This window comes from Paenibacillus sp. SRL342 (assembly GCF_984798905.1).
Genome location: NZ_OZ481790.1, coordinates 2,997,236 through 3,227,921, shown reverse-complemented (window position 1 = coordinate 3,227,921; position 230,686 = coordinate 2,997,236). Strand labels below are relative to the sequence as shown.

Below are 230,686 nucleotides of genomic sequence, written 5' to 3'. Positions count from 1 at the left end.
TTGACCTGGCAATAGTTCTGTTGCTTCTGGGTACTGGCGTGATCTACCAACAAGTGGGTTTAAGGCACGATGCCAAAATACTCGTACCCCCTGGAAAGCTCTACGAAGTCCATGGAGACAATATGCATCTATATACTGGAGGAGAAGGCGATGTAACAGTCGTCCTCGCCTCCGGCTGGGGTACTGCTAATCCCTATGTAGATTATTATCCATTATATGAAAAGCTTGCTCCCAACACAAAATTCGCTGTATATGATCGATTTGGCTATGGATATAGCGATCGGACCGATAAGAAACGTGATGTCGATACCGTAGCTGAAGAATTACACGAGTTATTGCAGGTATCTGGACAGAAGCCGCCTTATGTATTAGTTGGACATTCGCTCGGCTCGCTGGAGACCATCCGTTTTGCACAAAAATACCCGGATCTCGTGAAAGGCATCGTCATGATTGATGGCGGAAGTCCCGAATATTATTCGAATGACGATGACTCTTTGGCAGACACAATTGGTGGTTTTGCGAATAAATTACGTATCCAAACCGGACTATTCCGCCTCTCGATGCAATCTGACTTGGTTGTCGAAACTTCCAATGCCAATCGTAATGAATTGAAACTTGTACCCGACGATCTAAAAAAATTGGATACAACTGCGCTGTTGTACAACTATGGTAATGCTAACACGTTGGATGAATTACGTGAAATAGCTGCCAATGCCAAAGTGGTCGTAGATCACAAGCAAAAATTACCGTTTCCCCTCACCATACTGACCGCTGATTACCTCGGTGCCAGTGAACCCGAATGGGACAAAACTCAAGTTGAATTTAAATCCTGGTCGGATGATTCAAAACAGGTGACCATTAAAGATACCGATCACTACATCCATCAATATCGCCCGGACTTCGTTGCGGATGAGATATTGGCCCTGGTGAAGAAGTAACGTACATCCTGCTAAAGTAAGGCTATGTTATATCATAAAAGAAACCCCAAAGATTCTCTAATATCTTTGGGGTTTTAAGTATGAGATTTATTGTGCTATCGCCAGTCTTGGCCGTTGGGACCTGAAATCGCTGAAAGCTTGTTCGATCTCTAATGAAGTCAACTGGTGACGATAAAAGTACTGTTCCATCGCCTCCATTTCGGTTCGATCGCCATTGTAGATGTTCTCAATTCTTCGAATGATCTGGTTATATAAGCTCTCACGTCTGGAGTTCACAGGCTCACACAACCAAAAGTTCGTTCTCTTCACTTCACCTGTCTTGGTCCAGAGCAAATTCTCATATCGGATGACATCCCAGTCCCAATATCCAGCATGAATCTGCTGAAGTTCCGTCGTAAACATATCGTATATCAAGTTGGGAGGAATGTGTCCATATGTCACACGGTACTCTTTCAGTTTGAATGCTTCAATCCGCTCTGTCAGGGTGTACTCACCTGGTGAATACGCATACAATTTAGGTGCATAGGGATTACTCTGCAATGCCCTAAGTGCCTCACTTTCCATCTCCCCATCCAATCTTGCACGTGAAGCATATACCTTAAGACAATAGTCTTGCAATCTATATACAACCGAGCGATTACTGATAAGCGAAGCCTGTAGAGTGAGATGGCCGTTTTTTTCGTAGTGCAACAGCATCTTTTCAATGTTATCGCCAATGGGATTAATGATGATCATAATAATGTCTCCTTGATTAAAAATAAAATATAAACCGTTTTCGAATTGGTTAAAAATTGTACTAATACATTCTATATTACCCTTTTATATTAGTATGAACATATACAATTTTGCCGGAACATGAAGTATTTGCTCTGAAATTCATTCTTTAAATCGCCGTATTCCGTCTACATTATTACTCTAATGGCTGTAACCCGTTTCACGTCAAGACCAAAAAAGATAGAATAAATTTTACGCAAAAAAGCGATGCACCCTTAGCGTTAAGGGTCACATCGCTCTTATACAATATCAATTATTCATGTTAGTTAATGGATTAATGCATAGGACCTTGTTGTCCTGGCGTTGATCCTACTTTGACCCGTTTCACAAAGAGTGAAGTAATCAGACCGATAATCGACAGAACTAATGCAAATACAAACGCATTCTGTACACCTGACGTGAAACCTGCCAGTTGATTTTCTGGACTTTCCGGGTTCGCCACTCCGCTCAAAAAGCGGGATTGTCCTGCGCTCAGTATACTTACCGCAACAGCCGTACCAATCGCTCCGGAAACCTGTTGCAACGTATTCATGATGGCAGTACCGTGAGGATAATACTCACGTGGCAATTGGTTCAGACCATTCGTCTGTGCAGGCATCATAATCATCGAGATTCCGACCATCATGAACACATGCAGCGTAATGATTTTCGCCAGTGTTGTTGTAGGTGTAATTCCAGTGTACATGAAGAGTACAACCGTTACGATAGCCAGACCAATAATCACAAGCCACTTCGGACCGAACTTGTCAAACAGTCGACCCATAACCGGAGACAGTAAACCATTCAGCAAACTGCCCGGCAATAGAACCAGTCCGGCAGTTAACGCTGTAACGGCCATACCTTGTTGCAGATACATTGGCAGGATCAGCATGGATGACAGCATCATCATCATACAGATGAATATCAGGATCAGGCCAATCGTAAACATCGGATATTTGAACGCTCGCAGATCCATCATTGGCTGTTTCATTCTCAGCTGACGGATGCTGAATAACAACAAGGACAGTGCGCCAATTACGATAGTGGAGATAACAACTGGACTTGTCCAGCCACCGCCAGTTTCTCCATGTCCTCCTGCACTACTGAAGCCGTATACGATACCACCAAAACCAAGGGTAGAAAGGATAATGGACAGTATGTCAATTTTGGGCTTGGTCAGTTTCGAAATATTCGGCAAGAACAACAAGCCGCATACCAGTGAGATCAGGAAGAACGGCAAGGAGATCCAGAAGATCCAATGCCAGCTCAGATTAGCCAGGATCAGACCGGAGATACTCGGACCACTTGCTGGCGCAAACATGATAACCAAACCAATCAATCCCATGGCCGCTCCACGTTTTTCAATCGGGAAAATAACCAATATGGTGTTAAACATCAGTGGCAACAATAGCGCTGTACCTATCGCCTGTAGTACCCGTGCCACCAATAGAATTTCGAAACTAGGTGCAAGTGCAGCAACAAATGTTCCTGCAATCGAGAAAATCAAAGATGTTGTAAACAGCTGTCTTGTGGTAAACCACTGCAGCAGCATACCGGATACCGGTACCAGGATTCCCAACACAAGCAAGTAACCTGTAGTTAACCATTGAATCGTTGTAGGACCTACTTCCAGTAGAGCCATAAGTGGCGTCAATGCCACGTTTAATGCCGTTTCTCCAAACAGACCAATAAAGCCGCTCAGCAGCATCGCGAACAAAATCGGAAATACCTTGTATTGCTGTGTTTCTTGTTGATTCTGTGCAGAATCAGCCTTCATGGAAACCTCCACGATCCCATCCTCCTCAAACGTATCGAACTTTCTTTTTCTCTGTCTCTTGCTATAAATTATTGAACCTGTTTGGCGTTCTTCGTCACAACCGACAAATAATCAGCAGCCGTCAGCAGAGGCTGTTTATCCTGATTCGTCAGGCTGATAATCAGTGCTCCCTCCATCAAAGAAATGATCAGAAGTGCCGTCTCCCGCGCCTTCTCTTCACCAACGCCATCCAGAATCAGATGTTTCTTAATGACATCCTGCCAATCTGCAAATACACCCTGACATGCAATACGCAACTGCTGACTAATACACGATGTCTCCACAGCTGCCCAGAAGCTGAATGGCAGAAATCCGGTAAACCCGGCTGCTTCTGTTTCATGAGCCAAATCATGAATAAATCTCTGAATGGCGTCCCCCGTATTGTCATGGGCTGCAAATGTTTTCTCAAATGTCAGCAGGATATGTTCATTGGCTTTTTGAATACACTCGTGCGCGAGCTCTTCCTTGCCTTGCGGGAAATAATGATACAACGACCCTTTCGGCGTACTACTCTCTTTGATGATCTGATTCAGACCGGTCGCATGATATCCTTGTGAAAAAAACAGTCTCGCTGCTGTGCTGACAATAGACTCTCTAGCATTAGACTTTTCACTCAACGAAAGCCACTTCCTTCAAATAATTATAACAATCGGTCTATATAATTAAACCCGCTCAGATCGGCACTGTCAATCATTTTTATTTCAAATTTATTTGAAAGCATTTTCATATCAGAGTCATCATATTATCCTCTTTTTTAATTATTACCTTTTATACATTTGATTCTGAGAAAGTAGGGAACTTTTCCCTGTCTTCGAATAAACATACATCAGTGTGAGTCACACTTAATTTCGATTTTTGAGAAAAGGAGTGAGAAATTTGGCAATCCTGCTAACTGGCCCTATTGATAATAGCCCCGTAAATGGGGTAAGGCCAACTCAGATCGTTTCCATTAAAATTGAAAATCAAAGTGTCGTGAACGCCGCAACTATACTTGTCCAGGGATATTCATTAATTACAAGCAGAGCTTTATACGTAAGTGAGCAATTCACAATCTTACCCGGTGCGGTTGCTACACGAACTTATTTTGCCGATCTTAACAGTTTCGAATACGTTATTACAGTTACAGGAGCAGCCCCTGAGGACATTTTGGTTTCTTTTTGGGGGAAAAACAGTGCCGGCTCTTTGGTTGCTGCTCACCGACTCGTTTATTCCGAATTATTTGGCAGCGAGAATTTTAATGGAGCTACGGGGACGACAGGTAGCACTGGCTCCACAGGTGCCACAGGACTCACCGGTGCTACTGGCGCAACAGGTCCTACTGGACCTACAGGCATTACAGGCCCTACCGGAGTTACCGGAGATACCGGGATCACGGGTTTAACAGGAGTTACAGGTCCGACAGGCGCCACTGGAGATACGGGAACGATTGGTGTAACTGGAGCGACTGGCATCACTGGAGCCACAGGTGTGACTGGTTCAACAGGCCCTACCGGAGTTACAGGTAGTTCTGGTTCTACAGGAGTTACAGGTGCAACGGGAGATACGGGTCCATCCGGCGGTCCAGAAGGCCCTACCGGTGCAACAGGAGATACCGGAACTACTGGAACTACTGGAACTACCGGAGCTACTGGAGTTACCGGAGCCACTGGAGCCACTGGAGCTACTGGAGCTACTGGAGCTACTGGTGTTACGGGCGCTACGGGCACAGTGCAGCCCAATCCCTTTGATGTATATGTTTTGCAAGGTGCAGTTGGCGGGGACGGAACACAGGCCAGTCCTTTCGGAACGATTCAACAAGGTGTAACCGCGGTATCTCCAACAGGAACCGTTCATATTCTTGGTGGCACATACCCAATCACTGCGAACATTACCATTAATAAAGCAGGAATAACTCTAAAAGGCTATCCTAGTACAATCATCCTGTTACAAGCTGCTGTTATCCCTTTCACCATCATTGGAAGCGGAGTAACTGTAGACGGATTAACGATCACGAGTGATAATCCTTATGCTGTTGAATTTATTCAATTAGGCGGAACCAATCATACCGTAATAAATAATACGATATTCGGTCCTCCTCAAGCTGGCCCTTCTTCAGGTTGGGTTGTCAATCGAGGTCTCGTGACCCAAATCGGTAATATGACCGGCTTGCTTGTACAAAACAATATTTTTTATTCCCTACGTCAGCCAGCCTACTTTAACCCTAATACAACTGGGGAAGTTATTAGCAATGTTGTTTATAATACGAGAGGATTTGTTAATGAACAGGCCGTTATGGTCTTCTCTGGAAATTCATGGGGCAGTCCGGTCAATGCGGTGGATATTGCACTGCTCGTAGGTACAATAACAGGGCCGCCTTTCGATCCGATTTCCGCCCTGAGCGCCAACAACAGTACAGCAACGATTCAGGATTCCAGATAAGAATCATTACTCGTTCTTACAAAACACCTAATCAAAACAGCCGCTGATTTGGATGTGAAACTCCAGATCGAACGGCTGTTTTTGGATGATTAGTATTATTTCATTATTAATTAATAGGTTACATAACCTCCGTAGATCACGGTCCATGTATAACCTGTTTGACCATCAACTGATTGAAGTTGAAACTACTCTTTCATTTTAAGTTTTAATAGATAAGTTGAGAGGATTCAACCGTTCGTTTACCTGCCCACACGTCTTGCACGTAGCGTCCTTCGGCCTGAAGCTGAATGAGCCAGTCTTTCGCTTGCTGCATCGTTGCTCCCTGCACCTCCTGATATGCTTGCTGCAAAGTCTCTTCTACCGCAGGAGCCATCTGGCTTCCATCCCCGCATACGTAGAGTTTTCCTTTGTTCGTCAGCATGTGAATTAACTGTTCGGAATTCTCTTTCATTAGATGCTGTACATACGTTTTGGGCTTGCCCTCCGCACGAGAAAAAGCAGTGTGTAGCTTAACGATCCCTTCCCTTTCGTATTGCTCAAGCTCCTGACGATATATGAAATCTGAATCATTCCTGCACCCAAAGAACAAATGCGCTTCACTCAGTGGCAAACCTCTCTGTTTCATGACAGCTCTCGCCTGGAGGAAACCTCTGAAAGGTGCAACCCCCGTCCCCGGTCCCACCATGATCATCGGAACATCAACCTCTTCGGACAGATGAAATTCGGATTCAGGTTTACTTACAAACATCAGAATACGTGCTCCGGATGGACAACCGGCGAGATACGATGAAGCAACTCCCTGGTATTCGCCTTTGCCACTCCATGCAGGCTCTCTTACTACCGATACCGTTATGCTCGCTTGCTTGGAATTCTGGCTTGGCGAGCTGGATATTGAATAATATCTGGGCTTGAGTGGCGGCAATAGTTCAAGGAACCTTTCGAATGGCAGTTCACACGCCTCATACTTTTCTAGCAGGTCCAACATGGTGATTCGATTGGCAAGAATATAATCCCTGTAGCTGTTTTCGTCCAACATGCCTTCCAGTTCACGCTTATGAGGTGGACATACCGTATGATTAGCTAACTCCTGCAACTGTGTTCTGGAAACTGGTGTCTGCAATTCCACACAGTGAGTGAGCAACTCATGAATCTTGACGGGTCTGTTCAGTGGAAGGTGTGTAAGATGGCTGACGTCCGAAGTTAATTGGATCGGAATATCCCAACGTAGTCCGAACCGACTGAGTATCCGATCCACATTCTGCTTCTGATTGCCGGGCAACACACCGAGATGGTCGCCCTCTCTATAACTCATGCCTTCAGGCAGTAACACTTCAATGTGACGCGTGCTTCTTCCACTTCCCAGCGCCTGAAGCTCTTTATTGACTACAACCGTGGCATAGCTGGCATCATAAGTTCGTGCAAGTGGCATATCCGTTTTCTCGGGGACAAACTCCATGTGAAGTCTGCTTGTGCTTGGTATGGATACCTTTACCATTTCCTCGTTGATCCCTAAAGCTTTCAACACCTGAGGCCACAACATATGTTGCCACGCCTCGACTTGTTTCTCCATGTCACCTCCGGCATCCGCTTCACCGCGAGATAACAGTCTTTTACCTCCCCATTTTTCAAGCTTCTCATCTATCCATCGAGGAATGCTCTGGTACGTCCCGGACCAACTCCGATCTCCACAGCCCAGAACGGCATAGTTTACATCCCGTGCTTCCTCTGGCTCTACTCCCTTCAACCAGTCTACAAATGCCGTAGCATTTTGCGGAGGTTTACCGTTATACGAAGCTGTGACGATGAGAACGACACCCTGACGGGGTAAGCGGCCCATCCACTCATTGAGAGCGGCTGCTTCACTTGGGATTCCGTACGAACGCCCTTTCTCCACAAGCTCTCGGGCAATGCCTTCTGCCGTTCCCAGATTGGAACCATATAACACCAGGAGCGAAGGGTTACCATCTGCTTCAACGGCCAGGATTTCTCCCCTCTGGCTGTCACTTGTTATATTTTTATGAACAACAGGAGCAGGTTTCTCTTCCACAGATCTGGTAGACTTATTCGTCTTTTGTGACACTTCGCGCGCTTTCACCTGGATCCGGAAGTCTCCCGGCTTCAATGTCAGTGTCTGTTTAACATCCAACTCATAGTTGCTATAATCGATCAGCTCAAAATGTTTAAGGACCATGCCCAGCACAAGTGTTGCTTCATATAAAGCAAACTGCATGCCGATACACGCTCTCTCCCCATTACCAAAAGGTTTATACGCATGATGAGGCACTTTCGCCGTATCTTCAAATCGCTCCGGACGGAAAAGCTCCGCATCCTCTCCCCATGCCTCTCTATCACGGTGTAGCTGGGGCAGAAGAATACTGCAACTTTCCCCTTTCTTCAAGGGATATTTGCCACCTATGACGGTGTCTTCTTTAGCATATACATCAAATCCCGGGGCTGTTGGCCAGAGACGAAGCGATTCACTAAGAATCATGCGAATATAGGAAAGCTGAAGAACTTCCTCGTACTGTGGTGAGTCACTGACCAATATCTGATCCACCTCGTCATACGCCTTTTGAAGCGAATCCGGATTTTTCAGTAGAAAGTAAAGAGCAAAAGATAATAAACCACTCGTGGTTTCATGTCCGGCAATGAGAAACGTAATAATCTGATACCGGATGTTCTCATCATCCAGCATTTCTCCAGTCTCCGGATCTTTACCATTCAACATACGTGCGAGCAAGTCGACCTCTTCGGGTGCTGAACTCGCTTTACGTTCCTCTATAATTTGATCTACCAGAGAGAACATCGTCTGAATATCCTCTTGGAACTGTCGTTTGGTTTTGACCATAAGCAGATTCTGAATTTTCAAACGTGAGCTCTTTTGCATTGCTTCATTTAATGCCCGAACCATGCTTTCAATAAAAGGACTGTGGTCCTGTCTGTAAAAACTGTTAAACCGATAATTGAATCCACATAGTCCAATGGTATCCAACGTAAGGCGTGTCATATCGTCCGCAACATCAATCGTATCGTTGGAATTGAGGCGTGCCCATTTGTTGATCAATTGTTCGGCAATATCAACCATCATGGGATGATAACCTTTCATGGCCTGTTTGCTGAAGGTGGGAAGCAGAATGTTATGGGCCTTTTTCCAATTGGGCTCCGATGTTCTGCTTGTAAATAAACCATCGCCGCCAAAGGCACGTACATTATCGAGTTCATTGTATACAAACTTGTCAAACCGGGACACATCGCACAACTCAGCCACAAGATCTGGCCCAGATACGATTAAACCGGAATAACCGGGAACGGTAACTCGGTATATTGGTCCATGCTGTTCAGCCAGCACCCCTAGCGACAACGTTGGTTTATTTTTATCAATCAAAGGCAGATTGCCAAGTGGTCCATACATTTTGGGCTGTGGAATGTAAGCTGCATCACTCATGATGATCACCTCTTATCTGTACGCCGTGAAGCAAGGTATTCGTTAGCCATATGATGGCTGTTCTGCTTTCATTCATAAGTGATCTCTCCTTTGATGATTTTATAAATGATAGTAATATATATCATTTGATAATACAATAAACCATAATAAATTTAATATCAAATTTTCTTCCGGCTGGGAACTTTCACTTGAACCGTTCAACGTTTAAGTTGAATAACAACAAATAGAGGATTGCATATGCAATCCCCTACTGTATGAACCAATGACGCTTTGATTCTATGAAGCTTTTTAATTTATTCTAATGTTGACTTGGCTCATCCCAGTTCTCGAAATTCAATTCATTATTAATGCTTACCGCAGACAATGCCCCCAGAGACGCAGCCGTGATTGCCTGATATATCTCGGATGCTGCATCACCAGCACTATATACACCCGCTACAGATGTTTTGCCGGAAGCATCAACGATAACCGTTCCCAACTCTGAAATTTCACAACCGATGGCCTTTGGCAGTTCTGATCCGGTAAACAGTTTCGGTTGGAAGAAAACCCCTGTGCATGGAATCGCAGTACCGTCCTGTAGTACAACTTGCTGTACCATCCCTTCTTCAGAGTCAATGGATTGAATCGGTGCATCGAATACAGTAACATGATGCTGCTTCAGCTCTTCACGGTGCTCATCGTTTAAGGAATCTGATCCATTCGTACAGATCGTATAACGTTCTGTCCAGCCGGATATGACTTTTGCCATATGTAATGCGTTAACTCCATTAACGATGATGACCAGCGATTGGTCTCTTAACTCCCATCCATCACAATATGGACACACAAACGCACTTTTACCGTAAACCTCTGTTAATCCGTTAATATCCAAGGGAAGGTCTTTCTTACCTACCGCAAACAAAATCTTTTTCGTGCGATAACTTGCCCGTTGTGTAGTTTTAACTACAAAATCACCATCGCTACCTGTTATCGCTGTTGCTGTATCGGATGCAAATTGAACTGAAGGATACGCTGCAATCTGTTCTTTGGCAGCTTTCCGGAATTCACGTGGACTTGCCCCATCTCTTGTCACAAACCCATGAGTCTCCCTTGTAACCCAGTTACGCGGTGTCTCATCATCAATGACCACAACGTTCTTGCGGGCCCTGCCAAGTACTAGGGCTGCATTAAGCCCCGCTGGTCCTCCACCAATAATAAGTACATCCAAGAGTTGATCCATATTACTCATAATATTCACCCTTTCCAGATATTTAATATCTCTAATTTAGTTTTAAAAATAACCTCCGCTTTCTCTTAAGAAAGTAATATCGGAGATTTACAAGAACACACTCTAACAAAACAAAACCATTAAAGATATCTTATATCTACAATAAACAAAACCTAACCATTTTGCAACATATATCTTTAACTCCCTTCTTCAATCCAGCCTGTGTGAGTTGAATAAAAGATTATTTACACTTACACTACAATGACAGAGCAAACTTTGAATCACTGTTATACCGGATTTTTAGATTTTCTCCTGTAACACAGAAATAATTATTTAACAATTAAAAAAAACCTTGTTTTTAAATTGTTCACAATCAAATGACATTATTTTAAATACTAAAACGTTAATTAAATCACATAGTGTATTGAATGGTATAATAGCGACATAATATATAAGTATAGATATAGGAAGTGAGTTCTTGAAAACATTGAACAATGGTTCACAGACCAATATCAGCCTGGAGTATAGCTCGATTCCGAAAGTTTTCTTCGATACGATCAAAATCGGAATCATCAAGTCCAACCTGATCGCCATGTTTGCGGGTTTAAGTTTGGCTTTATATGTATTTGATGCTTCAATCTTAGCTAATATTGTACCAATCATCCTTTCCTTTATTGGGTCTTCTCTCATTATTGGAGCTGCAGGGGTGTTTAACAACTTGTATGATCGTGATATTGATGCGATCATGGAACGTACGAAGAAACGTCCTACCGTTACGGGACGCGTAGATACCAAGTCGGGTCTGATTCTCGGTATTGCAATCACCATCATCGGGGGCATCATGTTGTACATCGCTTCCCCATCCGCTGCTGTATTTGGTATTTTGGGTCTGTTGCTTTACGTGTTCCCTTACACGATGTGGACCAAACGTACAACGATCTACAACACGGAAGTGGGAAGTCTTTCGGGTGCTGTGCCTCCACTCATCGGTTGGGCAGCCATTTCACCTGAACTGGGTCATTTCGAGATCTGGGCATTGGTTGTTACGATGCTCTTATGGCAAATGCCTCACTTCTATGGGATTGCGATTCGCCGTTTTGACGAATACAAGGCTGCTGGTGTTCCCATGCTGCCCGTTGTTAAAGGCATCAGACGGACATACATTCAGACAAATGTGTATCTGGTACTGTTACTGATCTCCAGCTTTTTATTCTGGCCGATGAGTCCATTTGTCGCTATTGTGGCATTTCTGGTTAGCTTGGCCTGGCTCATTCTTAGTGTGGCTACCTTTGATAAGAAAGAAACAGAGAAATGGTCCAAACGGATGTTTATCTTCTCCATTAACCATATCACTATTATCTTCCTGGTCATCATTGCGTATTCCTTGATTGCTCAAATGATGAGATAAAAATATTACATCGTTACACTCGTTATAACAATAAAAAGCCTTACAGACCGTACTCTTCAATGAGTTGTCTGTAAGGCTTTTTTTGCTTTCTTATTATCTTTTCTAAATTTTCAAAGCTACCCGACTTTCGCGGGGGTTTGCTCCCCTTGCCACAGCAGCTGCATCTCTTCATTGGTGGCAAGCAATTCGGCCAAACTTCCCTCAGCTTCAATGCGTCCATCTTTCATCACGATAATGTGATCTGCTTTGGAAAGTGCTGCCCTGCGGTGAGAAACTGCGATGCAGGTGACATCCGGCTCTTGGAACAGCCCTTCCCATACTTGTTGTTCTGTCTCCACATCCAGTGCACTGGACAGGTCATCAAAGATAAAGAGGTCCGCCTCCGTCATTAACATGCGTCCTGTGGCCGCGCGCTGAATCTGCCCGCCTGACAGCATCACCCCTCTTGGACCAACCGGGGTCTCAAGCCCCTGATCCAGATGTTTGATATCCTTCTCCATCACAGCCAGACGAATGGCTTTTTCAAGGGCTTGCTCAGTGTTCCCCTGTTTGCCCTGGACGATATTTTCTTTCAACGTATCACTAAACAGTCTTGGCACTTGCGGGGTATACGCAGCTCTAGGCGGCATCAGGAACGTGGCTGGATCAACAGCTGCTCCATTCCAGTGAATGTCCCCTTTTTGCTTGGGTAACAGTCCAAGAAGTGTGCGTACAAGTGTTGATTTACCTGACCCGATCCTTCCCGTAATAACAAGAAATTGTCCACGTTTCAGACGGAAACTGATCTCTTCTATGCCATTTGCAGAATTCGGATATTGATAAGTCAGCTTATTCACCTCAAGAGATTGCAACTTCTCCTTAGGGTCCCTCTGTTCACTTACAAGCTCCGGCGGATCTTCATACAGATAGATTTCCCTCGAATCCATGATCTGGTCTTCTTCCCCCGGGCGGAATAGCTTACGCATACGATCATAGGATACCTTGAGCCTTTTGTGCTGAAACACCATATAACCAAACAGTGAGATGCTAAATCCGATATTGGCCAGATAACTGGTGAATAAGGCAAAATCACCTACGCTAAAGTTCCCTGCTTTCATCTCAGCTGCACACATCAGTAGAATCAATCCGGTACAGATACTTAGAACATGCTGATTCATCGATCTCATCCACTGCTTGAACAGATTGTCTCGAAGTGCAGCCTGGCGACGATCTTCATTCAACTGGTTGAAACGTGAAGAGACATGCTCTTCGGCCTGACCCAGTTTCAGGGCTTGCACTGCTCCAAACGTTTCCGCAATAAAACTGGTAATTCGCCCAGTCGCTTCACGATTAACCTGTGCATACTTCCGAGCCCGATTCCCGGACAGGTTGTTGAGTAAGGTCACGACCACCAATGGCAGCACAGCAACCAATGTGATCTGCCAATTAATGTTCGCCATAATGACGATGGACACAACAGCAAATACAAGTCGTCCCCAGAAGTCCACCCATGATTCTACATACTCGACGACTTCATCGACATCATCCCGAAAGCGACTCATCGCCTCTCCTGGTGAAGCCGGAAGATTACGCCCAGGCCAGCGCATGATCGCTGCGAGCATGTTGGTTCGCAAAATCGCCTGAACATGATACAGATACGTAACCCATGCATAGAAGGCTACAAAAAATGTGCCCACCCGTGCCATTCGGACCAAAGCAATAAAGATAAGCGGCACAGCAAGCCACATGTAGTCATTGGACCCCACTGTTGTGCGATCAAAAAACCATTGCATTCCAATACCAATGGCTAGCGGTAAGGAGTGAAATATACACCATAACAATCCATTGATTACAAATAACAAAGGCCTGAATCGAAACAAACGGCCTATAAATCCTGCTACAGTCATGCCAATTCCTCCTCTCGGCCTGTAATCAGCAGTCTGGCATAGTGAGATGCCGGGTTACTGGCAAGTTCTTCTCTCGCTCCAAATTCCAGTACCTTCCCATCACCTAGCACCATAATCCGGTCCACTTTCTCCAGCGTAGCCAGTCTGTGAGCAATGATGACTCCTGTGGATTGTTTCATTAACTGGTCAATTGCAGATTGCAGCATACTTTCGGTCGCAGCATCCAGACGTGACGAAGGCTCATCCAGAATAACCAGACTCGGTTCGGTCAGGAATACGCGGGTTAAGGCAAATAACTGTGCTTCCCCTGCGGACAATGAAGCCCCACCTGCTGCCAGATACGTATCAAGCCCTTCTGGTTGTGAATTAATCCATTGGCTAAGTCCAAGGCGATCCGTCGTCTCCTTGATCATCTGATCCGATACATCCTCATTGAACAGGGTCAGATTGTCACGCAGCGTGCCATCAAACAATTGCACGTCCTGTGTCACCATGCCAACGCGGCGATAAAGCGCTTGTAATGAAAGCTTTGTGATATCCGTTCCACCTACACGGATCGTGCCCCGATCCAGATTATACAGCCGGAGAAGAACACGACTAAGACTCGATTTGCCGCTACCTGTGCGACCGATGATTCCCAGACGTTCACCAGGCTTAATAGCAAAATTAATGTCCTGCAATACCGGTTTATCCTGGTTATAACTGAAGTGCACCTGACTGAATTCCAATCCAAGCGGTCCTTCCGGCAATTGCTCCTCTGTGCCCTCTTCAATCACACTATACATAGACAACAGCTCTCTGGAGCGCAGCATGCCTGATTTTGCTTTTTGAAACTCCTGTACCTGATCTCCAAGCATCTCAATCGGATCATTCAGCATCTGTGTATATTGGTAGATCAGAAATAATGTTCCGATACTAATTAGACCTTCCATATAATAATGCACACCCAGCAAAAGCACCGCAGTGACCGCCAGAGCAAACAAAACTACAGTGGTATTCCACGGAATAACCCGCAGCAGCCAGGCTTTTCTTCCCTTACGGAATACCGTGCGCATTGTGCGGTAAAAACGGTTCATCACATACGGCACATGACCATTTGCTTGCACATCTTCAATCCCGGCAATGCGTTCTTCAATTAATCCGAACAGGGAAGCACTGGCCGCCCGCTCATTTTTGGAAGAGTCCACGCCCAGATTCCGTATGAACACCATGAACAGGATCGATAACAATGTAAACACGGTCATAACCAAAGCAATGGGCACATTGACACTGAACATGAAACCGAGAATTCCGGCCAGCAGTACAAAACTCCCGATCACTTGCACAATGAACATCGCGAAAAAATTGGAGATACTCGTTACATCACCATCCACACGTTCAATCATCTCTCCAGGTGTTTTCACATTATGAAAACGCATATCAAGACGCAGGCAGTGCTTCAGCAGATCTCCGCGCAGTTGATTCGTGGCCCGCCAGGCCACGTCGTTCCCCAAATAACTGACCGCTACCGTGATGAGTTGATTAAACACGGCAACAACCAGAAATATTCCTGCGAGCTGAACAAGATTGGTGAGGACTCCCCCACTTGCTGCTGTATCGATAAAACGTTTGATAATCTGTGGATTCAAGAGCTGAAGCCCCGTTGATGTGAGCAACATGATTAAAAGTAAGGCCAGCCGTCCTTTAACTGGTTTTAGATAACGCAGCAGCCATGACATGGAGATTTTCTCTGTTTTGGGCACAGGTCCCACCTCTTTATCGGTTTATTTATATCAAATGAAATAAAGAACATTACACTGTAACTATGATGACAGAATAACCTTTCGATCGCTGTTACCCCCACTAGGATGAGTCATACATAATGACATTAAAATCGGGATTTCCCGCCCATAATTGATATGTAGAACATATATTGACCATTGTACATTCTCCTTTTTAACAAGTTAGTTTTTATAAAATAACGCTCCAAACGCTCCTTTCCATGTGAACGAATTGGGTGGAATGCATGCAAAAAAGCCATAGATGAACTAATGTTCATCTACAGCTTGTAGCCAAAAGAGATCGAATAAAATGCAAAGCATTTCCCGTATCTCCTCTGCATCGCAATAATGATGAGCGTCCACGACAGAGGTGCACAAACATGACTGTCCCAACGCGATCATTGCAAAAAAATTGGATTAATGTCACTATGCTCATGCGTATTCAGTTATCGATTCGAAATCTGTATAGGCATAAACATAATCATCATCCCACCCGTTTCACATATTTGTTGTTTATTGTATTCGCTGGACTAACATCCGTCAAGATAATTTTAACTGAATTGTTATTTAATTCATGTCATTAATCTTTTCTATTCTCGCTACATACTTACTGATGTGGACTCGGTTTGCTTCTCTCTAACAACAAGACGTCGATGTGCGATCAGAAGAAAAGGTACTCCCAGGGCAGTCGTCAGTGCAATCGGTAGAAAGACAGCGAGCCCATTCTCCGCTCCAAATTGACTTAATAACACCCCTCCCATGACAGGAGCAATGACACTACCGATATTATTGAATCCGATGGTACCGAAATACGTCCCTTTCCATTCCGGCTTCGCAATCCGGTCAATGAGCATATCCATCATGGTGAACAACAACACTTCCCCAATGGTAAATAGTATGACACTCATCATCATCATGAGTACACCTTCAGCGATTCCAACCATCATCAGACTGGTTGCCACCAGTAGGTTACCCACAATCAGAGGGACAAGCGGTGGGAAGTTTCGGAAGGTTCGCACAAGAGGATACTGAATAATCAGTACCGTCACGGCATTCAGGGAAAGCATGTACGAGAACATCTGACTTCCATTCTCAAAGATCGGACTCCTTGCCAAGTACTGTGCCAACGTGGAACTGAAATGCCCGTAACCCAGCACACAAAATGTGGTACCGATTAATACCGGCAGAAATACCCGGTCGCGACCAGTGGTCATGAGTGCTTCACGCAAACGTGGGGCGGTAGCCTGGTGACGCTCCGGCAGATTGGCATGCTGTAGCTTGAATTGCAGAAATAATACAAGTCCATAGGCTATGTATACCAAGCCGGAGATCACAAACGGAAACGTCGATTCAGATGATCCCAGCTGAAATCCGATAATTGGCCCAAACACCACACCGAGATTAATTGCAGCATATCTGAGGTTGAACACCAGCAATTTGTTCTCCGGTGAAGTAATATCCGATAACAGTGCTCTGGAGGTCGGCTCAAATACTGCACGGCATAATCCGTTTAACGTATTGGCAACAAAGAACACCCATAGATGCTCTGCCGCTGAAAAGATAAAAAACACACCTGCCCAGCTAAATACCGAGATCAACATCACGATTTTGCGACCGATCCGGTCCGAAATATAACCTCCATAAAAGCTGACCATGACACCTGCCAACGAGCTAACGGCTACAGTAATACCGGTCTGGGTTGGTGTAGCATCTAGCACACGTGTCAGATAGATGGATAAAAACGGGATACTCATTGACGTCACAAGACGTCCAAACATGGTTCCGATAATGATCGTCCATGCCAAGGGGTGAATTTGTCTTAAATATTGCTTCATGCGAACTTCTCCTATTCTTTCTAAGTGCTTCAATGCGGGGTGATTTAACAACCTCTTCTAATGCGTGTTCAAAAGTTCGGTTTTCAGTACCGAGAAGATGGGATGAAGCTAGAAATGGAGTAGCGGAGCGTAGGCAAAACTACGTGAGCAACGGACATTTCGGCTGAATTCCATATTCGATGCTGATGATGCCGATAGGCATCCTTCGTAATCAAAAGCGGACTTTTTGAACTACATCTTCTAATGTATAATTGTAAGGATAAAAGGGGGAAGTAAAAGTGTAAACATATGATCACACTTTTCACCTTTAATAGAGGAGTCATGGCCATGGATACCCTACATACACACTTTATAAGGCTCGCAGGTGCCGAACAACTTTCATTCAAACTTCTTGAACCTGTAGCGGTAACGATTGATAGCCTGTCCGCTGCCTTGTGCTGCACCCCACGTAATGTGAAATTCATTCTTAGAAAATTGGAGGAACAAGGCTTCATCCATTGGCAGCCCGGGCGTGGTCGTGGACATCATTCGGCGTTAACGATGCTGCGTAGCATGAATGAAGCGCTGGAAGCGAGTTTTACCGAACTTTTAGGTAAAGGCAAAATGAAAGATGCCATTGAACTCATTGGAACTGTTCAGGTGGATGATAAATTGCGAGAACAGCTCATGCTTTCCCTCCATCAACAGATGGGATTTCACAGCCACGATGAAACTGCCTCTGGTCAGGATATTCTGCGCATCATGAGGTCCCGCCAGTTAGGTGATTTGGACCCAGCCTTTGTGTATACTGCATTTGAAACCTACCTATTAAGCCAGGTCTGTAATACGTTGATCACTTATGATGCCAAGACGGAATCATTCCTGCCAGCACTGGCTCACATGTGGGAGTGCAGCGAGGACCATCGCTTATGGACCTTCTATCTCCGAAAAGGTGTGCGTTTCCACAACGGCCGTGTCATGACGTCCCGGGATGTGCAAGCGACGTTGCAACGATTGATTGATGTACATAGTCCGTCCATCTGGTTATATCGGGATATCGAACGTGCAGAAGTAGCTGGTGATTACTGCATCAAGTTTGTTCTCCATCGTCCTAATCGATTCTTCTTGCATCTGTTCAGTTGTATTCGGATGACAATCCTGCCCTATGATTACAATGTAACCAATACATTAATTGGTACCGGTCCTTTTCTGATCTCTGAGCTGAATGAGGATGTGCTGGAGCTTACTGCTTTTGATGCTTACTACGGCATCCGGCCACATCTGGATCAAGTCCATTTCTGGTTTGTGCCTGACCTGAGTCCGAATGATCGCTATTATGAGCTACCGGGGACAGATCGATTGAGTCTCGCAACAGGCTGTGATCAGACGAACAGCATCAATTATCCGGCGCTGGGTTGTCAGTATATGCTGTTCAATTTTCACAAGGAAGGCATCCATCATCATCCCTTATTTCGACAAGCTTTGCGTATCGTCTATGATTCGGTCGCGCTTGTCCGAGATCTCGGTGGGAATCGGATCACACCGGCCAGCAGCTTTCTACCGTGGAAAAGTGCAGCCCGAGACTGGACTGTTGCCTCTCTTGAGCATGCTCGTGAATTGCTGCATAACTGTGGGTACCAGGGTGAGACGGTAACATTATCGTATAAACATAATAAGGATGCAGACGTTGCGGAGTGGTTCCAGTGTCGGGCAGAGTCCATCGGTCTGAACATCAGCATGCAGGCCGTTGTGGATTATTTCAACTCAGAGGAAACCACAAACGCGCAATTGATCCTCGCTGAAGAGATCCTGGAGGAAGATTGGCAGTACGGCATGATTCACTTTTTCAAAAACCTGTCCAACCATTTTCATATGTGTATGTCTCCTGCATTCCAGTCTCAATTGGATGACAAACTGGATCATTTCGCAACGCTTCATCGGGCAGACCGTACTGCGCTCCTGGATGAAGCTGAAGCCTTGCTACGTGATCACTGCTGGATCTTGCATGGCTGTCACATGAACAAGCAGGCCGAACTGGATCAGAGCATCTTCGGCATGCAGGTAGCAGAATTCGGTTATCTGGACATCTCCAAATTGTGGATCAAAAATCCTTAGAGATATGTGCATAAAAAAGCTGCTAGCCTATTTATAAACTGTACCCTATAGAGTAGATACTTTAAAAAAGTCTCTCTATGGGGTATTTTTGTTATATACCATGTACGAGACAAGGACGGAGAACGATTAATGAGTAAGAAAACATTTACAACAAGCGAACTAGAGCAACTTGCTACAAATCCCTATGTGAAGTCTGTTTCGACCAAGGGAATCACTTATACGGACGAGTTCAAACAACTCTTTATTACATTAAATCAGCAAGAAAGGCTGCCTAGAGAGATCTTTGAGACTTGTGGATTTGACGTTCAGATCATTGGAATGACTCGGGTCAAAGCCGCAGCCGACCGATGGAGAGCCAGTTACAACGAGCAAGGGGCTATAGGCTTACAAGATACACGAGGCAAACATTCAGGAGAGTCTCTAAAACGAGAGTTAACCTTGGCAGAAAAGAACGCGAAACTCGAAGCGCAGATTCACCTGCTCCAAGCAGAGAATGAACTCTTAAAAAAGATTCGCCTGGCCGAACGGGGGTGGAACCACGAGTAAAACTAACGCCTAGCCTTCGATACAGGTTAATCCGAACCGTGATTGAGAAATACCATCTTCAGCGAATGGTAAGTGTTCTGTGTGAGACTGCTGGGGTCTCCAAAAGCGGATATTACCGATACTGGAGCACTTCAGCCATTCACAGACGCACGAAGAAGGAACAGGTTGATGAGGAAATAGGTGTGTACATTCGTCAAGCCTTCCAGTTTAAGAAACGTAACAAGGGCGCTCGTTCCATTAAGATGACGCTGCAAGGACAATTTCAGATCATTTGGAATCTCAAGCGCATCCGAAGAATCATGAAAAAATACGATATTGTATGCCCTCATCGACGAGCTAATCCCTACAAACGAATGATGAAGGCAACCCATGAACATCGAACCATGCCTAACCTGTTACAACGCAACTTCAAACAAGGCATCCCGGGCAAAGTACTTCTAACAGATATTACATACTTAAGTTACGGCCAAGGGAAACGCGCCTATCTGTCCACCATTAAGGATAGTTCCACCAATGAAATTTTGGCTTATCATGTGTCGGAGCGAATGACGATGGATCTGGCGACAAACACGTTGCTTCACTTACAGAAAAATCGCAAATTCAAGAAGAGTCGTAATGCCTTCATTCATTCCGATCAAGGTACGCATTACACTCATCCGGATTTTCAGAAGAAAGTGAAACGGATGGGGCTTGGACAATCCATGTCAAGACGAGGAAATTGTTGGGATAACGCACCGCAGGAGTCGTTTTTTGGTCATTTTAAGGATGAAACTTCCTTAAAGAGCTATGCCACGTTAGACGAAGTCAAACGTGAAGTTAAAGCCTATATGACCTACTATAATCACTATAGATACCAGTGGAACCTAAAAAGGATGACCCCTGTACAATACAGAGATCATCTTCTTGAAGCCATATAGTTTTTTTTAGAAATGTCCTTTACATAGGGTACAGTTTATTATATAAGCTAGCAGCTTTTTGCTCATGAATCCATTTTTAGCGCGCTCAGAGATTATTTTTGATGTAATAGGTCTCCAATGCTTGCATAATGGACTCAATTTTTATCGGTTTGCTGACATACGCATCCATGCCTGCCTTCAAGCAGTTCTCCATGTCTCCTCTTACGGCATTTGCAGTCACCGCAATAATATATGGACAATCCTCAGAGGACTTTAATTCTTTAATCATTTTTGTCGCTTCGAATCCATCCAGTCTTGGCATATGCACATCCATGAAGACAATATCGTATGCATTGTGTTTGACCGCCTCAACCGCCTCAACACCGTCCACGACATGATCCACAACATGTCCTTTTTTCTCGATTATTCTGCTAAGGACGAGTTGGTTCACTTCATTGTCTTCTGCAATTAAAATCCGCAAAGCGGATGTTCTGTTCTTTTTCTGTTGTTGATCTAACCTGTTGCCCTCTTCACCGTTCGTTAATTTAAAGCGTGCAGTAAATACAAATATTGTACCCGGCTCATCCGATTCCTCGATCCAGATATCTCCCTGCATAAGCTCCACCAATTTTTTGCTAATGGCAAGGCCAAGACCCGTGCCCTGAGGTTTGCGAGTCATGAAATTCTCCAGTTGGTAGAATGGCTCAAATAATTGTTGTTTTCTCTCAACCGGAATCCCAATACCCGAATCCTTCACTTTAAAATAAAGCTGTACGGTATTGCCACACTTCTCCTTAATGCCAACGTCAATTTCAACGCCGCCCTCTGAAGTGAACTTAACCGCGTTGCCAATGATATTGGTAAGTACCTGTTTAAGACGGTAAGCATCACCATACACAGGAGTCGGAATGGCGTCATCTACGCACATACGAACATCCAACTTCTTTTCGCGAGCCAGTGGTTTTACGATTTGCACGGTCTCTGTGACGATTTCTGCGAGATCAAAAGGATCATCTACCAGATCGGTTTTGCCTGACTCAATTTTGGAAAAATCAAGAATATCATTAATGATGGCGAGTAAGGAATCTCCGCTCTTCTGGATGATTTCGATATATTCCTTCTGTTCCCCGCTAAGACCAGGGGTATCCAGAAGCAAATCCGTCATCCCAATTACACCGTTCATTGGTGTACGAATTTCATGACTCATCATCGCAAGAAACTCACTTTTGGCCTTATTCATTCTCTCGGCTGTCTCTTTGGCAACTAGCAGCTTCTTCTGCTCCGTAATATCCTTTGCAATCAAGTAGTACCCGACATTAGAGTTATTAATAATGATCGGAGCAAGCGTAGCCAAGACTTCTGTCTCGGTTCCATCCGTATGACGAACAACATTGATTTCCTTTTCGGCCAACTCATTGTTACTGCGCAGGATCAGACCGAGATTACTCGCTCCAATAAATCTGCTTATGCTTGTATCGATCATTTCAGCCACGGGACAACCCGTCAGTTTCACCGCTACTGGATTCGCATTCATAATATTACCATCCATGTTAAACGAGATAATGGCGTCGTGATTATATTTCTTAAGTGAAGTGTATCGCTCCACAGATTCCTGCAATTTAAATTCAATACGTTTACGTTCAGTGATATCCTGTAGTGTTCCGTTCAGCTGAACTGGTTGCTGATATTCATCGAGCGTGATCAGCCCGCGTAAGTGAAGATACTTCTCACTTCCATCAGAGCTACTGTGCTTGTATTCAAAATCAAGCGGTTTTCCTTGTTTTACCCATTGCAATTGTTCTTGTAAAGAAGCTATGTCTGCAGCATTCATAACTTTAAAAACATCATTTGCACAGTATGATTTACGGGTGCGCTCAAGCTCAAAAATCTCAAAAATCTGATCGGAAAGCGCGATCTGGTCTTTGACCATATCCCACTCCCAACTGCCAATCAAAGCGATGCGTTCAGCCTCTGCACTGATGTCTTTATGTTTTTTTCGTTCGGATACATCTCGTCCAATCGAAAGAATCTGCTGTCCATGCTCAGCATCACCAAAGACCTTGTATGTGGTCTCGAACCACAGATAATGTCCCTCTTTATGACGGACCCTGATATTCAACAGATTTCCTTTAGTCAAGTCCATCTGTGAGATCCGTTCCACATCTTGTGGGTGAAAATATGCATCATTATTTTGACCAATCACTTCTTCTGGCGAATAACCCAACAAAAGTTGGACTGAGGGAGAGCAGAATCGACAAACGCCCTCCTGATCAGCAATATAGATGATCTCCTGAGCATGATCTGTAATAAGTTTGAACATCTCTTCACTATGCAGAAGTTTTTGTTCAGACATTTTGCGGTCAGTTATATCAACAATATGGCAAATGAAGTAAAGAGGTTCATCCGTAATTTCACTACGAACTAATGAAACATGCAATGAAATCCATAAGATGTTACCTTTTTTATGAATATAACGTTTTTCATATTGATACTCTTTCGATTTCCCTTCGAATAACTCGCAATTATAGATCACATCTTGTGGTGAATCATCCGGATGCGTAATATCCTGGTAGGTGAGCTTCGTTAATTCCTCATACGTATAACCCAGCATACAGCAAAATGCGGGATTCACTTTTCTCCATTCTCCTGTCGAAGCAACGAGTGCAATTCCAATAGGTGCTTGGTTGTATATCTGCTCGAACAATTCGTGATGGTCGACCTTTTGAACCTGCATTGTAAACTCTCCTTTTGGCATATAAACTCATGTTATAAATAGTCGAAAGTTAATTTTAATTGGAAGGAAGTTGTTCCACAAAGGATCGGTTTGTTTTAAAACCATAATACCAGCTTAGTACCCAAAAATTGAGTTATTGAAACATATCTTTTCAAAAGTTTGGTGTCTACAAAGTCAAACAAGGCCTGGAATCCATCCAATGGAATCCCGACCTTTGTCATTATATATCATAATAAGTCATATGCAACACGGAATCGTTAGTAAAACGGGTTAGCGCTCGCGACCAATAAGATAATCCAATAAATGTCTCAGGAAGGGAATAGGTTTCGGCATCTCGTTCAATGCATCTGTAGCAAGACAATAATGCTCCCACATCGCTTTCTTCGCGCCTTCATCACCCAGAATAGACACAAAGGTTGAATTGTTGTTCCGCTCATCCTGACCTGCAGGTTTCCCAAGAATGAGGTGATTTCCCTCGAAATCCAGCAAGTCGTCCTTGATCTGGAAGGCGATCCCTGCATGATAAGCGAACTTTTTCAGCGCAGCCATCTCCGGTTCCTTCACTTGGGCAAGTATCGCTGGCATAACCAAGGCAGCTTCGAAGGCAATGCCAGTTTTGTAAAAACAGATCATGTTCAACTGCTCCAGCGTCAATGGCTTGCCCTTGGAGTTCAGATCCATCGCCTGCCCCATACACATATCCTCTGCTTTTTCAGCTGAATATTGAATGAGAGTGAGCACGGTGGCCGCATCAAAGCGATCCAATGATGACTGTTCTCCAATTGCCTTCTGAATGAGAAACAGGCCCGTGAGCTCCGCTGTGGCGCTATTGTGTACCTGATGCAGCGTGGAACGTCCACGCCTTGTCGAAGCATTATCCTGCGTAGGCAGATCATCAAAGATCAGGGAAGCGGTATGCATGTACTCCAATGATCTTAGCAGCGGAACGATGGATGATTCATGAAGACCATACTCGCGCACGCCCATAACCCAAGTTAATATCGGACGTAGCCTTTTTCCGTCGCCCTGCAAGCTGTAATTGGCCGCATCGATCAGCGTTTCTTTCATCTCATGAAGTCCACCTGGCTTGGCTATCTGCAACTCCACATTAATCTGTTCGCGAACCGTTCGAATGGTCTGCTTGAACTCCTCTTTCTCCTGCTTGTCATTTCTCAATTGAAGCACGACCTGATCCCGTAACAATTTATCAAGGAAATCAACGTCATCTGCTTTTCGCACCATCTGTTGAACCAGTTGATTGAATTCAGGCTGCCCAGAGGCAAAGATCGTCATCACTTCATCATATTTTTGCTGCCCCAACCGTTCTTTACAACGCTTCAGCCCGTTGATCGCACGATCCAGTATAACCTCACGGGTCTTGGCATCCGAGTTATATACATCATGGATTAGATGAGAGATGACTGCCCAATACAATTCATATGGATTAATCAAGTCGGGACGCAAATCTCGATACTTCAAATAGTACGTATATGGAGTTACTGCCCCTTCTTCCATATCGTCAAACATATCAGCAAAATCATCGGCCAACTGATTATATATCCCGTAATAGAACGTCCGCAGATCAAATCCTTCATCCACTGGTGCACTGAGAACAGACCGGACGATTAATCGGGAAGAAGAAGATTTGATAATAATCGGAATGTACAATTCTTCATTCGTATAATTCGCATTGGCTAATTTCTTGTTGCGATCGATCTCCTGAGACTGAAAGAATACATAGGATTGCTCTAAAAACGTGCGCTGTTTCTCTGGATGCTGATAGTCCTTAATGTACTCAAATGCTTCCCGAAGCTCGGAATGTACATATTCAATTACTTCAAGATTGCTGCCTTTCCACTCTCCCAGATCAGGGACGACCCCGGTAAGAAGTGCATCACGTATCATCAGGGAATATTGTTCTTTTTCCTGAACAGTCAAAGCTTGAGAATCCAGCAGATCATCCACAAATGGATACGTCAAACCGTACGAATAACCAAGTCGAATCGCCGCATCAAATCTCCGGGCCCGTTCTTCTGGTGGTGTCTGCTCGTTCATCTCATCGTCCACATGAAGGACCACGCCCAGAATGATCTTAATGAGCTTCCGTTGCGCCTGCTCTGCATCCAGCTCCTTCGGAATGTTGGATGCTACATGCTTTAATTTGTTCATCACCCAGATGACAGCCGTTTCAATGTGCTCCTTCTGTCCCCAGCGGTACAACGCAGCCAGACTGATATAATCAGGCTGTCCTTTGCACCCAGTAGCGGAGCCCATAAAGTATTTTTTGGTATTCTGGACAACGTGCTGAATTCGGGCCTGCGTACCCGGAGAATCAAGGGCTTGCCCCAGATCCCGCATATAAATATAGGAGATACTCCGATCCAGGTAATCATCCAGCTTTCCTGTAGTATTCAGCCAGTGGATATATCTATGAACATCCCGGGGATCCGGTTTTCTTTTGCTAGGTGATAAAAGAGAAAGCCAGGCAAAACGATGAATATGTTTTTTTTGCCATACATGAATATCTTGGGTAAGTGCTGTTGTATACGTATTATCGTTAAGTTGCTGCCTAAGAGAAGTAAAATACTGAGATGCTTTCTGCTCAGCTAGCCGATATCCTGCATCAGCCTGTTCTGTAAGTACGTTATTCATAGGGTGGATACCTCAACTTCTATTAATGTTAAACATGTATCCATGAAAGGAGATGAGGTGCTCCATGGACGAAAACTGAACTCATTTGATCGTGTATCCAACGCTTCAGCTCATGTTCATAACCTTTATACGGCGATCCAACCGTTTGGTTACGAAATCGTCACTGTTCATTCCCATATACGTGGTTTTACAGAATGGATGACCAGACTTTGACCGCTGTAATGGCGATAAGTACGATTAATGCATATCGAAGTACCCTCACATTGATCATCGAACTAACCCGTGAACCAAGGGATGCCCCGAGCAAACTGCCGATCACCGTATAGATGATGGGTTCCATCGGAATGTCTTCACCCGTAATTTTCCCTATAACGCCGCCGATTGCAGAGATAAATACAATCGCCAGTGAAGAAGCAATCGTCGTTCGTACGGGGATGTTGAGAATCGTCAGCATGATAGGAATAAGGATAAAGGCACCACCCGCACCAACAATTCCTGATACAATACCTACTGCAAAAGCAGTGCCTGCTGCAATCCATCGGTTAAACACCAGTGGAGCTGAGGTATCAAGCTTTCCCTTTCCGGGAATCAGCATAAGCACAATCGCCATGATCGCCAGAATGCCATAGATCAGATTAATAACCCTTCCGTCCAGATGACCGGATATGAACCCGCCGATCAGACTGCCAGCAAGAATGCTGGAGCCCATGTATAGCACCAAACCGCGGTGAACGATCGCCCCACCACTTCTACCCGTTCGTACTTTTCTGCGGAATGCAATCACACCGGCAAGTGAAGCGAAAAACACTTGAAACATACTAATCGACGATACCTGATGTGCTGAGAACGGCTCCAATCCCATCCAGGATGGAACATATAACAGCAGCGGATAATTGATAATGGCCCCACCAATACCCAACAAACCGGAGAAGAATGAACCGACCAGACCCAGTATAAACATGATGACAAAAAGCAGAAGATCCATCGGTTATGCGCTTCCTTTCGTGCAATATAAATCTCATTTCGATATCACTCAAAAGTGCTATACACACCGAATATTATCCGTTATAATAAAAACCAAGTAAATTAATCCGAAATGAGTGATTAAGCATGTTTAACGTGTTGAAGACTCTTTTTGAAAATAAATGTCCACAGTGCAACGAAAAATTACAAGTTCATAACGATGCGCTATGTTCGACGAAAACTTGTTCTCAATGTCATTACAAAGAAGAGAGTTATGGCTCTCTTGGCGTTCGAATTGTATATGACACCACAAAATGATAAAAAGCTATAGCCTTGTTAATTGTATCACGATCTCTGAATTTTCGGGATGATTCGACAAACTTATTTCCCTCTCACATGCTACGATTACTTTATAATGAAAATACAAAAACGGTGCAAAACGAATAAATCGTTCTGCACCGTTTTTCTGTTTTTTTGAGATGAGTTGCCTTAATTATAAAAGGGGACTTATTTGGTTTTGAAGCTGAGGAATCCATCATCTACGGCTACGGTTGTACCGTTCACTGCGCTTGCTGCATCACTGAACAGGAAGGTAACCACACTGGCTACTTTCTCTGGTTGAATGAGCTCTCCACGCATATGTTGAGTAGCAAGCGCATCCTTCATGGCTTGGTCATCACCCAGAATCGGTGTTTCGATAAAACCAGGTGCTACACCAACTACACGAATTCCATGTTCAGCAAGTTCCAATGCACCGGATTTGGACATCATAACAACCGCAGCCTTAGCTGCGTTGTAGTTGAAGCTGCCTACTGCAGCAACACTTCCATAGATCGAAGCTGTATTTACAATGGTACCTTGTACATTTAATTCAACCATTTTTTTCGCGCCATAATACATACCGTAGTATACACTGTGCTGATCTACATCAATGACTCTGTGATAGGATTCCGGGTCCATCTCCAGAAATGGCTTCACAAGTCCAATGCCTGCGTTATTGAAAATACCGCTCAATGTACCATATTGCTCTACGGTCCAGTCGATCAGGGCTTTGATCTCGTCCCCCTTGGATACATCCACTTTGTACGCGCCCGCTGTTCCGCCTGCTGCTTCAATCTCTGCCGCAAGCTTCTTCGCTCCGTCTTCATTATAGTCAGCGACAACAATAGTCGCACCTTGATCCGAAAGTTGAAGTGCTGTCTCTTTACCAATACCACTTGCTCCACCTGTAATAATGATTACTTTTCCATTGTGTTGAGTCATGACACCGTTCTCCTTTGGCAAAATATATTTAAGGGCAGTTCAAAACTTATAGTAAGTAACTATATTTTATTAACTTATATACTTATCATACGCCTCTGTCCCAACCTTGTCAAACCATAGATCATCTTCACATAAATATGAGATAAATGTCATATACATCTCCTATTTACATGATATAGTCTAGCTCCTGTGATATTAAATATGCATCCGTTTGGGAAATAAAAAAGCGAGCATAACGGTAATTCAATCATTCCGATATCTCGCCCTTATAAAATATTGAAAATTAATTCAACTTATTCACCCTGAAGTCCGCTAAGCGGATCTTTCAAATTATTGATGTTCGTGATCAGTTCAGGAATGCCTGTCTTCTCCCAATTTTCTGCCGTAAAACCTTGTTCTGCAATTGTATTCTCGAAATTGTCCACGACTTCTGTTAATTGTGTATTATAACTAACCAGATTCTCATGAATGCTCTCTCCTATTGCAGGAGCAGTCAACTGAGAAAATTCACTTGCTTCTGCTTGGATCAGATCGATTTTCTCCTGAATCTGCGTTGTAATCTCCGGATTATTCACCGCACCCGATGCGAGCTCTTGCAGATCAGCCCCGGCGTTTGATACCTGTTCTATATAATCAGTAGCCCCACTCACATAATTTAAACTTTGATTAGCTTGTTCCACGACTGAACAGGCTGAAATCAAAAGAATACTTGATGCAATAAGACCTGTCATCATTAATGTGTGCTTTCTTTTTCTTATGAACATGATCATCTCCCTTTCTCCTAATCGGAATCCTTGTTCCAAGTCCATGATACCTGTTCAGACTGCTTCATTGCAAATGGGTCTGCAGCCAGCGTTATTAACATGTATAATAGTAAAATCACACGGTAAAGGGATGTCATGATTATGCTTCAAGCCTTGAACCAACGCTTGAACCGCATCATGCCACTGATTACCCCAATCAGTATTATTATTGGCGTGTTATGCGGGAGTTTTCTTTCTTCTTATACCTTTTTATCCCCTTGGCTTTTTGCGTTCATGACGTTCGCTGGAAGTATCAGTCTGGGGATACGGGATTTTGTGAACGTGCTGAAGAAGCCGTTCCCCCTGTTTGTATGTCTGTTTATTTTGCATTTGGCGATGCCTCTAATTGCTCTTGGTATGGGTCATTTGGTTTTCCCTACAGATGCGTATACCATAACAGGACTTGTTCTGGCAGCCGTGATTCCGACAGGAATAAGCAGCTTCATCTGGGTCAGTATATATCGGGGCAATATCGCACTTACGCTATCCATCATCCTGATTGATACCATGCTTGCTCCTTTTGTAGTGCCAGGAGTGTTATCCCTGTTAATCGGAACCAGTGTCACACTGGATACGGCAGCCATGATGAGCAGTCTGTTCTGGATGATTGTTGTGCCATCCCTGCTCGGTATGCTGCTGAATGAGTGGACCAAAGGCGCCATTGTCCCGGTCTGGGGACCGAGGTTGAATCCGTTGTCCAAATTGTTCATGGCATCAGTCGTCGCGATTAACGGATCTGTCGTTGCACCTTACTTGGCTGATTTCAACTGGAAGTTGGCTGGACTTGCGGTCATCATTATTTTCCTGGCATCAGTCGGTTATGCACTAAGTTACTTCATCGCCCGATTGTTGGGCTGGAATGAGGCTGATCAGGTCGCACTGGTGTTCAATGGAGGGATGCGTAATATCAGCGCAGGTGCAGTACTCGCTGTTTCGTATTTTCCGCCACCAGTTGCTGTCCCGGTTGTGCTTGGCATGGTATTTCAACAGATGCTTGCTTCATTAACAGGTTATCTGCTCGGTCGTCGCTCTCAGCTTCTGCAAAAGTCGGATAAGACATCTGCGGCCTAACAAAATACTGGAATGTAAAAAAACGCCGACACAATTGTCGGCGTTTTTCGTTACTATAACCCTCTACTGTTATCTCTGCTGTATTCTCTGTAGTCTCTTTAATTTAATTCTGCCCATTCTGGTCCCTGCCCACAATAGAAAAAAACCATCAACGAGTGATGGTTATTTTTCTAATCATTTTTTTCAAAAATCTGCTGTTGCTCATGGTACTTAGTACACTTATTTCGGCTGAATATATCCTTCAGCTTTAAGCAGTTCTGCGATCAGAACCGCACCACCTGCCGCTCCACGGAGCGTGTTGTGGGACAATCCCACGAATTTGTAATCATAGAGTGAGTCTTCGCGCAGTCGGCCTGTGGAGACACCCATTCCGCGTTCGATGTCACGATCCAGTTTCGTCTGTGGTCTGTTTTCTTCTTCAAAATACGTAATGAATTGTTTCGGTGCGCTTGGCAGAGCCAGCTCTTGTGGACGGCCTTTGAACTGCAACCAACGCTCCAGAATTTCGTCTTTGCTTGGTTTTTTCTCGAAGTTTACAAACACCGTAGCCAGATGTCCATCCGTTACCGGTACACGAATACATTGTGTTGTAATTAATGGGGCAGATGCTTTGACGATCTGGTTGTTCTCAATGCAACCCCAGATCCGCAGTGGTTCCTGCTCACTCTTCTCTTCTTCGCCACCGATGTATGGAATGACATTATCAAGCATATCTGGCCAGTCCGTAAAGTTTTTACCTGCTCCCGAAATTGCTTGATACGTGGAAGCAACAACCTGAGTCGGATTGAACTCACGCAAAGCGTGCAGTGCTGGCACATAGCTCTGAATTGAGCAGTTTGGTTTTACAGCAATGAATCCGGTTTTTGTGCCCAGTCGTTTGCGTTGAGCTTCAATCACGTCCAGATGTCCCGGGTTAATCTCAGGGATTACCATGGGTACATCTGCTGTCCAGCGGTGAGCGGAGTTGTTGGACACGACAGGTGTGCCTGTTCTAGCGTAAGCTTCTTCGAGCGCTTGAATCTCATTCTTTTTCATATCAACCGCGCAGAAAATAAAATCAACCTGACTGGCAAAAGCCTCTACCTGGGAAGCATCCTGAACAACGATTTTCTTCACCGCTTCCGGAATAGGAACTGCGAGTTTCCATCTGCCTTGTACGGATTCTTCATATGTTTTACCTGCCGAATTGGCGCTTGCAGAAATAGCTGTTACTTCAAACCATGGATGCTGATCAAGCAGGTCCACAAAACGTTGACCTACCATTCCCGTTCCTCCGACGATACCGACTTTCAATTTTGCTGACATTCAATCATCATTTCCTTTCGGTTTGAGTGATTCTTCTCTTGAATCAATATCATAACTCACTAAAAACGTATTATGAAATGGACTCCTTAATTAACACTATTCAGGCAATTCCAAAGCGTGTAGTCACAGCCCCGGAAAAACCAAAAAATCCCATCCCCAAGACAATAAGTCTCAGGGACGAGATTGAACTCTCGTGGTACCACCCAGATTCGCCGATATGTCACCATATCCGCCTCTTCAAGTAAAGGTTTACAACCATGTTGCTAGCTGTAGACCGTTCATACTCTAGCTCTGTAACAGGAGCTCCTGTCACACCATCCCTTAATGCTAAGTTCCGATGTGCTGCTCTGAGTCTTTATTCAATAAAAGATTCTTTACTCCTTTTCAGCTGCCGGAGCTCTCTTTGAAAGAATGAATTTTATCTACTCGTCTCTTCGTCGCATTTGATATTGCGATTATAATATCAAAATTACTGTGATGAAGTAAACACATTTTTTTTAGATCATGGAATTTATATGTTTCCAGCAGAGCTGAACCATTGTTTATCGCAAGAAAACTTCAGCTAAATGCGGTCTGTCTTCTGTGAAAAGTACATGATAGACGTTTTTATTATAATATACTGCAAATAGCTATTTCCTTACTGCTTTTTGGCAACCATCGCATATGTTCCCAGAGGACTCCCAGGCCCCAAGGCATGATGTGTCCTAAGTAATTTCAGTTCGGACAGAAGAAGTGTTTTCACTTTGTCCGGGATCGGGAGCATTTGCAGTTCCACAGGCGCTTCTGCCAGTGTCATTTCGGTTTCCCAGTGACCGTCCTGTAGCTCGGGAGAATGGATCGAAGTCTCTTCCTTAATCGTCCAGCCTGCTGCAGAGACAAGCTCTTGGATATCCTCCGGTGTAAAAAGCGTGCGCACATTGGAGAAGCTGTTCTCCTTGTAACATTCGACCTGGGACTGAATCAGAACGGATAACCAATGTGAGAGCTGGCTCACATCTGTAACTCGCGCATCCCATTCTGCGAAACATAACTGATGCCCCCACGTCCTAACCTTGCTAAGAATCTGGGCGAGTTCGTCAAACGATCTCAAGTACCAAGAACAATGGGAAAGTACGATCACATCAAACTCATTCTCGGCAAATTGAGCCTGATCACTTAGAATGTCGTAGTCATAATCCATTCGAATCCGATCACCCAGTGGAGATCTCCGTAGCTTGGCTGCCGCTTCGCCTACGGTCAGTGGTGCACCATAATCCTCTGGTGCAATATCTACACCATGAACGTACCCATTCTCCCCCACCAGATGTGCAAGCACGGCCGTTGTATCTCCCTGACCACATCCGATTTCCAGAACGCGGCTGCCTTCCTGTATCCCCCAAAAGAGTCCCAGTTTCATCCGATGCTCGGTCTGAATGTATTGAATGGCGGCGTTGTCCTCCACGTCCATATACTTAATAAGGTCCCTGATGATAGATTCATTCATAATTCTTCACCCCTCAAACAGCAACTTAAATTTCTTGCTTATTGTAGCGTTACAGGCTGCATTGCACAATGCTAGAGTCTTGACAGAACCATGGCACAAACGAGATCCCGCCCTACAGTACATCTAAACCTCTACTATATATCAATTCCTATGCCCACTGGGTTGCAAGGCTCTGAAGATATGGTGTCAGCATGGGCTGTAATTCCTTGCGCATCAGTCCGATCTCCAAGATCGCCTGAATATATCCGAATTGATCGCCTATATCGTAGCGATGCCCCTCCAGTTCAAGGGCCAACAGTTCCTCCACCTGACTTACTTCTTTTAAGGCATCCGTTAACTGATATTCCCCTCCAGCCCCTCTCTCGATCTGATCCAGAATAGGAAAGATGGAAGGTTTCAGAATGTATCGTCCCATTACAGCTGTTCGGGATGGCGCTTCTCCAAGGGAAGGTTTTTCGACCAGATTGGTGACCCGGTGAACCCGGTCCTCTGCACCCTTCGAATCTATGATGCCATATTTGCTCACATTTGCCGCGTCTACCTGACGGACACCAATGATCTGGTTGCCTGTCTTTTCATAGAGATGGACCATCTGTGCAAGTGCAGGCGGATCAGACACCATAATGTCATCTCCCAGCAATACAGCGAAGGCATCATCTCCTACAAATTGCCGTGCGCACCCAATGGCATGCCCCAGACCCAGCGGTTCTTTTTGACGAATAAAATGAATATTGGCCATCTCGCTGATAGCCTGCACCTCTTCCAGTAAAGACTGTTTGCCCTTGGCATATAAAGAGTGTTCAAGTTCAACCGATTTATCAAAATGGTCCTCTATGGATTTTTTGTTGCGTCCGGTCACAATGAGGATATTCTCAATGCCTGATTGCACTGCTTCTTCAACAATGTATTGGATGGCCGGTTTGTCAACAATCGGTAACATCTCTTTGGGCTGTGCTTTCGTCGCTGGCAGGAAACGGGTTCCGAGACCCGCTGCCGGAATAACTGCTTTCTTAATTCGCATATCATCATAGACTCCTTTCATATGTTCGTTGTACGAAACACCCAATATCTGCTGGCCATATAGTTCAGAACCATCCCCATCAAGGTCGCCAGGATTTTACTCATCACGAGACTCCAACCCAGCATATCGTGCAAAGTCATCAGTATGAGAGCGGATAACGCGAGAACGATAAGATTGGTGATTAGAAAACGAATAAGTTTCGCTCTATCACTCCCTCCTCGTGCCGTATCTCGAAAAGTCCATCTGCCGTTCAGCCAATAACTGTTCGCAACACCGCAGCTGTACGAGATTACTTGAGCCATCAGAACCGGTACACCGACCACCGCAAGCAAAGCAAACACCACCGCATCCACTGCCGTATTTGCAACACCCACAATACCGAACTTGAAGAGTGTCACCAGACGCTTAGTCATGATGAGCAACTCGGGCTGTCAATCGGGATTGTGCTTGCTGGCCCTCGGCATGAACCACATCTCTCACAATGTATAGTGGACGCGCCTTGGTCTCATCATAGATCCGGCCCACGTACTCGCCCAGAATGCCCAGCATGATCAGGATGAATCCGTTAAACATCAGCATGATACTCACAATAGATGGCCATCCCTTAATGGTTGAATCCGTAAAGATTGCCGAACCAATAACCGTTAACATATAGATAAATCCGCCAACCGACAGGATCGCACCTACATAACCTGCGAGTTTGAGCGGTTTATACGAAAATGAAGTAATACCGTCCAGGCTCAGTTTCAGCATGCGTTTTAGCGGATATTTTGTTTCACCTGCCAGACGTTCATCGCGTTCATATTCAATCGCAGTCTGACGAAATCCGACCCAACTGACCAACCCGCGCACAAACCGGTTTTTCTCCGGAAGACGTTTCATCTCATCACATACTTTGCGGTCAATCAGGCGAAAATCTCCGGTGTCCACTGGAATATCCGTATCCGTCGACGCACGCAGTACACGGTAGAACAGACTTGCCGACCATTTCTTGAAGCGAGTTTCACCGCTTCGTCTGGTGCGACGGGCATATACGACTTCATAGCCCTCTTTCCATTTGGCGATCATATCCAGTATCAGTTCGGGAGGGTCCTGCAGATCCGCATCAATAATAACGACCGCATCCCCCACTGCATAATCCATGCCCGCTGTTATCGCAATCTGATGTCCGAAGTTACGGGCAAAATCAATCAGTTTCACACTCTCGTCCCAACGGGCGTAGTCACGGATCATTAGAGCACTTCGATCCATGCTGCCATCATTGACAAACAACAGTTCATAACTCTCTCCTGTGCTGCCCATGACCTTCTTCAGGCGTCGATAAGTCTCCTCGATCACCGCTTCTTCGTTATACATGGGAATAATAATGCTATATCGGTACGCGTGAGCCATGTTTGTCCCCTCCCTTTTCCCATGGACTTCGTCCGAGATTTTCACTCTATACAAACTGCACACTTCGATGACAGAACAACCCTCCAATCGCTGTTATCCCCAGATTTTTTGATTCCCTTTATAAAGGGAAAATCCGGGGATAGCGTATGCTTCCGATGTAGCTTTCTTGCAGAAAGCTTGTAGGCGAACGCTTCGCTTTTTCAGTTTTTTTCTGTCCTCTCCGTTATCGTGTAAATGATAAGTTCAATTTATATAGCTACAATTTCACTTCGTACAAGGTCGTCTGTCCGCCGAATCCAAATCCAGCTCTGTTTCCGGTGTCTCCGTTATCCGTAGATCCGCTGTCGGTGCCTGTCTGCCATTCTGACGTTGGAATCTCGGTTCCGTGCTCTTTGATCCAATCGCTAATTTCCGAGTTCCCTCCGCGGCCACCCATGCCACCAACCATGAAGTATTTCACTTGCCCGCTCTTGACGAGTTGCTCAAGTTCCTCTGTTGTGTACACCGGGTCTGATCCGGAAAAACCTCCAAGCGTAATGACCGCTGCTCTTTCATCGATAATATAAGGTGCTGCCTGATTATAGTCTGTTGTGGCGAAGAGATACGTTTCGCCTGTATTGTGCTCTTTCAGATAAATCAGTGTAGCTGTATCCACTTCTTCGTTACGGTTGCCCATTCCGCCACGGCCACCCATTGCAGGCATTTCTGTGTCTCCTGCACCGTTACCCATCGGCATACCCATTCCTGCTCCACCAAACATACCATTGGAACCAGTAGGTCCTGCTGCAGGAATCATGCTGTTGCCACCATAAGTAATTGGGGTGAATGCCCAGTAGATTGGACCGATCAGCATCACCATGAATCCCGCGATAATGAAGCTCTGTTTCCATCGATGTGTGCGATGAAGCATAACGATTAGGATAACCGTGATCAGAATGCCTGCGATCAATTCACTAATGGACCAGCCTGCACCAATCGTATCGTTATACACCTGCATGATATACCAGCCGAACAGAGTCGTCAGCAGCAGGGACACCGGAAGCAACCATGCCTGCCATCCATCGCGATCACGATATGATTTCCACATCGCTACAAATCCTGCGCCAGTCAGCGCCGCAATTGGAGGTGCAAGCATAATCAGATAATATTGATGGAAGAAACCTGCCACACTGAAAAAGGCTGCAACGGGAAGCAGCCAGGCTAGCCAGAACAAGGCTTCCTTGTGTTTATTGGTTATATTTCTCCGTCTTAATCCTGCAAATATGGCAATGCATCCAAGCAGCACAACTGGCAACAGCCAGCTAGCTTGACCTGACAGTTCAGTCTGGAACAGACGCAGAGGACCTTTCTCCCCTGTTCCAAACATTCCGCCCATGCCACCGCCGAAATTTCTTCCGTTTGGCATTTCGATATCATTCGGCATCTGCCCGCTCGGGAAATTGCCATTCGGCCCATTCATGCCACCCATGGTGTTCAAGCCATTCGAACCATTCGTATTATCGTTATCCGGTGCATTGACATCTTGCCCAGCACCAGGAACACCACTGCCTGTCTGATTAAGGTCTGAAGACAAGTCTTCTCGATTTCCCCGATTATTTCCCTGTCACATACCATTTGGCATACCTGCGTTACCTGCAGTATTCTGCTGACCCGTTAGGCGAGCCAGACCATTGTATCCAAAGGCGAGTTCCATGACCGAGTTTGTTTCACTGCTTCCGATATAAGGCCGCTCGTCTTCGGGTATAGAATCCACAGTGACCGCCCAGGATAAGGAAACGACCGCCAGAACCGCTGTGCTGCCGATCAGCAGGATGATCTTCCTTCTCCATTTCGCCTGAAATGCAAGCAGATAAAGCAAGTAAAAAGCCGGGAGAATCATGTAGGCTTGAAGCATTTTCATATTAAAGGCTACGCCTATTAACCCAAAAGCAACCAGAATGCGCCAAGTACTGCCTTGTTTGCTGCCTTTGAACAAAAACCATGAACCCAGCAGTAGTGTAAACACCAGCATGCTGTCAATATTGTTGGTCCGACTGACTGCAGCCACAACTGGCACAGTTGCCATCGCAAGTGCCGAGATTCGTGCTGCTGCAAGTCCATATGTAGGTTTCACCATGAAATAGATCAGGAGCACCGAACCGATTCCCGCTAATACCTGCGGCAAAATAACACTCCATCCGTGCAATCCAAAGACATAGGCAAAGGCCGTCTGAATCCAGAAGACAACTGGTGGTTTATCTACAGTGACCGAGCCTGCTGAGTCTAGTGAAGCATAGAAAAAGTTATGGAAGTTGCTGAGCATACTCCCAACGGCAGTCGTATAATAGGAATTGGCATATTGATCGTTCCAGATACCGTACCCATTCAGAAATGCCGCCAGTAATACAATCGGCAGAAGGACAAGATCCATCCTTCTTTTGGTGTTATTCAAAGTTAATCACTCCTTCAAATTTCTTCATGTCTAGTATTGTGACATGCCAAAATAAAACTGGGATGAGTGCCCGCTGAATGTTGTCTGAGGATAATTCACAATCCTTTCAGCTAAATTTCAGTTTGGCAAGCGATAATACAACATACAGTCCCTCTCCATTGAGGGAGAACTATAGATGGAATCAAGCAAGGAGGAGCGGCACATAATGAAGCTTAGCAGCGGAATTAAAATACTATTGGCTGATGATGAACCGCATATTTTACAATTTCTAGATCTTGGATTAAGCAATGAGGGCTTTGATGTGCGCACCGCACCGGATGGAGCGGCTGCGCTTGAGTTAGCGCTTGAATTCAAGCCACATATGGCTATTCTGGATGTCATGATGCCAGAGATGGATGGATTCGAAGTGGTCGAGCGTCTGCGCAAGACCGGTGCCGAGGTTGGCGTAATTATGCTGACAGCGAAGGACGAAGTCGAGAACCGGGTTAAGGGCCTTTGGTTAGGTGCTGACGATTACATGATCAAACCCTTTGCCTTTGATGAGCTGCTCGCCCGGATTCAGGCCAGACTGCGTAATCAATTTCCTTTATTAATAGGAGCCGTCACCCACGGTCCCTTCCGAATTGATGATCAGCGCAAAGAAATCACCTATCAGAATCAGGTTCTGGAGCTATCTCCTACCGAATACGAATTGCTAAAATTAATTGTGCTTAATCATGGGATTGTACTGAGCAAAGCGACCATTTTGAGTCGGGTGTGGGGGTATGATTTTGGCGGGGAAGAAAATATTGTGGAGGTATACGTTCGCTCCTTGCGTGACAAACTCGGGGATAAAGAGCATAAACTCATCCGCACGCTTCGGGGTGTCGGGTACAGGGTGGATCTTTAATGAACTCTCTGCCTAAGAAAAATAAACTTCGTTTAAGACGTCTCCACCAATGGATCTGGCCTCATTCATTGCGTTCTCAATTGCTCTCACGTTCCCTGTTCGTGCTTGCCGGGCTGTTATTGTTAATCGGTATTCTGCAATTTTGGATCATGGAAAGTTTTCTCTACCGGAATCAGGCGAAAACCATGGAAGAACAGCTTATGTCCATGCCCCCGGTTTGGCTCGGTATCCAGTCCCGTAGTGGCTCTTCCAACAATCCTTTTGGTGGACAGGCAGGAAACGGGTCTGGCAATCGGGTGTTGTTTATTCCAGACCGTTCACTGGCTCTGTTTGATAACCAAGGCACGTTCGAGGATGTTTTTGGAGAAGATGGTCTGAAAGCCCCTCAACTATCAACCGTTGAATATCAGGACATTACAGATGAGTTGAAAGAACAAAAACACATTCCCTACCGGATCGTCACGGATAGCCAAGGGAATGAGCAATTGATTGTATTTGCTTCACCCGGTCCACGCAATCGTGGCTTACCGATGGTCCAGATGGGTACGGCTACGAAGCCACTGAGAGACTTGATTATTAAACAGCTTCTAATCTTCCTCATGTTATCGCTGTTGGCCATGGTAGCCGGTCTTATTCTATACACTAAGGTATTACGCCGGACGCTGGTTCCCCTGTCCAACATGGTGAATAAAGTACAGCAGATCGATGCAGGAAGTCTCGCAGAACGCCTTCCCGTCGTTCAGGGACAAGAGGAAGTGGATCAGCTCGCAGTTTCATTCAACGGCATGCTTGAAAGACTGGAGAACTCGTTTGAAGCAGAGCGGGAATCGAAAGAGCAGATGCAGCGTTTCTTGTCTGATGCTTCCCATGAGCTTCGTACCCCGCTCACCTCCATTCACGGCTTCATTGAAGTTCTGCAGCGGGGTGCAGCGACCAATCAAGATCAATTGTATAAAGCACTGGACAGCATGCACGGTGAATCCGTCCGAATTAACAAGCTGGTTGAAGATTTGCTGTTACTAACCAAGCTGGATCAGGCTCCAAGGCAGGAGCGGGAGGTCATTCAGCTAGATAGTCTGCTGCTCGAAATGCAACCACAACTCGCCATGATGGCTCAGCAAAGATCCATTCATCTTGATCTGACGGCTGAAGTATATGTACTGGCTGACCCTTACAAGCTGAAGCAGGTTGTGCTGAATCTGTTCCATAACGCGGTGCAGCACACCGATCCTGAACATGGAGCCATCTCCATAACATTATATGCCACGCATCATAAGGCTGAATTATCAGTGAAAGATAACGGCACAGGCATTGAACCTGAACATCTGCCCCATATCTTTGAGCGATTTTACCGCACAAGCAGTTCTCGTTCGCGCAAACAAGGTGGCGCAGGTCTCGGCCTAGCCATTACCCGCTCGATTGTGGAGTCGCATGGTGGGAAAGTTACGGTACAAAGTCAGGTAGGCCTGGGAACGGAATTTATGATATTGCTGCCGCTGTATAAGGCTGATGTCTAGACTGAGCGCAGCCTCCAAGTAGGTTGGCTATAAGCAGCTCTACGTAAGATCTACTTGATCATTACTCAAGCTCTAGTCAAGCTCCAAATGCTGCTTTTCTTCCATTTTAATTCCGGCTTTTCATTGCATGACGAATCCCCTCTCATCTCGGTTGAGGAATGAAAGGGGGATTCTTTTTGTATCCGATTAATAGAGTGTAGAGTAGTAGCTCAATTGGTTTCAGGCTTTCAGGCTAATGAATCTGAGACGTCTTATTCAAGCATTTGGAGCGTCCGCAGAGATCTAATGAACCTGAGCCACGTTATATTAGAATAAACAGCCGTTTACTGCGTTTTTCTAAGGGTATTTCGGGAAATAGCGTGTCTGATGTTCCTTACAATTTAAGAAACGTACCGAAAGGCCAATAAGACGTCCTATGTTCGTTAGAAAATTGTCTACCCAATCGTCAGGATCAGCCATCTTGGACCTCAAGACTTTTGAGACCTTGGTATCCATCATCGTATAGCTCGCCTAAGTTTGAATATGAGTTTGAGTTTGAAGATACACGCTAAAATTCATCCTGTTCTATCGTTGCTTTTGGCAACGGCGGACTACCAAGGGTATACGCCATTCTCATCTAGGAACTCCCCATTATGGCGTTTACCATCCGTCGCATAGCGCACAATAATCGCAGCGCCGGCTTCTTTTGATTTACCGCCTTCGGCATTGCCATTAAGATCTGTTGATGTGAATCCGGGCGTTACCGCGAAGACTTGCGCCCTGCTGTTTTTGACTTCATAAGCCATCGAAAGTGTCATGGCACTGTTGGCCGTTTTGGATGAATTATAGTCGAAGGCATTTAAAGTAGATTCCTCATTTTGCATATGATGCAGAGAAGCCATGTCGGTTGATACATTAATGATTGTGCCTTCATTATCTTTGATTAACGGGAACAATCGCTGATTCAAACGGAAGGTGCCGAAAAAGTTCACTTCAAAGGCGTTCCGCAGATCTTCCTCTTTTGTATCCGTGAAGGAATGAGAGAAAGCACCCGGCATACCCGCGTTATTGATCAGAAGGTTTATTGCGGGATAAGTCTTCTGAATCGTATCGGCTGCCTGCTCAATGCTATTCAAGTCGCACATGTCGATCTGTACAAATTCTACATCTAACCCCCTGGAAGTTAACTCGGAAACAGCTCTTTCACCCCGTTCAACGCTACGTGCGCCGAGGAGAACTCTCCAACCTGCTTCACCTAACTGCTTGACGATTTCATATCCAATTCCTTTATTTGCTCCGGTTACAAATACAGTCTTTTTCATGCGAATCCTTCTTTCCATAATTTGATTTATATTTAACAATGTATAAGTTACTATGCTACACTTAGTGTAGGTCAAATTATTTTTATAAAAAGAGGGATTAACATGTTAACGATTGGAGAAGTAGCGAAAAAAGTTGAAATCTCCATTGGAGCGATCCGCTTTTATGAAAGAAAGGGACTGCTGAAACCTGCTGCACGAAATGAGCAGAACAACCGTCTTTATTTGGAGGATGATCTGAACTGGCTGGTTTTTATCAAATGCCTTCGCGAAACTGGGATGAGTGTGGAAGACATCAAAAAGTATTATGATCAGGTCAATGAAGGAACCTCCACGCTGAAGGAAAGAACCAAACTGATTGAGGATCAAAAACAAAAGTTGCTGAATGATATTGAGGAGAAAAAAGCGCAGCTTGTTCATTTGGATAACAAATTGGAGCGCTATTATCGCGGAGAGAATTATTAACATAAGCCTTGTCCAATAAAATAAATACAAAAAAGATCAGGCAGCCAAAGCAATAACTGTCCAACCTGACCCGAAACTTTCATTTTATAGCCTTTCATTATGGGACTACGTTCTATTAAAATTGGCCTTGTTGCTTACGCAGGTGGTAATGGTTATACTTTTCATCCTCGATCTCGATCAAATTTAACCGTTCAAAATTACATTTCTGTATCACCTTATTGGATGCTTGATTGGTAGTCAAAGCGATGGCATTTAACACTTCCACGTTTGTATATTCAAAAAAATACTCCGTCATTCTTTTGAGTGCCTGCGTTGTGTAACCACGGTTTCTGAAGTGTTTCGAAATACCATACATAATCTCCCGATTGGGTGCTGGCAGTTCGTCCTTAATTCCTGAGCAGCACCAACCTATGAACTCATCCTTTTCTTTGAGAACGATAGCCATACGTAAATATAACTCTCCGATATCCCCTCCTGCCATCACAGCTTGTTTAAAACGCTGATTCTCAGGGATTTCATATTCGGTGAGCCACAGGCTCCTGTCTTCAATCGTAGCGTTCCATCCCGGTAGGAATTCATACACCTCAGGTTGCCACGTAATTTCTTGCAGTTTCTCTAAATCTTCAATTCGATACTCGCGCAAATAAATATCCTTGCAATCGATGATTAATTCATCGGTTAGTATGGGTTTGTTCATAGTTCCTCCTACTACACACTTAATTTCAGCTTATTAGCTTTACTTCAAACAAGGCCCTCTTTTTCCATAAACTCATCTTTGGTTAATCCAAAGAGGATCAGATCCTGGTATTTTCCATCCGTATAGACCACTTGGCGGCGCACACCTTCCTGAACACATCCAAGTTTTCTCATCATCGCTGCGGAAGGTTCATTTCCTTGGAGTACATAATCATTAAATTTATTGAGCCTGCGCTCGAAGAAGGCATACTTTAGCAAGATTCGAACGGCTCTGGTTCCGTATCCTTTTCCTCGATGATCCCTGTCAATTTGAATGCCAATGCTAAAGGTACCGTTTCTCTCATCAATGCTGTTCAGATTCACACCTCCGACATTTTCACCATCCATATTTACAATTGTAAACATGATCCGTCCTTTGGCTAAAGAAAAATCAGAGAAGTTTTCCGTGAAACTCTTCGCTTCAACATGGGTTGGCGGCAACTCTACTGCACACTCCAATAACCGACGGGCAGGAGTATCAAAGCGGTTATAATAATGATCTTCCCAATCTTCTTCACGCAAAGCACGTAATCTGATCTTATCATCCTGCCAGAAATATTGACTATAATCGATCTCTCTCATCCCAAGTCCCCCGCATATTTAACCAGATTTTTACTTCGAGCTACAAATATAATAACCCATAATGTGGAATTGGAGGAGAATTATTTTCATTCAACACAACGAAAATAACCCCCGAACAGGACAAAACCTGTTGGAGGCTACGCTCTACTTCATATCAAAATCTAACTACGAATCTTCCGTATATTGAGGCTTGGACACGTTATCCGGAACCGTTTCATCAAAAACATCCTGACCCGGATAATCCCGTACTTCTCCCTCGTGAAGCTCATGATTTTCATAATCAAAACGATGTGCAGACCTCTGATCCACCCGCCACGGAGAACTTTTCCCGAGAGACTCGGATAACAGAGATGAACCGTAAGGACCCTCCGGGAATTCTTCGAGTGTGATATCGTTTCGCTGCGACTCCACCGTAGACACATCGGTATATTCTTGCCGTTCTTCACGCAAAAACTTATCTTTCATCGTTTATCCCTCCTGATCCACTTCAGATGACCAACGTCCACTTATTGTGAGCGAGGACAAACGCATTTATGCATGATCTTTGGAAAACACTGCGTTTAGGTTTTGATCCATTACCGGATCCATCACGATCATTATCGCCATCACAATTGGCGAATCCATATTAATAGTACAAAAACAATGAGGCCAGCCATGCTAATCCAGGTATCACGTTTGGACCATACCAATAACAATGAACGTCCTCCGAGCGTAGAATGCTCTCTAACTTTACGCATTTCCATCGCAATGGTCATATCCTCCGCACGTTGGAACAGTGCCATTAACAAGGGAATCACCATCGGGCCCAGGTCACGAATTCGAACGGTATTGGGTCTCAAAGCTGCCTTCCCACGTGCCCGTACGATCAGTGAGAATCGCTGCCACTCACTCCAGATCATCGGGATAAACCGAAAAATTAACGATACAGCAAGAGCAAACGAAGCTACGGGCAACCTGATCTTTTTACCAATGCCAAGTACCCAGTTAAGCCCTTCTACCATTCGACCATAAGGTGTCGTCAACGAAAACCAAAGGCTTGCCAATGTGACGATAAACAAACGATACACATTCAGCAAAGTTCCCTCCGCCTGCATCAGAGAAAAGCCAAAGTGCAAACCTCCTCCTTCTGTTGAGAGAGTTGTCCCAGATAACGCCGTTGATATGATGAAAAAGAATAATAATGGCTTCATTAACTTCATACATCCAGCCAAAGTCTGACGCGGGAGCACGGCAAGTGCTGCTACTACCGGCACCAGTGTTAATGTCAATCCCAGCCATCGCTGTTGAAGCATAGCTGCGGTGACCAGCAAAATATACAAAATCCATTTCAGACGCGGGTCCATGACGCCATATAATCCGCCTGAATGAGTCAAGGTGTTCGGAAAAAGCTTCGGATCATCCTCCGTTTTAATGGACGACGCTATCTGTGCTTCTTTTTCATACTTCATTGCATCACTCTTGACTTCCATCGTTACCGTCCCTGATGCTTCTTTCGATCCGTCCTGAATCCCCACCTCAACTAACGTAGACTGAACAATGCATTCAGCCATCTCTTCTGGCGTCATTGCGGTCAATGGCAGCTCAAGACCCGCTGCTCTTAACTGCTGTGCCAGTCTCATCGATGGTGGCAGTCCAATCCCTGTCTGCTCCAGCAGTTCAGGCCTTTTGTGAAGTTCTCTCGGCGTAAGATCGGCGATTAGACGGCCTTCCTGCAACAACAATACTCGATCCGCACAAGGCAAAAATGTATCCAGATCATGGGTAGCTACCACGCCACCACCACCTGCCAGACGATGTTGCTCCAATACATCCAGCAAAAGCCCAACACTTTGGGCTTCCAACCCTGCGCTTGGCTCATCCAGCAGAAGCCAGTGCGGATTGGTCACACTTCCGAGAGCAAGACCTAACCTGCGCTTCTCTCCCCCACTTAGAGCAAATGGCGACCTGTCCAGATGAAAACGTCGATCCAACTCCGAGGACACTGGCGGGTCCCATTGGTTCAGTGCTTTTGTGATCTGCTCTTGTTGCTGTTTCTCTGAAAGTCGATAAGGACGCAGAGAATATGTGAATTCACGCTGAATACTTCGGGCAAACAGTTGTTGTTCCGGAAATTGAAACAATAGTCCCATTTGCAATAAAATCGACTGCGGCACTTTTCCTTCTTTCCAGAAAGGTGTGCCATCTAATGTGATACTTCCTGCATCGGGCGGTCTCAGACCAGCCAACGTCTGTAGTAAAGTCGTTTTTCCTGAACCCGTGCAGCCCAGCAGCAAGGTGATTTCCCCACTGTTCAACTGTACACTCACATCTTCAAGCAGTGCACGTTTGCCCGATTCCGATGCTTCTATGCGTATATTGGTTAGCTTGATCTCCAACGTGCGACCTCCTTGGCCAGTTGCTCAGGTCGCAGTGGCATGGCTTCTGGCATCATACCTTTTTGCTTGAGCAATAACGCAGTTTTTACAGTAAAAGGAGGGTCCAACCCTAACCGTTCACAGGGAGATAGCTGTACATTTTCCCGAGTAGCCTTCTCATTCAACTCTGTTTCATAGAAAAAGGACTCCGGCGTCCCGTTGTACACACAACGTCCCCTCTCCATAGCAATGATTCGATCACACAGGGTTGCTTCCTCCAGATGGTGTGTAATCCAGATCACCGTTGTCCCCCGCTGGGTAATCTTCTGAACGATGGCCTCGATACGGTCTCTTGCTCCTGGATCAAGCATGGCTGTTGGCTCATCCAGAATCAATATATCCGGTTTGGCTGCGAGCGCTACAGCAATATTAAGCAGTTGCTTCTGTCCCCCGGATAATTGTGAGACCGCCTTCTCCGGGGGATATTGAAGTCCTACGGTATGTAATGCATCCTGCCTGCGCTCCAATTGCTCTTCTACAGATTCCATTAATGGTGACAGCGCAAAATGAAACTCCTCTTCAATCGTATCGCCTAGTACCTGTGCATCCGGTTGCTGCAGTACACCCCGAACGGTAAGTTCATCCGAGATATCCCGTACCCCTCCAGATAGTGGAATGAATCCAATCAGTAGTCCAGCGAGTGTGCTTTTTCCACTGCCATTCGCCCCTACAATACTAATCCATTCTTCTTGGTGCAGCGTAAGTGAGACCCCATCCAGTGCTTTTCTCACCTGACTACCTTCGGAAGAATAATGCACTCGAACATCTTCTAATGTAATTATAGGCAGGTTGCCTTGCATCGTAAATTAGTCCTTTCCCTTTCTATTGTTATGTGGTACGATCCTAATCGTCAACCACATTTATATAATTGGTTAACAATCATATTACCAAAATGGAGAGGATTGTTCAAACATGAAATTATCTTTGCGAGGCATTGTATTCAGCGCACTTATGGCCGCAATTTTAGTACTTTTTGGTTACATAAGCATTCCCATTGGCTTCTCCCCAGTACCAATAACATTACAAACTTTGGCTGTCATGCTGGCCGGAGGATTACTTGGCCCACTATATGGTTTTCTGAGCGTTACCATGGTTGTTCTGCTCACCGCTCTTGGTTTCCCCTTGCTACACGGGACCGGAGGACTTGCGGTACTTCTTGGACCTACCGGAGGATATGTGATGATGTGGCCGATCTCCGCATTATTAATTGGACTGTTGCTTGCACGAATCAACATCAAAGGTGTCACAGGATTCATTCTCGCTTTTGTTGTATTTGAACTATTCGGCTCACTGCTTGTGTATGTATCTGGTGTCCCTTGGCTTGCTTATGCTTACAAAATGGACCTATCTGAGGCCATGATTCAAGGGTTTTATCCTTACATAATTGGGGATCTGATCAAAGCTGTATTTGCTGCCATCATCATTGCGCCAGTGCGCATGGTTTTCCCACCTCAACGCCTCACAGGTAACCTGCATTCCACGGTTATAAAAGCGGATTCTTAATAGAAGCTACATAAGGTAACTAATCTGCCTATCTTTGAAAACGACGAAACCGCCAAAATCACTTTGGCGGTTTTCGTTACTTCTCTTCCTCTAAGGTTGTTCTGTCATCAGAGTGATCCGTGTAAATCTTCTTTAGTTCAGCTTATATATTCACCTGAATTAATTGACGCTCTGTAATCTGAAATTGTTGATCGGCTGTATTTTCAATAAACCTCTGATCATGAGATACATACAGAATTGTCCCTTCGTAGGTCTTGATAAAACGCTCCAACGCTTCCAATGCATGCATATCAAGAAAATTCGTCGGCTCATCCAACAATAGAATGTTATATTGTCCAAGAAACAAGTGACATAATTGAAGACGAATCGCTTCTCCTCCACTTAATGTCCCCACATTCTTCAGCAAGTCATTACCTGTAAACTGCATCGCATGCAACGCACTTCTGAGCTCTGATTCCTCATATTCCGAACGATTCTTCAGGAATTGTAATACGGTCTCTTTTGTTGTAAAACGATAGCTCATTTGCTGAAAATAACCGATCTTCGCTTTTGGAGACATCGTGATATGATCTCCAGCATGGAAAACATGGTTAAGCAATGTGCTTTTCCCGCTGCCATTGGCTCCGGTTATCGCTATTTTTTGTTTTAATGGAACCTGAAAACTTACATCCTCCAGCAATACGTTACCTTCCACTTCAAGTGTAAGGCGATCTGCCATAATTGGATATCGGTTGTGCAGCTCCAGTGTCTTTGGCTGACGGAAGATCATAGGCCGATCCTCTTGCACCGCTTTTACCTCGTGAAGTTGTTGCATACGCTGTTCAATCGCTTTAGCTGCGCGGTGCACCGCTTTTTGACTGGTGCCTTTGGATTTTGTTTCAACCATGCGGTTTGTTTTTGCCTTGGATTCTTTTTTGGACATGCTTCCGGCCTGCGTTATTTTCTCGGCTTTCTTCATCTTTTCCCGAGCGGCCAGCTCCAATCGTCTTTTCTCCTTGGAAAACTGTTCATGAGCCTGGTTTTGTTGTTCACGCTCCAGCCTCTTCTGTGCCTGATAATTACTATAGTTACCGGAATATACGCGAACCTCACCTTGATGGATTTCCCAGATCGTGGTCACCAGTTCATCCAGAACCGCACGATCATGACTGATCAGCACAAGCGCCCCATAGTAATAACGCAATTCATCCAGCAAAAATGTAATGCCCTCTTGATCCAGGTGTGTTGTTGGTTCATCCAGTAACAGTACTTCATGATAATGGGTGAACATTTGAGCCAGTTTTAAACGGGTCTGTTCTCCGCCACTCCATGGTTGATCGTGTTGAGGTATGGCTAATTTACTGAGTAAAGCCCCATCAACTTCCAGGTGCCCATTAGGCTGCGGTGGTTCAACTTGTTCCAAATAACCAAACTCAGCATGACGTTTTACCTTTCCAGCGGTTGGCTGAATCTGTCCCGCAATGAGTTTCAATAACGTACTTTTACCCTGACCATTGCCACCTACTACACCGATGCGATCCAGTTGATGCACAGCCAGTCGCTCAATGTTCAGTACTGCTTTATCCATATAGGTCATCTCAACCTGTTCTAATTCAAAACATATCTTTTCCATATTCGCTACCTCCGAAATAAGATTTATTTCGTATCGATAGCGAAGCACACTTCTATCGATACGAGCTGATCGTGCCAGCTCGTATCAATAGAACAGTAACGTCATCATAGCGGTTACCTCCAGTAGTCTGTATTGAGCGCCTTTACCTAATTATTTACTTGATTAAGATAATCAGAAGAAAAAAACAAAGAATCACAGGCCGTGGCCTGTGATTCAACGTAAACGGGAAAGCGAGTATAACACTTATTTTAAGGTCAGGATGATTGAAAATGACAGACTGATCCCGTTTACTCTGAACCAACGGTCAGAGCCTTTGAACGTATTCAATTACCGATTCAAAGGAAGGAAGCGCAGTCTCATCGCATTTGTCATGTTCAATAATCCACCTTTCATTAACATGTATAGATGTAGATGTACAACTCCAATTATAATTTTCCAATTCCACCATGTCAACGGAACCATGAAAACACTGTACCATCAGATTAGTACATCAGCATCTATCTACTTTTGTTCCTGACCATTACCGCTACTTAATTTTAATAGAAGCTCTTGGCTACTAACCTGTCCGGTAGCCTGTGGAATTACTTCCTCGTAGTTGGCAGAATTCGTTACTATAATCGGCGTTACCGTGTGATAACCAGCAGCCTTAATCTGTGCAATATCGAATTCAAGCAACAGATCTCCCGCTTGGACCCGATCGCCTTCTTTGATATGGGAAACAAAATGCTGCCCGTCCAGCTTGACCGTATCTACGCCAACGTGAACCAATATTTCAGCACCGGTGTCTGACACTACAGCCAAGGCATGTTTTTTCTTGAATGCAACGGTAACTGTACCATCAAAAGGCGCTACGACTCTGCCCACAGCTGGCTCAATCGCAATCCCTTTACCCATGGCTCCCGATGCAAAGGCCGGATCTGGAACTTCCGACAATTCAACAATCGTTCCCTCGATTGGGCTAAATACAATCTCGTCTGAAGCATTCGTTGTACGGGCAGGTTGCTCAGCAGATACAGTAGATTCAGTTTTTGTTTCTTCTTCTACCGGATCTTTGAAGCCCATGATGTACGTCAGTGCAGCCGAAACAACAAACGATACTACGATACCCAGAATCAATCCAGGGAAACCTTGTCCACCTGGTCCGTAGAAGATTGGCAAGGTCAGTAATCCCGGTGCGCCGGATGCAAATGCCAATGTGCCCGCTTGACCAATGATAGCTCCACCAACTGCACCACCGATTACCCCTGCAATGAATGGACGTTTCAGTGGTAATGTTACCCCATAGATGGCCGGTTCCGTAATACCGAATAAAGCCGTCAACGTTGATGATCCAGCCAGCGTTTTCAGTTTTTTGTTCTTGGTTTTCAGCATAACCCCAAAAGCAGCACCCGTTTGGGCAAAGATTGAAGCTGTCGCAGCGGGTTTAACACCATCCTGTCCATACACTGCAACGTTGTTGATAAATACTGGAATCAGACCCCAGTGTATTCCGAAGATAACGAGCAGCTGCCAGCTTGCACCCATAACTGCTCCTGCGAGCAATGGACTGAATCCAAATGCGGCAACCAGTCCAGCTGCAATTCCATTACCAACGTATACGCCAAATGGTCCAAATACAAGCAATGTCAGAGGTACCATAATCACTAGCAAAAATAATGGCGTAACAAAGTTTTTCACACTATCATGAAGTGTCTTATTGAAGAACTTCTCCAACTTGCTCATCACAATGACAGCTAAAATGATAGGAATAACTGTAGATGAATAGTTCATCAGAATGACTGGAATACCGAAGAAATCCGTTGGTGTTCCCTCTGATTTCAACGTGACGATGGACGGATAGATCAGTGCTCCTGCAATCGTCATCGCGACAAACATATTCCCCTGGAATTTACGTGCCGTTGTAACCGCTAACAACAGAGGCAGGAAGTAGAAGAGACTATCTGCTGCTGCATACAGGATCGTATATGTTGTTTCTGTCGTTTCCAGCCATCCGATATTGCTTGCAATCAACAATAACCCTTTTAGAATACCCGCTCCCGCCATAACACCCAGAAGTGGGGCAAAGATGCTGGATATGATATCGATAATACCCCCGAGCCCTTTGGCTGCTTTGCGAGGTTTTTCTTTATCGGTCGAATCGTCCAGAATGTTACTGATCTGTCCAATGGCACTATAGACTTCAGGCACCTTGTTACCAACAACCACCTGGAACTGTCCTCCATTTTCTTTGACTGCGATGATACCTTCTGTTTTCTCCAGTTTGGCTTTGTCTGCCTTGGCATCGTCCTTCAATACAAACCGTAATCGTGTTGCACAATGAACCAGTGATTCCACATTTTTCTCACCGCCAACCAATTCTACAATCTCTTTGGCCAGTTTCTCTTGACTCATAATCTGCACCCCCACTTTTTCTCAAACAGGCCTCTTACCGATTTTTTTGCACGCAAAAAACCTAAGCCTTGAGCAAGGGGACACAATGGTCCTGTCCTTCTCATGACTTAGGTTTTGCCTGCATAACCAGTAACAATCCCAGTTAAATCGTATTCAATTCCTGTTAATCACATATTATTATAATAAAACCATTTTTGTCAACATTTAAATATTATCGATTAACCACTCGTTCGATATGAACCGTCAGATACAACTTTTCTTCATTGGTCAGCTCATGGTTGTATTCCTTTTTGACAAACAACTCAATTTTCTCCGTACACGCTGCGGCATCTGGATGTTTCTCCTTAATCATGTCATAGAAATGATCATAGTTGTTGTCGTAATGCGTACCACTGAGCACACGCTGGGAGAAGAACTTCAGATGTGTGATAAAGCGAAAATAACTGAGAGAGTCCTCATCAAATTCCATTTTGAAATGATATTTCGCTATATTAATAATTTGCTGGATAAACTTCGTAATATTCATCGTTGTAATAACTTCTTCGTTCATCTCTGCGTTGACAATATGAAGGGCAATAAAAGCGGCTTCATCAGGTGGAAGCTCAATATTCATACGAGTGTTGATCTGTTCCAGCGTCCTCAGGCCCAGTTCGAATTCGGACTTGTACAACTGTTTGATCTCCCACATCAATGCGTTCTTGATCTCCACGCCTTCCCGATAACGTTCGATGGCGAAGTTAATATGGTCTGTAAGAGATACATAGATGTTCTCATTCAGCTTTCGACCCAGATTCTCACGCGCATACGTGATAATCTCTTCCACAATTTCAATCAGTTCCATCGGAACTTCCCGCAGCAGCATTTTGAAATTATCGGATGTTTGTTTGTTTTTCAATGCAAATACTTTCTGGATGCGGGTCTCGTCTACTTTATCCCCCGGCTTTTTCTTAAAGGCAATCCCACGTCCCATCACCACAAGCTCTGCTCCATCCGCCTGATAGATGCTAATGACGTTATTGTTGATAACCTTTGCTATTTTCAATTCAATCCCCCCGTCACGTTCCACTCTCTTGGCAGTTATACATCGTCTTTTGGGCATACAAAAAAAACCTGAAGCATCACAAAATAAACAAGACATGGTAGTCTGTTTTTTTGGTGCTTAGGTTTTGCCTACGTCGTGTAGTAACAATCCCAGAAACGATATAATTGCGTCAAGTATAGCGCGAACCTGACTATATGTCAACGCTTTCAATGTGTGGACAATCGGAAGTCCCATGGTTATATAAATTGAACTAGATAATATTTACACTAGCTACTCCGATGACAGAACAACCTTCCGATCGCTGTTATCCCCAGCTTTTTTCTGTCCTCTCCGTTTTGTGTAGAAGTTTAGTTCAATTTATATAGATGAAACTTCCGATGTTATATTGCCGTACAAGACCATTTTAATTCAGAAAAATATAAACTACGCGTCACCCAAGTTTGTTCCGTTGGATTCGATCACATTTTTGTACCACTCAAAACTCTTCTTCTTCAGCCGTGTCAGCTCACCTTGACCTTCATTATTACGGTCCACGTAAATGTAGCCATAACGTTTTCTCATCTCACCTGAGGATGCACTTACAATATCAATAGGTCCCCAGCTGGTGTAACCAATGATGTTAACTCCATCCTGAATAGCCTCACCCATTTCAGCTACATGTCGTTTCAAGTAGTCAATCCGGTATGCATCATCCACTTCACCTTCCGGTGTAACCACGTCATTGGCACCAAATCCATTTTCAACAACAAACAGCGGCTTCTGATAACGATCATGTAGTTGATTGGCGGTAATACGGAATCCTTTTGGATCAATCGTCCAGCCCCACTCGGACTTCGCCAGATATGGATTGGCTACCGAGCCAAATACATTACCACTGGTCATATTCTTGATGACTTCCGGATCGGTACTGGTTGTACGACTTGAATAATAACTGAACCCGATATAATCTACGGTATGATTCTTCAAGATTTCCGCATCACCCGGCTGCATAACGATGTTCAACTCGTGATCTTTGAAGAAACGTTTGGCGTAACCCGGATATTCCCCACGTGACTGCACATCGATGAAGAAATAGGACTCTCTATCTTTTTCCATGCCCTGGAACACATCTTCCGGATTACAAGTATACGGATAGAAGCTTCCTGCGGCGAGCATACACCCAATCATGGCACCAGGAATAATCTCATGACATGCCTTGACTGCCAGTGCACTTGCAACCAGTTGGTGGTGAGCAGCCTGATATTGAATTTCCTTGATATTATCCCCTTCATTAAACGCCAGCCCCGCCCCAAGGAATGGAAGATGAAGCAACATGTTGATCTCATTAAATGTCATCCAGTATTTCACCTTGTCTTTGTAGCGAGTGAATACCGTTGTAGCGTAAGTCTCGAAAAGAGTTACCAGTTCACGACTTCTCCAGCTGCCATACTTCTCGATCAGATGCACAGGCACATCGAAGTGAGCCAATGTAACCACAGGTTCAATGCCGTTTTTCAACAATTCATCAAACAGGTTATCGTAAAATTGTAATCCCGATTCATTGGGCTGTGCGTCTTCTCCTGTCGGGAAAATCCGTGCCCAAGCAATCGAGACACGCAGTGCTTTGAATCCCATTTCTGCAAATAGAGCAATGTCTTCAGGGTAACGGTGATAAAAATCGATCGCTTCATGCGAAGGATAGAACTCGGTAGCAAGCGGCGTAAAAGCCGGAACATGACCTTTCATAATACTTCTGCGATTCTCTCCGGTAGGCAGCAAGTCAACGATACTCAGCCCTTTGCCATCTTTCAGATATGCGCCCTCCGCCTGATTGGCAGCAATGGCTCCACCCCACAGAAAGTCTTTAGGAAATGTAAAATTCGTCATCATCATTCTCCTTCCAAATATGTAATTCAGCTATCCGCTCAAATCGTTAGAATATTAAAAAGACAAAATATTTAAGTTAACTACACAATTACACATAAACGGAGAGGACAGAAAAAATCTGGAGAAGCGAAGCTAAAAGCTTTCAATGGAAAGCTACTTCGTAAGCATAAACTCGCCTTTATCACCGGATTTCCCCTTTAAAAAGGAGATCAAAAAATCTGGGGATTGGAAGATTGTTCTGGCCGCGCAGTCGTCTCGTGTAAAATCGTTTGTTCAACTTAAATACAAAAAACCCGAACCAGCCTGGGTACACGATTACGTGTAAACAAGCCAGCTCAGGTTATGCCCATATCGGTAACATTCCCAGATCATGATTATGCGGATTGGATAAAACTTTAGCAAGAATCAGAACAGTTGTCAACTTCTTGAAACCGGTTTAGCTTCGGAATGCCCACTACGATATTTGATAGAACGCAGCACATGTGCCGCCAAGAATCATCTGTTGATCTAGTATAGGTAGGGCATTAATGTGAGAATTAATGAGACCGAATACTTCAGAATATGGAGCTGAAACGTTGCAAACGGGCCAGTCGGACCCGAACATTAACCTTTCCGCACCAAAGGCTTCTATGACGATATTCAGGTAGGCTGTAAAATCGCTCGGAGTCCAATTTGTCCAGTCTGCTTCCGTCACCATCCCTGAAAGTTTACAGTACGCATTAGGTTGTGCGGCCAATGACTCAAGTGCTTCTTTCCAGGGTGAGAGTATACCTGATTTTATGTCGGGTTTGGCTAGATGATCAAGGACAAATCGCTGTTCAGGAAACGTCTTAACCAATTCAACAGCATAAGGCAGTTGCTCCTTGGATACCAACAGATCATAGGTCAAATCATACTCCTTAAGCAATGAAATTCCATGCTGAAAGTCTTCTCTCAATACATAATCCAGATCAGGTTCATCCTGTATAACATGACGTACACCCTTCAGATATGGATTGGACGCGAAAAGTTCAAGCTGATTCCGAACTTCATCCGAACAAAGGTCCACCCATCCAACAACACCTTTGATACATTCATGCCGATCCGCCAGCTGCAGAAGCCACTCGGTTTCTGTCAGTGATTGTCTGGCTTGTACCGCAATACATCCATCCAGTCCTGATTGGAGCAATAAAGGTTCAAGATCTTCCGGAAGAAAAGATTGACGAATGGCTTTCATCTCTTCGCCAATCCATCCGTACTCGGCGACATTGTATTCCCAGAAATGTTGATGTGCATCCAGCTTCATATTAGATCCCTCCCAGGGTATTTAAATCTAATTATCATTCAAAAGCAACCTTATGATTTTCATTTCCAATGAAATAAACGCCCCACTACACAATCTATTAATATGGCAAAATCACTGATTTTTACATGATTTTTATTCAAATTGTGCAGGTATTGTCCGATATTAAATCATGATATAGTAAATTACGAAAACGCTTTCAGTACATAAATCGGTGGTGATTCCAGTATTACACAAGTGAACTTTTGTTCGCGTTGAGCTCTATTTCCACCCTGCTTAACCGCTATTCATGTTCAACCATTCTCTATTCGAAGGAGACTATATTAATGAAAAAAAACCGCAAATCAGTCTTATCTCTTACGCTCTTGACTGCCATGATTCTATCTCTATTCTCCTCTGCTATGGCTTCAGCTGCAACTGACAACAGCGAACAGGCCAATACCTCAGCCGCGCCAAGCAAAATGCAGACCTACGTGAACGCCATGGAGCCTGGCTGGAATCTGGGTAACTCTCTGGACGCCGTTGGTGAAGATGAGACAGCCTGGGGCAACCCGCGCATTACGAAGGAACTAATTCAGTCGATCGCTGATGAGGGCTACAACAGTATCCGTATTCCTGTGACCTGGGAAGCCCACATCGGTGACGCACCCAACTACACAATTGATTCCGCTTACATGAATCGGGTTCAAGAAGTAGTAAACTGGGCCCTTGATGCGGATCTCTACGTTATGATTAATCTTCACCATGATTCCTGGCGCTGGATCAGTTACATGGAGAAAGACCATGACAACGTGCTTGCACGTTACAACGCTGCTTGGACTCAGATTGCGGACAAATTCAAAGATGCATCCGATAAACTCATGTTCGAAAGTGTTAACGAACCACGTTTCTCTGAAGGCGGCACAACAGATGCAGCGATTGGATATCGCATGCTGGACGAGTTGAACACTTCTTTTCACAAGATCGTAAGAACTTCGGGTGGAAACAACGAGACACGTCCACTTGTGCTTCCAACGATGCATACCTCTTCCGCTCAGCCTGATCTGGATGAACTGAATAAGACCATTCAAAAATTGAATGACAGCAATATTATTGCAACCGTTCACTACTACGGGTTCTGGCCATTCAGTGTGAACATCGCAGGTTACACCAAGTATAACGAGGAAGTACAGAAGGATGTTACCGACACATTTGATCGGGTATACAATGCTTTCACAGCGAAAGGCGTTCCGGTTATCGTCGGTGAGTATGGCTTGCTTGGTTTCGACCAGCACACAGGTGTGATTGAGCAAGGCGAAAAGCTGAAATTCTTCGAATTTGTTGGACAATATCTGCGTCAAAAACAGATGACCACGATGTTGTGGGATAACGGACAACACTTCGGTCGCACAAGCTTTACTTGGTCTGATCAGGAATTATTTGATACCATGAAAGCCAGCTGGACAGGTCGTTCATCCACAGCCGAAACGGATCTCGTATATCTTAAACAAAATGAAGCCATTCAAGATCAGAAGGTAAAACTCAATCTGCATGGGAACAAATTCAATTCGTTGAAAAATGGTACTACTCCTCTTGTCAGAGGTAAAGACTATACGATCAAAAAAGATGTACTTACGTTAAAATCCAATCTGTTAACCAAATTGACAGCCTCTGGTGATTTGGGCGTAAATGCCACACTTACAGCTGGATTCAATGAAGGTGCTGACTGGAACTTTAATATCATTAAATATGACACACCTAAGTTGAACGATGCAACAGGCACAACCAGTGCATTTGCCATTCCGACTACGTTTAACGGCAATCAGCTCGCTACGATGGAAGCAACATATGCAAACGGAGAGAACGCCGGTCCACAGAACTGGACTTCGTTCAAAGAATTCTCCTACACATTTAGCCCAGACTACGAACGTAGTGTGATTGAACTGAAACCTAACTTCTTCAATGAAACCAATGATGGCGAAGTCACACTTAAGTTCCATTTCTGGAACGGAGATGTGCTGACGTACAAAATCACGAAAAATGGAACAAGCGTTGTTGGCGTAGCTTCCAAATAAGAACTCATCTAACGTTCTGTTCAGAGCTTTAAGCTCTGGCAGAACGTTTTTTTGTTTCACCAACGACCGAATAACGTACAAGTAACCCTTCATACTTTTACAGTAACTAGGATTGAGGGGGAAATGTCATGTTTAAACGTGTAGACCGTCTTGCCATCGAATTACCCATATCCAATAATCCGGACCCTAATGGAGCTAGTGCAGTTCAGGAGTTGCTTGGTGGAAAGTTCGGGGAAATGTCAACATTAAATAACTATATGTTTCAGTCATTTAATTTCAGAGGCAGATCCAAGTTGCGTCCATTTTATGACATTGTTGCAAGTATTACCGCGGAGGAATTCGGCCATGTCGAACTTGTCGCCAATACGATTAACCTCATGCTTGAAGGTTCCACTTCACCAGGCGCCCCGGACTCTACCCCGCTACGTGTAGGCAAAGACGCACGGATGACTTCACATTTTATCGAATCGGCTCAGACAGCGCTCCCGTATGACTCCATGGGAAGACCCTGGAATGGTTCATATGTCGTGAGCAGTGGCAATCTGATCTTTGATCTGTTGCATAACTTCTTTCTTGAATGCGGAGCAAGAACTCACAAAATGAGAGTCTACGAAATGACCGACAACAAAACAGCCCGAGAAATGACAGGATACCTGCTTGTACGCGGAGGTGTGCATGTTCTTGCGTATGCAAAGGCACTGGAAATTGCAACAGGTGTGGATGTAACGAAGATGTTCCCTATTCCACGACTGGATAACAAAGCTTTTGAAACGACACGTAAGTGGGAAGCGAAGGGTGAGCACCGCAGGTTGTACACGTTCAGCGACAAGGATTATCAGGGCATTGCCCAGATCTGGAAAGGGACACACCCAACTGATGGTGGTAAACTGGAGGCTTTTGCAGGCTTGCCGGGGTATGGAGGGCCAGTACCTGAGCTGCCTGATCTGCCGGAAGAATTTGCGCCAGGGATATCCGCGGAAGATCTAATGCAGATTGCAGAGCGACTGAAACGTCACGCTGGTCTGTAGGATCACGATTAACGTTTGTTTTTCATAGCGCGTCGATTGGATAATCGTAAAATGGTGCTCTCTTGCGTGCTAACTCACTTGGATCACTTAGATCACCGATGATCTGTTTCTTTGATTTCATACGATTGTACACAAAAAAAGGGGAACGGGAGAGATACATCTCTACCCGCTTCCCACTTTACACGCCTCTATTGTGGCTCAGTAAATTTCACTACAAGTACCACTTCCCCATTGGCTTGCACACGACCGGTTGAGGTTGCTGTAACCGTTGCTATCGTTTCATTCCCGCTTGGAATCAGCACAGGTGTAATCACTGGCAGACCCGCAGTCTGAATGACATCCATGTCAAATTCAATCAACAATTGACCTGCAGTTACACGATCTCCGCTATTCACATGCGCGGTAAAACCATTCCCTTTCAGTCCTACCGTATTAATTCCGATATGAACCAGCATCTGTACACCCGTCTCATGCTCCAGAATCACCGCATGTTTACTCTTGTTCATGACATGTACGATGACACCATCAAACGGTGCGTACACTTTTCCTTCTGATGGCTCGATGGCAATGCCCTCACCCATGTGTTTTTCCGAGAACGCCGGGTCAGGAACCTGCTCCAGAGCAACGACGGTACCGTTCATTGGCGAAGCTATTTCGAGAAAATCTACCTTAGGACGATTGCTTGTAACGGCATCGGTAACTGAATTAAGACGCGGATTAGAGTCCTCTGCTCTAACTTCAGTTGATGTTACTCCACTGTTGTCATTGCTCACCGCTTCTTCTGCAACTGGTTGATCCTTATATCCAAAGAACCAGGTAAGTGCAAATGCAATCGCCATGGCAACTACGTTGGACAAGATATACAACGGCAGTTGGCTGTTCAGATAGAGCAGTGTACCGGGAATAACCGTTACAGCCATGCCTGTACCTTGCAGATGGAACAGGGAAGCGATGAAACCACCCACACCACCACCAACCAGCCCCATAATAAATGGTTTCATATAACGCAAGTTAACTCCAAAGATGGCTGGCTCGGTAATGCCTAGAAATGCGGACAAAGACGAAGGCAACGCGAGGGCTTTGAGTTTCATATTTTTGGTCTTCAGACCGACTGCGAGACAAGCCGCTCCTTGTGCTGCCATGGCACAGGTAATGATGGCGTTGAACGGATTGAATCCCGTTTTCTCCAGTAGCTGAATCTCCAGGAAATTAAAGATGTGATGCACACCGGTAACGACAATAATCTGATGGAAGAATCCAATGATAATACCTGCGATGCCAAACGGAAGATCCAATACAGCAGTTGTTCCATGCAGCACCCACTCTTCCAGGGAATGGAATACGGGACCAATAGCGAAAAGTCCAAGCGTAATCATGACTGTCAACGTAATAAAAGGAGTCAGAATTAAGTCCAGTGCCTCAGGTACCCGTCTTCTTAATACCTTTTCAAACTTGGCTCCAATCAAACCTACAAAGAACGCAGGCAGAACCGATCCTTGATAACCCACGACAGGTATAAAACCGAACATATGCAGCGGCTGTGCTGATCCATCTGCCACCGCGTAAGCATTGGGTAATGCGGGATTGACCAGCATAAGCCCCAGTACAATACCTAGTACCGGACTTCCGCCGAATACACGGAACGCAGACCACGCTACAAGCGCAGGCAGGAATGCAAAAGCCGTATCCGTCAGGATTTGAGTGAACAACAGGAAATTGGCCGAAATATCATCAGGTGTTGCACCGAACAACGCCAGAATTTCATTTTGGGTAAGTAATCCGCGCAATCCCATGAACAGTCCTGTAGCTACCAGAACGGGAATGATGGGTACGAATACGTCACCAAATGTGCGAATAGCCCGCTGAAAAGCGTTTCCTTCCTTTTTCCCCTGACTCTTCACATCATCCTTGGACGTTCCTTCAATGCCCAGCTTCTCAACCTCTTCAAAGATTCGATTCACTGTTCCCGTACCAAAGATAATCTGATATTGACCCGAGTTGAAAAAAGCCCCTTTCACCTTCTCGATGTTCTCGACCGTTTTCTGATCAATCTTTTCTTTATCTTTCACCATGATGCGAAGACGTGTTGCACAATGTGCAAATGATGCGATATTCTCTTTGCCCCCGATGGCATGAATGACTTCCTGGGCAATGCGTTGATTCTCCGACATGTAATCTCATTCCTCTCACGTAATACTTAATAATTCCATTTTGCTGCTTCAAAATCAGCTTTGCCTCCGTGTGCAAAAAAACGAATGTCCACGCTGTCCCGGCTTGGGAAAATGCGGCTGGTAAAGACCTCCTCACCATCGTTTACAAAGACCTCGACTGAAGATGCATCTACGAACAGATGGAACTTAATCACGTCCGCAGTAAGTGTGCACTGTCGTACAACGCCATTCTGCTCTGCCAGCTCGGTACCAGACATCGTCCGATCCAAGACAACTTTCTGCTGAATCCGATCATACAGAAGAACCGTTTTTTCAGTTCCATTTGCCCGGAGTTCGATGCCTACAATCTCTGCATCTACAGGGCTTATCTCACATTTCAGCTCATAGGCAATCCCATTAAAACCAGTGAAAGATCGGCTTTCATTGTCAATCGTTGCGCGAATATGAGTCCCTTCCTCTTGCAGACGCAATTGCACCATCTCTGTAACAGGTAGCTGGATTAGCTTGCCGTCTCGGAGTGACAATTGCCGAGGAATGGTCAGGCAATGAGCCCAGCCACTATCGTCTGTCGGATATTCCAGATCGGGAAGTCCCATCCATCCAACCAGAATACGTCTTCCGTCCGGAGCCAGCATCGTCTGCGGAGCATAGAAGTCGAATCCACGATCCAACTCCTGAAATTCACCATGATTGAACTCTCTTGTCTGGAGATTGAGCGGCTCACCGATCAGATAACCGGATTGAAAAATATTCTGATAATGATCTCCCGCAGCGTCTATGCCTTGTGGGGAAAAGACAAGCACACCTTTCCCGTCCATCTCCATATAATCCGGGCACTCCCACATGTAACCAAAGGAGGTTAATTGCGTACGAATTTCACCAAGAAACTCCCAGTTGTTCAGATCAATGGAGCGATACAGCACTGTACATCCCGTCTCGTCTGTTCTCTGCGCACCAATTACACAATAATACGTGTCTCCTTGTTGCCACACTTTGGGATCTCTGAAGTGTTCCGTGTATCCGTCTGGCACAGATGAGATCACTGGATCATTCAGTTTGGATACTGAACCGCCTTCATCCATAACTGCCAAGCATTGATACGGGTGTCTGACCCAAGCCTCATCCCTCGTATTGCCCGTGTATAGCAAGTGCAACTTGCCGTCTTTTTCAATCGCACTGCCGGAATAAGCTCCGTGTGAGTCATACCTGCCACCCGGTTCGATTCCAATCCCGACATTGTCCCAGTTCACCAGATTCTTCGAGCGGGTATGGTACCAGTATTTCATGCCGTGTTCTGTTCCAAGTGGAAACCACTGATAAAACAGATGATAATAGCCTTGATAATATGCAAAGCCGTTAGGATCATTAAGCAGACCTGTTATCGGCTGAATGTGATAACTCTGTCGCCAAGGACATACGGAGATCTGTGCTTCAAGCTTCGCAACCTCTCCAGGCTCTCCTTGCTCAATTCGTCTGTAGCGTTGCTCTCTAGTCATTTTCATAGCTGTTCTCCATTCTTGCTTATATAAGTTAGACCAAGAAATTTCACACTTGGACTACGATGGCAGAACAATCCTCCGATCGCTGTTATCCCCAGATTTCCTGATCCCTTTTCTAAAAGGTGAGATCCGGTGATAAAGGCGAACACTACGTTTCTTCGAATTTTTTCTGCCCTCTTCGTAAATGTTTTTTTCTTATATAACTTATACGAAAATCAAAATATAGGAACCGGTTCCACTCAAAGCAAAAAAATAATTCCATATGGCATTAGTGCCTGCCCGTGTTCGCATATCCGCATTGGATATTCATAGTGGAACCGGTTCGATGGAATTATCATAAAGGATATTTTTATAATTTGTCAACGCTTTCTCGAGGAATTAGTTCTACGTTCAGTGTTGTTCGTTCCTCCACCGACTCGCCTTTGACCAGACGAATAATGTGATTCGCCGCTACTTTGCCCGCCTGCAAATAATGATATTTCACAGTCGTCAGCGTGGGATGAATCATCTCCGTAATGTCGTATCCGCCAAATCCGGTAACAGACAAATCTTGCGGTATGCGGATTTTATTGGAGAACGCAATCTTCATCACACCCAGTGCAATATTATCCGTAGCCCCGACAATGATCGTTGGTGTGATTTCTTTCAAAATGGCTTCAGCGGTAACGATGGCTTCCGACATCTTAAAGCTGGTCTCATAATACTTAACTTCACATTCTCCACATTCGGCAATTGCACGCTGGAACCCTTGTTTACGATAGATCCCTACCGCCCGATCCTTCTCGCTAACCCCCATATACACGATCTTGCGATGACCCTGTTCGACGACATATTTACCCATCTCATAACCTGCCTGGTCATCATTGTGAACCAGACTATGTAGTTGCTCATGCTGCTGCCCCACCAACAACACGGGGATACGTATGTCCTCCACTGCTTTCAGATGTGCTTCAGTCACTTCAGCAGCCAGCAGAATAATGCCCGATACCTTCTGTCGTGCAAAATCATAGATGGCATCAATCTCGCGCTGCATGTCCTGGCTCGTATTTGCGATAAGCATCTGATACTGATTACTCCGCAGTTCTTCATCAATTCCGATCAATGTCTGGGATGTTGCAAAAGAATCAAGACGTGGCACAACCGTACCAATAATACTGGTCTTCTTTGCCTTTAGACTCTGTGCAAATGTGTTGGGAACATAATTGTATTGTTTGATAATGCGCTCAATCTTCTGGCGTGTATCTTCACTAACCGATCCGCCGTTCAGGAAGCGAGAGACCGTGCTTTTTGCCACACCTGCCATCTGAGCGATATCAGAAATGGTTTTATTCATAAAGACTCCTCTTATTTCTATTAGCTGGTTTACCTTTTATTATACTTCGAATCGCAAACCCATGGCGAATTTGATTCAACTCCATTTATCGTACATCTATTGTACATTCCCGATGTAATAGCAAAAGCCCGATGGCAATGTGACTTCATACCGAAGTATGATCCACATTCATCAGGCTGTTAAGCTTCCATATACACGTTTGCACAGACCATTAAGGCAAGGCTAATCCCTATCCCTGCTGACTCAGACCTCAATAATAATTGGCAAGATCATAGGTCTTCTCTTTGTTTGAGCGTAAATATAGTGACCGATCTCGTCTTTCAGCTTTCTTTTGATCACATTCCACTGATTCACCCCAGCCCCGGTCAACTCATCCATCCGGTTTAGAACAAGCTCATGGATCTCATGCATGAATTCTTCCGAATCCTTAACAAATACAAACCCTCTGGAGATAATTTCGGGTGATGTGACCATCTGTTTTTCCGTTTTGCTCAGTGTAGTCACAATCACCAGCATGCCATCGGAGGACAGTTGCCTGCGGTCGCGAAGTACAATATTGCCGACATCACCCATGATCAGACCGTCTACGAGACTATTTCCTGATGCAATTTTGGGACCCAGCGAAGCAATGCCATCTTTGTACTGGACCATATCCCCATTATTCACGATAAACACATGATCACGCTCTATACCTACGGATTCAGCAAGCAGTCTGTGTTGATACAACATGCGAAACTCACCGTGGATCGGAATCAGATAATCCGGTTTCATCAGGGTAAGCATCAATTTGAGTTCTTCCTGACTGCCGTGTCCCGATACATGCATCCCAGCTGCACCACTTGAACCATATATCACACGTGCTCCAAGAACATACAGGTTATCAATTACATGTGCAAGATTCCGTTCATTACCCGGAATGGCACCGGCAGCAATAATGACCGTGTCCCCGGCGTCAATTCTTACGTGAGGATGTTTACCGGATGCCAAACGTGACAAGGCTGCCATCGCTTCTCCCTGGCTACCAGTGCATAATACAACAACTTGTTCTGGTGGAAACTGATCCGAATCGATAGCTTCAATTATCAATCCGTCAGGAACTTGCAAATACCCCAATTCACTGGCTACCGATACCACATTCACCATACTTCTGCCCAACAGTGCCAGTTTGCGACCCGTCTCGAATGCTGCATTCACAATCTGCTGTACCCTGCTGACATTCGACGCAAAGGTGGAGATGAATACTTTTTGTTTTGCACGGATAAAGGCATCCAGAATGTGGTCTCCCACAACACGCTCGGAAGGTGTAAATCCGGGTCTTTCTGCATTGGTACTCTCGGAAAGCAAAATATGGACACCCTGTTTGCCAATCTCGGCCATGCGGTGCAGATCTGGGAAAGGTCCATGTACAGGCGACATATCAAATTTGAAATCTCCGGTATGCACAACATTGCCTGCTGGAGTCTGAAAAAAGATACCAAGACAATCCGGTATACTATGACTGGTTGCAAAAAAGGAAACCTCGATTCCTCCCAGCGTAATGCTGGAATGAGCATCGATCGTATGCAGGTCCGCCTTGCGCAGCAGCCCATGCTCTTTCAGTTTAAGCTCGATCAGCCCACGAGTGAGCCTGGATGCATACACCGGAATGTTCATTTGTTTTAACAAATAGGGAATGCCACCAATGTGATCTTCATGTCCATGGGTAACCACAAGACCCCTTACTTTATCCAGATTCTCCAGCAGATACGCTACATCCGGAATGATTAGATCAATACCAGGCAATGTCTCATCGGGAAACTTCGAACCACAGTCAATCACGATGATGTCCTGATTGTACTGGATGAAATACATATTCTTCCCTATTTCATTCACGCCGCCAAGTGCAGCGATATACAGTTTGTTGTGGGATAGATTCAACTCCATTATTCCTCCTCTGCGTGGCAATCGTATACGATACAGGTTATATTCTTAGTATGGAAGCAATCGCCTCACTTATGCATTTCAATGTGATTATGCCAAAAAAACCACCACGGAATTTTCATTCCATAGTGGTTTATACGAAACTTAAATACAGTTACACCAATGATTTATCACGCTGTAGTAGTACATCTTGTTCATAGGTTTTGATATCGGTAATCCACTTTTCACGAACTGGAACGCCTTGCTGAGCACAATAGTAGTCCCAGATCGCGCCAAACGGATAGGATTTGAACTCTTCTGTTAAGGCAAGGCGCAACGTGTAATCCCCTTCCAGTTCGGCTTGTTTCAAGGCATCCACCGGTTCGAGCATCGCTCGGAGAAGGGCTTTGATCGTGTTGCGAGTACCCACAACCCATGCAGCTACACGGTTAATACTTGCATCAAAGAAATCCAGTCCAATATGTGTGGTCGCAAGCAGATCATGTCGAACCAGTTCACGGGCAATTTCCAGTAGCTCATCGTCCATAATTACCACATGGTCACTATCCCAACGCATCGGTCGGCTTACGTGAAGCAGAATGCCACTTGTAAACAAAGACAAGGACGACAATTTATTGGAAATAACCTCTGTTGGATGGAAATGACCCGCATCCAGGCAGATTAACGTATCATTTTGCAAACCGTAACCCATATAGAATTCATGAGAGCCCACCACATATGCTTCTGAACCCAGACCAAAGAGCTTACTCTCTACCGCGTCCAGATTGTGCTCTGGATTAAGCGGTTCGGCGAATACTTGATCCAGCGATTCTTTGAGACGTTTGCGTGGTGTCAACCGGTCAACTGGATTATCCTTGAATCCATCCGGGACCCATACATTGGTTACACAAGTCTGACCAAGCTGTTCCCCGAAATAAGCACCAATCTGGCGGGATGCCTTGCAGTGATCAATCCAAAACTTGCGAATTTCAGGATCTGGATGACTGAGCGTGAACCCGTCACTTGATTTTTCATGGGAAAAACATGTTGGGTTGAAGTCCAGACCGAGTCCTTGTTCTTTGGCCCATTTCACCCAGTTCTCATAATGCTTCGGTTCAATCTGATCCAGTTCAACCTGCTCGTCTGTATCCGTGTAGATCGCGTGCAGATTGACCTTATGTTTGCCGGGAATCAGAGCAAAAGCTTGCTCGAGATCGTTACGAAGTTCTGCTGGTGTGGTCGCAGCCCCAGGGTATTGACCTGTAACGGAAATACCCCCTGTTAACTCCCCATCTTTATTCAGAAAACCTTTGACATCGTCGCCTTGCCAGCAGTGTACGGATACTTTGATCTCCGCGAGTTTGTTCAGTACCTCGTCCGTATCAATTCCGTGCTGGGCATACAATGCCTTGGCTGCTTCATACGCTTGCTTGACTTGGTTATCCATCCGCAAGAACCCTCCTATTTTAACGTGTAAATGCTGCCGGTACACCGCCATCAATGGTCATCATACAACCGGTTGTTTTTTCGGATTTCGAAGAAGCAAAGAAGGCAATTCCTTCCGCAATATCTCTTGGATAGATATTCACGAGCAATGTCGTCCGTTTGCGATAATACTCTTCCAATTGATCCGGTTCAATCCCGTATGCCGCTGCTCGTTCATTTCTCCAGGAACCGTTCCAGATCGCTGAACCCTGTAGAATGGCATCTGGAAGAATCGTGTTGACACGAATGCCATACTCTCCACCTTCTGCTGCAATACAACGTGCCAGATGTGCTTCCAGCGCTTTCGCTGAGCTGTAAGCCGAGGCACTTTTACCCGCATACACCGAGTTCTTGGACCCGATAAATACCATGCTTCCACCTATACCCTGCTGTTTCATCAGCTTGAATGCTTCACGAGCCACGAGGAAATACCCTGTGCCCAGTACATTCATGTTCAGGTTCCATTCTTTCAGGGATGTTTCGTCAAATGGGCTGGATGTGGCCAATCCGGCATTGTTCACGATGATATCCACTCCGCCATATTGCACCGCAACATCAGCATAAGCGGATTGAACGGCTTCCTCATCGGTGACGTCCATTTTCAGCGCATAAGCACGATTTGCACCGTACTGATCATTAATTTCCTGTGCTACCTTCTGTGCGCCTTCCAGGTTGAGATCAGCAAGCACCACATGTGCGCCTTCAGATACCAATCTACGTGCTGTTTCACTTCCGATTCCGCCTGCTCCACCTGTGATAAACGCCACTTTACGAGAGAATTCGGTTTCCGCCGGAGCCAGTGACAATTTGTACAATTCCAGCGGCCAGTACTCCACATTGTAAGACTCGTTTGCACTAAGTGATACGAATTGGCCCAAGCTAGTAGCTCCACGCATAACGGCAATCGCTCTGTGATACAACGCTCCGCTTACTTGGGAAAGCGCCCAGCTCTTACCTGTGTTGATCATGCCCACACCTGGAATGAGGATAACGCGTGGTGCCGCTTCGAACATGACATCACCTTCGTTTTTGTTGCTCTCAAAATACTGCTGATATTGCTCTTTGTAGGCAGCCACACCTTCAACCAGCTTGGCTTTTAAGCCTTCGATATCTTCCGCATTGGGTGTCCAATCGATGAACAGAGGTACCACTTTAGTATGTACCAGATGATCCGGGCAAGCTGCGCCCACCTGAGACAATTCCGGGGAATCTGCTCCGCCCACAAAAGCAAGTACGTCCTCTTGATCATCAAAGGACAAAATCATTTTTTTGCTATCCGATACCGCTCCACGAATCGTTGGCATTACACGTGATACGATCTGACGACGAACATCAGCGGCAAGTGCCGGGTGTTTCACACCACCAAACAAACTTTCTTCGTTCACTCGTGCTTCTATGAAATCTTCTGCTTCATTGATAATCTTGATCGTTTGGGCGTAACATTCCTCGGATGTTTCTCCCCAAGTGACAAGTCCGTGTTTTTCCATCAGTACGAGTTCGGCATTGGGATTCGAGAATACGCTTTCAGCAATCATTTTAGATAACGTAAACCCAGGGCGTACGTAAGGCACCCATACAAAACGATCACCGTAGATCTCTCTGGCCAATTCCTTCCCGTTATGCGCACAACACAGGCTGATAATCGCATCCGGGTGCGTGTGATCCACATGTTTATATGGAAGGAACGCATGCAGAAGAGTCTCGATGGAGGCGCGCGGGTGCTTGGCATCAATCATGCAATGTCCCAGATATTCAACCATCTCTTCATCCGACATGGATTCACGTTCAATTAATGGTCGAATGTCTTCGAGCCCAAGTCCGGTAAAATGTTTTGCTTCCATGGAACCCAGATCTGAGCCGCTACCTTTCACATACATTACTTCTACATCACGACCACGAAAATCCTTCACTGTCGTTTTGGTAGACGTATTACCACCGTAGATGTTACATACGCTGCGATCAGATCCAATCAGATTGGATCGGTAAACCAACTGCTCAAGTCCTGTTGTTTTCTCAGAAGCCTGCGATGCATCCCATAAACTCTGTACCATTTGTTTCCCTCCGATAATGTTTGTTTTATTCCTAATTCGAGTTTAACATCTTTGTTTTATTTTGAAAACAAAATATTTTAAAACAAAACGGAAATATTCAAAAGTCATCATAGATTGAGCTATTTTATTAAAAAAACACCCTGACGTAACCGTCAGAGTGTTCCTGTTTCATCGGCGGATTAGAAAACCCCCGCTTTTTGAGAAGTGTTTTTAATACCATAGGTATCATTAACTACAGTGTTGCCAAAGCTCGTTAAGCTTCCGTTTGGACCTGTGGCCATGTCCAGATAGTTCAGACCGGAACTGTTTCCGTACCACGACCAGGCAAGCCAACCTACCCCTTTTTCCTGACCATATCTCATGATGGCATACTCGTCCACATCACCGTTTGTGTGATATCCCCCGAATTCACCAATGATCAGAGCCAATCCTTTGTTCAGCACATTCTCCATATTGGCTTTGACCGTTGCAGCATCTTTGCCAGCATACTCATACATATGAATGGAGAAGACCGTATTTTTTTGAGAATCGGCTGCAAATACACTTTGTCCATAATCCACGATGGATTGAGGGAACTGTCCCCATCCGGCTGCATCCACAATTAGCGTATTTTTAATTCCCGCATTTCGAAGTTTCGGAATGGCTTTTTTGTAACCATCAGCCCACGCACTTCCATTCCACGTTCCATACCATTCATTGGCGATGTTAACGATGACCCGATCTTCTTTGCCAATCAAAGCTTCCTTAATGCTAATCCAGTAGTTCACCGCCGCATCCAACGAATTATAGTCATCTTTCCCTGTGGCGTCATGTACCTCGAGTACAGCTATCATTTTATTTTGGTTAACCACATTAATAATATTTTTAACAGCGTTCAGATCATCTTTGGTGTACAGGCTACCATTCGAAAGAACAATGCGTACCGTATTGGCACCTGTTTTGGCGATGGCAGGGATAGCGGTATTCAAATCATTTTTGAACCAGGAATGTCCGTGATTAACACCTCTCATGACAAAAGCCTTACCTGTGGAATCATACAATTTGTTACCGCTTACATAAAAACCTGTAGCAGCAGAAGCTTTGGGGGCTGCACTCCCTAATACCATGAACATAAGAGCAGCAATAACCGTGAAGATTGTACACTTTTTCAGATTAACCATTCGTTTGGAACCTCCTGTATTTGTTTTTTTTATTTCAATTAACCCTGCTCCAGGCAATAAGTTAACTAAAATCGTTGGTAATAGAAGTTCTTTTGTTAGCAAATAAACAACTAATAACTTTATTATAGTTACGTTATTTAGTTTAAATAAACTTTATCGTTAAGGTTATGAGGTTATAATAAATTGAAAACGCTTACCAGTCAAGATCTTTTTACTATGATTAGGAATCATTTGTTTTTACATAACACAGCAAAAAGGGCTCTCTCCCCTCACAATCGTTCGGAGAAAGAACCCTCTGTATTATTAACGAAAGTTAACTGTTGTTTAAGTCTTGTTTATCTGTTGTTTAACTCCTGATTTAGACTAAGTGTCTTCTCTAACTCCCGACAATACTAACCCAACTCGGTACTGTGATCTCACCCGAATCTCATTAAACTTTCCAATCTCCACGCCCTCAAACCGCTCCACATAAGCCTGATTCACATAACTCTCAGTCGTCCCTTTTCGAATTGGAGTTATAGACAGACGAAGCGCGTGATCAGCCAGCAAATGACGGGATTGTTTCAAACCAAGCATCCAGCTGTGTCCATAGTGAATATGATCCGTTAACATCTGATGATGAATATGTGCTGTTGCAACGTCTCCTTCATAATCAATCTCAACCCACACGTCGTCTACTTGTTCCGGCCACGCTGTGTCCAATCTCAGTGTTGCTGCATACTCTTTGGGAGAATCAACCTCTACAGCAGGCTCGTAAGACGAAACTTGGAATGTATACGTAACGAATATTCCCGGCTTCGACTGTGATGACACAGCATATTTAGAAGCTGAAACATGCTCTGGAGCCGGATAGAAGGATACCTCCATCTCTGGTTGCTCCACGGATGTACATAGGAGCATCTCATTCTGTACATACAGATGACTGCTGCTAATTACAAGCCTTTCTTCTCCGCCCACACGGAAACGGTAGGCATTCAAGGCCTCTTCACGGGTCAATGTAATGATACGTATGGCCATACCGTCCGATGTTGTGATCCTCAGATGATGGTCTTTGCCGGCAATCGGATGTATCACAACTTCATTCCCCTGCTCTGATACTGTACCTTCGGGCATATCCACATTTGTAACAGATGCTGTATCAATAACATACTCAGGCGCCATACCTTCATGGGCATAAAAGACAGCTGTGAGTTCCTGATTTACCATAAATCGGGTCAGTGGCTGAACGGTAGCACTAATGATCTTCATTCCATTCAGATTCATATGGAAAGGCAGAATGGCCGCCATGCCGGATTTCAGCCGCATCGTTCCTTCTCTGGGATAAGAAGCAGTCCCTTTGCTGGTATGCAGCTCCAATTGGATATCACGATCAGGCATCGCCACATGATCCTGATAATTATTCATGAACAGGAATCCCGAGCCATCTTGTTGCCGAACAGACCAACGCAGATCCAACGTGTTCTCCGGGGTTATAGATTGTTGACCATCCGGTATAACACAGCCCATTGGTGCAAGCAACTCACCATATGCTTCCAGGAACATGGACAAGCTACGAATGCGGTCATACGATTCACCAATACGTCCGAATTCCCCGAGTGGGGCCTGATAGTCATACGTCATTTTCGGCAATGCCTGTTCGTTCATATATGAATTTTTGCCTATCGGATTGGTCCCCCCGTGATACATATAATACCCAACCAGATTGCTGCCGTTCGCAAGCTTCACAATGGTCATCGCCTCGACACTGTCCGCATCAACAACCGGACGAGCGTGATAACTGACTTGCATGCCCCCAGCAAGCTCGCAATACGCAGCAGGGTACTCCAGACTGTCATAATCCACTTCTTCCACAGGATTCATATGCAGATCCCGGAACAAATACTCCCGGCTTGGAGGCTGATTGGGAATCCATGGTGTGTACGCATACCCCGCGAGCATCGGCAACGTTCCTTCTTCAGGCACGGCAGCATTGCCCCAGGCCGTGGCAGTATAGAACATCGGCTTCATACCGACTTCTTCGGCAATATGGCGAAGCATCTTCAGATGTTCTCGTCCATCCCGACCGGAGGTAATGTATTTTTCGCGGGTATACCCCCATGCATCCATGGGTGCGCCAGCGTGCATGTACTCATTTTCCAACTGTACCCCGATAACAGGGCCACCCTCCTGATAAAAACAGCCGTTGAGCTGACGGGCAATCTCCCGATATAATCGCTTGGCGTAATACAGATACCCTTCATCGTTCGACCTGACTTCGAATGGATAACTGAATAGCCAATCCGGCATCCCCCCATTACGCACTTCCCCATGACAGAATGGACCAATTCGCACGATCAGCGGCAGCTCATGTTTGCTACACATATCCACAAAGTGCCGTAAATTCAGATTTCCTGACCAATTAAATTCGCCTTCCTGCTCCTCGTGAAAATTCCAGAAAACATAGGAAGCGACAATGTTCACCCCGCCTGCCTTCATCTTCAGTAATTCTTCTTCCCACTGCAAGTAAGCGAATCTGGAGAAATGAAACTCACCTACCACGGGAATACGGGGTTTAGCATTACGAGTCATATAATAGTTGGTAAAATCATACGATTCCCCTTGTGGACTTTTGCCACCACTGCCAGTCATGCGACCCGCACGAATCTCTTTATCTTCCGCATCCAATATAAAGCGAATCTGGCTACCTGCTATATTATCATTCATGGATTATATAACTCCTTCGCTATAAATGGGATGTGTTGAACGATTATCAATTATCGATGGATGATTGCCCCTTGATGATTGGGATTCTTCTCCAATACCCGCTCCAACTCAAGTTTGGCTTCACTCGTCCGACCCAGCCCCAGAAGACCCAATGCCCGCATATATCGGCAATGTTCTTCATTTCGCTGATTGAGATCGTCGTCAAACACTAGGAAATCGGGCAGAGATACCGCAAAATAATCCATTCGGATGTGATCATGCATATGTCTTTCCGCATAGTCAATGAGTTTGTTAAAGCGTTGATTTGCTTCCTTCACATTGCCAAGTTTCTGCCAGGCCAGACCCTGATAATAGATGGATTCCGGCGGTTGATCATTATAAAACATCGCGCTTGCCGGTTCATTCAAACCGATGGATGCTCTGTGGAAATTCTCCTCTGCCGCCTGATCATTCTTCAGTTGCTGGTAGGCACAGCCAAGATAAAAGTAAACGGGGTTGTCTCCGGCTCCCTCCAATTTACCTTCACCTAAGTTCACCGGGTAAACCAAAGCCTTCTTCAACAATTCCATTGCTAGTTCAGGTTGTTGTTTCTCCAGTTTTCGCTTTGCCAGTTCTGTCAGTGCCGTAACATATTGTCCTGTTACCTTGCCTTCTCCACCCTCCCATGGATGAAACCGCCGGGTCTGAAGGGCATTCCATGCTTCTTGATGACTACCTTGCATATTCAGTAAAGTCACCCACTCGATGTACAGATCGTCACGATGATGAACCAGCTCCATGTGATCTTCCAGCTGTTTGATTCGATGCTCGCAGGAATACCCCATCTTCTTGCGCAGCTGATCCAACTCGTAGAAGACCCGTGCATCTTGCGAATCCAACCGGAAAGCTTCCTCTAATGATGCCAGTGCAAGATCGGGCCGATTCGACTTGTTATAATAAGCCAGTCCCAGATTCCGATGTACAGTCGAATATGAAGCATCCACCTCGCGTGAGGTTTCCCAATGGGTGATTGCTTCCTCGTAGCGTTTATGATCATATAACCAATTTCCCAGGTAATAGTGAGCACGCGCATCATTCGAATCCACTGCCAATGCATCCTGAAGCACCATGAATTCAAATAACGTATTAGGAAAACAATAATCCGTTGGAGCAGCTTTCCCCTGCTTTTGACACTCCCGGGCCTGCTCCACATCCCTCAGCTGACGATATAAGTAAGCCTGAGCATAACCAACCATAGGATACGGCTGTGCAATTTCGGATTCAACATAAGAGAGTACCGTCAGTGCTTCTTCCCACAATCCACAATCCGCGTAGTCTGCGGCTAGATTCAGATAATTATAAACGTCTCCTCGCATCAGACGATGGAAATGCTCATGTGTTTGCCCCGCTTGTTCTCTCTCTAAAGGTGTAGTCGCTCCGCTATAGATCAGGACTAATTCATATGCAGCTCCAAATTCAACCGGGTCCAGTTCCAATGTCTCACGCGCATATTGGATCGCCTGTTTATCTTGACCTATTCTACGTAACAGAGCCACCTTCAGATGCCGAGCCTTATAATTTCTGGTATTACGAATCAGCGAACGTTCGATGTGATCCAACGCTTCGATGTACCGATGTTGCCCCGTATCGATCTGAGCAAGCATGTAATAACCCATATCCTGATACTGTGCAGACCACACGGCTTTATACAGTGTTGCGTAGGCTTCTTCCTGTTTCCCCTGTAGTTTCAAACTCAGACCGAGTTGGTAAAATGCTTCACTATCATACGGATTTGTATTTTTCCATGTCAGTGATTGCACGGCCTGTCTGAAATGCTTCTCTGCATCTTGAAACAACCCTCTACGCAGCAGCAATGTGCCATACGCTATGTTTAGACGAATATCCGTTGCATCACGCTTCAAACCTTCCAGATAATAAGGTTCCGGTTCATACGTGGCATGCCGATATTGTTCCAAATGAAGACCCGCCAGATATAGTTGTTCATTCGTACGAATCTCGGATGGTAGCGAGAGTGGTGTGGCCGGATCTGGAACTTCCTGGATCTCAGTACGTTCAGGCTGATAGGCCACAAGTTCTTTTCCTTCCACAGTTCGAACACTTAACTTCAACTGATGCCATTCATCTTGTCCGCTCCACGGGAATGAAGTCTTATATACTTCAGTGGGTGAAATTTTACATTTGTCCTGGAGATACAACGCGGTCAGCCCTTTTACTTCAACGATCACTTGTTCAAAAACCGACGTCGCATATACCATCACGGTTACCATTCCGGTCGTTTCGTCCATTTCCAGATTAACCGCTGCATCAATCGTTGCGTTTTTGACCATACCAATTCCTTTATACGGCATAAAATACTGCGAGAATGATTTCGCTTCATAGGGCTGTAACCACGTAAAATCAGGCTGATTATCGGTATAGATCCCTGTCATTAATTCAATATAAGGTCCATCCTCGTCCGTTAACTGACGATCCCAGGCTTGCCCGAATTCCCCGTTCCCCCAGGTCCATTGTTTCTTGCCCGGAGAAATATGATGATTGGCTACATGCAACAAACCTGCCTGAACCCCGTGGTCATAACCCCCTACAAAATTATAATCCGACTTATACGCCATATAGGATGTTGGAACCGGTATGTTTTTGTATCGCGAGATATCCACACCTTCGGAATAGTCCATCTTGTAATAGGTGCCGGTTGCGATTGGAAAGCGGGATACGTCCCGTTTTCCGTGGTCCAGCACAGCCGTTACATCAGGTGGAAAAACGGATTGTGTATGATCGTTAACAGCTACAGCCGGGTTGGCCCACCATAGAAAAGTTTGAGGTGCGCTGGTACGATTGTATACCTCGGCATGGATTTCAAGATAGGCTTTGCCGGGATGTAATGTGAAGCCAGCGGTCATTTTGGTACCATACATGCGATCAATCTCACCCACCCACACGGTAGCGCTTCCATCTTCATTACTGCCAAATGTATAGTCGACTGGACCAAACGTGTTGGGCCGATGATGCTGTGGCCAGTTGAATTCAATTCCTCCGGAAATCCATGGCCCTGCCAGACCCACAAGTGCAGGTTTAATCACCCGGTTATAATATACAAAATCGTAGTTGTTGGTCCGATCCAGCGCACGATAGATCCGTCCCCCAAATTCGGGCATCAGCTCGATACGTACATATTCATTTTCAAGAATAATTAATCGATACGACTTCATTTGGGCTTCATCTTCAATGCTGTCGATCACGGGATGCGGGTACACCTTACCCGAACTTCCCTGATAGATTCTCTTTTCAAGAAACATCGGATTTTTGTCCGGTTTACCTGTACCATAGGTTGGAATATCTCTGGTTTCTTCCCATATGCGAACATTGGATGTCGCTGTCACGTGATTCAATTCCCTCACTCCTCGGCCTCGTATATATTGTGATCATACGCTCCGACATGCAGGAAGAACATTGACATTAAGCGGTTCTTGATGGACGATCTTCGGATTCCCCCATAACCAAAGAGAGCACCAATCCACTGACTAATTCAGTGAAAGGTACTCTCTGATCGATCTCGATTAACTTATCTGCGGCGTGCAAAATCCACAAATCTGAACTTGTCCGGCCGGTGCCTCGACTCCGTATACTGAAATTGACTGGCATCCTCCAGGTACACCTGGCTCCTCACCACAACTACATTGTGGAAACCTTCAAGGTCAAGTAATTCCCTGTCCTCAGCGGTGGGTTCTTCCACCAGAATCTCTTTCTTGGCAAACGAAATGGAAAGCCCCAGCTCTTGCTCAATGTACTGATAGATGGAATCATTACAGATCTCTTTGCTGAGCCCAGGAACAAGCCGCTGACTAATGTAATCTTTGTCCAGTATGACATGCTCTCCATCCACTTTGCGCACACGTCTGATCTCCCAGACCCGTTCATTCAGACCAAAGTTAATTTTCTTGTGCAACGCCTGATTGACCTGCTGCTCCTCAAAAACCTTCACATACGTTTGAGCACGATGTCCCATTTTTTTGGCCAATTCCTTGAAGCTAACCAGACCTGAGATGGGAAAATCGATCTTGCGTATGTCCAGTACAATCGAGCCCTTGCCTTGAATCTTCTGAATATAACCTTCTTCGTACAACATTTTCAATGCTTTGCGGATAGTCTCTCGAGACGTTTGATAACTTTCCGATAGATCCAGTTCCGATTGAAGCAGCGTCCCTGCCTCAATCTCTCCGGTCCGAATACGATCTGCAATATCTTCATATATCCGGATAAATTTATTATTCATTATTCATCACCATTGTTCATTACCCTTTTTTATCATATTGGCAACCTATTATAACATTAAAAACCAATCAAGCGGTAATGTCATTACTTCCGATGAATGTAGTATCACATGTAAGAATCAATTCAATCTAGATATGACGATTCAACGCTGACGCTTTCTCCACTTGATCTGTACCGTTCTCATCCATGACTTGAATCAGCTTATTTAAGCGGAAGATCAGCGCTGCAGCTTCGGATCTGCTTAAGTGCTGCATGGGACGGAAGCTGCCGTCTTCATATCCGGTAATCATGTACAAACCTGCAAGTTCCTGCACTTCTTCTTTGGCCCAATCAGATACATCAGTCTGGTCGGTAAATGCTCTTGGGGAAGTCAGCGGTTCCGGTCTGATTTTACGGACTACATTTGCTATAATCTTGGATGCCTGTTCACGGGTTACCAGTGCATGTGGAGCAAATTTCCTATTCCCCATCCCTTGAACCATCTCATGGTGAACGGCTGCCTTAATCTCTGGAGCGAACCAATCATCGTCGTTTACATCCTGAAATTCATGCTGTTCATTAACCGTTGTATCCACACCCATCAGACGCACGATTAATGCGGTAAATTCTGCACGCGTGATCGGACGGCGTGGTTCGAAGCGAGTTTCACTTACACCTTGAATGATATTCTGTTCTGCCAGCCAGGTAATCTGATCTTTATTGAATGTTTGGCTGATATCGATAAATTTAATATTTTTTTTCACAGGTACATCATGCTGCTCAGACGGTTCTGGTTGTGGACTCACCTCATCGGCTTGTTCCGATGTACCGTTTGGAATGGGGGTTGCACCGCCACCGCTCCAGGCGGATGGTGGATACGGAAAAGTCATGGCTGCTGCCCGTTTGCTTTTACTTTTTTCACCTGCTGAATTCTCCGTCCATACTTCCACCTCATAATGCTGCTCGGCATTAAGTCCTGTCCATACATGACTGCGCTGGGTGCCACGATAGATCTCACGATCTTTATGGGTGATCACAATCACCTCATTCATTGAATCCAGTTCCCAAGTGAGCTTAATCGCACTTGTGCCTTGCGCTACGGCTGCAACTGTCAGATCCTCGGAAGGCAACGTCTCGAATTCCGGAACCTGGAGCGCTTCACCCTCCCCTGCCTCATTAAATGGAATGATTGCAAAGTCAGTATAACGCTCTGCACTATTTAATTGAGATACATGTATGGATGTCTCCGTTGTCGTTCCCACAAGCTCCTCATTTCGATAAACTCGATAACCCGCAGCACCAGGAATCAGTTCCCATACAATGTCTGCACCATACATTGAACGCCCCTCTACTACAGGAGGAGGAGAAGCACTACCGGGCAAAGTCATTGCTTGAAGGTAATAACCACCATCACTACTGCCGGAGGCATTCATGGTCTTCACTGTAAAGATATAGTTCACGCCCGGTTCGAGTTCCTCATCATCATAGAACAGTTCGTCTGCAGGAACACGAGCAATCTCCACACCATCCCGCTCAATGATAAACTGCTCGGCACCTTCCACCCGGCTCTGTTCCAATAGAAGACGAATGTGGTCCTTCGCCGAATGATACTCGACTTTGACAGGAGCTGCTGGTTTGGTCAGGACAGAATACGCCAGCTTCTCCGATGCATCTCCCTGATCATTCTCTGTGTAGATTTCAATCGAGTACTGCTTGCCTGCATCCAGTTGATCAATGATAAACTCTTTTTGTTTGCCTCGATATACTTCCATGCCATCCAGCAATACAACGAATGTTTCGTTTACATAAGGGAAATCCCATTCCAAATTAGCGTGATCAGTCTCGGGGTATATCTTCATTTCCAGTGAATCCACATGAGGTAAGGTGTAAAAAGGAGTCACGGCCATTGGGCTTCCTGAACCAGCCGTATTATAAGGAATAATCTGCACCTGATCATATCGGGTTGCACTTTCCAGATAAGTTAACTTCACATCTGTGATATCTCCTTCATCAATCGTGGTGAACATCTGATCTCCGATACGTATAGTATATCCCTCCGCACCTTGTACCTTTGGCCAAGAGATCCATCCCTCCTTTTCCCCAATCTTGCTTGCATGTAAAGGTTCATGAATGGTCGCAGGCAACGTTCTCAAGTGAACTTCGAAACCGGAATCACTCTCTCCCGTTGCATTGGATGTTTTGATGGTATACGTGTAATGCTCTCCTGGTGTCAGTCCATCATCTTCAAATGAAGTTTGATCTGCTGGAACCTTAGCAACTTCAACACCATCCCGCATAATAATGAATTGCTCTGCTCCCCGTGTTGAGCTTCCAGTCAGGTCCAGTACCGCGGTCTGATCTGCAATATGTGTTATGCCTGCCGTCTGAGGTGATATGGGTTTCGTTAAAACTTGAATCTGAATAGACTCTGACCGATGCCCATCTTCATTAATCGCAACAAGTTCGAATTCATACGCCGTGCCATCCAGCATACTATTGAGATGTACAGACGGTTCAGACACGCTCTGCACATCTCCCGTTACCCGATTACGAATCTCATATGCTGCTGCTCCCTGAACAACATCCCAAGCCAGATCCACCACATGTGTTCCGGCTTTCACTGTTATACTTTCTGCAACCAATGGCAACGTTTGAGTCATTACACTGAAAGTAAGCGGCGCACTCGTTCCACTCGTATTGACTGCCCGAATCACATAAGTGTATTTCGTTCCTGGCAACAGATCCTTGTCTACGAAATGGGTTTCACTTGAATCCATCTGAGTGATCTCTCTTCCATCCCTTTCAATGACATAATAATCTGCCCCTTGGACACCAGTGTTACTGAAATCCAGACCCAGGCTGTTTTTTGCCACATCATATACCGCAATCTTAACGGGTTTCTCAGGCAAAGTCAGCAGAGATACATCCGTCGCTTCAGAACGAGTCCCTTGTCTATTGACTGCCCATAGTTGATAGCGATGCCACGTTCCACCCTGGAGACCTGTAATCGTCGCTCCATTCTCCATTCCTCTATAGATCTCCTTGCCATTCTGCTCAATCACGTATTCAGCGGCACCTTCCACGACAGACCAGGAAACTTTTGCATGATGTACTCCTGAATCAACAAGTACTTCGGCAGGCGACACAGGTTTGGACAATCGGATGAGCTGCGCTGTCTCACCTGATCCAGAAGCATTCACAGCCTGTACTTCCAAAGCGTACTCTGTACCTGGCAACAATCCCTCAAGCATGTAGGCCAGTTCTGATGTTCTACCCATTTCTGTTCCATTGATTTTCACAATATAGAGATTCGCCGTATCTACAGCTTGCCAAGCAAGTCCCATACTTGTCTCACCAGTCGATGTGACATTAAGTCCTTCCGGCCTGCTAGGTAGCGTAAGAATTGTACTACTGGTGGATGCACCGTACCCGGCAGCATTGCCTGCCTGTACTTCATAGGTATACTCATGACTGCTTGACAGGTGGTGAACTGCGAGTTGTGTATCTGATATCTCATGGCTCTGTCCATCGATGACCACCCGATATTTCGTTGCCCCAGCTACAGGTTCCCAGCTCAAGATTGCTCCCTGTTCAGTTACTTGAACAACGTGAAGTCCCGACGGGCTCTCCGGTAGTGTTGTTCCTGATACCGAACTGCGTATCCCCTGTCCACTTCCGTTCACTGCTTGTACATCCAGTTGATAAGATGTTCCTGAACTCAGTCCCGCATAGACCCATTCTTGGGTTCCGGCAGAAACCGTTCCCGACATCTCTCCATTCAACCATAACTCATAACGATCGGCTCCTCGTACTGCTTCCCAATTCAGACGAAGGCTCGCTGTGGAAGCATCGGATACCTGTAAGCCGGACACTTGCCCAGGTAAAGTCTTGAGCAAAGGTAATCCTGCCAACGGTCCTGTTCCTGTCTCATTTCCGGCAATTAACGTATAGCTGTACTCCGTTCCGCTATCCAGACCCGAGTCCAGATACTCCGTCTGCTCTCCTTCATATATGGCTGCTCCATCACGTGAAAGACCATAATACGTTGCAGAAGTCACTGTCTGCCATTCTAATGAAATATCATGCTCCTGAATTTGAACGGCCATAAATTGTCCGGGCATTGCCGGCAGTGTGAGGAATCCGGTTCTACTGCTACCACCTGCGCCACTTTCATTCATTGCCGTTACCGAAATGTTATGAATGGTTCCTGGAACGAGGTTGCTAACATAGGGAAGGCTGCCAGGATCAGATACCGTCTGATCAAATACGGTGGCACCGTCCGAAGTAGTCACGATGATGCGGTAAGCATCTGCTCCTCGTACTGAATCAAAATGAATTTCGGCCAGATTGGGCTGTGAATCTACTTTTCGAACGTGCAATGTTCCGGGAGCTGCCGGGGTAGTTAATACTTGAGCGCTTACTGCATCACTTACTCCGGTATGGTTTCTCACTCTAACTTCATATTCATAGACCTGACCACCGCTTAGGGAGTGATCGATTATACTGTGGTTAGGATAATCCAGTGTCCATGACTGTCCTGTTGTTTTATTCGTTATCTCATACTGATATCCATCGGTATACCTTTCCCCAGTCGGCAAATCCACTGTAAGTTCAGCTGATGTCTCAGCGATCTGTGTCATTCTCACATGACTCGGTTGCTGGGGCTTGCGTTGAATATGGTAAGGTGATGAAGTTGTCTCATATGTATTCCCTGCTCTGTCCATGGTTTTGGCATGGATGTACCAGATGCCTTCCGATTCGATGGATATTTGATGCTCATCAGAGCGAGCTTCAAGCCAATGCTCCGGTGATTCTGCACTGTTCGTAACTTGATAGAATCGTTCCAGTTCCTGAATGCCTGAGTGGGCATCGGCATACTGAATGGTAGTGGATATGTCCGTGTCCGTCCAGCCATGTCCGTTCGGTGCAAATGTAATCGTTGGAGCCATCTGATCCACATAGGCGATTCGACTCACTTCCTTGCTCACATTACCAACGGTATCTCTTGCTCGGGCCCGAATGGTGGTAGCGCCGTTTGTACTAACTGTACCGCTACTTCCTGTCATATACGGGGCATCATTCATGCTGTATTCATAGGATATCGCTTGTTCATCCACACTTCCAGCGATAGTGAATTGCACATGTTCTTTACTCCATCCAGAAGGACTTAAACTAATCACCGGCTCGGTTGGAGCTGTCTTGTCAATTCGAACTGTAGCCTGAGCGGACGTGCTTATGTTGCCTACACGGTCAATTGAGCGTGCATATACGATCGTTTCTCCCTCATCGGTAACCGTCACTTCACCCGTATAATCGATCCAAGGACCTTCTTTGTTAAGTCGATATTGACTCTTGGCAAGCCCACTGCCCGCATCTTCACCACTGTTTATCGCAAAAGTTACATCCTCATTCGTCCAATCCTCTTCACTTAACGCAATCGTTGGTTGCTCAGGCCCAGTCTTGTCGATTCTGGCTGTTGCCGAAGTGGAAGCACTGACATTGGCGGCCCGATCAACACTTCGTGCGTAAATCTCGGTTATCCCTTCTTCACTTAGTGTAAGAGGAGCCTTATAGTCGATCCATTCTCCCTCACTTCCCAGCTTATATTGTGTCAGACCAATGCCACTTGCTTCGTCCGTACCCACCGTTAATGTCACGATTACCGCCGCTTTTGTCCAATCGGGCGGATTCAGCGAGATAACGGGAGGCGTTGGTGCCGTCCGATCTACCCTAGCTGTCACAGCCGTTTCCTGTCCTGTATTACCAAACGCATCAATACTGCGTGCCATAACAGTTGTGTTGCCTTCACTGTTTACGGTAAACGGATCGCTATATTCACGCCATTCTCCTGCCGGACCAACTTTAACTTCAGTCTTCTGAGTTCCGCTCAAAGCATCCTTTCCTTCTTCAACCGTGACGAGAACATCTTCCTTGGTCCATGAGGATGGAGTAACTGTAACGGAAGGAGCAGTTGGACCCGTTGTATCTTTAATCATCTCTCCAGCGGATATAAACGGGGTCTGTATCCCTTCACCATTCAGTGCCGCCACAAGAACTTCATATTTTCCATCCGCGAGTCCGGTCAGGGCAAATTCTGTACGTGTGGAAGTTGTTGTTCCCGTTGCGAGGACTTGCCCACCTGGACTGCGTATTTCCGTTTTGTAATGAGTGCCCGCAGGGTTACTATTATTATTCCAACTCGCTGTAACAGAGTTGCCTGATTGTGTCACAGCCGCAGCAGCGGGTGGATTCGCCAATGTATATTTGGTGGATGGACTGGAGTACCCCGTGAAGGAACCACTTGAATTTTTGGCACGTACAGCAAAAGAATAACTGGTATTCGGAGTGAGCCCTGTCACCTGCCGACTGTTTGACGCACCTGTATCCACGATCTGATTCGTGGTCATATTCTTCAGCTCATATGTAACAGAGGCGTCATTGGCCTTCTTATCCCAGTTGACCGTCAAGTTATTAGGGTTAACCAGTGTATAAGTCGGCGTTCCAGGCACAACAAAACTTCTAACCGTAAAGTTAACGGTTCCTGCTGAGGACACCCCACCTTTGTCATCCATGACCCATACTTGCAATGTGTGCGTACCATCTGGCAGGGTGTCAGGCAATGTGTAGTTAGTGTTGAAAGACTGATTTGAACCCGTCGCGGTCATCTGGGTCAAAATGTTCTCAGACCCACCATCAATGGACCATTTCACGGTCAATAGGTCTCCTACATCCGTATCTCGCGTTGTACCAGAGATCTGAAGTTGCTCGCCTTTGTAATACGTTTGCCCCGAAGAAGGAGCCGTTAGTGTAAATGAAGGCGGAACGTTCTGAGGGCCGATTCCCACGATCGTTGAAAATTTGCGTGAAGCCTGATTCGCTGTTGCTTTGGCATTCCACCAGAATTGCGCAGCTGTATCACTCGCCGTAACGGTCTGCCCTGTAGTGAATGACGAAGGTGAAGAACCCCCTGTTAGCTGCGCATTGTCCGGACCGCTGTACTGTCCCATGTATATGCGATCTGCATTCACAACATTGTACGTATTCGCATAAAAAGCCGTGACCTGAACGCCGCCGCTGTAATTGCGCCATCCATTCTCGATGACTTCAAACGGAGATGCATCATTGCCATTCACCATCGTATCCCAATAAAATGTTCCACCCAAATTCAGTGCCGATCCACTGCGGTTGATGGCTTCCAGTTCAACCTTCATGTATCCACCTTGTGAGGTAGCATTAACGATAGATACACGCAAAATATATTCGACATTGTCCTTTTGCCGGGACATTTCAATCACATTATTGTTAATTCGGTAATAATTAAGCGGCAATGTTTTGAAGTTCACGGGTGATCCATTATGGTCGATAATGGTGGATACATTCCCTGTATCACCACCGTAAAATACATTTGTGTTTGGTAGTAATACAATTCTGTATTTACCATCACTGTTCATCTCCACTTTCACCTTGGAGGACTGTACAGCCTTCATGCTGGACGTATCGGATACAATCCCGATGGTTTCAACCGTTTCAGCCATTACCGTCGTTGCGCCCCATTCAAGCAACAGGGCTTGAGGTGATAATAACGCAAATGCCAGTACCACTTTGGTTAATTGTTCCGCTTGTTTCTTCACACGTTTTCCTGATTTCTTCAACGTCTACTCTCCTTTTTGGCACACAAAAAAAAGGAGGCACCCCAACAAAGGAACGATGTCCTAAGTTGGGGTGCCTCCCCTAACAAGTGTCATTTTTTCTTGATTATAACGATTAAGCGCATGAATGTAAACACTTGATCATGAACGCCTTACTTCTCATTTCTCATCTCTGATCTTTAATAACGCTTCGTCTAGTGCGCCAACGACCTTGTCACACCATACATCAAATTCCGGATCTTCGGTCTGTAATTCAGGATGCGCCAGAATGTGCTCAATCGTACGTCGAATGCCCTGATCAGCTCTTGTCGTTGCTACAAATTCCGGAACAAGCCGCTTCAGCTTGCTGTTATCAAAGACAACGGTATTGGCTTTGTCACCCAGCAATCCGCCGCGAAGATCCTGATCACTGCATGCGGCCAAGAACTCAGAGGGTACATGCACCGCATGAAGCTTAACGCCCAACACACCAGCTATAATCTCATGAATCTGATTCCAGGTGACGGATTCATCCGAGGTGATATGTACCGATTCACCAATGGCATGGATATTTCCCATAAGCCCGATAAACCCTTTGGCAAAATCAGTATTGTGCGTAATGGTCCACAGTGAGGTGCCATCTCCGTGGATGATAACGGGTTTTCCTTCACGGATACGCTTGAGAACCTGCCAGCTGCCTTGAGCACCATGAACACCGAGAGGTACCGATTTGTCGCCATACGTATGGCTCGGACGCACGATGGTAACAGGAAACCCATGCTCGCGGTATTGTTTCATCAGATAGTCTTCACAGGCAATCTTGTTGCGAGAATACTCCCAGTATGGATTCGATAAGGGCGTACCTTCCGTGATCCGGTAATCAGCCAGAGGAGTCTGATACGCTGATGCTGAACTTATAAATATAAACTGCTTGGTTTTATCCTTGAACAAACGGTAATCTCGCTCCAATTGAGACGGTACAAAAGCGATAAAGTCTGCCACAACATCAAATTCCAGATCAGCTATCAGTTCCGCTACACGTGTCTCGTCATTAATGTCCGCTTGAAGTACGTTGACCTCACTAGGTAAGTCATCGTTATGATTGCCGCGATTAATTAAATACAGTTCACAGCCTTGCTGTGCAAGCATCTCCGTAATGGCCGTACTGATGGTGCCTGTCCCTCCAATAAATAGCGCTTTCATTTCGCCACCTCCTGATCGATTTTACCCACTTTTCCATGATATCACGCACCAAAAAAAGGAGCAAAGCTCGGTGACCCGAAACTTTGCTCCTTCTGTTTATACGACCTTAATCGTTGCATATATCATGTACATGCCGCAATGGATCTCATATTCTCCCTTGGGCAGATCTTTGTCGACCGTATAATAATTGGGTCCCTTTTGCATGTATAGATCCATGCCAAGCTTTTGTGATCCTACTGATTTCACATGTGTAACCGACCGGGTCAGAATAAAGTTGATTTTGGTCGGTACGCCAGCTTTCACCTCGATAACGTCTGGTCCAAAACCATCGTTGCTCACGTCCACATCAATGACTTCATATCCCTTCAAATCCTCCGCAGTCTCGGCTTGTGCTGTTACTGCACTTCCCGATCCCGGGGATACGTCTTTGCCCATAAAATAAACCAAAAATGATCCAAGCAGTACAACAACGGTCAGACCCAGCGTTAACCAAGGCCATGTTTTTCCAAACCAGCTTTTCATATAAACACTCCTCATTCGATGTCCCATCAATATTCAATCCACAGACGGATGTATTCTTTAAGCATACCTGATTCGCATGACAATGAAAATGACCCCTCTGGGCTATTGCGGTTGAGCTATATAAGTGGAACTAAAGAATATTTACACTGGACACTCCGATGACAGAACAACCTTTCGATCGCTGTTATCCCCAGATTTTTTGATTTCCTTTTTCAAAGGGTAAAATCCGGGAATAGCGTATGCTTCCGATGTAGCTTTCTTGCAGAAAGCTTGTAGGCGCACGCTTCGCTTCTTCAGATTATTTCTGTCCTCTCCGTTTCGTGTAAATGTTTAGTTCAATTTATATAGAATATTTCAATAGAAAAAGCCTGATTTCTCAGGCTTATCTACGGGTATTCCCGTTCATGCTTTGCAATATCCCTTTTTGTATAACTCAGGAATATATCGGTGTATTCCGACTTCGTCTCATGCGTAATTTATACAACTCTGGCAGGGCTACACCAATGAGCACTATAATAACTCCGAACCATTGCAATCCGCTGACATGCTCATGGAGCACGATTGAGGATAACAAAACTGCAATTGGAAGCTCCACTGCACCCAGGATTCCGGCCATGTCACCACCAATATGCGGAACGCCGATAGCGAACAGTACTGGTGGAATGAATGCCCCGAAGAATCCGAGTAGCAATCCAAATACAAGCAATTGGCTCCAGATCAATCCGTTAAAGAGGAATGTCGGCGGGAACAAAATGCACAGCAGGATCAATCCGCCTGTAACCATCCACGCACTGCGGAAGGCTGGATGCGCTGAAGGAACCGCTTTGCCGCTGAACAAGACAAACAGGGAATAACTTACGGCTGCCATTAGCCCAAGAGCAATACCCAGACCGTTGAACTCACCCAATCCTTGTTCCAGGAAACCCGCTGCCAGCAAGGTTCCACCGAACAGAATGATCAACGTCAGGAACGTGACTTTGTCTGGACGTTGTCGTTTGCTTATCGCCTGAATCAATACACTAATCCAAGTGAACTGGAACAACAGGATAATGGCAAGTGAAGCCGGAATGTAACGCAAAGACTGATAATACACGAGACCTGTAATTACGGTTGGTGTTCCAGCAGCCATCAATATCAGACGTTGTTTCCACGTCAACCGCTTGAATACCTGTGCCACGGCTCCTGATGCTTTGCCATTTGCCTGTGACTTACGTTTTGTTCTAAATCTTGTGTATAGCGCCAGCATCCAGGATAGAAGAAAACCCGTGATCAGCTGTGCTCCCACAACCTCTCCAAGTTTATATCCTTCGCCGTACGCCAGAACCACAATCGTGGATAATATGCCATAGCTCATCGCTCCCGCGAGAACGGACAGATAATATTTCATTGTGAATAAACCTCCTGATGATAAGAAAAATACGCCCGCATGTTGGTTCATGCCAATGTCACAGACACCATCTAAATGCAAAAAATCCTAACTACGAGCAAGGAATACATTGATTCCTTGGCATCGTAGTTAGGAAGTATAGGCTTCCCGTAGAGACCCTCGCCCTGTGTACACTTTCGGCCTGCGAGGTTATACGAAATGATATATGCAATTTGATGTAATTCGTGTGTGACGACTTTTCATATATTACATGGGAGGTGAGATGGTGTCAACCCTATTCCGTCTAAAAAGTTGAACTACATTATTACACCGAGTCGCTTCGATCGCTGTACTATACTTCGAGTACTCTGATTACGTAAAAACGTCATGTCCGATTGGAGCCTGAGGAGTCCCACTCCAATGTTTGTTGTAAACCTGCCTTCAATCCATCCAGATCCAGCCCATCTACGGCAAAAGCCTCACGGATCAAAGGCGGCGCGACAAATTCATCATACTTGCCCAGATAAGGCGCTTCATCTTCAGCCAGTAACGTAGATGCGTCTTCAGCCGTTCGACACTCACTCATAATCTCAGCTAACAATGTTCGTTCATCGACCTTGCCGGACACTACAAAATAATATGGCTCCATGGGCACAACCGAACGCAAGGCAAGTTTCTTGGACAGATTATGCTTCATCAAGCGCTCCAATGTACGGAAAGATTTACTTCCCACCCAAGGAAGAACATACAACGAATCTCCCCCTGCCGGAATCACGACCTGCTTCAACAGTCCGCTTTCACGAGCTAGGCGGCGCGCCCGTTCAAGTCGATTGACGGCTTGTGGTGACAGGTAGGGATAGATGGTCGATTCGGATAACACTTCACGCATTTTCTGTACCACCGACGTATGAATATCTCCTCCCGCTCCAAGCCATAACGTATCTACTTTACCTTTTGCTGACTTCACATACACAGCCTTGTGCTTGTGATCGACCTCTTCCACTTTCCACAGTTTTCCTGCAAGCGAGAAGCAATAGCCAGGTGGGGGTACGGTTGTAATCGAACCAATCTCTTCCGAGCCGTTTAATACTTTATGTTCCTCATCATCCTTAAACACCGCGTAGAAGCGATAATTATTCACGATTTTTTCACCTGTCAGACCGATAATCAATGTTCGATCCTCTGTCCATTGCAGGTGATCCGTCTCGATGAGGTAATTCAGGAAAACCTGATATTGATCAGTTCTAATCAACGCAAATGGAGCCAGCGAAAGGATGGCTTCTGCAAGATCTCTCGGCTCCGCCTCCCCCATACTTTTCAACATGCTCATCGTCTGATGGTAGAGCACACCTATGGGCATTTTGCGAGCTTCAAGCGGCTCGACCCACTTCGTTTTTACATAGAGTTCGATAACAGCAATCGCACGCATCAACGTCCACGGCATACGCGCTGGCAATTGCGCTTCCTCGTCCTCTTCCTCCGGACATACAAAAAGCATCTCTGATGCCATATCCTCTCGTCTTCCTGAACGTCCCAGACGCTGTACAAAGCTCGAAGCACTATACGGTGCACCAAGCTGAACCACACGTTCCAGCTCGCCCAGATCGATGCCCAGTTCAAGCGTGACCGTTGCCGCAGCAACCGCGGGACCCGATCCAGTGCGTAGGGCAGCTTCCGTCTCTTCCCTCAGCATGGCGGAGATACTTCCATGATGCACATGGAACACATCACGCTCTTGCCTGCGAGCCGCGACTCGCCGCATCTCAAGAATGGTGACTTCAGCATCCGTTCGGCTGTTGGTGAAGATCAGCGCTTTTTTACGATGTGTGCTCTCATAGATGAAGTCATAGTATGCTTTACGTGCGTTATGAAGCTGCTCCGCCTGCTCCTCGTCCTGTGCATCTGGAAAAGAGAAATGTTCCACCCGCAGTCGCAACTTGCGACCGCCCGGGGAAGAGACCACATCCACCCCCTGCTGCGTTCCCGCAGCAAGCCAAGATGTGGCCGCATCATAGTCACTAAGTGTAGCCGACAAGCCCACTCTTCGCGGTGCACAGCCAGCCATACGCTCGATTCTGGCAAGCTCGCTGAGTACTTGAATCCCCCGATCCGCTCCCATGAAAGCATGCACCTCATCGATAATGACATACCGCAGGTCATGAAACAGTGCCGGGATTGCATTTGGTCGATTCATGAGCAGACCTTCCAGCGATTCAGGCGTTATCTGGAGCACACCGGACGGATTTTTCATCAGTTTTGTTTTCTCCGCCTGAGGTACGTCCCCGTGCCAATGCCAAACCGGAATATTTCCTTCGGATAACAGATCCTTAAGACGTTCGAATTGATCATTAATCAGGGCTTTCAGAGGTCCAATGTACAAAATGCCAACCGACTTGGAAGGCCGTTCATACAGCTCGGTCAATGCAGGAAAAAAAGCCGCCTCCGTCTTGCCGGAGGCTGTTCCCGCCGCAATCAGCATATGATGCGGGGTATGAAAACAGATATTGCAGGCCTCAATCTGGGCTGGACGAAGCGATTCCCATCTTTTTTTATAAATAAATTCCTGAACAAACGGAGCCAGCCGATAGAACGGATTATCACTCATAATTCAAACTCCGCCAGAAAGTCGTCCAGATCATCCGTATTTGCGGAAGCATCTGCCCCTTTACCCGTTTCCTGAGGTTTGGCAACCCGCTCGCCAAGTAATTGAGTATAAGTCACTTCAGGATTCTGGTGTAACGTATGCAGTACATCCATAAAATCTCGCACCACTTCACGCGTGGTCAGCAATTCATCCGCACCCAGTCGGTTCACCGCCGTTTGCATAAAATCAACCAATTGTTCATCCGTCAGACTTGCGCTGTATCCAAAATGCAGAGCATGAATCTGCCGCAGCTTCTGGAGCAGAATCAGAATCTCTTCATGTGATAACATCGCCAGCTTCAGGATCGGACCTGTGTAATTCGCATACGCTTTGGCTGCATAACGACCATCAATAAGCCTGGAGCGAAGCGCTTCATAACTGTATAATCCGCGCCGTTCATCCTCTACAAATTGCGGCGTACCACCTACAAATATGCCTAGGTGCTCCGCCTTGCCCTGCATCGTATCATTGAACATGGTCAGCAATTTCTCATAGTTGCTTTGACGGGAGACACTGTTTGTAATTTTGTACAGATTCACCGCTTCATCAATGAACAACAGCAATCCTTTGTAACCAATGCGCGCTGTGAATTCAGACCACAATTTGAAGTAGTCGTACCAGTTATCATCGTCAATGATAACCCCAACAGCCAGTTCTTTTTTCGCTTCAGTTTTGGTTGCAAATTCTCCTCGAAGCCAGCGAAGGGCCGCCTGTTTGCGATCATCATCAGCTAGCTTGTACCCATTCCAGTAAGAAGCCAGTACCTTGGCAAAATCAAAGCCGTGAACCAGATTCTGCATCTCACCCGTCACCGCATAGATCTGTTTCTCTACTTCCAGCGGCAAAGTGGGATCATCCGGGCGCAGTTTCTGACGCTGCATCGTGGATTGTTGCAACCCTGCGATCCATTTTTGCAAAATAGGCTCCAGCGCTCCCCCATCCGGGCGTGTGCGTGTAGACAGACGAGTCATCAGTTCGCGGTATGTGGCAAGTCCCTGCCCTTTGGTTCCCACCAATCGGCGCTCTGGTGACAGATCCGCATCTGCCACAACAAAATCCCTATCCATCGCATAGTTACGAATCATCTGCAAAAGAAAGCTTTTACCGCTGCCGTAACGACCCGTAATGAGTTTAAACGCTGCGCCGCCCTCAGCGATATTGTCCATATCCCGCAAAATGGCTTCCACTTCCGGTTTCCGACCGACAGCAATCTGCTCCAGCCCAATTCGTGGGACAACACCCGCTGTCAATGAATTTACAAGTGCGGTGGTCAGCCGCTTTGGTATTTTAAGTTCTGTCACTGCGTATCACCTCTTCACATGTTCGAACACATCTATATAATCAGGAACAATCCGATCACCATCAATCAGAAGATCACCGATCGTTTCCATAGCCACATCATTAATTTCATCCAGCAGAAGCGTAGGCATCGTTCCATATTGCTCAGCCAGACGCATCAGCTCCGTATCTGGACTTGCGCCAAGTAAAACATGAATCGTTTGCACCTGCTGAGGGGAGAGTTCCTTGGCAAAAAGCAGCCATTCTTCATCCAGATCAGCCTCAGCAGACTCGTCCCACTGCAACCTAATAGATTCTACTTGCGCTCCTGTTGCAATCTCTACTGCGGATGGCTCCGACTCCATGGAACCTTCAGTTGGAGTGATATCATCCCTTGCTTCCAGTGCATCGAATGGATTACTTGTAACATTTGCGTTGTTAACCTCTTCATCCTTCACTTCAGAAGGCTGATCATCCTCAATTGTAAGCGCCAATCGCACGTACTCACTTTCCTGCTGTAACGATGCCAGTTTCTCCGTATCAATACGAATCACCGGTTGCTCCATAGCCTCCGCCTGCCCAGTCGCATATGTTTTGTCCAGATAACGTTCAATCAGATTCGCAAGTTCGGGTTCAAGAGTCTGTCCTCGCAATCTGCCTCTGAATCCGAGCAGTTCACGAAGTTTATTTTCAGTACATCGATAGATCCGCGTGACCATCTGCACAAATTCAGCCTGTTCACCTATGGGCATATATCTGAACGATACCGATCTTCCATAGATCGAATCATCATAGACTGCTTTGCGAAAGAGAATGCGTTCCATCGTGCGTTCATCGTTAGGATCACACTCAGGCAACAGTCCAACTTGTCGCGCACGTTCCAGGTACGAATCAACCAAAGCCATGACCCGGGGGATGTACTGCTCCATCACTTCTTTGCCGCCATCTCTATAGAATTTACTGAGTGTAATATCGTAATCATAGTATCTTTGCAGCATATTCAGCGAGATATCCGATACCTTATCCTGTAAAATACGTTGCAACTCCCTATCCAGCATCTCTGCTGGCAGGTATCCGCCCGAAAGGACCATGACCTCGGATAAGGACATCTCCATCTGATGGACCAGCACATAATCGACTATCCACTCTTGCATATATATATTTAATTGGGGCAGCCGTTCACGGTAGTTCACCCATAGCTGCTTCAATTGATCATAACCATCCTGAGGATTCTGCCAGCCAATGCCGTTAATTAACTCGTAGATATGAACAAATAGATAGGACAGATCGGTATCCGGGTATCTCCCCTGACGTACTTCCTTCCTCCAAAACATATACCACTTGCGCTGGGCATCATTCATCACGCCATACGTTGGCCAGTAACTCATAAAGGGAACCCACGGGGATACATCCCCCTCCATCTCTGCCCACCGCTTAGCTTCCTCTACAAAACGTTTTTCTGAGGACAATATGCCTCCTCGATGCTGCATCGTATCATGTGCAGACTGCACAATGGTTGAACGATCAGGAACCGGAACTGCTGCTGTTTCAGGTTCTTCACTCAGATCTATCTCCATAAATTCCAATTGTCTTGAGTTGTCTTTCATAGAACGTTATCTCACCCTCCTCCAAGACAGAATACGAACAAGTGTATCCATAGGGAACATTATATCACTTGTCCTGTGTCTGCGGTGACGAAATTTAGACATTCCTAGACACAAAAAAGAAGGCATTTCTGCCCTCTTTTTATCAAGTATTTTTAACTTTTTCACAAATTGATGATATCTTGGTCAAATCGAACGTTTCACAGACGTAATCACACGACAATTGCACGATTTTTCCCTTCACTTTTTGTTATTTCTTGGACTTCGGTTCGGCCATGGCCAGGAAAATCCCTTCTCATGATGTTATCTAAGGAGTGTTACTTGTCGGTATTAATCCATTGATCTAACAGTCGGAATGTCTCTGATGCACTGTGTACCATGTTGTCATGATCTTCTGGAGTACTGATGGACTGCTGCAGCAAACCTGTAAACTCGCTCCATCTTGTTCTTGTCTCTGAGCCGTAGGCGTTGAAATATTCCAATCCACGATCCGCCTCAATCGGCAGGAACTGCGACAAACGTTTGGTCATAATCTGTCCACCGTTCGTGGACCCCTCAATTACATACAGATATCCGAACAAACGGGCAGGTGTTGAAATATCCGGCAGTTCTTCACAGAGCGGAAGTTGGCTGATTTCCTCTTCACTGGCACCCAGATTTCGTAAATCTTTTTCCAAGAGTCCAGCCTTGCCTCTAATCTCAATATCCAGTCCCGTACTTTCCCAGAAAGGCTGCTGTACAGCCTGATCCTCCAGCGGTTTCAGGAATCCATAAAATTTCTCTAAATATGTTCTATATTCTTCTATATTCACGGTTTGATTCATAATGGCTTTTGCATAAGGGTTCTGTTCTACTTGTCTGTGATAATGAGCTGTCTCGCTCTTCAGACGTTCCATAATAGTTGTTGCTGTCATCGTAGTTATCCCCTTTCACAATCTGTTCTATTGTTGCAAATGAATGCGGACCTCAACTGATTCTCAGTATTGAAATGGAAACTGCTATCCTTGCACTCAGCTCCATTTAATACAAGCAAAGGCTCTATGTAAGTATACTTATTCTTGTTTGAGAAAACTATATGAATCCAACATCCGTGTACAGCCCAATTCATTGCTCCGTTGTTATCTTAACCGACTGTAATCTGTATGTTTAAGTATTAACCGAAAACAATAAAAACGACCCTATAATCTGGAAGGCAGTAGATTTCAAATGTCAACATGGTACACTAACTTTATATCCTGTCATTGGAGGAATGCATTCTATGGATCTTACTGTTCAAGACGTTGTACTTCATCTCACAGATAACATTGAATTGCCGGAAAACACGGTAGATCAGCTCATTACGGGCTCACTTGATCGTAAGGTCAAAGGCATCATCATTGCTTTTATGCCCACACATTATGTTATTGAACAAGCCATACAGGAAGGTGCAAACTTGATCATCGCTCATGAATCCCCCTTCTACAACCATCACAGTCATACGGATTGGCTTGCAAATGATTCGGTTTATGCGGACAAAAGAAAGTTGATCAACGAAGCAGGCATTTCCATCTATCGATGTCATGATATCATCCACCGCTTCCAACCGGATGGCATTACCGAAGGACTGATTCGGGCATTGGGGTGGTCCTCTTATGTAGAGCAACGACTACCGGAAGCAGACGTCCTTTCTTTTCCGGAAGGAAGCACCGCCCAAGTTATTGCTCACCATGTGAAAAGTTCCCTGGGCATCGATTATGTACGCGTTGCAGGCAATGCGGAAATAGTCTGTAGACGCGCAGCGGTACTGGTAGGATTTCGTGGTAATGGACATGTGACGATTCCCTTGATTCAGAATGAGCAATTGGATCTCATCATCGCTGGAGAAGGATTCGAATGGGAGACACCGGAATATATCCGTGATGCCGTGCAACAAGGCAAGTCTAAGGCACTGATCATGATGGGACATGCTGAGAGCGAGGCTCCGGGAATGAAGCTATTAGCAGACAGGTTGGCAGAACGTTTTCCCGAATTGTCTGTTCGTTTTGTAGGCGAGAAGCCTGTGTACACTGTGATCTGATAATACGATTGGATTTGTACGGAGAGGATCTCAAGTTGATCCCTTCTAATCTCATTGCCTATCCTACCCCGGAGCTTTGGATACTTTCTATGCTCCGGGGTACACTGGGTAGACTCTCGTTACATTTCTTGGATAGCTAACGAACCTGACACACTCTATTTAGCGAATATTTGCCGATTTTCAAAAGTAACGAATCGTAGACACCCTATGCCTCCATTCCCCCTGTTTTACCGCCCATTTCTACCCAACATAGCCCATTTAACGTCGCTGAGATTTGTTAGATTTCTCAATTCAATCGAATCAGTACAACAAGGTGTCACTAGTTCGTTAGATTATGATGAAAAATGAGTACTGAGCACATATGCCACGCATCTTTTCATGCCCCCCATCTGGATTTCCCGAGTTCTTTATTGTACTCTAAATGCTGTGACTTCAAAGCTCAGGACATTTGTCCTTGGCGTTCAGAGTCAATTTATCATTTAATAATAGAAGTCGAAGTGATTGAATAAGGAGCGTACATATGAGAGGAATTATTTTTGCATTACTGGGCGGCGCGTGTATCACGCTCCAAGGTGTTGCCAATACTCGGATTAGCACCGACATGGGCACATGGCAGGCCGCTACGATTACACAACTGACAGGATTCATCTTAGCGGCGCTGATCCTAATATTTGTTAGAGACACCAACTTTCAAGGACTCAAACAAGTAAAACCTATGTACTTGGCTGGAGGTGCTTTTGGCGCCGTCATTATTTTCAGCGAAGTGACGGCCATTCAGCAAATCGGGGTTACATTCACGATCTCGGCTCTGCTCATTGCCCAGCTGTTCCTGACTTTTCTGGTGGATAGTAACGGATGGTTCGGTGTCGTGAAACAAAAGATGAAACTGCCGCAATTTCTGGGCATTGCCTTAATGGTGACTGGTGTCATTATTATGAAACTATAGTTTTTGGAGAAGGATTGAAACATATCGTCGGGGGTGAATCACAGCGTGCAAGAGTTCCATAACGAGCAACAATTAATGCAATATTTGAAGCAATATCAACTCGAAACTGTATTTCACGAGCCCCTGCGTGCACATATGACGTTATGCCACTTTGAGAAGTGTGAACTGATCTGTCGTGAAGGGGAAACTTCCGAATATTTGTACGTACTGGTTGAGGGTAAAATCAAGATTTTCACCACCTCCGCTCAGGACAAAACGCTGGTGCTTTGTTTCAAAACACCGCTTGAAGTGGTCGGTGACATAGAGTATGTCCGTGAAAGCGATATTGTTAATACGGTTCAGGCCGTGTCACCTGTGGTGATGCTTCGCATTCATTATCAGTGGCTCGCTGAGCTTGCCAGCGATTATGCACCTTTGCTTAAATTTCTGCTTAAAATCATCTCACACAAATTCTACATTGACTCGAACTTTTCCAATTTCAACCTGATGTATCCCGTTGAGGTTCGTCTAGCCAGCTACCTGCTCTCCATCTCGACAGAAGAAGCGGGCAGTATCGTTCACGAAGAGCTGGACGCGTTCAATCTGACCGACATCGCGAATCTGATCGGCACCAGTTACCGACACCTGAACCGGGTCATCCAGAAGCTCTGTGCAGACGGGTTAATTGAACGACATCAGGGATTGATTATGATTAAGGACCGGGCGGGTCTACGTGAAATAACAGGTCACAATATTTATGAATAAGGAGTTCGACAACCATGTTAATCACAGGTATTTCGCTTGCACTACTGGCAGGTGCACTTGTCAGTCTGCAAACGATTTTTAATAGCAAAGTCAATGAACGCACCGGTTCATGGTCCACAACAACGATGGTGCTTTTCACCGGATTCCTTGCTTCTTTCCTCATCTCTCTGCTGGTAGAGGGCAAAAATACATTCAGCTTCCAGCATATGCAACCCTGGTACTGGCTCAGTGGAGCCATCGGGGTTGGCGTGGTCTTCTGTCTCGTGCAAGGGATGAAGTTGCTTGGTCCCACGTATGCCATCTCGATCGTGCTAACATCCCAACTGAGCTTTGCTCTATTGTTTGATTCCATGGGGTGGCTTGGTCTGGAGCAAATTCCTTTTTCGTGGAATCAGCTGCTCGGTGTACTTGTCATTGTTGGCGGAATTGTATTGTTCAAGTTCGGTGGAGGTAAATCGAAAAAATCAGATCAGTCCCCTGGAACGTTACAGTCCAACTCATAAACAAACAAAAAAAGAGTGTCCGTCCAATCCAGGAGATTGGTCAGACACTCTTTTTATGCAATCAAACCACCACGTATCGTCTCGTTCTCTTAAACGAACTCTACGTTATGGTAAACTTGTTGAACATCTTCAAGGTCTTCAAGCGCATCGATCAGTTTCTCGAACTGAGCTTGTGCATCCTCTGGAAGTTCAATATGGTTTTGCGCAAGCATGGTCAGCTCGGCTACTGTGAACTCAGTAATACCAGCAGCTTTGAATGCTTCTTGTACAGCGTGGAATTGATCGGGTTCTGCATATACAATTATTGATTTGTAGTTCTCACTTTTTGTATGGAATTTTATACGTTTATCATACCAAATTATGAATGATTTTACCATCATAGTTCGTATGTACTTCCATCTCCAAGAAACCAATTAGTTTGTCAGCAGTAACAACTTCTGTTGTCAGTAAAATAGGTGCTACGGAAGCTGCGTTTTGCAATGCATAACGTGTTACTTTCGCATGGTCAACGATACCTGCTTCGAATCGTGTTAACCCAATCGCCAGTAGCAGCGTTGAAGCCGATGCCTGTTTGTAGGAACGGTATGCAGAATTGTCACTCTTACTATTTTAAATTGATATACAATGACCGCTCATTTTACAATTGATTGCAATTTAAGCAAAAAAAGTTATCTCTTGATGTAAAATACTTAGGTGAGAAAGTTACGTTACACACGTTTCCGTGTACGTAATCCAGTTAATTTCGAGTGAATCAAACCTACTCAATTTACCAGAGTCTTTTATTATGTTCTCTGGACAAAGAAAACAAAGTAAAAATTGGTAATATTCCTGATAAGCAGCAACAAGATATGTAATATCGTGTAGACTTCAATAAATAATGAAATTGACAAGAAAGTTTGACTTTGATGTATTTGAAGAATAAATGCTATAAAGAATATGAATGTCAATAAAAACACTTGAACTATCAAAATATAAACGAAGGTGATTAGCATCCATTGATACATTGATATTATTTTGTTACGCACAAACCTATCGTCAGATTGTTTATCTTTGAGAAACTTTATAGTGGCATTGTCACTTGAAACTAAAATTGTTACACAAGAAATAGTAAAACCGATCAATATTGCAAGAGCATTCGGTAGTATATCTCTTAATTTCATAATAGCTCTGAATGAATCACCATACAAAAAGTATATTATAACGGATAAACCAGAAACGAGAAGAGGAAGAATTATCTCATAATTCCTTTCATTGCGCTTCAATGTTGCGTAATAATCAACAACAGGATACAACCATTCACCATAGATTATCTTTCCTATCATGGAGAAGTACCTGTTATATCTAATACCTCAAACATCTTCTCAAAAATTGAGTCAGTATTTACAGTGCCATTTTCATCAAGTTCTGTAACTACATAATCAACCTTTTTGAAAGGTTCGCTATCAATTCTAAGCGGATTATTGTTTGAATCACGACCATAAAGTCTTATTCGACTTACTTTACTTTCAGTTGCTGTTATTGAATTAAACATTTTTCTGAATGTTCGCTTAGCCATAGATTCTTTAGGTTTAGCTTTCATAGTGACTAAAACATCTTCTTTCATTGAATGGTCTTCTTCTTCAATTACCCCCATAGCTTCACTTCCTAAATGAACTTTGCTAGTAATAACTTCGGCTACTTTAATGTCTTCCATCGTCTCAAGCATAGCTAAGAAGTTTTCCGAAGGAACTGTACCATAAATAACCTTTAAGTTCTTAGGTCTGCTCAATGAGGTCAGATATTCTTTTAATTTTTTATTAAGATAGCTAGTAATTTCATTTATTGTAACTCCGTTTCTTCTTTCCTCTAAGAGCAGACTAGCTTCATATGATGAAACTCTTATACAAAGGTGCGTCTTCTCCTTCTCACCTTCGTGCTGCTTCTTGTCACTATCCCTTTCACTACCGTCCCTACTAGACATGTATTCTGGGCTATGGTTGTACTTACATGATTTAAAAACAATTCGAACCACAAAATCAGCATGGAACGAAGTAACAGCATGCCGATCTATCGCTACTGCCTTGTTGTGTCTAGGTATATTTATCACTTGTTCATGAGAAGGAAGTGCCATTACATAGTCGATAAAATCTTTAAAAAACGCTCTGTCAAAAAAGCGTCCTACCTCACCTCTTTTTTGAAATTCGAAGTTATAGTAACCTACTTTTCTGTTTTGGGTGCTCATAATATCCCTCTTGTCCTTTTAGAATAATACAGACATTCCTAATTGATATACTCATGAGTAACTATACTCATCTTGTTTATTAGCTTTCTACTCATGGAAAAATCCGAATTGATAATGCTCCAAACTCTAATAATCGTTCTTAAAAACATTTAGTTAGTAGCGATTACGATTAACACTATCATAAATTTTCTCTCTCTCTTTATGAACTTTATACCAATTGTACTGAGCATTACATTTATTTTTAATGCTCTCCCAAGTTTCACTTACATAAACAATGAATTGTTGTTCTCTATTTTTCACTGACACAAGCCTACTATGCTGATAATTTTCGCCAAGAATATGTAGAATCAAGCCACTTGGTAATTTAGTACTCTCAACGAACTCGAATGAAAACTCTACACCACGAGGTGAGAAATCTGAGAAGTCAGTAAGTTTAATTATTACTCCATCCATAGGGCTTCCATCATCATCATAATAAAGACCAATAACCAATTGCTCCCCCAGTGTGCCCTTCTGTTTAGCATTAACTAGCCTAGTAATAGTAGACCTACTTAACTTCGATCTCAAAAAATTATCTTTATAATCACCTTCAAGAAGTTCGTTCCATATCTTACCATAATTGCGATTCATTGCGCTAGCATGGAATACTATGAATGGTTGATCTTCATTAACTTTTCTATTCTGATTAGAATCAAAATTACGAGTTTTCTCTTTAACGTCCTCATCTCCCCCTCTGATCCAGCCTTTAAATTTGTATTCTGTAGAATCTTCTGAAAGAAACTGATTAATAGAAAGAGTTATTGCGTTAGCTATTTGATCAATGTTTTCTGGAAAAACGACCAACTTATTACGAACAAGAGACTTGAATTGTTCATATTTTTCTTTTTGATCCTTTTCATATACGTTGATATTTATATTAGCACTTTGCTTATTTGCTAAAAATTGATCTTTTAAAACAACTGCAAACACTGGAATACCTTTTGTCAGAGCATACTCATATTCAAGCTGAGTATAGCTTTTTCCACTCTCTGGCTCTAAACTTCCGTATCTGCCACCTAAAATAAGCAACAAAATGTCCGACTCTTCTATCCAGTTTTTGATAACCGCCCACTGTTCCTTATCACCCGCTGTGAAAAGTTCCATTCCAGCTGGAATATGACCAGCTTTCAATATACTTTCAACCGCCCTCTGTCTCTCCTCAATTAAATCAGTAAACGTTGAAGACACAAACACCTGTAGTTTCTTTTTCATCTAGCTCCCCTTCTCTAACTGTATTTCAGTAAAATAATACTTTAATAATATCACGTGTTTGTATTTCGAGGTATATAATTCTAACTATTATCACATTATAAAAATATCCAAAGAACACCAACTCTCATAAGAAAAGAGTGATTTCTATAATTTACTAAGTCAAACGCTATACGTGAATCAAACCCTCACTTATTTAGCTGACTTCTTCTCATTTAAGAATTCCACGATTTTCAAATCCCTCTCGTATGCATCGGTATTTACTACTACCAGTGTAGTGTATATTTTTAGTAGAAATGAGGTATGCGCTATGAACAATGATAAGAAGTATGAAGAAGCCAAAAAAAATATTGATACAAGTAGTGCGAAAAGATTAGTTGACATAGTTGGTATCTTATCCCACTCTATTTCAGAGCAAATACAGGAACAAACAAAAGGTAACTCATTCGATCAAATTAGAGAGGAAGCCATCACTAAACACTTTCAGGAACAGTATGAAAAGCTAAATTCATCCTTTGAGAAAGATAATGAAACAAACTAGTTGAAGTAATTGCCTAATGTAATTGAAAACTCAACATATAACACTTGCTACAACGTCAAAATTCATCCTACTTTGTTCATATTATTACGCAAAAAACACTAATAGCTCTATGCTATTAGTGTTTTTTGCGTAAAGTAATTAGGGGACACTATCTAACGAGGTTGTTCTTCCACTCTTTCCAAGAGTTAGAGTTAATTGGAGTACCTGATTCGGAAAGTTTCACAAACTCTAAAAACTGTTCAAAGCTAGCAGAAGGATTCTTCTCTGAATATTTAGTAATGAATTGGACCATGGCTTTAAATGCGATCAAGTCCAGCACAGAGTATGTTGGTTCTTCAACAGATGTATCTGTTCCCTCTGAATAAGTAACTTCATACATATGATTCAAACTCGATTTACTCTGGAGAAATGTTATAGCTTTGTCCCAATTCCCAACTTGAGAAGAAACAGAATAGTCAATACTATGTTCACTTACTGGTTGTGTTTTGTCCTTGGAGATTATAAAAGCATCAATTCCTAAGATGCTTAAATTATTATCCTTACAGTAAGTAATTAGGTCAATTGCATCGGAAAAGTTATATAAATACAAGCCACCACGCACTGTTGCTTTGTCTGTAATGTTACTCTTTGAAAGACTCAAATTTTTCTCCTTTCTTGGCAGATATGGATTTTTTATTGTACTGTCAGGTGCCCAATCTGGGTCGTTTCTATTGCTAACTTGAATAATCAAACCTGACTCATTCTCAACAGTAACATAACTGCCATCTTCGTTAAAATATGCTGTTGCTTCTTTACCATTTGCTTTGTTTTCAGCTTCACTTGTTTCGTGAGGTTCGTTTACTGTTGACTCGATTGAGTCTTCAGTCCATCCTCTTTTTTTCATTTGTTTATTTATTTTATCATTTATCTGAACTTCTAGTTTAGCAACCACTGGTGCACCAGTAACTGCATCAGATTTGCTAAATGTCCCCACATCCCCTACATAAGTAGGGTAACTAATAGCTATATCTCCGTTAATTCCCCCCCCCACTCTACCGATATTCGGTTTTTCTAATGTTGTAATTTCTCCGCTACTGTTTACTATTCCTTTTAATGCCGGAACTGTCAATTTAGTCGGAAAATTAGTTGGTACAACTAGTGGTTTATATGCTTGGCTATTAGTAGCGTCATTGATATCTCTCATCACAAAGATTGGCTTTACAGATTGATATGTAGATTGAACTTTTAACTGTTTGACAAAATCATTATAAGCTGCAAGAGCATTAGGATATTTTTTAGTTGTTACTACATCTGGCCAAATTGTCTCATGAGGACTGGAACTGATTCGTATTTTACCATATTCGTCAACTCCAACTGAGGAAATATAAACTTGTTTATAACCTCTGTCAATCATGCCAATGTCCTTATAACTATCGTATTTAGGATAAGATGCAACAACTGACGATGGAACAATTACAGAATTTATTGTAGCTATTTTTTCAATTTTGCCTGTTGTAGGATTAACATAGGCCCCTGCCGCAAAGTATTCATTCCATTTGTTGTTTAAGTATGCTTGAGCCTCTGAAGACCACTGCAAACTATATTTTTTACTAGTACTCCATATTTTATCCATACCACTAATAGATGATGCTATAGCTTGACGTGTTAATTCATCAGCATCATTCCATGCTTGTTCACCAAACTTTTTAACTTCGTCCATCAATTCTGGATCAAGACCAACCGCTGTCCCTGTTGCAGCTACTAAAATAGCTCCTCCCCAAAGCATTATAGCCCCTGCTTCTAAACCACCAAGTCCAATAGCTGGAGCAAAAGCAATTGCGTTCGCTTTAGGCTGAATAGATAAAGAAAACAAAAGGACAATGACATTGAACATTAAGAATACTTTCTTCATAAAAGCTGATTTTGTTTTAGGTTTCATATGTACTCCTTTAGATGATATTACAATCTTTTTTAGTTTATTAAATAATCTCAATACATAATTCATTTCCTATTACTCTAGTGACCTCATTGAATCTTTGTAGAATAACGTACTTTCATCGACTTCTTAACCTCTCTCTCTTAGCAATTAGGTATTTCAACACTGAACATTATCTCAGATATTCCCTTTATAGTAAATATGAATTATACTGAGGTAAGTATATAGACCTAAAAAAAACAAATATCGGGGGATGCTACATGATAAAAGACCTAATGAAAGCAGAAAAGCAAAAGCATCAAGTCTTTTTAACGTTCAAAGATGGAACAAACTATGTGGGTGAAATTTCGCTTACCTCCGATAAAAATTTGGTTAAGCTAAAGAGTACTCATGAAACTGTATGGATTCCTTTGGATGAAATAGTACATTATTCAGTCACTATTTCAGTTGCATTTTAATCAATAGTGAAAAGTAGCTAATTAACTTTACAACTAATCAAACCAATAAGTTAAATAAAATTCAAAATAAAGCTATTCGATACGCATAAACGTTTCGAATAGCTTTATTTATCACTTATATGTTATATTTTATTCCCATACATGTATTGCACCCTCTCTAGTAAGAACAGCAATGAAGGACTTGTCTTCATTCAATATCACTGTTTTAAGCTCCCCATCAATTAAAAACAAATCAGTGTTAGCACTAGACAAAGTTAGATCAGTGATTTCAATTATATGTTTATCAGAATAGAAAGATTCTTCTCTGAATTCAACAAAATAGTTACCTATAATTCTGGAGTTGTTATAAGGTCTGTGTTCGTTTAATTTTAGCTTAGGAAACTCCTTGCTTTTATTAATAGTATCTAAAATTTGTACATTTCCTTCTTTACAAGATACAAGTAAGTCCACATTAGTTATAGCACAGATATTTTCATTGTAAATAGCATACTCTTTTATATACTCAAAGTTTTTATTGAAAACTAAAAAGCGATTATAGTTATAAACGAAAATCTCTTCTGTGCTTTCACTAAAGAGTGGATATTCCTTTCGTACGAAGAATCCTTTCTTGAACTTATACATCTTCTCTATTTTCACGTCTAATAACGAAGTAAACATCAACTCGACTTTATCATGAAAAATAATATATTCACCAGAATCAGGGAAGTATGCCTTGACTCCTTTATCAAACTCTTGTTTATATATAACATCTCCTAAGAAATTATATAAGCAGTAAACATACTGATCGTTCAATAAGCCAACAGTAAGTACTGTGTTGTTCATACTGCTGTATCCTATGATTAGAAGTTTATCACTTTCACTTTCTAACTTAATGGTCTGCAATTTCTCTCTATTTTGAATATTCCACTTGGTTAGATTGTTCTGATTATCGAATGTTATCAAATGTCTTTGATCTTTTGTTAATGATATCCAAGAATAGTTGTCTTCCATGTTCTCTTCAAACTTATTTGTATGATTTCTGGTATAACTCTTCGGAAAAGTTACTTCCTTCTGTTCAATTTTTGCCCATAATTTTTCAACTATTAAATTCTCATTATATATAGAGAATTTAATGTGAATAAAACAATTTTTATCATTAACTAATTTAAAAATCACTTCTGCTTCACTTCTATCTAACCTAAGTAAAAAAGATTCTCTCATTAAACCGATTTTAGAAAAACGAACCCAATTAAACCATTCAACCTCTACATGAAAGAAGTCCTCCATTAATGCATGTGGTATAACTTCGACTATTTTAGCAGCCAATAAATCCACCCCAACATGCTCAACTATACTACTAATAAAGTGTTTATGATCTAGATACTTACTCTTAAAGTCTTTCTCCAATAATTCAATCTGGTGAATTCCTCCTCTAGTTAGGTTAGCTGTGGGTGCATTATTGTATGTGAGGTTTTTATTAGTCAATGCAACTTTTTTCAATTTTAATAGAAAGCGTCCTTCTATAGACGCTTTCATACATGGTATTTGTCTATTGACTGACCATTCCATATCTTTAACAATGCTAGAATACAGTTCTGTGATATCTACCTCATCATTCTTCTCATCAAGTCCACTTATGTATGCCTCTAAGTTTTGTATGAAAATTTGCGTGAATTGTCCATTGCTATGATCTTCTAGGCTATATGCATTCTCGTCATTAGTTCCTGAAATAATGACCTTACCTTTTCCTTTAACATCTAACTGCTTACTGATGGCAGAATCAATTGAGTTAGCACTTGTACTCCTTGTAAGATAGCCACTTTTACAACAATCAACTAGAACAAGTATTGCTTTGGCAGGGGAATCCCCAATCCATTCTGTTAAAGTATTCATCTCAATTTTATTAAATGCACGATCATCATTTGTGGAATCTGATGTAATTAAATATCCCTTTTGATCATAAACGTCTCCATGCCCAGCCCAATATAAAATAAGAGTATCCATGGAATCGCAATTCTTCAAAAAACGTTCTACTTCTAACTTTAGATATTGTGAATTTGCTTTATCCCCAGAAACTTCTTGTATATGGAAATCATCAAAGTTCTTATCGAACATTTCACTCACAGTTTTAACATCATTCTCTACACTAGCTAAATCTTTAAAACCATCGTATATATATTTATTTACTCCTACTATTAAAGCCTTATTCATTTACTATTAATCCTCCTAAGACAAAAGCTAATTAAAGTAGCTTTATTATACCATTGAATTTCATTATTTGATGATTTCTTTCGCAATCGAGCTTGTAGACAAAAGATGATTCTAAATCAATATTCACATTTCATTTTATTTCATTTTTGTTAATAATTGTATTTAAAACATTTGTGATGTATAATGTATTCAGATCAGTCAGCACTGATAAATCGTTCCAATAATAATTGCTGAAATTGATGATTACAATGGGGAAGTGAATGAAGAACACTAAATGCACCTAAATGGATTTGAGAAATTGAACACACCTTTAACAGCTGATAAAGTTACGGATATACTTACTGAGGCCACCATTGATGCAAGGGAATGTAAGATTCAATGGAATCAGACTATGATTCTCATTGCTTATTTCCATTCGATTAAAAGTTTGGCAAGTGATTACCAAAAAACACATTTAGGATGCACTGTTAAAATAGAAAAAAAGAATGGTGGTTGAGAAACATATGCCTGAAAATAAAAATACACCCAAGAAAATCACTTTAATTGACCTTGTTGGGATATTAAAACCTGAATCAGAGGAATTAAAGTTACAAACACAAGGTAAAACATTCGATCAAATTAGAGAAGACACACTAACCAAACATTTCCAAGAAACATACCCGACACCTAAGTTGACTGATGAAAAAATAAATGCTGAAGAAGGAATAACCACTATGAGCAAAGAATTCAGTGAATTTCTTCTAAAAAATAAATCTAAGTTTAGAAATACGCCGTTAAACACTATCAATTATACGGTCACGAATGATATCTCTCTAGCAACACACTGGAGAGCTACTGAAGAATTGCTAGAAGGAACACATGTGACTCTTGGTAAAATGTATCCTGTTCTTTATCACAGACACGAACAAGAAGAAGTAATTGTTGATGATTCTGGTAAGTTGTCATTAATCTATTTAGTACTCAAAGGAGAGTTCCTAATTGTGAATTAAAGAATCTTTACTCCCCCTTATTCAAATGGTTAAACTGCACTTCATTGACCGTCAGAAAAAGCGTCTTACAGCCCAACTATCTTCACTATAATAATGCCACTGGCAGTGTAACATCTTCTGGACTAATTAAACTGTCAGCTAACTGCTGCCTGTCATTGGTTCAACAATTCTCATTGAATACTTACAAAAGAACACCAGTTGTTTTTTCATAACGACTGGTGTTCTTTTGGCTTGTTTACATCAAATACGATCCGTTTTCCAGTACCAGAACTTTGAGCCTTGAGAAATGATAAACCGCTCTAGCCATGTCTCAAAGTTACTGTAGAAGCTACCTGTATGCTCAACAGAATATAAACTTTCACAAAGTAACAGATATTGTTCATCCTGAGAGCGCCAGCGGTCTAAATCAATCAGGATTCGATCATCAAGGATGTTGGCTATAACAATCTTACTATCTGATGCTTCATTGTAATGCATGACATCTTGGGCTGAGTATAAGAAGTTTTCGCCGCCATATTCAGGGTCTTCAAACAAGGAAGCTCCATTACATAATCGTAAGAAGTTTATGTAATCTGAAGGTAGTGGAGTAGAGAAATAATCGGAAAGCTCTTTGAGCTTATCTTCGGATGCACTTGGTTTGAATTTATTAATGACTGCCGTTTTCCCAGTAGTAACAAGTATTTCAATGTGACCATCGTTTTGGTCTGACCATTCTTTGAATGCTTTGAATGTATTCATTTAATTAGTCCTTTCCTAAAAAAACTTACTATGCGATCTAGCCAGCAAAGTCAGTTTATCACATTAATACGAATCACCTTAATTCCTTCATTTGAAATAAGAAACGCTTTTTTGATAATAATGCATCTATGTAATGTATATGATGAGATAGCTTTTCACCCTCGCTTAATAAGTACGCTTAATACTCCATACCAATGATTAGCTTTATTTGATGCATCAATTGCCTTTGTGTCTTTCTTAAGAATTTCCTTTTTCTCATCCAAAAAGTCTACTGTTACATTAGGTCGCTTTATATCATTTACAATCAACTTCAGATAAACCCTTTTAACTTTATCGTTACTTGTAGTCTTTTGTCCAGACAACCCACCAATGACAGCCCCTACTCCTCCAGCAAGTACACTTCCTACAACTGCTCCTCCTATCTGGCTACCTCTTGAAGTTTTTGTCAATTGGACATCATCCTCTACTAGTTCTAATTCTAAAACATCTCTTGAAGGAAATACTCGAATCTCAGAATCGATTACACAAAGCTTATTATTTAGATCATCAATGGAAATGGCTACGTTATGCTTTTCATTTGCAAATACTTGAGAAGAAATGAAATCTGGGATGTCACTCAGTAATTCATCTAACTTTTCTCTTCTCGCCTCTTCAATTCTTATCTTTGCTTTTTCTTCTGTTACAGAGCCTTGAGCAATAAAGAAGAGTGATAGAAGGAGTGAAATAAACACAAAAGAACCATGGAAATCATGTTCAGCAAAATAACGATAAGTCAGATACATGAATGTAAAGAACAATAACAAGCCAGGTACAATTGAAAACTTCTGAAATCGAGTGGCATTTCTCTCCTCCTCACTTTTGATTGATTCTTCATTTACCCTCAACAAATTTTCCGTAGTTTCCATACATACACTCCCACATGAAGTTATTTTATTTGATTCATGTTTTGATTTTATCACAATTAATTGTATAAATAAACCATTTTGAATCATATAGTGTGCAGATTTTATAGTTGTTGAACATAATAATTGTTACTAAAAGGAGTTATTCCTTTGCACATTGAGGCCATTTTCGGAAAAGTACTTAAAAGTCTTCGGATTAGAAATGATTTATCCCAAGATAAACTCGCTGAACTCTCAACACTTGAAAGAACGTTTATATCTAGAATTGAACGTGGTAATAGTCAACCATCATTAACTACTATTTTTGAGTTGGCTAGAGCGTTAAATATTAAGCCTTCAGAACTGATCCGAATGGTGGAGCTGGAATACGAATCAAATAGCTAACACAAAATAGAGCTGTAGGGTCTCCTACGGCTCTATTTTGTGTTTGATAGATAGTCTTTGGTTTATTTGGAGGCTGATCGATCTGTTGGTGTGCATAGCGTTTCTGACATCTTAGGTATGATTGGGAAAGTTATAACTATCCCCCTAGCTATCTAACATGTACTGTTATTTCTATTCCTGTAAATAGTTTAGTATTAACGGAATCTCATTAAAATCATTAATCCAAATCACATTTAATCCCAAATTATTAAAATCACGTTCGACAAGTAGCTCTTCGGCAAGTAAAGTTTCATCTACAACTGATTTATCTATCATGAGATAGCGCAATTTCTCAATAAGAGATTCAAAGTCTTCGTCTTCTAAGGACATAAGTTTTTCTAAAAGAGTTTTATCCTTGGACATCTCTTCTATTTTTTGAGTTTTATACAAGCGAGGAAATATTATAAAATGTTGCTTCCCTTCCCTACTCGACCTAGAAATATCTAAAATCCTGCGTGTATTTGGGTCACTTAAAGTTGAGCCTATAAAAAGACATGTTTTTTCTCTAAACATATTTAATTGTAGAACATTAGACCATTCATAAGGTTTCATATATTGATCGTGATACTCATCCTCACTAAACACAATATTCTCACTACTAAATTCATTACTGTAAGGAAGATATCCATGCACATGATAAACTCCAACAGATACAGGAGTTACTCTCTGAGAGTCCTTCCAAATTGAGGTGTATTTAATATTGCTCAGATCAAGATGTGATTCTAAAAGGTCATCGTAATTATAGGTGACTACATTACTTACAAGTCTTCTTTGGTTTAAATCACTTTTACTAATAAGATCAGAAATTGATTTTAATAGTTCTGAAGTAAGAGATGAATTGTTATACAACCATTTGTGTACATATGAGACAAATTTATCTTCTAAAAGCAATTTTGCGTATTTTGTCCTAACTAATAAATTGTTATTACCTATTCTCTGAGTAAGCTGCCAATAAGAGTTAGGGTCATTTTCTATATCTTCAATACTAATCCCTTTACTTAACAGTGCTTCAAAATAAACTTTTGATACCAGTTCTGTCCAACTAGGTAGATTGGCTGACATCGAAACACCAGCACCTAAAAATAGAATGAGCTCTCCGTCTTTATACTCTTTCTTTAACTTATCTTTTGTATAACTGTTACTATAATTTATCTGATCTTCTCGATGTTGAGGATCAGTAATCACTCTCGAAAACTCTTCTTTTATGAAACTCACAAAAAACTCTTTATTATACCTCGCAAAAATATGAGGGTATTTTTCAAACAAGCAATTTATTTGATTTGAGCCCCATATATGAATATCATCTGTTAGAATGTGTGCAAAACTCTTTTTGAACCTATTAATAATAGCTTCATCTAGATTCGTGATAAAAATTGCATTTTGTATTATTGATTCTTTCCTCATCTCTTTCATAACGAAATGAACTCTTTTTTCAATATTCTCATCTAATTTGTGACTAAACATCTTTTCATCTACATCAAAATATTCAATCTGTATTGCTATAGGACCTTTTAGATTGAACACCTCAGATTGTACAACTGTAAAGTCTAAATTAGTTAAACTTCCAGATGGTGATAAGCTTTCGCATTCTTCCTTCATTATTTCGGTAATTAATTGAAAAAAATTCATGTCAAGATTACTCAGTGCCTTCACCCACTTTAATCTTGAATTTTCTCATTAATTTTTCTAATGATTTTTTATCTAAGAATTTAATATCATCTTCATCCAATATTTTGTCTAATTTGTTTATTATTTTTGTTGCTTCCTTTATTTTGGTTCTTCTTTTTGCATACTCAATGTTATCGAGTAACCTTTCAATAGATGTAGGGTCAGGAATTTTAAATGTTATTTTTTCAGGGTTTTTAGCTATCATTTTAATCTCATTAAATAATGATTCTGCTCTCTGTCCTACACCAGTAATAGTGCACCACCCTTTACTTCTCGTCATAGCAGTAAAAGCAGTGTTTCGGAGCTGGACAATATCAAATCCTCCTAATATTGAATCAAAACCAACAATGTACACAACAGATGCTTCGTTTCCTTTAGCACGCCTGATACCACTGAATGTAACCTTGCTATCAACTCTGAATACATTTGTTGCAGTATCTTCTCCAACAATTATCATATCAATGCCTTCCGTTGATAGACTATACTTAAGAGCTTCTCCATATTTCTTGTAATAACGATTGTCAACACTAATCACCAAGATATCATTTGGAGTGAGTTCATCTTCAGTAAGATTGCGCTTAATTTCGTTTGCAACCCAGTTTATTTCGGATTTCATTTCCTGAAACACTCTCATCTTCAGTACATTCTCATAACCTACTAATTTTTCAATATTATTTGGTGAATTTTCGAAAGGTCTTCTCATTGTTACTTCTTCGCCGATTTTAAATTCACCACTAACAATCTCATAGCCAATATCTTCCCATCCACCCTCAGATGGAATGAATTGGATTGCTCCTTCTTTTCTAAATAATCCCATTCCAAAAAAATGAGCAGCTACTAATACGGGTCTTGGATTCCTATAACAATGGAATAAGATAAAATCCTTCTCTATTCCATCTGAATAAGTACCTTCTAAATTCACTAATGCTTCTCCATGTTCATTCTCTCCGAAAATCTCTTTTGCAGTTGGAATATTTAAGTTATTTAAACTTTGCACTTCATCATAAGCCCAAATGAACCTTTTTGGTTCACGTAATATGTGATGGCAGAAACGAAAAAACTCAAATTCAAAATCTTGTGCTTCATCCATCAATAAAGCATCAAAATTAGGATAAACTTCAATCTCATTTATCAACTTCAAGCAGCTATTTCCAAGAAGTGAATTATTGCCAAACATATTCTTGGCCTCAACAAGACCTAATGGCTTCTGACCGTATTTCTTGCACATGTAACTGTATAATCCTTCTTGACCTTTACTACCCCAACCATGCAAGACATGAAGCTTATCCCAATTCGGCTTAACGTTTGCAAAATGTAGAGTAAATCTTTCTATGTAATCTTTTATTTGATTATATAAACTTTGAGTTGAGAAAACATAAACAATCTCCCATTGAGGATTTGCAATATGCATTAAAGCAGCTTTCATTGTCATTACTATAGTCTTACCAGAGCCCGCCAGCCCTCTAATTCGTTGAGGCCCATCAGGAATTTGTCTTGCTACTTTTTCTTGTTCAAGATCAAGGAGGCTCATTGAGGCTTCAAGTTTCTGTAGAATCGCTTTTTTAGTATCTGGCGATGCTGCTCCCTGTCTAATAAGAGCTTCCATAACTCTTCCACCTTGAACTATTGCTTTAACTACACTCCACTCTTCTTCAGTAATGGCGGTACCGAGGCTCTCAAGCTCTGAAAATAAAACTGTATTGAATGATTCTAATAATAGATCATCCGAACATACTATAAATATTCCATCAGAATCTACGTTTAGCTCATTCCACTTAGCTTTAGTCAATGATGGAATAACCATAACTGGCATTCCATGATACTTTTCTTTTCTTCCGTTTCTCAAATCATTTCTAAATTTGTTTTTCATATTTTCATATTTATTGAAAAGATTATCCATCGCTTGGTTTAGGTCTTCTGTAGAAGTATTATCGTTCCAATCCACAATATCCATTGATATAAAGCCTAGTCTATTATGAACCATAAAAATATCAATTACTGATTTATTCCTAGTTCCACTACTAATTTGGTAACTTTCATAACAAAATCCTTCATAATCCTCAAAAAAAGCTTTGATTTTTTTCCATACCCATAACTTGTTATCAAAATCTCTAAATCCTGTACTCATTAAAAAATCCACAAGATCACCCCATTAATTACTTAGTTGTGTTAATTATAACATGATCAGTAAAATAAATAAGTAAAATATACCATTACTGATTACCTATAAATTTTTCGAAGTTTATATGAAATCGGGATTTCATTCACGAACAATTAAAATATCGCGTTAAAGCGTTAACGTAAAAAACCATTCAAAAATCAGTCTAATTAACAAACAAACAATTCTCCAAATTTTATTTGCTAAAAATACTAAGGCACCCCTTAATTATTGTAAACGTAGAATAAAAAGCATGGCGGTTTGTTGTAGTCTTCTAATTCAAAACCCTCAGATCAAAAGTTAACTTTAGGCATATTTTTATTTACAAGTCTAATCACATGAGCAGTCTCTATCTTACTAACCTCCTTTAAATCTATTCCTGCTTCGTAAAATTGAGTTGTCGTAAGATTGCCATCTATAGTTGTACAGATTCTATATAGCTTGCTAAGCAAGTTGCCTTCTCTAAGCTCCAAGCTTCCCTCCAACTCAATCTCGCCTATATTTTCGAAACACTTATACTTATTCTCTAAAAATTTAACAACCGTTTTATTAAGTGGACTTGTTGTTTTGTCATCAGGGTCAAAAGGTGAGTAATCATCGCTTATCTCAAACTGAAACCCTGATCCAAAAAAAATATCCATCATCTCTTTGAATGCATATGCAGTTATCCCTCCACCATTTTCAGGAATGTTTGCATAATAATTTGATATTCTTCTCCACCAATCAATTAAATTTCTATATGCTTTACTTATAACTATAGGATTTACATTATCATGAGGTAACACATTCATACTTTTTGAATGGAATAACTTGCAACGGATATCTTTATATTGTTTTGTTATAAAATAATTTATAGCTGTTAGATTACTCCCATCTGGAACACAACTGTTTATATCGATCTGACTCTCTACTTGTGCAAGAACTCTTCTAAGCCATTGAATCTCTCCCTCTTCTCTTCTTTTAGGGGCGATTATGTTAAAAATCGATTCTAATGCCAAAAACAAGTTCCTATAAGCATCATACAGGTCTGAACTTAACTGAGATAAACGGTAGAATCTAAGTGATTGAGACCAATTAAAGTTTTCCTTTAAGGGTTTAACTAATTCTCCTTTAGCATTCTCAACAAATACTTCCGTACTAATATTAATTGAGAACTGATCTATAGCCACATCTCTTAAGATAAAAATACTATCTTTCTCATAAAATATGATATTACTATCAGATGCCTTTGGAATAAACAGACTATCATTCTTATAAACACTTAATAAATCTAGGAACATTTGAGCAAATTTATGCCCCTCGACTAACACTCGCTCCTCTGATAAACTATTTTTACATCTGACCACAATGGAATTTTGGCCTTTAGCGACCTCTACTTCCCATGCTCCTTCTGAAAAATCTAGTATTTTCGAATATCTACTTTTTTCATTCAAGAAAAAACAAACAGCACTTCTAAATAGTGTTCCTTCTACAGTATTTCCTCCTAAATGAATACTACCTATAGCAGCGATAAGTACTCCCACCTTTGAATTCAAGATTTTTTATAACTTTTTACTCTCCAATCCAATGTGCATACTCAGGTCTACTTATAAACTCATCTCTAATTATCATGTTATCTCTAGTTACTTCATTCAATTTCTCTTTGTAACATTTGATAAAAGTTATACGTTCGTATTTTTTAGATATTTCCAAAATCATTTGCATAATCACTATTGCAGTATTGCCAATATTCCACATAAACCCTCTTATATCATCCTCGTTTAAATTATCGAAAAAATGAAATTCAAAGTTGTCTAAGTCAAAGTTCTTATAAGCGTTAAATAGATTTGAATGTGCTCCAAACATATTTATCATATTTTTTTTCAACTTTAGAATGTCAGAATAATGGGGGTAATTTTCCTCCAACCAACTATAACATTTCCCCTTCGCCTTTTCTCTGATCGTGGCTAGACCTCGCTCATTCTTATATAAATATTCATCAGTATTAGTACTGTATAAACTGTACGCTGCCATTGTAGAAGACTCAATAGCATATCGCATCATCATTGAAGCTTGTACATCATGCCATCTAATAATTGAAATAAATGATAAATGAAGTGATTTTTCCATTTGGAAATAGAAAGCTTTAAAGACGAATGCTTCTATGTCCACATGTTCTATACCTTCACTTAAGAGCTTTAATGCATCTTTTGTGTTTTTATAATACTTACCATATTTATTTTCAGATAGTAATACCATTTGATTCTCATATTCTGAAATTTCAAGAATATCCATCGTGTTGTCTCCTCATCTATTAGCACTTAATTATTACTACATTCTTTACTTTTACAATTTTCTTTTATCCTTTTTTCAAAGCCTCATGAATAGCTAAGGTTTTCGTTTTAGGTTTAAAAATTTCTCTTTTTGAATCCAAACTCATAATATTTATAAGCAAAAGAGTAAGATCAGTTTCTGTCAGGAATCTTGCTAATGCATAATCACCATGTAACAATTCATTTCTAATTAAACGATATGCATGTAATTCCTCAGGTAATCCCTGCTTCTTTATTCCCATATATCTGGCATAAACTTCATTAATTTTGTATTCATCATTCATTAGCGTTTTTGCTCTTAACATACTTTCAAAAGCTATAAACATATTAATAAATGATCCAGTAATATCTCCTGTTTTAAATAACACAAAACTTTGATACAATATTTTCCTCCAAAAATCTGAATTTTTCAAACAGCCCTTAATCTCAATACTTAAATAAAGCTCAAAATTCTCTGCTAAGTTATGTATTTCTTCTATGTCATCATTTATACAATATATCACCTTTAGTGTCTTCGTGTAGGGCACTACATTTACAGCGGTAATTTTAATATCCCCTGTGTTCCCCAAATAAGTGGGGAGGTCATTCTCTGCATAGCTCTCTTTATAATTTTTGTGATTTCTATCTATGAAAAAGAAGTTTTTAATCTCAACCCTATCCACGAACGAGAATGATTTTAGTTCATCGACTTCTGTTGAATTTTCTATTAAAAAATCCTTTACATAGTCTCCAGACTTGAAACCGTAAATCCCAGCTTTCATGTAATGTGGAAATTCAATAGTGTTCACAACGTTCATATCAAGCAAAAGTTCGAAAAAATTATCAGTAGTTTTATTTTGTATCATCTTTTTTTAGCTCCTCACTTAGTAATTACTGCTCTCAAATTTAACATTCATTCTTTTCAAATTGAATCAAAATTGAAATATCTTCGATTTCAAGAGCATATGCTATTCGCTCTAGTATTCCTATATTCAATTCCTGCATTTTATTATTACAAAGATTTGATATTTTCGCTTGTGTCACATTTGACATTGCTGACAATTCAGTTTGGGTTATCTTGCGTTCCTTCATGATTTCTTTAAGTTTAATGTGTAAATGCATATACTTCGCCTCCACGTAATAATAATCCACTTGACAACATACCTATATCGGTATATATTTTATTCATAATATTACTTTTAGTATATATAAAAGAATATATAAATTCAATAATAAAAGGAGATTTAATTATGAAAGATGAACTACTATTCAACCAGCAAAATATAACTCTAAGCTCTGATAACTCAATCTCAGCATATGCATATTATGAACCTCAGAAACGTTCGATTGTAAAGTCCATTGGAGCATTCGAAGGTCGTTCACTTGTCATTACTTTTGATGAAAGCGAGGTACTGCAACAGGAGGATGTGAAACTTGCTACTGGTGAAGATATCAACTGGTGGGCATGTGTTTGTGATGAAGTACCTAAAGACAAATATGTTATTTGCCAGGACGGAATATATATGTGGAAAGAAATTCGTGAGTGGAATGGGGACGAGGATTTTGATGTTGTAGATATGAGGTTTGAAAAAGTGAACAATTTGGTGTTTGCAGTTTAAATTCAAAACTATAATAGCTCTAAATTAACTAACTAAACATATATGTTTTTGATCTTTATCTATAATTTAACTCAAAAGTGTCTGTTAGTAAGTCTGAGCGCAGCGAAGGGCCTTGATCTTCCAAGAGCGTAAGCGAAACAACCTACCTACGTACTTCTCGCAAGAGGTTACTAGGTAGTTTTTTTCTTTCTTAGGTTATTTGGTTTATACTGTATAGTTACATGTCATATTTGACAACAAATTAAATTATGTTATGGATGATATTGGGTCAAATTTGACATGTTATTATACTTCAAATAATAGATTTTTGTCAGAATTGACCCGAAATTAAACTTAAGGTTATTGTGAGTATTGTTTTACTCCAAATATACATGCGCTTGAATTATCTTACATTCTTTTTAGAAGAGTCCTGATAAGATTTCGAAATCTCAGGCTGTTTCAGGCTCATCTAAAGAATCAAACATTGCGACAAATTGTTTAGCATAATCTCTCGCACCTTTTGCTTTCTCCTCTTCTTCACTATCTATATTTTTACGTTTAGTTTCATTGATACTTTTCGTAAATTCATCATCATAGCTCTCATCATGAAGGTTATAGCAGTCTAGGTCAGAATTATTATAATTAGATTGATGTAATTCCATAGCTATCTTTTGTTCCTTCTTACGATTTTCTAGTTTCTGCATATATTTTTCACCCTCATTTACGACAATAGCATACCTCTTAGGGCTTATCTCTTTAAACCTATTAAAACGCTTATCAAGGTGCGCCCTTGTATATTCATACGTGGTTGTTTTCCAAATATAGTACTCTTTGCTCCCTAAATAATCTCCTTTCCCTGTCTTGTAAACATTTGTCCCTTTGCATCTTGGGTCTCCTTCTATTTCCGCTATCATTGCATTTGTATTAATATTTTCTTGATGTTCAGGTGAATATTGTTCATTTTTATCAACCTCATTACGTTCTTGACGTTCTTCTTCACTCACAACGGTGTATAAATTTGTTTCTCGCTTGGGTTGACCATTCTCATCTTGATACATGGCTCCACGTTCCTTATCAACTAAATTCAAATCATTAAGCTCTTTGACTAACTTCACTGCTGTAGCATGGGATATTCCCATTACTTTCTCCCATTCGTTAAGAGAGATACGATACTCACCTTCATTCTCTTGATTACGAAACATCCGCCATTCTGCGTAGATCATGGCTCTAAAATGTCTAGCATTCCCTCTACATGCGTCAAACATCTCCTGAGTTACCTTTAACCAACCAGTATGTTTATAGTTCTGGCTTAATACCCCATCCATAACATAAGGGCTACCTAAATCAATCATATTGATAGTAAGCAAACTGTCATATTCTAATGAATCATCATTCATGTTTATTTTTATCCATGATTTGTCATGCAAAACTTGTAGCAACCTTCTAATTTCCTTACGGTTGTCACTTTCCTTATTTTTTAAAGGTAGCTGTTTACTAAGTGTGACAACCGTAGTTTCCACTCTTCCCCAGTTCCAATAATTTTGAGAATGAACACCTAAAAGGAAGTATAACATGAAAGCATTTTCATCTTTCTGAACAACAAATAAACCTTCATGTTCAAAGGCATACATCTTTATTGGGAATCCTACGAATTTTGCTTCTTTTTTATCTCTATACATGCTTAACATTTCTCCTTATAATTTAACACTAATTTATTTTACACTAAATCTCTTATTACTTTCTGTTACTAACAGTTATTCAATAACGTCGACTGTACTCATCCAATAACATATTTAACTCTTTAGTTCGCTTAAACTGCCAAAACTTGTCCAGTGTCTTTTCATGCAGACCAGAACAAATAAAGCTAATTTCGTTATCCATTCGTAGAAACTTGAATAACTTTAGGCTGTAGCAATAGAAATATTCACCTTTGTACGTCATGATCTTTCCCCTTTCAATATTTTTTTGATTTGGATGGCACTTACATCTAACTGGAGTTGAGTTTTTTCAGTAAGGATTTCTTCATCTGTTTCGATGTCAAAAATAGTTCTAGCTAGATTCCATATCATCCGATATTTGCATTCAACATCTGTCTTTAGCTCACCTTTGATAGTTTGGATAAGTAAACCAATTCCGTTTCCAGCATCTATTACTGATCCATGATCAACTTGATTTAGAACATTAATAGGAATGTGATATCTGCGAATTAAATCCTCCTTAGCTTCACCTATTCTTGAATAGTTCATCTTGTCGTTTAGCCTCAAATCTTTAATTACATATACTTCACATTCACGTGATGCACCATCTGTGACATTTTCCCAATAAGGCAGAACTTGAAGATTTACTTTTTCATAACCCTTCATGGAATCAATTCTGTCTAAAGTTGGTCTATCTTTGTATATAGCAGTATTCTCAAAAATCATGGATTGCTTTATCCAACATTCACGGAAATCATCGTCATTCCAAAGGTCAGACCAAAACTCCTTTGCACTCATGTAACTTGTTGTTACATGAGCATAACCATCTTTGACATACTCAGGTTGACTTCTTCTAAACGCAGCTTCGCATGATTTTTTCAACAACTCTAAAGCTGGATTTGCTTGGTATTTGCGCTTTCGTGATTCCTTCTGATAGGCAGCACTGCACTCTTTGCAATAGCCACCCTTACCATCTTTGCTCTGAATTGATTTGTTAAAACTTTTCAGTGAATGATACTGTTTGCATTTGCTGCACTTCTTATTTTTCTTCATAATAATCATCCTTTCTTTATCCAAAAACTGCTGTCATTCCTTTTACCTTAGCATCTGTAAAATCTACTGTTCCTCTGAATTGTGTCTTTCCATAAGTGGATGCTTGAACAATAACGTCACCCATTGTTGATTGTAGTGAGATGTTTGCTGCTGCTTGGGATAGCCCTCCTCGTTTCTCACCCCTATAATAGAAATCTAGAGAAGAGAAATTCCCACTATCAACGCTTACTCCATTCTTCTCTCCCCAGAGATTGTAAGAGTTAAATCCATTACGCGATAACTCTATCCTGTCTGCATTTGTTCCTGCTGTACGTATTGTTCCCCCAGTAATAATTGAACCATTGATAGTTCCTGAAAACATGCCATCCACTGCTACTAACTTTCCATCCATACTGACTTTAAAGTTAGCGCTTTCAAATGAACTGTGCCCTAAATAAATCCCTCTGTTGTCTGCCTTGAAGATATTGTTTCCTGATCCTATCGCAATTGTACCGCCATATATATTAGGAGAATAGATTTGCGTTGCATCAATGTAAGTTGACTTAATGTAGTCTGGTACTACTGGAATGAATGGCTGGTTTGCAACCTGATGCCATGAGATACTAGCATTAGGCCCCATTTTTACATTTTTACCCAGATACATGATAGAACCTCCTGTCATATTCGTAGATACCATTAGGAGTTACAACATGAAGAATTGTATTTCCCCCAACATATTTGTTAAAGCTATTAATGTGTTTAAACAAATTAAACACTGTTTCAATGATGTTGTTTTGATCCATCTGATTGTTTTGGAAGAATGATAGTACTTCCTCCCTATTCTCTCCTCTAGCTGTAACCATCGCTTCAGTTGTTCTCCGTGTCTCACCTGTATGACAATACTCGATCATTCCAGTTTCATTTTTGGAAACGTCATAATAAACTAATATAGTTGAAAGTGGACAAAATCCAGGGTTCTCCACTAAATACATTGGATTTTCTTTTTCGAATTGTTCCAAAACTTCTTTACTAATTTCTTCAATAATTAAGGCAATCTCATCAATGCTTGTGTTATCATTCACTCGTTCAGAAACTTTTGCTCTTAAAACTTCACAATAATCTTGTGCGCCAGAACAGAACATTGAGATATATTGTGTAAGTGCAGTTAGCTTCAAGTGTTTATCCCTCACTAACACGCCATTTTTAGTGACTCTTCCATCTCCAGCAATAATGGCAAACTTACTACTTGGATGATTAAGTGCAATACATAAGCTCATAAACGCTCACTCCCTTCATGGTTATCGATGTACTCTTTATATTTCGCGATCTTTTCTTTAGACATAGGATATCCTCTATTCTCAAAATGTCCTACAGTTGCTTGGTGACACCCTATGTATGCCGCCACCGTTTTAACTTTGATTCGCTTGCTCAATCTCTTGAGTCTGTAAACTTCCCTCTCTCTTAACTCCATTAAAATTACCTCCCTAAATTTTAGAAAACAAAAAAACAGGAACTATTTCACCGTTCCTGTTCTTCTTTTAAGAATTTGAAAAAACTGGATATATGATTTAGTTACTGCCCCTACTACTAATAATAATACACTATAAATAACCAATTGTCAAATTATACCAAATCCCAGTGTTTTATTGACTTTTTTCCTCCCTTCACTTTTTTTAAAGTATTATTATATCTCCATGTACTCATTGCGAGATGCTTCTTCATACAGTTCATATAGTTCACTCACAATTTGTCTTTGCTCATCCCATTGAAGTTTTAGCTGCTCTGTAAAGTTCTTATTAGGATTCTTTCTAGGAAGAATATACATCTGTTGAATGATCTCATACTTAAGTCTAGCCTCCTGCCACTTAACACTTGCTTCAAATTCTTTTCCGTAGTAGGCAGCATATTTGTCACTTATTCCTTCTCCGTCTTTATTGTCTGTATACAGAAGAAGATTTCTTTTTCCTACATACACATGCTTTTTAGGCGTTACCTGTCCCTTTAAAACTGCAATGTATAGCGTTTGAAAACGAGTCTTCTCTTGAATAATCTCAATGAATTCATTAACAACTAAATTTCCTTCCTTGAATATAAACTTATCGGCAGTCAGTACATCTCGATTCATTGCCAGAAGTTTTGAGTCATGTACAATTCTCACTTGCACGTATGAACATCCTTTTAGCTCAATATCTTCAGTAAAAGTAGAAAAAATAAAGGAATAATTTTGTAAATTCCTGTATCCATACCATGGAAAAACGTTTAACTTCACTATGCTATGCGTCCCACTAAAGTTAAAAACATTACTCATTGATAATGCACCTGTCCTTTGAGATAAAGTTTCATGACTACTTCTTTGACTCCCTACAGATTCATAAGCGGACTAGTTGTCTTAGCCAAATCCAATATTTGTTCATCTTGAATTGACTGAAGATATCTGTTAGTTATTACAGTGGACTCGTGGCCTAATAATCTACTAAGACTGTATACATCTAATCCCAACCTTAATTGTTTTTGAGCAAAATAATGCCTCAGTGTGTGAGGGCTACAACGAATATGATCTCGAATCTTAGCTTCATTGCCTGCTTTCTTCATCATCACTTCAATCGCAGTAACAGTTAAAATCTTGCCATTTTGAGATAAAAAGAAATTGGAGTCAGTCATGAATTTATCCTTAAAATAAGCCTCTTTCATTCTTTCGTACTTGATGATGTATTTCTTAAGAAAAGGGGAAATGTATAAATTTCTTTCTTTGTTTCCTTTGCCATGTATTTTGATAACACTTTCTCCTACATCAAGAGAGCCAAGTGTACATAGTTCCAAATTTCTTATTCCTAAGTCTACAAAGAACATCAGAATCAACTTGTTACGCATACTCAAGTAAAAGTCACCTTTATGTGCATTGATTAAACGTTTCACTTCATCATCATTGAAAGTTTTTATAAGAACTTTAGGTTCTCTCATCCATTTTAAACCTAATACTGGATTTCGCTTTTCAGCAATATACCCTTCCTCCACAATGTATTTGAAAAATGAACGGATATTCTTTTGTATTCCATTGATGTAGGACTCAGACAGTCCTTTCATTTTCAAGTTCATAAGATATGCTTTGATGTGAGAGGTGTTGACTTCTTCTATTTCAACAACTGAAAATTCATTACATAAGTAATTCAGAAATGCCCTATTGTTATTTCTATATCCTTTTATAGTGCGAATACTATAGTTCTTGATCTCCAAATCAAAAAGAAACTCTTTGTAAACATCTTCAAACAACATAAAAAAACTCACTCCTCATATGGATATTTCCCATACAAAAAGTGAGTTAAATACAATACAGGCTATGAAAACGTACATCATCACATGAATCACTTGGCAATAGCATGTATACCCTCGCTGAGTGATAAAATGGATGGTTTATATACATTTTCAAATCCCTAACTGGGTTAGAAAGACTCTAAACCGCCGCTATTACCGCACGTCTCGTTCTCTTAAACGAACTCTACGTTGTGGTAAACCTGCTGAACATCCTCAAGGTCCTCAAGCGCATCGATCAGTTTCTCGAACTGGGCTTGTGCATCCTCTGGAAGTTCAATATGGTTTTGCGCAAGCATCGTCAGCTCGGCTACTGTGAACTCAGTAATACCCGCAGCTTTGAATGCTTCTTGTACAGCGTGGAATTGATCCGGTTCTGCATATACAATGACAGCATCGTCTTCGTCCACGATATCACGTACATCCACATCTGCTTCAAGCAAAAGTTCCAGTACTTCCTCGGAGTTTTTGCCTTCTATACCGATAACCGCTGTTGGATCAAACATGTAAGCAACAGAACCACTAACACCCATGTTGCCCGCGTTTTTGTTAAACGCAGAGCGCACTTCCGGCGCTGTACGATTCACATTGTTGGTGAGTGCATCAACGATGACCATCGCACCATTCGGTCCGAAGCCTTCATAACGCAACTCTTCATAGTTCTCATCCCCGCTGCCTTTAGCTTTTTCCATCGCACGATCAATGATGGCTTTGGGTACATTATACGTTTTGGCACGTTCCAGCACGACTTTCAGTGCACGGTTCGCTTCCGGGTCCGGTTCGCCCTTCTTGGCAGCTACATAGATCTCAACGCCGAATTTAGCGTAGACCCGGCTCGTGTTTGCATCTTTTGAAGCTTTCTTTTCCTTGATATTATTCCACTTACGACCCATATCGTTTCCGCTCACTTTCAACATGTAATCTGCTTTCTACTATGCCATTATATCTTGTTGAGCGTACTTCAACAAGTTAATACACACGAAATAATGGGATTAACTGCGGTGATTATCCATCTCCATTTGAAGATTAGCCTCAGTTTATCCTCCCATAAATCTCTCAGCAGCAACTATCGTTACCTCTATTCACTCCATATATAACAGACAAGAAGCACCCCTTAAAGGAATGCTTCCGTCCTAAATCAGTCCTAATTTCAGTTCATGTTACCCGGTCAATTAAGCGTGAAATTGTCGACCATCCAACACTTCAGGAACATAACCTGCACGAATGACAAAGTCTCCGAAATGTTCCCCTTCATTACGTTCTTTGGCATACTGGTTCACCATTGGAGTTAACGTATCCAGAATCTCGGTTTCGCCAATGTTTTCTTTGTACAGCTTATTCAAGCGATGTCCGGTGAAGCTGCCACCGAGATACATATTGTATTTACCTGGTGCTTTACCGATAAATGAAATCTCTGCCAGCATCGGTCTTGCGCATCCGTTCGGGCAGCCGGTCATGCGAATGACAATCTCTTCGTCTCTCAGCCCGGCTTCGTCGAGTACAGGCTCCAGTTTATCGATCAGGGACGGCAAGTAACGTTCGGACTCAGCCATGGCGAGACCGCAAGTTGGAAGTGCAACACATGCCATGGAACTTCTGCGCAGCGCAGAATAATGTGCACCATCAGTCAGGTTATACTGCTGAATCAACGCTTCAATCTTTTTCTTTTTCTGGCTGCTGATATTACCGATGATTAGATTTTGGTTAGCAGTCAGACGGAAATCACCCGTATGCACTTTGGCAATTTCACGTAGACCCGTCATGAGCGGATAGCCGTCTACATCTTTTACACGACCATTCTGAATGAACAGCGTGTAGTGCCATCTGCCATTATTACCTTTTACCCAACCATATCGATCTCCGTTAGTATCAAAATGATACGGACGTGCTGCATCCAGTTTCCAACCCAAACGGGTAGTCAACTCTTCAATGAACCACTCCACACCACGGTCATCCAGCGTATATTTGAAACGAGCATGTTTACGAACGGCACGATCTCCATAATCACGCTGAATCATAACTGTTTTCTCTGCAACATCAATCATTTGCTCCGGCGTACAGAAACCAATGACTTTGGACACCTGAGGATAGGTTTTGGCATCACCATGAGACATCCCCATGCCGCCACCAACGGAAACGTTGAAGCCTTGCAGCTTGCCGTTCTCCACAATAGCAATAAAGCCAAGATCCTGTGAATAGACATCCACATCATTGGATGGTGGTACAGCAATGCCGATCTTGAACTTCCGTGGCAAATACACTTTGCCATAGATTGGTTCAACTTCTTCGTCCGAATCCTGGGAATCAATCACTTTCTCTCCGTCCAGCCACAGCTCATGATAAGCCCGGGTGCGAGGGTCCAGATGATTGCTCACCTGACATGCCCACTCATACACTTCAGCATGCACATCGGATTGATTCGGATTCGGGTTACACATCACGTTACGGTTTACGTCACCACATGCAGCCAGTGTGCTTAACAACGAATCATTCACTTCGCGAATGGTGTTCTTAAGATCCCACTTCAGTACACCATGCAGTTGGAAAGACTGACGTGTGGTCAGACGAATCGTCTCATTCGCATATTTATGCGCTACCCGATCCATCATCAACCACTGCTCCGGGGTTACAACCCCACCGGAAGCACGCACACGCAACATGAATTGGTATGCAGGCTCCAGCTTGGATTTGTGACGCTCGTTACGCAGGTCACGGTCATCCTGCATATAACTGCCGTGGTGTTTCATCAGACGGTTGTCGTCCTCTGGAATAGCCCCTGTGATACGATCGGCCAACGTTTCGGTCAGACTTCCGCGCAAGTAATCACTTTTGATCTTTATATCTTCCACATCGCTATTCGTGCGCTGTGGGTTAAGTAAGTTATTATAAACCATGCTGCTTTCTCCTCTCGTCTCTGCGGGATGGTGCAGTCCGGCTGGGCCGGTAATTAATAGACGTCCCGCTGATAACGTTTCTCCTGCTGTAACCGTGTCAGATATTCCGATGCCTGCTCAGACGATAAACCGCCTTCTTGTTCAAGAATCGTGGTGAGCGCAGCATGCACATCATGTGCCATTTTTTTCTCGTCACCACAGATATACACGCTTGCCCCTTCCTGAAGCCACTGGTACAGTTCTTTGCTGTGTTCCAGCATGCGATGTTGTACATACACTTTCTGTTCCGTATCACGTGAGAAGGCTACATCCATCTTCGTGAGCACACCATCTTTGAGCCAACGCTGCCACTCCGTCTGGTACAAGAAGTCAGTGGCGAAATGCTGATCTCCGTAGAACAGCCATGTCTTGCCCTCTGCTCCAGTTTCTTCACGCTCACCAAGGAAAGATCTGAACGGCGCTACACCTGTACCTGGGCCAACCATGATGATCGGTGTATCCGGGTTCTCAGGCAGCTTGAAATTCGGATTATGCTGTATATATACTGGCAGTGTGTCTCCAGCTTCAATTCGTTCAGCCAGATGTACCGAGCATACACCGTAACGTTCTCTGCCACGCGCTTCATAACGTACGGAGCGAACGGTAAGATGAACTTCATCCGGGAAAGACTTCGAACTACTCGCTATGGAGTATAGACGTGCCGGAATTTTGCGAAGAGCAGCTACGAATTCTCCGGCAGGAATCCCTTTCAGATTATAATCCTGAACCAGATCCAGCAGATCACAGCTATTCATGACTGTGCGGAATTCTGAATCATCTGCGAGTAACGCCGTCAGGCCACTCCCAGGATTCAGTTTCGCAAGTTGTTCCACGACCGGTTTCGTCACAGCTGTAATTTCAAAATAACGCAGCAACGCTTCGTGCACAGATGCCTGATCGCCGTTTTTATTCACGGTCACGCGTTCATCGGCATTCCATCCCATGGCTGCAATCAATTCCTCCACAAGGCGCGGATGATTCTCAGGGAATATCCCAAGGCTGTCACCTGGCTCGTAGTCCAGACTGGAGCCTTCCAAAGACAACTCAATGTGACGTGTTTCACGGTCCGATCCTCTGCCATTCAGATTGAGATTCTCCAACACTTCAGCCTTGAATGGATTCGTGCGATCATATTCGGATTCCCCGCCGCTCAGCGCAGCTGTAACAGCCTCAGTGGTTACCGTGCTCGCAGCAGCAGATGTACTGCTTAAGGATGCCAGTACTTCATTCATCCACTCCGCAGCTGCTTCATCAAAATCAACATCACAGTCCACGCGCGGTACAAGAGCTGTACCACCCAATTCCTGCAATCGTTTATCGAAGTCCTTACCTGTCTGACAAAAGAACTCATAGGAGGTATCTCCCAGAGCCAACACCGAGTAACGAAGTCCTTCAAGCTTTGGAGCCCGTTTGCTGTTCAGGAATTCATGCAGCGGAATCGCATTATCTGGTGGTTCGCCTTCACCATGCGTACTGACGATGATGAGAAGATTTCCAATTTTCTTGAGTCCGTTCGGTTTGAAATCTCCCATCGATGACAACGTTACCTGAAGACCTTGCTCTTCAAGTTTCTTGGCCAGCTTCTTCGATAGGCCACTGGAATTCCCGGTTTGTGAACCAAAAAGCACGGTAACTTCCCGGGATACTGGCGGAGCACTGACAGGTGCAATACCTGTAGTTGGTGCAGCCTGTACCAGGTTAGCTGGAGCCGCTATAGTCGCGCTTGTCTGAATTGCTGCAATATATCCGCTCAACCAAGTACGTTGTCCATCGGTCAATGTAGGAATAAGACGATTAAGCAGTTCAACTTGTTCTTGATTAAAAGGGCTGTTTGTCACTTGAAGTTCCACTGTTTGCCACCTCGCGCATTGCTTCGATTTTAATTCCGACTAAAATCATCACATTAATTTAATTTCTTCTCTCTAAAACCTAACACACCGGATGTTGAGGGTCAATTTCAATGATTTTATAGCATTTATCAGTTTCACTGATAAAGGACAAAAAACAACAAAAACCCTCCTTTTCAAATCAAGGACGGTTTTGTTTTATTTTTAATTTGGCGGCCAGCTCAAGTTGAAGTTGAAAGTGGAATATATGAACAAGGCTAACTCCAAAAGGCTTACTCCAACCTGAGTTCCAGGTCAAAGTAAGCCTTCTTTTTCACACGTTACGATTCTGGTGTATTATCATTTATTCCATACCAGTTTGCTCATCATCGCATATAACAATGTAGCCGATTCGGCTCGGGTTGCTTCGGCAAGTGGTTTCACCTCACCGTTGTACCCGTGGGCGATGCCCAGATCCACAAGTAATGCGACACTATCCCGGGCATAGGAGCGAATCTCGGAAGCGTCGTGGAAACGAGTAAGGTTATCTGTTGCAGCCGTCTCGGAGTCAACCAGCCCGGCCGCCGCAAGTGCCCTCACAGTCAACGTCATCATCTCCTGACGAGTGATTGTGGACTCTGGCAGGAAGCGCCCGTCACCGGTGCCACTGGTGATACCTAGCGAACGCGCAGCTGTAACTGCTTCGTAATACGGAGCATTTTCGTTTACATCAGAGAACGCATTCCCGGAAGAAGCATTCAAGCCCAGCGCAGTCATCAACCATTGCATGTATTGGCCGCGGGTCATCTCCTGTTTTGGATGTAACTGCGTGGAATCACCACTTGCCTCTGCATCAATTACACCTCGGACAGCCAAAGCCTCCATTGCTTTCTTGGCCCACTGCACTTCTGCAAGATCTGCGAATGTCTGCTCTACAGGCACAACAGCATAATTTCCTGTGAGTGATGTTACGGAAAATACAAGTTGCCCGCTTTTTGGATCGTAGTAACTTTGCGGCAATGGAGTTGCCGTACGGTTCGCGCCAATGGCAAATGCTACAATCCGATCCTGCTGAGCATTTTGTGAGGATTGAAATGGCAGACGAAGTATTAACTGGCTTTCCGATGGCCATGGTTGACCATCCAGTTGAAGTTCAAGCTGGACTCCATATTGCGTGCCAAGCTGATCTGCGACTGTTTGTGGTAACTCCGTTCTGACCAATCGGATTGATGCAATCCCATCACCAACTATATCCTTTGTTAACAGTGTCGCAGGAAGCTCCAACGTTCCCAGCTCTGTAACAATGTTAAACACATGTGATTCACCCTCATCTATCAACACAGAGGCAGGCAGAGACAATTCATATGCCGTCGCTCCCGAAACCGGCTTCAGCCGAAGTTCGACCAAGCGCTGGCCCGCATCTGTTGAGGGGGCAACTTTAAAAGCATCTTTAATCGTTGAAACATCCACGTTGGACTGCACTACACCCTTCTGATCAGACTGTCCCTGCAACTCCAGAACTGAACGGTCTTTCTCCGGTTTAGGTTGTGGTACAGCATTCTCTGCACTTGGGTTACCACTTCCTGACTGTCCGCCATTGTTGGCTGAACCAGAACCATTCCCTGGATTTCCACCGGAATTGCCGCCTGGATTACCGCCCGAACCAGGGTCCGTACCTCCAGGGGAAGGAACAGATGCCGGCACCTTCACTGTTAACACTATAGTCAGGGCTTTGCTGTCGTCAGAAGTTCGGGTAATTTCCAACTCCAGTGTTACTGTTGTTTCCTTAGATGGTGGGACAATCGTTCCATCGGTTTGAATGACCGACGGTACCGAACTGGAAGCGATCTTCACCGTGAAACCTTGCGGCACGGATGGTAACTTCAGTTTTTTCGCTCCTGCGGAAGGTTGTTCCAATGCTGTAATGCTTGTAGCTACATCGGCAGCGCTCTGCTGAGCCGTGTGCACCTGATAAGCGGAAGATACACCTCTTAAGGATTGCCCCGTCGCATCCAAAGCTTCCACTTTGTAATAATACTCCGTGCCGGGGTTCAGTTCACTGTCCGTGTACTCCCGCCCATTGCCACTATAGACCACCTTATACTCTCCTTGCTCACGATCTGAGCGGTATAGCTTGTAGCTTGCTGCACCAAGATGAGCATCCCAGTGAAGCGTTGCGCTCGTTGAATCCAACGCATCAGCATTAAGGCCAGCACTATCATTTACAGGTGGCGCGGCGTCAGGTTTAACGATCATAATCCAGCTAATCATCGGGTCCTGCGATGCCGTATTGCGCACGGTCAACTCCAGCTTGTTGTCCGACACGCTGATGCCTTTGTGGGCTCTAACACTGGCAGGCGTAAAAGTAACTGCTCCGGTATTGGTGCCATTGATGATGAAATTCGCTCTGCGCGAAGTATTGGTCCACGGATCGTTGAATCCGGCGTATACATCATATGTCCCGTTTGGCACATCAAATGTATAGGTCAAATCCGTGCCTTTAGGAGAATTGCTGACATTGCCACCGTTGAGATAACGTACGGTCGAGAATATATCCCCGCCATTCGAACCGGATGGCAGTGCATCTGCGCTGACATACCCCCAACTATATCCCTCAGACGGAGCGTACATCTGATCCGCCGTTTCCGGGTTCGCAAGCGTTCCCTTCATATAAGCACCCATGAGACTGTAATCAGCCGTTTCGTAACCACCACTATTCACGAAAAAAACTGTATTCTCCGGAATGACATTTACACGAACCGCCTGCTTTTTGTTGTTATATTCCGGTGTGGTTACCTGTAATGTGAGCGGTCCTGGCTTGGCAAAATCTTCTGCCGTCATGGCCCGGTTATCAACCGTCCAGACTGCTGGCGTTGATACCAGTGCTCCACCCTCGCGCACATTCAACGTTGTTGGCAGGGATGGTACTTTGCCTAGCGCCACGGCTTCTGGCAAGGGATCAGCAATATCTACCTTGCCCATCGAATTCAGCAGATCAGGTGTCCAGCTGTTATACCACTTGATCGCGATGTCGGAGCCTATTCCAAACTCAATTGGCAAGAACACGTATTTTGCAGCATCATTCGAGAAATTGCCACCATTCCACGTATCCCCTACGTAAATGAATTTGCCTTTTTCCGGATCGACCGGAATGACGGATGTGGTCTGTGTGCCAAATGCCTTGCCTGGATCGGGATCAGTTGGCAACGTACGCACGAACGGATTGGTCTGCGTTGACCACGGGCCAAAAATGTTATCCGCCACCGTCACTTTGTTTTCGTTAGGGGCCCAACCGGAAGCTCCGGAAGTCAAAATATAATATTTCCCCTGATACTTGAACATCGCCGGTGCTTCACGTTGCCCTCCCGGGAACACTCGCACGTAATCGACGCCGTATTCCGCCTGATAGGTGGAATCTCGTACCGGATTGCCTTTGTCATCCGTTCGTCCTTCCTTATGCCACCCTGTTACGTCACTATAGTCTTCATTCAGTTTGGAGATATATAACGTCAGGTTTTCTTCGCTCGAGTAGATCAGGTAACCGGTACCGTCATCATCCTTGAACAACGTCATGTCACGTGCCATACCCCGGTCGCTTGGGAAGAAATCTTTCTCCCCTTCGGGAGCTCTGTCCATCCGGTAACTCTTCTGATACACAAAAGGCCCTGTTGGAGAGTCGCTGATCGCATAACCGGCTCGCGCCTTACCGTAATTCGCATTATCGTTATAGGGGTCCTTGTCGCCGTCCATGTGAGCCCACATCACGTATTTCTTCGTTTTGTCGTTGTAGATGACCTTTGGTCGTTCAATAATCCGTCCTTTGCGGATATCTGCCCAGATATCCACGCGGTCTTCACGCCCCGCATACAATTCGGAGATCAACGGGTCATTGTCAAAATCATCCATGGATTGAAGTGTCGTTAGAGCCATGCCTCGGTCCGTCCAGTTCATCAGATCCTTGGATGAATACACACGCACACCAACCGCTGGCCATCCGCCCGTGTGGTATTCACCATACCAGTAATACATCTCCGTCTGTTCATCATAGAAAAAGCCTGCCCCATGCGCATCAATCGGCTTACCGTCCAGATCCGGCCACAGTTGCCCCGGTGTAATGCTTGTACGAATCGTCGTAACACCCAACGGTGCGGATGCTGGAGAAGTTACGCCGTCCACGGTCGCCTGGATGATGTAAAAATATCCTGTGCCCATCGTCAGACCGCCATCGTTAAACGTGTTTTCATTGCCGCTATAGACCTGCTGATACGTACCCGTAGCACTGGTTGCACGGGACACGATATACGTTACATCAGATCCAGGCAAGACATTCCACCCCAGAGAGATTGATGTGTCCGTCACAGCTGTGGCAGCGAACTCTGCTGGAGAGTCAATGGAGTATGTCGTGGCTTCTGCAACAGTGAATGCTGACTCCCCAGCTGCGTTATAGGCTGTTACGCGATAGTTGTAGCTGTTGCCCGGCTCAAGTGCATTATCCGTGAATGTGAGCCCTTTACCTTCATAGATTTGCTCGTATTGCTCACTGCCAGCTTTGGCCCGAATCACGCGATAACCAGTTGACTTGTCCACGGCGGACCAAGATAGCTTCACGCTTGTTGCGTTGAGTGCTTCGGCCTTTAATTCGCCAGGAGCCTGTGGTGCCGATGCTGTCGTCCGAACTTCCAGCGGAGCAGTCCATAATGATTCGGTTAGACCTCCGTATTCATAAGCCAGCTTGTAATAATACACCGTATCCCCGCTCAATCCTTCATCCGTGTGTTCCAAAGTTCCGGTACTGGTTACCAGGGAATAGCCGCCTTCAGGCGTAGAGGAACGGTACAAGCGATAGGCTGATGCTCCCGCGATTTCAGACCATTGCAGTGAAACCGAAGACGCCGTCTGCTCAGCAATGGAGAGCTGAATATCGTTCCCAGGCGGCTGCTCGGCAATGATTACGTCATCTGCATGTAACGACTGCCACTTATTCCGAATGCCCACGGTACCTGACCCGTATGTAGTATCGACCAGATCAAATACCAACTGATCGGAGCCGTTTTCCGCGATATACCCGCGAATGGTGGTACCTGATAACACCACTTTGAGTGTGTACCATGTATCTTTGGCAAACGCATAGTCCACCGTGTTCAAAGTTGTGTCTGATCCGTTTACCCGTTTGGAGAAAACGAGTTTATTATTGGGAACATGCATTTGAAAATAGTAAAAGTTGCTCTTATCCTGAAACCGCGGCAAAATGCCCGGAAATCCTTTACCTTCTCCTGTATAAAAGCGCATGGACACGGTCATGTCCGACATGGAGTCTCCAGTAGAGATGATGCCTTCATTGGTATCGCTCTGGAAAAGCGTAAAGTTGGACGCATCTGTCGGGTCAGCGAACACTTCCCAGTTGCCTGAGCTTACGTTCCACGCGGGTGATTCCGTGTAATTCCCATCCGAAAAATCGTCCTGCAACAACGTGGCGGGTATACTGCTCAGATCGGCATACGCCTTACTCGGTAGCATCAACGGTCCCGAAGACAGCGCAAGTGTTGCTGATAACATAAATATCATGGGTTTCCTGAGTTTAGCCAATGTTCATTCTCTCCTTTGGCGTGAAAGATGAAAGCATGGTTCTTGAACGCGTGGTGTTGTTGTTCAGCCTATCCTCAGCAACCAGTGGTCAGTAACGAGTTTTGTCCACCTCCTTATTTTAATGAAACCGGTTTCATTTGAATGCAAAAAAAGACCCGTCTTCCCTTCTAAGTGCAATGATACCCATACGGAATACCGTGTTTTCTTTGCCCCTATGCAGTGAAACAGGTTTCTAATATATAAATGTAATTGCTTTCCTGAATTATATTATTGCCTTATTCAAGCTGTCAACTGTGCATTGGGCTCAAACATTTTTCGTTAAAACCACACAAAAAAGGCGCGAGTTCTGCTTGTTTTGCAAGCAAAATTCGCGCCTTTTCTCACGCTTCGAGCTTGTTCGCAAGCTCGCACATGATTCGTAATCAAAAGCGGACTTCTTGAACAACCTCTATTTAGAATACTTTTGTTGTCCAAGACTCACAGTTCCACGTCTCCGTAACGACATCACGGTAGAATTCCGGTTCGTGGGAGATTAGAAGAATACTGCCTTTGTAAGCCTTGAGCGCACGTTTCAACTCTTCCTTGGCATCAACGTCCAGATGGTTCGTCGGCTCATCGAGCACAAGTAGGTTGGTTTCATTATTGATCAGCTTACAGAGACGCACTTTAGCTTTCTCGCCACCACTTAGTACAGCTACCTTGCTCTCAATGTGTTTTGTAGTCAAACCACACTTTGCAAGTGCAGCACGCACCTCGAATTGGGTATATGAAGGGAACTCCTGCCAGATCTCTTCAATACATGTATTGTAGTTGGCATCCTTCATCTCTTGCTGGAAGTAACCAATCTCCAGATGTTCACCACGTTGAACGGTTCCTTCCAGAGCTTGAATTTCACCCAGAATACTGCGCATCAGGGTTGTTTTACCGATTCCGTTCGCACCAACAAGGGCAATCTTCTGTCCGCGCTCCATACGCAGATCCAGTGGTCTGGACAACGGTTCGTTGTATCCAATTACAAGACCTTTAGTTTCGAAAATGAGCTTGCCAGATGTTCTTGCATCACGGAAGTTGAACTGCGGTTTCGGTTTCTCCTTGGCGATCTCGATAACATCCATCTTGTCGAGTTTCTTCTGTCTGGACATCGCCATATTGCGTGTTGCTACACTTGCTTTGTTACGCGCCACAAAATCCTTAAGGTCAGCAATCTCTTGTTGTTGGCGTTTGTACGCCGACTCCAGCTGCTGTTTTCTCATCTCATGCACTTCCTGGAAATGATCATAATCGCCTACATAACGAGTTAGATTCTGGTTCTCCATGTGATAGATCAAGTTGATAACACTGTTCAGGAACGGAATATCGTGGGAGATCAGAATAAAAGCATTCTCATATTCCTGCAAATAACGTTTCAACCATTCGATATGCAATTCATCCAAATAGTTCGTAGGCTCATCGAGGAGCAAAATATCGGGTTTTTCCAGCAGCAGCTTGGCAAGCAGTACTTTGGTACGCTGTCCACCACTCAGGTCATTGACGTCTTTATCCAGACCGATATCCGTCAGACCCAGACCACGTGCGGTTTCATCCACTTTGGCATCGATCATGTAGAAATCCTGGTTTGTCAGCGTATCCTGAATCGTACCCACGTCTTCAAGTAGTTGTTCAAGTTCCTCCGGGGTAACATCGCCCATTTTGCCATACATATCATTCATTTCCTGTTCCATGTCGAACAAATACTGGAACGCGCCACGAAGTACGTCACGGATCGATTGGCCTTTGTTTAATACAGCATGCTGGTCCAGATAACCAACACGCATCCGTTTGGACCACTCTACCTTGCCTTCATCCGGCTGAAGTTTTCCTGTAATAATGTTCATGAAGGTGGATTTACCTTCACCATTGGCCCCGATCAGACCAATATGTTCGCCCTTCAACAGGCGGAATGAAACGTCGTTAAAGATAGCACGGTCACCAAAACCGTGACTTAATTTTTCTACATTTAATATGCTCATTCATGACACCTTTTCTATATAGACTTAATTCTTTGTATATTATAAGCGTTATATCCTGCACAACTCAACGCCATATTAAAAATATTGCACCTTTTTGTCTGAAATTTGCCTTATATGAAAGTATGGGTTAAAATTTTGCCTTAACGAATTACTATTATATAGAACGGAGCTCTTCGAAGAGCATCAGGTGAACAATATGATTGAAGTGAAACAATCCAAGTTGGGTGATGGTGGTGAGTTTAACCGCGGGGTATTTGCTACCGTTGATATTGCCAAAGGAACGCTTATTCATCAGGCACCCGTTGTGCCTTACCCAAATGAAGATCATGAGCATGTGGAAAAAACGATTCTGGAAGATTACGTGTTCGAATATGGGGCGAATCATACCGCTATTTTGCTCGGTTACGGCAGTCTGATCAACCACTCCTATGAACCCAACGCTACTTATGATATCAATTTTGATAACCACACCTTTGACTTCTACGCGTATACAGACATCAAGGCTGGTGAAGAAATCGTAATCAATTACAACGGTGAGGAAGATAGTATGGACCCGTTATGGTTCCTTGATGATTACGAGGAGCGTATGCTTGAGTTCAATAAGTCCAATGATGATGAGGGTGAAAAAGAGACCGAACCCCAGTCCCTGGATACGGACACGAGTAAATAAACGTTAAACTCAAGTAAAGTTCGCAAGTACTCTATTGTATGTGGGAAAAGAACTCACTGACCCCGGTGAATGATGAAACGAGTAACTGGAGACTTTTAACAGTCCAAAGTTTAAACACACAAATAAGCAAGTCCTCCGTTAATGGAAGACTTGCTTATTTGTGTTGTCTTGCTTTCTAAGCCAGATACACCTGTTCATGTTTCATTGTTTATCGTGCATCTGAACTTGTTTTAATCCGTAATCGGCGGATCTGTATGCAAGTCTTGATCGGGTGTCGTGGATCTCCACTTGGTAAAGGCTACCTCGAACCCTGCACGCTTTGGTGAACACAGAAATGGACCTGCATGTTTGTTCGTTGGATAGGCAAACCGTGCAACCCGAATCGTACGCCAAGGATGCTCATCTGTGCGAGCACGAATGACAACAGCCTCATTACTGTAGGAGGCTCTGATTGTTACGATTCGTCCACCCCACTCTGGCACAGGAGAGAGTGACCAATCTGAATACGTATCCGTCACGACAGCTCCAACATGTGCCACGCCATCATTAACCTCAACTCCGGCCTTGATCCATTGGTCTTCTCCGTACCATAACATTAGTCCAGCCTGATCATACAATTGGGTGAATGAGCTTAGATCAAACGATACCTCAATCGCTTCCGTTCCGTCCCATGGAGCAAGCATGGCATGTCCATCCCGATGACAGAACCCGTAGAATGTGTTCTCCCAGAAGTCACTGCCTTCCCGAGCTTCCACAACGAAACGATCCCCATCCATCCGTGCAGCAACGGGTTCCTTTGTCCACTTGCCTTCATGAAGCCCAATAAAATCCGATGACATCGTTGTTTTCATCCTTCCTTCCGTCCCAAAGGGGAGTTCATTCATCATCACTTCTAAATTAAAGAACCCACGTCCGATGCAGCAGTAGGATATGCAAAATTCATGGTGTTTAACTGATCGATAGTCAGATTGAACTGAATCGCCATTGCAAAAAGGTTGATCAATTCTTCTGTTTTGCTCCCGAGCACATGCGCACCCAGAATACGTCCGGTTGATTTGTCGATCACCACTTTGGCCATGGCAAATTTTTCATGAGTTCGCTTGTAAGTATACCATTTCGACATATCATTAACCTGCACCTCGTAGCCCTCTTTTTTGGCTTGTTCCGTGCTCATACCTACAGCTCCAAGGGCAGGGACAGTAAACACAATGGAAGGCATCACTTTATAATTTGGTTTGTGTTGATTTCCCTCCAACAAATTGAACGATACAGCCCGGGATTCCTGACCTGCTAACGGGGTTAAAGGCAACCCTTTTGTATCCGTTACATCGCCAGCAGCATACACTCTCGGATTACTTTCACTTTGCAAGTACTCGTTCACCGTAATCCCCTTTTTGCTGTAGCTGACGTTGGCTTTCTCCAATTCCAGCCCATCCACATTAGGAACACGCCCGGCTCCATGAACGACAAGTCCGCACTGCCACTGGTGATCTGCACCATTACGTGTGCCATGAACAACATAGGCGTTCCCCTCTTGCCGTATGGACTTCACCTCCGCGTTCAAGTGAACATGAATGCCGATCTCTTTTGATTTTTGCAACAAAGATTCTACAAGCTCCGCATCAAACGATTTCAGAGGCTGCTCACTCCGATGCAGGATATGAACTTCCGTCCCGGCTCTGGCCGCAATATGCGCAAACTCAAATGCAATGTATCCACCGCCTACCAGAACTAATCGATCCGGCAGCTGTTCCAGATCCAGAAAGTCATCACTATATATAAGATGCTCTGAGCCCTCAATCTCAAGTGGCGCAGGTGTTGCACCGGTAGCAATCAGGATGTGTTTGCCATGGAGCACTTCTTCTCCAATTTGAATATGGTCTTCATCGACAAATGAAGCTTTACCATGGAACGTATCCATTCCGGCCTGTTTGAATTGATCTTCACTTGCTCTAGGTATGCTCTCGGTAAAGGTGCGTTTAAAGGCCATAAGTTCAGACCAGTTGATGGTCGCCTGTCCCTGAATTCCTTTCCCTTGCATCCGTTCATTCCAGTCAATCAGCTCAGCCGCTCCAGCCAGCACTTTCTTGGGATCACAGCCACGCAGTGCACACGTTCCGCCGAACTCACGTTCATCAATTACAGCAACTCTCCAGCCAGCTTCAGCGCAACGGGTGATTACAGAGCTTGCCGCGCTTCCTGTGCCAATCGCAATCAAGTCATACGTTTCTTGTGTCATCATGGTTCCTCCTCATCCTTTTGGTACATCTATTGCAGGGATGCCTGAAGTTACAACAATCCGGCCTGTTTAAGGTATTCTGCTGCAACCTGTTCAGGATTCTCGCCCTCTACGTTCACGTCATAGTTCATCTGACGCATCTCATCATCCGTAATTTTGCCAGCAAGCTGATTCAGCACCTCAACCAGTTGTGGATATTGATCTGCCGTTTCTTGACGAAGCATCGGCGCGCCTTGATACGGTGGGAATAATTCCTGGTCATCTTCCAGCACAACGAGTTCATATTGTCTCAACTCACTATCTGTGGAATAGGCATCTACCAGATTGATATCGCCACGTTGAACAGCACCATAGCGAAGCTTGGGTTCCATTGTTGCCACGTTCGGGAATTCAATCCCATACTTCTTCTGAATGCCAAGGTAACCGTCTTCCCGATCCGAGAATTCAAGGGTAAATCCTGCCTTCATCTGCTGTTCCACCGGTTTGAGATCCGAAATGGTCTTGAGATTGTATTGATCTGCGATGCTCTTTGGAACAGCCAACGTATACGTATTGTTATAATCCATAGGGTTCAGCAGCACCATGTTGAACTGGCTCAGCATTCCGTCTCTGGCTTGTTCGTAGACCTCTGTTCGATCCGTACTCACAGCAGTTTCCTTCATAAATTCGGAGATCGTTGTCCCAGTGAATTCAGGATAGATATCAATATCACCCGACTTGAGTGCATTGAAAAGGAATGGCGTTTTGCCTAATCCGGGTTTTAGTTCAACGGTCAGGTCTGTATCTTTTTCAATCAGCAATTTGTACATATTAATGAGAATTTCGGGTTCCGCTCCCAATTTCCCGGAAATGACAAGATCCTTCTGTCCACCACGTGCCACGAAGGGAATGGTAATCACAAGTATCGCGATCAGAGCCAGCGATCCAAGGGTAACCAGTGTTTTCTTGAAGGATAACCGTTGGAACTGACGCAATAGTACATCAAACAAAATCGCCAGCAAGGCGGCCGGAATGGCTCCAAGGATGATCAGTGCCGTATCGTTCCGATCAATGCCCAGCAAGATTAATGCCCCCAAACCTCCTGCGCCAATCAAAGCAGCAAGTGTCGCCGTTCCTACAATCAGGACCATCGCGGTCCGAATTCCGGCCATAATGACAGGCATCGCCAGTGGCAGTTCCACTTTGATTAGACGTTGCCAACTATTCATGCCCATCGCATTTGCCGCTTCGACCATGGATGGATCAACTTCGGATATGCCTGTGTACGTGTTGCGAAGTACGGGAAGCAGCGCATACACCACCAGTGCAATAATTGCAGGAAGTGTGCCTATGCCGAATAACGGGATGAGCAATCCGAGAAGCGCCAAGGAAGGTATCGTCTGCAACACAGCCGTAACCCCTATAATTGGTTCAGCCACTCTTGGTTTGCGTGTAAGGTATATACCAAGCGGAATAGCGATGAGGACAGCAAAGAACAAGGCGATAAATGAGATCTGAATATGTTCCAGCAGAGCAGACAACAACTGACCTTTGCGCTCACTGAACACCTCCGTGAATCTATTCATGTCCTTCACCTCGTTCCTGTAACTGACCAGACCAGTATTTCATCAGATCAACTCGACTTATCTCGCCAATAATCTGGCGGTTATTTTCAACCAGCAGATGGTCATGGGAAGCCATGATATCAACTAACTCCGTCAACGTAATGGATACAGGAACGGCAGTTTTGGCTGATTTAGGCACATGACCCGGTGAGAGTGGTGACATGATGGATTCGAGATCAAAATCAGATTGTGAACTTGTATCGGTGTTAGCACTTCCAACAAATTCACGTACGAAATCATTAGCTGGCTGTCGGATCAGTTCTTCCGGGGTGCCTACCTGCAAAACCTGTCCATCCTTCATAATGCAGATGCGATCCCCCAGCTTCATCGCTTCCTGAATATCATGGGTGACAAACACAATTGTTTTTTTCATCTGACGCTGGATATCCAAAATATCGTCCTGTAATTTCTCCCGACTCATTGGATCGAGTGCACTGAACGGTTCATCCATCAAAACTATCTCGGGATCAGCAGCGAGTGCACGCAACACACCAATTCTCTGCTGTTGTCCTCCAGATAACTCGGACGGTTTACGCTCACTGTACGTATCTCCGTGCAAACCCACCATGTCCAGTAACGTATGTACACGCTCCTTGATTTGATCTGACTTCCATTTTCGCAGTTCAGGAACAACCGCAATATTTTCGGCAATGGTCATATGGGGGAATAGTGCAATCTGTTGCAGTACATATCCGATATTCCAGCGCAATTCGTGAATGTTGTATTCATCGATTGGGCGTTCATTAATGCGCACTATTCCATCTGTTCGTTCAATCAGGCGATTGATCATTTTGAGCATGGTGGTTTTGCCACACCCACTCGGACCAATCATGACAAATAATTCTCCCTTGTTAATGTTGAGGTTAACCTGACGCAAAGCCGTTGTTCCATCAGGATATTGTTTCGATACATTTTCGAACTGAATCATTCGCTCTCTTCGCCCCTTTATCTAGGGCGTGTCTCAGACACGCCCTAACATTCATTCTCATCTATTTCCCCAAAAGTGAGTTCGTATAATCACTGCTTTCCGTAGTGACCCAGGTTAGAGAGAGATCCATATTCGAATCAACGATGTCAACATGCTGGCAGACATGCAAAAAGACGGGCACTAGGCACCGTCTTCTCATTGAATATGAAAATATTTCTTCCATTATTCCCATACTTCCATATGATTTAGAATAAATTGCTCGAATGAAATCGGGTTATTCCCCGTTAATTTTTTCACCGTATCCGTCCTTTGATCTTCTCTCCCCTCCTCCCGGATAGGCACATCCAGTCCTGCGAGGGCAGCAGCGTATTCTTCTGACATTCCTGCGCGAATCATGCTGTTCCTCAATTCATTATCGGACAAAGATTCATGCTGAATGGACTGACCCAGTACACGGCTCAAGACGTCTGCAACCTGTCCATAGGACAACGTCTCTGGCCCTGTAATGATATGCTCCGTATTATGAGGGACAACATCTGTCAGAGCATGGAAGGCCACCGCTGCGATATCATCTGCACTAACAAATCCAATTTTCCCGTCACCCGTAGCACTGTATATTTTCCCAAGTTGTTTCGTCGTCTCCCGATGCGGCCCCTCCGTAAAGTTCTCCATAAAATAGGAAGGCTGCAATACAGCCCACTCAGGAGCATGGGCTTTTAAATATTGATGTACTTTGCCAAAAATAGGACCATCCTCATCAATTGAAGCACTGCCAAGCAAGACAAATCGCTTAACGCCGTTCCACAATGCTTCCTTGATGAACGGAATCATGACGTCTTCTGGGGTCATGTCCATGACTGGCACAACAAGATACACCTGGTTCACATTTTTCAGCGCCGGCGCATATGTCTCGGAATCATACCAATCAAAATAGACATAATTATCGGCAGAACCAGAAAGAGATGTTTTCGTTCTTCCTGCCAAACGCACCGGATATTGATGCTTTTGAAGTATGGCCGCAACACGGCTTCCTGTTTTTCCATTAGCTCCCGTAATAAGTGTCAACGGTTTATCATTGATCATGCTTGTTTCCTCCTAAGTCCGATTCGAGTACGACCATCGGATTCCAATAGTCTTTATAATGTATAATTTTTCCATTAGAGTGGCTCACTACAGAGATGTACGTTTGGTTGTATGGCTTGCCTGTAACTAATGAACGCCCTTTACAAGTAAATTCAGCCACAAACTGTTGTTTCGTGGAATCAGCCAAGATCACCGGTTCAGAAAACTGCTGGATTTCAATCATCCCCAGCAGATTATGAAGATGATTCGTAATTGCGGCTTTGCCTTCCAGTTTCTGAGGATATCCTGCTGGTGCATATGGGAATTCGAAGATAGCTTCAGATGTATATAGCTCCAACCACTGTTCCAGTTTTCCTTCCAGTAGCAATTGAGTAAATCCATGCATGATTCGATACGGTATACTATTGCCCGCTTCCAATTGCTGAGATTGTGTCATCCTTACATCCTCCTTCAGTTTGTTTGGCGCTTTTTCCAGACCAATCGGTCTATAATAGTCAAAAAATAAACGCCCTAAGCGTTCATTTTCAAAAAAACGTAAAGAATTCTTAATCAAATCATGTAAAACGCTAATCCATTGCCCTTAGGGTCATCTGTACAAAATCCCGCAGCGCTTCTGCACTTGCACCACTCTTCGCCGTAAAGGTCAATGAGAGTCGGGAATAATTCAGAAAACGGGCAAGCCCGGGCAATTCTTCCTCTGTGTGCTTCAATTCTCCACTCTTCTGGCCTCGTAACAATGCACTATGAAAAACATCTTCCATTTGTTGGTTAGTGGTTTGAATAAAGGCTGCGATTTCGTGATTTTGTGGTGCCTGTTCAACCGCGCTATTAATGATGAAACATTCATTACGACGTTCGTCGTCTATCAACACGTTAACCGCTTCGTTAAACAACTGTGCCACGCCTTGCCTCACACTTGTACATTCGTTTAATAGTCTAATCCCCGCCTCTGTCTTCTGCTGAATATAGAATTTAAGAGCAGAGACAAATAAATCATGTTTAGTTCCGTAGGTGTCATACAGGCTTTGCCTCGCAATACCAAGTTCACTCAACAGTAAGCTCAAAGATGTACCTTCATAACCGTACGCTCCAAATACAGACGTTGCTTTTCTTAGAACGGTCTCCGTGTCAAACTCCTTGGCTCTTCCCAATTTCAGACCTCACCTCCCTATTCATTAACTAAAGAATACCTTTTCCAGACTGATCAGTCAAGAAAATAAATGCTTTGATTTTTGCCAAAGTGGTATAATGGGAATAGAAGCTGAATGAATTCTTTTACCACTTACTACCATGACCACATATAAAGGAGTGTACCTATATGTATATTCAAATTACAGATTTGGCTGCAAAACGATTGACGGAAAGCCTGAATGACCAACTTGGATATTTCAAAGTGATCTATGACCTGGAAGGTTGCGGATGTAACGGAGTTATCGCTATTATCATTGTTGATGAACTTGCGGCTCTCGACGCGCAGATTGAAACCAATCTGGTTCCGTTCTATGTTGACCCGAAGCAGCAGCTAAACCTAGAACAACACATGAAGCTGGATACAGAAGAGAATTATCCTTCTTTCAAATTAAGCAGTGATTCTGGTGTGCTCAGCGCCAACGTTCGCGTTCGTGATACCCGTGCAGTAACTGCGGGAAACTCCGGTGGATCCGATGCTTGCATGTTGTAACACAGTTTCCAGCATACTTGAAGTAATCTAGTATTATCTCTCTTCACATCAAAAGCCGTTGCATCTAATGCAACGGCTTTTTTAACGTTCTTTTCCTTATATGCCTCTATCAGAGTTGCAAAAAAGACTCTATAAAAGATAAACTAAACATTTACACGAAACGGAGAGGACAGAAAGAACCTGAAGAAGCGAAGCGTTCGCCTAAAAGCTTTCTGTAAGAAAGCTGCATCGGAAGCATACGCTATCACAAGATTTTCACCATTATAAAATTGAATCAAAAAAATCAGGGGATAACAGCGATCGGAAGGTTGTTCTGTCATCGAAGTGGCAAGGTAAATATCCTCTAGTTAGATTTTATAGCAAACTTTGTTTACAACTCGGAAACAATTGGAGAACCTATGGATATAATCCTCTAGTATACTCGGTATATAGATTCATATATTCCGAGGAGGAACACACATCATGAAATCTTTCACTCGTAAATCCATCATATCTACAATTCTCGTAGGCTCTGTTGTAGCAGGTTCTGCTTTTACTACGTTTCCCATCACTTCAAGCCTGAATCCCATCGCGTCTGCGGCAAGCTCTAGCTTCACTCAATTTCTGCATGACAATGCACCTGGTCGTACGATCAAAACGATTAAAAATGTGGCAACTGTGACCAATGTGTCCAGTACAGTTGTACTTGTCAATAAAAAGAGAAATCTGCCTTCAACTTATACACCTCAAGATTTGGTTGTGCCTAATATTCCTTTTAGCTTCTCAGGCTCCAGTCCGAAGAAACAAATGCGTAAAGTGGCTGCAACAGCGCTAGAGAAACTATTTGCCGCTGCCAAAAAAGAAGGCATTGATATCAAAGCGGTGTCTGGCTATCGTTCTTATGCGACCCAGAAATCGATCTTTGACCGTAATGCCAGTATCAAAGGTGAAGCTGTTGCCAATAAAACAAGTGCTCGGCCAGGACAAAGCGAACATCAGACTGGTCTAGCTATGGATATCTCCAGCGCTTCGGCTGGTTATGATCTTCAGCAAAGCTTTGGCAACACCAAAGAAGGCAAATGGCTGAAAGCCAATGCCCACAAGTACGGTTTCATCATCCGTTATGGCAAAGATCAGGAGAAATTGACTGGTTACTCCTATGAGCCATGGCATGTACGTTATGTAGGGGTGTATATTGCTGGTGAGATTACCAACCAGAAACTTACGCTGGAGCAGTATTTGGAACGTGCCAAATAAGGCAGGTTTGAGCCCAAAGCCTAAACAGTTATTGGATTAGATAAAAGAAGCGTGACTATAGATAACATGACTGAAGGAGAAGATGGGGCCGCAACTGGCCCTCTTCTGCTTCAATTTTTCATTTACACACTTCATCATGTCCCAACGATTTTTCTGAAGACCAGTGGCAGTCTCTTCAGACCTTCTGTTCCAGCCCAAGAGCCTACTCCAGCAAGTATTGCATTTTGGCACAAATAAAGTGCGACATTGTACACGATGGGGCCTAGAATAATCTCCACTACTACAAAACGTTTTAACGTCGAAGATTGGATTACATATACCCGAAATTCATGAGGGTCATGTCCTCCCATATACCTTGCGATCAATGCTTTCATGAATCACCTCTAGTGTTTTATTTTAGCGTATGGCAGACAATCCTTGTCTTATTCTAAAATAATACTTACATAAAGTAACTAAGTGTGTTATAGTCAGTTTATAAATCATACATAAGCGAGGGAAACTACCATGAGTGAGTTGGAGAATCTGGTCAAAAACCGTAGATCGGCCGTTATTTTTGAAGAAGGAATTGAAATTTCGGATTCGGAACTGCAAGAAATGTTTGCCCTGAACAAATTTGCACCATCTGCCTTTAATCTGCAACACACGCACTATCTTGTGATTAAAGACGAGGAACAGAAAGAGAAAGTCTATGAAGCTTCCCAGCAATATAAGGTAAAAACAGCTTCTGCGGTCATCGTGGTACTGGGCGACGTCAACGCTCATCACCATATCCGCACGATTAACGAAGGCCTGCTGAACCTAGGCGCTCTTACTCCGTTCCAATACGAGCAGGAATCCCAAAGTGTCACCGAATTTTACGAATCTCGCGGCAGATTCTTCCAACGTGAGGATGCGATTCGCAATGCCAGCCTGTCTGCCATGCAATTGATGCTGATCGCTCAGGATCGCGGATGGGACACTTGTCCAATGATTGGCTTTGACTCGGAAGAACTGCAACGGAGTCTGGAAATCCCTAACCATTACGTACCGGTTATGCTGATCACCATCGGCAAAAAGTCGGAAGCCAAACAGCGCCCACGCGGTTACCGTAAACCGATTAACGAATATGTTAGCTTCAACAAAATGCACGCTGAATAACATATAATATAACAAATTATATAAGTTGAACTAACATTTACACTATAACGGAGAGGACAGAAAAAACCTGAAAAAGCGAAGCGTGCGCCTTTATCCCCGGATTTTCCCCTTTAGAAAAGGAATGGAATTAAAATCTGGGGATAACAGCGATTGGAAGGTTGTTCTGTCATCGTAGTGTCAGTGTAAATAATCTTTAGTTCAACACAGCAAAAAAGCGATCTCGTGGCTTTAATACGTTTCATAGATCAACGTATCCAACATGTTAAATTCATCGTCAAACTCCGCATATATGTACAGTCGACCAGCAGGTGTATCCCCCGCATCATAACCCAATCGGAAATATTGATCTCCCTGAAATTCTGCATCAGCCAAAATCAATGCATTGATATCTTCGTCCGGATGAGCCTCGGCAATGGTTTTAAGTGCCTGCTCACCTAGCATGTCCCACCGTTTCCACGTCTCTTCCATATATAGGGACAATATTTCCATCTCTGTCTTGGTTGAAACCTGTGCAGTGACTACCAGTTCTTTATCCTGAGTAAGTAAGCGCATCTGATAGTTGGACATCGAGACGTCATACTGAAACAACCCCATACCCGGAACTTCATGATTGGATTCAAACATTAGATTATCTGCATACTGCAGTCTTTCCAGCTTGGGATTAGCGCTATAATCCAACTCAGTTAATTTGTTCTCGGAACAGTACAACTCTTTTAGTTGCATGTTATGGCGAATATTCAGCTTGCTAATATGGTTGTTAAAACAACGGACACTCTCTAAAACCATATTTGAACGAAAATCCAACTGTTTGATATGGTTGTGGTTACAACGAAGTTCAATCAAGTTTGGACAACTTGTTACATCAAGTTCCAACATGTAATTGTTGGCGCAATCAAGTCGCCGCAGTTGCTTATTGTGTTCAAGTTCAAGTGAGAAAAGAGCGTTATAACTGCAACTAAGTTCCTCCAACTGCTCAAGGGGCTCCGAAGCCAGCTTCGACAACATATTCCAATGACACTCCACCGTTATAAGTTTGGAATTATGAGAAAGGTCTAATTTTCGAAGTCGATTAAAGCTGCAGTCCAGCACCTGCAATTCCGAATGGAGACTGAGGTCCAGTGTAAGAAGTTGATTCTCTCTGCAACGTAATATTCTCAGCTTGTGATTCTGAGCTAAATCCACACTTGTCAATTGATTATAGGCACAATCCAACTCTTGAAGATCCCTGAAATATTCAATTCCATCAAGATTGCTAATATTGTGATTGGAAAGTTGCAATATCTCAACCTCACAAACGTCACTCTCCTGAATGAAATCCCGCTGATCACAAAAGCGATCCAACACAACTTGCCTGAAACGTTCATCCGTGAAGGCATAAGTAATATCCATGTCTAGCGCCTCCCCCTCTCGTTTTTCTCTATTGGAACAGTCTTCCAACATATTATTACTATTCTATGAGTTTCGTCGTCGGGATTCAACAATTACCTAAGCAAATTCTTTTATACCATGTTAGCATCCAACATGTAAGAGAAATCGTACAGAGAGGAAGATTTTCATGAAAATGGTTATCGAAAACCTCCCGTCATATCGTATCGCCTATGTTCGACAAGTCGGTCCTTACGGTCCAGCCAATGCTCAAGCGATGAATACGCTGAAACAATGGGCAGACAAAAACCAACTGCTTAATGAAGCAGCAATTTTATTCGGTATTCCACAAGATGACCCAACTACCACACAGCCGGAAAAATGTAGATATGATGCCTGTATTGTTATTGCCGAATTTGAACGCCTGGAAGATGATTCTATTGAGTTTGGTGAGCTATCAGGCGGAGATTATCTCATCTGTAAAGTGAAGCACACGGCAGAAGATATTCAGCATGCATGGAATGTGATCATGCCCCATTTGCAAACAAGTGGTTATCGGATGGACAACAAGCCGGTTATAGAACGATATCGTTGGGAACTGCTCAATCAGCATTATTGCGAGATATGTGTACCTGTAAGACCCGTGTAACCCATGTTACGAGGAAACGAAAAAAGCGACTTCAAATTGAAGTCACTTTCTCGTTCAGTAATATTACTGCTACTATTTAAGTTGAACTAATCATTTACACGATAACGGAGAGGACAGAAAAAACCTGAAAAAGCGAAGCGTTCGCCTAAAAGCTTTCTGAAAGAAAGCTGCATCGGAAGCATACGCTATCCCCAGATTTTCCCCTTCGGAAAAGGGAATCAAAAAAAATCTGGGGATAACAGCGATTGGAAGGTTATTCTGTCATCGTAGTGTCAGTGTAAATAATCTTTAGTTCAACTTATATAACTAGATTAGAAATTAAAATGCCCAGTTGCCTTTACGGAATACCGGCTCGATTGTACCGTCTTGTAACTCACCATCGATATCCAGTTCTGCGGAACCGATCATGAAATCGACGTGTGTCAAGCTCACATTACACTCATGCTTCAGTAACTCTTCATTCGACATGGTTGTGCCATCTTTCATGTTGAATGGATACGCACTTCCCACAGCCAAGTGGCAGGATGCATTTTCATCAATACCCGTATTGTAGAAAATGCGATTCAGATTGGAGATCGGAGAGTCATGTGGTACGAGTGCGACCTCACCCAGATAACGTGCTCCTTCATCAGTGGCAAACAGGTTCTTCAAATGCTCTTCACCGGATGCTGCCGTAAACGCTACAACCTGTCCATCCTTGAACGTGATTCTCATCTGGTCTACCAGTTGCCCGTTCAAGTTCAAAGGCATGGTGCTGCTAACATAACCATTCACTCCGCTACGCTTAGGCATGGTGAATACTTCTTCAGTCGGCATATTGGCGACCGTGTAGACACCTTGTTTATTTTCGCTGCCCCCACCACCCCAGATGTGGTTGTGGACCAATTCAATTTTCAGGTCTGTACCTGGCGCACGGTAATGCAAACTCTTGTAGTTCTTTTTGTTCAATAAGTCTCCCATTGCAGTCAAGGTATTCAGATGCTCTCTCCAATTTTGTACGGCATCCCCGCCATCGACACGGTTCATTTTGAAGATCGTTTCCCACATCACGTTGATTCGGTCTTCTTCCGGGATATCTGCAAACACTTTGTTCGCCCAAGCCTTGGTTGGGGCCTTGATCAGACACCAGCTAATTTCATGGTTGCGTGTGTATTTGGCATATCCGCGACGTGCGTGTGCAGCTGCCTTGGTAGCACGGGAAACGCTGTCGGAGTCAATTCCGTTATACAGTTCAGGATCTGGAACTTTGATCGTCAGGGTAGCGCCGCCTGCTTCCGCAAACTTTTCCATCATATCCGCTTTCCAGGCTGGATAGTAGTCAAAGCTGTCATTGGAGCCATGCTCAAAACGACTGCGGGTAATGTTGTCGTCATCGAAGTCCACTTGTACATAATTTGCACCAGCCGCATAGGCTTTTTGCACAATCAGACGTGTAAATTCAAGCGTTTCGATCGGTGCAGTAACGAGCAGATCCTGTCCTTTTTGAATATTCACGCCGACTTTAACAACCAGCTCTGCGTATTGTTCCAATGACTTTTCAAAGGTTTGTTCAAATTGACTCATAGTTGTATTCACTCCATTTTAATATATTAATGGCATCGGTTTGGAAATTGACTTCGGATCTGTTGAGTGGCCGTTACAGCGAAGGATCGTTCTTTAGATCGTCGTTGTCTCCAAATTTTCTTCATCGTATTTTCAAAGGTTAAAATTTGGAGACAAATACGACCGCTATCGCTTCTGCAGAATCGATTCCTTCTCTTTCATTACGCAGGCTTAATATCTAAAATTTCATTTATACAAAACGATTTAACCATTACGTTTTTCTTGTTCACGTAACTCGATCCGGCGGATTTTACCAGAGTTGGTCTTTGGCAGATCCGTAACGAATTCGATCTTACGTGGATATTTATAAGGTGCTGTAATTTCTTTGACGTGGTGTTGCAATTCACGCATCAGTTCTGGTGAAGCCAGTGAATCATCTCGCAGTACAACAAATGCTTTAACAATATTGCCACGGATCTCATCCGGACTTGCAACCACCGCGCATTCCTTCACGCTGGCGTGTTTCATGAGTGCTTCTTCCACTTCGAATGGTCCAATCGTGTAACCCGAACTGATGATGATATCGTCACTGCGCCCTTCAAACCAGAAGTAACCTTCTTCGTCTTTGCGTGCACGGTCCCCTGTTACAAAATAATCGCCACGCTGATTCGCTTCCTTCCGTCCCTCATCCTGATAATAGGCACGGAACAAGGCTGGCATCTCTTTGTGTACCGCGATATCTCCTACTTCACCCGGAGGCACAGGTTGTCCCTCATCGTCAATAATTTCAATCAACCCAGGTGTAATCGACTGACCCATGGAGCCAATGCGTACAGGTGCATCTTTGAGACTGCCGATTAACAACGTGCTCTCGGTCTGTCCATATCCGTCTCGAATAGTCAGGTCGAAGTGACGCTGGAAGATTTCAATAACTTCCTGGTTGAGCGGTTCACCCGCTGAAACTGCACTGCGCAGATGAGACAGATCATAGTGTCCAAGATCATCGGCTTTGGCCATCAACCGATATTCCGTTGGGGTACAGCAAAGGACATTAATCTGATGTTCCTGCATCAGTTCCAGGTAACGCTTGGGCTGGAATGATCCATTGTAGACCAAGCCAGTCGCGCCTCTTCCGAGTACCGACAGGAACGGGCTCCAGATCCATTTTTGCCAGCCAGGTGCAGCCGTTGCCCATACGGTATCTGAAGGTTGAATATCCAGCCATAATGAAGAAGCAATCCGCAGGTGGGCATATCCCCAACCGTGGCTATGTACAACTCCTTTGGGATTACCTGTTGTACCCGAAGTATAAGCAAGGATAGCCGTATCATCACGGTGTGTTTCCACCGCAGCCATCTCATCGGGTTGATTCTGCATTAACTGATGCACATTGACCCAACCTTCAGCAGGTACGCTAACTTCTCCATTCGGTGATGCCACGATGCGATGTGCCAGTGACGGCAGATCCGCGTCCATCTTTTCCACTTCAGAGGTCGTCTCGGACCATACAATAACAGCCCGCGCCTCAGAGTGACGCAGACGATATTCCAGATCTTTTGCCCGTAACATCTCGGAGGAAGGAATAACGGCAATCCCCAGTTTCAGACAAGCGATATAAATGACATAGGCAATAATACGGCGTGGTACCATGACCAACACCCGATCACCCTTCTCTAGTCCAAGTTCACGCAATCCTCCAGCAAGACGATTCGCCTGCTTGAATAAATCACCATACGTGATCTCTTCCAATTCTCGTTGATCGCTGAGCCATCTAAGTGCAATCCGGTCTGATGGATGATTCTCCATCTCGGATGTCAGGTTATAGCTTTCAGGCGAAATCCACTGTTCAAAGTTCAAATGGAGCCTCTCCTTCGTAGTTCAATTGTATAGCTTCTATATATTATACCCTAAATCCTAGGACCAGGTGCTATGAACTAGGTTCATTCTGAAAAAATAAACATAGGTCAATTAATGAACTATTATAATAGATCTTATCCTATAAAGAAAATGACATATACAAAATGGCGCCTTCCTGATTGATCAGGTAAGGCGCCATTTCATTCTTCATTTATATTACATTAGTTTTACCTAAATATAATTTTCACACAGCTATACTGTGTGTGTTACCACGGATAATTACCCATTCCGTCCAAAATGCTTTCGATCTCATTCAACTCTTCCGTTGTCAGGTCAGGTGCGCTGAGCGCAGCTACATTTTCTTCAATCTGGGACACACGGCTTGCACCAATTAATGCAGAGGTTACACGGTTACCACGCAAAATCCAGTTCAGAGCCAATTGGGAGATCGTCTGCCCTCTTAGCTCCGCAACCGCCTGAAGCGCATCGAACTTGGCAATCCGTTCGTCCGTGTAAGCTTCTTTTTTCAAATTGCCTGTTGGATTGGCTCGTTCTTCCTTGATCTTGTCGACATATTTATTGGTCAACTGACCGCGGCCGAGTGGACAGAACGCAATGGAACCTACGCCCTGCTCATCCAGTACGTCCTGCAAACCGTCTTCAATCCAACGATTCAGCATCGAGTAGTTTGGTTGATGAACCAGACATGGCGTTCCCAGACGACGGAGAATGGTTACCGCTTCTTGCGTCTGTTCTGCGTTATAATTGGACAAACCCACATACAGAGCTTTACCTTGTCGCACGATATGATCCAGCGCCGTCATCGTTTCTTCCAATGGCGTGTCCGGATCCGGACGGTGATGATAGAAAATGTCCACATAATCCAGTCCCATCCGGCTGAGACTTTGATCCAGACTGGCAATCAGGTTTTTGCGGGAGCCCCACTCGCCGTAAGGTCCATTCCACATATGGTAACCTGCCTTCGAGGAGATGAGTAGTTCATCCCGGTAAGGACGCAGATGTTTTTTGTAAATCACGCCAAAGTTTTCTTCCGCTGACCCTGGAGGTGGACCATAGTTATTCGCCAGATCGAAATGGTTAATTCCGAGGTCAAAGGCACGCAAAATCATCTCTTCCTGAATATCCAATGTACGGTTGCCACCAAAGTTCTGCCATAAACCCAGCGCAATTTGCGGCAGTCTGATTCCGGATTTGCCTGAACGCACATATTTCATCTCATCATATCGTTGTTCACTCGCAGTATAGGGCATCGTTATTCTCTCTTTCCTGTAAGGTTTGTTGAATTCCTTTTCATCTTAGACATTTTCCTGGATAAACGATATGGCATTTCACTTTGAACATATGGAATAATGATTGTTATCTATATATACTAGTGTTAAATAATTAATCTTTTCAGATATGTAGTATGTTAAAATGCAAGATGAGACGAAATCGTACAGGAGTGAATACCCTTGATTACGTATATGTTCAAAAAAAATCATTTTCAGGAGCTTCAGCTCCTACATTATGGTACGGAAGCCTGTACACCAGGTCACCACTTTGGCCCTGCCATGCGAGACTATTATAAAATTCATTATATTCTGAATGGTAAAGGTACCTTCGAAGTTGGTGGCAAAACGTATACCCTGCATAAAGGACAAGGATTTCTGATTGTTCCGCATTCTGTTGTTCATTACGAAGCAGATCAGGATGATCCATGGGAATACAGCTGGGTTGCTTTTCAAGGCAGCAATAGTTCATCTTTTTTACAGCAAGCATGTCTGTCAGAGCATCACCCAATTTTTGAGCTGGGTAATGAGGATGACGAGATGCGATCCTGCCTGCACCGAATGATCAATTCCCGCAATACCCACAAAGGCTGGGAGATTAGCATGACTGGTTTGCTGTATCAATTCTTCTCTATTTTGATTGATCAGGCTAATTCAGAGTATCTTCAACCCATGCCGGATTATTCGAAGGAAACGTATGTAACGCAGGTAATGGACTTCATTGAAATGAACTATGCCAATGCCATTACCGTGCAGTCCATCGCGGCCCATGTCGGTTTGCAGCGCAGTTACCTGTGCTCTCTCTTCAAGGACCAGATGGGAAGCAGTATTCAGTCGTATCTGGTCCATTATCGGATGCGCAGGGCAGCCGAATTGACCCTTGATCCCGGTCTAACCATTGGTGATATCGCCCGTTCTGTAGGCTACACCGATCAATTGCTTTTCTCCAAAATGTTCAAAAAAGTGATGGGCGAAGCGCCCACCTACTACCGCAAACATAAAACAGCACCCTCCCAGTTAAGTTGTTAATTGGGAAGGTGCTGTTTGGGCCAATCGTTTATCCTTACAGTCGTAATTCCTTACATTCTTTTCATTGGTTTATACCGTCTCCGGCATGGATATGCCAACAACTTGCACTTTGATTTCATTGACCATGACGCCGGCTAATTGTTCTACAGCCTGTTGAACATTATGTTGAAGTTCACGGCAAACCTCGTGCATCTTGTTGCCATATTGAATATTAATTCGCAGCTGGATGGTTGCCTGATCGTCTTTGACGTGTACGTCAATCCCTTTTTGCAGACTCTTGCCGCTGATACTCTTGGCAATCCCTTCAGTCAGTCCAACGGACATGGAGGATACGCCAGCCGTTGATTGAGCGGCCATCCCCACGATCTTGGATAACACATCGTTCGAGATGTGAATGGTACCCATTTGAACAGATTGAGGTGCGATATATTCAGGTTCATTGTATTGTTTTTCGATAATTTCAGACATGTGCTCCACTCCTTCGAATAATTAAATTCTATGCATTCTGCCATTTGTCCTTAAAGAACATGTTATAGATTCGAACCAAAAGAATTTTAACGATCATATAAACCGGGATAATAATCAGAATGGCAATAATTCCACCCAAGTCCCCTGCACCCAATACCAAAATGATGGTCGTGAGCGGGTGAATATCGAGCTTTTTGCCGAATACGTACGGTGCAACCAGGTTGTCCTGAATCTGCTGAGCGACAAGAATAATAATCAGGGACCAGATGGCAACCGATGGTGAGACCACTAGACCCATGATCACAATAGGCACGGACGACACAATCGCTCCGATAAACGGAACAAAGTTCATGATGACCGCGATCACTGTCAACAGTAATGCGTACGGCAGTCCAATGATCAAGAAACCGATATACATCAGTACACCCAGTGCCAGATTCACCAAAACTCTTCCCACAATAAAACCACTCAACGCCTGATCAATCTCAATTACAACTTCACGGCTGTCCTTTTGGAAACGTTTTGGAGCGATATGTGCCAGTTTACGACCAAATTTCTCGCCTTGTAAAAGCATATAGAACAAAAGGATCGGTAGTGTAAACAAGATGATCGCAAAACTGGAAACGAGTGAGAAAAATCCACTTACGTAGTTGGTCACAAAGTTAAATCCTTTGTTGATATACTCCGTGATCTGGGAGAAAGGTGTCGAGCCCTCAGGGAACAAGGCCTGAATCGCACCATTTTGCTCCAGCTCTCTCAGCTGTTCACTTAATGAATTGATCAGATTCGGCGCGTTATCAACCAGGTTGATCAGTTGCTCACGTAACGATGGCCATAACCCAATGATGAAGAACACTCCCAGAATAGCAATAACCAGATAGATTAGCAAAATACTTAGCGTGCGATTTATTTTCTTTTTCTCCATATAATTCACAAGCGGTCGAAGCAGATAATAAAAAAACACCGACAACATCATTGGCACGGTAATGACCGTGATCATGGTGACGAGCGGCTGAAAGATGAAGCTCACACGTGATAATAAATAGATATTAACCAATATCAGCGCCAGTGCAATACTGAACCGGACAAACGTATTTACTTTAAACAAAATATTTCCCTCCACATGGACATTTCTTCTCTTATTTAATTTGGAATCTCAATGCTAAACACGGTGGTCTCGCGCCCACGCCGGGAAAGGATCAGCCGTCCACCCATTTTTTCCGTATTACGTCGTGCGATGGACAATCCCAGACCGGTGCCTCCGGTCGCTGTCCGCGCCTCGTCCCCTCGTACAAACGGGGCAAAGATGGTTGACCACAGTTCTTGAGGTATGCCCACTCCGTTATCTGCCACCTCTATCACCACATGGGTATGAAGCGGAATGAGTTCAACGCGCAGCTCGGTCCCGAGTGGATTATAAGACAGAGCATTGGTAATCAGATTCTGAATGACTCTGGATAACAGCTCCGGATCATACCTCGCGTAGATCACTTCATCAGGAACAAGGACATGAAGGACAAACTGTTTCTGTTCAATCTCCCCATAGGTATCTGCCATAATCTCGCGCACGAATTCTCCAATCTCTCTTCGTTGAATATGCATGCGAAAATCGGGCGAATCCACCTTGAGCAACTCCAGCATATTCTGTATCATGCGTGCAACTTGAACAGACTTGTTATAGATGTATCCCAGGTATCTTTGCTGCCTGTCCTTGTCCTCCCCACGTCCTTCCACCAATGCCTGCGCATATCCCTGTATGGATGTTATCGGTGTCTTCAGATCATGTGATAAGTCTACAATCAGTCGCTGTTTGCTCTCTTCGGCGTAACGTTTCTCCGCAGAGGTGTTCTCAATAACGTCCGCCATGTAGTTAAAGGTCTCACCTATCTGGACAAATTCCCTCTCGGCTGAGATCGACATCCGCGTACTATAATTTCCTTGTATCATCTGCGTAAGACCCGAGGAGAGAATACTGAGTGGTTTTTTGATTCTCCGTGCGACCCAATAGCTATAGACAAAGATCAATAATAAAACCAAACCGATGCCAATCATAATGTAAAAGGATAATGGATGTTTCAGATTGGTAATCAACTGATTATCATTAATTCGCACGCTGACCAGATCACGCGGAATTTTGAGCAACACATACGCTGCCGCTCCTTCTGTCGAGAGAGGAGTGATCGAATAATAGTATTCCTGGTCACTCCGATTTTCCAGTCCATCATACAGATCGGCTTCACTGTATTGGGTGAACGCATCTTGCTTGTCGCCAACATGACGAATGACATTGCGATTGGCATCCAGAATTTCAATCCAGCCACCGCTGTCCTTGAGACGTTGAATCTCTGTGTCTTTGCCTTTCGACACCGAACCTCCACCGGAGTAAAATTCGTTCTCCAGCTCTTCCACATACACGTGGGCTTCAACATTCAGATCCGGATCAACTACCTGATCCGAAATGCGAAAATCCACGACATCCAGAGATACCATAAGGTACACAATCAATACCAGTAACAGCAAAAAGAAGTTGAACAGCAAGAAGTCCAGTGTCAGGGAGGTCTGTAACAGTCGCTTTTCTCTAGCTTTCCATGGGCGCTTCAATTTTGTATCCCAGTCCCCTTATCGTTTTGAGATATTCCGGTTGTCTGGAGTCACGTTCGATCTTCTCCCGTATGTTGCTGATATGTACCATAATCGTGCTGTCCTCGTGCGCATAATAATCGCCCCAGACCGCTTCGTATATTTTTTTACGGGTGAACACTCGGCCAGGTTGATCGAGCAACAATTCCATAATTTTATACTCTGTAGAGGTTAATGTTACAGGACTTCCTGAACGAAAAAGGATACATTGGGATCGATCCAGCATCAGATCACCTAAAACCAGATTCTGTTCTTTCGCTGCGGGGATCTCCGTTGCATCAAAATGATTGACTCTTCTGAGCAACGCCTCTACTCTGGCGACAATCTCAAGCGGGTTGAATGGCTTCGCGATATAATCATCTGCCCCAAGTCCCAATCCAAGGATTTTATCGTGATCCTGACTTTTAGCAGATAGGAACAGTACAGGCATGTGATATGTGGCTCTGATCTGTTTGATCAACTGCAATCCATCCATTACAGGCATCATGATGTCCAGTATGACCAGATCGATCTGTGTTGAACGTATGCATTGTAATGCCTCGGCTCCATTCACCGCAGTCTTAATGGTATAGTCCTTCTCCAGATATAGTTGAAGCAGTTCAACAATCTCTGGTTCGTCATCTGCAATCAATACGGTGTATCTCATGTTATTCCTCTCATTTCCTATACTCTATGCCTATCTCTACATTATTACTATATACTACGTCTCTTAATTCAACCTAAATCATTTCTAAAGATAATCTAAATAAATAGAAATAGAGCCCTGGCTCAGGCCAAGGCATTAACTAAAATAGGGCTGTTTTCAGCCTACATTCAAGCTTTTCGTTCTTCATTCAGGCTTTTCAATCTTCATTCGGAGCATTTGTATTAGATCATCAGATCAGTCCTTAAGCGAACGTAGCCACGGCTCCACTTTTCCGAATAAACGTTCCTTGTCATACTGCACATATTGGTTCGCCCGATTGCGCACAGGATCACCCGCGTAGAAACGTTCATACAGATCATGCCTTGCTCCGAGTGGACTTCCGGTCAGCTCCCATGCGAGTTGAAAGAGTCGAATCTTCTCCGGGGCTTGCATCGTTACTCCACCAAGATATTTGCCAATCATGGAACCCATCATTTCATTCATTTCAAACGTACCCGAAGGAATCTGAATCAGACCACCCGCAGCAATGGTCTTCAAAATCTCCACCGCGCGGGGATAATAGCGATTGCCCAGATTACGTGCGGTTTCAATATATTTGAATTCCGGCAGCCAGTTGCCCAATGCGTCCGGCTTGGACTGTGCTTCAGCAGCAATAATCAGTCCCTCGATGGTTTGCATCTGACTGATCAGCTCTCCAAGTTGTTCCTGCACATTCAGGAAAGAGTCCACCCCGATCTCCTTGGCAATGGATGAGGTCACGGCTGTAATGAACTCCAGTTTCGAGTGTAATCGAATGACACTCTGATGATAGGCCAGACTGGCAGAAGCTGTATTGCAGCGAATCTGCCATACGGCTTCTGGGTTATTGTGCAGTAATACACGTTCCCAGGGCACAAATACATCGTCAAAAAATAATACAGCATCCATCTCATCATACTGCGCACTGAGTGGATGTGATTTATCTGTATCTTTTGTGGCAAAAGATTCACGACACATCATGTGCAAGCCCGGACTGTCCGCGGCTACGATTACCATATGGGCCAGCTCTGGCAGGTGGCCTGGAATTCGTTGAACGGGATAAGCAATGATATCATCCGTATAAGGCGCTGCTGTTGCCACCATTTTGGCCCCGCGTATCACAACGCCCTCCGTATTCCTTTTGACAATTCGCAGCATGGCATCCTCATCTTCTCCAACAGGCAAGGAACGATTAATCTGTGGGTCCCGCTGGACAATTGTCAGGAATGCATCGTTTCGTTTGGCTTGGGCAAAATAATCCGATATTTTGTCTGCAAATGCCGGGTCATGCGCTGTCATCTCATGTCGTGTTGCATACCAACCCGTCAGCCTGGATCGGGCATAATCAGACAATCGGCTCATCACCCCATACGTCCGATCGGCCCACAGCCGAAAAGCATCCGCCCTGCTCTTCACGTCAGGAACTGAACGAGGCACAAGAAAAGAGCGATGCACGTAACTTCCCGTCTGTTCGTCCCAATAGGCCACGGTTTCCCTTGTCTCCGGGTCATCCACCAGATTGAACAAACCTTCTATGGTTTGAAGTGTTCCCTGAAAGGCCTGATGCCCAGTTACCTGGATACGCTCTCCGTCCAGCCATACATTCCGCTCATCATTCAAACGTTGAATGTAAGCTTGTCCACGAGACATCGTGATACTCATGATATGTCCTCCCTCTCAGGCACCGGCCTGACATTTCTGTAACTCCATCCTTCTAACTGCTTGAGAAACTATGTAATGATACATTCTGTATCTAATGAAATAGTACTGTGCCTTAGCTAGAAAAGTCAACAGACACCGAGCGATGAGTCCGGTGTCTGTTGGGCCATGCTATTTTAGACTAATTTGGAATACATGTGACGCAGATACCGCCAGCGCACGAGTGCAAAATACAAAATCTGCATGGAAGCAAACACCAAGAAGATGCGCAGGCTGTATCCAAAGACCGAGAAATCAACTAGTTGCTGCAACGCCACAAAAGCAACCGAACTGTGGATGACCGCCACCAGAATCGGCAGGAAGAACATAAGCAATAGCTGCCTTGTTACGATCTTACGGAGTTCGGGACGACTCAGTCCCATTTTGCCAATCATGCGATACTGCGCTTCATCCCGTTCTAGATCTGCGTAAAGTCTGAAATACGTGAAACTTGCTGCAAAGGTGAAGAAAACAATGCCGATCAGACCGCTCAAAATTAGAATGATGCCATTGGTCTGCTTGGAATTAAGCCAATCCACCACAAGCGCGCTGACCTCGTAATAACCTTTTTCGGAATGATCATCTTGAATGGATTTGATCAATTCAGGAGCAAAGCTGCGTGTACCCATCCAATCTTTCACGATAAATTGTATCGTTCGCATCGAATAGAACCCTTCAGGCATGCCAACTTCTTCGTTGTACGCAGGTCTCATCTTATTAAACAGTTCGTCGGTTACGACGTAAAGATAAATTTCATATTGAAAAGGAATCACAATCTCGGTACCAGGTGTCGATAGCTGGACAGGCACGCGCTGATTATCAACCTCCAGATTGACCTTTCCTCCCGAGACTCCTTGTTCAACCTGTTCACGGTACTCCTTGCGCATCGCCAAATTACTTGGTGTCATAAATGACTCATCGATCTGTTTCAACGTACGTTCTTCATACCCGAGTGCCTTCGCAAGACGGTTATAATCACTCAGTTTGATAATCTTCCCATTATTATTTTCACCTATAGGAGCATAACTGCCCTTCACGTAGGGAACTTGATGATCAATCAACGTTTCTTCAATCTGCCGAATATGTCGCTCGGAGTTGGGAGTATCCCAGTTATTCATATAACTGAATGCGTATGGATTCGACATGGACGACAACCCCGGGTCAGCAATAGCAAGCATGGTGCCAATTCCCGTAAATGAAGAAGCTGAAATGATACTTACCATGAAAAACATGATGGCGTTATCTTTCATTCGATAGGTAAGTTCAGATAGGAAGAGCAGATTGGTTTTACGGAAAAACAACCTTGGATTTCTTTTCAGTGCCCGAATGATGTATACACTGAGCTGTGTGAACAGAAAGTACGTACCTGCAATAACAACCACGACACTTGCAAGTAATAACGGAAAGGAGAAGCTTATCCATACAAAAGTGAATACTCCTGCATAACCCCCGCCAATTAACAATACCGATAACAAGGCGAGCAGACGTGATGCTTTGGGTTCCGGTTTCGGTTTTTCCTCTGATTTCACAAGGTCAATGAGAGTTCCTTTGCGGATGAGCAAGGATGATGACATCGCGATTACAACAAACAGCAGCAGAAATGCACCTGCCGTCAGGGCAATGCTTTTTAGCGGGAAATAGAATCGAAGGCTGTTCTCAACAGCCAGCATGGAGCCACAGATCAGCAGAATCAATTTGCCGAAAATAATTCCGAGTCCGATCCCGGTAATGATGGAAGCTAATCCGATACACATGTTCTCCATAAACAGAAGCCGGTTCATCTGTTTACGTGTCATGCCAATGATCAGGAAAATACCAAATTCCTTCTTGCGTGTCTTCAGGAATGAACCAACGGAATAGAGCAGGAACAGGAATGAAAAGATGAATATAATGATCTCTGCAATCATAAACCCCTGATTCGCAAGCAACGTAACCGTCCCACTTGATCCCTTTAACCCTGCTTTCAAATCAGGATGGAACAGGAGCAATGCGTAAGTAAAAAAGATCATAACAGAAAATGTACTGCTCAGAAAATGAGCCAGATAAATTCGTTTGTTGCGAACAACGTTATTAATGGCGAACTGGCGAAAATTCATGTCCTGAACCTCCCATTAGGGATAATACATTAATAATCTTCTGGTAAAAGGCTGCGCGATTATCGCCGTAGTGAATTTCATTATACAGTTTGCCATCCTTGATAAAGACAACCCGACTGCAATAACTTGCTGCTACAGCATCATGAGTGACCAGCAGCATCGTAGCCTGATCCTCCTGATTGCGAGTTTCGAGAATCTCCATGACATCTCTTGCCGCCTTCGAATCCAGGTTGCCTGTTGGCTCATCGGCCAGAATCAGCTTCGGGGAATGGATAAGCGCTCTGGCAACGGCCGTACGTTGTGCCTGTCCTCCTGATATCTCATATGTCCGTTTGTTCAGAATACCCTCGATCCCCAGCTTGCTTGCCAGCTGTTCAACACGAGTGTTCATCTCTGCTAGCGAAACACCGTCAAGAGTCAGTGGCAGCACAATGTTTTCCTTGACTGTCAGTGTATTTAACAGATTGAATGATTGAAAAACAAATCCAAGTTCTTTGCGCCGGAACAGCGCGAGTTCGTCCTGATCCAATTCAAACGGATTCTTCCCTGCAATCCGCAGTTCGCCTGATGTTGGGTGATCAATGGTTGAGATCATGTTCAGCAGTGTTGTTTTGCCACTACCCGATGGTCCCATGATGCCAACAAACTCACCTTCCTGAATACTGAGGTCAATACCTGATAACGCTTCATAAGATACGATGCCTTTGTAGATTTTACTGATCTGTTTCACAGAACAAATCTCCATGGTTACAACTCCTTAGTGATATATGAATTCAAAATCAAGTTACTTTCATGCTGTGTGCATGCGTATTGTGCGTGGCCTTTCCTGTACTCTTATGACTATAGTCTATCGAAGTTTCGGCCATTCTCCTATGGTTTAACCTTTCATCAACATGACAATGTTGTAAGGTTGCATCATGAAAATCAAAAAGACGCCTTCGCCTCGATCAGGCAATAGACGTCTATACTTACACCTTACACTTACACTGTAATTCATACTCCACTCATACTTCTTTAATAATACACACACCTTACGTCCCCATCTTATCTTCAACCTGTCACTTCAAGAGTTGAATGTAATTCGGACAGTCGTTCCTTCGCGGTACACAGATTCAAGATCAATCCGATGATTCATCCGTGTTAACACTTCTTTGGCAATATACAGCCCCATGCCTGTGGACTCTTTGAAATGCCGCCCGTTCTCCCCGGTGAAGAAAGGTTGGAATACCCGGTTTAGATCAGACTTCGGAATCCCGATGCCCTGATCCTGCACTTCCAACATGATAGAGCGTTCCGCTTCATATGCACGCACATAGATCTTCTGCCCGTTGCCCGCGGAGTACTTGATTGCGTTCGACAGTAACTGTACCAGGACAAACCGAATCCACTTGGCATCGGATTGTACAACCAACGAAGGTTCTATATGCATCTCTGGATAGACGTGATTGCGAATAAAGAATCGCTTGAGTTCATGGATCGCTTCTCCCCCAGCGGTCTTCAGTATCACAGGTTCCACACTGAAATCTTGCTCGAAGGTATCCAACCGGGCCACATACAGCACAGTCTCCAAACCTCGCCTCATCTGGTCCGCTTCCTCCCGAATGCTTATGAACCGAGGATCGTCATCTTCCTGGCCTTCCACGGTCAACTCAATGACGGATAACGGTGTCTTCATCTGATGGACCCACTGGTTCATGAATGTCAGATATTCTTGCTGCCGTTGTTCCAGCCGATGAAGATGAGCATGGTACTGTCCGTATTGAGAATCCAGCAGCTTTTCCAGCGCCAGTGATAAAGGACTTGTTTCGTTCAATGGTACAAATTCCTTCAGCGAATCCATCGATCGTGACATCCGGGTATAAAAGGAGCGATGTGAATAATAACGATACACCAAATATCCGATGTATAAAAATAATCCCAACGCTACGGCATAAGCAGCCGTGACCCAATCGTTGTAACCGTCATACCAGAACACTGCAACAACGGTGAACAAGATGGCAACAACCCAGCACGTTAAAGCGAGATGTTCTCGTAAAAACAATCTCATGATGATGAAGAGGCCTTCCAGGTATTGTTCAATCGGTAACCCGAACCTCTGACCGTTTCAAGTGCATCCGTAATACCAAGTTCGGCTAATCGTTTACGCACCCGAGTAACGTTAACGCTGAGTGTGTTGTCATCCACAAACGAGTCATCCCACAGCTTCTCCAAGATAGTCTCTCTGCTCACCAGCTTGGGACTGCGGCGCAGCAACGTTTCCAGCAGAATCGTTTCCTTCTTTGTCAGCTGTACTTTGCGATCACCAAGCTGAATCTCCAGTCTTTCCAAGTACACGACCAAGCCGTCCAGTTCCACCTTGCGTTCTTCATCACGTGCAGCATAGTCCCCATATACCCGGCGCAGCTGACTGCGAATTTTCGCTATCACAATCTCATGCTCAAATGGCTTCGTGATATAATCATCCGCCCCGTTCTCCAGTGCCATGACCTGATCCATCTTCCCACTCCGCGCGGAGATAAACAAAATGGGGCATGTGGAAAGCGTACGAATCTGGCGGCACCAATAGAAACCATCGTAACTGGGCAAGTTGATATCCAGAAGTACCACATGTGGCTGTACCTGCTCAAACTGTTGCACAATCATCTCAAAATCCTCGACCAGAACGGCCCGGTCTCCATAACGCTCAATATGAGATTTCAATAATCCCGCAATCTTGGGATCGTCTTCTATTATCATAATGGTATACATTATTGGATCTCACCTCTGGCAAAATCATAACACAGGATTTATTATCTAGCATCGATTTGCTTACGCCAATCCACAATATCTGCATTCAATTGCTTCAGGTCTCCGGAAGCTTTCTGATCATCAGATAACTTGTATTGTTGCTTCAATGCCAGGATACGATATACACTTTCATCAATTCGGGACTCGGTGATTTTGCCTGACTTCACTGCACTTATTAGCGTATCAAAAATCGTCTTGGCACTCTCATAACTGTGAGCGACCAACAGAATGTCACTTCCTGCTTTAACAGTTGCCAAGGCAGCTTCATCCAGCTTGTAGTTCTTCGCGATTGCACCCATACTCAGGTCATCTGTGATGACTACACCGTCATAATTGAACTTTCCACGCAGATGTTCACCAATAATGACATCCGATAAGGAGGCTGGATGATCCGGGTCCAGCTTCGGGAACAAAATGTGTGCAACCATGACCGCCTCTACCTGCTCCTTCACTGCGGCCTGGAATGGAATCCATTCAAGCTTGGCCAGTTGTTTTTCCGTTTTATTCACGACAGGAAGATCAAGATGGGAATCCACAGACGTATCACCATGACCCGGAAAATGTTTCACTACCGGAATAATGCCTTCACTACGTAGTCCCTTCATCTCTGCAATCCCCATACGTGACACCAGTTCTGCCGAGCTGCCGAATGAACGATCTCCAATCACCGGGTTCTTCGGGTTACTATTCACATCCAGCACAGGAGCAAAGTCCACATTAAACCCCGCAAGCTGAACTTGTCTGGCCAGCAATTCGCCCATCGTTTCAGCAAGCGCATTATCTTTCGTCTCGCCTACTTTTCTACTGGAAGGAATGGATTCCACCGTGTCCGGCATTCGACTGACTTTGCCGCCCTCCTGATCTACGCTCATGAAGATCGGTACCGGGTTGGACTGATTTACTTCCTTGATGGATTGTACAAACTTGGCTGTTCCCTCAAGTGTCGATACATTGTTGGCATAGAAAATAATGCCCCCTACCTTTTGATCCGTAATCATCTGTTTGGTTTGATTATCCAACGTTGTCCCTTGAACACCGGCCAGTATCATCTGTCCAATCTTCTCTTCTAACGTTAATGAACTGAGTTGCTCCTGCACCGGATCGACTTCTTCTTGCGGTTCCTCTTGCACTTCTTCCTGCGGTGGAACGGTATTCTGCTCCGGCGATGAGGAAGATTGCCCTGAGTTGGAGCCAGCGTTGGAGCCAGTATTTGAGTCCGTTGCGGAGGAAGGTTTCTGTGCCTGGCCACATGCCGATAAAAGCAGAACGATTCCCAGCAGCAGACACAGCACCTGCAGTGGTATTCTTCGTTTATTGTTCGAGTTGTACCTATAGTTGTGCAAGGATATTCATCCTCCTTATGTAATGTCGTCTTGGTAATCTAAAGGTTCAGGCCTAACCTTATCACAAGGTGAATGATTTTCAAAATGAGCGCTTCTGAGGATTGAATCGTTGTGCTGACATATATGCAGCAAAAAAAATGGTTGCTATAGAACCTGAGATGTGGAACTTAATGGTGTTGTGACTAGGCGCGTGTGGGATGTATGTGGAGAATAAAAAGGATTAACGGTGCAGGAAATGATTTTCTATTGTGAATTTTTCATATGTTGAAATTATTAGTATAGGCAGATCAAAAAGCCGCCCAAAGGCGGCCTATTTGTTCGTTCTTGTTTTAATTTCGTTGTAAATTGTTGCTGTTTAACGTTGATTCACCTTGCACCAAACGTTCTTAGGCTTCTATTAATGGAGTGTTTGCAACACTTCCGTTGTAAATGGAATGATTTCGGATATGCGACCTTCACGAACTTTGGCAGGCCATTCGGAATCACTAAGCAGAACACGACCCAAGGCGATCAGGTCAAATTCATTGTTCTCCAGCTTCTCATTTAATAGATCCAAGTGGGCATCCCCTGTTCCCTGGTTCTCGGTTGCTCTGTCTACAAATTCAGCTTCAAGTCCTACCGATCCAACCGAAATGGCTGGTTTGCCAGTGATTTTCTGCGTCCAACCCGCAAGGTTCAGCTCAGATCCTTCGAATTCAGACAACCAGAACCGGCGTGTAGAGCAATGGAATATATCTACGCCAGCAGCACTGAGTGGGGCCAGGAATTGCTCCAATTGTTCTGGCGTCTCCACCAGACGTGCCTCATAATTCCCCATCTTCCATTGGGAGAACCGGAGCACAATTGGGAAATCAGGACCAACCGCCGCACGACAAGCTTCAATCACTTCAACCGCAAATTGGGTTCGACGTACCAAATCACCACCATAATTGTCGGTCCGTCGATTCGTCTGCTCCCAGAAGAATTGGTCAATCAGGTATCCATGGGCTCCGTGCAGTTCAATGCCGTCAAACCCGATTCGCTGTGCATCCGCTGCCGCTTGGGCAAATGCCTGTACAAGACCTTGAATCTCCTCTTCCGTTAATGGTTCACGTGATGGTTCACCTGCCATGCTAACCCCTGACGGACTTACAGGCTCAGCTTCTGCGTTAGGCAAGTCACCGGAACGACGTGCTGTACCCACATGCCACAATTGTGGCATGATTTTGCCACCCGCTTCATGTACTGCTTTCACAACATTAGCCCATCCTTGCAACGAATCTTCTCCATGGAATAATGGAATACTCGCTCCACTAACCGAAGATGGATGATTAATGCCTGTACCTTCTGTTATGATGAGTCCCACTCCACCTGCTGCTCTGCGACGATAGTATTCAGCAACTTCTGGTCCAGGTACGCCCTCTGGTGAGAATCCGCGAGTCATGGGTGCCATAACGATTCGATTAGACAATGTTAGCTTGTCCGAGGTGAAAGGTTTGAATAAAGCTGAAGGTACGTTCATAAGTACATTGCTCCTTTGCAATTGGAAGTATGGAACTCCGCATCCACATGAAATGCGACATGCTTTTGTATATTTTAACACGTGTAATCCAGTTGACTGGTTTAGGATTATTTCTCTATCCATTTTATAGTTTCTTAATTTTATTTACAAATTTTCGAAGTTGGGCGTTCAAAGTAATCTTATAGAAAAAAAGAAAGCTACCTTACGGCAGCCTCTGTTGGATCACACTACGGAAGCAGTCTGACATATACTCTACTACATCTTAAAGTATTTCCCCGTCACCAATAATGTGGATGTAGCATAGTATATAATCCATAATCTTCCTTCCAATTTAATTAGCATTCACGGGGATATCACTCCGGTTCACTCGAAGCAATTTCCCTGATGAAGTCGATAACACATCCGGATCAGTACCCAGACCAAAGTAGAAGTCACCCTCGTTCTCTTCGAAAGACTTGGCATAGGTGTCCTGGTTAAAACGTAAAATCTCATTCCATGTGGTCAGATCCGTGGATTGGTAGACCCGATTGATATACAGATTGGCACTTTGGCGAGTGTACGTAAGCACATACACCTTGCCATCACGCAACAGCACATCGGTTGGGAGCGCCTTGGCATCCGGGAAATTAACTCGCCTTGCCTGATTGATGTCGGTCATGACATTCAAAGATTTGGGCAGCAGCTGCCCATCATTGAACACGCCTCCCGCTATATAGAGCAACTTGTTGTTAAAGTTAACATTTTTGCCTATTTTATTATAAGGAATTGTGCCCGTTTGATAGCTTAGTCCAGGCAGCATTTTGCTACCATAGATGACAACATCCCGTTTCTCAAGCTTTTCGTTAATCTCCAGAATATTGGTTCTGTCATTCCATATTTTATTGGCAGGATACATCATGCCAGATGCATATAACTTGCCATTAAGATGGAACATGGTATAAGCCCGGAAACCAAACGTATTAATGGTCGCATATTTCTGCCAAGTTTCACCTTCATTATGAGAGATTAATATCGTTGGTTTGGAATCTGTCCCCAACGCGGCAAACATCTTGCCCTGATACGATGCCAGATCGTATACGTGTACACCCAGCGGCAGATTGCGATATTTGGTCCACACCTCTCCATCCAGACGATAGAAGTTACCCAGTTCCCACTTTTCACTATCAGAATCATTGCCAGGAATATATAACTTGTCGTTTAGTACTCTGTAGATATCAATCTGTTCCTCATCCACATACATCTTCGTTGATGGCAAGATGCCCGGGTTGCTGTTCGTCACCGACTGGGTCTTGAATTTTGCATTCGCTGTATCATAATAAATAACTGGAATAGGGCCTGAATTAGGAGCTACGCCCAGATTGCTGCTATTTCCGTGGCCCAAATATATCTTGCCGTTGTACAGTTGCATGTCCCAAACGTTATTAGCATATGGTGTTTTGGTAAAAGGTCTGCCTAGCAGTTCGATCTTCGATGTTACATCCGCTGAACTGATCGGTGCATTCGACACCTTGGCAAGCCCACGTTCCGTCGCAGGGGGTTGACTCGTTGACGTGGTATTTTTCGGCTTGGAGTTCCCCATAAGCATCCAGCTCATTCCTGCGACAATGGTCAAAATTACGGCTGTCCATTTTGTATGTCTCTGCATGTCCGCTTCCTCCTTCATTTTTTCATCATTATTACCTTCACACCAAGATGATACAAATTGTATCTTTTTATACTATGTAATTCGACCCGTACATGCAACAAATTCCGCCCTATTTATACAAAAAAAGTAGACAATCACATCTGTTGATGTGCTGTCTACTTGTTCATACTATCTGTGATTTCTATTCAGCTTTCACCAAAATCTTAACCTGATTTTTCTCTTTCAACAGTGCTTCAAATCCATGCTCTACTACTTCATCCAACGAAATTCGTTTGGTCACCAGCTTGTCAGCCGGGAAGAAACCTTTATCCATCAGACTGATCACCGCCGGGAACACATCGCGATAACCAATAATGCCATTAACTGTACGTTCTTTCATAACAATAGAGTTCGGGTGAATCGGTGCTTCCTGTTCAAAAATGCTGACGATCATCAACTCTCCACCAATACATGTCGAATCAATAGCTTGTTGCAGAACACGTGGAACACCGGTTACTTCATAGGCTACGTTAACGCCGCCTTGTGTACGTTGATGGATCTCTTCCACGACATTAAACTGCATTGGATCAATCACAATAGCACCGAGCTCTTCGGCTTTTGCTTTCCGTTCATCCGATAACTCCACCACATAAATATCTGACGCTCCTGAAGCTTTAAGCGCTTCAATGACCAGTAGTCCGATTGGGCCTGCACCAAACACGGCTGCCGTATCTCCCACTTTCAGCTTGCTTTGACGCACAGCGTGAAGTGCTACAGCTGAAGGTTCAACCAACGCCCCTTGCTCATACGAAATTGAATCTGGAATGGCATGTACCATGTTTTCTGCAGCAGTTACATACTCGGAGAATCCTCCTCCGCCTCCAGCGAGTCCAAGGAAACCCATCTGATCGCACAGATTGTATCTGCCCTGTTTACAAGCTTCGCAGTGTCCACATGCATAGATGGGTTCTACCACAACACGATCGCCTGCCTTGAAACGTGTAACACCTTCCCCTACTTCAACCACCTGTCCTGAGAATTCATGCCCCATAACTATAGGCGCTTGTTCCCCTGTTAGCGGATGCGGTGCTTGAGCGGGAATGAAGATTGGACCTGCTGTGTACTCGTGCAAATCACTGCCGCAGATACCGCACCATTCCACTTTTATTTTGACCTTCCCTTCTTCAGGGTGAGGTTCATTAATATTTTCGAGACGTAAATCTTTGACTCCATGCCAACGTAATGCTTTCATTCATTTCATCTCCCAGATCATAATTTTTGATATAATCGGAAACGTTTCCGTAAATTAAATATGTCACATTTTAGATACGCTGTCAAACATATTTCTCCACTAATATGTCTATTTCGTGATCGTATCGAGTTCACTTTAAGAATGCTTATACTATAATTCAAGTGATCTTAGCAGTATTACAAACGATGTAATCCTTGTTATTAACATATATTATGGCAAATACTATTGTAGTCCCATTGAAATTTAATCAGGCCTCGCCATAAATCTGGTCCTTTCATGGGATACTTCATTGTTCAAATGTTATAATCAAGTTATATAACTATCGTGAAGTTCATACATATTCCTAATAATTCGGAATCGTTTCCGATAAAGTGAGGTAACTGTACATTGAGGAAAGAACAGAAACTTACGATCAAGGATGTTGCAGAGCGTGCCGGCGTGGGCATCGCTACCGTATCCCGGGCCATCAACAATTCAGAAGGCATCAGCAGTAAAACACGGGATAAGGTGATGCAGGCCATTGAAGAACTGGGGTTTGTACCCAACACCTCGGCACAGAGTCTGAAAATCCGGCAAACGCACCAGATCGCTCTTGTTGTACCCGACATACGAAACGCCATCATTCCGGAAATCTCCTGGTCTGTAGAACAAACGGCGAAGCAGCATGGGTACCATGTCGTGCAGATCAATACGGCAGGCAATGCCAGAACGGAGCTTGAAACCATTCGTAATGTCAAAAAATTGCATGTGGACGGACTGATTTTCATGCCTCTGGCGTACCCCAAAACGTTACCCGGACTGATTGATAAGGCGCCGCTCCCTATCTCGATGATTAATTACGGCAAAAAACTGGAACCTGGCATGAAGGCAGATATCGTCTCTCTTTCTCAACCCGAAGGCAAATTGGTGATGGAACATCTGTTCAAAATCGGCCGGACTCGAATCGCTTATGCAGGAGCACCGAAGGACATTATTGAAGAACGCTTTCGTGCGTATGAGCAAGCCGTAGGTCACGTGGACATTTCTCTCGTCTACTTTGGTGAGGACTTTTCATTAAATACAGGTGCCAATGCTGCAGATTATTTCTACGGACTTACGCATATGCCAGATGCGGTCTATGCCATTAATGATATGGTTGCCATCGGATTGGTTAATCGGTTCAAGGAGTTAGGGGTTCGTGTACCTGAAGATGTGGCTGTTGTGGGTGTGGATAACAATCAATGGACGACCGTCACGTCTCCTCAGATTAGTTCCGTCTCCATAATGGGCGAAGAAGTCGCCAGACTTGCTACCGAGCTGTTGTTAAAACGAATTCGGGAGATGAATACGACCGATTACGAACACATCCAATTTGAACCACGCTTAATCGTTCGTGAATCAAGCGTTGCTATGATTCATTCTTCCCAGCGAGGACCACACAGTTAAATTTGGTGAGTGGATGGCTCAGCAGGATAGGATGTGTTTTACATCCGTCCCTTCATTTGTTTTCTACACAGATATACTAAAAAGGTGTTGCTCAGGTCTAACTCTTTCCTGGCAGCACCTTATTTGTCGTTGATTCTGTACAACTATAGCAGATTCATACTCCGTCCGCATACGTTCATTCTAAGAAAGCAGTTGCCTGATCGACGTTCCCTTCAGGAACATCGCTATATTCTCTACGGTATGATTATAATAGATCTCATAATTGCCACGAGTCACATAACCTAGATGCGGTGTAGCCAGAACGTTGGGCAATGTTCGCATCACATGGTTAACTGGTAGCGGTTCCTGCTCATATACATCCAGACCTGCACCAGCAATCACACCACGCTGCAGTGCCTCTACCATAGCTTCCTGATCGACAATGCCCGCTCGCGACGTATTTATTAATAGCGCACTCGATTTCATTAGTTGAAATTCGGCTTGTCCGATCAGATTTCGCGTACGATCACTCAATACTAGATGAATGGATACGATGTCGCTCTGTGCAAGCAATTGCTCCTTGGTCTCGGACCAGATCACACCATGTTTTTCAGCTTTTTCTTGTGTTAGATTCTCGCTCCAGGCCATCACATTCATGCCAAATGCTTGTGCGATCTCAGCCATGCGAGTGCCTATCTTGCCCAAACCGAGCAATCCAAGTGTTCTCCCATGCAGATCCAACCCGACCGTGCTCTGCCAGTTTCGATTGGAGCGAAGTGCATTATTTTCTGTAACCAGTTGTCTGGACAGCCCCAGAATCAGTGCCCATGTAAGCTCCGTGGGCGGATTAGAGCTTCCCTCGGTTCCACACACAATAATCCCGTTTTTCTCTGCAGCCTTGAGATCTATCGACGCATTGCGCATACCACTTGTAATCAGAAGTTTTAGCTTAGGAAGCTGTGAAATGACCTTCTCCGGAAACGGTGTACGCTCCCGCATCAGCACCACAATATCGAAATCCTGCAATTCCTGTATGACTTTATCTTCCGAGCCCATATAGTTGTTGAATGTCTGAATCTCCACCTGATCCATCAACGGACCCCAGTCCGCCGACGTCAGCGCAACGTTCTGATAGTCATCCAAAACGGCACAGCGCAACTTCGTATTCATTTCTGATCTCCTCCTATATTTGCTCCATTCTTAAATATATTGTAGCAACTCCGCATCACTTTAAACAGAATAATTCCCTATTACTGTAACAAAGACAGCGTAACCTGGATGCTCTGCTCCACAAACAAGCGGTCCGGTCCTGATTTCATCAGTACAGTCAGTCCAATCATGGATACAACCAAAGACTGTGCAACCGCACTCGCGTTCATGTCAGTGGACAGCTCCCCGCTCTGTTGCCCTCGTTCTATCGTTTCTTTAAAAAGAACACCCAGGTACATCTGATGCTCCCGTGTAAGGACAGCGAATTTGGGATCATGTGGAGCCAGCTCAACCATCGTATTAATGCAAAAACAGCCGTGACTAGGCTCGGTCACACTCCCCTCTGCTCCAATATGTTCAAACAATCCACGAAAGGCTTCCCGTACGGAGGAACCCTGTTGAAGTCTGGCTCTGACTTGAGCCGCGTGCTGAGTGGTATACCTGCGAAGTGCTGTTTCAAATAATTCCTTTTTATCTCCAAAAGCCGCATACAGACTGGGACGTTGTATGCCCATTGCGGTCGTCAAATCATTTAAAGATGCCGCTTCGAACCCTTTGTCCCAAAACGTATGCATCGCTGCATCGAGTGCTTTATCCGTATCAAATTCCCGTTGTCTAACCATACAATTCACCTCTTTATGTATCGATCAGTATGTTTATATATTTTAACCTCACTCTTATTACAAAGTCAAAACCTAATAACCGGAAAGGAGTTTTTAGCTATAAATGAATCGAAAATTCTGGAATAGAAGCGATCATATGGTTATTTTATCGTCGTATTCTCTGGGTAAATAACCTTCAGTTTAACCCTCACCCAATTCTCTGTTGACAGAATTCACGCAAATAAAGTATGGTTATCCCGAAACATAACATACCGATCAGTACATAATAGAAAGGTGACAACTACTCATGCAAACTTCTTCTCCAGATGCACAATTATCCAATAAGGATCGTCCTGCCATGTCACGGTTAGTTGCTCTTCTTTTTGCCGTGTGCAGCGGACTTGCGGTCGCCAATATCTATTATGCTCAGCCTTTGCTGGACTCCATTGCTCATGAGTTTGGCCTCTCTCCATCATCCATAGGGATTGTCATCACAGTGACTCAAATCTGTTATGCCTTGGGGCTGTTCCTTCTTGTTCCGCTTGGTGACCTCTTAAATCGCCGCAAGCTGATCATCATTCAAATGCTCTTATCCGTACTTGCATTGGTTCTCGTAGGAACCGCACAATCCAGTTCCCTCTTGTTCATGGGCATGGCTGTCGTAGGTCTACTCTCGGTCATTACGCAAACGCTCGTTGCCTTTGCTGCACACTTGGCAGCCCCTTCCGAACGTGGTCGCATTGTCGGGTTGGTAACCAGCGGAATCGTCATTGGCATTTTACTTGCACGAACGGTTGCAGGTACGCTGAACGATTGGCTCGGGTGGAGATCGGTGTATCTCTTCTCCGCAAGCCTTACATTACTCGGAATTGTCGCCTTATATCTTGTTCTCCCAAAGCAGCAGTCCCCACAGGTAAAACAAAGCTATACCCAATTACTCGGTTCCGTCTTGCAACTGTACCGTGAGTTGCGTGTGTTACGAGTACGAGGTGTGCTGGCCATGCTGATTTTTACAGCCTTCAGCATCTTATGGACTTCTATGGTACTGCCACTAAGTAGCCCTCCACTGTCCCTGTCTCATACAGTCATAGGTGCATTCGGTCTCGCAGGAGCGGCGGGAGCATTGGCTGCTGCCCGTGCAGGTAAACTTGCCGACCGGGGCCTTGGGCAGAAAACAACCGGTGTCGCCCTTGTCATTCTGCTCTTATCCTGGCTGCCCATCGGGTATGTCCATCATTCTCTCTGGTTCCTGATCCTGGGTGTTATCCTGCTCGATCTCGCCGTGCAGGCCGTACATGTTACCAACCAGAGCCTGATCTACGAAGTTCGCCCCGAAGCACAGAGCCGCCTGACGGCAGCCTATATGATCTTTTATTCCATCGGCAGTGCAACCGGCTCCATCATTTCAACCCAAGTGTATGCCTGGGCGGGCTGGACAGCCGTATGCTGGTTAGGTGCTGGCGTTAGTGCAGTAGCCCTTGTGTTCTGGATAATCGATCGTTATATGCATCGGAATCTCGATCGTTGAATTAGTCCAGTTTATTCCACACCACAATAAAAAGAGTTGCCAACGGACCAAATAACAGGGAAATCAGAAACCAGTTCCGACCACTTCTGTTTTTTCCCTGAGCCAGTCCGGCATTAATCAAGGCAAGTGTGCCCCAACCTACAAAATATTCATTATCCATCAAATGTCTTCTCTCCTCTATCCATTCAATTCTGGCTACTGCTCAAGCATATCTTTGAGCTTACGATTACGATCCTCTAGAAATGCCTGCATGTATCTCTTCAGCACAAGTCGCTCCGTTGCCCATCCCAGCAATCCAAGTGGAGCTTCGAATCGAAGTGTGTCTCTCATGCAAGTTATCTGATCCCCAATTACGCTGAAATGATGTTCATGTCGCATGCTCTTGAAAGCCCCTTTCTCCATCTGATCCACAAAGAGGAAAGGTTGTTCAAACTGCACGATCCGGGACTTCAGCTTCTGTCTGACACCAAAATGAGTAGCCTGAAATGTAACGGTATCCCCTGCTCCAATTCTTCCTGTTGTTACTCCTGCGACTGCTCGCTCTCTCGTATGTTTCCAGACGGTCTGAGTATGTATATCAATATCCCGGGCATAGTCGAAGCACCGTTCAATCGAGGCATGTATCGTAATCTCGGTTGTCACTTCAATCATGGCGATCGCTCCTTGGCAGGAAAAATAAGGTCTTTGCAAAGTATACGCTTGCTTCCTTGGTCGAACAACACATCTAGATGATATAACAAAAAACGGGTCCCCTGTCTTAGTGCAGGAGGCCCGTTCTCAATATAAATAAGGAATACAGATCATATTTAGATTAAATAAGCAATTCATCAATGGCAAGCGTACGCTCTTTGGAGAGATCGCGATATTCTTCAGACTCCACTTTGATGAGTGGTTTGAAAATATCAGATGTATTGTTCATGACAATCACACCTTTTTCTCCATTGCTGAGCAGAACCTGTTTCCCGATGAAATTAGGAAGCAAATGTTGCATCAATGCCTGAACCGGTTTTTCATTCAATTTACCAAATCCCATTCCATAGATATCTCTAAGGTTGTTGATCAGATTTGGATTGCTTCCTCCGTGATTCCCGGATCTCATACCTATATAGATATCCGCTACAGATACAATCTGGGTATAGGGATGAATTTCACTTTTCTCCAGTTGCATCGGATAACCCGAACCATCTTCCCGCTCGTGATGTTGCAGAGCAACCAGCGCTGTCACTTCATCCGTCATCGAATTTTTGATAATTTCATGACCATATATGGTGTGACGTTGCATTTCAAGCTGCTCATCCGCCGTCAACGGTTCTGTTTTGTTCCGAATCCGGTGGGATACTTTGCACTTTCCAATGTCATGCAGATAACCACCGCGACTAATCTGATAACTCTCCTTCTGAGAATATCCAAGCCAGTTCGCAAGGTAGAAGGACAACAATCCTACCTGGATTGAATGTGTATAGTTATTGACGTCATCCCGCTCCAGCATCATCAGGAGATGAACGACATCTTTCTGCTCATCCAGTCCCTCAACCATCGGTTGCAGTGCATCATCCACCATGGTGGCGTTGAACTTGCCAACGGTCAGAGCTTCGAGAAAAGCATTTTGATAATTATGTACAGTCTGAATAAATTGGGACTTCAGCTCTTCTTCAGGCGGTTCTTCCTTCGTAGTTATCCCGGAAGCATGTTTTGCCGCTGCAGCAAAAAATTCTGCTTCAGTGATTTCTTCTTCGCGTGATTCAATATCTACATAATCTACACGGTGCTGCATAAGCAAGGTGATATCCTCACCTTTGATCACAGTTCCCTTCCCGAGAACGTGTAATCCTGCATCGCTGAATGTATCTGCAGTTAGACGGTCTCCGTCTTGCAGGTTCATAATATGGATTCTCAAATCGGTATTCCCCCTGAACAATTCATTATAGTAACAGCACCCAACGGAACGGGGCCACAAAAATACCTATACTTCTTTATATCGTTATAATTCTTCATTTCATACATAGTTCAAACGACCTTAATCACAATGGTAAATACGAACACCTAAGACTTTATCCTCACTCCAACATCCAAATTAGTCCCGGTTTTAAACTTTTACACACTTTTGTGCTTCATCGCCGTATCAGAGTAAGCCAAAGAAGTTCAAACGCTCCGTTTGAACTTCTTCAAGACATCTCAAATTAGATTTTGATCGAACCCAGACTAGCACCTTTTACAAATAAACGTTCAATGCTCTTCTCCACCGAAGGATCAGGAATCAGCGGCGGTGCCTGGTGAGGTTTGGTGCGTGCATCAATAATCACCTGATCACAGCCCCAATGCTTGTGGTCATATCCGCTATTAACCCCGTACATGTCATGTGAAGGGTTGCTGCGAGTAAAGGTTGCCCATAAGAAGTTGCTGAGGTTAGCACTCAGGAACGAACTGTCGTCACATAGAATGATCATTGGACACGAGTTCAGACCTCCCTGTTCTTTCAATAGAGACGTGAATGCTTGCATCTCCTGTGCTGTATCCGCATAACTCGTAAAGGCCGATGTCTGGATCGAAACGATACCCGGCATGATGAGCTGTGGATTCTCATAACCACGAATGTTTTTCAAAGACTCCGGAACCTCCGTGCACAACTCTCGAACCTTGTCGCCATATGCTGCAAAAACGACCTTGCTGCCGCTGTTCAGTCCTGTACCCGAATAATCGAGTGTATCAATCGTTGTATGGGTATGGAAATGAATATCCCGCTGCATATCCATACGTTCCAAGATATAGGTCAGGAATTCAACTTCCTTGTGGGTATCCAAAGGTTGCTGATCCTCAGCGGTAATAAACAGGTACTTCGCCAGACTGAGCTGACCCGTACCCAAAATACGATTGGCAATCGTAAGCAACTCTGTCGGCTGCTTCACCGCCTGATACGGCGTGTAACGTTCACTGCCGATTGCAAACAGTAATGGATGGACCCCTGCCGCATCGACCGCATGCACTTCTTTGACACCAGGAATCTCCTGTTTAATCGCGTCTCCCGTAATCTCATGAATCAAATCACCAAACGCCGTATCCTCTTGCGGCGGACGACCAACAACCGTAAACGGCCAGATGGCATTCGGTTTGGCATAGACTTTATGCACACGCATTAACGGGAATTCATGTGTCAGACTGTAATAACCCAGATGATCCCCGAACGGACCTTCGGGTTTTGTCTCGCCTGGATAGATATCACCCGTGATGACAAAATCAGCATCATTACTGATACAATATCCGTCCTTGTAACTGTACCGGAAGCGACGTCCAGCGAGCAGACCGGCAAATGTCATCTCACTAAGTCCTTCAGGCAAAGGCATAACTGCTGAAAGTGTATGTGCAGGTGGACCCCCAATGAAAATACTAACTTTCAGTGGTTCTCCCTTTTTGACCGCTTTGGCTTGATGTATACCGATTCCGCGATGAATCTGATAGTGTAATCCAATTTCCTTGTTCATTTCAAAATCATTGCCATCCAGTTGAACCCGGTACATCCCCAAGTTTGAATTCATGATGCCTGGTTTGTCCGGATCTTCCGAATAAACCTGTGGTAGCGTCACAAATGCCCCACCGTCCATAGGCCAGTGTTTGATGAGCGGCAAGTCCGAGATTTGAATCTCTTGCGCCGACACGGGTAGGCTGATAGATTTCTGTTTTGGCAGCGCTTGCCACGCAGCTAGACCTGTTTGGACATGCTGAAATGGCGTCTTAAGCGCCTTCATGGGATCGTCACGAACAGCCATGACCCGTTGTACGCCTTCCAGCGTACCCCGGAACATGAACTTGCTTCGTTCCACCGTGCCGAACAGATTCGATACGGCCTGGAACTTTGAGCCTTTTACATTTTCGAATAACAATGCCGGGCCTTTAGCCTCGTGCACTTTCATATGGATCGCTGCCATCTCCAGATGAGGATCAACCTCTTCTTTGACCCGAATCAAATGACCGTGCTGCTCCAGATCGTTAATACAATCTTCCATGTTGCGATATTTCATTGGATGGCTCCATTCTGTGTATGATAAATTGATTAAGTTCATAGATTCACATAACGTCTCTTCTATTTTAACAAATGATCCTCTGCTAAACAAAACTATATGTGAAATTTTGTCGCGAATACAGATATCAAAAAAAGCAATATGGCAGCAATCTGAATCCTGAACGCACAGGGACCGATTGTTTCCAATATTGCTCTCTCTGTTCTGGCTTGCCTTAAGGTGTAGGTGTAATGGTCGATCTGGGAATCGTGACAATAAACTGCGTTCCTTTTCCTACTTCGCTCTCTACATCAATTGTACATTGATGTAATTTCAATATTTTAATCACAATGGACAACCCTAATCCATTCCCTCGAAGCGAGCTGCTCCGTGCTTTGTCCACCATGTAGAATCGATCAAAGATATACGGAAGGGCGTCCTCAGGTATACCTTGTCCTGAATCTCTAATCAATATCTTCACATGTGAAGATGACGTCTCAATTTCGACATGAATGGTACCTTTAGGACCTGTGTATTTGATCGCATTGTTTATTAAATTCTGCCAGACCTGATCAAACAAATCTTTGTCCACTGTGATCTCGCAGGGCAACAAGTCCAGTTCGATCTGTATGTCCTTCTGAGCCCACTGCGGCTCTGCCAGTAAGATCGCCCTTCTTAATTGTTCATCTACCTGGAACGTGGTGAAATGAACCGGATGATGCTCCGAATCCAGCGAGGCTAGCCGAAGCAGATTATCACTGAGCCTCGATAAGCGCAGCGTTTCCTCATAGATAATATCCAGATGCTCTTTCTGCTCTTCTAATGGAATAACACCATCTTGTAGTGCTCTGGTGAATCCTCTAATTGATGTGAGTGGAGATTGCATTTCATGAGAGACGTTGCTGACAAAGTCATCACGAACCGAATCGATTTTTTGCAACTCACTGGCCATATGATTAAAACTCTCCATCAGTTCCCCAAACTCATCCTTATTATTGTGTTTCAGGCGGACCGACAGGTCACCTGATGACATCTCCTTCGCCGCAACCGTTAATCTCTTAATCGGTTTCACAATGTACCCTGACATGAACAGGATTAATAAGCTGCCAATCACCAGAACCGTTAATAGTGAGGTTAAGAGCGTGTTTCGCAGTGTATGAAAAAGAGAGGAGAAATCACTTTGAATCAGAAATGTGCCGATCCCCTCGTTTGTTCCGGGAACACCTATACTCGCGATTCCATCTTTACTGGACAGAAAAATGGCATCCGTTGTACCCGAATCAAATAACGAATGAACTTTGTCCTCTGGCAAGGAAGATAACACTTCACTTTGTTCATTCACGGGAGTGATATTTAAGCCGTAGCGAGCAAAAATCTCCAAGCTTGATTTCACTTTTTCCGGATCATCAATCAGGTTAATCAGTGTAGCGAGGTCTTCAGCAAAAGTAACCATAAAACGATTCGGTGTCTTTTCCTGGGACCCGTTATTTATCATAAAGGAGAGAATTAAACTCACCAGAACAATCCCGATAAACGTAGCTACGATGCGAAGTCGCAGGCTCTTCCTAAACATTTTCATGCCCGCTCCAGGCGATAACCGAGTCCTCTGATAGTTGAGATCACTAACTCAGGTACAGGTTCAAGTCGCTCCCTTAACCGCTTGATATGTACATCAACCGTACGCTCATCTCCTTCGTAATCGATGCCCCATATGTCATCTATAAGCTGTGTACGTGTGAATATTTTCCCTGGCGAACTCGCCAGAGAAAATAACAATTCACATTCCTTCTTTTTCAATTCGATAGTTTGTCCGTCCGCAATGACCATCAGATTGCCCAAATCAATCGTTACACCGCTGACCTGAATCATGTTTGATGAACTTTTGTTATATCGTTTCAGTAATGATTTTACACGCAGGATTAACTCCACAGGATCAAACGGTTTAACCAGGTAATCGTCTGACCCGGCATTAAATCCTCTGACTTTGTCCTTGGATTCTCCCTTGGCAGTCACCATCAGAATTGGGATATCCAGATAAGACCGAATATCTTCCGTCAGTTCAATACCGTCTATTCGCGGCATCATCACATCCACAATCGCCAGATCAACTTTCGTATGCGAGAGGATATCTAACGCCTCTTGACCGTCTGGTGCTTCCAGCACGGAGAATTGATTCTTTTCAAGATAGATTCGGATTAATTTGCGGATATGGGAATCATCGTCCACCACCAGAATTGTGTTCATGTAGCCATTATCCTTTCCGCAATTGGTTTTATTCGTATCGTAAGGATTCCATCGGGTCCAGCTTCGCCGCTTTTGATGATGGCATCAAACCCGCAACAATACTAATCGCTGTACTTACCACGATACCAAACAAGATATAATATCCCGAGAGATTAATGAGTTTGGCTCCAAACGCATTGTCCAAAAGAATGTTTAATACATAACTGATGATCACTGCAAAGATTACCGCAATAATACCACTAAATACGCCTAATAAGGCAGATTCGGAGAAGAATATTCGCTTGATATCTTTCTTTCTTGCTCCAATCGCCCGAAGAATGCCGATCTCCTTTGTCCGTTCCACGACACTGATATAGAGTACTACCAGTATCATAATACCGGATACGATCAATGAAATACCTGCAATACCCGCGAGTACAATGGAAGCCATACTTACATATGTCGTGATATTCTCCATGACCTTGGCCATTTGAGAGCCTGCGAAGCCAGCGTCTACAGCAGCTTCATTGATATCATTTACATATTTCATATCGGTTGCATAGGCGTTAACCTGAATCGGCCCGATTGTTATTCCCTTGTCTGTATACATTTGCTCCAGCGTCTCTGATGAAATGTATCCCGGGGATTGTTGCATTGGAGATTGCGGATCTGCCGCTTCGTAGATCCCTGAGATGGTTACTTCTTTCTCCAAAGTCACTGGTTTATTATTGCTATCCATCTCGTTGATATATAGAAACACGGACTTTCCGATCATGGATTCAGCTTGGTCATTTCCGCTTAATTGTTTCGCCGTATCGAGGGGTAACAGCATCTGATTTTCTACCGGCAGAACACCAGTTGTCATCAATGCTGGATCAAAAGCATCCGTTAACGTTGTTAACTGTGTAAGTCCTACACTTTGTTTTTCATTCACCATCGTGGATTTGCCTGTAATGGTCGTGATCGTCTCTACATGATCCACATTAGGAAAATTGCGAATCGTCTCAACATCAGCTTCGGTGAACGGTTCACCTTGTGCCATCAAGGCCTCAGGACCTTGCATATCCTTGGCTTCTTCACTCGGCTTTGTTATATCCACGAGCAAAGGGTCCATACTTGAATTGATTTCGTCATTCATATACGTCGTTATACCATTCCCCAAGGAGAGCATCAGGAGTACACTTAATATACCTATAGATCCACCTAAAGCGACCAGTACATTACGCTTGCCGTTGAGTTTCATATTTTTAAGTGCCATCTTGAATGAAGCAAGCAAGCTCAGGCTCCGGGAAGAATCCTGACCACTCTCGTAAACAGCCGTAGAAGGATCTTTCAGGTGAATATCGTCACTAATGCGCCCCTCTTCAACCTTCACAATACGTGTACCGGAGTCAGCAACTTTCTGCGAGTGAGTTACGGCAATCACCAGCATTCCCTTCTTGGCTATACTGTCCAGCAGAGCGAGGATTTGATCTCCGTTTTCCCTATCCAGAGCACCCGTCGGTTCATCCGCGAGAATAATATCCGGATTGTTGGACAAAGCCCGTGCGATGGAAACCCGTTGCTTCTGCCCCCCGGATAACTGGTTGGGACGTTTGTTCAGATGATCTTTCAGGCCGACTTCTGTTAATATATCAACTGCACGTTTATTGCGATCCTTCTCATTGGTATCTGTCATTTGCATCGCAATCGTCACATTTTCGAGGACAGACAGATGCGGGATCAGATTGAAATTTTGAAAGACAAAGCCGATATTATTCTTCCGATAATCATCCATTTCCTTCTCCGTCATGGAACTTAAGTTCTTGCCACGAACAAGGACGTCCCCTTCATAGTCGGAGTCCATGCCACCAATGATATTCATCAGGGTCGACTTACCGCACCCAGATTCGCCAAGGATCGAGACGAACTCTCCCGTCTCAAAACTCAGGTTCAAACCGTGGAGTACGGGAACTTTTTCTTTTCCATATAAGGTGTATGATTTCTTCACATTTTTAACTTCAAGTATTTTCATATGGATCTCTTCCTCTCCTGATCATGCACAATATCTATCTATTTGATGTTCATATTGTAACAAATCAGTATGAACTGATAATGAACTGGACCATTGTACCTATAAGAGGAAGTTCGAACACAAGTTGTATGTAAAAAAACACCTACAGCTTGCTTGAAACAAATCATTTCAAGTAAGTGTAGGTGTCCAGAAATTTGATTAGATTAGTCCAGCTTTTGCAAGTAACCTTTTCACAATCGCCGCCGACTGCGCACGACTAATGTCTGCATCTGACATCAGTTTGCCATCTGCACCTTGTACCAGCTCTTGTTTAATCGCCGATGCAACCGGCTCTGCTGCCCATGCCTGTACTTTAGCGCTATCGCTGTATGTGCTCAGCAGACTTGTTGTCTCTGACGCGTCGGCCTGTGCCAGACCGACCAGTTTCATCGCACGTGACACAATCGTCAGCGCTTCAGCACGGGAAATTTCGCTGTTCGGACGGAAGCTCTCGTCAGTATAACCTGAGATCAATCCGTAGGACACTGCCGTCTCAACCTCATCCTCATACCAGCTGCCTGTCTTCACATCCGTGAACGATGCCGATTCTGCACTGCGCGGTGCGTGCAGACCCAAGCCTCTTAACAAAACAGCCGTAAACTCCGCCCGCGTAATACTCCGGTCTGGCGCAAACACGTTCTCACCAGTACCTTGTACGATCAGACGGGATGCCAGATCCTGTACGTCATCACGACTCCAGTGACTTGATACGTCACTGAATGTTGCCGGATGATAGATCAGCGCATAAGTACTGTTCGTCAAGCTGTTAATAATAGCAGAATCTTGCACGTTACCTTTGATAACCTTGGTCGGTACATGCAGAAGGCTGCCATCTGGCTGAAGCACAACCCCTGTCGTGATCTTTGACCCATCGACACCCTCTGGCAAAGTAATAGAGCGCTCTACATAAGAGTTGAAACGATCTACATTAACTTGCTGTCCATTCCAGATCGCTTTTACTTCAAAATCAATCGGAGCTGCGATCACCGTTGTGTTCTCCAGCTTATCCGCTGCGGCCTGAATTGCTGTTTGCTTGGATGTGGCACTAGGCGCAATAGCGATTTGGATTGTAATATCTTCCAATGGAACGGTGCTTCCGAATTGGTTCAGAACCTGATCTACCTGAATCTGATTAGCTGGGAGGGTGTACGTACCACTGTCAGTCTGAATGACAACTTCGGCATTACTTCCTTCCATTGTTTTGACCAGCTTGCCGTTCAGTTCACCAACGACTGCACCCTTGCCAGTACCTGTAATAGGCAGCAGAAGCGTTTTTAGTCCACTTCCAATCTGATTGATGACTTTTTCATTATCCACGTGAACCGTGGTGGTAACCTGATTATTTACCGTTGAAGTGGTAGCTGTCGCTGATTGTTCCTGTTTCTGACCGTTCACATAGATGTCTACACCTTTGGTTACCGCTGGAGTCGATGGAACTGGGGTAACCACAGGTGTAGTTGGAGATACATTTCCCCCTCCACCCGAAGAGTTACCAGGATTCGGCGTAGGTGTCGAGCCAGAATTGTCGCCACCTGAGTTTGCTGCTGTTATTGTGATTGTTCCACCGGACAACTGAGCACCACTATTGTGTTCTACATTTGTAAAAAGCCAATGTTCTGAATCGCTTTGCACCACTGTGAGCTGTTTTGTTCCAGGAGTCGCATTATTTTTGGCTTTGACCTCAATATCAAATAATTGCTGTTCGTCTGAAATCAGGCGTTCACCTGCATTGAAATCAACCCAGATGATCCGTACCCAGCCTTCTTCGTTATTAATTACGTACTGGAAGTCTCCTGTACCGGTTTCTTCTGGGGATGTGCTAATGGTACTGACAGATTTAGGCGTGATACGGATAACTTCCAGTGCAGATGTATCATAATCAATCTGCATATTATAAGCGCTAACCTGAGAATAGGACTGCTTTAATGTAACAGGGACATGGACCGTCTGCCCCGCCTGTACACTAACATTTGCAAATTGCACCTGTGATGGTTCTGCCGGCTCAGCCCCAGCTATACTCGGGAATACGAGAGACGAGAGTAACGTCAGTGCGATGAGACCTGACATTGTTCTTCTGATTCTTGGACGTTTCTTTTTCGGTTGAAACATGTATTAGCCTCCATGTCTGTATCAATTGATAGATCGTTTGGTATAGATAGAAAAGTATTGTTACTGTTATCTAGATTAAAAAATATGAATTAATCAGGGCGTTGTATTTTTTCTTTTCCAACAATGAATACTCGTCTAGGCTCCGTATTCGCGTCCGAAGTGGAATGAGCAGTCACTTCGAGCACAAGATAATGATCCTCGTCCTCAGATGTAACGGTATGCTGCTCTCGTGTCTCCCCTTCTATTGGAACCATATCTTCTCCTGAAGCTTCTGTTGCGCGGTACCACTGATAAGAAGGAGTAATGTAATCAATATCATCACCATCAACATCCATTAAATCATAATCTGAGGCAATTGCGTTCTCCATGTAATTCTTCAATTGACCATTCAGCACATACGGCGCATCGTCCACTTGTTGAAAGGTCAACACATAGTCATTGTTTTTTGCGCCAAGTGTTTTATTGGCATATCCGTTTAACAACGCATTCATATCCCCCAAAGTGGGTTCCACATTACGATCCACGTCCATTCGGTTCATCTCTACATAAGAATAACCGCGGCGACTGACCATATTACGAAGATAAGTCAAAAGTTCTGCTGCATCCGCAGAATTCACTTTTCCGTCTGCATTTACATCCCCTTTTTTACTAATGTTAAGTTCAAAGTTATCCGTAACCGTTTCCGGTACATCAGATACAGTATATTGAGCTTTCAATTCGATGTTGATCTTGCCGCTCTTGTAAGGAATAACAACCAATATATTTTCATTTTCTATCGTTTCTACATACACCCTAGCTATACTGTTATCACTTGAGTTGGCTGTGAGCATACTAAACTCATCAGATCGTAAATGGGTACTCAAATCAATTCTAACTCTATTGTTCGTTACCTCGATGGGTACACCGGACACAAAAGAAGGATCGTTTTGTTCCGATGAATAATTTAACCAATGGATGCCGTCGTTGAGCACAGGCCGTGAAATGTTAATCTCTGGGCCAATTTCTCCTGCGTTAGCTTGAGGAAGCGTTCCACCTATAGGCAACGCAATGCCCAGCCCGAGCACAGTCAACATGCTTTTTTTCAATATCGGCTTAAGCCGTTTTTTGTTTTGTTTCCCCTTCAATTCATGTTCCTCCTCGTGTACATTTCAAATTTGAACAACTACATGCTCAGTATAACGAGCCATTCTGAACCGATTCTGAACAGGACAGTGGAACTATTCCCAGTTGTAATTCGACAAAAAACGCCATGGAGTATGCCTCCATAGCGTTTTGAATACAAATCATTTTCCAGTTCGGATGATATTCACCTAAAATTAAATTCCCTCAACAATCCTTTTGGCTCTAACCTTCACCTCACGGTAAAGTTCATCCTCATCAATCGTGAGCAGCTTTCTGCCTCTCATGAGGAACTGACCATTCACAATCGTGGTGTCCACGTCCGCCCCATTTACGCTGTAAGCCAATAAGGATTCCACTTCATGTACCGGTTGAAGATGTGGTTTCGCCAGATCGATCAGGATCAGATCAGCTTTGTACCCCACCTCAAGCATCCCTACTTCATCCTGTAGACCAAGCAGACTGGCACTTCCGCGTGTAGCCATGCTTAGTACGTCCTTGGCTGGCAAGCGAGTGGGATCGCCATAATCCAGCTTTTGCAGCCAGGTCGCGGCTTTGATCTCCTCGAACATATCGACGGTTGTGGCACTTCCCGCTCCATCCGTTCCGATTCCCACATTAATTCCCTGAGCCAACATCTCGGTAATTGGAGCAATTCCACACCCTAGCTTCAGATTACTGACCGGATTGTGTGCTACACCGCCGCGCATGCCCTTCAATCTGCCGATGTCCCTGCGATTGAGGTGTACACCATGTGCAAGCAACACATGTGCCTGTTCGAACATCCCCGCCTCTTCCAAATACTCCGTCGGTGTCATGCCATAGCGCTCACGAATCTTCACAACTTCTTCCTTTGTCTCAGCCAGATGAATATGGAGAGGAATATCCTCAGTGACAGCCAGAGCAATGACTTCACGCAGCGACTCTACAGGACATGTATAGGGTGAGTGGGGTCCATACATGGTTGTAATCCGCCCATCGGCCGCTCCAGACCAGCGTTTCACAAGATCGATCGCCTCCTGCAACCTGCGTCCCCCATCATCCTCCATGAATACCATCCCACGTGTAAGCGATGCCCGCATACCTGTTTGCTTAACCGCATCTGCAATCTCATTCATATGGATATACATATCCGCAAAAGCAGTGGTACCCGAACGGATCATCTCGGCGATGGATAACTTGGCACCCCAATAGATGTCTTCCGGGTTCATCCGTGCTTCGGCAGGCAACATTTTACGTTCGAGCCAGTCCATCAGCTTCAGATCATCCGAGAATCCCCGGAGCAGGCTCATTGGTGTATGTTGGTGTGCATTGATGAGGCCCGGCATGGCAACCTTATTACGTCCATCGATAATCTCATCTTCAGGTTGAGGAGGAATGTGGTTCGCAATCTGTACAATGCGATCTCCCTCAACACGAATATCCCCCATAAAGGGGGCATCGGCATCTTTCATCGTTAGAATCGTAGCTTGCTGAATCAATATACTCATGACGTTCACGGCTCCTCTGGATTGGTTGTAGTTCATTCCCTATCCGAGGGTAAGCCTTTCCGTAACGGCAAGGTCAAGTCATTTTAATTTTTGGATCGTCATCTTTCTGAAACTTTGTATAAAGGGTTTAGGATCGATTTCGACCATATAGGGATATACTCCTGTGCTTGTGTGCAGATAGAAAAATCCACCTTCATCACCCATACGGCGAAATGACATATCAAACACTTCCGTGATGTTGAACTCGCGGTATTTGGTCACGATTTTATCGGAATACAGCATCATGGAGCGGGCATTCATCTCAATCTCTTGGGCGAGACCCGTCACTTTCCTCTGCACTTTGTAATAAGGTAATACAGCAACGCAGTTCATGATCTCCCTCCATTCATGCCATGATTATTGTTCCATCATAGCAGATCGGAGGGTCCTAACAAAAGAACATGAACTCAGGTAATCGTGGTCATCACGCTTAGCGGCGTAGGAAGTGCATCCTGAATGTCCTGCAAAGAGAGACACTGTTCAATATGAAACACACCATGAGGTAACTCTGACTCTGTTCTATATACGCGTTCCGCCACGGCTGCTGCCACGGCCGCTGTTGCATCTGCTTCCTTTGCGCCAACCAGTAGTTGTTCGACGCGGATTTGCTCACCATTTTCCCATCCTACGGCATCGACCTTGACCGCATACATTGGCTCTCCTCCGGGAATAAGGCCAAATGCCTTGACTGTTCCATTCCGAATAGACGGGATACGGAGCAAGGAAAACAATCCTATACTTTTGGAAAGCGCCATGGATCCTGTGATCCAGCGGGAGTCCAGACAGAGTCTGGTAGATACGGTTGGAATACGTAACGTCCGAGTAACCACATGCTGATCCGAAAAGTTAAATCGGTATGCCTTCCGGTTCCCCAGTTCTGCTCCAAAATCAATCCTTTTGCCATCTCCAAAACTTTGTACCTCAGCAGGTTTGCCCTTTTGCATCACTTGGTAGGTGGCATTCATCTGATCAACGGTCCACTCCACGGCAGCTTTCCCGTGTTTCTCTCCAAGTCCCAGCATTACGGTAATGTCTGCTTCCTCCACCTGATCCATATGCATGGTCGCTTCGCGTACAAGCAAATTAGTCACTCCGGGTGATAAGCCAACGCTGAGGATCGCGGTCGATTGGGAACGTTGCATTTTGGTGTGCAGTTGTTCAACCTGGGCGAGAAAATCATATTTTGCAGAAATATCAATATAATCGGCTCCGGCTTGTGCGCAAGCTTCAACAAACCGTGTATCGCTCTGATCCACGCACATTATGACCAGCTTCACATGCCTTAACATGGATGGCTCTACTGGTCGTGTTACATCCAGTTGAAGTGGTAGCACAGCACCACCAGTAGACCTGCTGAATTCTTCCGCACGGTTCATGCGTGTACCCGCAGCCCATACTTTGCCCGGGAACAATTTCCCCAGTTGAGTACATATCATCTGCCCCACTTGACCATAACCGCCAACCACCCAGATCTGATCTTTCATAGGCTTCACGTTAGTTTCGAATTGCATAATACCCCTCCACCCAGAACGCCCCGAAGTAACGTGTAATATGTGAGAAACCGCATTCGGTCAGTAGCTGAGTCATCTCTTCAGAGGATATTGGATCGGATTCACGGCCCAGGGAAGCAGCAAAGCGCTCCCACTCTTCAGGAAGGACGCCCACACTCAACATGTGATCCTTCCAAGCTTGCATCATGATTGGATGTGCAGGTGAACGAAGATCAGCATTTACAGCCGCAATGATCAGTGGTGCACCCGTTTTAAGTCTCGCTGCAAGGCTGGTAAGAAACGTTCTCTTGGCCTCCATCCCCTGAAGGAAATGTAACATGAGCATGCTTGTCGCCCCATCATATACAATATCCTCCGGCAATTCTTCAACCGTGACAGGTTGCAGCTTCACTCTGGAACCGATGCCTGCTTCCGCGACGCGTTTCCCAGCAAGTTGCATCATGGGCTGTGAAGGATCTACTCCAGTCAGTGTCCAACCGGCATGACGTGATCCGAGCAGAGCAATCTCTTTTCCCCCTCCCGCTCCGGCAATAAGGATATGAATATCGTTGTTATCGGCAAAAGATGCTGAAAGCAGCCGTTCCATTAGATCATGCATATGAGAATAACCCGGAATTTTCAGGGCTATCGATTGTTCGTAACGATGAACATCTGCTGTTTCCCAGCTCATCGGTGATGGATTGTGATTCATGGACACCGCACTCCTCTTGAATTGAAGTTAGACTTGACTCGTTGTTCGTCTAATTTCATTATAGAAGGATACGGCGAGCCTACAATCCCAGAACATTGGGATATGCGCACAGAGAGAGGAGTACCCTTGTTGACATCACGTATTGATCGGAACCACAGACTTATCACTTCTCTTGAAAAAGGAACCTGGACCTCACGTACCTATCGGGAAGCTGTTCTCAAGCAGATCCATACGGTTATACCTTACGACGCATACTGTTTCACTACCGTTGATCCTCTGACTCTTCTCTCCACAGGAGCTGTGACAGAAGATGGCATTGAAGTCATTCATGATCGGTTATTCATCAACGAATACATGGAAGAAGATATACATAAATACGCTGAATTAGTTCGCAGCGGTGAACATACAGCTACACTCCACACATCCGTAAACGCACAGCCTGAACAAAGCCCACGTTATATCAACATTCTTCAGCCAGCGGGGTTCGGTGATGAATTGCGCGCTGTATTGGTCAATGGAGACGCTTGCTGGGGATATCTGACCCTGTATCGTAAGACAGAAAGTGGTGTCTTTACAGAGGAAGAGCGGTTGATGATTCAGTCCTGGACCGCTTCTATTGCATCCGTGCTGCGGTCTACGAGCCTGACACTGATCGATGAGATTACGAGTGAAAGTCCCGAGGAACCCGGAATTTTGATCACCTCAGACACGTTCCAGCTCTTATCCCTGAACGACTCGGCCGAGTATTGGCTGTCCCAATTGCGCATGCTGGAACATGTAGGGCCGGATGTTCTGCCCCGTCCGGTACGTGCAGTGAGTTCCCACTTGCAGCGCAAGTATCAGGCAGAACGTGCTCACGACACTCAGATCGCTCACGACTCACCATCCAAAGTTTGCATCCAACTACCGGATGGGCGTTACCTCATACTTCATGCCAGTCTCATGCAACAGCTTACGGGACCGGATCAAATTGCTATCCGTTTGGAGCAGGCGATGCCGCAGGATTTGCTGCCCTTGCTAGCTGAAAGCCATGGATTATCCAGTCGAGAGCGGGAACTGCTCGGATATGTGCTTCGTAGCTATTCATCCAAAGAAATTGCTGCTGCGATGCATATTTCTGTCTACACCGTTCAGGATCATTTAAAATCCATTTTCGCCAAAACCAAGGTATCCTCACGTCGCGAGCTCATCTGGTATTTCGTTTCCCGGTTCCAGCTGTCGGATGAGCCTGCCATATAAATCCTGAGTAATTTCCCAGTATCAACTTGACTATCAATTGAGAAAAATCAAAAGATGCCAATACGAATCCTCGTAATGGCATCTTTTTTTATGCTTTGATTAAGAAGTATAGCGGTAATGTAGGGTAGCTTCGATCGTTGAACTTCATATCGTGCATTCTGCTTTAAAACGCAGCGCACAGTCCTGCCAACCCGTTTCCCACAAAATATCCAGACTATATCATTGATTGTGTTATTTGGATTTTGCTAGTAAATAAAGAAAATATGGAACACTAATAACTGTAATAACGATTCCTGTCGGCACATCTCCTACGAGGCTAACCGTGCGCGTAATCGTGTCAGCCAACACCACGACTAGTCCCCCAGCCAAGCTGGCAGCCGGAATGAGTAATTTGTGATCAGGGCCGACCAGTTTTCTCGCCATATGCGGAGCGATCAAGCCAACGAAAAAGAAGCTGCCTCCCACGGCCACACTGCCAGAGGATAAAGCAACAGCAGCGATTGACAACGCCAAGAACTGCCGTTTCACGGATACACCAAGCCCCTGTGCTGTCTGATTGCCCAGATGGAGGGCATTCAGTATGCGAGCTTTGTAAAAAATATAGCCGAGTAAGATCAAGACCCATGGTGTCAGTATGGAAATATAGCCCCAATCATCGCCCCATAGGCTCCCCGCCAGCCAATACAGCATGAAGTTCATCTGTGAATCATCCAGCTTGAGTGTCAAGAAGGTCGTCAGCGCCCCATATCCGCTTCCTAGCGCGACCCCGGTCAAAATCAAACCGATTGGTGAGATGTCTCGTCCGCGGCGATACGATAATAAGAAGATCAATCCGGCCGCCAATAGTCCGCCAACAAAAGCCAACAGAGGCAGAGCAATAAAGGAACTCTTGCCTGTGGATGCAAAGAATACAACGAAGAACAGGACAAACAAACCCGATCCCGAACTAATTCCCAGTGTCCCCGGACTAGCCATGTCATTACGCAGCAAACTCTGCATCACGACCCCCGCCGCTCCCATTCCTAGACCTACCAAAATCGAAAGTACAATTCGTGGCAAACGAAAATCAAACACAATCAGATTTTGCTTATCGGTACCGTTTCCTATGAGAACGTTCAGCACTTCTAGCGGTGAAAGATTCATTTTGCCAGAATTCATGCTGATGATCGCAAACACAAGGATGAGCACCATAAGCACTACATTGATGATAATGCCTCGTTTCATCGTATAACGCCGCTTGATCATTCATATTCCCTCCTTTGTCTTCGAGCCAAGAAGAGAAAATACGGCACACCAATGATAGAAAATATAATGGCAATCGGCGTTTCAAACGGTTTATTGATTAAACGTCCAGCCAAATCGGCCGATACGGTCAGCAACGCACCATATAAAGCTGCTGCCGGAATAATGTATCGATAGTCGACACCTACCATATATCGCACAATATGCGGGGTAATCAGACCCACAAAACCAACCGGGCCAACCACAACAACAGCCAATCCAGTCAGTACAAGTACAATAATTGTCGACAAAATCTTGACCAGTCCGCTACGAATGCCGAGTCCACTTGCCACATCATCTCCCAAACTGAGCAATGTAACGGAAGGGGACAGCGCCAGTGCCAGCAGTATACCCCCAACAAAGAGCGGTGAGATAATCAGCAATTCTCCCCATTTGACCCCCGCTGTACTACCCGCTGTCCAGAATGTCAATGCTCGGCCCAGGTTATAATTGATCGCCAAGTACTGACTGAGTGCGCCAAACAACATTGAAATAGACAGACCTGCCAGTACAAGCCGCTGAGGTGTCATTCCGCGATTGCCCAGTGATGCGGTAAAGTAAGTCATACCGGTGGCGATCGCTGCTCCCAGACAAGCGAACAACATCATCTGCCAATACGAATAACCCGGCAGAAAGGCCAGGCATAGTGCAATTGCAAATGCTGCGCCAGAGCTAATCCCCATGAGCCCGGAGTCGGCCAACGGGTTGCGCGTTGTCCCCTGCATGATAGCGCCACATACCGCAAGGCTGCACCCAACGATCAGATCAGCTACAGTACGCGGAAGACGCATGGTTTGAATAATTTGATGTTCAGTGAGCATTGGATCAAATCGGAAAATAGCCTCCCATACCGTTGCTAACCTCATATCAGCAGCACCAAACATAATTGATGCCGCAGACATGAGAACCGTTAATCCAAGCCCCACTACCATGTACATGGTGAAGTTCATCGCCCCACGGCGTTTTTGTTCAGGCTTGCTTTTCATCTCGTTTCCCTTTCATCACCTATTGACAATCCAAACGAATATGGATACTAACGTCCATAAATTCGACTGGTCATGTTTGAAAATTTGGAGTGCTCAATTAAAATTTCGTTCCAACTCTTATTTAGCTAATGCCAGCAATTGACTAACAATATAATCAATCAATGCACTGGAAGTCATTACGTCCGTAGACCAAGATAGCGAAGAATCCACCTTCACGATCCGATCATGTTGCACAGCAGGTATGGAGTTCCACACTGCATTATCAGAAGCAACGTTCCCATCTCCTAAGAAGATCATATAATCCCCAGAGTAAGCGGGTAATACTTCCATGGAGACATCGCCCCAATATTTATCTGCATCGATAATATCCGTTTGGACTTTTGAAGGTGCCTGCAATTGAAGTTCATCGTAAACAAGCTCACCAACGGCATGTTTGGCTCCAGCTATGTAGTTACTTTTATCACTGAATTCTCCAACCGTAATCGTCACATCGGATAGGCCCGCATTCTGAAAGGCTAGCTTTGCTTCTTCGATTTTTCCGTTATAAGCATTCAAAACATCCTTAGCCTCTTCCTGTTTGTTCAAAACATCGCTAATAAATTGTATCCGCTCTTCTGTAGTCATATCACCATAGGGAACATAAATGGTCGGGGCAATTTTGGATAAATCATCATACGACTCATCGCTCCATGCCAAAATGATAAGATCAGGCTCAAGCGTCATGATATCTTCCGGCTCCATGGCTACTTTCATGGAGTCTGTAATCTGGTTAGCATAAACAGGCTCTGTCTCTCCCCGTGCAGCTCTAGCCACACCTAAAGGAGTTACACCTAGGGCTACCACATCACCAACCAAATAATCAACTACAACTCGCTGAGGGTTGCTAGGTACCTCAACATCACCCTTAACTGTGGATATCGTTCTGGTCTGCGAGACTGCTTCTGAAGCTTTTGTCTCCGACCCTTCTTGTTGTGTCGCCTGCTGTGTCTGCGCAGGTGTTGTATTTGCCGTTCCCCCATTATTCGCTGGCGTCCCCGACGTACATGCCGTCAATAAGAGCATCATGCTTATCGCCGCCGCCAAAATCATTTCTTTACTTCTTAATGTTCCAAACATCGTTGATTCCCCATCTCTATAAGACTTGACTAGACTCGCTAGTTCCCTCTCATCGTAAGGGAGATGAGAATCATTATCAATACCATCAACCTGCATGGATAGTGCGTTTATTTTCCGATAATCACTTGGCGTCATCTTGTAATGCTTCTTAAACATGCGGAACAGGTTTTTCTCATCTGCGAACCCAGCTCCTGTTGCGATTTCTTTAACCGTTGCTTCTGTATGTTTCAAATCATGACAGGCAGCTTCAATCCTTTTCTGAATGAGATACTCCTGTAAGTTCATCCCTTCCCTTTTTTTGAACAACCGCGTCAATTGTCCACCACTGATCCCAAACATATCGGCAATTTGTTGAAACATAATCGGCTCCCTGTAATGTTTATCGAGATATATCTTGGCAGAAGAGGCTGGATCAGGCTGGAGATACCGAATCTCACCACCCTCCAAATCCCTGTACACCTCATGAATCAATTGATATAAAAAACTTTTGGCCTGTAGCTGATCCATTGCTTTGCCACGTTTCCAGCCATTCATCATCCGTTGGAACCAATCGCGTAGCAAGATGGGATTACTTGGCGTATATCCAAAATGTTGAACAAATGGATTGACTTGCTCCAGTAATTGCTGCAGATGTTTCTTGAAAAAGAGAGGTGATTCTGCTCTATAAAACACCATAAAGGTCTTCACCATCTCCTCTTTAGGCGTAATACTGAGCAGGCTCCCCTTCCCGCCGTGAACTAAACCGAAGCGTTCCATTGCAAATGTGGTTTCATTCAGTTGGATTTGCGCTTCTCCCCCATATGCATAGATAAACATGCTACTAGGCATTTTGTATTGCTCCAACGGGTATTGTGACGCTATATTCTGAAAACGTACATCTATTATTGTAATGATCGAACGTGTCCAGATACTGGCCATTGTATCAATCATCTCCGGTGTAAATCCTTGTGTCGCTTCTTTCTCTTGCATCTATACGCGCCCCTCGTTTCACTTTTTCCAATGTATACATCACTCATTAATTGAGATTGATAATTGATATTGATAATCAATATCATATTCCATCAGGTAAGTATATCATCATTAAGTGATAGTGGGGAACAGGCAGTGGACGTTATGCTTTTCAACCCAGCTTCCCCTATCGTAAAACGAGAACAAAAAAGGCCAACCCGTAACTACGGGTTAACCTGATCATTGAAAAAAAAGCCCTGATCCATACTGATCAGGGCTTCTCCATTATGTTTTTCGCAGTCATATGCGACCGAATTGATTAGGATTTTGCATGTTTCGGAGAAGGTTTGGATGAGTTTGAAGACAAGATCTAATGAATATCTATTTTCTTAAAATAACCAATGGCCAGTCCAAGACAGATGATGAACGTCGCAGCGATCGAAATATATGAATACTCTGGAGGATATTTGGCCTCCAGTGTTCCATTCGCAATATCCAGTGCTGCGGTCCATGGAAATAGTCCGCGATGTTCACTTGTAGCCAGCATCACATTCACCAGTGTAATAATAATGGTTACGATAATCGCTGGCACAAAACTTTTTAATACGAGCGTAATCAGAATGATCGGGGTCGACAACAGAAACAACAGCAGTCCTGCCACTACATAATTGCTGAGCGAGTTAAGCACAAACTGTGGAGTAAGACCTGCAAATTGACCCAGTGAACCAAAAATGATCGCCAGCGCCCACGCTGATAATGTAAGCAACATAATCCATCCCAGCAACATAATCCATTTGGACATTAGCAGAGCGACTCTGGAAACTGGAATGGTCAGCAGATTCTTCATTGTATCCTCCGCATATTCCCTGTTATACAGATAAGCGGTAATGACACCATACAACGGAACTCCAATGACCAGTACAGCATATATGCTTGTGTTGGACATAAGCACACTGAATTGTGCGACAAGATAAGGCTCCTTTGTTTTCATTTGCACAAACATGGCAGCAGCTACCATCAAAGGGGCAACGGCCGCTCCGATGATACTAAGCAGAAACATTTTGGAGCGTTTCAGCTTGAGAAGTTCAGTGTAAAGCAAATTAACCAATGGTTCCACCTCCAACCAGCTTGGTGAAATAATCTTCCAAACGATCCTCACTCACCATAATTTTGGTTACATTGATGTCATTCTCCATAAAGATTCTGTTTAACTTACCTTGTTGTCCCAAATGGGAATACACCCGGATATTGCGTTCATCATGAATTTCATATTCAGCCTGATCCAAACCGTCGAGAATGACCGCAGCCTTATTATCATCTGAAACTTGAAATTCGGTGTATTTACGGTTCCTTTTCCGAAGCTGCTCAAATGAAATTTCCTCCAGCAGGTTCCCTTCATGAATAATGCCCATGTAATCAACCAGTTGTTCAATTTCCGATAAAATATGGCTTGAGATCAAGATGGTAATATTTCTCTCGGTGGCCAAATTTTTAATCAGCCTGCGAATTTCTTTGATCCCAATCGGATCAAGTCCATTGGTAGGTTCATCAAGAATCAGCAATTCTGGATAGTGCAACAGGGCTCGGGCAATGCCTAACCTTTGTTTCATTCCCAAAGAATATTTGCCAACCAATTTTTTGGTTTCATTTTGCAGACCTACGATTTCGAGCGAGTCCTCAATGGCATTCTTTTTGTATATCCCCATAATTCGAGCGTTGATGGATAAATTTTCGCGGGCAGTCAGATTCTCATAAAACCCGGGTACCTCTACAATCGAACCGGTCCTTCTTAATATTTCTTTTTGATTGGTAAATAGGTTCTCTCCAAATATCTCAATCTCACCATGCGTTGGTTTGATTAGACCGAGCAGCATACGGATTGTCGTCGTTTTCCCTGCCCCGTTGCGTCCAAGAAAGCCGTATATCCCACCTTGTTGAACGGTCATGTTCAGTGAATTAACTGATTTTTGAGTCCCGTATTGTTTGGTAAGATTTGTTGTTTTGATAATTACACTCACGTCTAGCGCACCTTCCTTCCAAGAACTGATAATTTCATTCTAGGTTTCAGATTTTAAATAGCGCTTATCCAAATCTTAACTATCTCTTAATTGTGCTGTGACTTTGACAGCCGCTTATACTTGGGGATTGTGAATATAAAGGATGTTTTCACGCCAGGTTTGCTCTCTGCCTTCAAATACCCCTCATTTTTCTCAGCCAATGTCCGGGCAATGGAAAGCCCAAGCCCGCTTGCCCCAAAGACAGGGCTACGTGAGTGGTCACTGCGATACATACGTTCAAACACTAGATTTAGCTCTTTCTCTGATATCCCTGGTCCCTGATCCCATACGGTTAATTGGAAATTAAGATGATAACATGTTATCTCAATTCCCAGAACGCCCCCTTCATGTCCATACTGGATAGAATTTTGAATCAGATTACTGATGAGGCGATTGATACTCAACCTGTCTGCCATAACGAAACAAGGATAATCCGGGATCTGAATCTTTAGATCCATTTCTGCTTTTTTGAGACTGGGTATAAATTCAATCAAAATCTCCCTGGTCAATTCGGCCAGATCCAACGGCTCAGCCTGCATGGGCATCTCGTCTGCATCCAGTTTGGCCATGGTGAACATCTCATCTATCATTTTTTTCAAGTCCTTCGATTTTCGCGACAAAATATCCATATAGTCTCTTCTCTCTTCTTCTGTAGAAGCAATGTCATCCTTGAGCGCATCCACATAACCAATCATCGAAGTCAGAGGTGTGCGAATATCATGAGAAATGCTGGAAAGCAGACTCTTTCTTACTGCCTGAGAGCGCTGGGCCTCGATCTTTACGCCTTCAAGCTGCTCCATCAGGTCATTTGCTGCAAAAACGATCTCATCCAGCAGTACATTCCCTTTGCTTAATATTCTTCTTTTTCCTTCTCCATTGACCGCCCGATGCAGTTCAGAAGCAATCGATTGCTGCTTGCTTCGAATCTGATATTGATTAACGAGTACCCAGATGCTGGTGAAAACAAACGCTGCAAACAACCACATTCGTGAACCATGCGTCAAGCTCGTGTAGTATTCCAGAGCAAGAGCCCCAGCTCCGATGATCAACTGTAGACCGGATAAAATCAAGATGGCATCTCTATTCATCCCGTTCACCTACAAATTTATAACCGATACCCCAAACGGTTTTTATAAACTGTGGATTCGAAGGATCGGATTCAATCTTCATTCGTAGCTTTCGGATATGTACCATGACGGTATTGTCATCATCCAAATACCCATTATCCCATACATTCCTGAATAATTGGGCTTTGGTGAACACCTGGCCAGGATTGGACATCATAAATTTGAGCAATTCCGTTTCTTTGCCAGTCAGATCGGTCTCTTTTCCCTGGACATCAACTGTGTATGTTTTCAAATTCATCATCAATCCTTTGAAGCGAATGACCTCACTATGGTCAGGAACCTCCGTCCCAAGAACCATAAATCTACGCATGAGTGCCTTAATTCTAGCAACCAGTTCATGAATGCTAAATGGTTTGGTAATGTAATCATCTGCACCGATGCCAAGACCTATAATTTTATCTGTTTCGTGGTCTTTGGCTGTCACCATCATGATGGGTACATTACTGATACTGCGAATTCTTCGACAAGCCTCCGTACCGTCCATCTGAGGCATCATCAGGTCAAGAATGACCATATTATATTTGTGCTGTTGAAACAGCTGCAGCGCTTGTTCACCATCTGCGGCAGTATCTACGGTATACATCTCCCGCTCCAGGTATTTTCGGATCAGGTCTCGAATCTCCTTATCGTCATCAGCAATGAGTACACGAATATTTTGCATGATTTCAACCTTCTTTCTAAAAAAAAGGTTGGCGTTTCTGACTCACGAAACGCCAACCTTGAAATATTATTTAGTGCTTGTCAGCAAGAGTTCGTTGATGAGCGTTGCATTCTGTTTCACAATCTCCGGATAATTTTTGTCAATCATCTCCATATGTTTGCCGTAACCTTTCACTTGTCTGAATTGTCCTGTGGTGGATTGGGCCCACAATGCAATCGAAGCATTGGCATCCAAAAGTCCTGAAGTCACATAACTGATGTTACCATCAATCGTACCAAAGGTTATGGCTTCATGAACATACAGGTAAGACTTCGTAATCAGCTCCAGCAAATAGTCATTCGCCAATTTCTCAAGGTCCTGATATTGACTCATGTTGAACTTTTGCTGAATCTCCTGCCTAATCTCTTCTTCAGTCAGACGATGCTCTTCCACTTCTGTTCGGTATTTTGAGTCCAGTATAATCAGGTCACGCACTTCATATCCTCTGCGGTTAAGCTCTTTGGCTACATCGAAGGCCAGCACTCCACCCGAGGAGTAACCCATCAGCGTGAATGGGCCCTCCTTTTGAATATCAATCATCATTTGAGCGTAACGAGCAATCCGATCTTCTGAAGTGATGAAATTAAAGCTGTAAACTCCGAACGAGTCCAGATGCTGAGCAAGTGTCATGTAGGCAATCCCCATGGAAGCAGCGGGAGGAAAACAGAAAACGATCCGATTTTCCTCACTTGTCCGGGTTAGCTGCATGCAATCTTCGGTGTAGTCCTCCAGCAGATCTTTGGCTTTCTCAACAAAGGCCGCCAGATCAGCAATGGTCGGTTTTTCAAAAATATCCTTAAACGGGATTCTAAAATTCAACAGACTGTACAATCGGGATACAAAAGACATCACATTTAACGAATTCGCACCCAGCTCAAACAGATTTGCATGTATGCTAATCGGCTTCACTGGAAGAACGTCCTCCCAAATATCTGTCATGTGTCGTTCCAGTTCCGTTTCCGGTGGTGTGTAGGATTGCAGAGCTGTCACACTGCCCTCGGGCTCAGGCAATGCCTTCAAGTCCACTTTTCCGTTCACCGTCAATGGAAGCTGATCCATCACAACAAAGAATGCAGGTATCATATATGCAGGAAGCTCGTCAAGCAATCCCTGTTTCAGTTGAACGATGTCCATCTTTTTACTCAGGTCCACAGGTACGATGTACGCACAGAGATAGCTTTGCTGAGCATCATCTTGCCGCGAGGTCACAATTGCATCCTTAACTTCCGGTTGTTGCAGCAAACGATACTCAATTTCTCCCGGCTCAATACGGTAGCCTCTAATTTTCACCTGATGATCAATTCGACCGAGGAACTCCATGTCTCCATTTGGCAACCATTGCACCAGATCACCTGTCCGGTATAGGGTAGTCCCTTCTTTGAACGGATTGGGTACAAACTTCTGCATCGTTAGTTCCGGACGTCCGAAGTATCCTCGGGATACTCCGTCACCTCCAATGTATAGTTCCCCTGGCGAACCAGCCGGAAGCAGTTGCTGATGTTTATTCAGCACATATAACTGCACATTTGCAGCAGGTTTCCCAATAGGTACTGAGATTCTCGTGTCCGTCTCGGGATTGTACGGATGGATCATGCAGCCTACAACCGTTTCCGTTGGCCCGTATTCATTAAAGATCTGAACCTTGCCTCCAAAACTCTCATATACTTCCCGAGCCAATTCCGATTTCAGGTCCTCACCGCCTACAATCAGGCACTTGATACTAGATCGAGTGTTGTCCATATCCTTAATCAGATTCAGATGTGATGGTGTCAATTTAACCACGCCTGCTTGCCGATCCCTGAATACATTCAGGATCACCGGTTCATCTCCGCTGGTTGGATATACCACTATTTTATTTCCAGTAACCAACGGTGTAAAGATCGAAGTGATCGTCAAATCAAACGCAAACGAGGAGTACAGGGCAAAATCAAGCTCCCGATTCTGCAAATAAACGTCCTTCGCCCAGAAAATATAGTTGATCAGACCGCTGTGCGGAATCATTGTGCCTTTTGGTTTCCCGGTCGATCCTGAGGTATAGATCATATACGCTACATCCTCTGGTCCAGCATGCTGCTCCAATGGTTCTGCTGAATAATGGCTATAATCCGCATCAATCGCTACGGATGTTCTGCCCGACCCGGTATGGCCTTCTCCCATTTCCAATATGATCGGTGAACCGCTATCCTCCAGAATAAATGTAATTCGTTCTGCGGGATATTCCGGGTCAATGGGCACATACGCTCCGCCCGCCTTCATAATAGCCAGAATGCCAACAATCATCTCGGGTGAGCGTTCAACCATAATACCAACCATGGAACCTGGACCAACATGGATAGCCTTTAAATGTCTTGCCAACTGATTCGATTTTATTTCAAGCTGTCTGTAGGTCAGCACATCTGAGCCCAACGCTACGGCGACATGTTCAGGGGTTTTGAGGACTTGTTCACTGACCAACTGATGCATCATTTTGCCCTTTGGATAGGCTGATGCGGTATCGTTGTACTGATCCAACAGGATGATTTGCTCTTGTTTGGTCATGATTTGAATCTCATCAACCCGCAAGTTTTCATCTGTCACGATTTGATTCAACAGCGTAAGCATATGGTCTTCCATGACTTTCATCAGGGCTTCATCATATTTGCCCGAATCATAAGCAAACTTGATTACAAGCTCTTCACCAGGTATTGCAATGAGATTGAATCCATAATTCGTCTGTTCCTGACTATGGACGTCCTCAATGACAAACCCAATATCATTCGAGCCTTGTTCAACGAGACTTGAATCCACCGAGTAATTTTCAAAAACCATAATATGATCGATCAAATCTCTTTTTAGACTGCTCAAAGACGCAATTTCAGCCAGACCCAGATGGTGATGCTGACTCCCTTCAATCGATAAGGCCTGCATATCTCCAACCAGTTGTTTGAAGGTATGTCCCTCATCCCATTGAATCCGTGCAGGAATGGTGTTGATAAATAAACCAACCATGTTTTCGATCCCTCTTACCTGCGCTTCTCTCCCGGATACCACCGTTCCAAATACGACATCCGAAGTATCGTTGTACTTGGCAAGCATGATTCCCCAGACACACTGCATAACCGTATAAAATGTGACATGGTTCCGGTTGGCAAGGTCATTCATTTGCTTCGTGAGCTGTCTGGAAATGCGGAATTGATGCTCCTGTGGAGTGACCCCATCGTTCAATGAACGAGAAATTCCTGCTGGCAACTGAACCTTGTTCTCATATCCGCCCAGAACATTCTTCCAGTACGAGATGGCTTCATCCTTGTTCAACGCCTGCAACCATTCCACATATTCACTGTAAGGTACAGGCTCGTGGAGCTGAATGTTTTTCCCAGTACGTTTGCATTCATAGAGATGGACCAGCTCTGCAAGAATGATGCCTCTTGCCCAGCCATCAAGCAAGATATGATGGTTACTCCAGATTAACGAGTATTGCTCCTCATTGGTCTGCAACAATTCAAATCGAACCAGTGTATCTTTTCCAAGATCAAAGCCTTTTCTTTTGTCCTCCCTAGCAATTGACAATACACGAGCGCCTCTGTCCTGTTCTGGCAAACCTCGAAGATCCCGGTATACAAAAGCAACTTCTCGGTTTTGACAAATAATATTCCGCGGCTCTTCTGTAACTTGGTACTCAATGGACGCACGAAGCATTTCGTGACGTTGCATCAACAGGTTCAGACTCTCCTGAAGCCGGTCAATGTCAAGATTTCCTCTGATGTTCATGATCAACTGCTCAAAATAAACCCTGTCTCCGCGATTCTCAAGTGCATGGTACAGCATACCTCGCTGCATGTTGGCCAAAGGATATATTTTTTCAATTCGATCTGGGCCGAACTTTTGCGTAATCACTTTCAAATTTTGCAGTGTTACATATGGATCTCCATAATCGGATGGCGTTTTTTCGGCCTGCTGTTGCTGCACACAATGTTCAATGATCAACTGGAGCATTTTTTGGTAGGATGTCGCAAAGTTCTCTACGATGGAGTTATCAAACAACTTGTGGTTATAGGTGATGTTAATCATCAATTGACCTTCAGCCACATAGGCAATAACTTCCATTGGATTGGCACGAATGACATCATCACCAACCGAATTGCCCGCTGGCAACCAGGACGAACGAAACAGACCACTGTTGATATCCTGATCCATTTGTCCCAAATAATTAAACAACAGGAGTGGTGTCTGCTCTTTCAACTTTGGCAATTCAGTAGTCATATATTTCAATATTCCGTAACCAATTCCTTTCGCTGGAACCCTTCTTAGCTGCTCTTTTACCTCCTTGATCGTTGTACCAATCCCTTCCTCATTCCCGAGATCGATACATACTGGATATTTGCTTGTAAACCAGCCAACCGTACGACTGATATCCAATTCGTCTCCCATAAGCTCACGACCGTGACCTTCCATCGTTACCTTAACTTTGCTCGCTCCTGCACATTCCTTGATGGAGAGAGCTAGAGCAGCCAGCAGAATGTCATTAATTTCAGTATAGTAGGCCTGGTTTGTCTCTCTCAAAAGTTGAGTTGTCATCTCTCGGTCCAGCGATACGCTGCTCATTCGATTGTCTCCGTATCGATATTCGCTCAGATGAACTTCATTCCGAGGAAGAAAGCCGGCTTCTTCTTGATCCGTCTTGATCCAATACGCACGCTCCTTGGCGAGACGACCTCCCTTCGCATAGTCGCTCAGGAAAGCTGCATAGTAGGGGTACGAATCTGTAACCGGATAAAAAGAAAGATCTTGTCCTTCCAGAAGCTGCTGGTATCCTATGGCCAAGTCTTCCAATAGAATTTTCCAAGATACCCCATCAATCAGCATATGATGGATTACAATGACCAGATGATCTCCCTGATCGGTCCTGAAAATGACGGCTCGCACCAGAGGTCCCTCGAAAATTTCGATGGATTCCTGTATGTTGGAGGCTGCCTGCTGCACCCTGGTGTACAGTTCCTGCTCATCAAGACCGTTCATGTCCTGTACGTCCAACTGGAAAAGACCTGCTTCATAATCGAGATGGGTCTGCACCACCTTACCTTGTTCCTCACGATAGGACATCCGCAAGACATCGTGATGCATCATTAACTCTTCCATGATCTGCCGGACTATCTCTGGATTGAATCCCTCCTCGCGGTACAACATCAAGGACTGATTAAAGTGGTTCATTCCTGTACGTTGATGCTGCAAGAAATAAGACTTCTGGATGGGTGTAAGATCAACCGGACCCGTCACACGCTGCTTCATCCGGTCTACATGGGAATCTTCTCTAACATAACGCCCCAGCAACTTGATCTGTGGATTAGCAAATAGCTCTTTCATGGTCAGCTTTTTGCCAGCTCTGGACAGTCTGGATATAATTTGCAATGCTTTGATGGAATCACCACCGGAAGCAAAGAAGTGATGGTTAATGCCGATTGGCTTGAAGCCAAGCACCTCTTCCCAGATGGAAACGAGCAGGCTCTCCGCCTCGTTTCTTGGGGCCTCATAGACCATCTCTCCACCCATGCTTGCATCCGGTTCGGGAAGTGCACGTATATCCAATTTCCCATTGCCGGTCAGCGGCAGGGTATCCAATTGCATAAAATGCGTAGGAATCATATATTCAGGCAATTCGACACCTAGATGAACGCGAATTTCGTCCAATGGTATGGATCTGTTTGCGGTGAAATAGGCACAGAGCACTGTAGTCTGTTCCTGGTTTGCTCCAGGTACGATAACGGCCTCCCGTACATCTTCCAGAAGCAGCATTTGTTTTTTGATTTCATCCAGCTCAATCCGATAACCACGCACTTTCACCTGATTATCCTTCCGACCTGCCAGTTCCAGCTCATCATCATGTGTCCAACGGGCAAGATCTCCTGTTTTGTACATGATCTGCCCCGGCTGGAATGGATCTTCAACAAACTTCTCCCGGGTCATTTCAACCTGATTGAAATACCCGCTAGACACTGCTTCACCCGAAACACAAATTTCACCGAATACACCCCGGGGCACCAGATGGTTATGCTTATCTAGCACGTATACCACAGTGTTATCAATCGGTCTGCCAATAACCGGATGATCTATAAAGGAACGAACATTCACAGACGATATGTTATGAAAAACTACACCAATCGTCGTTTCAGTTGGACCATAATGATTCATGATCCGGCTGTTTGGAAACTCTTGAAGGTACTTTTCCACATCCGTTGTATTTGTCTTCTCCCCACCAAGCACAACCAGCCTCAGCACAGGCTGCCATTCTGCAAATGCAGCATCATGGAGCAGCAGATTGAATAATGAAGGGGTCAGTTTGATGAATGTGATACGCTGTTGAGCCATTATTTGTAATATTCTAGCCGGATTGGTGTAGTCTTCCTTTCTTGGAACGTGAAGCTCACCGCCTTGCAACAAGGATGAAAATACACCTGTGTATCCCAGATCAAAAGCACTGGAAGACATCAGCATCGTTCGATCTGCCGCAGAAACTCCCGCTTCGCGGATGAACCATTGTGTGTAATTAACAATATTTCGGTTGCGAACCATTACCCCTTTCGGAGTACCTGTCGAGCCTGAAGTATAGATCATATAGACCTGCTGTTCAGGCGAAATCGGCAGAGATAGATCCGTGTAGTCAAAGCTTTCGATACTGCTGTCGTTAACCTGACACACATCCCCACTGAAAGATAACTCCTTGGACAACGGATGATCCGTCAACACAAGGATAGCCTGGCTATCATTCAAAATAACATTGGTCCTGTTCACAGTCTGCTCAGGATCAATCGGTAAATAGATGGCTCCCGTTTTAAGAACGGCCAGCATGCTTATAATCAAGTCCACAGATGGATTCATGCTTACTGCGATAACCGAATTCGGTGCAGCCCCTCTTGATCTCAGCGAGCGAGCCAGTTGATTAGCTCTGCGATTCAACTCTTCGTAAGATAATTCGTTTTCCCCTGACACCACTGCCCGTTGCCCGGATGACTTCCTTACTTGCTCCTCGAATAGTTCGATCAGGGCTGCATCTGTTCTGTATTGCACAGGCTGACCACAGGATAGCTGCATAATGGACTTTGTCTCTTCTGATGGGATGAATTGAATATCCTGCAACCGTAACGTGGCATCATTACTGATATTATCCAGCAATTCAGTCAAGTGGCCTGCCATACGCTCTATTGTTTCAGGCTTAAACAACTCCGTAGAGTACGTAAACACACATTTGATCCGGCCCTCAGCTTCCATTGCGGTTAAGGTGAGATCAAATTTGGATCGGATGTTACTTGGAGGAAGTGAACTGAATTGCACACCCTCGATTGCAAGCTCCTCACTGTCATAATTCTGGAATACCAGCATCGTATCGAACAAGGCACTTCTGCTCATATCTCTTGTCAAGGCAAGCTGTTCAACCAGTTCATCAAATGCATAATCCTGGTTTTCATAGGCTTGAAGTGTATTCTCCTTGATCTTGTTCAGATACTCCTTGAACGTAAACGTGCCTACCGGACGATTCCGAAGTGCCAGTGTATTAATGAACAAACCGATTACATCTTGCAGCTCCGGCTGTGAATTACCTGCTACCGGTGTCCCCACGATGATATCTTCTTGCCCGGTGTATCGATGTAACAGTGCTGTATAGCCAGCAAGGAGAAGCATAAATAAGGTTACGCTCTCTCGATGAGCCAATTGAGACAACCGTTGCGACACACCCTCAGATAACTCGAATGGGAACAGTTCACCTTCATAATTACGGTGTTGTGGTCTTGCATAATCGATTGGCATATCCAGTAGCGGGACTTCTTCTTGATAGACCCTTATCCAGTAGTCCTTCTGTGCCTGAATCACTTCCGTTGTCCTGGATAGTGCCTGCCACTCGGCATAATCTTTGTATTGCAATTGGAGTGGTTCAAGCGTTTGTCCTTCATACAGGGCGCTTAGCTCCCTGGTCAAGACGCCCATGGATACACCGTCCGCAATAATATGATGCATATCCATAATCAGACTGTATTCCGCAGGTCCCATCTGCACAAGTTCCACCCGCAGCAACGGAGCCTGAGTCAGATTGAATGGACGAACAAATCTCGCCTGCCACGCTTCTAAAGTCTGTTCACCCAGCTCGAGGGATGTGATCCTGAATTCCACCTGTTGATCAATTCGTTGAACAGGCTGTCCCTCAACCATATGGAAGGAAGTCCTGAATGATTCATGACGCTTGATCAGATCCTGAAAGGCTCCTTCCAATTGGCATACATCCAGATTGCCAGTTATTTTCATAGCATAAGGCATATTGTAGGCCAGGCCCGAATCTTCCAGTTGATGCATAATAAAAAGTCTTTTTTGTGCTGACGAGAGCGGGTAGTACTCCTTGGTTTCCGCTTTGGTTATGGTCACATATTTGCTGGAACGAGCAGAATCAATCCACTTGGACAAGGCTCTGACCGTAGGCGTTGCAAATACTTGTCTCAATGGTATGGCCACACCGAATGCCTTGTGGACGCGAGATACGAGAGCCGAAGCCTTCAGCGAGTGTCCTCCAACTTCAAAGAAATTGTGGTTTACGCCAATACGGTCATTATTTAGAAGCTGATGCCAGAGTGCAAGTAATTCCGCTTCCACCCTGCTTCCCGGAGCTTCATAACCCCCAAGTGCAGACATGCCCGCTTCCGGGGCTGGCAGCGCTCTACGATCCACTTTCCCGTTGGAGGTCAGTGGCAATTGATCCATCTTTACAATGTAGGCTGGCATCATATAATCCGGCAATTGAAGAGACAACTGTTGTCTGATCTGTTGCGTAACCGCATCATCTGCTGCCTCATTCAGGGTGATATATGCACATATAAATTGTGTATGCTCTTCATCCGCCCTGGCTACAACGAATGCATCCTTTACGATATAAAGCTGAAGCAATTGATGTTCGATTTCACCCAATTCAATTCGATATCCCCGAATTTTGACCTGATGATCCATCCGGCCTAAGTACTCCATGTTGCCATCTGCACGCCATCTGGCCAAATCGCCTGAACGATACATTTTCTCACCAGGATAGAACGGATCTTCGACAAATCGTTCTTCCGTAAGACTGGATCGATTGAGGTATCCTCTGGCAAGCCCTTCTCCTGCAACATATAGCTCACCTGCACATCCTACAGGCTGCAATTGACGATACTGGTTCAGAACATATGCCCTGAGTGTAGGGATGGGCTGACCTATATTACTTCTGCCCATTTCTATATCAGACAACGTAATCTCCTTGTAGGTAACATGAACCGTAGTCTCTGTAATGCCGTACATATTAATTAACTTTGTAGACGGATAACGCTTGTACCATTTTGCCAATAATGACGGACTTAACGCTTCTCCACCAAAAATGACTTTTCGCAAACTCAATTCCTTCCTCGGACGTTTTGCCTCCTCATGCATCAATCGGTAGAAGTAAGATGGCGTCTGATTCAGAATAGTTACCTTTTCACGGATTAACCATTGCAGGAATTCTCCAGGCTGTTGGGCGACCAGATGTGGAACGATAAGTAATGTGCCCCCGTACAACAGCGCTCCATACATCTCCCACACCGAGAAATCAAAACAGAAGGAATGGAACATCGTCCATACATCGTTCTCGCTGAAATCAAAACGATTACGGTCATTGATCAACAAACGCACGACATTTTTATGTTCAATCAATGTTCCCTTCGGATTCCCGGTTGTACCTGAGGTATAAATGACATAGGCGAGGTCATGGGATTGAACGGATGTCTCCAGATTTCCTGCATCCAGGTGATACGAGTTCTCTTCCTCCAAGACAACGCATAAACCCCGGTGAAGTCCGCGATCCATTCCTTTTTCAGAGACCATCAGCAGGTGGATGCCCGAATCCTCCAGCATATAGCTAATACGGTCATCCGGATAGGTGGGATCAACAGGTATATATGCAGCTCCCGCTTTTAACACTGCCATGATGCCAACGATCATATCGACTGACCGATCCGCCATAATTCCAATGAATTGCTCTGTTCCTCCTGTAAGAGATAACAACATACGGGCCAGTTGATTGGAACGCTCATTCAGCTCCATATACGTCATATGACGATGCTCATCCCGGACAGCAATTCGATCAGGCGTACGTCGAACTTGCTGCTGGAACAGCTCATGAATGGTCATATTTCGCGGGTAATCCGCATCAGAGTTATTGAAAGAATTCAGGAGCACCTCACGCTCTGCACCACCTACAAGTTGAATGTCAGCAAGCTGCTGATGATCAGCTGAAGTAACTTGTTCCGCCACACTCCTAAAATGTTGATCCATATGCTCGATAATGGATGAATCATACTTATTCCCATCATACGTAATCACAAGGGTCAGGCTGTCACCAGGTGTTGCTGAAATCAGGAATCCGTAGTTGCTCTGTTCCTCCGCATAGAGTCCGGTAATTTCAAAACCAACCCCCGTGCTGGATTGTTGAACAGCTCCATGATCCAGGGCATAGTTCTCAAATACAAAGACGTGATCCATTAATTCCTTGTTGAGATCACTCAATGCCTGAACCTCAGCCAGATTCAAATAATTGAATCGCTGACTTTCAACGGCTTGTTTCTGAACGGCCTGAAGTACATCGCCAAAATGCTTTTGATGCGGATAACCAATCCGAACAGGAATCGTATTAATGAACAACCCTATCATCTCTTCTATGCCTTCAACTGGCGCTTCTCTGCCAGAGACTACGGTTCCAAATATGACGTCCTCCGTATCATTGTATCTGGCCAGCACCAGACCCCAGATACATTGAATGACGGTATTCAACGTCACACCATAACGAACACCTATTTCATTTAATTGGCGGGTTACCTCCTGACCCAAAGATATCGTCTGTTCTTTTCGCAAATATGGAACATCATGCTCTGTAAGAAGCAAACCTGGAACACTCGACTGTGTGTCATAATTTTCTAAATAATGTCTCCAATACGCTTGGGCCTCATCCTTGTCCTGACGAATGAGCCATTGAATGTAATGATGATATCGTTTCGGGTCCTTCAGGTTATGCGCCTTATTCTCAAGTTTGGCCTTATAGATCTGGAACAGCTCCGATAATATAATTCCCAGACACCATCCATCCAGCAAAATATGATGATGGCTCCATACAAGGGTGAAGGATTGATCTGTGGTGCGAAAAAGAGCTGCACGCATAAGTGGCTGTGTATCCAAACGGAAACTGCGAGCCTTATCCTGCTGAGTAAAAGTTTCCAACTGAGCTGCTGAATGATGTGCTTCCAAAGCTGTCCAGTCTTGAAATTCAAATTCAATGGTGAGGTTTTGCATAATGACCTGTCTCGGTTCTTCCAAATCATGATGCATAAATGAAGCTCTCAATGCTTCATGTCTGTTCATGAGCTCATTGAAACTGGATTGCAAGTAATCCGGGTTCACTTCCCCGCGAATCTCCATGACCGTTTGCTGAAAATACGCAGTTGATGTCTCATCTTCCATTGCGTGAAAGAGCATGCCTTGCTGCATATTGGTTAACGGATAAATCCTTTCAATGATCACGCCCGGACAGGCAGATTTGATAAGATCCAGCTCCTCAAGTGCCAGACTTGGATCACCATAGTCGGAAGGCGTATATGTCGTTTCACGCTGACACAAGCAATGGTCCACAATTTCCGTTAATTGCTCCAAAAACGGCTCTGCAAATCGACTTACAAGCGGCATGTCCACTGCAGTTTGGTTTGCTGTTACGTTGAGATGTAACTTCCCACCAGATACGAAGGTGTTCAGTTCAATCGGGTTATTTCGGGCGATATGGCCACCAATCGTTTGTCCCGTGGAGAAACGGGACTCCCGGAACATGGCTTCCCCAATCATGCCTCCGTCCATTTCACCGAGATAGTTAAACGAAATGGATGCTGGACGCTCCGTCTGCAGCTCTGGCATCCGGGCCACATATTTCAGCGCTCCATAGCTAAAGCCTTTATGCGGTACCTTCCTTAATCCCTCTTTCACCCGTTTGATGGTGGTCGAAAGTTCGTCCTCCGCTTCTCCCTCCAACAGAACCGGGTACAGCGTCGTAAACCAGCCCACGGTGCGACTGACATCGATCCCCTCCAGCACATCTTCCCGGCCATGGCCTTCCAGGTTCACTTTCAGCTTCAGCTCGCCTGTCAGCTTCCGCACCGCAAGGTACAGCGCACTGAGCAGCAGATCATTGATCTCCGTCTGGTAAGCCCGGTTGCTCCCACGCAGCAACTGCTGGGTGACTTCCGCACTCAGAGTGCTTTGCAGGGTTTGGCTGTCCGCAAATCGATCCGGCCCTGCCGCTTCCTCCCGTTCTCCCAGGTTCAGTCCAGCTCCCTCCGCGGCAAGCCTGCTCCAGTAGGCTCGCTCCTTCGCAGCCTGTGGGCTGTTCGCGTACTCCTGCACGGCTTCTGCGAAACGTTGGTAAGAGTCAGTCTTCTCGCCCACATCCAGCTCTTCTCCCCGCTCCGCTTGCTGATACAGCACTTCCAGGTCTTCCAGCAGGATTCGCCAGGACACCCCGTCCACGACCAGGTGATGAATCGCCAGCAGCAGATGGTCTCCGTCCTCGGCTTCAAACCACCCGACCTGCACCAGCTTGCCCTCTTCCAGGTTACATGCCTGCTGCACCCGGGTAGCCGCCTCATAGACCTGACGCTCTGGTTCATTCCAGTCCCGTATATCAAATCGGTGCAGGGTATACATCCGCTCTCCAGTGTGAACCGGACGGTTGAATTGGCGGATACTCCCATCTGGTTGTATCTCATATCTCATGCGCAGCGCATCATGATGCTCCAGCAACCGATCCAGCACCTGTTCCAGCACGTCCGGCTTGAACCCGGTCGCCCGATGCAGCATGAAGGACTGCGTGAAGTGATTTCGTTCCGTCGTGTTGTTCGTAAAAAACCACTGCTGAATCGGGGTCAGCTGCACATCTCCTTCCACAGGCTCCTGGCTCTGGCGCTCACGTTGATCCCATTTCACATACGGGGAGAGATCCCGAATCTTTGGATAGGCAAACAAATCCCGGACCTCCATCCGCAGTCCCGCTCGGGCCAGACGTGATCCGATCTGGAGTGCCTTGATGGAGTCTCCCCCAGAGACAAAGAACTGGTGATTGACGCCTAGCTCCTCCATGTTCAGCACATCACGCCAAACGTCCACCAGTATGCGCTCCACCTCGCTACGCGGTGCTTCCGTCTCCGGCCCGGCAGGCAGATGGTGGTCCGGCTCTGGCAACGCCTTGCGGTCCAGCTTGCCATGGGACGTCAGCGGCAGCCGATCCAGTTGCACCACATAGGCCGGGATCATATAATCCGGCAGTTCCGCTTCCAGCCAGTCCCGAACAGTAGCAGCTGTCCACACTGTTTCACCTTCGGCTACAACATAGGCGCACAGCGCCCCATTTCCCTGCGGGTCCTGATGAGCCAGAACCGCTGTTTCCCGGATGGCCGGATGTTTCAGCAGTTGTTGCTCGATCTCGCCAAGCTCAATCCGGTATCCACGGATTTTCACCTGTTGATCGGTACGCCCCATAAATTGCAGGTTGCCACCAGGCAGCCAGCGTACCAGATCACCTGTCCGGTACATTTTGCCGCCGGGCTCATGCGGGTTGTCTACAAATTTCTCGGCTGTCAGTTCTGGATTATTCAAATAACCCCGTGCCAGACTTTGACCGGTAATGTACATCTCCCCGGTCACACCTGTCGGACAGAATTGAAGATGATCATTCAGAATAAAAATTCTTGTATTCGTGAAAGGTTTCCCTATAGGAATGACACCGTCTATGGAATCAACTTCATGCAGAGTGGTAACCACCGTATTTTCCGTTGGCCCGTATGCATTGATCAGCCTGTAATTCGGAAGGGCATGAAGTTTAAGCTGCTCTCCCCCCGAAACTAGCAAACGCAAAGAGGAATTTGGCAGTTCAACGAATGATTCACATACTTTGGAAGAGAACGTTGCAGCCGTTATTCCATACTCCGATAAGTATTCATTTAGCCTCGATATATCCAATCTCAGCTCGGTCGGAATGATATGAAGTGTAGCCCCTGACATTAGTGCAGGGAAAATTTCACTAATCGAAGCGTCAAAGGTCATTTGGAGATAGTTTGCCACCCGGTCTCTCTCTGTTAACTGTAGAGCATCTATATATCCACAACAGAAGTTGGTCAAGGCACATTGCTCAACCTGTACCCCCTTTGGCATACCTGTAGAGCCTGACGTGTAGATGATATAGGCCAAATCATCAGGGTTTGTTGTCATCGTTGCCGAATCAGCCACAGACGGAATTTGGAGTGATGCCGCAGCATTCCAATCCTTCAATGCTGCCTCATCCAGTATGAGTGTCACACATTCGGAATCAGCAGCCCTGAGCCGATCTGACCAATGGTTCTGGGTCACTATCAACCTTGCTCCGCTGTCCCGAAGCATATACCGGATTCGCTCAACCGGAGTTGATGGGTCCAGTGGTAAATAAGCCCCTCCTGATTTCATAATACCGAGAATGCCCGCAATCATTTCTACAGACCGATCCATCATAATACCAACGACCATTTCTCTGGTTACACCACGCTGACGCAGACGAGCTGCGAGTAAATCCGCCGCTTCATTCAGTTCATGATAGCTCATGCTTCTGCCTTTATGCACAACAGCAACCTGATCAGGTGTCCGCAGAGCATTTTGCTCAATCCACTCGTATACCCGCTGGTGCAGCGGATAAGAGCAGGTGTTATCATTATAGACATACTGCAGCGTCTGCTTCTCTTCCTCAGATACGACTTCAAACTCACCCAGCTTGCCTTGGGGATTGCTTAATATCCCTTTTAATAATTGAATAAAGTGATTGCCCATGTTTTCAACCGTTTGAAGGGAAAATAGATCACTGCAATATTCCAGTTCAAACTCAAGTTGGCCATTCTGTTCAACAGCAGCAAGAGTCAGATCAAATTTGGCAATGGGTAGCTCCGTCTCATAAGGCTCAACGTGTAAATCACCCCATTGTTGTCCGTATGCACGCTCAAGCTCCAGATTTTGCAACACAAACATCGTATCCACCAATGCGTTTCTGCTTCTGTCTCTTGAAACATGAAGTTTGTTGATGAGCTCATCAAGGGGATAATCCTGATTTTCGTAAGCCTGTAATGCATTCTCCTTCACTTCTCCAAGGAAATCATTAAAGGACCGTTCCGCTACAGGATAATTCCGCATGGCAAGTGTATTAACAAACATACCGATCACCTGTTGGAGATCTACGTGTTTGCGCCCCGCAATCGGAGATCCCACGACAATGTCATCTTGTCCTGAATATCTGGAAAGTAAAGTTGTATAAGCCGCCAGCAGTACCATATATAATGTCGCTTCATGATCTCTGGCCAATTGATGCAGTTCGCGTGTAAGCTGTTCGTCACATGAAAATTGCACCCGATTTCCTTTAAAAGAATATACTTGCGGCCTTGGCCAGTCTGTCGGCAATTGAAGGACCGGAATTTCTCCCTCGAATCGATTAAGCCAGTAGGTTTCCTGTGTCTTGAGTCCTTCACTGTTAAACCAATCCTTTTGCCACTCCGAATAATCCTTGTACTGTAACTTCAGCTCAGCCAGAGATTTCCCCTCATACAATTCATGGAACTCCTGAACAAGCACCCCCGTTGACACACCATCTGCGATAATGTGATGCATGTCCATCACGACTACATGTTCCTGTTCACTGATTTTCACAAGTTCGATCCGCATTAATGGGGCCTTGTCCAGCTCAAATGGACGAATTCGATCCGAAAGCGTTTCTTCCAATGATCGGCTTCCTGCTTCAATATGTTCAACAGCAAACGGAACATGTGAATGAATCCGTTGGACGGGTTCGCCATCCACAATGACAAAGGACGTCCTGAATGACTCATGTCTCTGTACCAATTGCCGGAATGCCTCTTCAAATCGCGCCACGTCCAGTTTTCCAGATACTCTCATCACTGCAGGCATATTGTATGAAGTTCCGGTATCCGAAATCTGATGCAGCATATGAAGTCTGCGTTGAGCAGACGAAAGTGCATAATAGGGCTTTGATTCGGCCGGTTGGATGGAAAGATAGTCCTCTTTGGCAGCAGATTCAATGTAATTGGCAATACCTCGGATGGTTGGAGCAAGGAAAAGCTGTCGGATCGGCACCATCACCTGAATCTCTTTGTGAATTCGTGATGCCAGTGCTGTCGCTTTGAGTGAATGACCGCCGGACTCAAAGAAGTGATCATGAACCCCCGCAATCTGCACTCCCAAAATTTCTTTCCATATGGTGCAAATGCGATTCTCCAGCACCGTACTTGGTGCTTCATATTGGTCATGCTTCAAATGTTCTATGCATTCTGCCGGTTCAGGCAGCGCCCTGCGATCAACCTTCCCATTTCCTGTTAAGGGAAGCTCATTGAGCAGGATAAAGTAGGAAGGAACCATGTAGTCCGGCAGGCGCTCCGATACATACGTACGAATTCCAGTGATTGTCAGCGCTGGATCAGCCTTTAGATATGCAATCAATATGTCCTGATCGGCTGCATCTTTTCTCGTCACTACGACCCCTTCACGAATCCCTTCATGCTCCAGCAGAACATGCTCAATCTCTCCCAGCTCAATGCGGTAACCGCGCAATTTAACCTGGTGGTCCAAGCGTTCGAGAAACTCAATATCTCCGTTTGGGAGCCGGCGTACCCGATCACCTGTTCGATACATCCGCGTTCCCTCAAGTAAGGGATGTGGAACGAATCGGGAATCGGTTAGTTCCTTGTTATTCAAATACCCCAAGCTCAAACCATCTCCGGAGATACATAACTCTCCTGGAATACCAGCTGGAACGGGATTCTGGTACCGGTCCATAACCCAGACCGAAGTATTGGCAATTGGTTTTCCGATGGGAAGATTGGTAACCGCTGCTTCGATGGACCTGATGGGATAAGCTGTAGCAAAAACCGTGCTTTCTGTGGGTCCGTATACGTGAATCAGGCGATCCGCTCCGAGAATATCCAGTCCTTTCCTGGCCTGGACCACGGATGCCCGCTCGCCCCCAAACAATATTTTGCGGAAGTCACGGAGACATTCCGGCTCACGATCAACAAGCAGATTAAACAGTGCGGTCGTCATGAAAGAAACCGTGACTTTCTCACGAACGATAACTTCGGCGAGCGCTTGGGTGTCCAGAACCGTATCCTGCTTGAGCAGAACCAGACTGGCTCCGTTCAATAGTGCGCCAAAAATATCAAAGACAGATCCGTCAAACGCATAATTCGAAAGCTGCAAAATCCGGTCTTCCGGGCAAATATCGATGTAATCCGTCTCACATACAACCCGAATTACGTTTGCATGAGAGATCATCACTCCTTTGGGCAATCCGGTAGAGCCAGACGTGTAGATCATGTAGGCCAGATCATCCATGCGGCTCTCCTTGTCAGGTTTCACTTCCATTACCTGTGTGGCAGCCGCCATCTCCATGACCGCAGGCATATGATCCATGTAGTCCACATACAGCGGTAATATTGGAAAATTCAGCGGTGCCTGGCTGATCCATTCGGGCTGTGTCAAGAGCACCGTAGCCCTGCTGTCCTGAAGCATATGACTTATTCTTTCTTCCGGCCAACCCGGGTCCATGGGAAGATAAGCCGCCCCTGCTTTCAGAATCCCGAGTATGCTTGCAATCATCTCTATCGAGCGGTCTGCCAGCAGTCCTACCACTGCCTGCTTGGATAGCCCAAATTCGTATAACCGGGATGCCATTTGATCCGCTTTTTCCTGCAATTCACGGTAGGTGATATGCACGTCATCCATAATAAGGGCGGTGGCATGAGGTGTCTTCTGGACTTGTTCATCAAAAAGCTGAGGAATGGTTTTCCATTTGGGATAATCCGTCACAGCCCCATTTGAAACCATTTCAAGCATCGGAAATTCAGCGTCTCCAACCAGCGTAATGTCCTGGATCTGGATACTCTCATCTGATGTAATTTGATGGACAATCGCTTTCATATGCTTCTCAATCTGATCCATCAGAGCCGACTCATAGACATGCTCATCATAAATGAGCAGCAGCGTCAATTTCTCCCCAAGTCCAGCAGCCATCGTAAACGGATAGTTGGTTCGTTCTTCTCCAGTGATCTCGTTGATTTCAAAACCCAGATTGGATCTCTCCGCCATCTTCCTCGTATCCAGAGCATAATTCTCAAACACAACGACATGATCAAGCAGATCATGTTTGAGTTCAGTGCGGGCCTGCACCTCGGCCAGACTTAAATATTGATACGCCTGACTGTTCAATGCGTCCGACTGAATCTTTTTCATAAGCTCCACAAATGGCTGCTCTCCACAAAAGGTAACACGTGTAGGAATGGTATTGATAAACAAACCAACCATATTTTCAATGCCATCAACGGCTGCATCCCTCCCGGATACAACGGTCCCAAAGACAGCATCTTCGTTATCATTATATTTGGCGAGCAGAAACCCCCATATCGCTTGAATGACGGTGTGGAGTGTCACGGCATGTTTCTGCGCCATCTCTTTCATTTTTGTGGTGAGAGCTTGAGAAAACTCTATTTTCTTCTCTCTTCTGGAGAACGAAATCTCACTTGTTGATCGGTTTATCGAAGGCAAGCCGGTCTTCTCACTGTATCCTGACAGATAATGCTCCCAGTACCCAAGGCCCGATTCCTGTTCCTGCTGCTGGAGCCACTTCATGTAATTGCTATAAGGACGGGTATCTGCCATTTTAGACGGTAGGCCATTGGATCTATCAGCATATATATCCAGCAATTCATTGAAGAGAATGCCCATGCTCCAGCCATCCAGTATCATATGGTGAAACGTCCAGATCATCTGGAAATGCTGTTCACCATTACAAACAAGAGCGATTCGAAGCAGGTTATCCTTGGACAAATTAAACCCTTTTGCACGATCTTTCTCCATAAAATCTTGCATTAAGGCAGCGACTTCATCGTCTGACCTGCCCCTCAGATCATGAAAGGTAAACCCGATCGTCCGCCTCGCAAGAACAACATGAACGGGTTCCTCCAATTTGGTATGAACCGAGGCTCTCAATATTTCATGTCGTTCAAGCAGCTGATTGAAGCTTTGCTCCAGAATTTCGGGATCAATCTCCCCGCGTATATCCAGTACCGTTTGTTCAAAATAGGCATCTTCAGACGGATTTTCGAGCGCATGAAACAGCATTCCTTTTTGCATCGGGGATAATGGGTATATTTTCTCGACTTTTGCCTTCATGGACCGATATCATCTCCTTATTGGATCGTACCTAAGCTGTCCTAAACATGGGATGAAAATAGACAAATATTAATCCTCAATCAGCTCATATTCGCTTAATAAATCTTCAAGATCCTCTAATGACAAGTCACTAAATCCATAGTCGGTAGATGTCTTCTCCGTATGTTCTTTGCTGATACAGTGATTAATCACTTGTTCAATTGCTTCGATATAATAATGGTTTAAATTAAGAATCATTTCTTCTGAAAACGCAGACTTGGTATAGGTTGTGCTAAGGGCCAGGCTTCCGTTATAGATGGCTACATTCAGCTCAATCGGGTTCATGCGTGCAATGTGCTCGCCCATGCTTTCTCCCGGTTTAAAATGTGAAGCATGAACCCACCCGGAATTTGCGGATGCTCCGATCTCTCCCAAATAGTTAAATAGAATTGGAGCCTTCTTCTCCGCCTGTAACTCCGGCATCTGGGCCACATATTTCAGCGCTCCATAGCTAAAGCCTTTATGCGGTACCTTCCTTAATCCCTCTTTCACCCGTTTGATGGTGGTCGAAAGTTCGTCCTCCGCTTCACCCTCCAACAGAACCGGGTACAGGGTCGTAAACCAGCCCACGGTGCGGCTGAGATCGATACCCTCCAGCACATCCTCCCGGCCATGGCCTTCCAGGTTCACCTTCAGCTTCAGCTCACCCGTCAGCTTACGCACCGCAAGATACAGCGCACTGAGTAACAGATCATTGATCTCCGTCTGATAGGCCCGATTGCTCTCCCGCAGCAACTGTTGGGTGACTTCCGCACTCAGGGTGCTTTGCAGGGTATGGCTGTCCGCAAATCGATCCGGTTCCGCCGCTTCCTCTCGCTCTCCCAGGTTCAGTCCAGCCCCTTCCGCTGCAAGTCTACCCCAGTAGGCTCGCTCCTTGGCGGCATGCGGGCTGTTCGCGTAATCCTGCACGGCTTCTGCGAAACGCTGGTAAGAGTCGGTCTTCTCGCCCACATCCAGCGCTTCTCCCCGCTCCGCTTGCTGATACAGCACTTCCAGGTCTTCCAGTAGAATTCGCCAGGACACCCCGTCCACGACCAGGTGATGAATCGCCAGCAGCAGATGGTCTCCATCTTCGGCTTCAAACCACCCGACCTGCACCAGCTTGCCCTCTTCCAGGTTACATGCCTGCTGCACCCGGGTAGCCGCCTCATAGACCTGACGCTCCGGTTCATTCCAGTCCCGTATATCAAATCGGTGCAAGGTATACATCCGCTCTCCAGTTTGAACCGGACGGTTGAATTGGCGGATACTCCCATCTGGTTGTATCTCATATCTCATGCGCAGCGCATCATGATGCTCCAGCAACCGATCCAGCACTGGTTCCAGCACGTCCGGCTTGAACCCGGTCGCCCGATGCAGCATGAAGGACTGCGTGAAGTGATTTCGTTCCGTCGTGTTGTTCGCAAAAAACCACTGCTGAATCGGGGTCAGCTGCACTTCTCCTTCCACAGGCTCCTGGCTCTGGCGCTCACGTTGATCCCATTTCACATACGGGGAGAGATCCCGAATCTTTGGATAGGCAAACAAATCCCGAACCTCCATCCGCAGTCCCGCTCGGGCCAGACGTGATCCGATCTGGAGTGCCTTGATGGAATCTCCCCCGGAGACAAAGAACTGGTGATTGATGCCCAGCTCCTCCATGTTCAGCACATCACGCCAAACTTCCACCAGTAGGCGCTCCACCTCGCTACGCGGTGCTTCCGTCTCCGGCCCGGCAGGCAGATGGTGGTCCGGCTCTGGCAACGCCTTGCGGTCCAGCTTGCCATGGGACGTCAGCGGCAGCTGATCCAGCTGCACCACATAGGCCGGGATCATATAATCCGGCAGTTCCGCTTCCAGCCAGTCCCGAACAGTAGCAGCTGTCCACACTGCTTCACCTTTGGCTACAACATAGGCGCACAGCGCCCCATTTCCCTGCGGGTCCTGATGAGCCAGAACCGCTGTTTCCCGGATGGCCGGATGTTTCAGCAGTTGTTGCTCGATCTCGCCAAGCTCAATCCGGTATCCACGGATTTTCACCTGTTGATCGGTACGCCCCATAAATTGCAGTTGGCCACCAGGCAGCCAGCGCACCAGATCACCTGTCCGGTACATTTTGCCGCCGGGTTCATGCGGGTTGTCCACAAATTTCTCCGAAGTCATGTCCGGATTATTAAGGTAGCCCCGGGCTACACTGTTGCCGGCAATGTATAACTCTCCTGCTACACCAACTGGACACAGTTGATGATCACTATTCATCACGTACGTCCAGATGTTGGGGAGCGGCTTGCCAATCGGAATATTGCCGTGAACCTGATCTACCCGTTGGTAGGTGGTAGCGACTGTGTTCTCGGTAGGCCCATATGCATTAATCAGTGGGTAGTCAGGAAGAAACGAAAGTTTCAGCTGTTCTCCTCCAGCAATTAGCAAACGCAATGAGGTATTAGGTTGATGGATAAAAACTTCACACACCTTAGGCGGCAACGTGATCAATGTAATGGAGTGTGCATTCAAATATGCATTTAGCCGTGACATATCCAGGCGCAGCTGAGATGGGATGATGTGCAGCTCGGCCCCCACCACCAATGTCGGAAAAATATCGATAATAGACCCATCAAAAGTAATTTGCAAATAATTAGCTGCACGATCTCGCTCCGTGATCTGCTGAGATTCACTGAAGCCATAACATAAATTGGCGAATGATCCATGCTCAATTAATACACCTTTTGGCAATCCGGTTGAGCCTGAGGTATAAATGATGTAGGCCAAATCATGGTCATCATGCTTTATTCGGGACACACCATTCCGTTCCTGGCGGCCGCCCTTCTCCTCAATGCTCTGTAATGGTGAGCAAGAACTGTCAAGCACCAGAGTTTTAATGGAATGACTGTATTTTTTCACTTGGGACAACAAATGCTCTTGAGTTACAACCACGCTGGCACCGCTATCCTCCAGCATGTAGCGAATACGTTCCTCGGGAAAGGCAGGGTCCAAAGGCATATATGCCCCACCCGATTTGAGAATACCGAGTAAACCAACCATCATTTCCAATGAACGATCCATCATAATGCCTACAGGCATTTCTTTATGCAATCCAAGATCCAGCAGAGCTTCCGCAACATCGGTAGCCCGTTCATTCAGTTCGCTATAGGTTAGTTGTTGCCCATCATATACAACAGCTACTTTATCGGGAAAATGAATTGCATGGTCTGCAATCTGTTCCGGAACGGACTTTCGTTGGGCGTAGTCCCGAACATTGTTGTTGAACTGGTACAGCAGCAGCTCCCTTTCCTTTTCCGTCACCATGTTGATCTCACCAATGGTGCGTTGAGTATCTTTTACAATTTCTTTCAAAATTTCGTTATAATGCCCAGCCAGTTTCTCAATGGTCTCTTCTTTGAACAGCCTAGAGGCATACCCGTAAAACATCTCTATACCCTCCGCTGTTTCCAACGCGGTTACGCTCAGATCAAACTTGGCTGTGGGGTGACTGAACGGATAGTATTCAGCCAGCAAATCATTAGCGTCCATTCCCGTTGTCTGTTCAGCCTGAAGAGTAAACAGTGTATCGAATAGCGCACTCCGGCTTGCATCCCTTTTCACTTCAAGTTTGCTTACCAGTTCATCAAACGGATAGTCCTGATGGGCAAAGCCCTCAAGCGTAGTATCCTTAATATGATGAAGCAACTGCTGCAAGGACATATCGGGTTCAGGATAGAAGCGTAATGCCAGCGTATTAACAAACATGCCCACCATATCTTCCAATTCCGGATGCTCTCGTCCTGCCACCGTAGTCCCTATAATGATGTCATCCTGGGAAGTGTACCTGGCAAGAAGTATCGTATATGCGGTTAACAGCAAAACAAACAGCGTTACACCGTTTTCGGCAGCCAGCAAACGCAGTTTTTGTGTCAGTTCGGAATCCACTGCAAATTGAAGCCGGTTTCCTTCATGACTCTGAATCGCAGGTCGGGAGAAATCAAGCGGCAAATTTAACACGGGCAATTCACCTTTAAGCTTGTCTGTCCAGTATTGCTGGTGCTCTTGCCTTTGTTCCTGTTGTTCCGGGGCCAGAGACCATTCAGCATAATCTTTATATTGAAGGGTTAATGGTGCCAATTGTTTATGTTCATAGATTTGCCCTATTTCCTGAATAAGGATATCCATGGACACCGCGTCTGAAATCAAATGATGCATATCAAGACATAAATATTGGCTGGTCTCTGTTCGCCATAATGCAGCTCTGAACAAAGGGGCCTTCTCCAGATCAAAGGGTTGGATAAATGAATGTATGAACGGATCGAAATCCTTTTGCAACCCGCTGCCTACAAGAAGATAGAAGTTCACTTGGGCATGAATATGCTGCACGGGCTCACCATCGATTTCTGTAAAAGAAGTTCTCAGCCCTTCATGTCTATGAATCATTTCAAGCAATGTCTGCTCCATTCGTACCTGTTCAGCTTCTTTGGACAAACGGATAATAAGTGGCATGTTATACATCAAACCCGTTTGCTGCACCCGATCCAGAATGTAAAGTCTTCGCTGTGCTGCGGACAATGGATAATACGGTTTTTCGTTTGCCTTTTGGATTGGGCAAGTGCGCTGTGTCTCCACTGTTAGAAGCCATGCAGCCAGCTGCCTGATTGTAGGCATGTTAAAGATATCCTTGAGTGTAATCCGAAGCTCTAACTTTCTCTGAATGGCTGACATCATGGCAAATGCTCTCAAAGACTGACCACCCAGTTCAAAAAAGCTATGATCTACACCAATCGGCCGAAGTTCCAATATTTCTTCCCAAATGGATGCCAATATACATTCCAGCTCATTGCTTGGGGCCACATACGTCGTATTGGCCATGCTGTCCACATCGGGATGGGGCAAAACGTTAAGGTCCGCTTTACCATTGAGGGTACGCGGAATTTGCTCCAAGCTCATAAACCATGAAGGAATCATGTAAGCTGGCAATCGTTCTCTCGCATGTGTTTTCAGTTCATCAAAGCCATGTCCATGTTCTGGCGAATTCCAGACAATATAAGCGCATAGGCAGAGCTGACCCTGTTGGTCTTTTTGAGTTATAACTACAGCGTCGCTTACATCGGGATGATCTGCCAGATGATGCTCCACTTCCCGAATTTCAACGCGATATCCTCTGATTTTAATCTGTTCATCATTTCTTCCAAGAAACTCGATATTTCCATCCGGAAGCCATCTCCCCATATCCCCGGTGCGGTACATTTTGTTCCCCGATGCAAGCAGATGATCTACAAAACGGGATTGTGTGAGCTCGGCAAGGTTGAGATATCCCTTAGCGACCCCTGCTCCGCCGATATATAATTCCCCTGCTACACCAATCGGAACGGGTTGTTGATGTTCATCAAGTATAAACACCTCATAGTTACCAAGAGGACTGCCTATGGGAATTGACACTCTTCCTTCGTCCTGTGGCATCACACGATAATATGTAGCACATACCGTTGCTTCGGTAGGTCCATATGAATTGTACACCTGAGCCGAACCGACCATATTCCGGACATATTCGTATTTCAGGACATCCCCGCCACTGATAAATTTCATGTTGGCATGTGGACGCAGATGCCAGTTTTTGTCCAACTCGTTTAGAAGGAGCGGGGAACAGCTTAAGACAGTGATGTTCTCTTTTTCAATCTGCATAACCAGGTCATCTACATGCGTTTCGTTTAACTTGTCACTCAGGACAATACGCCCGGATACAGCCAGCAACGGAAATACTTCCTCAGTGAACGCATCGAAAGAAAAGGACACTACCTGAAGAACCGCATCCTCCTCTGTTAGCGGTACTCTGTTCAAAAATGTAGAAATATAGTTCAATACATTTCCATGAGTGGTCATGACCCCTTTAGGTGCACCCGTTGAACCGGAAGTGTAAATCACGTAGGCCAAATCTTCTTGCTCATTAACACCTTCCAGATTGTGTGGTTCCATACGTTCAATTTCCGGGTCGTCCATCTCCAGCTCGGATGTGATGTGGAGTCTGTCTCTCAAAGGACACCCGTTCAAAAGCAACACGGCCTCGCTATCCCTGAGCATGTATAATACTCGGTCATCAGGCAGTTCAGGATCAATCGGCATATATGCAGCCCCCGCTTTAAGAACTGCAAGTATCCCAACAATCATATCCAAGGAACGCTCCACCATAACACCAACGATCGAATCGGGCTTCACCCCTCTCATTCGAAGCAGGCGTGCCAGCTTGTTTACTCGTTCATTAAGTTGCTTATACGACATGGATTTTTCCCCGTGGACTACTGCGATCCGTTCAGGTGTAGATGCAGCGCGTTCTTCAAACCAATCATTTAAGGTACCCTGGTACGAATCCACTCGCTTGCTGTTAAACTCATACAACACCTGATCCTCTTCATGACTGGACAACATGCGAAGCTGACTTACCTTTTGCGTGACGTTCAACGCAATCTCATTCAACACATTCATCAAGTGACTTAAAAAACGTTCCATGCTATTTTTGGCAAACAATCCGGAAGCATATTGCAGATCCAGTTTCATGTGACTTCCGTAATGAATTACGGTGAGACTGAGATCAAATTTGGAGACCGGTAGATCGAATTCACACATTTCCGCTTGAAGCTGACCAAGTTGGAACACATAATCCTCGGCGTGCTGCAAATCAAACATTGTATCAAACAGTGTGTGTCTGCTCCGATCCATAGGTAAGTTCAGTTTTTCAATCAGTTCATCAAAAGGATAATCCTGATTCTCATATGCAGATAAGGTATGCCTTCTCACCTGATTCAAAAACGCGACGAATGTCTGCTCCGGGTCGATGTTATGTCTTGTTGCTATTGTATTGGTGAACAAACCCATTACTGATTTGAGATGTTCATTCGACCTGCCTGCGATCGGGGTACCCACGATAATGTCTTTCTGTCCAGTATATTTAGATAAAAGGACTGCATAGGCTGATAAAAGCAGCATGTACATCGTTACGTCATGCTCATCGGCAAGACGCTGCAATTTTCTCGTTAATTCCTGATCCAATTGGGTAACCATTCGCTGACCGGCATAATTTTGCTCTGGCGGGCGGGCATAATCCAGAGGCATTTGAAGTTGTGGCAGTTCCCCACTCAGCGTATCCAGCCAATATGTCTCCTGCTTCTTCAGATCACCTGAACGTTCTTTGGCTTTCTCCCATGCTACATAGTCCTTGTACTGGATGGAAACAGGTGTCAACGGTTTTCCACTGTATAGTTCAGCCAGTTCATTCAAAAACAGCGCAAATGACATCCCATCGGATACAATATGATGCATATCCATGAGCAGTACATGATGATCTTGATCCAAGCGAACCAGTTCCGCCCGCAGCAGCGGAGCCTGCGTTAGATCAAAAGGTCGAATAAATTGTTTGATCTTGACCAAGATATCTGATTCATTCCGTTCGCTGAAATCAAGCTTAAACCGAATTTGAGGATGAATCTTCTGAGCAGGCTCACCCTGATCATCGACAAATGAAGTTCGAAGCGCTTCATGCCTCTCGATCACACGCCCAATCGCTGCTTCAAGTGAATCCAGTTCAAGATGACCCGTCAGCTTCACCGCCATTGGTATGTTATAAGCAATTCCCTGATCGTCCATTTGATGCAGAATATACATTCTTTTCTGAGCCCTGGACAAGGGGTACATCTCGTTGGTCGACTCTTGGGCCTTTGGAATAGGCGCATTCCATACTTCTTCCTGATGGATCAGAAACTGAATAAGTGCCTGTTTGTGTTCTTTAATCTGTGATTTAAGATCAGCATTGATTTCCTCACGCGGTCCAATCATTTTGATTTTTCCGTCTTGATGGTACAATTTCACGTTCTTCTTCTGTAAATGATTCATAAACTCCGCTATGTTCATAGGAATTCACCATTCCTTTCAGTATGACGCCTAAGACGTGGAATTCCGGGAGAAACTGCACCTCTACACCGCATCTAATGAAGGGGCTATCTGTGATGCAGTCTCTCACGGATCATTGACTCATTTATTGTACATAAAGAACGAACTGCTAAATCTCTTCTTCCACATATTCATTCACATCAGGGCCAGCTGTGCTACCGCCCAATATATGAGAGGCCTGTTGTTTAATCGTTGGATACTCAAAAAATTGACTGATTTTTAATTCCATTTGCAACTTTCGGTTAGTCAACTGAACTGCATGCATCACTTTCAGGGAGTTCCCGCCGCATTCAAAGAAATGGTGGGCGGTGCCTATCGGCTTCACATTCAGCACTTCTTCCCATATGTTTACTAGCTGTTCCTCCACATAATTGGAAGGTGCCTCATACGTTGTCTCTGATTTGACTGCGATCTCAGGGCGAGGCAACGCATGGCGGTCTATTTTCCCGTTTGGCGTAAGTGGGAGCTGCTCCAATACCTTGAAATAGGAAGGAACCATATAGCCTGGCAAACGGGCTTCCATATAGGATTGCATATCCACCCGATTGACTTCTTTCAGGACGGTAAGGTAAGCACACAATGTATCCTGCCCACCCGAATCTTTGACAGCTACAACCGTGGCTTCACGGACATGCTCATGCGAAATCAGTATCTGTTCAATCTCCCCAAGCTCGATCCGATAACCTCTCAGCTTCACCTGATGATCCATTCGCTCCAAAAATTCAATCATTCCGTCAGACTGTCGGCGTACCCGATCACCAGTACGGTACATTCGTCCATGAAGCTGATATGGATTGTTGGCAAATTTGGCTTCAGTCAGCTCTTCATTGTTCAGATAACCGAGACTTAATCCATCACCTGAGAGATAAAGCTCTCCAGGTACTCCATTTGGAACAAACTGTTGATTGTCGTCCAGAATCCATGCAGATGTGTTCGCAATGGGCTTGCCAATCGGAAGACTTCCATCATTGTCACCTATGGCTTGTACAGGGTAACTTGTTGCAAACACTGTACTTTCCGTAGGACCATATACGTGAATCAGTTTATCTGCTCCCATATGAGAAAGAGCTCTTCGGGCATGGGAGACCGAAGCCCGCTCCCCTCCAAACAGGAGTTTTCGAAGTCCAAGCAAACAATGAGGCGCACGATCAACCAGCAGGTTGAACAAAGCAGTCGTCATGAAACAGACCGTAATTCTCTCCTCTGTCAGCACTTTGGACAATTGGTTAATATCCAGCAGTGTCTCCTGTTCAATCATGACCAGCCTCGCGCCGTTTAATAGCGCTCCAAAGATGTCAAATATCGAGCCATCAAAGGCATAATTTGAAAGCTGCAATATCGAATCGGATGCAGAGATCTGAATATAATTTGTATCTTTCACTACCCGAATGGCATTGGCATGGGAGATCATTACACCTTTTGGTTTCCCCGTAGAGCCCGAAGTGTAGATAATATAAGCCAGATCGTCTCCGGCCTTATCCTCGGATGCCAAGGTTGGTGCTGATTCCTTCATGCCTATGCTCTCTAATCGGATGGTGTCTTCAACATTCGCATGTACATTCATGACTTCAGTGACGCCTGTGAAATCCTCCATCCATTGTTCCTCCGTAAGTAGCAAGGCTGCAGCGCTGTCATGCAGCATGTGCACAATTCGTGCTCTTGGCCATTCGGGATCGATCGGTAAATAGGCTGCTCCGGATTTGAGAATTCCAAGAATACTTATAATCATCTCGGAAGAGCGTTGTACCATCAGTCCTACGATGGATGAATTTTGAATGCCTCGCATGCGCAAACGTTCCGACATCTGATTTGATTTCTCCTGCAGCTCCAGGTAGGTGAACTGTTTTTCATGCATGACCAATGCAACTGCATCCGGAGTTCGCTCTGCCTGTTCGTCGAATAGCTGAGATAATGTCTTTTCTTTGGGATATGGTGTCATCGGGCCATGGGATAACAACTCCATCTTATGGCGGGCCTGCTCGCCAATAAGAGCAATTTCGCTTACACGAATATTCTGGTTTGCACTAATTTGCTCCGCCACGTAGAGAACATGATTACCCAGACCATTCATCAGATCTGAATCCAGTACGTTACTGTTATAAGACCATTTAAGTCTGAATGTATCGTCCAGAACAGCAGTCACACTCAAATCATAGTGTGTATGCTCATTGCCATAAACGCGCTCCAGCGTGACTCCTGTCACATGCTCCGCCGCAAGGCTCGCAGCCTGTTCATTACCAAAATTTTGGAATACCAGTACATGGTCAAGCAAATCAGCTTTTAATTCACTTTGATCCTGTATATCTGCCAGGTGAACATAGCCATACTTTTGACCTTCCATCCCTTCCTGTTGAACCCTGCGGAGAACATTGGCAAAAAGCTCATCCGATTCAAGCTTCACCCTCGTAGGAATCGTGTTAATAAACAACCCGACCATATTCCCTATTCCTTCAACATCTGCGTCTCGCCCGGAAATGACTGTGCCGTATACGACATCTTCTGTACCACTGTATCTGCACAAGACCATGCCCCATATTGCCTGAATCAACGCATTAAATGTAACCTGATGGTTCACAGCGAACTGTTTTAGCTGACTTGTGAGTTCACGCGGGAATTGAATTTCCTGCTCCCGCAACGTTGGCGCTGCTGTATCCAGGTTAGCCCCTGTTTTGGGCAAAGAGACTCGTTCATAGTAGCCCTGGAGATACAGTTTCCAATAAGCCAGTGCTTCCTCCTTGTTCTGTTGATCAAGCCAGTCGAGGTAGTCCCCCAGCGGCCTGGTTTCTTCCAGCATTTCAGGCTGCCCAGCCTGCTGACTGGCATAAATCTCAAACATTTCATGAATCAGGATGTCCAGACACCAGCCGTCCAGCAAAATATGATGATGACTGATGACCAGTGTGTACGCATCCACCCCTCTGGAGATCAGACAGAATCTGATTAATAACTCCCGGCTGAGGTCAAACCCTCTTTCCTGATCAGCAGTCATGAACTGCTCCATCCGTTGAAGCTGTTCATCCTGGCTCTTTCCGGTCCAATCCAGCATCAACCATTCAGCCTGCTGCTGGTCAATAATAAGCTGGCGAGGTTGCTGTACAAGTTGATATTCAAATATGGAACGAAGCCCTTCATGGCGCTGTATCACCCGTCCAAAGCTGTATTTCAATATCTCCATATCAACGTTACCCTTTAATTCCACAAATACCTGCTCAAAATAGGCGTGTGATGTTTCTTGCTCCAGCGAATGGTACAGCATGCCGGATTGCATTAAGGTCAACGGATAAATTTTGCTAATCACAAGTGGATCAACCCTATTTTGTATGGCTTCCAACTCCGCTATGGATACAGGATGCTTCCCATAATCGGACGGGGTTCTCTCTGTGCCCTGCTTGTTCCGGCAGTGTTGAACGATTTGATGCAAGTTGTAAATGAACAACCGATTAAGCTGTTCAGCAATGTCACCTTCATATGCTCCATCACTGTAAGTCGTATGAACGGTGAACTTTCCATCCATTACAACTGCATTTATTTCAAAATCATGCGCTCTGATGAGCTGCCCACCCACCGTTTGTCCTACCGGGATATGAGACGAACTGAACAAGTTCCGTTCCAAACTGCTGTCCAGTTCACCCATATAATTGAACAAAATAGATGCTTCCTTTTCATCTGCAAAACCATGCTGATCAGCAGCCATATACTTGAGAATTCCGTATCCGATGCCTTTATTGGGAACGGCTCTCAGTGTTTCCTTGACTGTTTTAATTGCTTTAGGCAATTCCAGCTCTTGACACAGGTCAAATACTACCGGATATACCGATGTAAACCATCCGACCGTTCTGCTGACATCCAGCTCGGTTTCAAGTCCTTGTCGGCCATGCCCCTCCAGCATGATTTTGAATCGGGATTGACCGGTCATTTCGGTTACACTTAGCATAAGTGCAGTCAACAGAATGTCATTAATCTCCGTTTGGTAGGCTCTGTTTGTCTGTTGAAGAAGCCAGCCGGTTTGTTCACGATCAAGCTCAGATACAAGGGTAGCGCTATGACCATGGTCATGGACTGTGTCCGTTGTTTGGCGCTGAGAATCCAGGAAT

At 44.4% G+C, this 230,686-nt stretch carries 153 protein-coding genes, 2 pseudogenes, 1 riboswitch and 1 other annotated feature (2 of these 157 cut by a window edge); of the genes and pseudogenes, 30 read left to right on the top strand and 125 right to left on the bottom strand.

Annotated features, from left to right (window positions below):
* Positions 1-938: the 3' portion of an alpha/beta fold hydrolase gene (locus tag AC4E8D_RS14240; protein WP_339308220.1), read on the top strand. 7 nt of this gene lie to the left of the window's left edge; only the last 938 of its 945 coding nucleotides appear in the window; the start codon falls outside the window, past its left edge; the stop codon is at positions 936-938.
* A gap of 87 nt (positions 939-1,025) precedes the next feature.
* Here the strand turns inward: AC4E8D_RS14240 and AC4E8D_RS14235 are convergent, their stop codons facing one another.
* From AC4E8D_RS14235 to AC4E8D_RS14225, 3 genes are all read right to left on the bottom strand, one after another.
* The gene (locus tag AC4E8D_RS14235; RefSeq protein WP_339308218.1) at positions 1,026-1,673 is read right to left on the bottom strand and encodes a hypothetical protein; all 648 of its coding nucleotides are present in this window, start codon (positions 1,671-1,673) and stop codon (positions 1,026-1,028) included.
* Between the two features lie 313 nt (positions 1,674-1,986).
* Complete coding sequence (locus AC4E8D_RS14230; protein ID WP_221819641.1) at positions 1,987-3,468, bottom strand: DHA2 family efflux MFS transporter permease subunit; 1,482 nt, start codon at positions 3,466-3,468, stop codon at positions 1,987-1,989.
* Between the two features lie 68 nt (positions 3,469-3,536).
* Complete coding sequence (locus tag AC4E8D_RS14225; protein ID WP_221819514.1) at positions 3,537-4,124, bottom strand: TetR/AcrR family transcriptional regulator; 588 nt, start codon at positions 4,122-4,124, stop codon at positions 3,537-3,539.
* Between the two features lie 259 nt (positions 4,125-4,383).
* On the opposite strand from AC4E8D_RS14225, the gene AC4E8D_RS14220 reads away from it, so the two are divergent.
* A complete protein-coding gene (locus AC4E8D_RS14220) occupies positions 4,384-5,925 on the top strand; it encodes a collagen-like triple helix repeat-containing protein (protein WP_490206388.1) in 1,542 nt (513 codons plus the stop codon).
* Between the two features lie 205 nt (positions 5,926-6,130).
* Here the strand turns inward: AC4E8D_RS14220 and AC4E8D_RS14215 are convergent, their stop codons facing one another.
* Positions 6,131-9,370 (bottom strand): bifunctional cytochrome P450/NADPH--P450 reductase, encoded by a 3,240-nt coding sequence (locus tag AC4E8D_RS14215; RefSeq protein ID WP_490206387.1) that lies wholly within the window; start codon positions 9,368-9,370, stop codon positions 6,131-6,133.
* 298 nt (positions 9,371-9,668) lie between these two features.
* Positions 9,669-10,589 (bottom strand): NAD(P)/FAD-dependent oxidoreductase, encoded by a 921-nt coding sequence (locus AC4E8D_RS14210; protein WP_490206487.1) that lies wholly within the window; start codon positions 10,587-10,589, stop codon positions 9,669-9,671.
* 466 nt (positions 10,590-11,055) lie between these two features.
* On the opposite strand from AC4E8D_RS14210, the gene cyoE reads away from it, so the two are divergent.
* The gene (cyoE, locus tag AC4E8D_RS14205) at positions 11,056-11,985 is read left to right on the top strand and encodes a heme o synthase (protein WP_036608378.1); all 930 of its coding nucleotides are present in this window, start codon (positions 11,056-11,058) and stop codon (positions 11,983-11,985) included.
* A gap of 116 nt (positions 11,986-12,101) precedes the next feature.
* Here cyoE and AC4E8D_RS14200 read toward each other — a convergent pair whose 3' ends face one another.
* The 3 genes from AC4E8D_RS14200 to AC4E8D_RS14190 all read right to left on the bottom strand — a co-directional run bounded on the left by AC4E8D_RS14200 (position 12,102) and on the right by AC4E8D_RS14190 (position 17,466).
* On the bottom strand, positions 12,102-13,871 hold the full coding sequence (locus AC4E8D_RS14200) for an ABC transporter ATP-binding protein (RefSeq protein ID WP_339184750.1): 1,770 nt from the start codon (positions 13,869-13,871) through the stop codon (positions 12,102-12,104).
* A complete protein-coding gene (locus AC4E8D_RS14195) occupies positions 13,868-15,613 on the bottom strand; it encodes an ABC transporter ATP-binding protein (RefSeq protein ID WP_339184748.1) in 1,746 nt (581 codons plus the stop codon). Before AC4E8D_RS14195 ends, AC4E8D_RS14200 begins: the two co-directional genes overlap by 4 nt.
* A 617-nt stretch (positions 15,614-16,230) precedes the next feature.
* The gene (locus AC4E8D_RS14190; protein ID WP_339184745.1) at positions 16,231-17,466 is read right to left on the bottom strand and encodes an MDR family MFS transporter; all 1,236 of its coding nucleotides are present in this window, start codon (positions 17,464-17,466) and stop codon (positions 16,231-16,233) included.
* A 327-nt stretch (positions 17,467-17,793) separates the two neighbouring features.
* Between AC4E8D_RS14190 and AC4E8D_RS14185 the strand changes: the two genes are divergently transcribed.
* A complete protein-coding gene (locus AC4E8D_RS14185) occupies positions 17,794-19,560 on the top strand; it encodes an ABC transporter substrate-binding protein (protein ID WP_490206386.1) in 1,767 nt (588 codons plus the stop codon).
* Between the two features lie 129 nt (positions 19,561-19,689).
* A protein-coding gene (locus AC4E8D_RS14180) for an IS3 family transposase (RefSeq protein ID WP_339183318.1) occupies positions 19,690-21,023 on the top strand; the annotation gives its coding sequence in 2 pieces (ribosomal slippage) (positions 19,690-20,092 and positions 20,092-21,023; 1,335 coding nt in all).
* A gap of 85 nt (positions 21,024-21,108) precedes the next feature.
* On the opposite strand, the gene AC4E8D_RS14175 is transcribed toward AC4E8D_RS14180, so the two are convergent.
* The 5 genes from AC4E8D_RS14175 to AC4E8D_RS14155 form a co-directional block, all read right to left on the bottom strand.
* Positions 21,109-23,736: a PAS domain S-box protein gene (locus AC4E8D_RS14175; RefSeq protein ID WP_490206385.1), complete on the bottom strand. Its 2,628-nt coding sequence runs from the start codon at positions 23,734-23,736 to the stop codon at positions 21,109-21,111.
* A gap of 270 nt (positions 23,737-24,006) precedes the next feature.
* The gene (locus AC4E8D_RS14170) at positions 24,007-26,388 is read right to left on the bottom strand and encodes a polyprenyl synthetase family protein (protein WP_490206384.1); all 2,382 of its coding nucleotides are present in this window, start codon (positions 26,386-26,388) and stop codon (positions 24,007-24,009) included.
* 187 nt (positions 26,389-26,575) lie between these two features.
* Positions 26,576-27,373: a sulfite exporter TauE/SafE family protein gene (locus tag AC4E8D_RS14165; protein WP_339184738.1), complete on the bottom strand. Its 798-nt coding sequence runs from the start codon at positions 27,371-27,373 to the stop codon at positions 26,576-26,578.
* Positions 27,374-27,858: 485 nt separating this feature from the next.
* Positions 27,859-28,614 (bottom strand): SDR family NAD(P)-dependent oxidoreductase, encoded by a 756-nt coding sequence (locus tag AC4E8D_RS14160; RefSeq protein ID WP_047842788.1) that lies wholly within the window; start codon positions 28,612-28,614, stop codon positions 27,859-27,861.
* A 293-nt stretch (positions 28,615-28,907) separates the two neighbouring features.
* Complete coding sequence (locus tag AC4E8D_RS14155) at positions 28,908-29,384, bottom strand: DUF6376 family protein (RefSeq protein ID WP_047842787.1); 477 nt, start codon at positions 29,382-29,384, stop codon at positions 28,908-28,910.
* Between the two features lie 135 nt (positions 29,385-29,519).
* Between AC4E8D_RS14155 and AC4E8D_RS14150 the strand changes: the two genes are divergently transcribed.
* Entirely contained in the window at positions 29,520-30,488 is a 969-nt protein-coding gene (locus AC4E8D_RS14150) for a bile acid:sodium symporter family protein (RefSeq protein ID WP_339184734.1), read from the top strand.
* Positions 30,489-30,707: 219 nt separating this feature from the next.
* On the opposite strand, the gene asd is transcribed toward AC4E8D_RS14150, so the two are convergent.
* The 7 genes from asd to AC4E8D_RS14115 form a co-directional block, all read right to left on the bottom strand.
* A complete protein-coding gene (asd, locus tag AC4E8D_RS14145) occupies positions 30,708-31,793 on the bottom strand; it encodes an aspartate-semialdehyde dehydrogenase (protein ID WP_449004489.1) in 1,086 nt (361 codons plus the stop codon).
* A gap of 170 nt (positions 31,794-31,963) precedes the next feature.
* Positions 31,964-32,240, bottom strand: a binding site (T-box leader).
* Positions 32,241-32,430: 190 nt separating this feature from the next.
* Positions 32,431-33,276, bottom strand: coding sequence for a class I SAM-dependent methyltransferase (locus AC4E8D_RS14140; protein ID WP_449004488.1), 846 nt, complete (start codon positions 33,274-33,276; stop codon positions 32,431-32,433).
* A 148-nt stretch (positions 33,277-33,424) separates the two neighbouring features.
* A complete protein-coding gene (galU, locus tag AC4E8D_RS14135) occupies positions 33,425-34,297 on the bottom strand; it encodes a UTP--glucose-1-phosphate uridylyltransferase GalU (protein ID WP_449004487.1) in 873 nt (290 codons plus the stop codon).
* Positions 34,298-34,314: 17 nt separating this feature from the next.
* On the bottom strand, positions 34,315-34,710 hold the full coding sequence (locus AC4E8D_RS14130) for a GtrA family protein (protein ID WP_490206383.1): 396 nt from the start codon (positions 34,708-34,710) through the stop codon (positions 34,315-34,317).
* Positions 34,703-35,689: a glycosyltransferase family 2 protein gene (locus AC4E8D_RS14125; protein WP_339184724.1), complete on the bottom strand. Its 987-nt coding sequence runs from the start codon at positions 35,687-35,689 to the stop codon at positions 34,703-34,705. Before AC4E8D_RS14125 ends, AC4E8D_RS14130 begins: the two co-directional genes overlap by 8 nt.
* A gap of 256 nt (positions 35,690-35,945) precedes the next feature.
* The gene (locus AC4E8D_RS14120) at positions 35,946-37,262 is read right to left on the bottom strand and encodes a mannosyltransferase YkcB-related protein (protein ID WP_490206382.1); all 1,317 of its coding nucleotides are present in this window, start codon (positions 37,260-37,262) and stop codon (positions 35,946-35,948) included.
* 30 nt (positions 37,263-37,292) lie between these two features.
* Positions 37,293-38,120, bottom strand: coding sequence for a glycosyltransferase family 39 protein (locus tag AC4E8D_RS14115; protein ID WP_490206381.1), 828 nt, complete (start codon positions 38,118-38,120; stop codon positions 37,293-37,295).
* A 205-nt stretch (positions 38,121-38,325) separates the two neighbouring features.
* Between AC4E8D_RS14115 and AC4E8D_RS14110 the strand changes: the two genes are divergently transcribed.
* Both AC4E8D_RS14110 and AC4E8D_RS14105 read left to right on the top strand, forming a co-directional pair.
* Complete coding sequence (locus AC4E8D_RS14110; RefSeq protein WP_449004568.1) at positions 38,326-39,009, top strand: response regulator transcription factor; 684 nt, start codon at positions 38,326-38,328, stop codon at positions 39,007-39,009.
* Positions 39,009-40,526 (top strand): sensor histidine kinase, encoded by a 1,518-nt coding sequence (locus tag AC4E8D_RS14105; protein WP_449004485.1) that lies wholly within the window; start codon positions 39,009-39,011, stop codon positions 40,524-40,526. The genes AC4E8D_RS14110 and AC4E8D_RS14105 overlap by 1 nt, the downstream gene beginning before the upstream one ends.
* Positions 40,527-41,116: 590 nt before the next feature.
* On the opposite strand, the gene AC4E8D_RS14100 is transcribed toward AC4E8D_RS14105, so the two are convergent.
* Positions 41,117-41,827, bottom strand: coding sequence for an SDR family NAD(P)-dependent oxidoreductase (locus AC4E8D_RS14100; RefSeq protein ID WP_449004484.1), 711 nt, complete (start codon positions 41,825-41,827; stop codon positions 41,117-41,119).
* A gap of 102 nt (positions 41,828-41,929) precedes the next feature.
* On the opposite strand from AC4E8D_RS14100, the gene AC4E8D_RS14095 reads away from it, so the two are divergent.
* Complete coding sequence (locus AC4E8D_RS14095; protein ID WP_076249478.1) at positions 41,930-42,289, top strand: MerR family transcriptional regulator; 360 nt, start codon at positions 41,930-41,932, stop codon at positions 42,287-42,289.
* 115 nt (positions 42,290-42,404) lie between these two features.
* Here the strand turns inward: AC4E8D_RS14095 and AC4E8D_RS14090 are convergent, their stop codons facing one another.
* From AC4E8D_RS14090 to AC4E8D_RS14070, 5 genes are all read right to left on the bottom strand, one after another.
* Positions 42,405-42,986 (bottom strand): GNAT family N-acetyltransferase, encoded by a 582-nt coding sequence (locus tag AC4E8D_RS14090; RefSeq protein WP_449004483.1) that lies wholly within the window; start codon positions 42,984-42,986, stop codon positions 42,405-42,407.
* A gap of 44 nt (positions 42,987-43,030) precedes the next feature.
* The gene (locus tag AC4E8D_RS14085; RefSeq protein WP_490206380.1) at positions 43,031-43,606 is read right to left on the bottom strand and encodes a GNAT family N-acetyltransferase; all 576 of its coding nucleotides are present in this window, start codon (positions 43,604-43,606) and stop codon (positions 43,031-43,033) included.
* A gap of 165 nt (positions 43,607-43,771) precedes the next feature.
* On the bottom strand, positions 43,772-44,071 hold the full coding sequence (locus tag AC4E8D_RS14080) for a hypothetical protein (protein WP_289392336.1): 300 nt from the start codon (positions 44,069-44,071) through the stop codon (positions 43,772-43,774).
* Between the two features lie 140 nt (positions 44,072-44,211).
* Positions 44,212-45,981: an ATP-binding cassette domain-containing protein gene (locus tag AC4E8D_RS14075; RefSeq protein WP_221819535.1), complete on the bottom strand. Its 1,770-nt coding sequence runs from the start codon at positions 45,979-45,981 to the stop codon at positions 44,212-44,214.
* Positions 45,966-46,820, bottom strand: coding sequence for an ATP-binding cassette domain-containing protein (locus AC4E8D_RS14070; protein WP_490206379.1), 855 nt, complete (start codon positions 46,818-46,820; stop codon positions 45,966-45,968). Before AC4E8D_RS14070 ends, AC4E8D_RS14075 begins: the two co-directional genes overlap by 16 nt.
* A gap of 112 nt (positions 46,821-46,932) precedes the next feature.
* Between AC4E8D_RS14070 and AC4E8D_RS14065 the strand changes: the two genes are divergently transcribed.
* A complete protein-coding gene (locus AC4E8D_RS14065; RefSeq protein WP_405132192.1) occupies positions 46,933-47,523 on the top strand; it encodes a biotin transporter BioY in 591 nt (196 codons plus the stop codon).
* A gap of 142 nt (positions 47,524-47,665) precedes the next feature.
* On the opposite strand, the gene AC4E8D_RS14060 is transcribed toward AC4E8D_RS14065, so the two are convergent.
* From AC4E8D_RS14060 to AC4E8D_RS14040, 5 genes are all read right to left on the bottom strand, one after another.
* Entirely contained in the window at positions 47,666-49,135 is a 1,470-nt protein-coding gene (locus AC4E8D_RS14060) for an Msr family ABC-F type ribosomal protection protein (protein WP_490206378.1), read from the bottom strand.
* A 501-nt stretch (positions 49,136-49,636) separates the two neighbouring features.
* Positions 49,637-51,526 (bottom strand): beta-glucoside-specific PTS transporter subunit IIABC, encoded by a 1,890-nt coding sequence (locus AC4E8D_RS14055; RefSeq protein ID WP_405132190.1) that lies wholly within the window; start codon positions 51,524-51,526, stop codon positions 49,637-49,639.
* 211 nt (positions 51,527-51,737) lie between these two features.
* Positions 51,738-52,568, bottom strand: a complete 831-nt coding sequence (licT, locus tag AC4E8D_RS14050) for a BglG family transcription antiterminator LicT (protein ID WP_047842771.1) — start codon at positions 52,566-52,568, stop codon at positions 51,738-51,740.
* A 423-nt stretch (positions 52,569-52,991) separates the two neighbouring features.
* A complete protein-coding gene (locus AC4E8D_RS14045; protein WP_405132426.1) occupies positions 52,992-54,434 on the bottom strand; it encodes a 6-phospho-beta-glucosidase in 1,443 nt (480 codons plus the stop codon).
* 454 nt (positions 54,435-54,888) lie between these two features.
* Entirely contained in the window at positions 54,889-55,719 is an 831-nt protein-coding gene (locus tag AC4E8D_RS14040; RefSeq protein WP_405132189.1) for an amidohydrolase family protein, read from the bottom strand.
* Between the two features lie 323 nt (positions 55,720-56,042).
* On the opposite strand from AC4E8D_RS14040, the gene AC4E8D_RS14035 reads away from it, so the two are divergent.
* Positions 56,043-57,770 (top strand): cellulase family glycosylhydrolase, encoded by a 1,728-nt coding sequence (locus tag AC4E8D_RS14035; protein ID WP_405132188.1) that lies wholly within the window; start codon positions 56,043-56,045, stop codon positions 57,768-57,770.
* 128 nt (positions 57,771-57,898) lie between these two features.
* The gene (locus tag AC4E8D_RS14030; protein WP_101313990.1) at positions 57,899-58,798 is read left to right on the top strand and encodes a manganese catalase family protein; all 900 of its coding nucleotides are present in this window, start codon (positions 57,899-57,901) and stop codon (positions 58,796-58,798) included.
* 188 nt (positions 58,799-58,986) lie between these two features.
* Here the strand turns inward: AC4E8D_RS14030 and AC4E8D_RS14025 are convergent, their stop codons facing one another.
* The 18 genes from AC4E8D_RS14025 to AC4E8D_RS13940 all read right to left on the bottom strand — a co-directional run bounded on the left by AC4E8D_RS14025 (position 58,987) and on the right by AC4E8D_RS13940 (position 94,509).
* Positions 58,987-60,969 (bottom strand): sucrose-specific PTS transporter subunit IIBC, encoded by a 1,983-nt coding sequence (locus AC4E8D_RS14025; RefSeq protein WP_490206377.1) that lies wholly within the window; start codon positions 60,967-60,969, stop codon positions 58,987-58,989.
* A gap of 26 nt (positions 60,970-60,995) precedes the next feature.
* On the bottom strand, positions 60,996-62,471 hold the full coding sequence (locus tag AC4E8D_RS14020; protein ID WP_490206376.1) for a glycoside hydrolase family 32 protein: 1,476 nt from the start codon (positions 62,469-62,471) through the stop codon (positions 60,996-60,998).
* Positions 62,472-62,817: 346 nt separating this feature from the next.
* Positions 62,818-63,801, bottom strand: coding sequence for a LacI family DNA-binding transcriptional regulator (locus AC4E8D_RS14015; RefSeq protein WP_405132185.1), 984 nt, complete (start codon positions 63,799-63,801; stop codon positions 62,818-62,820).
* Positions 63,802-64,044: 243 nt separating this feature from the next.
* Entirely contained in the window at positions 64,045-65,724 is a 1,680-nt protein-coding gene (locus AC4E8D_RS14010; RefSeq protein WP_405132184.1) for a ribonuclease J, read from the bottom strand.
* Between the two features lie 151 nt (positions 65,725-65,875).
* Positions 65,876-67,147, bottom strand: coding sequence for an L-rhamnose isomerase (rhaA, locus tag AC4E8D_RS14005; protein WP_221819547.1), 1,272 nt, complete (start codon positions 67,145-67,147; stop codon positions 65,876-65,878).
* Positions 67,148-67,166: 19 nt separating this feature from the next.
* Positions 67,167-69,236 (bottom strand): bifunctional aldolase/short-chain dehydrogenase, encoded by a 2,070-nt coding sequence (locus AC4E8D_RS14000; protein ID WP_449004474.1) that lies wholly within the window; start codon positions 69,234-69,236, stop codon positions 67,167-67,169.
* A 179-nt stretch (positions 69,237-69,415) separates the two neighbouring features.
* Positions 69,416-70,348 carry a glycoside hydrolase family 5 protein gene (locus AC4E8D_RS13995; RefSeq protein ID WP_397376245.1) on the bottom strand — a complete coding sequence of 311 codons (933 nt, stop codon included), beginning with the start codon at positions 70,346-70,348 and terminating at the stop codon, positions 69,416-69,418.
* A gap of 411 nt (positions 70,349-70,759) precedes the next feature.
* Positions 70,760-73,099: a beta-galactosidase gene (locus tag AC4E8D_RS13990; RefSeq protein WP_490206375.1), complete on the bottom strand. Its 2,340-nt coding sequence runs from the start codon at positions 73,097-73,099 to the stop codon at positions 70,760-70,762.
* A 50-nt stretch (positions 73,100-73,149) separates the two neighbouring features.
* Positions 73,150-76,488, bottom strand: coding sequence for a DUF5107 domain-containing protein (locus AC4E8D_RS13985; RefSeq protein ID WP_221819551.1), 3,339 nt, complete (start codon positions 76,486-76,488; stop codon positions 73,150-73,152).
* 173 nt (positions 76,489-76,661) lie between these two features.
* Positions 76,662-77,372 (bottom strand): trehalose operon repressor, encoded by a 711-nt coding sequence (gene treR, locus AC4E8D_RS13980; RefSeq protein WP_221819552.1) that lies wholly within the window; start codon positions 77,370-77,372, stop codon positions 76,662-76,664.
* A 127-nt stretch (positions 77,373-77,499) separates the two neighbouring features.
* Positions 77,500-85,002: a fibronectin type III domain-containing protein gene (locus AC4E8D_RS13975; protein WP_449004473.1), complete on the bottom strand. Its 7,503-nt coding sequence runs from the start codon at positions 85,000-85,002 to the stop codon at positions 77,500-77,502.
* Between the two features lie 156 nt (positions 85,003-85,158).
* Positions 85,159-86,181, bottom strand: a complete 1,023-nt coding sequence (locus AC4E8D_RS13970) for an SDR family oxidoreductase (RefSeq protein WP_221819554.1) — start codon at positions 86,179-86,181, stop codon at positions 85,159-85,161.
* A gap of 96 nt (positions 86,182-86,277) precedes the next feature.
* Positions 86,278-86,703 (bottom strand): cupredoxin domain-containing protein, encoded by a 426-nt coding sequence (locus AC4E8D_RS13965; protein ID WP_074094860.1) that lies wholly within the window; start codon positions 86,701-86,703, stop codon positions 86,278-86,280.
* Positions 86,704-87,136: 433 nt separating this feature from the next.
* The gene (locus AC4E8D_RS13960; protein ID WP_221819555.1) at positions 87,137-88,090 is read right to left on the bottom strand and encodes an EamA family transporter; all 954 of its coding nucleotides are present in this window, start codon (positions 88,088-88,090) and stop codon (positions 87,137-87,139) included.
* Positions 88,091-88,196: 106 nt separating this feature from the next.
* A riboswitch (purine riboswitch) is annotated at positions 88,197-88,307 on the bottom strand.
* A 147-nt stretch (positions 88,308-88,454) separates the two neighbouring features.
* Positions 88,455-90,674 (bottom strand): DEAD/DEAH box helicase, encoded by a 2,220-nt coding sequence (locus AC4E8D_RS13955; protein WP_405132180.1) that lies wholly within the window; start codon positions 90,672-90,674, stop codon positions 88,455-88,457.
* Positions 90,671-92,014 (bottom strand): ATP-binding protein, encoded by a 1,344-nt coding sequence (locus AC4E8D_RS13950; RefSeq protein WP_490206374.1) that lies wholly within the window; start codon positions 92,012-92,014, stop codon positions 90,671-90,673. The genes AC4E8D_RS13955 and AC4E8D_RS13950 overlap by 4 nt, the downstream gene beginning before the upstream one ends.
* A 6-nt stretch (positions 92,015-92,020) precedes the next feature.
* A complete protein-coding gene (locus AC4E8D_RS13945; RefSeq protein ID WP_490206373.1) occupies positions 92,021-93,598 on the bottom strand; it encodes a TerB N-terminal domain-containing protein in 1,578 nt (525 codons plus the stop codon).
* A 314-nt stretch (positions 93,599-93,912) separates the two neighbouring features.
* Complete coding sequence (locus AC4E8D_RS13940) at positions 93,913-94,509, bottom strand: biliverdin-producing heme oxygenase (protein WP_490206372.1); 597 nt, start codon at positions 94,507-94,509, stop codon at positions 93,913-93,915.
* Between the two features lie 344 nt (positions 94,510-94,853).
* Between AC4E8D_RS13940 and AC4E8D_RS13935 the strand changes: the two genes are divergently transcribed.
* The 4 genes from AC4E8D_RS13935 (at position 94,854) to AC4E8D_RS13920 (ending at position 97,844) form a co-directional block, all read left to right on the top strand.
* Positions 94,854-95,651: a Nif3-like dinuclear metal center hexameric protein gene (locus tag AC4E8D_RS13935; RefSeq protein WP_490206371.1), complete on the top strand. Its 798-nt coding sequence runs from the start codon at positions 94,854-94,856 to the stop codon at positions 95,649-95,651.
* A gap of 520 nt (positions 95,652-96,171) precedes the next feature.
* Positions 96,172-96,597 (top strand): DMT family transporter, encoded by a 426-nt coding sequence (locus AC4E8D_RS13930; RefSeq protein WP_339184652.1) that lies wholly within the window; start codon positions 96,172-96,174, stop codon positions 96,595-96,597.
* Between the two features lie 45 nt (positions 96,598-96,642).
* On the top strand, positions 96,643-97,341 hold the full coding sequence (locus AC4E8D_RS13925) for a Crp/Fnr family transcriptional regulator (protein ID WP_339184651.1): 699 nt from the start codon (positions 96,643-96,645) through the stop codon (positions 97,339-97,341).
* A 14-nt stretch (positions 97,342-97,355) separates the two neighbouring features.
* Positions 97,356-97,844 carry a DMT family transporter gene (locus tag AC4E8D_RS13920; RefSeq protein ID WP_490206370.1) on the top strand — a complete coding sequence of 163 codons (489 nt, stop codon included), beginning with the start codon at positions 97,356-97,358 and terminating at the stop codon, positions 97,842-97,844.
* Positions 97,845-97,933: 89 nt separating this feature from the next.
* Here AC4E8D_RS13920 and AC4E8D_RS13915 read toward each other — a convergent pair.
* The 4 genes and pseudogenes from AC4E8D_RS13915 to AC4E8D_RS13900 all read right to left on the bottom strand — a co-directional run.
* Positions 97,934-98,149: pseudogene (locus AC4E8D_RS13915) on the bottom strand (YebC/PmpR family DNA-binding transcriptional regulator); the annotation flags it as partial.
* A gap of 43 nt (positions 98,150-98,192) precedes the next feature.
* Positions 98,193-98,418 (bottom strand): annotated as a pseudogene (locus tag AC4E8D_RS13910) (hypothetical protein); the annotation flags it as partial.
* A 744-nt stretch (positions 98,419-99,162) separates the two neighbouring features.
* A complete protein-coding gene (locus tag AC4E8D_RS13905) occupies positions 99,163-100,065 on the bottom strand; it encodes a hypothetical protein (RefSeq protein ID WP_490206369.1) in 903 nt (300 codons plus the stop codon).
* Positions 100,066-100,218: 153 nt separating this feature from the next.
* Complete coding sequence (locus AC4E8D_RS13900) at positions 100,219-101,316, bottom strand: DUF4062 domain-containing protein (RefSeq protein ID WP_490206368.1); 1,098 nt, start codon at positions 101,314-101,316, stop codon at positions 100,219-100,221.
* 307 nt (positions 101,317-101,623) lie between these two features.
* Here AC4E8D_RS13900 and AC4E8D_RS13895 point away from each other — a divergent pair, with 307 nt between their 5' ends.
* A complete protein-coding gene (locus tag AC4E8D_RS13895; RefSeq protein WP_490206367.1) occupies positions 101,624-101,854 on the top strand; it encodes a hypothetical protein in 231 nt (76 codons plus the stop codon).
* Between the two features lie 148 nt (positions 101,855-102,002).
* On the opposite strand, the gene AC4E8D_RS13890 is transcribed toward AC4E8D_RS13895, so the two are convergent.
* Positions 102,003-103,772 carry a colicin E5-related ribonuclease gene (locus tag AC4E8D_RS13890; RefSeq protein WP_490206366.1) on the bottom strand — a complete coding sequence of 590 codons (1,770 nt, stop codon included), beginning with the start codon at positions 103,770-103,772 and terminating at the stop codon, positions 102,003-102,005.
* 257 nt (positions 103,773-104,029) lie between these two features.
* Here AC4E8D_RS13890 and AC4E8D_RS13885 point away from each other — a divergent pair, with 257 nt between their 5' ends.
* Positions 104,030-104,227 (top strand): hypothetical protein, encoded by a 198-nt coding sequence (locus tag AC4E8D_RS13885; protein ID WP_490206365.1) that lies wholly within the window; start codon positions 104,030-104,032, stop codon positions 104,225-104,227.
* 129 nt (positions 104,228-104,356) lie between these two features.
* Here the strand turns inward: AC4E8D_RS13885 and AC4E8D_RS13880 are convergent, their stop codons facing one another.
* Positions 104,357-106,417 (bottom strand): caspase family protein, encoded by a 2,061-nt coding sequence (locus AC4E8D_RS13880; protein WP_490206364.1) that lies wholly within the window; start codon positions 106,415-106,417, stop codon positions 104,357-104,359.
* A gap of 503 nt (positions 106,418-106,920) precedes the next feature.
* Here AC4E8D_RS13880 and AC4E8D_RS13875 point away from each other — a divergent pair.
* Positions 106,921-107,406 carry a hypothetical protein gene (locus AC4E8D_RS13875; protein WP_490206363.1) on the top strand — a complete coding sequence of 162 codons (486 nt, stop codon included), beginning with the start codon at positions 106,921-106,923 and terminating at the stop codon, positions 107,404-107,406.
* A gap of 240 nt (positions 107,407-107,646) precedes the next feature.
* On the opposite strand, the gene AC4E8D_RS13870 is transcribed toward AC4E8D_RS13875, so the two are convergent.
* Positions 107,647-108,144, bottom strand: coding sequence for an SMI1/KNR4 family protein (locus AC4E8D_RS13870; protein ID WP_490206362.1), 498 nt, complete (start codon positions 108,142-108,144; stop codon positions 107,647-107,649).
* A 155-nt stretch (positions 108,145-108,299) separates the two neighbouring features.
* Positions 108,300-109,049 (bottom strand): hypothetical protein, encoded by a 750-nt coding sequence (locus AC4E8D_RS13865; RefSeq protein ID WP_490206361.1) that lies wholly within the window; start codon positions 109,047-109,049, stop codon positions 108,300-108,302.
* A 147-nt stretch (positions 109,050-109,196) separates the two neighbouring features.
* Here AC4E8D_RS13865 and AC4E8D_RS13860 point away from each other — a divergent pair, with 147 nt between their 5' ends.
* Positions 109,197-109,430, top strand: coding sequence for a helix-turn-helix domain-containing protein (locus AC4E8D_RS13860; protein ID WP_490206360.1), 234 nt, complete (start codon positions 109,197-109,199; stop codon positions 109,428-109,430).
* Positions 109,431-109,601: 171 nt separating this feature from the next.
* On the opposite strand, the gene AC4E8D_RS13855 is transcribed toward AC4E8D_RS13860, so the two are convergent.
* From AC4E8D_RS13855 to AC4E8D_RS13830, 6 genes are all read right to left on the bottom strand, one after another.
* Positions 109,602-111,098, bottom strand: coding sequence for an SIR2 family protein (locus AC4E8D_RS13855; RefSeq protein ID WP_490206359.1), 1,497 nt, complete (start codon positions 111,096-111,098; stop codon positions 109,602-109,604).
* 7 nt (positions 111,099-111,105) lie between these two features.
* A complete protein-coding gene (locus AC4E8D_RS13850; RefSeq protein WP_490206358.1) occupies positions 111,106-113,277 on the bottom strand; it encodes a DEAD/DEAH box helicase in 2,172 nt (723 codons plus the stop codon).
* 311 nt (positions 113,278-113,588) lie between these two features.
* A complete protein-coding gene (locus AC4E8D_RS13845; RefSeq protein WP_490206357.1) occupies positions 113,589-114,818 on the bottom strand; it encodes a hypothetical protein in 1,230 nt (409 codons plus the stop codon).
* A 28-nt stretch (positions 114,819-114,846) separates the two neighbouring features.
* A complete protein-coding gene (locus tag AC4E8D_RS13840; protein ID WP_490206356.1) occupies positions 114,847-115,569 on the bottom strand; it encodes a hypothetical protein in 723 nt (240 codons plus the stop codon).
* A 64-nt stretch (positions 115,570-115,633) separates the two neighbouring features.
* The gene (locus AC4E8D_RS13835) at positions 115,634-116,452 is read right to left on the bottom strand and encodes a hypothetical protein (protein ID WP_490206355.1); all 819 of its coding nucleotides are present in this window, start codon (positions 116,450-116,452) and stop codon (positions 115,634-115,636) included.
* Between the two features lie 40 nt (positions 116,453-116,492).
* On the bottom strand, positions 116,493-116,708 hold the full coding sequence (locus tag AC4E8D_RS13830) for a helix-turn-helix domain-containing protein (protein WP_490206354.1): 216 nt from the start codon (positions 116,706-116,708) through the stop codon (positions 116,493-116,495).
* 128 nt (positions 116,709-116,836) lie between these two features.
* On the opposite strand from AC4E8D_RS13830, the gene AC4E8D_RS13825 reads away from it, so the two are divergent.
* Positions 116,837-117,205: a hypothetical protein gene (locus AC4E8D_RS13825; RefSeq protein WP_490206353.1), complete on the top strand. Its 369-nt coding sequence runs from the start codon at positions 116,837-116,839 to the stop codon at positions 117,203-117,205.
* Positions 117,206-117,633: 428 nt separating this feature from the next.
* Here AC4E8D_RS13825 and AC4E8D_RS13820 read toward each other — a convergent pair whose 3' ends face one another.
* From AC4E8D_RS13820 to AC4E8D_RS13765, 12 genes are all read right to left on the bottom strand, one after another.
* Complete coding sequence (locus AC4E8D_RS13820; RefSeq protein WP_490206352.1) at positions 117,634-118,863, bottom strand: hypothetical protein; 1,230 nt, start codon at positions 118,861-118,863, stop codon at positions 117,634-117,636.
* Positions 118,864-119,121: 258 nt separating this feature from the next.
* Positions 119,122-119,934 (bottom strand): hypothetical protein, encoded by an 813-nt coding sequence (locus tag AC4E8D_RS13815; protein WP_490206351.1) that lies wholly within the window; start codon positions 119,932-119,934, stop codon positions 119,122-119,124.
* A 16-nt stretch (positions 119,935-119,950) separates the two neighbouring features.
* Complete coding sequence (locus tag AC4E8D_RS13810) at positions 119,951-120,577, bottom strand: hypothetical protein (protein ID WP_490206350.1); 627 nt, start codon at positions 120,575-120,577, stop codon at positions 119,951-119,953.
* Positions 120,564-121,190, bottom strand: a complete 627-nt coding sequence (locus tag AC4E8D_RS13805) for a hypothetical protein (protein WP_490206349.1) — start codon at positions 121,188-121,190, stop codon at positions 120,564-120,566. Before AC4E8D_RS13805 ends, AC4E8D_RS13810 begins: the two co-directional genes overlap by 14 nt.
* Positions 121,187-121,384: an XRE family transcriptional regulator gene (locus AC4E8D_RS13800; protein WP_490206348.1), complete on the bottom strand. Its 198-nt coding sequence runs from the start codon at positions 121,382-121,384 to the stop codon at positions 121,187-121,189. The genes AC4E8D_RS13805 and AC4E8D_RS13800 overlap by 4 nt, the downstream gene beginning before the upstream one ends.
* 213 nt (positions 121,385-121,597) lie before the next feature.
* Positions 121,598-122,221, bottom strand: a complete 624-nt coding sequence (locus AC4E8D_RS13795) for a hypothetical protein (protein ID WP_490206347.1) — start codon at positions 122,219-122,221, stop codon at positions 121,598-121,600.
* Positions 122,222-122,274: 53 nt separating this feature from the next.
* Complete coding sequence (locus AC4E8D_RS13790) at positions 122,275-123,186, bottom strand: tyrosine-type recombinase/integrase (RefSeq protein ID WP_490206346.1); 912 nt, start codon at positions 123,184-123,186, stop codon at positions 122,275-122,277.
* Positions 123,187-123,398: 212 nt separating this feature from the next.
* Positions 123,399-124,115, bottom strand: coding sequence for a YebC/PmpR family DNA-binding transcriptional regulator (locus AC4E8D_RS13785; RefSeq protein WP_036608916.1), 717 nt, complete (start codon positions 124,113-124,115; stop codon positions 123,399-123,401).
* A gap of 279 nt (positions 124,116-124,394) precedes the next feature.
* Complete coding sequence (gene cysI / locus AC4E8D_RS13780; protein WP_490206345.1) at positions 124,395-126,116, bottom strand: assimilatory sulfite reductase (NADPH) hemoprotein subunit; 1,722 nt, start codon at positions 126,114-126,116, stop codon at positions 124,395-124,397.
* 53 nt (positions 126,117-126,169) lie between these two features.
* Positions 126,170-128,005, bottom strand: a complete 1,836-nt coding sequence (locus tag AC4E8D_RS13775; RefSeq protein WP_490206344.1) for an assimilatory sulfite reductase (NADPH) flavoprotein subunit — start codon at positions 128,003-128,005, stop codon at positions 126,170-126,172.
* A gap of 336 nt (positions 128,006-128,341) precedes the next feature.
* The gene (locus tag AC4E8D_RS13770) at positions 128,342-133,567 is read right to left on the bottom strand and encodes an S-layer homology domain-containing protein (RefSeq protein WP_490206343.1); all 5,226 of its coding nucleotides are present in this window, start codon (positions 133,565-133,567) and stop codon (positions 128,342-128,344) included.
* 452 nt (positions 133,568-134,019) lie between these two features.
* A complete protein-coding gene (locus AC4E8D_RS13765) occupies positions 134,020-135,576 on the bottom strand; it encodes an ABC-F family ATP-binding cassette domain-containing protein (protein WP_017688769.1) in 1,557 nt (518 codons plus the stop codon).
* Between the two features lie 196 nt (positions 135,577-135,772).
* On the opposite strand from AC4E8D_RS13765, the gene AC4E8D_RS13760 reads away from it, so the two are divergent.
* Positions 135,773-136,246, top strand: coding sequence for an SET domain-containing protein (locus AC4E8D_RS13760; RefSeq protein ID WP_091031152.1), 474 nt, complete (start codon positions 135,773-135,775; stop codon positions 136,244-136,246).
* Positions 136,247-136,476: 230 nt separating this feature from the next.
* Here the strand turns inward: AC4E8D_RS13760 and AC4E8D_RS13755 are convergent, their stop codons facing one another.
* The 7 genes from AC4E8D_RS13755 to AC4E8D_RS13725 all read right to left on the bottom strand — a co-directional run bounded on the left by AC4E8D_RS13755 (position 136,477) and on the right by AC4E8D_RS13725 (position 143,251).
* Positions 136,477-137,097: a DUF1349 domain-containing protein gene (locus tag AC4E8D_RS13755; protein ID WP_339308136.1), complete on the bottom strand. Its 621-nt coding sequence runs from the start codon at positions 137,095-137,097 to the stop codon at positions 136,477-136,479.
* Positions 137,098-137,138: 41 nt separating this feature from the next.
* Positions 137,139-138,485: a dihydrolipoyl dehydrogenase family protein gene (locus AC4E8D_RS13750; protein ID WP_339308684.1), complete on the bottom strand. Its 1,347-nt coding sequence runs from the start codon at positions 138,483-138,485 to the stop codon at positions 137,139-137,141.
* Between the two features lie 50 nt (positions 138,486-138,535).
* On the bottom strand, positions 138,536-140,050 hold the full coding sequence (opuFB, locus tag AC4E8D_RS13745; RefSeq protein WP_490206342.1) for an osmoprotectant update ABC transporter permease/substrate-binding subunit OpuFB: 1,515 nt from the start codon (positions 140,048-140,050) through the stop codon (positions 138,536-138,538).
* Complete coding sequence (locus tag AC4E8D_RS13740) at positions 140,043-141,017, bottom strand: ABC transporter ATP-binding protein (RefSeq protein ID WP_490206341.1); 975 nt, start codon at positions 141,015-141,017, stop codon at positions 140,043-140,045. The genes opuFB and AC4E8D_RS13740 overlap by 8 nt, the downstream gene beginning before the upstream one ends.
* A gap of 222 nt (positions 141,018-141,239) precedes the next feature.
* On the bottom strand, positions 141,240-142,100 hold the full coding sequence (locus AC4E8D_RS13735) for an ergot alkaloid biosynthesis protein (protein WP_339308130.1): 861 nt from the start codon (positions 142,098-142,100) through the stop codon (positions 141,240-141,242).
* The gene (locus AC4E8D_RS13730) at positions 142,090-142,536 is read right to left on the bottom strand and encodes a nuclear transport factor 2 family protein (RefSeq protein ID WP_490206340.1); all 447 of its coding nucleotides are present in this window, start codon (positions 142,534-142,536) and stop codon (positions 142,090-142,092) included. The genes AC4E8D_RS13735 and AC4E8D_RS13730 overlap by 11 nt, the downstream gene beginning before the upstream one ends.
* Before the next feature lie 130 nt (positions 142,537-142,666).
* A complete protein-coding gene (locus AC4E8D_RS13725) occupies positions 142,667-143,251 on the bottom strand; it encodes a TetR/AcrR family transcriptional regulator (protein ID WP_490206339.1) in 585 nt (194 codons plus the stop codon).
* 167 nt (positions 143,252-143,418) lie between these two features.
* Between AC4E8D_RS13725 and AC4E8D_RS13720 the strand changes: the two genes are divergently transcribed.
* A complete protein-coding gene (locus AC4E8D_RS13720) occupies positions 143,419-143,781 on the top strand; it encodes an iron-sulfur cluster biosynthesis family protein (RefSeq protein WP_221819572.1) in 363 nt (120 codons plus the stop codon).
* A 462-nt stretch (positions 143,782-144,243) separates the two neighbouring features.
* Positions 144,244-145,017, top strand: coding sequence for a M15 family metallopeptidase (locus AC4E8D_RS13715; protein WP_339308123.1), 774 nt, complete (start codon positions 144,244-144,246; stop codon positions 145,015-145,017).
* Positions 145,018-145,151: 134 nt separating this feature from the next.
* On the opposite strand, the gene AC4E8D_RS13710 is transcribed toward AC4E8D_RS13715, so the two are convergent.
* Positions 145,152-145,391, bottom strand: a complete 240-nt coding sequence (locus AC4E8D_RS13710; RefSeq protein ID WP_260632639.1) for a hypothetical protein — start codon at positions 145,389-145,391, stop codon at positions 145,152-145,154.
* Between the two features lie 130 nt (positions 145,392-145,521).
* Between AC4E8D_RS13710 and AC4E8D_RS13705 the strand changes: the two genes are divergently transcribed.
* Positions 145,522-146,154: a nitroreductase family protein gene (locus AC4E8D_RS13705; protein ID WP_076214767.1), complete on the top strand. Its 633-nt coding sequence runs from the start codon at positions 145,522-145,524 to the stop codon at positions 146,152-146,154.
* Positions 146,155-146,382: 228 nt separating this feature from the next.
* On the opposite strand, the gene AC4E8D_RS13700 is transcribed toward AC4E8D_RS13705, so the two are convergent.
* Positions 146,383-147,543: a leucine-rich repeat domain-containing protein gene (locus AC4E8D_RS13700; RefSeq protein WP_490206338.1), complete on the bottom strand. Its 1,161-nt coding sequence runs from the start codon at positions 147,541-147,543 to the stop codon at positions 146,383-146,385.
* Positions 147,544-147,709: 166 nt separating this feature from the next.
* Here AC4E8D_RS13700 and AC4E8D_RS13695 point away from each other — a divergent pair, with 166 nt between their 5' ends.
* Complete coding sequence (locus tag AC4E8D_RS13695; RefSeq protein WP_490206337.1) at positions 147,710-148,168, top strand: AraC family transcriptional regulator; 459 nt, start codon at positions 147,710-147,712, stop codon at positions 148,166-148,168.
* 318 nt (positions 148,169-148,486) lie between these two features.
* On the opposite strand, the gene AC4E8D_RS13690 is transcribed toward AC4E8D_RS13695, so the two are convergent.
* The 3 genes from AC4E8D_RS13690 to AC4E8D_RS13680 all read right to left on the bottom strand — a co-directional run bounded on the left by AC4E8D_RS13690 (position 148,487) and on the right by AC4E8D_RS13680 (position 152,838).
* Positions 148,487-149,731, bottom strand: a complete 1,245-nt coding sequence (locus AC4E8D_RS13690; protein ID WP_490206336.1) for an aminopeptidase — start codon at positions 149,729-149,731, stop codon at positions 148,487-148,489.
* Between the two features lie 243 nt (positions 149,732-149,974).
* Entirely contained in the window at positions 149,975-151,567 is a 1,593-nt protein-coding gene (gene mbcS, locus AC4E8D_RS13685) for an acyl-CoA synthetase MbcS (RefSeq protein WP_490206335.1), read from the bottom strand.
* Between the two features lie 266 nt (positions 151,568-151,833).
* Complete coding sequence (locus tag AC4E8D_RS13680; protein WP_490206334.1) at positions 151,834-152,838, bottom strand: aldo/keto reductase; 1,005 nt, start codon at positions 152,836-152,838, stop codon at positions 151,834-151,836.
* A gap of 201 nt (positions 152,839-153,039) precedes the next feature.
* Between AC4E8D_RS13680 and AC4E8D_RS13675 the strand changes: the two genes are divergently transcribed.
* Positions 153,040-153,885: an AraC family ligand binding domain-containing protein gene (locus AC4E8D_RS13675; RefSeq protein ID WP_490206333.1), complete on the top strand. Its 846-nt coding sequence runs from the start codon at positions 153,040-153,042 to the stop codon at positions 153,883-153,885.
* A gap of 69 nt (positions 153,886-153,954) precedes the next feature.
* On the opposite strand, the gene AC4E8D_RS13670 is transcribed toward AC4E8D_RS13675, so the two are convergent.
* The 13 genes from AC4E8D_RS13670 to AC4E8D_RS13610 form a co-directional block, all read right to left on the bottom strand.
* On the bottom strand, positions 153,955-154,353 hold the full coding sequence (locus AC4E8D_RS13670; protein WP_074094839.1) for an Asp23/Gls24 family envelope stress response protein: 399 nt from the start codon (positions 154,351-154,353) through the stop codon (positions 153,955-153,957).
* Between the two features lie 28 nt (positions 154,354-154,381).
* Positions 154,382-155,461 (bottom strand): AI-2E family transporter, encoded by a 1,080-nt coding sequence (locus AC4E8D_RS13665; protein WP_076214744.1) that lies wholly within the window; start codon positions 155,459-155,461, stop codon positions 154,382-154,384.
* A 35-nt stretch (positions 155,462-155,496) separates the two neighbouring features.
* Positions 155,497-156,954 carry a sensor histidine kinase gene (locus tag AC4E8D_RS13660; protein WP_490206332.1) on the bottom strand — a complete coding sequence of 486 codons (1,458 nt, stop codon included), beginning with the start codon at positions 156,952-156,954 and terminating at the stop codon, positions 155,497-155,499.
* Complete coding sequence (locus tag AC4E8D_RS13655; protein WP_221819583.1) at positions 156,932-157,639, bottom strand: response regulator transcription factor; 708 nt, start codon at positions 157,637-157,639, stop codon at positions 156,932-156,934. Before AC4E8D_RS13655 ends, AC4E8D_RS13660 begins: the two co-directional genes overlap by 23 nt.
* A gap of 234 nt (positions 157,640-157,873) precedes the next feature.
* The gene (locus tag AC4E8D_RS13650; protein ID WP_221819584.1) at positions 157,874-159,319 is read right to left on the bottom strand and encodes a 4-hydroxyphenylacetate 3-hydroxylase family protein; all 1,446 of its coding nucleotides are present in this window, start codon (positions 159,317-159,319) and stop codon (positions 157,874-157,876) included.
* A gap of 173 nt (positions 159,320-159,492) precedes the next feature.
* Complete coding sequence (locus AC4E8D_RS13645; protein ID WP_221819585.1) at positions 159,493-161,451, bottom strand: ABC transporter permease; 1,959 nt, start codon at positions 161,449-161,451, stop codon at positions 159,493-159,495.
* Positions 161,426-162,196, bottom strand: a complete 771-nt coding sequence (locus AC4E8D_RS13640) for an ABC transporter ATP-binding protein (RefSeq protein ID WP_221819586.1) — start codon at positions 162,194-162,196, stop codon at positions 161,426-161,428. The genes AC4E8D_RS13645 and AC4E8D_RS13640 overlap by 26 nt, the downstream gene beginning before the upstream one ends.
* Before the next feature lie 318 nt (positions 162,197-162,514).
* A complete protein-coding gene (locus AC4E8D_RS13635; protein ID WP_221819587.1) occupies positions 162,515-163,498 on the bottom strand; it encodes a sensor histidine kinase in 984 nt (327 codons plus the stop codon).
* Positions 163,495-164,199, bottom strand: a complete 705-nt coding sequence (locus AC4E8D_RS13630; protein ID WP_221819588.1) for a response regulator transcription factor — start codon at positions 164,197-164,199, stop codon at positions 163,495-163,497. Before AC4E8D_RS13630 ends, AC4E8D_RS13635 begins: the two co-directional genes overlap by 4 nt.
* Before the next feature lie 41 nt (positions 164,200-164,240).
* Positions 164,241-165,581, bottom strand: coding sequence for a beta-N-acetylhexosaminidase (gene nagZ / locus AC4E8D_RS13625; RefSeq protein WP_260632641.1), 1,341 nt, complete (start codon positions 165,579-165,581; stop codon positions 164,241-164,243).
* A 397-nt stretch (positions 165,582-165,978) separates the two neighbouring features.
* Positions 165,979-167,082: an NADH:flavin oxidoreductase gene (locus AC4E8D_RS13620; protein WP_221819589.1), complete on the bottom strand. Its 1,104-nt coding sequence runs from the start codon at positions 167,080-167,082 to the stop codon at positions 165,979-165,981.
* A 331-nt stretch (positions 167,083-167,413) separates the two neighbouring features.
* A complete protein-coding gene (locus tag AC4E8D_RS13615) occupies positions 167,414-168,727 on the bottom strand; it encodes a hypothetical protein (RefSeq protein ID WP_221819590.1) in 1,314 nt (437 codons plus the stop codon).
* A 181-nt stretch (positions 168,728-168,908) separates the two neighbouring features.
* The gene (locus AC4E8D_RS13610; RefSeq protein ID WP_221819591.1) at positions 168,909-169,958 is read right to left on the bottom strand and encodes a 2,3-butanediol dehydrogenase; all 1,050 of its coding nucleotides are present in this window, start codon (positions 169,956-169,958) and stop codon (positions 168,909-168,911) included.
* Positions 169,959-170,345: 387 nt separating this feature from the next.
* Here AC4E8D_RS13610 and AC4E8D_RS13605 point away from each other — a divergent pair, with 387 nt between their 5' ends.
* Complete coding sequence (locus AC4E8D_RS13605; RefSeq protein WP_017688801.1) at positions 170,346-171,383, top strand: LacI family DNA-binding transcriptional regulator; 1,038 nt, start codon at positions 170,346-170,348, stop codon at positions 171,381-171,383.
* Between the two features lie 180 nt (positions 171,384-171,563).
* Here the strand turns inward: AC4E8D_RS13605 and AC4E8D_RS13600 are convergent, their stop codons facing one another.
* Both AC4E8D_RS13600 and AC4E8D_RS13595 read right to left on the bottom strand, forming a co-directional pair.
* A complete protein-coding gene (locus AC4E8D_RS13600) occupies positions 171,564-172,532 on the bottom strand; it encodes a D-2-hydroxyacid dehydrogenase family protein (RefSeq protein WP_221819592.1) in 969 nt (322 codons plus the stop codon).
* Positions 172,533-172,612: 80 nt separating this feature from the next.
* Positions 172,613-173,194 (bottom strand): TetR/AcrR family transcriptional regulator, encoded by a 582-nt coding sequence (locus AC4E8D_RS13595; RefSeq protein WP_017688803.1) that lies wholly within the window; start codon positions 173,192-173,194, stop codon positions 172,613-172,615.
* Positions 173,195-173,480: 286 nt separating this feature from the next.
* On the opposite strand from AC4E8D_RS13595, the gene AC4E8D_RS13590 reads away from it, so the two are divergent.
* The gene (locus tag AC4E8D_RS13590) at positions 173,481-174,701 is read left to right on the top strand and encodes an MFS transporter (RefSeq protein ID WP_221819593.1); all 1,221 of its coding nucleotides are present in this window, start codon (positions 173,481-173,483) and stop codon (positions 174,699-174,701) included.
* A gap of 1 nt (position 174,702) precedes the next feature.
* On the opposite strand, the gene AC4E8D_RS13585 is transcribed toward AC4E8D_RS13590, so the two are convergent.
* From AC4E8D_RS13585 to AC4E8D_RS13525, 13 genes are all read right to left on the bottom strand, one after another.
* Positions 174,703-174,864, bottom strand: a complete 162-nt coding sequence (locus AC4E8D_RS13585) for a hypothetical protein (protein WP_155985038.1) — start codon at positions 174,862-174,864, stop codon at positions 174,703-174,705.
* A 32-nt stretch (positions 174,865-174,896) separates the two neighbouring features.
* Positions 174,897-175,352: an SRPBCC family protein gene (locus tag AC4E8D_RS13580; protein WP_221819594.1), complete on the bottom strand. Its 456-nt coding sequence runs from the start codon at positions 175,350-175,352 to the stop codon at positions 174,897-174,899.
* 160 nt (positions 175,353-175,512) lie between these two features.
* Positions 175,513-176,598 carry an HD-GYP domain-containing protein gene (locus AC4E8D_RS13575; RefSeq protein WP_221819595.1) on the bottom strand — a complete coding sequence of 362 codons (1,086 nt, stop codon included), beginning with the start codon at positions 176,596-176,598 and terminating at the stop codon, positions 175,513-175,515.
* A gap of 283 nt (positions 176,599-176,881) precedes the next feature.
* Positions 176,882-178,717 carry a UbiD family decarboxylase gene (locus tag AC4E8D_RS13570; RefSeq protein ID WP_221819596.1) on the bottom strand — a complete coding sequence of 612 codons (1,836 nt, stop codon included), beginning with the start codon at positions 178,715-178,717 and terminating at the stop codon, positions 176,882-176,884.
* Positions 178,718-178,931: 214 nt separating this feature from the next.
* On the bottom strand, positions 178,932-180,275 hold the full coding sequence (locus AC4E8D_RS13565) for a HAMP domain-containing sensor histidine kinase (protein ID WP_490206331.1): 1,344 nt from the start codon (positions 180,273-180,275) through the stop codon (positions 178,932-178,934).
* Positions 180,272-180,940, bottom strand: a complete 669-nt coding sequence (locus AC4E8D_RS13560; RefSeq protein ID WP_076214698.1) for a response regulator transcription factor — start codon at positions 180,938-180,940, stop codon at positions 180,272-180,274. Before AC4E8D_RS13560 ends, AC4E8D_RS13565 begins: the two co-directional genes overlap by 4 nt.
* A 28-nt stretch (positions 180,941-180,968) precedes the next feature.
* The gene (locus AC4E8D_RS13555) at positions 180,969-182,933 is read right to left on the bottom strand and encodes an ABC transporter ATP-binding protein/permease (protein WP_490206330.1); all 1,965 of its coding nucleotides are present in this window, start codon (positions 182,931-182,933) and stop codon (positions 180,969-180,971) included.
* A 198-nt stretch (positions 182,934-183,131) separates the two neighbouring features.
* Positions 183,132-185,081 carry an S-layer homology domain-containing protein gene (locus AC4E8D_RS13550; protein ID WP_490206329.1) on the bottom strand — a complete coding sequence of 650 codons (1,950 nt, stop codon included), beginning with the start codon at positions 185,079-185,081 and terminating at the stop codon, positions 183,132-183,134.
* Positions 185,082-185,170: 89 nt separating this feature from the next.
* Entirely contained in the window at positions 185,171-186,205 is a 1,035-nt protein-coding gene (locus AC4E8D_RS13545; RefSeq protein WP_490206328.1) for a dockerin type I domain-containing protein, read from the bottom strand.
* A gap of 192 nt (positions 186,206-186,397) precedes the next feature.
* The gene (locus AC4E8D_RS13540; RefSeq protein WP_490206327.1) at positions 186,398-187,690 is read right to left on the bottom strand and encodes an amidohydrolase; all 1,293 of its coding nucleotides are present in this window, start codon (positions 187,688-187,690) and stop codon (positions 186,398-186,400) included.
* A gap of 78 nt (positions 187,691-187,768) precedes the next feature.
* On the bottom strand, positions 187,769-188,062 hold the full coding sequence (locus tag AC4E8D_RS13535; protein WP_221819603.1) for a hypothetical protein: 294 nt from the start codon (positions 188,060-188,062) through the stop codon (positions 187,769-187,771).
* Positions 188,063-188,136: 74 nt separating this feature from the next.
* Positions 188,137-189,240 (bottom strand): saccharopine dehydrogenase family protein, encoded by a 1,104-nt coding sequence (locus AC4E8D_RS13530; protein WP_490206326.1) that lies wholly within the window; start codon positions 189,238-189,240, stop codon positions 188,137-188,139.
* On the bottom strand, positions 189,224-189,931 hold the full coding sequence (locus tag AC4E8D_RS13525) for a class I SAM-dependent methyltransferase (RefSeq protein ID WP_490206325.1): 708 nt from the start codon (positions 189,929-189,931) through the stop codon (positions 189,224-189,226). The genes AC4E8D_RS13530 and AC4E8D_RS13525 overlap by 17 nt, the downstream gene beginning before the upstream one ends.
* Positions 189,932-190,060: 129 nt before the next feature.
* Here AC4E8D_RS13525 and AC4E8D_RS13520 point away from each other — a divergent pair, with 129 nt between their 5' ends.
* Complete coding sequence (locus tag AC4E8D_RS13520; protein WP_490206324.1) at positions 190,061-191,170, top strand: helix-turn-helix transcriptional regulator; 1,110 nt, start codon at positions 190,061-190,063, stop codon at positions 191,168-191,170.
* 231 nt (positions 191,171-191,401) lie between these two features.
* Here AC4E8D_RS13520 and AC4E8D_RS13515 read toward each other — a convergent pair whose 3' ends face one another.
* From AC4E8D_RS13515 to AC4E8D_RS13470, 10 genes are all read right to left on the bottom strand, one after another.
* A complete protein-coding gene (locus AC4E8D_RS13515; RefSeq protein ID WP_405132152.1) occupies positions 191,402-192,415 on the bottom strand; it encodes a FecCD family ABC transporter permease in 1,014 nt (337 codons plus the stop codon).
* Complete coding sequence (locus AC4E8D_RS13510) at positions 192,412-193,437, bottom strand: FecCD family ABC transporter permease (RefSeq protein WP_074094813.1); 1,026 nt, start codon at positions 193,435-193,437, stop codon at positions 192,412-192,414. The genes AC4E8D_RS13515 and AC4E8D_RS13510 overlap by 4 nt, the downstream gene beginning before the upstream one ends.
* Before the next feature lie 117 nt (positions 193,438-193,554).
* On the bottom strand, positions 193,555-195,522 hold the full coding sequence (locus AC4E8D_RS13505) for an AraC family transcriptional regulator (RefSeq protein WP_490206323.1): 1,968 nt from the start codon (positions 195,520-195,522) through the stop codon (positions 193,555-193,557).
* A 349-nt stretch (positions 195,523-195,871) separates the two neighbouring features.
* Positions 195,872-196,609 carry an ABC transporter permease gene (locus tag AC4E8D_RS13500; RefSeq protein WP_076214667.1) on the bottom strand — a complete coding sequence of 246 codons (738 nt, stop codon included), beginning with the start codon at positions 196,607-196,609 and terminating at the stop codon, positions 195,872-195,874.
* Entirely contained in the window at positions 196,602-197,519 is a 918-nt protein-coding gene (locus AC4E8D_RS13495; RefSeq protein ID WP_076214666.1) for an ABC transporter ATP-binding protein, read from the bottom strand. Before AC4E8D_RS13495 ends, AC4E8D_RS13500 begins: the two co-directional genes overlap by 8 nt.
* A gap of 86 nt (positions 197,520-197,605) precedes the next feature.
* The gene (locus AC4E8D_RS13490) at positions 197,606-198,646 is read right to left on the bottom strand and encodes a sensor histidine kinase (RefSeq protein ID WP_260632643.1); all 1,041 of its coding nucleotides are present in this window, start codon (positions 198,644-198,646) and stop codon (positions 197,606-197,608) included.
* The gene (locus AC4E8D_RS13485; RefSeq protein WP_221819610.1) at positions 198,639-199,346 is read right to left on the bottom strand and encodes a response regulator transcription factor; all 708 of its coding nucleotides are present in this window, start codon (positions 199,344-199,346) and stop codon (positions 198,639-198,641) included. The genes AC4E8D_RS13490 and AC4E8D_RS13485 overlap by 8 nt, the downstream gene beginning before the upstream one ends.
* A 66-nt stretch (positions 199,347-199,412) precedes the next feature.
* The gene (locus tag AC4E8D_RS13480; RefSeq protein ID WP_490206322.1) at positions 199,413-218,645 is read right to left on the bottom strand and encodes a non-ribosomal peptide synthetase; all 19,233 of its coding nucleotides are present in this window, start codon (positions 218,643-218,645) and stop codon (positions 199,413-199,415) included.
* A gap of 69 nt (positions 218,646-218,714) precedes the next feature.
* A complete protein-coding gene (locus AC4E8D_RS13475) occupies positions 218,715-226,535 on the bottom strand; it encodes an amino acid adenylation domain-containing protein (protein ID WP_339308088.1) in 7,821 nt (2,606 codons plus the stop codon).
* Positions 226,536-226,701: 166 nt separating this feature from the next.
* Positions 226,702-230,686: the 3' end of an amino acid adenylation domain-containing protein gene (locus tag AC4E8D_RS13470; protein ID WP_490206321.1), read on the bottom strand. 11,855 nt of this gene lie beyond the right edge of the window; only the last 3,985 of its 15,840 coding nucleotides appear in the window; its start codon lies off the right edge, out of view — the gene reads right to left on this strand; the stop codon is at positions 226,702-226,704.

Bases quoted from the DNA above. Each gene is read 5' to 3' on its own strand.
- AC4E8D_RS14235 (WP_339308218.1), bottom strand. From the start codon at position 1,673: ATGATCATCATTAATCCCATTGGCGATAACATTGAAAAGATGCTGTTG.
- AC4E8D_RS14230 (WP_221819641.1), bottom strand. From the start codon at position 3,468: ATGAAGGCTGATTCTGCACAGAATCAACAAGAAACACAGCAATACAAG.
- AC4E8D_RS14215 (WP_490206387.1), bottom strand. From the start codon at position 9,370: ATGAGTGATGCAGCTTACATTCCACAGCCCAAAATGTATGGACCACTT.
- AC4E8D_RS14210 (WP_490206487.1), bottom strand. From the start codon at position 10,589: ATGGATCAACTCTTGGATGTACTTATTATTGGTGGAGGACCAGCGGGG.
- AC4E8D_RS14200 (WP_339184750.1), bottom strand. From the start codon at position 13,871: ATGACTGTAGCAGGATTTATAGGCCGTTTGTTTCGATTCAGGCCTTTG.
- AC4E8D_RS14190 (WP_339184745.1), bottom strand. From the start codon at position 17,466: ATGAAGCAATATTTAAGACAAATTCACCCCTTGGCATGGACGATCATT.
- AC4E8D_RS14185 (WP_490206386.1), top strand. From the start codon at position 17,794: ATGGATACCCTACATACACACTTTATAAGGCTCGCAGGTGCCGAACAA.
- AC4E8D_RS14175 (WP_490206385.1), bottom strand. From the start codon at position 23,736: ATGCAGGTTCAAAAGGTCGACCATCACGAATTGTTCGAGCAGATATAC.
- AC4E8D_RS14170 (WP_490206384.1), bottom strand. From the start codon at position 26,388: ATGAATAACGTACTTACAGAACAGGCTGATGCAGGATATCGGCTAGCT.
- AC4E8D_RS14165 (WP_339184738.1), bottom strand. From the start codon at position 27,373: ATGGATCTTCTGCTTTTTGTCATCATGTTTATACTGGGTCTGGTCGGT.
- AC4E8D_RS14160 (WP_047842788.1), bottom strand. From the start codon at position 28,614: ATGACTCAACACAATGGAAAAGTAATCATTATTACAGGTGGAGCAAGT.
- AC4E8D_RS14155 (WP_047842787.1), bottom strand. From the start codon at position 29,384: ATGATCATGTTCATAAGAAAAAGAAAGCACACATTAATGATGACAGGT.
- AC4E8D_RS14150 (WP_339184734.1), top strand. From the start codon at position 29,520: ATGCTTCAAGCCTTGAACCAACGCTTGAACCGCATCATGCCACTGATT.
- asd (WP_449004489.1), bottom strand. From the start codon at position 31,793: ATGTCAGCAAAATTGAAAGTCGGTATCGTCGGAGGAACGGGAATGGTA.
- AC4E8D_RS14140 (WP_449004488.1), bottom strand. From the start codon at position 33,276: ATGAATGAATCTATCATCAGGGACCTTATTAAGTATATGGACGTGGAG.
- galU (WP_449004487.1), bottom strand. From the start codon at position 34,297: ATGCGAATTAAGAAAGCAGTTATTCCGGCAGCGGGTCTCGGAACCCGT.
- AC4E8D_RS14130 (WP_490206383.1), bottom strand. From the start codon at position 34,710: ATGACTAAGCGTCTGGTGACACTCTTCAAGTTCGGTATTGTGGGTGTT.
- AC4E8D_RS14125 (WP_339184724.1), bottom strand. From the start codon at position 35,689: ATGGCTCACGCGTACCGATATAGCATTATTATTCCCATGTATAACGAA.
- AC4E8D_RS14110 (WP_449004568.1), top strand. From the start codon at position 38,326: ATGAAGCTTAGCAGCGGAATTAAAATACTATTGGCTGATGATGAACCG.
- AC4E8D_RS14105 (WP_449004485.1), top strand. From the start codon at position 39,009: ATGAACTCTCTGCCTAAGAAAAATAAACTTCGTTTAAGACGTCTCCAC.
- AC4E8D_RS14100 (WP_449004484.1), bottom strand. From the start codon at position 41,827: ATGAAAAAGACTGTATTTGTAACCGGAGCAAATAAAGGAATTGGATAT.
- AC4E8D_RS14095 (WP_076249478.1), top strand. From the start codon at position 41,930: ATGTTAACGATTGGAGAAGTAGCGAAAAAAGTTGAAATCTCCATTGGA.
- AC4E8D_RS14090 (WP_449004483.1), bottom strand. From the start codon at position 42,986: ATGAACAAACCCATACTAACCGATGAATTAATCATCGATTGCAAGGAT.
- AC4E8D_RS14085 (WP_490206380.1), bottom strand. From the start codon at position 43,606: ATGAGAGAGATCGATTATAGTCAATATTTCTGGCAGGATGATAAGATC.
- AC4E8D_RS14080 (WP_289392336.1), bottom strand. From the start codon at position 44,071: ATGAAAGATAAGTTTTTGCGTGAAGAACGGCAAGAATATACCGATGTG.
- AC4E8D_RS14070 (WP_490206379.1), bottom strand. From the start codon at position 46,820: ATGCAAGGCAACCTGCCTATAATTACATTAGAAGATGTTCGAGTGCAT.
- AC4E8D_RS14065 (WP_405132192.1), top strand. From the start codon at position 46,933: ATGAAATTATCTTTGCGAGGCATTGTATTCAGCGCACTTATGGCCGCA.
- AC4E8D_RS14060 (WP_490206378.1), bottom strand. From the start codon at position 49,135: ATGGAAAAGATATGTTTTGAATTAGAACAGGTTGAGATGACCTATATG.
- AC4E8D_RS14055 (WP_405132190.1), bottom strand. From the start codon at position 51,526: ATGAGTCAAGAGAAACTGGCCAAAGAGATTGTAGAATTGGTTGGCGGT.
- AC4E8D_RS14045 (WP_405132426.1), bottom strand. From the start codon at position 54,434: ATGACGAATTTTACATTTCCTAAAGACTTTCTGTGGGGTGGAGCCATT.
- AC4E8D_RS14040 (WP_405132189.1), bottom strand. From the start codon at position 55,719: ATGAAGCTGGATGCACATCAACATTTCTGGGAATACAATGTCGCCGAG.
- AC4E8D_RS14035 (WP_405132188.1), top strand. From the start codon at position 56,043: ATGAAAAAAAACCGCAAATCAGTCTTATCTCTTACGCTCTTGACTGCC.
- AC4E8D_RS14030 (WP_101313990.1), top strand. From the start codon at position 57,899: ATGTTTAAACGTGTAGACCGTCTTGCCATCGAATTACCCATATCCAAT.
- AC4E8D_RS14025 (WP_490206377.1), bottom strand. From the start codon at position 60,969: ATGTCGGAGAATCAACGCATTGCCCAGGAAGTCATTCATGCCATCGGG.
- AC4E8D_RS14020 (WP_490206376.1), bottom strand. From the start codon at position 62,471: ATGAAAATGACTAGAGAGCAACGCTACAGACGAATTGAGCAAGGAGAG.
- AC4E8D_RS14015 (WP_405132185.1), bottom strand. From the start codon at position 63,801: ATGAATAAAACCATTTCTGATATCGCTCAGATGGCAGGTGTGGCAAAA.
- AC4E8D_RS14010 (WP_405132184.1), bottom strand. From the start codon at position 65,724: ATGGAGTTGAATCTATCCCACAACAAACTGTATATCGCTGCACTTGGC.
- rhaA (WP_221819547.1), bottom strand. From the start codon at position 67,147: ATGGATAACCAAGTCAAGCAAGCGTATGAAGCAGCCAAGGCATTGTAT.
- AC4E8D_RS14000 (WP_449004474.1), bottom strand. From the start codon at position 69,236: ATGGTACAGAGTTTATGGGATGCATCGCAGGCTTCTGAGAAAACAACA.
- AC4E8D_RS13995 (WP_397376245.1), bottom strand. From the start codon at position 70,348: ATGTTCATGGTATTAGGGAGTGCAGCCCCCAAAGCTTCTGCTGCTACA.
- AC4E8D_RS13990 (WP_490206375.1), bottom strand. From the start codon at position 73,099: ATGAATGATAATATAGCAGGTAGCCAGATTCGCTTTATATTGGATGCG.
- treR (WP_221819552.1), bottom strand. From the start codon at position 77,372: ATGAATAATAAATTTATCCGGATATATGAAGATATTGCAGATCGTATT.
- AC4E8D_RS13970 (WP_221819554.1), bottom strand. From the start codon at position 86,181: ATGAAAGCGCTATTTATTGGAGGGACAGGCACCATCAGTACGGCCATT.
- AC4E8D_RS13965 (WP_074094860.1), bottom strand. From the start codon at position 86,703: ATGAAAAGCTGGTTTGGAAAAACATGGCCTTGGTTAACGCTGGGTCTG.
- AC4E8D_RS13960 (WP_221819555.1), bottom strand. From the start codon at position 88,090: ATGAAATATTATCTGTCCGTTCTCGCGGGAGCGATGAGCTATGGCATA.
- AC4E8D_RS13955 (WP_405132180.1), bottom strand. From the start codon at position 90,674: ATGAGTGATAATCCGTTCTATCGGCTGGCTCCGTTTGTTCAGGAATTT.
- AC4E8D_RS13945 (WP_490206373.1), bottom strand. From the start codon at position 93,598: ATGAAAGACAACTCAAGACAATTGGAATTTATGGAGATAGATCTGAGT.
- AC4E8D_RS13940 (WP_490206372.1), bottom strand. From the start codon at position 94,509: ATGACAGCAACAACTATTATGGAACGTCTGAAGAGCGAGACAGCTCAT.
- AC4E8D_RS13935 (WP_490206371.1), top strand. From the start codon at position 94,854: ATGGATCTTACTGTTCAAGACGTTGTACTTCATCTCACAGATAACATT.
- AC4E8D_RS13930 (WP_339184652.1), top strand. From the start codon at position 96,172: ATGAGAGGAATTATTTTTGCATTACTGGGCGGCGCGTGTATCACGCTC.
- AC4E8D_RS13920 (WP_490206370.1), top strand. From the start codon at position 97,356: ATGTTAATCACAGGTATTTCGCTTGCACTACTGGCAGGTGCACTTGTC.
- AC4E8D_RS13905 (WP_490206369.1), bottom strand. From the start codon at position 100,065: ATGAGCACCCAAAACAGAAAAGTAGGTTACTATAACTTCGAATTTCAA.
- AC4E8D_RS13900 (WP_490206368.1), bottom strand. From the start codon at position 101,316: ATGAAAAAGAAACTACAGGTGTTTGTGTCTTCAACGTTTACTGATTTA.
- AC4E8D_RS13895 (WP_490206367.1), top strand. From the start codon at position 101,624: ATGAACAATGATAAGAAGTATGAAGAAGCCAAAAAAAATATTGATACA.
- AC4E8D_RS13890 (WP_490206366.1), bottom strand. From the start codon at position 103,772: ATGAAACCTAAAACAAAATCAGCTTTTATGAAGAAAGTATTCTTAATG.
- AC4E8D_RS13885 (WP_490206365.1), top strand. From the start codon at position 104,030: ATGATAAAAGACCTAATGAAAGCAGAAAAGCAAAAGCATCAAGTCTTT.
- AC4E8D_RS13880 (WP_490206364.1), bottom strand. From the start codon at position 106,417: ATGAATAAGGCTTTAATAGTAGGAGTAAATAAATATATATACGATGGT.
- AC4E8D_RS13875 (WP_490206363.1), top strand. From the start codon at position 106,921: ATGCCTGAAAATAAAAATACACCCAAGAAAATCACTTTAATTGACCTT.
- AC4E8D_RS13870 (WP_490206362.1), bottom strand. From the start codon at position 108,144: ATGAATACATTCAAAGCATTCAAAGAATGGTCAGACCAAAACGATGGT.
- AC4E8D_RS13865 (WP_490206361.1), bottom strand. From the start codon at position 109,049: ATGGAAACTACGGAAAATTTGTTGAGGGTAAATGAAGAATCAATCAAA.
- AC4E8D_RS13855 (WP_490206359.1), bottom strand. From the start codon at position 111,098: ATGAATTTTTTTCAATTAATTACCGAAATAATGAAGGAAGAATGCGAA.
- AC4E8D_RS13840 (WP_490206356.1), bottom strand. From the start codon at position 115,569: ATGGATATTCTTGAAATTTCAGAATATGAGAATCAAATGGTATTACTA.
- AC4E8D_RS13835 (WP_490206355.1), bottom strand. From the start codon at position 116,452: ATGATACAAAATAAAACTACTGATAATTTTTTCGAACTTTTGCTTGAT.
- AC4E8D_RS13830 (WP_490206354.1), bottom strand. From the start codon at position 116,708: ATGCATTTACACATTAAACTTAAAGAAATCATGAAGGAACGCAAGATA.
- AC4E8D_RS13825 (WP_490206353.1), top strand. From the start codon at position 116,837: ATGAAAGATGAACTACTATTCAACCAGCAAAATATAACTCTAAGCTCT.
- AC4E8D_RS13820 (WP_490206352.1), bottom strand. From the start codon at position 118,863: ATGTATAGAGATAAAAAAGAAGCAAAATTCGTAGGATTCCCAATAAAG.
- AC4E8D_RS13815 (WP_490206351.1), bottom strand. From the start codon at position 119,934: ATGAAGAAAAATAAGAAGTGCAGCAAATGCAAACAGTATCATTCACTG.
- AC4E8D_RS13810 (WP_490206350.1), bottom strand. From the start codon at position 120,577: ATGTATCTGGGTAAAAATGTAAAAATGGGGCCTAATGCTAGTATCTCA.
- AC4E8D_RS13805 (WP_490206349.1), bottom strand. From the start codon at position 121,190: ATGAGCTTATGTATTGCACTTAATCATCCAAGTAGTAAGTTTGCCATT.
- AC4E8D_RS13800 (WP_490206348.1), bottom strand. From the start codon at position 121,384: ATGGAGTTAAGAGAGAGGGAAGTTTACAGACTCAAGAGATTGAGCAAG.
- AC4E8D_RS13795 (WP_490206347.1), bottom strand. From the start codon at position 122,221: ATGAGTAATGTTTTTAACTTTAGTGGGACGCATAGCATAGTGAAGTTA.
- AC4E8D_RS13790 (WP_490206346.1), bottom strand. From the start codon at position 123,186: ATGTTGTTTGAAGATGTTTACAAAGAGTTTCTTTTTGATTTGGAGATC.
- AC4E8D_RS13785 (WP_036608916.1), bottom strand. From the start codon at position 124,115: ATGGGTCGTAAGTGGAATAATATCAAGGAAAAGAAAGCTTCAAAAGAT.
- cysI (WP_490206345.1), bottom strand. From the start codon at position 126,116: ATGGTTTATAATAACTTACTTAACCCACAGCGCACGAATAGCGATGTG.
- AC4E8D_RS13765 (WP_017688769.1), bottom strand. From the start codon at position 135,576: ATGAGCATATTAAATGTAGAAAAATTAAGTCACGGTTTTGGTGACCGT.
- AC4E8D_RS13760 (WP_091031152.1), top strand. From the start codon at position 135,773: ATGATTGAAGTGAAACAATCCAAGTTGGGTGATGGTGGTGAGTTTAAC.
- AC4E8D_RS13755 (WP_339308136.1), bottom strand. From the start codon at position 137,097: ATGAAAACAACGATGTCATCGGATTTTATTGGGCTTCATGAAGGCAAG.
- AC4E8D_RS13750 (WP_339308684.1), bottom strand. From the start codon at position 138,485: ATGACACAAGAAACGTATGACTTGATTGCGATTGGCACAGGAAGCGCG.
- opuFB (WP_490206342.1), bottom strand. From the start codon at position 140,050: ATGAATAGATTCACGGAGGTGTTCAGTGAGCGCAAAGGTCAGTTGTTG.
- AC4E8D_RS13740 (WP_490206341.1), bottom strand. From the start codon at position 141,017: ATGATTCAGTTCGAAAATGTATCGAAACAATATCCTGATGGAACAACG.
- AC4E8D_RS13735 (WP_339308130.1), bottom strand. From the start codon at position 142,100: ATGATCAATGATAAACCGTTGACACTTATTACGGGAGCTAATGGAAAA.
- AC4E8D_RS13730 (WP_490206340.1), bottom strand. From the start codon at position 142,536: ATGACACAATCTCAGCAATTGGAAGCGGGCAATAGTATACCGTATCGA.
- AC4E8D_RS13720 (WP_221819572.1), top strand. From the start codon at position 143,419: ATGTATATTCAAATTACAGATTTGGCTGCAAAACGATTGACGGAAAGC.
- AC4E8D_RS13715 (WP_339308123.1), top strand. From the start codon at position 144,244: ATGAAATCTTTCACTCGTAAATCCATCATATCTACAATTCTCGTAGGC.
- AC4E8D_RS13710 (WP_260632639.1), bottom strand. From the start codon at position 145,391: ATGAAAGCATTGATCGCAAGGTATATGGGAGGACATGACCCTCATGAA.
- AC4E8D_RS13705 (WP_076214767.1), top strand. From the start codon at position 145,522: ATGAGTGAGTTGGAGAATCTGGTCAAAAACCGTAGATCGGCCGTTATT.
- AC4E8D_RS13700 (WP_490206338.1), bottom strand. From the start codon at position 147,543: ATGGATATTACTTATGCCTTCACGGATGAACGTTTCAGGCAAGTTGTG.
- AC4E8D_RS13695 (WP_490206337.1), top strand. From the start codon at position 147,710: ATGAAAATGGTTATCGAAAACCTCCCGTCATATCGTATCGCCTATGTT.
- AC4E8D_RS13690 (WP_490206336.1), bottom strand. From the start codon at position 149,731: ATGAGTCAATTTGAACAAACCTTTGAAAAGTCATTGGAACAATACGCA.
- AC4E8D_RS13680 (WP_490206334.1), bottom strand. From the start codon at position 152,838: ATGCCCTATACTGCGAGTGAACAACGATATGATGAGATGAAATATGTG.
- AC4E8D_RS13670 (WP_074094839.1), bottom strand. From the start codon at position 154,353: ATGTCTGAAATTATCGAAAAACAATACAATGAACCTGAATATATCGCA.
- AC4E8D_RS13655 (WP_221819583.1), bottom strand. From the start codon at position 157,639: ATGAGATACACCGTATTGATTGCAGATGACGAACCAGAGATTGTTGAA.
- AC4E8D_RS13650 (WP_221819584.1), bottom strand. From the start codon at position 159,319: ATGAGTATCACGATGTCTCGTGGACAAGCTTACATTCAACGTTTGAAT.
- AC4E8D_RS13645 (WP_221819585.1), bottom strand. From the start codon at position 161,451: ATGAATTTTCGCCAGTTCGCCATTAATAACGTTGTTCGCAACAAACGA.
- AC4E8D_RS13640 (WP_221819586.1), bottom strand. From the start codon at position 162,196: ATGGAGATTTGTTCTGTGAAACAGATCAGTAAAATCTACAAAGGCATC.
- AC4E8D_RS13635 (WP_221819587.1), bottom strand. From the start codon at position 163,498: ATGAGATTGTTTTTACGAGAACATCTCGCTTTAACGTGCTGGGTTGTT.
- AC4E8D_RS13630 (WP_221819588.1), bottom strand. From the start codon at position 164,199: ATGTATACCATTATGATAATAGAAGACGATCCCAAGATTGCGGGATTA.
- AC4E8D_RS13620 (WP_221819589.1), bottom strand. From the start codon at position 167,082: ATGAACGTACCTTCAGCTTTATTCAAACCTTTCACCTCGGACAAGCTA.
- AC4E8D_RS13615 (WP_221819590.1), bottom strand. From the start codon at position 168,727: ATGCAGAGACATACAAAATGGACAGCCGTAATTTTGACCATTGTCGCA.
- AC4E8D_RS13610 (WP_221819591.1), bottom strand. From the start codon at position 169,958: ATGAAAGCATTACGTTGGCATGGAGTCAAAGATTTACGTCTCGAAAAT.
- AC4E8D_RS13600 (WP_221819592.1), bottom strand. From the start codon at position 172,532: ATGAATACGAAGTTGCGCTGTGCCGTTTTGGATGACTATCAGAACGTT.
- AC4E8D_RS13595 (WP_017688803.1), bottom strand. From the start codon at position 173,194: ATGGTTAGACAACGGGAATTTGATACGGATAAAGCACTCGATGCAGCG.
- AC4E8D_RS13590 (WP_221819593.1), top strand. From the start codon at position 173,481: ATGCAAACTTCTTCTCCAGATGCACAATTATCCAATAAGGATCGTCCT.
- AC4E8D_RS13580 (WP_221819594.1), bottom strand. From the start codon at position 175,352: ATGATTGAAGTGACAACCGAGATTACGATACATGCCTCGATTGAACGG.
- AC4E8D_RS13570 (WP_221819596.1), bottom strand. From the start codon at position 178,717: ATGAAATATCGCAACATGGAAGATTGTATTAACGATCTGGAGCAGCAC.
- AC4E8D_RS13565 (WP_490206331.1), bottom strand. From the start codon at position 180,275: ATGAAAATGTTTAGGAAGAGCCTGCGACTTCGCATCGTAGCTACGTTT.
- AC4E8D_RS13560 (WP_076214698.1), bottom strand. From the start codon at position 180,940: ATGAACACAATTCTGGTGGTGGACGATGATTCCCATATCCGCAAATTA.
- AC4E8D_RS13555 (WP_490206330.1), bottom strand. From the start codon at position 182,933: ATGAAAATACTTGAAGTTAAAAATGTGAAGAAATCATACACCTTATAT.
- AC4E8D_RS13550 (WP_490206329.1), bottom strand. From the start codon at position 185,081: ATGTTTCAACCGAAAAAGAAACGTCCAAGAATCAGAAGAACAATGTCA.
- AC4E8D_RS13540 (WP_490206327.1), bottom strand. From the start codon at position 187,690: ATGAGTATATTGATTCAGCAAGCTACGATTCTAACGATGAAAGATGCC.
- AC4E8D_RS13535 (WP_221819603.1), bottom strand. From the start codon at position 188,062: ATGAACTGCGTTGCTGTATTACCTTATTACAAAGTGCAGAGGAAAGTG.
- AC4E8D_RS13530 (WP_490206326.1), bottom strand. From the start codon at position 189,240: ATGCAATTCGAAACTAACGTGAAGCCTATGAAAGATCAGATCTGGGTG.
- AC4E8D_RS13525 (WP_490206325.1), bottom strand. From the start codon at position 189,931: ATGAATCACAATCCATCACCGATGAGCTGGGAAACAGCAGATGTTCAT.
- AC4E8D_RS13515 (WP_405132152.1), bottom strand. From the start codon at position 192,415: ATGATCAAGCGGCGTTATACGATGAAACGAGGCATTATCATCAATGTA.
- AC4E8D_RS13510 (WP_074094813.1), bottom strand. From the start codon at position 193,437: ATGAAAAGCAAGCCTGAACAAAAACGCCGTGGGGCGATGAACTTCACC.
- AC4E8D_RS13505 (WP_490206323.1), bottom strand. From the start codon at position 195,522: ATGCAAGAGAAAGAAGCGACACAAGGATTTACACCGGAGATGATTGAT.
- AC4E8D_RS13490 (WP_260632643.1), bottom strand. From the start codon at position 198,646: ATGAATAGAGATGCCATCTTGATTTTATCCGGTCTACAGTTGATCATC.
- AC4E8D_RS13485 (WP_221819610.1), bottom strand. From the start codon at position 199,346: ATGCAAAATATTCGTGTACTCATTGCTGATGACGATAAGGAGATTCGA.
- AC4E8D_RS13480 (WP_490206322.1), bottom strand. From the start codon at position 218,645: ATGAAGGCAAAAGTCGAGAAAATATACCCATTATCCCCGATGCAAAAA.
- AC4E8D_RS13475 (WP_339308088.1), bottom strand. From the start codon at position 226,535: ATGAATCATTTACAGAAGAAGAACGTGAAATTGTACCATCAAGACGGA.